Source organism: Pseudomonas inefficax (assembly GCF_900277125.1).
Classification (GTDB): domain Bacteria; phylum Pseudomonadota; class Gammaproteobacteria; order Pseudomonadales; family Pseudomonadaceae; genus Aquipseudomonas; species Aquipseudomonas inefficax.
The window spans coordinates 1-181,707 of the sequence record NZ_OPYN01000063.1 but is presented as its reverse complement, the minus strand read 5'-3'; the positions used below and the strand labels follow the sequence as shown (position 1 = coordinate 181,707).

Annotated in this window: 166 protein-coding genes; 73 read left to right on the top strand and 93 right to left on the bottom strand. The window is 63.6% G+C overall.

Annotated elements, in window-relative coordinates; translation table 11 throughout:
* The 13 genes from JV551A3_RS07310 to ffh all read right to left on the bottom strand — a co-directional run.
* The coding region (locus tag JV551A3_RS07310) for a transposase (protein ID WP_167494820.1) at window positions 1-161 on the bottom strand (161 nt) is incomplete at its 3' end.
* Between the two features lie 321 nt (window positions 162-482).
* Entirely contained in the window at window positions 483-764 is a 282-nt protein-coding gene (locus JV551A3_RS07305; protein ID WP_133970485.1) for a DUF3509 domain-containing protein, read from the bottom strand.
* Window positions 765-843: 79 nt separating this feature from the next.
* The gene (locus JV551A3_RS07300) at window positions 844-1,260 is read right to left on the bottom strand and encodes a response regulator (protein ID WP_133970484.1); all 417 of its coding nucleotides are present in this window, start codon (window positions 1,258-1,260) and stop codon (window positions 844-846) included.
* A gap of 237 nt (window positions 1,261-1,497) precedes the next feature.
* On the bottom strand, window positions 1,498-2,907 hold the full coding sequence (gene thrC / locus JV551A3_RS07295; protein WP_112250940.1) for a threonine synthase: 1,410 nt from the start codon (window positions 2,905-2,907) through the stop codon (window positions 1,498-1,500).
* A 58-nt stretch (window positions 2,908-2,965) separates the two neighbouring features.
* Entirely contained in the window at window positions 2,966-4,270 is a 1,305-nt protein-coding gene (locus tag JV551A3_RS07290) for a homoserine dehydrogenase (protein WP_112250938.1), read from the bottom strand.
* Window positions 4,271-4,353: 83 nt separating this feature from the next.
* Window positions 4,354-5,097, bottom strand: coding sequence for a thioredoxin fold domain-containing protein (locus JV551A3_RS07285; RefSeq protein ID WP_133970314.1), 744 nt, complete (start codon window positions 5,095-5,097; stop codon window positions 4,354-4,356).
* Between the two features lie 153 nt (window positions 5,098-5,250).
* Window positions 5,251-6,147, bottom strand: a complete 897-nt coding sequence (gene xerD, locus JV551A3_RS07280; protein WP_133970315.1) for a site-specific tyrosine recombinase XerD — start codon at window positions 6,145-6,147, stop codon at window positions 5,251-5,253.
* Window positions 6,148-6,318: 171 nt separating this feature from the next.
* Window positions 6,319-6,726, bottom strand: coding sequence for an acyl-CoA thioesterase (locus JV551A3_RS07275; RefSeq protein WP_025337914.1), 408 nt, complete (start codon window positions 6,724-6,726; stop codon window positions 6,319-6,321).
* A gap of 94 nt (window positions 6,727-6,820) precedes the next feature.
* Window positions 6,821-7,171, bottom strand: coding sequence for a 50S ribosomal protein L19 (gene rplS / locus JV551A3_RS07270; RefSeq protein WP_003252148.1), 351 nt, complete (start codon window positions 7,169-7,171; stop codon window positions 6,821-6,823).
* 42 nt (window positions 7,172-7,213) lie between these two features.
* Entirely contained in the window at window positions 7,214-7,966 is a 753-nt protein-coding gene (gene trmD / locus JV551A3_RS07265; RefSeq protein WP_003252146.1) for a tRNA (guanosine(37)-N1)-methyltransferase TrmD, read from the bottom strand.
* Between the two features lie 3 nt (window positions 7,967-7,969).
* Window positions 7,970-8,506, bottom strand: coding sequence for a ribosome maturation factor RimM (gene rimM, locus JV551A3_RS07260; RefSeq protein ID WP_025337913.1), 537 nt, complete (start codon window positions 8,504-8,506; stop codon window positions 7,970-7,972).
* A gap of 5 nt (window positions 8,507-8,511) precedes the next feature.
* On the bottom strand, window positions 8,512-8,763 hold the full coding sequence (gene rpsP, locus JV551A3_RS07255) for a 30S ribosomal protein S16 (RefSeq protein WP_003259424.1): 252 nt from the start codon (window positions 8,761-8,763) through the stop codon (window positions 8,512-8,514).
* A 259-nt stretch (window positions 8,764-9,022) separates the two neighbouring features.
* The gene (gene ffh, locus JV551A3_RS07250; protein WP_112250932.1) at window positions 9,023-10,399 is read right to left on the bottom strand and encodes a signal recognition particle protein; all 1,377 of its coding nucleotides are present in this window, start codon (window positions 10,397-10,399) and stop codon (window positions 9,023-9,025) included.
* Between the two features lie 324 nt (window positions 10,400-10,723).
* Between ffh and JV551A3_RS07240 the strand changes: the two genes are divergently transcribed.
* The 3 genes from JV551A3_RS07240 (at window position 10,724) to JV551A3_RS07230 (ending at window position 14,324) form a co-directional block, all read left to right on the top strand.
* Window positions 10,724-11,533, top strand: coding sequence for a cytochrome C assembly family protein (locus JV551A3_RS07240; RefSeq protein WP_025337912.1), 810 nt, complete (start codon window positions 10,724-10,726; stop codon window positions 11,531-11,533).
* Between the two features lie 9 nt (window positions 11,534-11,542).
* Entirely contained in the window at window positions 11,543-12,748 is a 1,206-nt protein-coding gene (locus JV551A3_RS07235) for a transporter associated domain-containing protein (RefSeq protein ID WP_133970317.1), read from the top strand.
* A gap of 274 nt (window positions 12,749-13,022) precedes the next feature.
* Window positions 13,023-14,324 carry an MFS transporter gene (locus tag JV551A3_RS07230; RefSeq protein WP_133970318.1) on the top strand — a complete coding sequence of 434 codons (1,302 nt, stop codon included), beginning with the start codon at window positions 13,023-13,025 and terminating at the stop codon, window positions 14,322-14,324.
* Between the two features lie 123 nt (window positions 14,325-14,447).
* On the opposite strand, the gene purT is transcribed toward JV551A3_RS07230, so the two are convergent.
* The 5 genes from purT to JV551A3_RS07200 form a co-directional block, all read right to left on the bottom strand.
* Complete coding sequence (gene purT / locus JV551A3_RS07225) at window positions 14,448-15,629, bottom strand: formate-dependent phosphoribosylglycinamide formyltransferase (RefSeq protein WP_133970319.1); 1,182 nt, start codon at window positions 15,627-15,629, stop codon at window positions 14,448-14,450.
* A 76-nt stretch (window positions 15,630-15,705) separates the two neighbouring features.
* The gene (locus JV551A3_RS07220) at window positions 15,706-16,173 is read right to left on the bottom strand and encodes a 7-cyano-7-deazaguanine/7-aminomethyl-7-deazaguanine transporter (protein ID WP_003252131.1); all 468 of its coding nucleotides are present in this window, start codon (window positions 16,171-16,173) and stop codon (window positions 15,706-15,708) included.
* Between the two features lie 205 nt (window positions 16,174-16,378).
* Window positions 16,379-16,573, bottom strand: coding sequence for a DUF1289 domain-containing protein (locus tag JV551A3_RS07210; RefSeq protein WP_133970320.1), 195 nt, complete (start codon window positions 16,571-16,573; stop codon window positions 16,379-16,381).
* Entirely contained in the window at window positions 16,566-17,090 is a 525-nt protein-coding gene (locus tag JV551A3_RS07205) for a gamma carbonic anhydrase family protein (RefSeq protein ID WP_112250926.1), read from the bottom strand. The genes JV551A3_RS07210 and JV551A3_RS07205 overlap by 8 nt, the downstream gene beginning before the upstream one ends.
* 44 nt (window positions 17,091-17,134) lie before the next feature.
* Window positions 17,135-17,734, bottom strand: a complete 600-nt coding sequence (locus tag JV551A3_RS07200) for a CoA pyrophosphatase (protein WP_003252125.1) — start codon at window positions 17,732-17,734, stop codon at window positions 17,135-17,137.
* A gap of 124 nt (window positions 17,735-17,858) precedes the next feature.
* On the opposite strand from JV551A3_RS07200, the gene JV551A3_RS07195 reads away from it, so the two are divergent.
* The 4 genes from JV551A3_RS07195 to JV551A3_RS07180 all read left to right on the top strand — a co-directional run bounded on the left by JV551A3_RS07195 (window position 17,859) and on the right by JV551A3_RS07180 (window position 25,381).
* Window positions 17,859-18,410 (top strand): NUDIX hydrolase, encoded by a 552-nt coding sequence (locus tag JV551A3_RS07195; RefSeq protein ID WP_133970321.1) that lies wholly within the window; start codon window positions 17,859-17,861, stop codon window positions 18,408-18,410.
* Between the two features lie 22 nt (window positions 18,411-18,432).
* Window positions 18,433-18,987, top strand: coding sequence for a L,D-transpeptidase family protein (locus JV551A3_RS07190; protein ID WP_112250922.1), 555 nt, complete (start codon window positions 18,433-18,435; stop codon window positions 18,985-18,987).
* A 160-nt stretch (window positions 18,988-19,147) separates the two neighbouring features.
* The gene (locus tag JV551A3_RS07185; RefSeq protein ID WP_133970322.1) at window positions 19,148-20,827 is read left to right on the top strand and encodes a ShlB/FhaC/HecB family hemolysin secretion/activation protein; all 1,680 of its coding nucleotides are present in this window, start codon (window positions 19,148-19,150) and stop codon (window positions 20,825-20,827) included.
* Between the two features lie 27 nt (window positions 20,828-20,854).
* Window positions 20,855-25,381: a hemagglutinin repeat-containing protein gene (locus JV551A3_RS07180; protein WP_133970323.1), complete on the top strand. Its 4,527-nt coding sequence runs from the start codon at window positions 20,855-20,857 to the stop codon at window positions 25,379-25,381.
* Between the two features lie 221 nt (window positions 25,382-25,602).
* On the opposite strand, the gene JV551A3_RS07170 is transcribed toward JV551A3_RS07180, so the two are convergent.
* The 12 genes from JV551A3_RS07170 to JV551A3_RS07100 all read right to left on the bottom strand — a co-directional run bounded on the left by JV551A3_RS07170 (window position 25,603) and on the right by JV551A3_RS07100 (window position 36,777).
* Entirely contained in the window at window positions 25,603-26,262 is a 660-nt protein-coding gene (locus tag JV551A3_RS07170; protein WP_133970325.1) for a general secretion pathway protein GspN, read from the bottom strand.
* Window positions 26,259-26,645 carry a type II secretion system protein GspM gene (gene gspM, locus JV551A3_RS07165; RefSeq protein WP_133970326.1) on the bottom strand — a complete coding sequence of 129 codons (387 nt, stop codon included), beginning with the start codon at window positions 26,643-26,645 and terminating at the stop codon, window positions 26,259-26,261. Before gspM ends, JV551A3_RS07170 begins: the two co-directional genes overlap by 4 nt.
* Window positions 26,642-27,718: a type II secretion system protein GspL gene (gene gspL / locus JV551A3_RS07160; protein WP_133970327.1), complete on the bottom strand. Its 1,077-nt coding sequence runs from the start codon at window positions 27,716-27,718 to the stop codon at window positions 26,642-26,644. The genes gspM and gspL overlap by 4 nt, the downstream gene beginning before the upstream one ends.
* A complete protein-coding gene (locus JV551A3_RS07155; RefSeq protein WP_112250914.1) occupies window positions 27,715-28,305 on the bottom strand; it encodes a PulJ/GspJ family protein in 591 nt (196 codons plus the stop codon). The genes gspL and JV551A3_RS07155 overlap by 4 nt, the downstream gene beginning before the upstream one ends.
* 730 nt (window positions 28,306-29,035) lie before the next feature.
* A complete protein-coding gene (locus JV551A3_RS07135) occupies window positions 29,036-29,404 on the bottom strand; it encodes a type II secretion system protein GspI (RefSeq protein WP_133970330.1) in 369 nt (122 codons plus the stop codon).
* Window positions 29,401-29,838: a type II secretion system minor pseudopilin GspH gene (gene gspH, locus JV551A3_RS07130; RefSeq protein ID WP_133970331.1), complete on the bottom strand. Its 438-nt coding sequence runs from the start codon at window positions 29,836-29,838 to the stop codon at window positions 29,401-29,403. The genes JV551A3_RS07135 and gspH overlap by 4 nt, the downstream gene beginning before the upstream one ends.
* Window positions 29,839-29,841: 3 nt before the next feature.
* The gene (gene gspG, locus JV551A3_RS07125; RefSeq protein ID WP_133970332.1) at window positions 29,842-30,276 is read right to left on the bottom strand and encodes a type II secretion system major pseudopilin GspG; all 435 of its coding nucleotides are present in this window, start codon (window positions 30,274-30,276) and stop codon (window positions 29,842-29,844) included.
* A 17-nt stretch (window positions 30,277-30,293) separates the two neighbouring features.
* Window positions 30,294-31,496 (bottom strand): type II secretion system inner membrane protein GspF, encoded by a 1,203-nt coding sequence (gene gspF / locus JV551A3_RS07120; protein ID WP_133970333.1) that lies wholly within the window; start codon window positions 31,494-31,496, stop codon window positions 30,294-30,296.
* A gap of 3 nt (window positions 31,497-31,499) precedes the next feature.
* On the bottom strand, window positions 31,500-32,948 hold the full coding sequence (locus tag JV551A3_RS07115; protein WP_133970479.1) for a GspE/PulE family protein: 1,449 nt from the start codon (window positions 32,946-32,948) through the stop codon (window positions 31,500-31,502).
* Entirely contained in the window at window positions 32,948-34,711 is a 1,764-nt protein-coding gene (gene gspD, locus JV551A3_RS07110) for a type II secretion system secretin GspD (RefSeq protein WP_177421255.1), read from the bottom strand. The genes JV551A3_RS07115 and gspD overlap by 1 nt, the downstream gene beginning before the upstream one ends.
* A gap of 3 nt (window positions 34,712-34,714) precedes the next feature.
* Entirely contained in the window at window positions 34,715-35,140 is a 426-nt protein-coding gene (locus tag JV551A3_RS07105; protein ID WP_177421257.1) for a pilus assembly protein PilZ, read from the bottom strand.
* Window positions 35,137-36,777, bottom strand: coding sequence for a bifunctional UDP-sugar hydrolase/5'-nucleotidase (locus JV551A3_RS07100; RefSeq protein WP_133970334.1), 1,641 nt, complete (start codon window positions 36,775-36,777; stop codon window positions 35,137-35,139). Before JV551A3_RS07100 ends, JV551A3_RS07105 begins: the two co-directional genes overlap by 4 nt.
* Before the next feature lie 224 nt (window positions 36,778-37,001).
* Between JV551A3_RS07100 and JV551A3_RS07095 the strand changes: the two genes are divergently transcribed.
* Window positions 37,002-39,056 (top strand): PhoX family protein, encoded by a 2,055-nt coding sequence (locus JV551A3_RS07095; RefSeq protein WP_133970335.1) that lies wholly within the window; start codon window positions 37,002-37,004, stop codon window positions 39,054-39,056.
* A 139-nt stretch (window positions 39,057-39,195) separates the two neighbouring features.
* Here JV551A3_RS07095 and gspK read toward each other — a convergent pair whose 3' ends face one another.
* Window positions 39,196-40,161, bottom strand: a complete 966-nt coding sequence (gene gspK, locus JV551A3_RS07090) for a type II secretion system minor pseudopilin GspK (protein WP_133970336.1) — start codon at window positions 40,159-40,161, stop codon at window positions 39,196-39,198.
* 145 nt (window positions 40,162-40,306) lie between these two features.
* On the opposite strand from gspK, the gene tatA reads away from it, so the two are divergent.
* From tatA to tatC, 3 genes are read left to right on the top strand one after another with little or no spacing between them, the layout of a single operon-like run.
* Complete coding sequence (tatA, locus tag JV551A3_RS07085) at window positions 40,307-40,540, top strand: twin-arginine translocase TatA/TatE family subunit (protein ID WP_133970337.1); 234 nt, start codon at window positions 40,307-40,309, stop codon at window positions 40,538-40,540.
* Window positions 40,540-40,845: a Sec-independent protein translocase protein TatB gene (gene tatB / locus JV551A3_RS07080; protein ID WP_133970338.1), complete on the top strand. Its 306-nt coding sequence runs from the start codon at window positions 40,540-40,542 to the stop codon at window positions 40,843-40,845. The genes tatA and tatB overlap by 1 nt, the downstream gene beginning before the upstream one ends.
* On the top strand, window positions 40,842-41,603 hold the full coding sequence (gene tatC / locus JV551A3_RS07075) for a twin-arginine translocase subunit TatC (RefSeq protein ID WP_133970339.1): 762 nt from the start codon (window positions 40,842-40,844) through the stop codon (window positions 41,601-41,603). Before tatB ends, tatC begins: the two co-directional genes overlap by 4 nt.
* A gap of 103 nt (window positions 41,604-41,706) precedes the next feature.
* Here the strand turns inward: tatC and JV551A3_RS07065 are convergent, their stop codons facing one another.
* Window positions 41,707-42,018 (bottom strand): YqfO family protein, encoded by a 312-nt coding sequence (locus tag JV551A3_RS07065; RefSeq protein WP_112250889.1) that lies wholly within the window; start codon window positions 42,016-42,018, stop codon window positions 41,707-41,709.
* 3 nt (window positions 42,019-42,021) lie between these two features.
* Entirely contained in the window at window positions 42,022-45,918 is a 3,897-nt protein-coding gene (purL, locus tag JV551A3_RS07060; protein WP_133970341.1) for a phosphoribosylformylglycinamidine synthase, read from the bottom strand.
* Between the two features lie 357 nt (window positions 45,919-46,275).
* Here purL and mltF point away from each other — a divergent pair, with 357 nt between their 5' ends.
* Window positions 46,276-47,733, top strand: a complete 1,458-nt coding sequence (gene mltF, locus JV551A3_RS07055; RefSeq protein WP_112250883.1) for a membrane-bound lytic murein transglycosylase MltF — start codon at window positions 46,276-46,278, stop codon at window positions 47,731-47,733.
* Between the two features lie 111 nt (window positions 47,734-47,844).
* Here the strand turns inward: mltF and tadA are convergent, their stop codons facing one another.
* From tadA to JV551A3_RS07025, 6 genes are all read right to left on the bottom strand, one after another.
* Window positions 47,845-48,324, bottom strand: coding sequence for a tRNA adenosine(34) deaminase TadA (gene tadA, locus JV551A3_RS07050; RefSeq protein ID WP_063911428.1), 480 nt, complete (start codon window positions 48,322-48,324; stop codon window positions 47,845-47,847).
* Entirely contained in the window at window positions 48,324-49,706 is a 1,383-nt protein-coding gene (locus tag JV551A3_RS07045; protein WP_133970342.1) for a multicopper oxidase family protein, read from the bottom strand. Before JV551A3_RS07045 ends, tadA begins: the two co-directional genes overlap by 1 nt.
* Before the next feature lie 89 nt (window positions 49,707-49,795).
* The gene (locus JV551A3_RS07040; protein WP_133970343.1) at window positions 49,796-51,268 is read right to left on the bottom strand and encodes a M48 family metallopeptidase; all 1,473 of its coding nucleotides are present in this window, start codon (window positions 51,266-51,268) and stop codon (window positions 49,796-49,798) included.
* Between the two features lie 31 nt (window positions 51,269-51,299).
* Entirely contained in the window at window positions 51,300-51,965 is a 666-nt protein-coding gene (locus tag JV551A3_RS07035) for a hypothetical protein (RefSeq protein WP_177421259.1), read from the bottom strand.
* Window positions 51,958-52,617, bottom strand: coding sequence for a hypothetical protein (locus JV551A3_RS07030; RefSeq protein WP_133970345.1), 660 nt, complete (start codon window positions 52,615-52,617; stop codon window positions 51,958-51,960). The genes JV551A3_RS07035 and JV551A3_RS07030 overlap by 8 nt, the downstream gene beginning before the upstream one ends.
* 2 nt (window positions 52,618-52,619) lie before the next feature.
* Window positions 52,620-53,060, bottom strand: coding sequence for a hypothetical protein (locus JV551A3_RS07025; protein ID WP_133970346.1), 441 nt, complete (start codon window positions 53,058-53,060; stop codon window positions 52,620-52,622).
* 177 nt (window positions 53,061-53,237) lie between these two features.
* Between JV551A3_RS07025 and JV551A3_RS07020 the strand changes: the two genes are divergently transcribed.
* Window positions 53,238-54,182 carry a helix-turn-helix transcriptional regulator gene (locus tag JV551A3_RS07020; RefSeq protein ID WP_133970347.1) on the top strand — a complete coding sequence of 315 codons (945 nt, stop codon included), beginning with the start codon at window positions 53,238-53,240 and terminating at the stop codon, window positions 54,180-54,182.
* Window positions 54,183-54,246: 64 nt separating this feature from the next.
* Here JV551A3_RS07020 and guaA read toward each other — a convergent pair whose 3' ends face one another.
* From guaA to JV551A3_RS07000, 4 genes are all read right to left on the bottom strand, one after another.
* Window positions 54,247-55,824 carry a glutamine-hydrolyzing GMP synthase gene (guaA, locus tag JV551A3_RS07015; protein ID WP_133970348.1) on the bottom strand — a complete coding sequence of 526 codons (1,578 nt, stop codon included), beginning with the start codon at window positions 55,822-55,824 and terminating at the stop codon, window positions 54,247-54,249.
* A 78-nt stretch (window positions 55,825-55,902) separates the two neighbouring features.
* A complete protein-coding gene (gene guaB, locus JV551A3_RS07010; RefSeq protein ID WP_013971138.1) occupies window positions 55,903-57,372 on the bottom strand; it encodes an IMP dehydrogenase in 1,470 nt (489 codons plus the stop codon).
* Between the two features lie 86 nt (window positions 57,373-57,458).
* On the bottom strand, window positions 57,459-58,016 hold the full coding sequence (locus JV551A3_RS07005) for a sugar ABC transporter ATPase (RefSeq protein ID WP_133970349.1): 558 nt from the start codon (window positions 58,014-58,016) through the stop codon (window positions 57,459-57,461).
* A gap of 51 nt (window positions 58,017-58,067) precedes the next feature.
* Entirely contained in the window at window positions 58,068-58,823 is a 756-nt protein-coding gene (locus JV551A3_RS07000) for a sulfite exporter TauE/SafE family protein (protein ID WP_133970350.1), read from the bottom strand.
* A gap of 97 nt (window positions 58,824-58,920) precedes the next feature.
* Here JV551A3_RS07000 and JV551A3_RS06995 point away from each other — a divergent pair, with 97 nt between their 5' ends.
* The 4 genes from JV551A3_RS06995 (at window position 58,921) to leuA (ending at window position 64,440) form a co-directional block, all read left to right on the top strand.
* The gene (locus JV551A3_RS06995) at window positions 58,921-59,799 is read left to right on the top strand and encodes a LysR family transcriptional regulator (protein WP_133970351.1); all 879 of its coding nucleotides are present in this window, start codon (window positions 58,921-58,923) and stop codon (window positions 59,797-59,799) included.
* A 332-nt stretch (window positions 59,800-60,131) separates the two neighbouring features.
* The gene (xseA, locus tag JV551A3_RS06990; RefSeq protein ID WP_133970352.1) at window positions 60,132-61,511 is read left to right on the top strand and encodes an exodeoxyribonuclease VII large subunit; all 1,380 of its coding nucleotides are present in this window, start codon (window positions 60,132-60,134) and stop codon (window positions 61,509-61,511) included.
* A gap of 3 nt (window positions 61,512-61,514) precedes the next feature.
* Window positions 61,515-62,342 (top strand): M23 family metallopeptidase, encoded by an 828-nt coding sequence (locus JV551A3_RS06985; RefSeq protein WP_133970353.1) that lies wholly within the window; start codon window positions 61,515-61,517, stop codon window positions 62,340-62,342.
* 424 nt (window positions 62,343-62,766) lie between these two features.
* Window positions 62,767-64,440 carry a 2-isopropylmalate synthase gene (gene leuA / locus JV551A3_RS06980; protein WP_112250867.1) on the top strand — a complete coding sequence of 558 codons (1,674 nt, stop codon included), beginning with the start codon at window positions 62,767-62,769 and terminating at the stop codon, window positions 64,438-64,440.
* An 82-nt stretch (window positions 64,441-64,522) separates the two neighbouring features.
* On the opposite strand, the gene JV551A3_RS06975 is transcribed toward leuA, so the two are convergent.
* From JV551A3_RS06975 to zwf, 4 genes are all read right to left on the bottom strand, one after another.
* Window positions 64,523-65,260, bottom strand: a complete 738-nt coding sequence (locus tag JV551A3_RS06975; RefSeq protein ID WP_133970354.1) for a monalysin family beta-barrel pore-forming toxin — start codon at window positions 65,258-65,260, stop codon at window positions 64,523-64,525.
* Window positions 65,261-65,421: 161 nt separating this feature from the next.
* On the bottom strand, window positions 65,422-66,102 hold the full coding sequence (locus JV551A3_RS06970; protein ID WP_133970355.1) for a bifunctional 4-hydroxy-2-oxoglutarate aldolase/2-dehydro-3-deoxy-phosphogluconate aldolase: 681 nt from the start codon (window positions 66,100-66,102) through the stop codon (window positions 65,422-65,424).
* Window positions 66,103-66,119: 17 nt separating this feature from the next.
* Window positions 66,120-66,833, bottom strand: coding sequence for a 6-phosphogluconolactonase (gene pgl, locus JV551A3_RS06965; RefSeq protein WP_133970356.1), 714 nt, complete (start codon window positions 66,831-66,833; stop codon window positions 66,120-66,122).
* Window positions 66,820-68,289 carry a glucose-6-phosphate dehydrogenase gene (zwf, locus tag JV551A3_RS06960; RefSeq protein WP_133970357.1) on the bottom strand — a complete coding sequence of 490 codons (1,470 nt, stop codon included), beginning with the start codon at window positions 68,287-68,289 and terminating at the stop codon, window positions 66,820-66,822. Before zwf ends, pgl begins: the two co-directional genes overlap by 14 nt.
* Window positions 68,290-68,500: 211 nt before the next feature.
* On the opposite strand from zwf, the gene hexR reads away from it, so the two are divergent.
* Window positions 68,501-69,364 carry a DNA-binding transcriptional regulator HexR gene (gene hexR / locus JV551A3_RS06955; RefSeq protein ID WP_172830949.1) on the top strand — a complete coding sequence of 288 codons (864 nt, stop codon included), beginning with the start codon at window positions 68,501-68,503 and terminating at the stop codon, window positions 69,362-69,364.
* Here hexR and JV551A3_RS06950 read toward each other — a convergent pair.
* From JV551A3_RS06950 to edd, 11 genes are all read right to left on the bottom strand, one after another.
* A complete protein-coding gene (locus tag JV551A3_RS06950) occupies window positions 69,357-70,211 on the bottom strand; it encodes a D-hexose-6-phosphate mutarotase (protein WP_133970358.1) in 855 nt (284 codons plus the stop codon). The genes hexR and JV551A3_RS06950 overlap by 8 nt on opposite strands.
* Before the next feature lie 128 nt (window positions 70,212-70,339).
* Window positions 70,340-71,632 carry a carbohydrate porin gene (locus JV551A3_RS06945; RefSeq protein ID WP_235874549.1) on the bottom strand — a complete coding sequence of 431 codons (1,293 nt, stop codon included), beginning with the start codon at window positions 71,630-71,632 and terminating at the stop codon, window positions 70,340-70,342.
* 101 nt (window positions 71,633-71,733) lie between these two features.
* On the bottom strand, window positions 71,734-72,888 hold the full coding sequence (locus JV551A3_RS06940; RefSeq protein ID WP_085587535.1) for an ABC transporter ATP-binding protein: 1,155 nt from the start codon (window positions 72,886-72,888) through the stop codon (window positions 71,734-71,736).
* Window positions 72,889-72,891: 3 nt separating this feature from the next.
* Window positions 72,892-73,737 carry a carbohydrate ABC transporter permease gene (locus JV551A3_RS06935; protein ID WP_133970360.1) on the bottom strand — a complete coding sequence of 282 codons (846 nt, stop codon included), beginning with the start codon at window positions 73,735-73,737 and terminating at the stop codon, window positions 72,892-72,894.
* The gene (locus JV551A3_RS06930; RefSeq protein WP_133970361.1) at window positions 73,730-74,638 is read right to left on the bottom strand and encodes a carbohydrate ABC transporter permease; all 909 of its coding nucleotides are present in this window, start codon (window positions 74,636-74,638) and stop codon (window positions 73,730-73,732) included. Before JV551A3_RS06930 ends, JV551A3_RS06935 begins: the two co-directional genes overlap by 8 nt.
* Window positions 74,639-74,835: 197 nt before the next feature.
* The gene (locus tag JV551A3_RS06925) at window positions 74,836-76,122 is read right to left on the bottom strand and encodes an ABC transporter substrate-binding protein (protein WP_133978457.1); all 1,287 of its coding nucleotides are present in this window, start codon (window positions 76,120-76,122) and stop codon (window positions 74,836-74,838) included.
* Window positions 76,123-76,226: 104 nt separating this feature from the next.
* Window positions 76,227-77,477, bottom strand: a complete 1,251-nt coding sequence (locus JV551A3_RS06920) for a D-mannose isomerase (protein WP_133970363.1) — start codon at window positions 77,475-77,477, stop codon at window positions 76,227-76,229.
* A 312-nt stretch (window positions 77,478-77,789) separates the two neighbouring features.
* Window positions 77,790-79,244 (bottom strand): ATP-binding protein, encoded by a 1,455-nt coding sequence (locus JV551A3_RS06915; RefSeq protein ID WP_133970364.1) that lies wholly within the window; start codon window positions 79,242-79,244, stop codon window positions 77,790-77,792.
* A complete protein-coding gene (gene gltR / locus JV551A3_RS06910; RefSeq protein WP_133978455.1) occupies window positions 79,225-79,950 on the bottom strand; it encodes a two-component system response regulator GltR in 726 nt (241 codons plus the stop codon). Before gltR ends, JV551A3_RS06915 begins: the two co-directional genes overlap by 20 nt.
* A gap of 169 nt (window positions 79,951-80,119) precedes the next feature.
* Window positions 80,120-81,079: a glucokinase gene (locus tag JV551A3_RS06905; RefSeq protein WP_133978453.1), complete on the bottom strand. Its 960-nt coding sequence runs from the start codon at window positions 81,077-81,079 to the stop codon at window positions 80,120-80,122.
* The gene (gene edd / locus JV551A3_RS06900) at window positions 81,076-82,902 is read right to left on the bottom strand and encodes a phosphogluconate dehydratase (RefSeq protein WP_133970366.1); all 1,827 of its coding nucleotides are present in this window, start codon (window positions 82,900-82,902) and stop codon (window positions 81,076-81,078) included. Before edd ends, JV551A3_RS06905 begins: the two co-directional genes overlap by 4 nt.
* Window positions 82,903-83,166: 264 nt before the next feature.
* Here edd and gap point away from each other — a divergent pair, with 264 nt between their 5' ends.
* The 6 genes from gap to JV551A3_RS06865 all read left to right on the top strand — a co-directional run bounded on the left by gap (window position 83,167) and on the right by JV551A3_RS06865 (window position 90,111).
* Entirely contained in the window at window positions 83,167-84,168 is a 1,002-nt protein-coding gene (gene gap / locus JV551A3_RS06895) for a type I glyceraldehyde-3-phosphate dehydrogenase (RefSeq protein WP_133970367.1), read from the top strand.
* Between the two features lie 246 nt (window positions 84,169-84,414).
* On the top strand, window positions 84,415-84,927 hold the full coding sequence (locus tag JV551A3_RS06890) for an RNA polymerase sigma factor (protein WP_133970368.1): 513 nt from the start codon (window positions 84,415-84,417) through the stop codon (window positions 84,925-84,927).
* Between the two features lie 71 nt (window positions 84,928-84,998).
* Complete coding sequence (locus JV551A3_RS06885) at window positions 84,999-85,958, top strand: FecR family protein (RefSeq protein WP_133970369.1); 960 nt, start codon at window positions 84,999-85,001, stop codon at window positions 85,956-85,958.
* A 283-nt stretch (window positions 85,959-86,241) separates the two neighbouring features.
* The gene (locus JV551A3_RS06880; RefSeq protein ID WP_133970370.1) at window positions 86,242-88,845 is read left to right on the top strand and encodes a TonB-dependent receptor; all 2,604 of its coding nucleotides are present in this window, start codon (window positions 86,242-86,244) and stop codon (window positions 88,843-88,845) included.
* Between the two features lie 201 nt (window positions 88,846-89,046).
* On the top strand, window positions 89,047-89,640 hold the full coding sequence (locus JV551A3_RS06870; protein WP_133970372.1) for a biliverdin-producing heme oxygenase: 594 nt from the start codon (window positions 89,047-89,049) through the stop codon (window positions 89,638-89,640).
* Between the two features lie 54 nt (window positions 89,641-89,694).
* On the top strand, window positions 89,695-90,111 hold the full coding sequence (locus tag JV551A3_RS06865) for a YbaN family protein (protein WP_085624064.1): 417 nt from the start codon (window positions 89,695-89,697) through the stop codon (window positions 90,109-90,111).
* On the opposite strand, the gene arcD (JV551A3_RS06860) is transcribed toward JV551A3_RS06865, so the two are convergent.
* A complete protein-coding gene (arcD, locus tag JV551A3_RS06860; protein WP_133970373.1) occupies window positions 90,091-91,518 on the bottom strand; it encodes an arginine-ornithine antiporter in 1,428 nt (475 codons plus the stop codon). The two genes, JV551A3_RS06865 and arcD (JV551A3_RS06860), sit on opposite strands and share 21 nt — an antisense overlap.
* Window positions 91,519-91,953: 435 nt before the next feature.
* Here arcD (JV551A3_RS06860) and arcD (JV551A3_RS06850) point away from each other — a divergent pair, with 435 nt between their 5' ends.
* The 13 genes from arcD (JV551A3_RS06850) to JV551A3_RS06785 all read left to right on the top strand — a co-directional run bounded on the left by arcD (JV551A3_RS06850) (window position 91,954) and on the right by JV551A3_RS06785 (window position 107,848).
* Entirely contained in the window at window positions 91,954-93,381 is a 1,428-nt protein-coding gene (arcD, locus tag JV551A3_RS06850) for an arginine-ornithine antiporter (protein WP_112250826.1), read from the top strand.
* A 33-nt stretch (window positions 93,382-93,414) separates the two neighbouring features.
* Window positions 93,415-94,668 carry an arginine deiminase gene (gene arcA / locus JV551A3_RS06845; protein ID WP_112250824.1) on the top strand — a complete coding sequence of 418 codons (1,254 nt, stop codon included), beginning with the start codon at window positions 93,415-93,417 and terminating at the stop codon, window positions 94,666-94,668.
* Window positions 94,669-94,737: 69 nt separating this feature from the next.
* Window positions 94,738-95,748, top strand: coding sequence for an ornithine carbamoyltransferase (locus tag JV551A3_RS06840; RefSeq protein ID WP_133970374.1), 1,011 nt, complete (start codon window positions 94,738-94,740; stop codon window positions 95,746-95,748).
* Window positions 95,749-95,927: 179 nt separating this feature from the next.
* Window positions 95,928-96,857, top strand: coding sequence for a carbamate kinase (gene arcC / locus JV551A3_RS06835; protein WP_133970375.1), 930 nt, complete (start codon window positions 95,928-95,930; stop codon window positions 96,855-96,857).
* 54 nt (window positions 96,858-96,911) lie between these two features.
* Window positions 96,912-97,280, top strand: a complete 369-nt coding sequence (locus tag JV551A3_RS06830) for a DUF5064 family protein (RefSeq protein ID WP_133970376.1) — start codon at window positions 96,912-96,914, stop codon at window positions 97,278-97,280.
* A 183-nt stretch (window positions 97,281-97,463) separates the two neighbouring features.
* Window positions 97,464-98,972, top strand: coding sequence for a sigma-54-dependent transcriptional regulator (locus tag JV551A3_RS06825; protein ID WP_133970377.1), 1,509 nt, complete (start codon window positions 97,464-97,466; stop codon window positions 98,970-98,972).
* A 243-nt stretch (window positions 98,973-99,215) separates the two neighbouring features.
* Window positions 99,216-100,415, top strand: coding sequence for a sodium/glutamate symporter (gltS, locus tag JV551A3_RS06820; protein WP_133970378.1), 1,200 nt, complete (start codon window positions 99,216-99,218; stop codon window positions 100,413-100,415).
* Window positions 100,416-100,772: 357 nt separating this feature from the next.
* A complete protein-coding gene (gene gcvH / locus JV551A3_RS06815) occupies window positions 100,773-101,156 on the top strand; it encodes a glycine cleavage system protein GcvH (RefSeq protein ID WP_133970379.1) in 384 nt (127 codons plus the stop codon).
* 10 nt (window positions 101,157-101,166) lie between these two features.
* Window positions 101,167-104,022, top strand: coding sequence for an aminomethyl-transferring glycine dehydrogenase (gene gcvP, locus JV551A3_RS06810; RefSeq protein WP_133970380.1), 2,856 nt, complete (start codon window positions 101,167-101,169; stop codon window positions 104,020-104,022).
* 150 nt (window positions 104,023-104,172) lie between these two features.
* Entirely contained in the window at window positions 104,173-105,549 is a 1,377-nt protein-coding gene (locus JV551A3_RS06800) for an L-serine ammonia-lyase (RefSeq protein WP_133970382.1), read from the top strand.
* 27 nt (window positions 105,550-105,576) lie between these two features.
* A complete protein-coding gene (gene gcvT, locus JV551A3_RS06795) occupies window positions 105,577-106,698 on the top strand; it encodes a glycine cleavage system aminomethyltransferase GcvT (protein WP_133970383.1) in 1,122 nt (373 codons plus the stop codon).
* A gap of 358 nt (window positions 106,699-107,056) precedes the next feature.
* Window positions 107,057-107,269 (top strand): cold-shock protein, encoded by a 213-nt coding sequence (locus tag JV551A3_RS06790; RefSeq protein WP_075043881.1) that lies wholly within the window; start codon window positions 107,057-107,059, stop codon window positions 107,267-107,269.
* A gap of 90 nt (window positions 107,270-107,359) precedes the next feature.
* Complete coding sequence (locus JV551A3_RS06785; RefSeq protein ID WP_133978451.1) at window positions 107,360-107,848, top strand: RDD family protein; 489 nt, start codon at window positions 107,360-107,362, stop codon at window positions 107,846-107,848.
* A gap of 177 nt (window positions 107,849-108,025) precedes the next feature.
* Here the strand turns inward: JV551A3_RS06785 and lptG are convergent, their stop codons facing one another.
* On the bottom strand, window positions 108,026-109,087 hold the full coding sequence (lptG, locus tag JV551A3_RS06780) for an LPS export ABC transporter permease LptG (RefSeq protein ID WP_025337842.1): 1,062 nt from the start codon (window positions 109,085-109,087) through the stop codon (window positions 108,026-108,028).
* The gene (gene lptF, locus JV551A3_RS06775; protein ID WP_015269075.1) at window positions 109,080-110,195 is read right to left on the bottom strand and encodes an LPS export ABC transporter permease LptF; all 1,116 of its coding nucleotides are present in this window, start codon (window positions 110,193-110,195) and stop codon (window positions 109,080-109,082) included. Before lptF ends, lptG begins: the two co-directional genes overlap by 8 nt.
* 301 nt (window positions 110,196-110,496) lie before the next feature.
* Between lptF and JV551A3_RS06765 the strand changes: the two genes are divergently transcribed.
* From JV551A3_RS06765 to rlmF, 5 genes are all read left to right on the top strand, one after another.
* The gene (locus JV551A3_RS06765) at window positions 110,497-111,990 is read left to right on the top strand and encodes a leucyl aminopeptidase (protein ID WP_133970385.1); all 1,494 of its coding nucleotides are present in this window, start codon (window positions 110,497-110,499) and stop codon (window positions 111,988-111,990) included.
* A gap of 47 nt (window positions 111,991-112,037) precedes the next feature.
* Window positions 112,038-112,469, top strand: a complete 432-nt coding sequence (locus tag JV551A3_RS06760) for a DNA polymerase III subunit chi (RefSeq protein ID WP_133970386.1) — start codon at window positions 112,038-112,040, stop codon at window positions 112,467-112,469.
* A gap of 5 nt (window positions 112,470-112,474) precedes the next feature.
* Window positions 112,475-112,840, top strand: a complete 366-nt coding sequence (locus JV551A3_RS06755; RefSeq protein ID WP_112250802.1) for a DNA polymerase III subunit chi — start codon at window positions 112,475-112,477, stop codon at window positions 112,838-112,840.
* A gap of 211 nt (window positions 112,841-113,051) precedes the next feature.
* Window positions 113,052-115,898 carry a valine--tRNA ligase gene (locus JV551A3_RS06750; RefSeq protein ID WP_133970387.1) on the top strand — a complete coding sequence of 949 codons (2,847 nt, stop codon included), beginning with the start codon at window positions 113,052-113,054 and terminating at the stop codon, window positions 115,896-115,898.
* A gap of 179 nt (window positions 115,899-116,077) precedes the next feature.
* Window positions 116,078-117,031 carry a 23S rRNA (adenine(1618)-N(6))-methyltransferase RlmF gene (rlmF, locus tag JV551A3_RS06745; protein ID WP_133970388.1) on the top strand — a complete coding sequence of 318 codons (954 nt, stop codon included), beginning with the start codon at window positions 116,078-116,080 and terminating at the stop codon, window positions 117,029-117,031.
* 50 nt (window positions 117,032-117,081) lie between these two features.
* Here rlmF and JV551A3_RS06740 read toward each other — a convergent pair whose 3' ends face one another.
* On the bottom strand, window positions 117,082-117,363 hold the full coding sequence (locus tag JV551A3_RS06740; protein WP_112250800.1) for an HU family DNA-binding protein: 282 nt from the start codon (window positions 117,361-117,363) through the stop codon (window positions 117,082-117,084).
* Window positions 117,364-117,732: 369 nt separating this feature from the next.
* On the opposite strand from JV551A3_RS06740, the gene yejK reads away from it, so the two are divergent.
* The gene (gene yejK, locus JV551A3_RS06735) at window positions 117,733-118,740 is read left to right on the top strand and encodes a nucleoid-associated protein YejK (protein ID WP_085624016.1); all 1,008 of its coding nucleotides are present in this window, start codon (window positions 117,733-117,735) and stop codon (window positions 118,738-118,740) included.
* 24 nt (window positions 118,741-118,764) lie between these two features.
* Here the strand turns inward: yejK and JV551A3_RS06730 are convergent, their stop codons facing one another.
* The 14 genes from JV551A3_RS06730 to JV551A3_RS06660 form a co-directional block, all read right to left on the bottom strand.
* Window positions 118,765-119,058, bottom strand: a complete 294-nt coding sequence (locus JV551A3_RS06730; RefSeq protein WP_133970389.1) for a GIY-YIG nuclease family protein — start codon at window positions 119,056-119,058, stop codon at window positions 118,765-118,767.
* A complete protein-coding gene (locus JV551A3_RS06725; RefSeq protein ID WP_133970390.1) occupies window positions 119,051-119,527 on the bottom strand; it encodes a nuclear transport factor 2 family protein in 477 nt (158 codons plus the stop codon). Before JV551A3_RS06725 ends, JV551A3_RS06730 begins: the two co-directional genes overlap by 8 nt.
* Window positions 119,528-119,705: 178 nt before the next feature.
* Window positions 119,706-120,986, bottom strand: coding sequence for a CynX/NimT family MFS transporter (locus JV551A3_RS06715; protein WP_133970391.1), 1,281 nt, complete (start codon window positions 120,984-120,986; stop codon window positions 119,706-119,708).
* A gap of 13 nt (window positions 120,987-120,999) precedes the next feature.
* Complete coding sequence (locus JV551A3_RS06710; protein WP_133970392.1) at window positions 121,000-121,650, bottom strand: FadR/GntR family transcriptional regulator; 651 nt, start codon at window positions 121,648-121,650, stop codon at window positions 121,000-121,002.
* Between the two features lie 208 nt (window positions 121,651-121,858).
* Entirely contained in the window at window positions 121,859-122,905 is a 1,047-nt protein-coding gene (gene hisC, locus JV551A3_RS06705) for a histidinol-phosphate transaminase (protein ID WP_133970393.1), read from the bottom strand.
* 2 nt (window positions 122,906-122,907) lie between these two features.
* Window positions 122,908-124,233 (bottom strand): histidinol dehydrogenase, encoded by a 1,326-nt coding sequence (gene hisD / locus JV551A3_RS06700; RefSeq protein WP_133970394.1) that lies wholly within the window; start codon window positions 124,231-124,233, stop codon window positions 122,908-122,910.
* Window positions 124,234-124,367: 134 nt separating this feature from the next.
* Complete coding sequence (hisG, locus tag JV551A3_RS06695; RefSeq protein ID WP_003257924.1) at window positions 124,368-125,003, bottom strand: ATP phosphoribosyltransferase; 636 nt, start codon at window positions 125,001-125,003, stop codon at window positions 124,368-124,370.
* 123 nt (window positions 125,004-125,126) lie between these two features.
* Window positions 125,127-126,392: a UDP-N-acetylglucosamine 1-carboxyvinyltransferase gene (murA, locus tag JV551A3_RS06690; protein WP_133970395.1), complete on the bottom strand. Its 1,266-nt coding sequence runs from the start codon at window positions 126,390-126,392 to the stop codon at window positions 125,127-125,129.
* Between the two features lie 23 nt (window positions 126,393-126,415).
* On the bottom strand, window positions 126,416-126,655 hold the full coding sequence (locus JV551A3_RS06685; RefSeq protein WP_003255121.1) for a BolA family protein: 240 nt from the start codon (window positions 126,653-126,655) through the stop codon (window positions 126,416-126,418).
* Window positions 126,656-126,772: 117 nt separating this feature from the next.
* Entirely contained in the window at window positions 126,773-127,075 is a 303-nt protein-coding gene (locus JV551A3_RS06680; protein ID WP_133970396.1) for an STAS domain-containing protein, read from the bottom strand.
* Window positions 127,072-127,719 carry an MlaC/ttg2D family ABC transporter substrate-binding protein gene (locus JV551A3_RS06675; RefSeq protein ID WP_133970397.1) on the bottom strand — a complete coding sequence of 216 codons (648 nt, stop codon included), beginning with the start codon at window positions 127,717-127,719 and terminating at the stop codon, window positions 127,072-127,074. Before JV551A3_RS06675 ends, JV551A3_RS06680 begins: the two co-directional genes overlap by 4 nt.
* Window positions 127,720-127,728: 9 nt before the next feature.
* On the bottom strand, window positions 127,729-128,214 hold the full coding sequence (gene mlaD / locus JV551A3_RS06670; RefSeq protein ID WP_003257921.1) for an outer membrane lipid asymmetry maintenance protein MlaD: 486 nt from the start codon (window positions 128,212-128,214) through the stop codon (window positions 127,729-127,731).
* Window positions 128,214-129,011, bottom strand: a complete 798-nt coding sequence (mlaE, locus tag JV551A3_RS06665; protein WP_013971083.1) for a lipid asymmetry maintenance ABC transporter permease subunit MlaE — start codon at window positions 129,009-129,011, stop codon at window positions 128,214-128,216. The genes mlaD and mlaE overlap by 1 nt, the downstream gene beginning before the upstream one ends.
* Window positions 129,011-129,820 (bottom strand): ATP-binding cassette domain-containing protein, encoded by an 810-nt coding sequence (locus tag JV551A3_RS06660; protein ID WP_012270662.1) that lies wholly within the window; start codon window positions 129,818-129,820, stop codon window positions 129,011-129,013. Before JV551A3_RS06660 ends, mlaE begins: the two co-directional genes overlap by 1 nt.
* A gap of 248 nt (window positions 129,821-130,068) precedes the next feature.
* Between JV551A3_RS06660 and JV551A3_RS06655 the strand changes: the two genes are divergently transcribed.
* The 10 genes from JV551A3_RS06655 to JV551A3_RS06610 all read left to right on the top strand — a co-directional run bounded on the left by JV551A3_RS06655 (window position 130,069) and on the right by JV551A3_RS06610 (window position 137,081).
* A complete protein-coding gene (locus JV551A3_RS06655; protein WP_133970398.1) occupies window positions 130,069-131,043 on the top strand; it encodes a KpsF/GutQ family sugar-phosphate isomerase in 975 nt (324 codons plus the stop codon).
* Window positions 131,044-131,055: 12 nt separating this feature from the next.
* Window positions 131,056-131,580: a KdsC family phosphatase gene (locus JV551A3_RS06650; protein WP_112250784.1), complete on the top strand. Its 525-nt coding sequence runs from the start codon at window positions 131,056-131,058 to the stop codon at window positions 131,578-131,580.
* Window positions 131,581-131,588: 8 nt separating this feature from the next.
* On the top strand, window positions 131,589-132,161 hold the full coding sequence (gene lptC / locus JV551A3_RS06645; RefSeq protein WP_046615766.1) for an LPS export ABC transporter periplasmic protein LptC: 573 nt from the start codon (window positions 131,589-131,591) through the stop codon (window positions 132,159-132,161).
* A complete protein-coding gene (gene lptA, locus JV551A3_RS06640) occupies window positions 132,148-132,672 on the top strand; it encodes a lipopolysaccharide transport periplasmic protein LptA (protein ID WP_112250782.1) in 525 nt (174 codons plus the stop codon). Before lptC ends, lptA begins: the two co-directional genes overlap by 14 nt.
* Window positions 132,673-133,398: an LPS export ABC transporter ATP-binding protein gene (gene lptB / locus JV551A3_RS06635; protein WP_003255132.1), complete on the top strand. Its 726-nt coding sequence runs from the start codon at window positions 132,673-132,675 to the stop codon at window positions 133,396-133,398.
* Window positions 133,399-133,573: 175 nt separating this feature from the next.
* Window positions 133,574-135,067, top strand: a complete 1,494-nt coding sequence (locus JV551A3_RS06630; protein WP_112250780.1) for an RNA polymerase factor sigma-54 — start codon at window positions 133,574-133,576, stop codon at window positions 135,065-135,067.
* Window positions 135,068-135,146: 79 nt separating this feature from the next.
* Window positions 135,147-135,455 carry a ribosome hibernation-promoting factor, HPF/YfiA family gene (gene hpf / locus JV551A3_RS06625; protein WP_003255135.1) on the top strand — a complete coding sequence of 103 codons (309 nt, stop codon included), beginning with the start codon at window positions 135,147-135,149 and terminating at the stop codon, window positions 135,453-135,455.
* 12 nt (window positions 135,456-135,467) lie between these two features.
* Window positions 135,468-135,932: a PTS IIA-like nitrogen regulatory protein PtsN gene (gene ptsN, locus JV551A3_RS06620; RefSeq protein ID WP_015269060.1), complete on the top strand. Its 465-nt coding sequence runs from the start codon at window positions 135,468-135,470 to the stop codon at window positions 135,930-135,932.
* 2 nt (window positions 135,933-135,934) lie between these two features.
* Complete coding sequence (gene rapZ, locus JV551A3_RS06615) at window positions 135,935-136,789, top strand: RNase adapter RapZ (RefSeq protein WP_112250778.1); 855 nt, start codon at window positions 135,935-135,937, stop codon at window positions 136,787-136,789.
* A 19-nt stretch (window positions 136,790-136,808) separates the two neighbouring features.
* Complete coding sequence (locus JV551A3_RS06610) at window positions 136,809-137,081, top strand: HPr family phosphocarrier protein (protein WP_112250776.1); 273 nt, start codon at window positions 136,809-136,811, stop codon at window positions 137,079-137,081.
* A 420-nt stretch (window positions 137,082-137,501) separates the two neighbouring features.
* Here JV551A3_RS06610 and JV551A3_RS06605 read toward each other — a convergent pair whose 3' ends face one another.
* The 4 genes from JV551A3_RS06605 to pmbA all read right to left on the bottom strand — a co-directional run bounded on the left by JV551A3_RS06605 (window position 137,502) and on the right by pmbA (window position 141,550).
* Entirely contained in the window at window positions 137,502-138,113 is a 612-nt protein-coding gene (locus JV551A3_RS06605; protein ID WP_133970399.1) for a superoxide dismutase, read from the bottom strand.
* A 75-nt stretch (window positions 138,114-138,188) separates the two neighbouring features.
* Window positions 138,189-139,565: a class II fumarate hydratase gene (locus JV551A3_RS06600; RefSeq protein ID WP_133970400.1), complete on the bottom strand. Its 1,377-nt coding sequence runs from the start codon at window positions 139,563-139,565 to the stop codon at window positions 138,189-138,191.
* Window positions 139,558-139,959, bottom strand: a complete 402-nt coding sequence (locus tag JV551A3_RS06595; protein ID WP_133970401.1) for a FagA protein — start codon at window positions 139,957-139,959, stop codon at window positions 139,558-139,560. The genes JV551A3_RS06600 and JV551A3_RS06595 overlap by 8 nt, the downstream gene beginning before the upstream one ends.
* 244 nt (window positions 139,960-140,203) lie before the next feature.
* A complete protein-coding gene (gene pmbA, locus JV551A3_RS06590) occupies window positions 140,204-141,550 on the bottom strand; it encodes a metalloprotease PmbA (protein WP_133970402.1) in 1,347 nt (448 codons plus the stop codon).
* A gap of 109 nt (window positions 141,551-141,659) precedes the next feature.
* Here pmbA and yjgA point away from each other — a divergent pair, with 109 nt between their 5' ends.
* A complete protein-coding gene (yjgA, locus tag JV551A3_RS06585) occupies window positions 141,660-142,181 on the top strand; it encodes a ribosome biogenesis factor YjgA (protein WP_085623972.1) in 522 nt (173 codons plus the stop codon).
* Between the two features lie 139 nt (window positions 142,182-142,320).
* On the opposite strand, the gene tldD is transcribed toward yjgA, so the two are convergent.
* The 8 genes from tldD to mreB all read right to left on the bottom strand — a co-directional run bounded on the left by tldD (window position 142,321) and on the right by mreB (window position 153,419).
* Window positions 142,321-143,760 carry a metalloprotease TldD gene (gene tldD / locus JV551A3_RS06580; protein ID WP_024086333.1) on the bottom strand — a complete coding sequence of 480 codons (1,440 nt, stop codon included), beginning with the start codon at window positions 143,758-143,760 and terminating at the stop codon, window positions 142,321-142,323.
* Window positions 143,761-143,762: 2 nt separating this feature from the next.
* On the bottom strand, window positions 143,763-144,614 hold the full coding sequence (locus JV551A3_RS06575) for a carbon-nitrogen hydrolase family protein (RefSeq protein ID WP_112250768.1): 852 nt from the start codon (window positions 144,612-144,614) through the stop codon (window positions 143,763-143,765).
* Window positions 144,615-144,622: 8 nt separating this feature from the next.
* Window positions 144,623-148,444, bottom strand: coding sequence for a YhdP family protein (locus JV551A3_RS06570; protein WP_133970403.1), 3,822 nt, complete (start codon window positions 148,442-148,444; stop codon window positions 144,623-144,625).
* Window positions 148,445-148,526: 82 nt separating this feature from the next.
* The gene (gene rng / locus JV551A3_RS06565) at window positions 148,527-149,984 is read right to left on the bottom strand and encodes a ribonuclease G (protein WP_013971067.1); all 1,458 of its coding nucleotides are present in this window, start codon (window positions 149,982-149,984) and stop codon (window positions 148,527-148,529) included.
* 54 nt (window positions 149,985-150,038) lie between these two features.
* Entirely contained in the window at window positions 150,039-150,638 is a 600-nt protein-coding gene (locus JV551A3_RS06560) for a Maf family protein (RefSeq protein ID WP_133970404.1), read from the bottom strand.
* A 33-nt stretch (window positions 150,639-150,671) separates the two neighbouring features.
* Entirely contained in the window at window positions 150,672-151,160 is a 489-nt protein-coding gene (mreD, locus tag JV551A3_RS06555) for a rod shape-determining protein MreD (RefSeq protein WP_015269051.1), read from the bottom strand.
* Window positions 151,160-152,155: a rod shape-determining protein MreC gene (gene mreC, locus JV551A3_RS06550; protein ID WP_372239044.1), complete on the bottom strand. Its 996-nt coding sequence runs from the start codon at window positions 152,153-152,155 to the stop codon at window positions 151,160-151,162. Before mreC ends, mreD begins: the two co-directional genes overlap by 1 nt.
* Before the next feature lie 226 nt (window positions 152,156-152,381).
* Complete coding sequence (gene mreB / locus JV551A3_RS06545; protein WP_003255163.1) at window positions 152,382-153,419, bottom strand: rod shape-determining protein MreB; 1,038 nt, start codon at window positions 153,417-153,419, stop codon at window positions 152,382-152,384.
* Between the two features lie 205 nt (window positions 153,420-153,624).
* On the opposite strand from mreB, the gene gatC reads away from it, so the two are divergent.
* From gatC to JV551A3_RS06515, 6 genes are all read left to right on the top strand, one after another.
* Window positions 153,625-153,912, top strand: coding sequence for an Asp-tRNA(Asn)/Glu-tRNA(Gln) amidotransferase subunit GatC (gatC, locus tag JV551A3_RS06540; protein WP_056795914.1), 288 nt, complete (start codon window positions 153,625-153,627; stop codon window positions 153,910-153,912).
* Window positions 153,913-153,927: 15 nt separating this feature from the next.
* Window positions 153,928-155,379 (top strand): Asp-tRNA(Asn)/Glu-tRNA(Gln) amidotransferase subunit GatA, encoded by a 1,452-nt coding sequence (gatA, locus tag JV551A3_RS06535; RefSeq protein ID WP_133970406.1) that lies wholly within the window; start codon window positions 153,928-153,930, stop codon window positions 155,377-155,379.
* An 11-nt stretch (window positions 155,380-155,390) separates the two neighbouring features.
* Entirely contained in the window at window positions 155,391-156,836 is a 1,446-nt protein-coding gene (gene gatB, locus JV551A3_RS06530; protein ID WP_133970407.1) for an Asp-tRNA(Asn)/Glu-tRNA(Gln) amidotransferase subunit GatB, read from the top strand.
* Between the two features lie 143 nt (window positions 156,837-156,979).
* Window positions 156,980-157,360: a septal ring lytic transglycosylase RlpA family protein gene (locus JV551A3_RS06525; RefSeq protein ID WP_177421261.1), complete on the top strand. Its 381-nt coding sequence runs from the start codon at window positions 156,980-156,982 to the stop codon at window positions 157,358-157,360.
* Window positions 157,361-157,420: 60 nt separating this feature from the next.
* Complete coding sequence (locus JV551A3_RS06520; protein ID WP_133970409.1) at window positions 157,421-158,464, top strand: calcium/sodium antiporter; 1,044 nt, start codon at window positions 157,421-157,423, stop codon at window positions 158,462-158,464.
* Between the two features lie 10 nt (window positions 158,465-158,474).
* On the top strand, window positions 158,475-158,846 hold the full coding sequence (locus tag JV551A3_RS06515) for a carboxymuconolactone decarboxylase family protein (protein ID WP_046615782.1): 372 nt from the start codon (window positions 158,475-158,477) through the stop codon (window positions 158,844-158,846).
* Window positions 158,847-158,965: 119 nt separating this feature from the next.
* On the opposite strand, the gene JV551A3_RS06505 is transcribed toward JV551A3_RS06515, so the two are convergent.
* From JV551A3_RS06505 to JV551A3_RS06490, 4 genes are all read right to left on the bottom strand, one after another.
* Window positions 158,966-160,324, bottom strand: a complete 1,359-nt coding sequence (locus JV551A3_RS06505; protein ID WP_133970410.1) for an amino acid permease — start codon at window positions 160,322-160,324, stop codon at window positions 158,966-158,968.
* Between the two features lie 55 nt (window positions 160,325-160,379).
* The gene (locus JV551A3_RS06500) at window positions 160,380-161,321 is read right to left on the bottom strand and encodes an AEC family transporter (protein WP_133970411.1); all 942 of its coding nucleotides are present in this window, start codon (window positions 161,319-161,321) and stop codon (window positions 160,380-160,382) included.
* Window positions 161,322-161,528: 207 nt separating this feature from the next.
* Window positions 161,529-162,089: a response regulator transcription factor gene (locus tag JV551A3_RS06495; RefSeq protein WP_025337806.1), complete on the bottom strand. Its 561-nt coding sequence runs from the start codon at window positions 162,087-162,089 to the stop codon at window positions 161,529-161,531.
* A complete protein-coding gene (locus tag JV551A3_RS06490; protein WP_133970412.1) occupies window positions 162,089-163,345 on the bottom strand; it encodes an ATP-binding protein in 1,257 nt (418 codons plus the stop codon). Before JV551A3_RS06490 ends, JV551A3_RS06495 begins: the two co-directional genes overlap by 1 nt.
* 202 nt (window positions 163,346-163,547) lie before the next feature.
* On the opposite strand from JV551A3_RS06490, the gene JV551A3_RS06485 reads away from it, so the two are divergent.
* The 13 genes from JV551A3_RS06485 to JV551A3_RS06425 all read left to right on the top strand — a co-directional run bounded on the left by JV551A3_RS06485 (window position 163,548) and on the right by JV551A3_RS06425 (window position 179,543).
* Entirely contained in the window at window positions 163,548-164,264 is a 717-nt protein-coding gene (locus JV551A3_RS06485) for an SIMPL domain-containing protein (protein ID WP_015269044.1), read from the top strand.
* A gap of 474 nt (window positions 164,265-164,738) precedes the next feature.
* Window positions 164,739-166,364 carry an ABC transporter substrate-binding protein gene (locus tag JV551A3_RS06480; protein ID WP_133970413.1) on the top strand — a complete coding sequence of 542 codons (1,626 nt, stop codon included), beginning with the start codon at window positions 164,739-164,741 and terminating at the stop codon, window positions 166,362-166,364.
* A 146-nt stretch (window positions 166,365-166,510) separates the two neighbouring features.
* Window positions 166,511-168,103: an ABC transporter substrate-binding protein gene (locus JV551A3_RS06475; RefSeq protein ID WP_133970414.1), complete on the top strand. Its 1,593-nt coding sequence runs from the start codon at window positions 166,511-166,513 to the stop codon at window positions 168,101-168,103.
* A 228-nt stretch (window positions 168,104-168,331) separates the two neighbouring features.
* A complete protein-coding gene (locus JV551A3_RS06470) occupies window positions 168,332-169,711 on the top strand; it encodes an OprD family porin (protein WP_133970415.1) in 1,380 nt (459 codons plus the stop codon).
* A gap of 77 nt (window positions 169,712-169,788) precedes the next feature.
* Window positions 169,789-171,399, top strand: a complete 1,611-nt coding sequence (locus tag JV551A3_RS06465) for an ABC transporter substrate-binding protein (RefSeq protein ID WP_177421263.1) — start codon at window positions 169,789-169,791, stop codon at window positions 171,397-171,399.
* Between the two features lie 91 nt (window positions 171,400-171,490).
* Window positions 171,491-172,501 (top strand): ABC transporter permease subunit, encoded by a 1,011-nt coding sequence (locus tag JV551A3_RS06460; RefSeq protein ID WP_012316108.1) that lies wholly within the window; start codon window positions 171,491-171,493, stop codon window positions 172,499-172,501.
* A gap of 10 nt (window positions 172,502-172,511) precedes the next feature.
* Window positions 172,512-173,438 (top strand): ABC transporter permease subunit, encoded by a 927-nt coding sequence (locus tag JV551A3_RS06455; RefSeq protein ID WP_025337799.1) that lies wholly within the window; start codon window positions 172,512-172,514, stop codon window positions 173,436-173,438.
* 10 nt (window positions 173,439-173,448) lie between these two features.
* Complete coding sequence (locus JV551A3_RS06450; protein WP_133970416.1) at window positions 173,449-174,417, top strand: ABC transporter ATP-binding protein; 969 nt, start codon at window positions 173,449-173,451, stop codon at window positions 174,415-174,417.
* Entirely contained in the window at window positions 174,417-175,385 is a 969-nt protein-coding gene (locus JV551A3_RS06445) for a peptide ABC transporter ATP-binding protein (protein WP_112250739.1), read from the top strand. The genes JV551A3_RS06450 and JV551A3_RS06445 overlap by 1 nt, the downstream gene beginning before the upstream one ends.
* 371 nt (window positions 175,386-175,756) lie before the next feature.
* On the top strand, window positions 175,757-176,566 hold the full coding sequence (locus tag JV551A3_RS06440) for an AraC family transcriptional regulator (RefSeq protein ID WP_133970417.1): 810 nt from the start codon (window positions 175,757-175,759) through the stop codon (window positions 176,564-176,566).
* Window positions 176,567-176,630: 64 nt separating this feature from the next.
* Window positions 176,631-178,037, top strand: a complete 1,407-nt coding sequence (locus JV551A3_RS06435; RefSeq protein WP_133970418.1) for an NAD(P)/FAD-dependent oxidoreductase — start codon at window positions 176,631-176,633, stop codon at window positions 178,035-178,037.
* Between the two features lie 32 nt (window positions 178,038-178,069).
* Window positions 178,070-178,411 carry a cupin domain-containing protein gene (locus JV551A3_RS06430; RefSeq protein WP_133970419.1) on the top strand — a complete coding sequence of 114 codons (342 nt, stop codon included), beginning with the start codon at window positions 178,070-178,072 and terminating at the stop codon, window positions 178,409-178,411.
* 52 nt (window positions 178,412-178,463) lie between these two features.
* The gene (locus JV551A3_RS06425; RefSeq protein ID WP_133970420.1) at window positions 178,464-179,543 is read left to right on the top strand and encodes a polyamine ABC transporter substrate-binding protein; all 1,080 of its coding nucleotides are present in this window, start codon (window positions 178,464-178,466) and stop codon (window positions 179,541-179,543) included.
* A 130-nt stretch (window positions 179,544-179,673) separates the two neighbouring features.
* Here the strand turns inward: JV551A3_RS06425 and JV551A3_RS06420 are convergent, their stop codons facing one another.
* Window positions 179,674-181,257, bottom strand: coding sequence for a peptide chain release factor 3 (locus JV551A3_RS06420; RefSeq protein WP_133970421.1), 1,584 nt, complete (start codon window positions 181,255-181,257; stop codon window positions 179,674-179,676).
* Window positions 181,258-181,707: the final 450 nt, after the last annotated feature.

Below are 181,707 nucleotides of genomic sequence, written 5' to 3'. Positions count from 1 at the left end.
CCCTTCTGTCGCTCTTTACGTACCTGATCAACCCAGCGGCGCAGGGCTGTAGGGCCGACGTCCATTGATGCGCAGACGTCGGGAATCGAGCAGTGGTCATCTAGAACCATGCTGGCAGCACGTTGCTTGAACTCGCGGGTGTAGGTCTTTCGTTCTTGCATGAAACCTCCTGATTGGGCGAATCATATCGCCCTTAAGAGGTGTCCGGGATCATTAGGCCAGTTCACCTTGTGTCGCGATGGGTCGCAAAGCGGCCCTGGCAACCTTCGCTGCGAAGCTGAAAATGTGGGGCCGCTACGCGCCCCATCGCGACACAAGGCCGCTCCTACAAGCATATGTGCCTGCCCCTAAAAAAAGAAACCCCGGGCGCTGGGGAAACACGCCCGGGGCCAAGCGAAAGCCCTTGAGGGCTTCCCGTGACAACCCTGCCAGCGCCGGAGCAAAGCACTGGCGGGGTTGCCCTACAATGTCTGATAAACCACTCAGGCAAAGGTTCCATGGGGTTGCTGACGCTGCTGCAATGCCGCGATCACACAGGGCTGCAAGCGCCCTTCGGCAATCTGCAGGTCACGGTGCAGGCCATCCACCAAATCGATCAACAGGCGTTGTTCCTGCAACTGACGCTCGCTTACCGTGCGCCGAAGGGTGATGCCGGCAAGGCGGTCGTGAACGGTCAATTGGCGATTACCCTGGGCATCGGCGACGCCAAGGTGGGTCTGATAAGGGGTCAGGGCTTCGTTGAGCAGTCTGCAGATTCTTTCCATCCGGATCACTCGCTGCGTGGTGGGATATAGAGGAACTGACCAACAGACGCAGCGGAAAGTTCGTTACACCGCGGCTGCTTCAGTGAGCATGCGGGGCCGAGGTGACAGTTTGAATACGCCGCCAAGGGCGCACCTGCAGTGCTTGCAGGGCACGCTGCAGGCATGGCATCGACAGCGGCCACGGCAACTCGGCAAGCACCCACAGGCCACGGTTTCTGGCCTCTTGGGCAAGGTTACAGCGCGTGGGGATAGCCTGGCCGACGAACAACAAGGCGCGTGTTCGGTGCTGCTCGAGCAAGGCAAGGCCGTCCCGGGTTGGCATGGCGTGGTCAAGAATCAGCAGGTCGGGGCGGTGGTCGGCGTTCAGGCAGGCGTCGAGGTCTGCGCTGGTTTCACTGATACGCACGTGAAACATGCCTTGGGCATTAAGGGCCTGGTGCAGAAGAATCTGGTGGGATGGGCGAGCCTGGTGAATCAACACGTAGGGCTGGTGCATGAAAGCCGCTCCTGGTGGGAGGACCGGCTAATCTAGGCTTGGCGCTGGGTGAACTGAATAGGATTTTTCTGATTGGATTGAGGGAAAGCCTGAAATCATTGGGGCCGCTTTGCGGCCCATCGCGACACAAGGCCGCTCCTACAGGGGAACGCGCCTGTTGCATGGGTCGCGATCTCCTGTAGGAGCGGCCTTGTGTCGCGAAAGGGCTGCGCAGCAGCCCCCTGGCGATAGCAATGCTTACAATGGTTTGCCGCGGTTACCATGCTGGCTGACAAAGCCCTGCACAGCCTTCAGGTCATTGGCCAGCACCGTGCAACGCTCCTCACGGCTGAACAGGTCGCTGAGGTGCGCCGGCAGTTCCAGCGCCTTGCCAACACCGGCCTTCTCCACCGCTTCCGGGAACTTGACCGGGTGCGCAGTACCCAGCACCACCATCGGCGTGTCCAGGCTGCGGCGGCATTCGCGGGCGGCCTTGACGCCAATTGCAGTGTGCGGGTCAAGCACCTCACCGGTGGCGGCGAACACTTCGGCGATGGTTTCGCAGGTCTGTTCGTCGCTCACTGCCAGCGAGTCGAACAGTTTGCGCGCTTCGGTCCAGCGGTCTTGCTCGACACTGAAGCCGCCACCTTGCTTGAAGTTGGCCATCAGCTCGGCAATGGCGCCACCGTTGCGGCCGTGCAGGTCGAACAGCAGGCGCTCGAAGTTGGACGAGACCATGATGTCCATCGACGGCGACAGGGTCGCGTGCAGGGTTTCCTTGACGTACTGGTTGCCGCTCATGAAGCGGTGCAGGATGTCGTTGCGGTTGGTGGCGACGATCAGCTGGCTGACCGGCAGGCCCATGTTACGTGCCAGGTACCCTGCGAAGATGTCGCCGAAGTTGCCGGTCGGCACCGAGAACGCCACGGAACGCGCCGGGCCACCCAGCTGCAGGGCAGCGTGGAAGTAGTAGACGATCTGGGCCATGATCCGCGCCCAGTTGATCGAGTTGACCGCAACCAGGCGGGTGCCCTTGAGGAACGACTGGTCGGCGAAGCTGGCCTTGACCATTTCCTGGCAGTCGTCGAAGTTGCCTTCGACGGCGATGTTGTGGATGTTGTCACCGAAGATGGTGGTCATCTGCCGGCGCTGCACTTCCGACACGCGCTGGTGCGGGTGCAGGATGAAGATGTCGACGTTGTCGCAACGACGGCAGCCTTCGATGGCGGCCGAACCGGTGTCCCCGCTGGTAGCGCCGATGATCACCACGCGCTCGTTGCGCTTGGCCAGTACATGGTCGAGCAGGCGACCGAGCAGTTGCAGGGCGAAGTCCTTGAACGCCAGGGTCGGGCCGTGGAACAGCTCCAGGACCCACTCGTTGCTGTTCAACTGACGCAGCGGGGCAACCGCGGCGTGGGCGAACTCGCCGTAGGTTTCTTCGAGGATCTTCTTGAAGTCGGCGTCGGCGATGCTGCCTTCGACGAACGGGCGCATCACCCGGAAGGCCAGTTCGTGGTACGGCAGGCCGGCCCACGAGGCGATTTCTTCCTGGGTGAAGCGTGGCAGGTTTTCTGGGACGTACAGGCCGCCGTCGCTGGCCAGGCCAGCCAGCAGGACGTCTTCGAAATTCAGGGCCGGAGCCTGGCCGCGGGTGCTGATATAGCGCATGGGTGCAAACCTTCGATGCTGGGGCCGGGGCCGCACTGGCGGCCCGACGGCACAATTGTTAGTTGAGCTGCTCGACGCGAATGCGCACGACCTTGCCGACCACGTCCTGCAGGGCTTCCAGGGCAACGATGGCGTCGTTGATGCGCTGCTCGACCACGCGATGGGTCAGCAGGATCATCGGCACCAGGCCGTCCTGTTCCTCAGCTTCCTTCTGCATGATCGACTCGATGTTGATGCCGCGCTCCGAGAGGATGCTGGCCACCTGGGCCAGTACGCCCGGGTGATCCTTGGCCTGGATGCGCAGGTAGTAGGCGCTTTCGCAGGCTTCGATCGGCAGGATCGGGTGGGCAGACAGCGAATCCGGCTGGAAGGCCAGGTGCGGCACGCGGTTTTCCGGGTCGGAGGTCATGGCACGAACCACATCGACCAGATCGCCGATCACCGACGAAGCGGTAGGCTCCATGCCGGCACCAGCGCCGTAGTACAAGGTGGAACCGGCGGCGTCGCCGTTGACCATGACGGCGTTCATCACGCCGTTGACGTTGGCGATCAGGCGGTCGGCCGGGATCAGCGTCGGGTGTACGCGCAGCTCGATACCTTCGGCAGTGCGGCGGGCTACGCCCAGGTGCTTGATGCGATAGCCCAGGGCCTCGGCATAATTCACGTCTGCAGTGGTCAGCTGGGTGATGCCTTCGGTGTAGGCCTTGTCGAATTGCAGCGGGATGCCGAAAGCGATCGAGGCGAGGATGGTCAGCTTGTGCGCGGCATCGATGCCTTCAACGTCGAAGGTCGGGTCGGCTTCGGCGTAACCCAGCGCCTGGGCTTCGGCCAGCACGTCCGGGAAGGCACGGCCCTTCTCACGCATTTCGGTGAGGATGAAGTTGCCGGTGCCGTTGATGATGCCGGCCAGCCAGTTGATGTGGTTCGCCGACAGGCCTTCGCGGATGGCTTTGATCACCGGGATGCCACCGGCCACGGCCGCTTCGAAGGCAACGATCACGCCCTTCTCGCGGGCCTTGGCAAAGATTTCATTGCCGTGCACGGCAATCAGCGCCTTGTTGGCGGTGACCACGTGCTTGCCGTTTTCGATGGCCTTGAGCACCAGCTCGCGGGCCACGGTGTAGCCACCGATCAGCTCGATGACAATGTCGATCTCCGGGTTGCTCGCAACTTCGAACACATCAGCGGTAATGGGGGTACCGGTAATCTGGCAGTTCGGGTTCTGCGAGCGCATGGCAATCTGTGCCACTTCAATACCGCGCCCGGCACGGCGGGCGATCTCCTCGGCGTTGCGCTGAAGTACATTGAAGGTTCCGCCACCGACGGTCCCCAACCCACAGATGCCTACTTTGACCGGTTTCACTGTGAACTCCCCATTGAACGGCCGACACCTATGCCGACCGTGAAACATGCCGTCACCCCATGACGACGGCGTACTGAATTGGATTACTTGGCCAGTGCCAGCTTGGCGACCTGCGGTGCCGGCTGGTAGCCCGGAATGACCTGGCCGCTTTCAAGGACGATCGCCGGCGTGCCATTGACGCCGATCGACTGGCCCAGCTGGAACTGCTTGCCGACCGGGTTGGCGCACTTGGCGGCTTTGATTTCCTCACCCTCGACCATCTTGTCCATCGCCGCACGGCGGTCGCTGGAACACCAGACGGCCTGCAACTGCTGGTCACCTGGCGAACCGAGGCCCTGGCGCGGGAAGGCGACATAGCGCACTTCGATACCGCGGCGGTTGAGCTCGGGCACTTCGGCATGCAGCTTGTGGCAGTACGGGCAGGTGGTGTCGGTGAACACGGTGATGTGCGACTTGGTCTCGCCCTTGGCAGGATAAACCACCATCTCGGCGGCTGGAATGCCATTGATGAGCTTGGCAATGCCCAGGCGCTCGGTCTTCTCGGTGAGGTTGACCGGCTTGCCGTCCTGGATCTGGAACAGGTAACCCTGCATCACGAACTGGCCGTCGCCGCTGGCATACAGCACGCGGCCGCCCTGCAGCTTGACTTCATACAGGCCGCTGACCGGGCTGCTGGCCACGCTTTCGACGGGCACTTCCAACTCGAGGTTCTGCAACGACTTACGAATGGCCTGCTCGGCAGTGGCATTGCTGTCGGTTGCCGCAGCAACGGCAAAGGTACTGGCCAGCGCCAACGCGGCGGCGGCGAAAAACTGGGTCACGCGCATGGGAACTCCTGAAGGCGGACAGGGGCCGGAGGGCGTCACCTGCGGAAAATACGCGGTGACCGTGCGGCCCTTGGTGCAAACCGCCCAAGCCTACCACATCAAACCGCCGGTGAAGGGCCTTGCAAGGACCGGTCGGCGGAACATGAAAAACATTCATCCACGCGGGTGGTGCTGGGCATGCAGTTGCTGCAGGCGAGCCTTGGCGACATGGGTATAGATCTGCGTAGTCGACAGGTCACTGTGGCCCAGCAGCATCTGCACCACGCGCAGGTCGGCGCCATGGTTGAGCAGATGAGTAGCGAAGGCATGGCGCAGGGTGTGCGGCGACAGCGGCTTGTCGATACCGGCGACCCGGGCATGGTGCTTGATGCGATGCCAGAAGGTCTGGCGGGTCATCTGTTCGCCACGCTGGCTGGGGAACAAGACGTCGCTGGGGCGGCCATTGAGCAGTTCGGCGCGGCCATCGCGCAGGTAGCGCTGCAACCACAGCACCGCCTCCTCGCCCATGGGCACCAGGCGCTCCTTGCTGCCCTTGCCCATCACCCGCAGCACGCCCTGGCGCAGGTTGACCTGATCGAGGGCCAGGCTGACCAGCTCGGTGACCCGCAGGCCGCAGGCGTAGAGCACTTCGAGCATGGCGCGGTCCCGCTGGCCGATGGCTTTGCCCAGGTCCGGGGCTTGCAGCAAGGCTTCGACGTCTGCTTCGGACAACGACTTGGGCAGCGGCTTGCCCAGTTGCGGCATATCCACTTGCAGGGTGGGGTCGATGGCCACCAGCTTTTCCCGCAGCAGGTAGCGGAAGAAGCCGCGCAGGCCGGACAGGAAGCGCGCCGTGGAGCGCGGCTTGTAGCCCTGGTCGAGGCGCCAGGCCAGGTGGTCGAGAATCAGCTCGCGGCCGGCGTCGGGCAAGCTGACGCCATGTTCCTGCAACCAGCCATTGAACAGGGCCAGGTCGCTGCGGTAGGACACGCGGGTGTTGTCGGACAGGCCCTTTTCAAGCCACAGGGCGTCGAGGAACTGGTCGATCAGGGGGTGGTCTAGGGCGGGCATTCGGGGCTGCTGGGTGTTGAGGGTGGGGCTAGTGTTTCACAGCAGCTTGGGGGTTGTCTGTACTGGCCTCTTCGCGGGTGAACCCGCTCCCACAAGGGTCACACAGGTTCCGAAGGCGGTGATATCCCTGTGGGAGCGGGTTTACCCGCGAAAGGGCCGAAACAGGAGAACTCAGGCCTGAGGCAGCACGGGCACAGGCCGCTTGTCCTCGTCGATGGCAACAAAGCTGAACACCCCGTGGATCGCCCGCTCGCGTCCATCCAGGTACATGTTCTCGACGAACACATCCACCTGCACCTGCAAGCTGGTATTACCTACCTTGATGACCGACCCCACCAACTCGACGATCGAGCCCGCCGGGATCGGATGCTTGAAGTCGATGCGGTCAGTCGACACGGTTACCAGCGGCAGGCGGCAGAAGCGCGTAGCGGCGATGAACGACACTTCGTCCATCCAGGCCAGGGCGGTGCCGCCGAAGAGGGTGTTGTGGTGGTTAGTGGTGTTGGGGAACACCGCCTTGGTCACGCGGGTCACCGACAGTTCGGTGCGGCGCAGGATTTCCTGGTCTCGGGTAGTCATGGCAATCACATCTTGGGGGGGGCAAAACGCAAAAAAGCAGCCCGAAGGCTGCTTTTTTCTCGCTAGGCGGCCTCGGCCACCGGGCAAACTGCACTCAGGACAGTTTTTCCTTGATGCGAGCGGCTTTGCCGGACAGGTCGCGCAGGTAGTACAGCTTGGCTTTACGCACGTCACCACGACGTTTCACGGCCAGGCTGTCGATTTGCGGGCTGTAGGTCTGGAAGGTACGCTCTACGCCAACGCCGCTGGAGATCTTGCGCACGGTGAAGGCGCTGTTCAGACCGCGGTTACGCTTGGCGATAACGACGCCTTCGAACGCCTGCAGACGGGAACGCTCACCTTCCTTCACTTTAACCTGAACGACAACGGTGTCGCCTGGTGCGAAGGTCGGGATTTCCTTGCTCATCTGCTCGGCTTCGAGCTGCTGGATGATCTTGTTGGTCATGCTGTGCTCCTAAGATGGATACGTGATCCACCATCGATACGTTTAACTATCGTCCCGCTCGCGGAGATATTCCTCGAGCAGCTTCTTCTCTTCTCCAGAAAGCGAGCGACTTTCCAGAAGATCGGCGCGTCGTTCGAAGGTCCTACCAAGGGACTGCTTCATTCTCCAACGCCGGATGTGTGCATGGTTGCCACTTAGCAACACGTCGGGAACACGCTGATCCGCATACACCTCAGGTCGGGTGTAGTGCGGGCAATCGAGCAGACCGTCGGTGAAGGAATCTTCTTCCGCCGAGTCCACATGCCCTAAAGCTCCGGGCAGCAGCCGTGTAACCGCATCGATCAGTACCATGGCCGGCAGCTCGCCACCGGAAAGCACATAGTCGCCAATCGACCACTCCTCATCGACATGAGCCTCGATAAAGCGCTCGTCGATGCCTTCATAACGACCGGCGATCAGGATCAACGATTCCTGTTCGGCCAGGCCTTTGACCGCCTGCTGAGTCAGCTTGCGGCCTTGTGGCGAAAGGTAGATCACCTTCGCCGCTGCTCCGGTCGCTTGCCTGGCGCTAACCAGGGCGTCTTCCAGAGGCTTGATTTTCATCACCATGCCCGGACCACCGCCAAACGGCCGATCATCCACCGTGTGGTGACGATCTGTGGTGTAGTCCCGCGGGTTCCAGCAAGTCACCTGAAGCAACCCCTGTTTCACCGCGCGGCTGGTAATGCCGTACTCCGTGATGGCCGAGAACATCTCGGGGAACAACGTGATGACGTCTACGCGAAGGTTACCCATCGTTTAGAAGTCCGCGTCCCATTCAACCCGCATCACGCCTGCTTCCAGGTCGATGTCGAGCACGCATTGCGCCGTATAGGGCAACAGACGCTCGCGATCATCCAGGCTGCCTGCGCAGGGCTTGACCACCATTACATCGTTCGCACCGGTCTCCAACAGGTGATCGACCTTGCCGAACAGTTGTTCGTCCTGGTTGATGACCTTCAGGCCCACCAACTGGTACCAGTAGTACTCGTCAGCAGCCAGGTTGGGCAAAAGGCTCCGCGGAATGCAGATTTCGTAACCGCTCAGAAGACGGGCTTCATCGCGATCATCGAGGCCTTTCAGCTTCACGACCAGGCCCTTCTGGGAGCCACGACCGTTGACCAGCTCGACCTGCTTTACCTTGCCTTCGTGCCGAAGCGTCCAGCGCGGATAATCCAACAGGTTTTCAATCGGATCGGTAAAGGAATACACCTTCACCTCGCCGCGAACGCCGTGAACCGAAAAAATCTTGCCAACGACGATGAGGTCGTCAGCCTTTTCTGGCGTCGCGTTCATACTACTCAGGCAGCAGCCTTGGCAGCGTCCTTCAGCAGCTGAGCAACGCGCTCAGACGGCTGTGCACCCTGGCTCAGCCAGTAGTTGACGCGCTCTTGGTTGACCGACAGCTTGACTTCGGCGCCAGCAGCGATCGGGTTGAAGAAACCTACGCGCTCAACGAAACGGCCGTCACGGGCGTTACGCGAGTTGGTCACGGTCAGGTGGTAGAATGGGCGCTTTTTCGAGCCGCCACGGGCCAGACGAATGGTTACCATGTGAACATCGTTCCTATAGTCGGTGCTGCAGTTGATACAGCAGCTGGTACTGCAAATCTGAATGCCAAATAGGCACACGGGTGCCCAAAAGGCCGCATATTCTCGGGGAATACACGGACATTTGCAAATGACTTTTTCGGCAAGGCCCTGCCCTACCGTCCAGATCTGCCGGTTGAGCCGCGAAATCCGCGGCGATTGCCCCGCCACGGCGGGGGTTCTGGGCGCCTGCCGGACAAACGGCAGGCCCCCGGAATAGGGGTTACAGCTTCGGCATGCCGCCGCCCGGCAGCATCCCGCCAAGGCCGCGCATCATCTTGGCCATGCCGCCCTTGGCGGAGAATTTCTTCATCATCTTCTGCATTTGCTTGTGCTGCTTGATCAGGCGGCCGACGTCCTGCACCTGGGTGCCGGAACCGATGGCGATTCGGCGCTTGCGCGAGCCGCTGATCAACTCCGGATCACGGCGCTCGGCCGGGGTCATGGAGTTGATGATCGCTTCCATCTGCTTGAACTGCTTCTCGGCGGCGCCCTGGGCATTGCCCATCTGCGACAGGTTGACCCCGCCGATGCTCGGCAGCTTGTCCATCAGGCCGCCGAGGCCGCCCATGTTCTTCATCTGTTGCAGCTGGTCGCGGAAGTCTTCGAGATCGAAGCCCTTGCCCTTCTTCAGCTTCTTGGCCAGCTTGTCGGCCTTGGCCTTGTCGATCGTCTGCTCGGCCTGCTCGATCAGGCTGAGCACGTCGCCCATGCCGAGGATGCGCGAGGCGACACGGTCGGGGTGGAACGGCTCGAGGGCTTCGGTCTTCTCGCCCATACCGATGAACTTGATCGGCTTGCCGGTAATCGCACGCACCGACAGCGCGGCACCGCCACGGGCGTCGCCGTCGACCTTGGTCAGCACCACGCCGGTCAGCGGCAGCGCCTCGCCAAAGGCCTTGGCGGTGTTGGCGGCATCCTGGCCGGTCATGGCGTCGACCACGAACAGGGTCTCGATCGGCTTGACCGCGGCATGCAGCGCCTTGATCTCGTCCATCATGTCGGCGTCGATGTGCAGACGGCCGGCGGTGTCGACGATGACCACGTCGATGAACTTCAGCTTGGCTTCGCGGATGGCCGCTTCGGCGATGGCCACCGGCTTCTGGCTGATGTCGGACGGGAAGAAAGTGACGCCGATGTCGTTGGCCAGGGTTTCCAGCTGCTTGATCGCCGCCGGGCGGTAGACGTCGGCGGACACCACCATCACGCTCTTTTTCTTGCGCTCCTTGAGGAAGCGCGCCAGCTTGCCGGCGGTGGTGGTCTTGCCGGCGCCCTGCAGGCCAGCCATCAGCACCACGGCGGGCGGGGCGGCGTTGAGTGCGAGATCTTCGTTGGCCGCGCCCATCAGGCTTTCCAGCTCGGCCTGGACGATCTTCACGAACGCCTGGCCCGGGGTCAGGCTGCGCGACACTTCAGTGCCGACTGCACGGTCCTTGACGCTGTTGACGAAATCCTTGACCACCGGCAGGGCAACGTCGGCCTCGAGCAGGGCCATGCGCACTTCGCGCAGCGTGTCCTTGATGTTGTCTTCGGTCAGCTTGGCCTTGCCGGTGACATGGCGCAGCGTCTGTGACAGGCGGTCGGTCAGGTTTTCGAACATGGTGATCCTTTCAGGCCCAGTAAAAGCCGAGGTTTGTCAGGCGCCCAGCGGGGAATGCACACCCGCCGGGCACAGCAAGGCGGCGATTATAGCGAAGTGCGGCGACGGCGCACACCTTGCTGGCGGCCTGGTAGATATTCGGTGGCTGTGCCGGCCTCTTCGCGGGTAAACCCGCTCCCACAAGGTCTGCGCCACACTCGAAACCGGCGCGGTACCTGTGGGAGCGGGTTCACCCGCGAATGCCGCAGCGCGGTCTGTCAGTCTTCCTAGACCAGCGCGATCTATGCCAAACTCCGTCTCTTTAAGGCGCGCCAACCAGGACTTATGTTCTCCTCACCCAGCCTCATCCCCAACCTGATCGCTGCCGGCCTATATATAGCCGCGGCCATCTACCAGGGCTCTTACCTTGCCCAGAACCGCAAGGCGGACAAGCGCCTGCTTGCCCTGCTGGGTGCCTTCGCGGTACTCGCCCAGGCCGGTGCGCTGTTCTTCCAGCTGATCACCCCGCTGGGCCTGAGCCTGGACTTCTTCAGTGCCGCCAGCCTGATCGCCGTGGCGGTCATCGCCCTGACCCTGCTGGCCTGCTTGCGCATACCCGTGGAAAACCTGCTGGTGCTGCTGTTCCCGCTGGGCGCGGTGACCGCGCTGCTGGCCCAGTTCGCGCCCCCCGGCACGGTGCCGCTGGTCAACGAAGAGCCGGGCATCCTCGCGCACATCCTGCTGTCGATCCTGGCCTACGGGCTGTTCACCATCGCGGTGTTCCAGGCGCTGCTATTGCTGCTGCAGGACCGCCAGCTGAAGAACAAGCACCCGTCCGGTCTGATCCGCAACTTCCCGCCGCTGCAAACCATGGAAAGCCTGTTGTTCGGCTTCCTCTGGGCCGGCTGGTGCCTGCTGTCGCTGTCGCTGATCTCCGGCTGGCTGTTCCTCGACAACCTGTTCGCCCAGCATCTGGCACACAAGACCCTGCTGGCCTGTGTCGCCTGGGTGGTGTTCAGCGTGCTGCTATGGGGCCGCACCCGCCTGGGCTGGCGTGGCCACAAGGCCATCCGCTGGACGCTGGCCGGTTTCTGCCTGCTGATGCTGGCCTATTTCGGCAGCAAGCTGGTTCGCGAATTCATCCTGCATATCTGACGGCCGCCCATGGATACCCTGCCGTACGCACCGCTATTCGGCACCCTGGTACTGGCGCTATTGTGGTCGGCGCTGTTCACCGCGGTGGACGCCGCCCGCCTACAACTCAATGGCACGCTGCGCGTCGGCGAGGACGGCCAGCCCGCGTTGCCGGCCCAGGCCCTGGTGCTGTGCGCCAGCCTGGGCAAGCTGCTGGTGCTGGGCCTGGCCTGCCTGGTCGGCCAGCGCCATGACGGCGAGCATGGCTTCTGGCTGGCCGGGTTGGCCGCCACCCTCGTCCTGCTGGTGTTTGCCGAATACCTGCCGCGGCGCCTTGCCCGGCGCAATCCGCAGGCGTTCGCCAGCCTTGGCGCGAGCCTGCTGAAAGTTCCCCTCACCCTGCTGCAACCGCTGGCCTGCCTGCTGGATGGCATTGCCAAGCTGATTCTGCGTCCGTTCCGCGTGCAGCCCACGGCCGTGGCCCTGCACCCGCAGGAAGTCGACGAGTTCGACGAGGACGAGGAACACGAGGCCCCGCGCCACGGCCTGCTGGACGGCCTGCAGTCACTGGACAAGATGACCGTCAACGACATCCTGGTACCGCGCAACGAAGTGGACGGCGTCAGCCTCGACGAGCCGATCGAGCGCATCATCGAGCAACTGATCGTCAGCCGTCACACCCGCCTGCCGGTGTACCACAGCGACATCAACCAGGTTGAAGCAATCCTCAATACCAAGCTGATCAGCCACCTGCTGCCGAAGGCCGAACTGACCCTGGAAGCGCTGCTCGGGGCCTGCTACGAGCCTTATTTCGTACCCGAAAGCACACCATTGCAAATGCAGCTGCTGAACTTCCACAAGCAGCAGCGCCGCCTGGGCGTGGTGGTGGACGAGTACGGCGAAGTGCTGGGCATCGTCACCCTGGAAGACATCCTCGAAGAGATCGTTGGCGAGTTCGAGGATGAACAGAGCCTGGACAACCCCCACGTGCACCCGCAGCCCGATGGCACTTTCGTCATCGACGGCACCGCTTCGCTGCGCGAGATCAACCGCAGCCTGGGCTGGCACCTGCCATGCGACGGCGGGCCGAAAACCCTCAACGGGCTGGTCACCGAAGCACTGGAAAGCATCCCTGAAAGCGCCGTTTGCCTGAAGATCGGCCGCTATCGCCTGGAAATCCTCGAAACAGAGGACAATTGTGCCAGCAAGGTACTGGTGTGGGCCGTGACCCGATAGCTATACTCGGGTCACGCTTACCCAGCCCCGCCGTCCCGCCTGCTACCCGCACCCGGCGCTTGACGGCCAGTCCGCTCCACTGACACGCCCTGCGGTCCTGCTTCAACACCCCGAACAGTGCCCGCCCCCGCCCCTACCCCCCTTGGGCTATCGTCAGTCGGGCGCGCACAACAACAAAACGCTCCGGCGCCCGCGTCGCAGTGCCTGCCTTTGGCATTGCACGCCGCGTGGCTTATCCCAATGGAGCCGGACCAGACTGTCAGGGACCTATTCAATGACAACCAGCAGCACCTATGCCGAAGCGCCTGCCGCACCGGTCAACTCGCCCGCGCGGGTAGCCACCGCCAGCTTTATCGGCACTGCCATCGAGTTCTACGATTTCTACGTCTACGCCACTGCCGCCGCCCTGGTGATCGGCCCGGTGTTCTTCCCGTCCGGGTCGGGCACCGCGCAGATGCTGGCGGCCTTCCTTACCTTCGGTATCGCCTTCCTCGCCCGCCCACTGGGCTCGGCGCTGTTCGGCCACTTTGGCGACCGCATCGGCCGCAAGTCGACCCTGGTCGCCTCGCTGCTGCTGATGGGAGTGTCCACCACGGCCATCGGCGTGCTGCCGGGCTATGACAGCATCGGCGTATGGGCGCCGATCATCCTCTGCCTGCTGCGTTTTGGCCAAGGCCTGGGCCTGGGCGGCGAATGGGGTGGCGCGGCTTTGCTGGCAACCGAGAACGCGCCGGAAGGCAAGCGCGCCTGGTTCGGCATGTTCCCGCAGCTGGGCCCATCGATCGGCTTCCTGGCTGCCAACGGCCTGTTCCTGACCCTTGCCCTGGTGCTCAGCGACGAGCAGTTCCGCGAGTGGGGCTGGCGCATACCGTTCCTGCTCAGCGCCGCGCTGGTACTGGTGGGGCTGTATGTACGCCTGAAGCTGGAAGAAAGCCCGGTATTCGCCAAGGCCGTCGCCCGCCACGAGCGGGTGAAAATGCCGGTGGTCGACCTGTTTTCCAGATACTGGCTGCCGACCCTGCTGGGCGCAGCGGCGATGGTGGTGTGCTACGCGCTGTTCTACATCTCGACGGTGTTCTCGCTGAGCTACGGCGTGACCACGCTGGGCTACAGCCGCGAGACATTCCTTGGCCTGCTGTGCTTCGCGGTGGTGTTCATGGCCTTGGCCACACCACTGTCAGCCTGGCTCAGTGACCGCTACGGGCGCAAACCGGTGCTGATCGTCGGCGGCCTGCTGGCGGTAGCCTCGGGCTTTACCATGGAGCCGCTGCTGACTTCGGGGTCGACCGCAGGGGTGGCGCTGTTCCTCGCCATCGAACTGTTCCTGATGGGCGTGACATTTGCACCGATGGGGGCGCTGCTGCCGGAACTGTTCCCGACCCACGTGCGTTATACCGGCGCTTCGGCGGCGTATAACCTGGGCGGTATCGTCGGCGCCTCGGCTGCTCCGTTCTTTGCCCAGAAGCTGGTGAGCATGGGTGGGTTGAGCTGGGTGGGGGGATATGTATCGGTGGCGGCGGTGATCAGCTTGATTGCCGTGCTGTGCCTGAAAGAGACCCGCGATACTGCACTTTGAACAGCTGGGGGCGCTCTGCGCCCCATTCGCAGCACAAGGCTGCTCCTACAGGGGGATGCGTTACCTTGTAGGAGCAGCCTTGTGCTGCGAATGGGCCGCAAAGCGGCCCCCTGCAGTCCCGTATCAGAACTCGACCTTGACCGCCTGCGCAGCACGGGTCGCCTTGGCCCGTGCCAGTTCGACCGACTCGTCACGCGCCAGGCACACGCCCATGCGGCGGGTACCGTTGATTTCCGGCTTGCCAAACAGGCGAATGGCAGTATCCGCCTCGCTCAGCGCCGCGCCCAGGTTGGCAAAGCTGGTCTGCTGCGACTGCCCCTCGGGCAAGATCACCGCAGAAGCCGAAGGGCCGAACTGGCGCACTACCGGAATCGGCAGGCCAAGAATGGCGCGGGCATGCAGCGCAAACTGCGACAGGTCCTGGGAAATCAGGGTCACCAGGCCGGTGTCATGCGGGCGTGGCGAGACTTCGCTGAACCACACCTGGTCGCCCTTCACGAACAGTTCCACGCCAAACAGGCCACGACCGCCCAGGGCATCGGTAACCGCCTTGGCTACTCGCTGCGACTCGGCCAGCGCCTTCGGGCTCATGGCCTGCGGCTGCCACGATTCCTGATAATCGCCCTTCTCCTGGCGATGGCCGACTGGCTCGAGGAAGGTGGTGCCGCCGACGTGGCGCACGGTCAGCAGGGTGATTTCGTACTCGAAGTCGATGAAGCCCTCAATGATCACCCGGCCTTTGCCGGCGCGGCCGCCTTCCTGGGCGTAGTCCCACGACTTCTGCAGGTCGGCATCGCTGCGCAACAGGCTCTGGCCCTTGCCCGACGAACTCATCACCGGCTTGACCACGCACGGGTAGCCGACATCGGCCACGGCCTTGGCGTAGTCTTCGTAGGTGTCGGCGAAGTGGTACGGCGAGGTTGGCAGGTCCAGCTCTTCGGCGGCCAGGCGGCGGATGCCTTCGCGGTTCATGGTCAGCTGGGTGGCGCGGGCGGTCGGCACCACGGTGAAGCCTTCGTTTTCCAGCTCGACCAGGGTGGCGGTGGCGATGGCTTCGATTTCAGGAACGATGTAGTGCGGCTTCTCGGCCTCGATCACGGCACGCAGGGCCACGCCATCGAGCATGTTGACCACGTGGCTGCGGTGCGCCACCTGCATTGCCGGGGCATTGGCGTAGCGGTCGACGGCGATCACTTCGACGCCCAGGCGCTGCAGCTCGATCACCACTTCCTTGCCCAGCTCGCCACAGCCGCAGAGCAGTACACGGGTCGCGGTAGGCGACAAGGGGGTTCCGATACGGGTCATTTCAGGTCCTCGAAGGCGTCCGGGGCCGCACCAGGCTTGGCGCCACCCGCTGAAAAAGGACCGCTATTCTACACCATCAACCCGCCACGGCGGCCCGCCGGGCGCGAAATGCCATGGCCAGCCACACGGCGGTGACACCGGCGAATTTCGAGGCCATGGCGGTGCCGATCACGGCTGGGGTCAGCGCACCGATCATGCCGAAGAAGATAAAGGTGTCCACCGGGATGCTCAGCGCCGAACTCAGCCACAGGCGGTCGCGCAGCGGCCGGCGGGTGATGCTGAATACCAGCCAGTCGATCAGCTCGGAAATGAAGAACGCGGTGGCGCTGGCCAGGGCGATGGCCGGTTCCGAAGTGACATAAGACAGCACCAGCGCCGCCAGCATGGCGACCAGGGCGCCATGGCCGAAGCGGGTCTGCACCATGTCGCGCAGGATGAACACCAGGCCGCCCCAGGCGGACCAGATGATGTCCAGGTGTGGCGCGCTGGAGAAGGCGTAGTTGATCAGCACTACGCTGCTGATGTAGGCAATCAGATAGAACATGGCGGGTAGTCTGTGGGCAAGCCGCACAGATTACCGCTGGCTGGTTCGCGGGTAAACCCGCTCCCACAGGTACAACATCAGGTTCGAGGGCTACGCGATGCCTGTGGGAGCGGGTTCACCCGCGAAGAATCCAACACGGTGGATGGCACCGGCTGCGCCGGTGTTCGCGGGTGAACCCGCTCCCACAGGGGGGGGCGAGTCAGCTCTAGAGGATGAGGCCGGCTTCCACTGCCCTTTCATGACAAAGTTTGAGCACCGCCCGGCGCTCGTCGTTGTCCATCCGCCCCCAGCGGCCGATCTCGGCCACGGTTCGCTGGCAACCGGTGCAGATATCCTGCTCGTCCAGCGCACAGATACTCACGCACGGCGAGGCTACCGGCCGCTCCACGACATCATTCATCGTCAACCACCAACTCCCGTGCATAACGCTGGGCATTGTGCACGTAATGCGCGGCACTGGCTTCGAGCATGCGCTTCTGCTGTTCGGTCAGCTCGCGCACCACCTTGCCCGGCGAACCCATCACCAGCGAACCGTCGGGGATCTCCTTGCCTTCCGCAATCAGCGCATTGGCGCCGATGATGCAATGCTTGCCGATACGCGCGCCATTGAGGATGACCGCATTGATACCGACCAGGCTGTAGTCGCCCACCGTGCAGCCATGCAGCATGGCGTTGTGGCCAACGGTCACGCCCTTGCCCAAGGTCAGCGGCGAGCCCATGTCGGTGTGCATCACCGTGCCATCCTGCACGTTGCTGCCTTCGCCAATGTCGATCAGCTCGTTATCCCCGCGCAGCACCGCGCCAAACCACACGCTGGCATTGGCCTGCAGACGCACCTTGCCGATCAGCGTGGCGTTGGGTGCGGCCCAACTGGTGGGGTGGCTCTCGACCCGCAGGTCGCCCAGGCGGTATTTCATGCTTGCTCCTCAGGCTGCAACGCAGACGACGGGGTTGGCCCCGCTCAGTTTTCGATGTAACGCTCAGGGGGCTGGTGCAGGCTGATGCCGGCATCGAACAGCAGGTTGACCAGTTCGACGATCATGATCGCCGACAACCCCCAGATCTTGTATTCGCCATAGCGATAGCTGGGCACATACCAGCTGCGCCCCTGGTAATCGATACGGTGGGTATGGTCGCGCGGGTCCTGGCGGAAGAATTCCAGCGGCACGGTGAATACTGCCGCGATCTCGGCATCATTGGCACGGTATTCGACAAAATCGGGGATGAGCCCGACGAATGGCGTCACTTTCAAGCCGTGCAGCGAAATCAGCGGGCTGAGCGGGCCGATCACTTCCACCAGGCCTGGTGGCAGGCCGATTTCTTCTTCAGCTTCACGTAGCGCGGTGAACACCAGGTCCGGGTCTTCCGGGTCGCGGCGACCACCGGGAAAAGCCACTTCGCCGCCGTGAGTGGACAGGCCCTTGGCACGCAGGGTCAGGACCAGTTCGGGCGCTTCGCTGCGGGTGATGGGCAAAAGAACCGCCGCTTCAGGGAACCGTCGGTCGGTTTCCAATGATGCGGGTTGGTGGTTGCTCATTCGGCGAAGTAGCTCGTCCAGCATTGCGCACACTCGTATTCAAGGCCTGCCTTGCATGATGCACCAAAGGCGCGAAGCACCCAAGCCCTGTGCGCTTGCGGCAAACCGGCCGTCGCGCCAAGATAAACCTCAGCAAAGGGAACCCCGAATGAAATATTGCAGCGCCTGCGGCCAGCCGGTCACTCAGCAGATTCCCGAGGGCGACAGCCGCCTGCGGTATGTCTGCGGGTCTTGCCGGATCGTCCATTATCAGAACCCCAACATCGTTGCCGGCGTGTTGCCGACCTGGGGCAGCCGGGTGCTGCTGTGCCGGCGCGCCATCGAGCCACGCCGAGGCTTCTGGACCTTGCCTGCCGGTTTCATGGAAAACGGCGAAACCCTGGACGAGGCCGCCCGTCGCGAAACCGTCGAGGAAGCCTGCGCCCGGGTCGGCAGCATGAGCCTGTACCAGCTGTTCGACCTGCCCCACATCAACCAGGTGCACGTGTTCTTTCGCGCCGAGCTGGCAGACCTTGATTTCGCGATCGGTGTCGAAAGCCTGGAGGTGCGGCTGTTCGAAGAACATGAGATACCGTGGGGCGAGCTGGCTTTCCGCACCGTCACTCGCACACTAGAATGCTACTATCGCGATCGCATCGGGCAGCACTACCCAATAGGCCATGAATACCTGCCGCCGATGAACGTCTCGCCCACCACCTAGAAGCCTTCGGGGATACCGTTACATGCGTTGGTTGCTTGCCCTTTTCTGCCTTTGCGTTACCTCGGTGTCCCAGGCGGCCTTCACCGAGACCATCATCCGCAAGCCGCAGCCGGCAGCGCAAAACCTGTCGCCTTCGCAGCAGGCCATGCAACCGCTGATCGACAAGGTGCTGGTGATCAAGTCCGAACGCCGACTGCAGCTGATCAGCCGTGGCGAACCGCTGAAGACCTACCGTATCTCTTTGGGCAAACAGCCAAAGGGCGCCAAGGAGCGCGAAGGCGACAAGAAAACCCCCGAGGGCCTGTACTGGCTGGACTGGCGCAAGCAGAGCGACCGCTTCAACCTGGCCATGCACATCAATTATCCGAACATCACCGATGCCGCCCGTGCCACCCGTGAAGGGGTGAGTGCCGGCAGCATGATCATGATCCATGGCACGCCGATCGACGACGAGTATCCGGAATGGTACTTCCACACCCTGGACTGGACGGATGGGTGCATTGCCATGCGTAACCGCGACATGCAGGAAGTGTGGGACCTGGTGCGGGATGGCACGTTGATCGAAATTCGGCCCTGATAGCGGGGCTTTCTACTGATGCTGTAGGAAGCTTCCCACCATCAGGCAAGAATGCGCCTTACAAGCGCTTAGGCCAGGTACTGCATCCAGGCGAACCGCTTAATTTTTAGCATCCACGCAGACGAGTACGAAATCCGTACATCATTTGCGGGGTGCTTCAATGCCGTGCCACATTCACCGCGCCACCTGCTGGGCGCTCACCTGCTGCCTGTCCGGTTTGCTGGCCGCGCCCCAGGCGCAGGCCGACGACCCCGCCAGCCAGCAACTGCGCGATCAGCAGCGCGGGCTGCAACAGCTGGAACAGCAACAGCGGCTGGAACGCTGGCAGCGCCAGCCCGCCCCGGCTGAAAGCCGCGACACCACCGCCCCCCTCCCGCACGACCAGCGGTGCTGGGCCATCACCGGCGTACGCGTGGCCGGCAACCGCAAGCTTTCCGACTCGGCGCTAACGCCAACCCTCCGCAGGTTCATTACCCCGTGCATGGGCATCGCGGAAATCAACCGGCTGCTAAAAGCCATCACCCAGCGTTATGTGCAGGCCGGATATCCGACCAGCCGGCCTTACCTGCAGCAACCGCCACATAACGGCGCACCGCTGAACCTGGTCATCGTCGAAGGGTTCGTCGAGTCCATTGAAATGGCCGAACCCGAGTTGCCCCTGTCCCTCCCCGGCGCCTTTCCCGGCCTGCTCGGGCAGCCACTGTACCTGCCAGCCCTGGAGCAAGGCCTCGACCAGCTCAACCGCCTGCGCGCTTATGACCTGTCCGCAGAATTGCTGCCTGGCGAGCTGCAGGGCGGCACCCGGGTTGTCGTGCAGCCACGCAAGGTGGCCTCGCGCGGGCACCTGGACAGCCGCTTCGACAACCGCGGCAGCGATCTCACCGGGCGCCATCGCCTGAACCTCGGCTTTGGTCTGGACAGCCCGCTGGGCCTCAATGATGACCTGCGCCTGTCGCTGAACGGCACGGTGCTCGATGCGCCCGGGCAAAGCCAAGGCATCTCGTTGTACTACAGCATCCCCTACGGCGCCTGGACCTTCGCGCTCAGTGCCAGCGAACTGCGCTACGAGGCGCCGCTGCCCCACAGCCGCCAGGTAACCGACGGCAGTAGCAGCTACCAGGGCCTGAGCATCGAGCGGGTGCTGTGGCGCAACCAGCAAGGCATGCTCAGCGCCAGCGCCCGGCTGGACCGCAAGCAAATGGTCAACCGCAGCGCTGGCGCGGTGATTGTCCAGCAGAGCCCCACCCTGGTCTCCGTGGAGGCGGGTATCAACCTGCTTTGGCTCCAGGGAGGGCTGTGGAATGGCTACCTCGGTGTCGCCCAGGGTATCGACGCCTTCGGCGCTGACCGCTCACCGCTGGGAGCGGAACGCCTGCGCCCGGATTTTCGCAAGTACCGCGCCAACCTGCTGCACCTGCGCCAGGGCCCGGCCAGCCACCCATGGCGCTGGCAGAGCGAGCTGGGCCTGCAATACAGCAGTGACCCGCTACCCGCGGTCGAGCAGTTGCTGGTCAGCGACGATTCGGCCGTGCGCGGGTTTCGCCTGCGTACCTACTCCGGTGCCAGCAGCGCCGTCTGGCGCAACACCGTCAGTCAGCTGCCGGAGGGCTGGGCCGCTCCTCTGCAAGTACGCCCCTACATCGGCCTGGACCTGGGCTGGACCCGCACTGCCGAAGGCAAGCCTTCCCAACGCCTCGCCGGGGCCACCGTCGGTGCCGAACTGAGCCTGCCCGGCAGCCACCTGCGCCTGGGCTACCAACGCGCGCTGCATGCCAGCGACCTGCCACGCCCGCTGCTGGAACCCGGCTTCTGGGTGGTGGAGCTGGCCCTGAACATCTGACTCACCAACAACAAAGAGAACGAGAACATGCAAACACTCTCGCAGTCACCGTCGTCCCGCCCGGATACCTTGCGCTGGGCCATCTTCCTGGCCCTGCTCGGGCCCGGCACCGCACTGGCCCAGGGTGGCCTGGCAGCAACCAGCGGCCCCGGCGGCACACCGGTCATCAACGACGGGCACGGTGTTCCGGTCATCGATATTGTCGCGCCAAACGCCAAAGGGCTATCGCACAATCAGTTCCTCGACTACAACGTCGGCCGCTCCGGGCTGGTGCTGAACAATGCCACCCAGGCCGGGCAGTCGGAACTGGCCGGCGCCCTGGCAGCCAACCCGCAATTCCAGGGCCAGGCCGCCTCGACCATTCTCAACGAAGTGGTCAGCCGCAACGCCTCGCTGATCGAAGGGCCGCAGGAAATCTTCGGTCGCCCGGCCGACTACATCCTGGCCAACCCCAACGGCATCACCCTCAACGGCGGCAGTTTCATCAACACCACGCGCGCCGGCTTCGTGGTGGGCACCCCCGAGTTCGAGGGCAAGCAACTGAAGTACCTCGACACGCTGAACGCCAGCGGTACCCTGCAAGTGCTCGACGGCGGCCAGCGAAACCCCAACGGCGCCCTTGAGCTGATTGCCCCGCGCGTGGACAGCAAAGGGCTGCTGATGGCGCGCAACTCCATCGATATCACCGTCGGTCGCAACCGCATCGACAGAACCAGCGGCGAAATTGTCGAGCACCTGCCCGGCACCCCTTCCAGCATCGATGCCAGCCTGTTCGGCGCCATGCGCGCCGGGCGCATTCGCGTGGTGAGCACCGCAGAAGGTGCCGGTGTGCGTGTGGGGGCACCGCAGTTGCTGGGTATCGACGGGGTCGACATCCAGTCGGCCGGCGCCCTGCAGGTCAGCGGCAAGGCCGACAACCCCGTCGAACTGCACAGCGAACAGGGCGACTTGCGGCTGACCGCTGCCGATGACCTGACACTTGAAACCGTCGATGGGCAAGCTCGGCGAATCGAGGTCAAGGCCGGTAAAAAGCTCACGCTGGACGCCACAACCCGCGAGGACATCGCGCGCGACAGCGAAAACTGGAACAAGAAGTTCCTGTTCGTCACCCGCGAAACCTACAACCGCGAAACCACCACCACCCAGCAGCAGCAACAAGGCAGCAGCTTGCAAGGCAAGGAGAGCGTGCTGTTGCAATCTGCCGACGACATGCGCCTGGTGGCTGCCAAGGTGGATGCTGGCAATGCGCTGACCCTCGACAGCGGCGCCGACCTGATCATCGCTGCCGGCATCGACAGCCAGCACACCGAAGAGCAGGTTCGCCACCGCAAGGACTTGTGGCGCGGTGACAGCGATACCGACCAGTACAAGGAAACCGCGCAAGGCAGTGCACTCCAGGCCCAACGCATGACGCTCAAGGCCAGGAATACCGTCGATGTGAACGGAAGCAGCCTGCACAGCCGCGGCGACATGGCGATCGAAGCCAAGGAGGCAACCATCGGTACCACCGCCCTGCAGGAGCGCGGCACCCGGCGCGACTATCGCGGCGACCTGGTATCCGGCACCTTCTTTGGCGACCGCAAGGGTAACGACAGCGAAGGCCAAGCCGTCGCCGGCAGCCGCGTCACGGCGGATGGCAAGCTGGCCGTGACAGCTGACCAGGTGACCATCAAGGGCAGTACCGTGCACGGCACGGAAGACGCGGTGCTCTACAGCACAAAAGGTTCACTGGCAATCGAAGCCGACCATGGCCGCACCACCTCCACCGACCGTACGAGCGACAGCAAGCTGTTCGGCTTGATTGGCAGCGATAGCGAGAACACCGAGCGTACGCAACAGGTACTGAGCAGCGATGTCAGTTCGGCCACCAATCTGCGCCTGGCCAGCGCCGAGGAAATGCGCATCCAGGGCGCCAAGGTCGCAGCGGGCGGGCACCTGCAGGTAGAGGCCAAGGGCGACCTGCTGATTACCAGCGCGCAAGCGGTTGGCGAGCGCGAAACCCGCAAACAGCAACGTGGTTTCAGCGCCAGCGCCAAGCAGACCCAGGAGGCCGAGGATGGCAAGCCCGAGTCCCGCCAGTACTCGGCCGGCGTGGCCTATGACGTCGCCACTACCAGCAGCAAGCAGCGCACCACCAGCCAGGTCGCCAGTGAGCTTGAGGGCGCCTCGGTGAGCCTTGGCAGCGGGGCTCAACTGCAGGTCAACGGCTCCACGGTGAAAGCCACCGCAGGCGACCTCGATGTGCAGGCACAAAAGATGACCCTGGGGGCAACCCGCAATGACCGCGACAAGACCACCAGCACCACCCACAGTGGCGGCGGCTTGACGGTGACCGGCGGCATCGATCGGCTCGGCAGCTTGTTCGAAGGCCATCACAACCGCCAGGTGCAGACCGAACGCGACAGCAAGGTGCAACGCAGCACATTGCAGGCCAGCGGCGACCTTAAGCTGAATGGCGATGAACTGGTCACAGAGGCCGCACGCGTCAAGGCCGGCAACACCCTGCAGGTGACGGCCAAACGCATCGACAACCGCGCGGTGCAGGATACCGAGGAACGTGAACAAAGCCGTGACGACTGGTCGGGCAGCCTCGGCGCCAGTGTCGAGTACCGCGACCTTACCCGCCCCATCGAACGCCTGGTGCTGGGCGAAGAAGCCGCGCGCTTCCAGCAAGCCTCCCCCGAAGACGCCATGGCGCCGCCCAGCGTTGGCGCCGACATGACCGCGGAGCACCTCAAGCGCCTGGAAAACCAGCGCCGCGGCTTTGCCCAGGTGAGCGAGTTGTCCGGGGGCAAGGTCGAAGTCAAGGCCGACAACATCACCGACCAGGGTACCGCCTGGCGCGCCAACGCCGGCAAGCTGCAGATCGAGGCCCGACAACACCAGATGCAGGCTGCCGAGAACACCCAGGAAAATACCGTGCAACGCCTGGCCTACGGCGGTGATGTGCGCCTGGATACCAGTACCGGCGAAGACCTGAATGTACGCGCCGCCGGCAAAGGCGGCTCGCTGGACAAAAAGGACAGCGCCAGCAGCGCCGTACCCGGCAGCCTGTATGGGCAACAGGGCATCCAGGTGCAACTGGGCAGCTCTGGTCGTTATGAAGGGACGCGCATCGATGGCGGTGAAGGCAGCGTGGTCATGAGCAGTGCCGGTTCGCTGACATTGGCACAGGCAAACCACCACACCGAACAACAGTCACGCCAGCTCGACGGCAATGCCTGGGCCAAGGTCGGTAACCGCCCGGGCAGCACCGGCATCGATGGCCGGGGCTACCTCGACCACGGCCAGAACCAGAGCACACAGCGCAAGGCCCAGGTCGCGCAAATCGACGCCAAGGGCCAGGTACAACTGAACAGTGGCGGCGACCTGTTGCTCGAAGGCACCCGCATTGGCAGCCGCGAGGCCAAGACTGGTGACATACAACTGCAAAGCGGGGGTCGGCTGCAGGTCAAGGCAGCCAGCGACACCCAGAACGCTAGCGGCGCCAAGATGGGCGGCGGCGTGGAATTGGCGGTCAAGGCGGGCAACACCAAAGGCGGTGCCATAGGCGGCCACTTCAGCCACGGCAAGCAGGACGAAGAGGCACGCCAGGCTGTAGCTGCCCAGTTCGCGAGCAACGGCACACTGACCCTGGGCAGCAGCGCCCGCGAGGATATCGCCCTGCATCTCGAGGGCCTGCAGGCCTCGGCCGAACAGATAACCCTCGACGCATCGAATGGCGGCACGCTGCTGGAAGCATCATCTAGCCAGGAGCGACGTGACAACCTCGACATCACCGCCGGGGCGGGCTTCGACATGGCCAAAGGCGCGCTGGACACCCGCGGCCTGCATGGCCGTCTCAAGGTGGAACTCGACAAGCGCGACAACCTGACCTGGAATGCCAGCGACCTGCGCGCCGAGCGCATCGACCTGCAAAGCCGTGGCGATACCCGTCTCGAAGGCGTCACCCTGGAAGCTGGGCGTATCAATGGAATGATCGACGGCGACCTGCGCATCGCCAGCCGCAAGGACAACGTCGATACCCTGAGCGTGAAAGGCGATGCCCGGCTGAGCCAGGAGAAAAACCCGCGGGGCTACGTCAACGCGGCCACTTCGTTGGCAGGGCCGCTGGGGCGCAAGGTGGAGGAAAAAGCTGGCTCCGCCCTGAGCAAGGCAGACCCGGGCATTTCGCCCACCTTCAGCCTCGATGTGTCGCACACGCAGCGCGACACCGTAGGCCAGCAGGCCACGCTCAAAGGTAGCGACGGTATCGACCTGCGGGTTGGTGGCAATGCTCACCTGGTGGGTGCACGCTTGCAGTCGGCCAAAGGTGATGCGGTGCTCGACGCCAACTCGGTGACCCGGGAAACACTGAGCGGTAACGACTATCGCCGGGATGTGTCGATCGATGCGTCCAACTCGCCGGTGGACCTGGGCACGGCGGTGGCCGAGCTGGCCAAGGGCAAGGGTGCGGCGGATGGGGAAAATGCACTGGACCTGGGGTTGTTGAAAACCAGTGGGCACAATCGCAGTGAGCAGTGGGCTTCGAGTGTGCAGGGCAAGAAAAACTGAAGCAGGCGCCGCGCTGGAGGGCACGGGCTTCGTGCCCTCTTTTAGCATTTGGGCCAGACAGTTGATTGGTTGTAGGAGCGGCCTTGTATCGCGAAAGGGCTGCAAAGCAGCCCCAGCAATTTGTGCATATGCGCTGAAACCCGGGGGCTGCTTTGCAGCCCTTTCGCGACGCAAGGCCGCTCCTACAAACGTCGAGCCAGCTTGCCGGCGATAACATCTGTCTACCAGCGCAAGTCTCGCTGCCCTGCAAGCGCCTGGGGCCCAAGCCACTGCACCCCACGCAGCAAAGGCGTCAGCGCCGCCTCCGGCTGCAACTCGACCACCACCTGCGCCCGGCGCGCTGGCAGGTCGGCATCCACGGCCAACTGATGCTGCCCTTGCTGCGCCAATTGCCCGCGCAGGTGCCAGCCGTTGCGGCAATCCATTTCCAGCCAGCCCTGCCCCAAGCCCAGCGACCAGGGCTGGCTCAGGGCAAGATCGGTTACCGTCACGCGGCCTTCGCTGGCGCGGCATTGCTGCCCTGCCCCCTGCACCCGCAACGCGCCCTGCCATTGGCCGGCCAAGCGGTAATCCGTCGCCACCGTCACCTGGGCGCCTATGGCCCTCGCCTCCAACTGCCAGCGCCATGGCCAGCCTTCGGCGCGCAACTGCCAGGCCTGGCCCTGGAAGCCCAGCTGCGCATTCACCTGCAAGCGCCAAGGTTGCACTGTCCAGTGCAAAGGCCCGACCGGGCCCAACTGTTGGGCCTGGCCTTGCCACAGGCTGCCACTGGCGTCACGCATTGGCAGGCCGAACGCACGTACCACCCAATTGGCCGGAAGCTCAACCAATACCGACACCACGAACACCAGCACAACCCACGCCATGCCCTTGCGGCTCATGGCTGCATCACCAGGTTGAAGCGCAGGCCCTTGCCATCCTGCTCCAGCCCCCATTGCAGGAGCTGTGCACCTTCTGCCCGCAGGCTTTGCAACCAACCTTGCAGCACTCGTTCGTCAGCCACCTGCCCACGCAGTTGCCAGGCCTTGCCCTGCGCATCGACCTCGGCCAGTTCGATCTGTCGCGCCTGGGCCGACTGGCGTAGCCGCTCCAGGTTCAACCCCGCGCCACCTTGCAAGCTGGCGGCTTGTTCGGCCAGCCCGCGCCACTGGTTGAGCTCGCGCCACTGCGCAAGGCCAGCGCGCAGGGCCAGGAAGGCCAGCAACAGGGCAATCAGTGCCCAGGCGAGCCTCAAACGATGACGCTGTAACCAGGCCCGGTTCATGAGGTTGCTCCCAAGTCGAAAACCACCTGGCCGTCCTGCACCTGGACGGAGACCCCAGCTGCTGTCGCCATGTCGTTCCATGGCGGCGCACCGCCCTCGCCCTCCAGCCGCAGGTGCCAGCGCTGGCCATCGAAGCGTACCGCTTGCAGGCGCCAGCTGGGGTGGTCACGCAACCAGGCCTGCAACGCCGCCTCCAGATCCTCTAGCTGGCGCGTGCGCAGTTGCTGTTGCAGTTCACTTTCGCGCAGGCGCTTGAGGGCCTGCGCGGCGTGCCGGGGGCTGGCCTGCTCACCGGTCATGGCGATGACCTGACTGCGCCAGATTTGCGCCTGGCCCCACTGCTTGCTCAACCACAGCCCACCCCAGACGGCAGCCAGTACCAGGCAGGCCGCGAGCAGCCGTTGCTGCTGCCGGGAAGCCACCGGCAGCGAGCGCACCTTGCGGGTACGCTCGAACAGGCCGGGCAATTTATCGAGCGGTGCCAACGTGCTTGGCCAGTCACCGCTCAGCGCGACCTTTTGCAGCTGCGCCCACGGTTGCCGTGGCAACTCGCCCAGTGCATCCGGCCAGGCCAGCCAGTGCTCCTGCCGGTCTTCGCCCAGCCCTTTGTAAAAATACATGCCGGGGGTGCGCTGCCATTGCCAGGCACGGCCCGCCTCGGGCGCTGGCAGCAGCTGTAGTTCTGCCCAGCAACGGGCTACCTGCAAGCCCCACTCGGCACACTGTCCGCGCCAGTCGTCCAGTTGCTGACGGGCTACCACCAATAACCGAAGATGGCCGGGCTCGCGGGCCAGACAGGCGCAAGTCACCTCGTCGACGGCCTGTAGCAAGCGGTCTTCGAGCAACAGCGGCCATTCTTCACGCTTGAGCCCGGGCGGTGCCGGTACGCGGAAATAGCTGCAGGCCTCGGCAGGCAGGATCAACGCCACACGAGCCTGCAGGTTGGCCGGCGGCTCGCCCTGCCCATGGCGTTGCACAAGGCCGCCCTGGGCCAGCGCCCAGTGCCAGACAACGCCCGGTCGCAGCAACAGCCACGGCTCGGCCGGGGTGCGCCGCCCCCATTCAAACTTCATGAGCGCCCCCATGGGAGGGCGAAAGTGCAGACATAGGGTGCTCCATCACGCTGCAGCTCCAGACGCACGCCACGGCCGGGGTGCGCAGGTTGGTCGGAAGGCCAGGCCAGCCAGCGGCCGCCCTGGTAATAAAGAACATTCATGGCACTGACCCGCTCGAGCCGGTCGCGCTGGACCCAGCGTGGGGCGGCGGCAGCGTAGAGGTCGGCCGAGCTTTCCAGCAGCAGGCGCTGCTCGCGGGCCTCGAAACGCAGGCGCTGGCGCTGCAGGCGCGAGCCGCCTTCGGCTTCCGGCATGCCGGTGATGGCGACCCAGAGCAATTGGTTGCTTGCTGGTTGCCAGTCCAGCCAGCGGCTGGCCAGGGGTAGGCGCTGGTCGTACAGACGGCGCATTACCGGGCTGTCGAAGCGACGCTCCAGGGCCAGGCAGAAGTCCAGTACTGAAGTTTCCTGGTTGGTGGTCTGCAGGCGCTCGCGGACCTTGAGCCAGCCATTGACCAGGGCGGCGAGCATGATGCCGAGCATGGCGGTAAGCGCCAGCGCGACCATCAGCTCGATCAGGGTCAGGCCGGCCTGGCGGTGCTTCACAGGCTGGACACTGGGCTGACGGATATACGCCCTCCCTGTGGGAGCGGGTTCACCCGCGAACACCGGCACAGCCGGTGCCATGCACCGAGTCGCCTGCTTCGCGGGTAAACCCGCTCCCACAGGGGCAGCACAAACTTCATCATTTCTGTAACTCATGAGTGCTCTAGGATCAGGCAGGCCTGGCGCTGCTTCATGGGCAGGCACCTGCGCGAGGTGGAACTTGGCCTCTGTGGGAGCGGGCGCGCCCGCGAACACCGGCGAAGCCGGTGCCATGGACCGAGTCGCCTGCTTCGCGGGCATGCCCGCTCCCACAGGGAGCGCACAAGCTTCACGGTTTCTGTAACTCATGGCCGCTCCAGGAACATGCCGGCCTGTCGCTGCTTCACAGGCTGGATACTGGGCTGACGGGTATACGCCCTCCCTGTGGGAGCGGGTTCACCCGCGAACACCGGCGAAGTCGGTGCCATGCACCGAGTCGCCTGCTTCGCGGGTAAACCCGCTCCCACAGGGGCAGCACAAACTTCATCATTTCTGTAACTAATAAGTGCTCCAGGATCAGGCAGGCATGGCGCTGCTTCATGGGCAGGCACCTGCGCGGGGTGGAACTGGGCCTCTGTGGGAGCGGGCGCGCCCGCGAACACCGGCGAAGCCGGTGCCATGCACCGAGTCGCCTGCTTCGCGGGCATGCCCGCTCCCACAGGGGCAGCACAAGCTTCACGATCTCTGTAACTCATGGCCGCTCCAGAAATACGGTGTACTGCCCCAGCGGCAGGCGCTGGTCGCGGTCGGCGAACAACAGCAGCTCGCCACGGCGCAGGTCGCGTACGCCGGTGCGGCGCAGTTGCAGTTGCCAGTGGCAGCGCTGGCCGCCCTGGCTCAGTTCACCGCCAACCTGGCTTGCAGCTGGCCAGTACTGCTCGACGGCAAAGCGGGTTTGCAGTTCTCGCGCGCATAGCAGGCCAAGGCGGTGTTGCTGCAGGTTGTCCTGCACCGCCAGGCGCTGGCGCAGGACCTGGCTGGTAATCACCGCCAGCACAGCGGCGATCGCCAGGGCCACGGTCACTTCCAGCAGGGTGAAGCCACGCTGATGGCGCTTCATGGGGCGACCACCACCTGCAAGCGGCCGTCGCGGCTCCAGGCCCATTGCTGGCTGCCATCGGCCCAGCGCCAGCGCATGCTGCCCGGTTGCGCCCAGCCATGCGGAGTGAACAACAGGCGCGGCTGCGGGCTGGCCGGCCAGTCCGGGCGCAGGCCCTTGGGCCAGTCGCCAAGGGCAACTGCTTCGACCTCCCAGCCATTACCATCGCGCCGGACGAACTCCGGGCGCTGGCCATTCCAGCGCAGCCCGCGCAACTGCCCGGCATGCCGGGCCAGCGCAGCCTGCGCCCGGGTCTCGCTCGCCAGCCGTTGCAGCGCCTGGTCTACACTGGCCTGGCTGTTGCCGAACCCGGCCACAGCCAAGCCGGTCATCAGCCCGGCGATGGCCAGCACCACCAGCAACTCGATCAGGCTGAAACCCCGCTGACGACGCACCCGTTACAGCTCCCAGTTACCCAGGTCGGCATCCTGGCCTTCGCCGCCCGGCAGGCCGTCGGCGCCCAGCGAGTACACGTCGACCCGGCCATGTTCACCGGGCATGCGGTACTGATACGGGGTGCCCCAAGGATCTTCCGGCAGGCGGCGCACGTAGCCGTCGCTGCGCCAGGCCCGTGGCAACGGCTCCTGGGCCGGTTTTTTCACCAGCGCGGTCAGACCCTGCTCGTTACTGGGGAAGCGCAGGTTATCCAGGCGGTACATGTCCAGCGCCTGCTCCAGGGTGGCCAGGTCGGCCATCACCTTCTGTTTCATGGCTTTGTCCTGGTTGCCCAGCACGCTGGGCGCGACCACGGCGATCAACAGCCCGATGATGAAGATCACCACCATGATTTCCATAAGGGTGAAACCGCGCTGGCGGTTACGTCGATGCTGCATGGCAGTACTCCTTGTCGTCACAGTTGCAGGCCCTGGTTGAGTTGCATGATCGGCAGCAGCACCGCCAGCACGATGAACAGCACCACGGCGCCCATCACCAGGATCATCAGGGGTTCGAACAGCGCCATGGCGGTATCGACCTGGCGGGCGAAGCCGCGCTCCTGGTCGTCGGCCACGCGCTCGAGCATGTCGGCCAAAGTGCCGCTGGCCTCGCCGCTGCCGACCATGTTCACCAGCAGCGGCGGGAACTGCTGGCTGGCATCCAGCGCGCGATGCAGGCTGGTGCCGCCCTGCACCTGCTGGCGAACCTGTTCCATGGCCAGGCGGATGCGCCGGTTACCGACGGTTTCGGTGGCCACTTGCAGGGCTTCGAGCAGGGCCACGCCGCTGCCGCTGAGGATTGCCAGGCTGCGTGCCAGGCGCGCGCTTTCCAGCACCTGCAGCAGGCTGCCGATATGGGGCAGACGTAGCAGCAGCTGGTCGCGGCGCAGGCACCAGTGGGGCTTGCGCAACAACCAGCCGCCAAGCACACCAAGCATCAGGGCCAGCCCCAACAGCCAGGGCCCGGCCTGCACCAGCCCTCGGCTCAAGCCGATCAGCAGCGTAGTGATGAGCGGCAGGCTCTGCCCGGCGTGGGCAAACTGTTCGGTGAGCTTGGGTACGACGAAGGTCATCAGGCCTACCACCACGGCGAGTGACACCCCCATCAACACGGTGGGGTAGATCAGCGCGGTACGTGCCTTGTGCTGCTGCCGTTGTACCTGCTCCAGGTGGTCGGCGAGGCGGGTCAGCACCTGGGCCAGGCGCCCGGACCGCTCGCCGGCCTCGACCAGCGCGCAGTACAGGCCGGTAAACGGTGCGCCCTGACGCGCCAGGCTACGGGCCAGGCCCAGTCCTTCGGCAAGCGAGCCGCGCAAGGCCACCAGCACACCGTGCAGGGCGGGCTGGCGCAGTTGCCGTTCCAGGGTAGCCAGGGCGTCGACCAGCGGGATGCCGGCACCGGTCAGGGTGGCCAGCTGGCGAGTCAGTTCGCACAACTGGGCGCGGCTCAGGCGCTGGCGCCGGGGTTGCCGGGTGCCGGTCTCGTGACGCTGCAAGCGGCGGGCGAACAGGCCCTGCTCACGCAACAGCTGACGGGCATGACGTTCGCTGTCGGCCTGCAAGCTGGCCTTGTGGGTCTTGCCGGCGAGGTCGACGGCCTGGTAGCGATAGGTCGGCATGGCTCAGCCCTGCACCACGCGCAGTACTTCGGCCAGGCTGGTCTCGCCACGGGCCAGACAGTCGCTGGCCATCGCCACCAGGCTCTGCCGGCGTGCGGCCAGGTAGTCCTGCATGGCCAGTTCACTGGCACCGTCGTACAACAGGCCGATCAGCCCGGCATCCAGTTCGATGAATTCATACAGGCCCAGGCGCCCGACATAACCGCTGCCCTGGCACTGCTCGCAGCCCACCGCGTGGTAGCTGCTGCCCAGCGCCGCCAGTTCGGGCCACAGGTCGCGTTCCGCCGGCTGCAGCGGGTGCGCGACGGCGCAACTGCACAAGCGCCGCACCAGGCGCTGGGCCAGTACGCCGCGCAGGCACGAGGCGATCAGGAATGGTTCGATGCCCATGTCACGCAGGCGGGTCACCGCGCCCACCGCACTGTTGGTGTGCAGCGTGGACAACACCAGATGGCCGGTGAGGCTGGCCTGTACGGTGATCTGCGCGGTCTCCTGATCACGGATTTCGCCGAGCATGATTACGTCCGGGTCCTGGCGCAGGATTGCGCGCAGGCCGCTGGCAAAGGTCAGCCCGGCACGCGGGTTGATGGCGGTCTGGCCGATGCCGGCGATAGCGTATTCCACCGGGTCCTCGACCGTGAGGATATTGCGGCTGCCGTCGTTGAGGCTGTTGAGGCTGGCATACAGGGTAGTGGTCTTGCCCGAGCCGGTCGGCCCCGTGGACAGCACGATGCCGTTGGGCCGCGCCAGGCAACTGCGCAGGCCCTGCAACACCGCAGTGGGCATGCCCAAGTTGCCCAGCGCCAGCAGGCTGGCCTGCTTGTCGAGCACGCGCATCACCACCCGTTCGCCGTGGATGCCGGGCAAGGTCGAGACCCGCACATCCACTTCGCGCCCCGCCGCGCGCAGGGTGATCCGGCCATCCTGGGGCTGGCGCTTTTCGGCGATGTCCAGACGGGCCATGACCTTGATCCGCGACACCAGCATGGCCGACAGCGCACGCGGTGGGCGCAACACTTCGCGCAGGTGGCCATCGACCCGCAGGCGCACCACCAGGCTCTGCTCGAAGGTTTCTATATGAATGTCCGAGGCGCGCAGGCGCAGGGCCTGGCCGAACAGGCCGTTGATCAGGCGGATCACCGGTGCTTCGTCGTCGCTCTCCAGCAGGTCCTCGATGCGCGGCATTTCGCTCATCAGGCTGTCCAGGTCGACCTGGTCACCGATGCCTTCGATCAGCGCCTCGGTGGCGGCATCGCCAGCCTGATACAACTGGCCGAGGCGTTCGTCAAACAGTGCAGGCTCCAGGTATTCGACCAAGCTGGGCTGGCCATGCACCCGCAGCAGCTCCTGCAATTGGGCACTGTCGGCGTCATGCCGCAGCCATAGCTGCCAGCCCTGCTCCGCAGGGCCCATGGCCACCCCGCTCTGCCGCGCCTGGCGATAAGGCAGCATCACCAGTCACCACCTTCCAGCCGTGCGCGGCTGGAGGGGAACACCTGTAGCAGCGGCGTAGCGTTCTGCGCATCAGCCAGGTCGGGCAACTGCAGCGGCGTGGTCTGTTGCAAGGTGCGGTACTTGTCTTCGCTCAGCCCGGCCAGGCTCGGCCCGTCACGCAGGATGCGCGGGCGGATGAACACCATCAGGTTCTGCTTGGTGTTCTTGGTCGCGTCGGAGCGGAACAGCCGGCCCAGGTAAGGGATATCGCCAAGCAACGGCACGCGCTGGTCGCTGGTACTCAGTTCGTCGCTGATCAGGCCACCGAGGATCACCAGGCCGTTGTCCTCGACCATGACCTTGGTCTTGATCTCGCGCTTGTTGGTGATCACATCGCTGGCCGCCGTAGTGTCGGCAATCGACGACACTTCCTGGACGATGTCCAGGCGCACGCTGTTGTCGATGTTGATCTGCGGCTTGATGCGCAGTTTCACCCCGACTTCCTTGCGCTCGATGGTCTGGTAAGGGTTGGCGTTGTTCTGCGTCACCGACCCGGTGACGAAGGGTACTTCCTGGCCGACCAGGATCGACGCCTCGGCGTTGTCCAGGGTCAGCAGGGTGGGCGTGGACAGCAGGTTGAAGCCGCTTTTGCCCTTAAGCGCGTTGACCAGCATGGCGAAGTTGAAGCCGCCACCGAAATGGCCGATACCCGCCATGGCGCCGGTGGTGCTGGACAACAGGTCACCAAGGGCCTCGTTGTCGCCGCTGGCAGCGGCCCCGGCGATGCTGGCGATGTTCACCCCGTTGCTGCCGAAGTTGACGATGCCGGCACCGAACTTCTCGTCGGCGAACAGCCACTGCACGCCCAGTTCCTGGGCGCTGCTGTCGGACACCTCGGCGATGATCGCTTCCACCACTACCTGGGCACGACGGATGTCCAGTTGCTCGACGATGGCGCGGTAGGCGGCCAGCTCGCTGTCGGGGCCGACCATGACCACGGCGTTGGTGCCTTCTTCGTATTCCAGGCGGATGCCCGAGCCCCCGGCGGCAGGCACTGCGGGCCTGTCCTCGCCTTCTGCTTCGCCCGCACCTTCAGAGGGCGCCATGCCTTCCTGGCTGAGCCCGCGCAACACCTTGACCACTTCGCCAGCATTGGCATGGCGCAGGTAGATGACTTGGGTACTGCCGCTGCCTGGTGCGTCCTGGGGGCGGTCGAGCTGGCGCAGCAGGCTGGCGATACGCTCCAGGTTGCTGCGCCAGTCGGTAACGACCAACTGGTGCGCCGCCGGGTAAGGTGTGATCACACCGACCCGTGGGTCGATCAGGGGCTTGAGAATGCCCAGCACCTGCTCGCTGGCGGCGTTGCGTACATTGAATACTCGAGTAGCCACGCTGTCGCTGCCTTCCCCCTGCTGCCCTCCCGCTTCCACCGGCACAGGCTCCAGGCGAGCAGCCTGGTCGGGGACGATCTTCACGCTGCCGTTGGGCAGGTCGACAGTGGCATAGCCCTGGGCGCGCAACTGGGCCAGGAAAATGTCGTAGATGGCATCGGCGTCATGCAGGTCGACGGTGCGCACGGTGACCTTGCCCTTGACTCGGGGGTCGACGATGAAGGTGGTGCCGGTGATACGCGACACGCTGTCGATGAACTCGCCCAGTTCGGTATCGACGAAGTTCACTTCGTACATCGGCGTGCCGTTGTCGTCGAACACCGGTTCTTCAGCACAGGCCATGGACAGGGCCAGGCTCAGCGCGGCCGCCACGCAATATCTGACAGGCATCGTTCATCCTTGCCGCTTGAAGCCGGTCACGACGGAGCGTGGCGGCCAGGGCAGGCGTTCACGCCGCCCCTGGTTGTTGAAAATCAGGCCATCGCTGTCGATGTCCTGCAGCACGATCCCTGGCGCCAGGCGCTGGCCGCGGGCCAAAGTGCGCACCTGTTCGCCATAGCGCAGCACTACCACGCTGGAGGCCAGTGGCTGGGCCTTGAGGCCGCCGAGGTATTGCAACGGCAGGCGGGTGATGGCGATGGCACCGTCGTCGACGGGTACCTGCCAATGGCCGACCATCAAGCCAGGCAACGGCTTGTCGGCCACTGCAGGCGCAGTGGCCGGTTGCGGCTGGCGGCCCAGTTGCAGCACACACTGGGCCGCCAGCCAGCCGGCCAAGGTCAGGCCAGCGCCAGTCAGCAGGCGCGAGGCGAGCATCACGAGGCCAGCTGCCTTGGGTGCCAGCCCGGGTGGCCCTGCACGTAGCGCACTTCGGGCAGCTGCAGGGACGCCAGTTGCCAGTCGGTCGACTGGCGGGCGAGCCAGGCTTCGACCCGTTGCCACAGCGGCTCGCCGGCCTGGGTCTCGAATTGCAGGCCAAAGGTGCGGCACAGGCCCTGCACCGGCTCCAGGCCACTGATGCGCTTGCCTTGCGGGCTGTAGCTGACACGCCAGGCCTGGCCCTGCCAGCGCGGCAGGTCCTGGCTGTTGTCGAGCAGCAGTGGGTCGCCGAACAGTTGCTCCGCGGCGTTTTCCAGAACCTGCTCGACCTGCCGGGCCGGCGCTTCGACCACCGGTGCCGGGTAGCCACCGGTGAGGCTGATCAGGTGTTCGCGGGTAATGGCCGCCCCGGCGGGCAGCGGGTAGTCGTAACGCAGGCCCGGCAGCAGCACCGGCATGCTGCTGTCGTCGGCCAGCGCTTGATGCAGCAGGCGGTCCCAGCTGCCGCCTCGGGTATCGCGGCGCCACAGCGCCTGTGGCGCGCGGGCCAGCGGTTGATCGAGCCAGGCCGCGTGGCCGGCGCGCTGCTGGCGCAATTCTGCCTGCAATGCCCCGACACGCTGTTGCGCGGCGGGTGCCAGCTGTTGCTCGAAGGCCGGAAAGAAACGCCCGTCGAACTGCCACAGCCCGGCCACGCGCTGGCAGCGCAGGCGAAAGGCGCCGCTGCCCCGGCACCCGGCGAACAGCACCGGCACGCGGCGGCCGCTGGCCTGGCTCACCTCGACCGGTGCCGGCCACAGGTCCTGGCCGCGGGCGCACAGCAGCACGTCGATCTGCGGCACCCGCTCGGCCAGCCACAGACCCGGCCCGGTACCGACATCGGCCATGGCCACCACCAGGTCGGCCTCGCGCCGGGCCTGTTCGAACACCGGTTGCAATGACTGGTACCACTGTTTAAGGGAGGCTTTCTGGTCCTGGGCATAGGGGTCGGTCACGCCGACCACGGCAACACGTGCACCGCCGCGTTCGAAGGTGTGCAATGCCTCCAGGCCTAATGCGCGACGTTGCGTGTCTGCCAGCCCGGCGCCCAGGGTAACGGTGCCAGCCTGGTGATACAGTGCCGGGCTGCGCTGTGGCCACAACACGCGCTCGTCGCTGCTTACCCGCACTTCGCTGCCCAGCAGCAGGCTGCCTTGCAGGCCGCTTTCGCCCTGGGTCAGGTAGGCCAGGCCACTGCCATTCCAGCCCTGGCCGTTCTCCAGGGTCAGGCTGTTGCCTGCCCCAGCCTCGCCGCGCAGCTGTTCGAGCAACGCCGCCAGCACCGCATAGCCGCCCAGCTGGGCAGATGCAGCCTGGCTGGCATCGAGCAGTGGCGCCAGCTGTGGGTAGGTGATACTGGCACTGCTGCCGGTCATCCATGGGGCGCGGCCCAGGTGGCTGACCGGCCCCAGGCGGGTGGCCGGCACCACCGCCTGGCCAGGCTGGCGCGCATCGAGGGTATCGGCCACGTAAAGCAGGTCGAGGCTGGCGCTGCCGCCCTGCTGCCCGGGGAATGCGGAGCAGGCGCCGAGCAACGGTGCCAAGGCACCGATACCCATCCAGCTGATCACTTCGCGCCTGTGCACACTGCTTGCCATCGAACCCGCCATCCTTATCCACGTTCATTCAGGGCACCGGATGTTGCGGCGTTGGCATTACAGTTTGATGGCAGAAATTCGACAGCCATTCCAAAGTGATCTGTAGAGCACATCTCTAAGAGCGAGTCGTTTTAAAGCCGCCTTAACATTTCTGCCAATGAATCATCATATTTGCGCACTAAAGTCGCGGTTTCCTCCAACTCAGCCAACATAAGGACACCCTGATGAGTCGAGATACCGGCGACAACCTGGACCGGAACCAAAGCGGCAACCTGCCGATGGCCAACGTCATGGACGCCTACCTGAGCCGCCGCAGCGTGATGCGCGGTAGCCTGGGCGCCGCCATCGCCATGATTGCCGGTACCGGCCTGACAGGCTGCTTCGACGGTGGTGGTTCCGATCACGATGATCCGGAGCCACCCGTGACTGAGCCGGAAGAGCCGAAACTGGCACTGGGCTTCCAGTCCATAGCGGGCTCGCGCACCGACGCCTGCGTGGTTGCCGCCGGCTACAGCGCCTATGTGCTGGCGCCTTGGGGCACGCCGATCAACAGCAACGGCAACCCGTGGAAATCCGACGGCAGCAACACCTCGACCGACCAGGCCAACGCCATGGGCATGCACCATGACGGCATGCACTTCTTCCCCATCAACGGCAGCTCTGAAGACGGCCTGCTGGCGATCAACTTCGAGTACATCGACACCGCCGCCCTGCACCCGGCCGGCCCGACCACCGATGTCAACGGCAAGCGCCCGGTCGAGGAAGTGCGCAAGGAAATCAACGCCCACGGCGCCGGTGTGGTCCGCCTGCAGAAAATCAACGGTCGCTGGCAGGTGGTCGATAACGACCCGCTCAACCGCCGCTTCACTACCGCCTCGCGCATGGAAATCACCGGCCCGCTACGGGGTACCGACCACGTCAAGACCAAGTACTCCACCGCCGGCACCCACTGCCGCGGCACCAACAACAACTGCGGCAACGGCTACACCCCGTGGGGCACCTACCTGACCTGTGAAGAGAACTGGCCAGGCATCTTCGTCAACAAGGGCACCCGCCCCGAAGACCAGCGCCGTATTGGCGTGGGCACCTCCAGCGGCCAGTACAAGTGGGAAACCGCAGCCGGTGACAGCAGCGAAGTGGCCGACGAGTTCGCCCGTTTCGACGTCACCGTTAAAGGCGCCAGCGCCACCGACGACTACCGCAACGAAGCCAGCACCTACGGCTACATCGTCGAAATCGACCCGTACACCAGCAACACCCTGGCCACCAAGCGCACCGCGCTGGGCCGTTTCCGCCACGAAGGCTGCGCCCCAGGCCTGCCCGTGGCCGGCAAGCCGCTGGTGTGGTACATGGGTGACGACTCGAACAACGAGTACCTGTACAAGTGGGTGTCCACCGCCGTGTGGAACGTCGCCGATGCCAACCCCGCCGACCGCCTGGCCACCGGCGCCAAGTACCTCGACCAAGGCAAGCTGTATGTAGCCCGCTTCAATGCCGACGGCACTGGCGTCTGGTTGCTGCTGGACGTGGCCACCGCCACCACTGGCGGCAGCACCCTGGGCGCACTGTATGGTGACCTGCCAGGTATCATCCTCAACACCCGTGGTGCTGCTGATGCCGTGGGTGCAACGCCGATGGACCGCCCCGAATGGACCACGGTCAACCCGCTCAACGGCGACGTGTACCTGACCCTGACCAACAACAGCGCGCGCACGCCGGAAAAGGTCGATGCAGCCAACCCGCGCGGCCCGAACCGTCACGGCCACATCATCCGCTGGCACGACAGCGACGACCAGCTGAGCTTCACCTGGGACATCTTCGTGTTCGGCGCCAACGCTGCCGGCACCGCCGACATCAACCGCTCCGGCCTGACCGAACTGAACCAGTTCGCAAGCCCCGACGGCATGAGTTTCGATAGCCGTGGCGTGCTGTGGTTCGAGACCGACAACGGCGAGAGCACCGTGACCGACTACACCAACGACCAGCTGCTGGCAGTGATCCCCACCAACCTGGTGGATGCCAGTGGCAAGCAGGTGCCGGTGAATGCACAGAACCAGGTGGACCTGCGCCGCTTCTTCGTCGGGCCGAATGGCTGCGAGGTGACCGGGATAACCTTTACCCCGGACAACAAGACCCTGTTCGTCAACATCCAGCACCCGGAGAACTGGCCGTATACCGACAAAGCTACCGATGCCACCCCGGCAGGTACCACTGTCAGACCGCGGGCTGCGACGGTGGTGATTCAGCGTATCGATGGCGGGGAGATTGGTACCGCCTGACCGGGCGCCGGCCAGTCAGCCTTGTGCTGGTTGTACCGGCCTCTTCGCGGGTAAACCCGCTCCCACAGGTACCGCGCAGTTCTTGAACCCTGTGCAGTAACTGTGGGAGCGGGTTTACCCGCGAAAAGGCCGGTGAATATTACCGAGATATCGGCTCCCGGCTGCGCACCCGCACCTGCTGCGCCGGCACCCGGGCATGCCATTGCACCACACCCAGCGCCTCCACCTGGAACTCGCTGCGTATCACCCGCCCCTCCTCCGCAAACGACAGCTGCAACAGGAAATACCCGCTGTTCAGCAGCAACCCTTCGCTCAGCCGTTCGAACGTTTCGTCATCCACCGCCCCCAGCGCCTGGCGTAGCGCAGCTGCATCCACGTAACCTGACGCCGGCCGGCCGCTGATGATGCGGCTGAGCAACGAGCGCGGATAGCGTCCTTCATACAGCGCTTCCAGCAACGGCAGATGCTCCAGCCCCAGGGCATTGGCATTCAGCCGCCAGCCGGTGGTCTGCGGCAAGGCGCACAGCATCGGGTAACGGCCCTGGCGGCTGGCGTCCGGCTCCAGTAGCAGGTTCAACTCGCTGGTATCGAGCATCGGCTGGTTGGCCGCCAGGCGCGGCGGTTGCTGGCGCAGGTACTGGGCGCTCTCGGCGCCCTGCAGGCGGGCATCGCTGTCGGCATCCAGCCAGTCGGCCAGGGCGTCGACCAGGCGCTGCGCAGCCATGTCGTCGCCCAGCAGATACCGCAACTGGCGCGCAGCACGCTCGCCGTCAGCGCCGAGCAACGCATTGACATTGAAACAGGTGTGCTGGTCGCGCACCCGCAACTGCGCCTGGCCGGCGCCAAAATCGTAGTTCAAAGGCTGCCCACGCAAGGCTTGCCAGAACAGCGGGCTAAGCCGCCAGGTGGGGTCGCGCAGGGCCTGCTCGGCATAAGCCAGGCCGGCCTGCTCCATGGCTCGCGCCTGCACCCGCTGATGCAGCAGGCGCACGTCATCGACCTGGCGCCGGCCATCTTCCACCAGCCAGGCCATGCCCGCCGCCAGCATCGCCAGCACCACCATCACCATCAACAGGGCCGCACCCTGCTGTTGCCTGCCACCCATCCTTGCCTGCCTCTGTCGCCGAATGAAGACGCCAGTCAACACGCCAGGTGTTGCAGGTAGATGGCAGTGACCGTTCGTCATGTGTACGTCATCTGCGCGAGGCAGGATTGCCTTTCCTTTTCATGACCTTACAGGAGTGGTCGCAATGGGTGGCATCGGAATCTGGCAACTGGTGATCGTACTGCTGATCGTATTCCTGCTGTTTGGTACCAAGCGCCTGAAGGGCCTGGGCAGCGATGTGGGCGAGGCGATCCAGGGTTTTCGCAAGTCCATGGGCGGTGAAACTGGCACCATTCCCCCAGCGCACACGCAGGTGCAGCAACAGTGCCCGTTGACCGGTCAGGGTACGCAGCAACCGCAAGCGGACCGTCAGCCCTGATGTTCGAGGTAGGCTTCAGCGAGTTGCTGCTGGTCGGCATCGTCGCGCTTATGGTGCTGGGCCCGGAGCGCTTGCCGGTGGCGGCACGCACCCTCGGGCGCGGCCTGGGCCAGGCCCGCAAGGCCATGCACGCCCTGCGTACGCAGGTGGAGCGGGAGATCGATCTGGGCGTTGTCGAGCTGCCCAATCTCGACCGTGCGCCTTTGCAGCGCCTGGAACAGGAGATCCGCCAAGGCATCAGCCTGAAAGCGGAGCCGGCCAATGATGCGGCCACGGTCGCCGCCACCAAGGAAAACGCTTCATGAGCATTGCCATGGACCCGACGGCGAACATGCCGCTGACCGAACACCTGCGCGACCTGCGCAAACGCCTGGTGCGTTGCCTGGCGCTGGTGGCGCTGGTGTTCGCCGGGCTGTTCCCCTTCGCCCAGACGCTGTACACGCTGATTTCCGAACCGTTGCGGCGCTTTTTGCCGGAAGGCGCCAGCATGATCGCTACCAGCGTCACTTCGCCGTTCCTGACGCCGTTCAAGCTGACCGCGATGTGCGCAGTGTTCGTCGCCATGCCGCTGCTGCTGCACCAGGCCTGGGGCTTTCTGGCACCGGGGCTGTACCGCCGTGAACGGCGCATTGCCCTGCCATTGCTGATATCGAGCATCGTTCTGTTCTATGCCGGCATGGCGTTCGCGTTTTTCCTGGTGTTCCCGATGATGTTCGGCTTCTTTGCCAGCGTGACACCGGAGGGCGTGGCGATGATGACCGATATCAGCCAGTACCTGGACTTTATCCTCGCGCTGTTTCTGGCGTTCGGGCTGGCTTTCGAGATCCCGGTGGCGACATTTATCGTGGTCTGGGTGGGGTTGGCCGATGTGGCTATGTTGCGGCGCAGCAGGCCATACGTGATCGTCGGCTGCTTTGTGGTGGGGATGATTCTGACGCCGCCGGATGTGTTTTCGCAGACGATGCTGGCGGTGCCGATGTGGGTGCTATTCGAGGTGGGGTTGCTGGCTTGTGGATGGTTGAAGCGGCCTGAGCCAGGCAAGGAGATTGTCGCTGGATTGTAGGGCCTCTTCGCGGGTAAACCCGCTCCCACAGGGATCGCACAATATCCGAGAGTTGTGCGATCCCTGTGGGAGCGGGTTTACCCGCGAATAGCCTTGATGCGGTCTAGAACTCGGCGAGCCGCCAGACTTCGTAGGCAGGCGTCTCGTACGGGTGGCTCTGCTTGAGTGCAGCGACGACCTGGGCAATCAGGTCGTCAGCCACCACCAGCTCCACCTTCCACTCTTCCACCACCTCGACCTGGCCGGTTTGCCCGAGGAACGGCTGGCTGCCGTCCAGTGGGCGGAACTGGCCCTGGCCCAAGGCCTGCCAGGCGCAGTGGTCATAGTCACCGATGCGCCCGCCACCCGCGGCGAACACAGCGGCTTTGACCACTTCGACGTGGCTGGCGGGGACGAAGAAGGCGAGCTTGTACACGCCTTAGTTCACCCACACCCGTGCGTTACGGAACATACGCATCAGCGCGGCATCTTCCTGCCACTCATCCGGGCGCCACGAGTTCTGCACGGCACGGAACACACGCTCCGGGTGCGGCATCATGATGGTCACGCGGCCGTCGCGGCTGGTGAGGCCGGTGATACCACGCGGCGAGCCGTTCGGGTTGGCCGGGTAGGCTTCGGTGACCTTGCCATGGTTGTCGACGTAGCGCAGGGCCACACAACCGGACAGGTCAGCTGCCAGCAGTGCTTCTTCGCTGGCAAACTCGGCATGGCCTTCACCGTGGGCGATGGCGATCGGCATGCGCGAACCGGCCATGCCCTGCAGGAAGATCGAGTTGGACTTCTGCACTTCGACCATGGCCACACGCGCCTCGAACTGCTCCGAGCGGTTGCGCACGAAGTGCGGCCAGTGCTCGGTGCCCGGGATCAGCTCGTGCAGGTTGGACATCATCTGGCAACCGTTGCACACGCCCAGGGCGAAGCTGTCGGTACGCTCGAAGAAGGCTTGGAAGGCATCGCGGGCGCGGCTGTTGAACAGCGCCGACTTGGCCCAGCCTTCACCGGCACCCAGCACGTCGCCGTAGGAGAAGCCACCGCAGGCGACCAGGCCCTTGAAGGCCTCGAAGTCGACACGGCCAGCGAGGATGTCGCTCATGTGCACGTCGATGGCAGCGAAGCCGGCACGGTCGAAGGCAGCAGCCATTTCGACCTGGCCGTTGACGCCCTGTTCGCGCAGGATGGCCACTTGCGGGCGCACGCCCTTCTTGATGTACGGCGCGGCGATGTCGTCGTTGACGTCGAAGCCCAGCTTGACCGACAGGCCCGGGTTGTCTTCCTCGAGCAGCAGGTCGAATTCCTGGTCGGCGCAGTCGGCGTTGTCGCGCAGGCGCTGGATCTGGTAGCTGGTCTCGGCCCACTGACGCTGCAGCATGCGGCGGTCGTCGTCGAACAGCACTTCGCCGTTCAGGCTGATGGACACTTCACCGTTGTTGACCGGCTTGCCGATCACCGCGACGCACTCGCCCAGGCCAGCGGCGCTGAACTGTGCCAGCACGTCCGGGGTGGCATCCTGGCGAACCTGGATGACCGCGCCCAGCTCTTCGTTGAAGAGGATGGCGGCCACCTCGGCCTTGCTGTCGGTCAGCGGGTCGAGTTGCAGGTCGAGGCCGCAGTGGCCGGCGAAGGCCATTTCCAGCACGGTGGTGACCAGGCCGCCGTCGGAGCGGTCGTGGTAGGCCAGCAGGTGGCCATCTTCGTTCAGGCCCTGAATCACGGCGAAGAACGCCTTCAGGTCTTCGGCGTCGTCGACGTCCGGTGCCTGGGCAGCGATCTTGCCGTAGGTCTGGGCCAGGATCGAGGCGCCCATGCGGTTCTTGCCGCGGCCCAGGTCGATCAGGATCAGGTCGGTCTCGCCCTTGTCCATGCGCAGTTGCGGGGTCAGGGTCTTGCGGATGTCGGTGACCGGGGCGAAGCCGGTGATGATCAGCGACATTGGCGAGGTAACGCTCTTCTCGACGCCCTCGTCGCTCCACTTGGTCTTCATCGACATCGAGTCTTTGCCGACCGGAATGGTAATGCCCAGCTCCGGGCACAGCTCCATGCCGACAGCCTTGACGGTGTCGTACAGGCGGGCGTCTTCACCTGGGTGGCCGGCGGCAGACATCCAGTTGGCCGACAATTTGATGTCGGACAGCTTCTCGATGCGCGAGGCAGCCAGGTTGGTCAGTGTCTCGCCAATTGCCATGCGGCCGGACGCCGGGGCATCCAGCAATGCCAGCGGGGTACGCTCGCCCATGGCCATGGCTTCACCGGTGTAGACGTCGAAGCTGGTGGCGGTGACGGCGCAGTCGGCCACCGGTACCTGCCACGGGCCGACCATCTGGTCACGAGCTACCAGGCCGGTGATGGTGCGGTCACCGATGGTGATCAGGAAGCTCTTGCTGGCTACGGCCGGGTGGCTGAGGACGCGCTGAACGGCATTGTCCAGGTCCAGCTTGCTCGGGTCGAAGTCATCGCCCAGCTCGGCTTCGCGGGTAACCGAACGGTGCATGCGTGGCGGTTTGCCCAGCAGTACGTCGAGCGGCATGTCTACCGGCGTGTTGCCGAAGTGGCTGTCGCTTACGGTCAGGTGTTGCTCTTCAGTCGCTTCACCCACTACGGCAAACGGGCAACGTTCACGCTCGCAGATTGCCTTGAAGCGCTCGAAGTCGACGGCGCTGACGGCCAGCACGTAACGCTCCTGCGATTCGTTGCTCCAGATTTCGTGCGGGGCCATGCCCGGCTCGTCATTGGGCACGTTACGCAGCTCGAAGCGGCCCCCACGGCCACCGTCGTTGACCAGCTCAGGGAAGGCGTTGGAGATACCGCCGGCGCCAACGTCGTGGATGAAGGCGATCGGGTTGGCGTCGCCCAGCTGCCAGCAACGGTCGATGACCTCCTGGCAACGGCGCTCCATTTCCGGGTTTTCGCGCTGAACGGAGGCAAAATCCAGGTCTGCCGAGCTGGCACCGGTAGCCACCGACGAAGCGGCGCCGCCGCCCAGGCCGATCAGCATGGCCGGGCCACCGAGCACGATCAGCTTGGCGCCGACGGTGATCTCGCCCTTCTGCACGTGGTCTTCACGGATGTTGCCCATGCCACCGGCCAGCATGATCGGCTTGTGGTAGCCGCGCACTTCTTCACCGTGCGGGGTGTTGATGGCTTGCTCGAAGGTACGGAAGTAACCGGTCAGGGCCGGGCGACCGAATTCGTTGTTGAACGCAGCGCCACCCAGAGGGCCTTCGATCATGATGTCGAGGGCGTCGACGATGCGCTCGGGCTTACCGTAGGCCTGCTCCCACGGCTGTTCGAAGCCTGGGATGCGCAGGTTGGACACGGTGAAGCCGGTCAGGCCAGCCTTGGGCTTGGCGCCACGGCCGGTCGCGCCTTCGTCGCGTATTTCGCCGCCGGAGCCGGTGGAGGCGCCGGAGAACGGGGCGATGGCGGTCGGGTGGTTGTGCGTTTCCACCTTCATCAGGATGTGCACCGGCTCCTGCACCGCGCCGTACTGGCGGGTTTCAGGGTTCGGGAAGAAACGGCCGGCAACGTTGCCGACGATCACCGAGGCGTTGTCCTTGTACGCAGACAGCACACCTTCGTTGTGCATCTGGTAGGTGTTCTTGATCATGCCGAACAGGCTCTTTTCCTGAGCCTGGCCGTCGATGTCCCAACTGGCGTTGAAGATCTTGTGGCGGCAGTGCTCGGAGTTGGCCTGGGCGAACATCATCAGTTCGATGTCGTTCGGGTTGCGCTTGAGGCCCTGGAAGGCGTTGACCAGGTAGTCGATCTCGTCTTCGGCCAGGGCCAGGCCGAGGTCGATGTTGGCCTTGGCCAGGGCGTCACGGCCACCGGCGAGGATGTCCACCGAGGTCATCGGCTTGGGCTGGGCATGGCTGAACAGGTCAGCGGCCTGCTCCAGCTGGCCGAGCACGCGCTGGGTCATGCGGTCGTGCAGCTCGGCGGCGATCAGTTCGGCGTCGGCTTCGCTCAGGCTGCCGGCAACGTAGTAGGCGATACCGCGCTCCAGGCGCTGAATCGACTGCAGGCCGCAGTTATGGGCGATGTCGCTGGCCTTGCTGGCCCAAGGCGAAATGGTGCCCAGGCGCGGCACGACCAGGAACAGGCGGCCGCTCGGCTCCTGTACCGGCACGCTCGGGCCGTACTTGAGCAGACGGCCCAGCACCTGCTGCTGGTCGGCGGTCAGCTCGCCGTCGACATCGGCGAAGTGGGCAAATTCGGCATACAAACCAGTAACAGCGGGGACTTTCTGGCTCAGTTGCTCGAGTAATTTACCGTGGCGAAAGGCAGAAAGGGCAGGAGCGCCGCGCAGGATCAACATCGTCGGGACAGCCTCAGGAAGGGGTGTGCTTAGAGGCCGTGCATTCTAGCCTAATTCGAAGGGTTTCGGCACCCGCTCTACGCCACGCCTGCCGGGCGGCGGAACCGGACTTTCGGGTCAAAAAAATACACCTGTTTCACGCGCCTTGTAGGAGCGGCCTTGTGTCGCGATGGGGGCGCGCAGCGGCCCCAGATTTTCAGCTCCGCCGCAAATATCCCTGGGGCCGCTGCGCGCCCCATCGCGACACAAGGCCGCTCCTACAAGGGGACCAGGCCGCCATGGCACACAAACCGCTACCAGACAAGCTAACAGTTGTCGAGATATGGTTGGGCCAGTCCTTTGCGTATACTGCAACCTATGTTCGCCCACACTGCTTTGCGCCAGCGTTGCGCCAGATGGCTTTTCGCAACCGGACTCTTTCTGCTGCTCGGTGCCTGCGTTGAAAAACCCAGCACCCTCGAGCGCGTGAAGGAGGATGGCGTGCTGCGCGTGATCACCCGCAACAGCCCGGCCACCTACTTTCAGGACCGCAACGGCGAAACCGGCTTCGAATACGAGCTGGTCCAGCATTTCGCCGAGGATCTCGGCGTGAAGCTGCAGATCGAGACCGCCGACAACCTCGACGAGCTGTACGACAGCCTCGGCAAGCCCTCCGGCCCGGTGCTGGCGGCGGCCGGCCTGGTCACCAGCGAACGGCGCAAGGCCCAGGTCAGGTACTCTCACCCTTACCTGGAAGTGACCCCACAGGTCATCTACCGCAACGGCCGCACCCGCCCCACCAACGCCAAGGGCCTGGTCGGCAAGAAGATCATGGTGCTCAAGGGCAGCAGCCACGCCGACCAGCTGGCCGAGCTGAAAAAGCAGTATCCGGGCCTGGAATACGAAGAATCCGACGCCGTCGAGGTGGTCGACCTGCTGCGTATGGTCGACGAAGGCCAGATCGACCTGACCCTGGTCGACTCCAACGAGCTGGCGATGAACCAGGTGTACTTCCCCAACGTACGGGTCGCCTTCGACCTGGGCGACACTCGCGACCAGCGCTGGGCGGTGGCGGCCGGCGAAGACAACAGCCTGCTCAACGAGGTCAACGAGTTCCTCGACAAGGCGCAGAAGAACGGCACCCTGCAACGCCTGAAGGACCGCTACTACGGCCACGTCGACGTACTGGGCTACGTGGGTGCCTACACCTTCGCCCAGCACCTTCAGCAGCGCCTGCCCAAGTACGAAAAGCACTTCAAGAGCTACGCCAAGGTCGAACAGGTGGACTGGCGCCTGCTGGCCGCCATCGGCTATCAGGAATCGATGTGGCAGCCTGAGGTCACTTCCAAGACCGGCGTACGCGGCCTGATGATGCTGACCCAGCGCACCGCCCAGGCCATGGGCGTGTCCAACCGGCTGGACCCGAAGCAGAGCATCCAGGGCGGCGCCAAATACTTCATGAAGATCAAGGAAGAGCTCGACGACAGCATCCAGGAACCGGACCGCACCTGGTTCGCCCTGGCCGCCTACAACGTCGGCAGCGGCCACCTGGAAGACGCCCGCACTCTGGCCAAGCGCGAGAAGCTCAACCCCAACAAGTGGCTGGACGTGAAGAAGATGCTGCCGCGGCTGTCGCAGAAGCAGTGGTATCGGCAGACCAGGTACGGTTACGCGCGGGGCGGCGAGCCTGTGCACTTTGTGGCCAACATCCGTCGCTACTACGACATTCTTACCTGGGTGACCCAGCCGCAGCTCGAAGGCCAGGTGGCCGAGGGCAGCCTGCATGTGCCCGGGGTGAACAAGGACAAGCCGGCGGAGCAGTCGCCGCCGATGTAAGCCTGCACGGGCCCTTTCGCGGGCTCGCCCGCTCCCACAGGTACATCACAGGTTTTGGAGATAGTGGTATTCCTGTGGGAGCGGGTTTACCCGCGAAGGGGCCGAAACAGGTCAAGACTTGGCCCGGCGAGCCTTGAAGAAGTCGCTGAGAATCTGCCCGCACTCTTCCGCCAGCACCCCGCCCTCCACCATCACCCGGTGGTTCAGGAAGCCCTGCCCGAAGAACTGCCCCTGGCTCTGCACGATCCCTGCCTTGGGCTCCAGCGCGCCGTACACTACCCGCATGACCCGTGAATGCACGATCAGCCCCGCACACATGCTGCACGGTTCCAGGGTCACATACAGAGTGCTGCCGGGCAGCCGGTAATTACTCGCCGATTTCGCCGCCGCGCGAATGGCCACCATCTCGGCATGCGCGCTGGGGTCACTGTCGATGATCGGCCGATTGAAGCCCTGCCCGATCACCTGCCCGTGCTGCACCAGCACCGCGCCCACCGGTACCTCGCCCATGGCTGCGCCTTCTGCGGCCAGGGCCAGGGCCAGGCGCATGAATTCCTGATCACGACTGCGATCGATGATCTGCGGACGCATCAGACCACCGCGATCGCGGCCATCAGGCCGGTTTCCATGTGGTCGATGACATGGCAGTGGAACATCCAGGTGCCCGGGTTATCCGCCACCAGCGCCACCTGGGCGCGTTCGTTCTTGCCTAGCAAGTAGGTGTCGGTGAACCACGGCTCGGTGATGTCGTGGCGGTTGGAGGCGATCACCTTGAAGCTCATGCCGTGCAGGTGGATCGGGTGCTGGTACTGGGTCATGTTCTTCAGCTCGAAGATGTAGCTCTTGCCCTTCTGCAACGTGGCGATAGGGCGCTCGGCGCAGGTCTTGTCGGTGATGTCCCAGGCCTGGCCGTTGATCTGCCACATGCTCGAAGGCTTATCCTGATCCGTAGTGACCGAGACTTTCGCCGCCCATTCGAAATTGAAGTTGAGCTTTTCGGCGTTTTCCAGATCCGGCTCGGCAATCGGGTTGGGCGGTAGCGCCGGCGGCCAGTCGCTCGGCGCGTCGTTGCTGGCTACCGAACGCAAGGTGCCCAGGCGCACGAAACCGTCGCGTAGGGAGATCTCCTGCCCCGCCTCGGGAATGCGGATAGCCAGGCAGATGCGCATGCCCGGGCCGAGCCAGTAGTCATCGTCCAGTGGGCGCGGGTTTACCGGGTTGCCGTCCAGGGCATAGATTTTTGCCTCGCAGTTGCCCTTGAGGTTGATGCGGTAGGTCCAGGTGTTATCAAGGTTCAGCAGACGCACCCGCACCACCTGGCCGGCTGGCAACTCGGTGACTGAATCGGCCTGGCCATTGATGGTGATCAGGCGCCCGGCGGTGCCGTTGCGCGCGGCTTCTCGCGGAATGCTGAAAGGCAGCCAGGCCCCCTGCTCGTCCACGTGCCAGTTCTTCAGGCTCAGCGTGCGCTCATGCCTGAAGCCGGTCGGCTCGCGCTCCTCGACGATCAGCGGGCCGACCAGGCCACGGCCCAGCTCCTCGGAACTGCTGACATGCGGGTGGTACCAGTAGCTGCCGGCGTCCGGCACGCGGAACTTGTAGTCGAAGTACTCGCCAGGCTTGACCGGCAGTTGCGACACATAGGGCACGCCGTCCATTTCCAGCGGCAGGCGAATGCCGTGCCAATGGATGGTGGTTTCGACCGGCAGGTGGTTGATGAAGCGCACCCGCAGCCAGGTGCCCTGGCGTACGCGCAACTCGGTACCCGGGGCAGACGGGCCGAAGGCCCAGGCCTCGGTCTTGAAGCCCGGCACCAGCTCGACGTCCAGCGGTGCGGCGATCAGCTCATAGTCATGCCCGGCGTTGTCATCTTCGACCTTGCCCAGCCAGTAACGCGCCGCGCCACCGGCGCCCAGGCCAACCACAACCAGGCCGGTCAGGCCCTTGAGCATTTGTCGACGGGTGAAGGACATCGGTGCGGGTACCTCGTGTTCTGCGCAATCAAGCTGCCAGCATGGCTGGCGATGAAGGGCGAATACGATACACCTGCAAATGGGAAATATTAAGTGAAGTCTCTTGCACTGCTTTCCGCAGCCTTGCCCTCGGCAGTATTGCCGGGGGCAGCACAAAGCGCGTTGAACCACTGCTGGTCATCCGCGGACGGCACCCGCAAGGCGGCCTGGAGCAGTTGTGGGTCGAGCAGGACGTTCAGGTTCTGCAGGCGCGTGGCGATTTCGGGGTGCGTATCGAACGGATGGGGGTTGGCCAGCCCCAGCACTTCCTCACCCAGTTGCAACGGCGTGCCTTGCAGGTGCGATGCCAGCACCTGCAGCAGGTTGCTGCCACCGTGGGCGAGCAGCAAGCCGTCGATTACCCTGCCCAGGGCAATCGCCCGTAGCAGCGCCTGTACGAACAGCTTCGGGCCAGCGACCTCGGCACCGGCCCGATCAGCCAGCAATTCTTGTGCACGCCCCCAGTGATGAACCGCAATCTGGAAATGGTGCAAGAACTGCCCGGCCAGCCACAAGGTCGGCCGAACCACCCAGGGCGGAGCATCCTCGTCGCCGACCATCGCAGAATACTGCGCGCACATCAGGCTGAAACGTGCGCTGGTTTCGCTGCCTCGCTCCGTATCACGGCGCCTGAAATGGCCCAGTTCGTGGCCGATGATCGAAGCCGCCTCGGCTTGGCTCAAGGCAGTCAGCAATGGTAGCGGCAGATACAACGTGCGCCCCGTGAGTACCTCCCCGCCGGGCTGCAGCAGGACCGGCACGCTGGTGACAAAAAAACCCTGGTCAAGCCCGACCACGATATGGTCCGGGGTCGGCGCTTGCAGCTGCGTTGCCAAGGCCTCGATCCACTGCCACACCGCTGGCGTCGCCTGCCTTCCGAGCGGGCGGGCGAGAAACCTGGCGGTCGGAGACTGCATCAGCGGCCACTGCCTGCGCATTCGCCAGGCCTGGCGAACACACACAACCAGGACAGAGGCCAGCGGCAGCACCACGACCAGCACGCTCATGCCGCCCTGCGCTGCGCGGCTCGCTCCGGAACTGGCCTCATAGAGCAACGCCAGGCACAGCGAACCGGCAAGCATGGCCATGTAGATGCTCAAGCAACAGCCCAGGCCCTGCCAGCTGGCCATCATGCGCTCATTCAGGTACGCCGCAGAGCGCAGCGCCCGCCAAGCGTCTGCCTTCAGCTTGAGCCAGGCCCAGAGGCCGACCAGCAAAGCAGCCAATGCCAGCCAGCAGCTCACGCTGGCCATCACTTTGCGTACGCTTACCCAGTGGCGATCCGCATCGAGCAGGTCCAGTCGGCGCTGCAGGGCCTGCCGCGGCTCGACATGCCTGGCAAGCTCCTTGCGGGCTTCCCACGGCAATTGCTGTAGCAACGCCTCGCTCGGGGCCGACAGCCATTGCCGTATGGTGCGGGCCTGATCCTGCGCCGTGTCGGCCCGCCAGTACTGCACATTACCCCAGCCGAACAACACCAGTGGCAACAGTAGCAGGATCAGGCCCCAACCGAAGCGCTTCATTGCTCCAGAGCGCCGATGGTCACGCCCAGGCTCATCTGGCCGCTTCACCCAGGCGCGCCACGCCAGGAAACAGTTGCGCCAACGTGTGCCTGGCCTGGGCCGCTTGCAGATAGGCATAGAGCAGGTCCACCAGTTCCTGCAGGGCAAGGCGGCGCCCGGCTACGACAGGGGTGCACAACCACAAGCTGACGCGCAGTCCGCCCGCCACGGCTACAGCGTCAGGCGAGGCCAACGCCTTGAAACAGGCCGGCGCCAGCGTTGGCGCGCTGCCGGCCGCCGACACGGTAAAGATCAGCCGGGTGCTGAAATATCGCTGCTCGACCTCGAAGCCGTCGAAGGCATGCAGGGGTGTCGGCGCCTGCGCATTGGTGAAGCACAAGCTATCGGGCGTAACGCTCAGCACCCGCTTGCCATGGCGGCGGTACAGCGCTGCGGCGCATGCCAGCGCCGCCGCCCCGGTGGCGGCCAGGCCGAGGCCGAAAGCAGAGAGCAGCCATATGGCGCCGCTGCTCGCCTGGGGGGCGAACAGCACCGCCAGCGCTATCAGCCATGCACCCAGCCCGGCAAGCAACAGGCCGGTCAAGGCGCAGGCCAGCGCCTTGCCAAGCGAGCGCTCGCGCAGTTCGAAGCCCTCGACCGGGCCATCGGCCTGCGCCTGCAGATACGCCAGGTGGGCTTCGCGTTCGTCGTTATTCATCAGCCTGCAACAGATCCAGTTGCCGTTGCGCATGGGCCGCATCGCGGTAAGCCGCCAGCACTGCGAGCACTTCCTCGTTGTCCAGCTTGCGGCCATTGCTGGCCAAGCCTGCGGACATGATGCGCACCTGCGGCTGCGGCTTTTTCAGCACCATGGCCTGGTTGCCGAAGAACTGCAGTTTCACCACGTGGTGCTTGGGAAGCACGGCTTCGCTGCTCATTTCCAGCGTCTGCACCGTGACCAGCCCTTCATCCTTGACCGAAACATCCTCCACTTCGGCCATGTTTACCGGGGCGTCCAGCGTATCGACGAACAACTGCCGGCGGGTCAGGCGCATGAACACCTGGGTACCGGCATTGCGATGTTGCCAAGTCACCGCGGCGGCGATGAAGACCGTGAAGGCACAGGCTGCGACCGCGCCCATACGTTCCAGGTTGAAGCAGACGGCTGTGAGAATCAGCGAGCCCAGCAACAGTATCGGCCCCCAGACCCGGTAACGCCGGGAATTGGTGAACTCGCTCTGCTCGGGCACACGCTCGATCACTTGCTTGAGTTCGGCGATCACCCGGTCGCGCTGGGCGGCACGGGATTGCTCGTATTCCTGGCCGAGCGAACCGGACAGCTCGGACAGCGGGTCGTTGAACTCGCTCATGGTCATTGCGCCTCCTGCGTCGCCAGGTAATCGGTGAGGAATGCCTGGGCATTGCCCTGATGCGACAGCCCTTCCGAATAGCCGACCTGCAGTGGCTGCGCCTCACCCGGCAAATACAGTTCGCCGCCCCAACTGCCCTGGATGATCAGCACCACGTATTTCTTGCCGTCCACGGTGGTGGAGTAACGGGTATCCCGGCTGGTTTTCTCCACCTGCATTTTCTGGATGCGCATGTTCCAGTCGTGATCGACGCCTTCGATCTGCACCAGCGCTTCGTTGGCGGCGCGGTCACCGATGCGCAGCGTCCATACCTTGGCCCCTTGCGTGCCCATGTAGGCAACTACCTGGTCGGCCACTTCCGGCCGTTGTTCAGCGTGAACCTGGCCCAGCCACAGGCTGAGCGCAGCCACCAGCAGGGCTGTCCATTTGCGATAAACGAGCATGTGTTTTCCATCCTGAAGCGGAACAAACGCCCATTGAAATAAGCCTGGCCCGCACTGCCAACCCCGTTGACCGGTTCGCACAACAGACAGCGCCCTGCGCACAACGACTGTCGCTGAAAATGTGCACGCGTTACCATTTCCGGCCATGCCGCCCGCTGCCAAGGATGCCTAGCGCACATGCGATCTATCAGCCCCTACCTCGATACCGCTTTTTCATTCGATAGCCCCGGGTCACTCGCCGAGGCCGGCGTACTGGACGCAAGCAGCGCGCGAGTGATGGGGAGCGCGACCGGCCACTATCGGGCGCAGACGGTACACGGCGGGTTGCAGTACTTCGATTGCAACCTGCAATTTCCGGAGCCGCTGAGGATCGACAAGGTGCTGCAGCAAAGCCTGTGCATCGTGCAGGTGTTCGACGGGGCGTGGCAGCACACGGTGGACGGAAAGCTCAACAGCTATGCCCCTGGTCAGTTGCACATGCTGGGCCTTGGTGAAAGCCTGGAGGCGCAGGACCAATTGCCCGCCAACAGTCACGCCCGCATGGCCGGGGTGCGTATTGCCGGCGATTACCTGCACGAGCTGGCCCGGGACGATGCGCAGCTGATGCCGCTGCTGGCCCTTGCCGCCGATGGCATGCGCTTCGACCAGTTGCCGCAGTGGCCAACGATAAGCCGCCTGTTCCAGCAGCTGTATCTATCGCCCTACACGGGCGCGCTCAGGCGCCTGCATTGCGAAAGCCTGAGCCTGGCCATCGTGCTGGAACTGGCCAGCCACCTGATCGGCCACAGGCCGGCCGAAAAGCCCCAGGACCGGGGGCACCGCGATTTGGCCATTGAAACGCGTCGCCAGCTTGATGCAAACCTGAATGCCCCGCCCACTGCTGCAACCCTTGCTCGCCAGCTGGGGGTGAGCGAGACCACCTTGCGCCGCGCATTCAGCCATGAGTACGGCCGGTCGCTCCTGCAGTATGTGCGGCAACAGAGAATGGAACTGGCCCGCGCCCTGCTGCTGGAACGTCGCTGGCAGGTCTCGCAGGTTGCCTATCAGGTCGGTTACGCCAACCCTGCCAATTTCTGCCATGCCTACAAGGCGTATTTCGGGCGTTCTCCCGGGGCCGAATAGGGTTTTACCGGATAAAAAAAACGGGCCTGCAATGCAGGCCCGTTTCATCAACCGCTAGGTGGGATCATTCCCACTCGATGGTCGCCGGCGGCTTGCTCGACACGTCGTAGGTAACGCGCGAGATACCGTCGATTTCGTTGATGATACGGCCGCTGACGGTTTCCAGCAGCTCGTACGGCAGGTGCGCCCAACGTGCGGTCATGAAGTCCACGGTCTCGACGGCGCGCAGGGCCACGACCCAGGCGTAGCGACGGCCATCGCCAACGACGCCGACCGACTTGACCGGCTGGAACACCACGAATGCCTGGCTGGTCTTGTGGTACCAGTCGGCCTTGCGCAGCTCTTCGATGAAGATGTGGTCGGCGCGACGCAGGATGTCGGCGTATTCCTTCTTCACTTCACCAAGGATGCGCACGCCCAGGCCCGGGCCCGGGAATGGGTGGCGGTAGACCATGTCGTACGGCAGGCCCAGCTCCAGGCCGATCTTGCGTACTTCGTCCTTGAACAGCTCACGCAGTGGCTCGACCAGTTTGAGGTTCATTTCCTCCGGCAGGCCACCGACGTTGTGGTGCGACTTGATCACGTGGGCCTTGCCGCTCTTGGCGCCAGCCGACTCGATCACGTCCGGGTAGATGGTGCCTTGGGCGAGGAACTGGATGCTTTCCAGCTTGCTGGCTTCGGCATCGAACACGTCGATGAAGGTGCGGCCGATGATCTTGCGCTTCTTCTCCGGGTCGGCTTCGCCGGCCAGGTTGTCGAGGAACTGCTTCTCGGCGTCGGCGCGGATTACCTTGACGCCCATGTTCTCCTTGAACATGGCCATCACCTGGTCGCCTTCGTGCAGGCGCAGCAGGCCGTTGTCGACGAATACGCAGGTCAGCTGGTCGCCGATGGCGCGGTGCAGCAGCGCGGCAACAACCGAGCTGTCGACGCCGCCGGACAGGCCCAGCAGGACGTTGGCCGAACCGACCTGCTCACGCACCTGGGCGATGGCGTCTTCGACGATGTTGGACGGAGTCCACAGGGCTTCACAACCGCAGATTTCCTGCACGAAGCGGGACAGGATGCGACCGCCCTGCTTGGTGTGGGTCACTTCGGGGTGGAACTGCACGCCGTAGTAGCCGCGCGCGTCGTCGAACATGCCGGCGATCGGGCAGCTCGGGGTGCTGGCCAGCACGTGGAAGTTGCCCGGCATCTGGGTAACCTTGTCGCCGTGGCTCATCCACACGTCCAGGCCCAGTACGCCGTCAGCGTCGATGTGGTCTTCGATGCCGTCGAGCAGGCGGCTCTTGCCGACCACGTCCACGCGGGCATAACCGAATTCACGCAGGTCGGAACCTTCGACCTTGCCGCCCATCTGCTCGGCCATGGTCTGCATGCCGTAGCAGATGCCCAGCACTGGTACGTTCAGGTCGAACACCGCCTGCGGGGCGCGTGGGCTGTTGGCTTCGTGGACCGACTCGGGGCCGCCGGCGAGGATGATGCCGCGCGGGTTGAATTCGCGGATCGCTTCATCGTCCATGTCGAACGGATGCAGCTCGCAGTACACGCCGATTTCGCGCACGCGGCGGGCGATCAGCTGGGTGTACTGGGAACCGAAATCGAGGATCAGGATGCGGTGAGCGTGAATGTCGAGGGCCATGACTCAATCTCGTCAGTGGAAATCGGAAACGACGCGGGGCTGTCACGACAGCCCCGCATGCTTGTATTGCTAGAAGCCTCAGCCTACGCGGTAGTTAGGGGCTTCTTTGGTGATCTGCACGTCATGCACGTGGGACTCGGCCATGCCGGCACCGGTGATGCGCACGAATTCCGGCTTGGTGCGCATCTCTTCGATGGTTGCGCTGCCGGTGTAGCCCATGGACGAACGCAGGCCGCCCATCAGCTGGTGGATGATCGCGGCCAGCGCGCCCTTGTAGGGAACACGGCCTTCGATGCCTTCCGGTACCAGCTTCTCGGCACCGGCCGAGGAGTCCTGGAAGTAGCGGTCGGACGAGCCTTGCGCCTGTGCCATGGCACCCAGCGAGCCCATGCCACGGTAGGCCTTGTAGGAACGGCCCTGGAACAGTTCGACTTCACCCGGTGCCTCTTCGGTACCGGCGAACATCGAACCCATCATCACGCAGGAAGCACCGGCGACGATGGCCTTGGACAGGTCACCCGAGAAGCGGATGCCGCCGTCGGCGATCAGCGGCACGCCAGTGCCTTCCAGCGCAGCGGCAACGTTGGCGATGGCGCTGATTTGCGGCACGCCGACACCGGCAACGATACGGGTGGTGCAGATCGAGCCTGGGCCGATACCGACCTTGACCGCGTCAGCGCCAGCTTCGGCCAGCGCCTTGGCGGCAGCGCCGGTGGCGATGTTGCCGCCGATCACCTGCACTTGCGGGTAGGTTTCCTTGACCCAGCGAACGCGGTCGATCACACCTTTGGAGTGACCGTGGGCGGTGTCGACCACAACCACGTCAACACCAGCAGCCACCAGGGCGGCAACGCGCTCGCCGGTGTCCTTGCCGGTGCCGACCGCGGCGCCGACGCGCAGACGACCCTGGTCGTCCTTGCTGGCCAGCGGGTAGGCCTTGGCCTTTTCGATGTCCTTGACGGTCATCATGCCCTTGAGGTTGAACTTGTCGTCGACGATCAGGACTTTTTCCAGGCGGTGCTTGTGCAGCAGCTCGCGGACTTCGTTCTTGTCGGCGCCTTCGCGGACGGTGACCAGACGCTCTTTCGGGGTCATCACGTCGCGGACCTTGGCATCCAGGCGGCTTTCGAAGCGCACGTCACGGGAAGTGACGATGCCGACCAGGTCGCCGTTCGCCAGCACCGGTACGCCGGAGATGTTGTTCAGGCGGGTCAGGTCGAACAGGTCGCGCACGGTGGCGTCGGCGTCGATGGTGATCGGGTCCTTGACCACGCCAGCCTCGAACTTCTTGACCTTGCGCACTTCGCTGGCCTGCTGTTCGATGGTCATGTTCTTGTGGATGATGCCGATGCCGCCTTCCTGGGCCATGGCAATGGCCAGGCGCGCTTCGGTCACGGTATCCATGGCAGCGGAAACCAGCGGAATGTTCAGCTCGATGCCGCGGGTCAAACGGGTCTTGAGACTGACTTCATTGGGCAGTACCTCGGAATAGCCAGGTACAAGGAGGATATCGTCGAAGGTCAGGGCTTCTTGGCTGATACGCAGCATCGCGGGGGCTCCCGGGCGGGAAAAATGGAAGCGCGCCATTATACTCATGCACGGCGCGCCGCTCAATGCAAAATAAGGGCCTTCGGTCAGCCTTGTGGCAGTTTTACCTGTACCACGGCCACCGGCTGGTCGAGCCAGTCGGCGAAGCTGTCGAGAAAGGCCTGGGTAAACCCGGCCTCGCCCCAGTTGTTGAAGATGAACCCCAGGTTGGAAAAGGCACATGGCTGCAGGTAAATGAAGCCATTGATGTCATCTTCGAAGCCGCACAACGGGCAGGTGAAGTTGTCGCTCACCGCCGGCATCCATTCTTCCAGGCTTTCGAACAGCGGCTCGCCCACCTCGCGCCGGCACTCAGGGCAACCGGCCTCTTCGAGGAAACCTTCGGTAGGGGTATAGATGCAGCGTTTGAGCATCACTTCCAGGCCGTTGACCTGCTCGCCGAAGGGCAGTTTTTGCGGGTGCAGGGCTACTTTGCGGGCACCCTCGGCCAGGGCATGGCCCATGCGGTTGCCGGCGCGACCACAGGTGGTCAGCTGTTCCTCGACCACTTTCTCGCGCACCAGCCAGCGCAGGATGGCGCGGGCACGGGCTTCGTGCACCGGGACGGTAGACAGCTTGGGAACGATGATGCTCTGGGTGTTCATGAACGGGACAAGCCTGAAAAACTGCGGTAATGGCGCAATTCTACCGCCTGCTCAGGCGCTGAGATAGCGACCGATCAACGCCAGGCCGCTGGCCAGCACCAGCCACGTGACCAGGCGCACGAAGGCTTCGCGGGACAGCCGATGGGTAAGCCTGCGCCCTGCCCAGAGGCCGACAAGCATGACCGGCAACAGGCAGGCGGCGAGTAGCAGCAGGCTTGGGTCGGCATAGACGCCAGCGATCAGGAACAGCGTCAGGCGCACCAAGGTACTGCAACTGATCAGCGCGCTCTGGGTGGCGCGAACCTGCTCCTTGGCCTCCAGCCGTGCACTCAAGTACAGCGCATAAAGGAAGCCGCCGCTGCCGAACAAGGCACCGAACAGCCCGCCTGCCGTACCCATGGGCATTGCCCAGAAACCGGACAGGCTGGCCGGCCGCACCTTCACCGCCAGCCCGTACAGCGCATAGGCCGTGACGAACAGGCCCATCAGCAGCAGCAACACGTCGGACTTCAGCTGCAGCAGGAATACCACACCCAGCGTGCAGCCAATGGCCATGAACGGCAGTAGCCGCAGCAGTTCGCCGCGCACGACATCGCGGCGCGAGGGCAACAGGTTGCCGAAGGCTGCGACGAAGTCCAGCAGCACCAGCAGCGGAATGATCCGCGACAGCGGCATGAAGTGGATCAGCACTGGGCCGGCCACCAGCGCGGTGCCGAAACCGGCGATACCGAAGACGATGTAGGCAACCCCTACACCAAGCAGGATGGGTAGCCAGTCAAGGCCGGAAAACGATAGTTGGGCGAGCATGGCAACGATTCCTCGGAAGACAGGCAAAGGTTAGCCAGCCATGAGCCATGCCGACTAATATGCCTTTATCGCCACACTCATCTCGAAAAGGCATGACATGACGTCGATCCGCCAGTTGCGTTACTTCGTGGAAATCGCCGAATGCGGCAGCTTCAGCGCTGCCGCCGAGCGACTGTATATCGCACAGTCGGCGCTGAGCCGGCAGATCAAGGAGTTGGAGCAGCAACTGGGTACGCCACTGTTCGAGCGCACCGCGCGCCTGCCACGCCTGACCCTGGCCGGCCAGGCTTTGCTGGAACGGGCGCGGCGCTTGCTGGCCGACCTGGCGCAGGCGGAACGTGTGACCCGCGATATTGGCGAAGGGTTGCAAGGCAGCCTGCGCCTGAACCACTCCAGTACCGTGCCGCTGACTGGCCCGTTGCTGGCTCGCCTGGGCGGCTACCTGCAGGGCAACCCGGGGATTGCGCTGGAGATTGCGCAGCAGTCGTCGGAGGCGCAGCTGGAGGATATCGCTGCCGGGCGGCTGGATATCGGCCTGTTGCGCTTGCCGGTGCTGCGCCAGCATGAAGGGGTGCTGCTGCATGAACTGTTCAGCGAACCCCTGCTGCTGGCGGTCGCCGCCGGTCATCCCTTGGCCAGCGCGCCACAGGTGAGACTGGAACAGCTGCGGGAAGAGCGCTTCATTTCCATTCCGCACCGGGACCGTGGCGGACTGAGCTACCTGTCGGCCTCGATGTGCATGGAGGCGGGCTTTTTCCCGCGCGCGGCGCAGGTGCTGTCGCGCAAGACCACCCAGTTGCAGCTGATTCAGGCCGGTTTTGGAGTAGCGTTGTTGCCGGAATGCATGCGCGAGATTGCGCCAGCCTCAGTCAGCTTCGTGGCGCTGGAAGGTGGGGGTGAAAGTACTGTAGCGATGGCCTGCAGGCGTGATGCAGGTTCGATGGTGCGCCAGTTCGTGACGGCGATGCAGGCCTGAAGGATCCCATCGCCGGCAAGCCGGTTCCCACCTCGACCACACCGGTCTCAAGCCATGCGCAAATACCTGTAGGAGCGGCCTTGTGTCGCGATGGGGCGCGAAGCGGCCCCAGGTTTTCAGCTTCGCAGCAAAGATTGCCGGGGCCGCTGCGCGGCCTATCGCGACACAAGGCCGCTCCTACAAGGGCCAGTGCTGGCTTGAAGAGATATTCAAGACAGTTGCTCCCACAGGTATCGCTTTGGCTGGGCCTTATGATGTCCCTGTGGGAGCTGGCTTGCCGGCGATGGGGCCAGGACAGACAACCGGGGCCGATGTCCTTTATGATGCCCGCCATGATCAGAGACCCTTTCGAACGACTCGGCCTGGACCGCGAGGTCCTTACCGTCAGCCAACTCAACGGCCGCGCCCGTGTGCTGCTGGAAGATGTGTTCCGCAGCGTGTGGGTAGAAGGCGAGATATCCAACCTCGCCCGCCCTGCGTCCGGCCACATGTACTTCACCCTGAAGGACAGCGGCGCACAGGTGCGCTGCGCGCTGTTCCGGCAGAACGCCAACCGGGTGCGCCAGGCCCTTCGCGATGGCCTGGCGGTACGGGTACGCGGCAAGGTTTCGCTGTTCGAGGGGCGTGGTGATTACCAGCTGATTCTCGACACCGTCGAGCCGGCCGGCGACGGCGCCCTGCGCCTGGCCTTCGAGGCATTGAAGGAGAAGCTCGGTGCCGAGGGGCTGTTCAGCGCCGAACGCAAGCGGCCGCTGCCGGCCCACCCGCAGCGCATCGGCATCATTACCTCACCCACTGGTGCGGTGATCCGCGACATCATCAGTGTGTTCGGTCGCCGTGCCCCGCAGGTGGAACTGAACCTGGTCCCCACCGCAGTACAGGGCCGCGAAGCCATTGCCCAGATCGTGCGCGCCATCCGCCTGGCCGACAGCCTCGGGTTCGATGCGCTGATCCTGGCCCGGGGCGGCGGCTCGCTGGAAGACCTGTGGTGCTTCAACGAAGAAGCCGTGGCGAGGGCCGTGGCAGCTTGTGTCACGCCGATTGTCAGCGCTGTGGGCCATGAGACCGATGTATCGATCAGCGACTTCGTCGCCGACGTGCGCGCCCCCACCCCTTCTGCCGCTGCCGAACTGCTGGCCCCCGACAACAGTGGCCTGCAGCAACGCCTGGATGGCCTGCAACGGCGCCTGTTGCTGCGCATGCAGAACCGCCTGACCCACGACCGCCTGCGCCTGGAGTCGCTGACCCGACGCCTGCGCCATCCGGGCGAGCGCCTGCGCCAGCAGGCCCAGCGCCTGGACGACCTGGACATGCGCCTGCGCCGTGCATTCATGCTCAACCTCAACCAGCGCCATCAGTTGCTGGCACGCCTGGATACTCGCTTGGCCGCGCAGCATCCGGGGCGCACTCTGAAACTGCTGGGCCAACGCCTGGAAAGCCTGGCCGAGCGCCTGCCACGGGCCATGCGCGAAGTGCTGAAGGACCGTCGCCAGCGCTTCCAGGCCCAGTTGCAGACGCTGCAGGTGGTCAGCCCGCTGGCCACCCTCGCCCGCGGCTACAGCATCCTGCTGGACGAACAGGGCCAGGCCATCCGCAGCGCCGAACAGACCCGCAACGGCCAGCGCCTGACTGCCCGCCTGAACGAAGGCGAGCTGTTGGTGCGGGTCGAAGACAACCACCTGACCCCGGTCACCCTCTCACTTCTGGACTGACACATGCCCCGCCTGCTCGCGCCCCTGCTTGCCCTTTCCCTCCTGTTATTGGCCGGTGGCGCCCAGGCCAGCTACATCACCCGCACGCTGAACAAGCCGGTACCCGGCGGCGTGGCGGTGGTCGACCTTGGCCCCGCAGCCAGCGCGCCCAGCGCCCGCTTCGACGGCAAACCGGTGCTGGTGGTGAAGGAGCAGGAAAACTGGCTGGCCATCGTCGGCATCCCGCTGACCCAAAAGCCCGGCACTGCGGTGCTGAGCCAGGGCGGCCGTACCCTGCCTTTCAGCGTAGGTAATAAAAAGTACCCCGAGCAGCGCATCACCCTGAAGAACACCCGCCAGGTCAACCCGAACCCGGCCGACCTCAAGCGCATCGACCGTGAGCTGGCCGAGCAGATAAAGGCTTACCGCAGCTTCAGCCCGACCCTGCCCAGCAACCTGATCCTCGACAAGCCAGTCAGCGGCCCGCTGTCGAGCAAGTTCGGCGTGCGCCGCTTCTTCAATGGCGAAGAGCGCAACCCACATGCCGGGCTGGATTTCGCGGTGCCGGCAGGCACGCCGATCAAGACCCCGGCCAATGGCAAGGTGATACTGGTGGGCGATTATTTCTTCAATGGCCGCACGGTGTTCGTCGACCATGGGCAGGGCTTCATCAGCATGTTCTGCCATATGTCGAAGATCGATGTGCAGGTTGGGCAGCAGCTGCGCCGGGGCGAAGTGGTCGGGCGTGTGGGCTCGACCGGGCGGGCTACCGGGCCGCACATGCACTGGAACGTCAGCCTGAATGATGCGCGGGTGGATCCGGCGATTTTCATTGGGGCGTTCCAGCCCTGAGATTTGCGTTGGCAGTGCTGGCCCTTTCGCGGGTAAACCCGCTCCCACAGGGATAGCGCTGCACCTGTGGGAGCGGGTTTACCCGCGAAAGGGCCAGCACAGTCGACATCAGTTCAACTGTGTTGCGCCATCGAAAAATACCGCGCAAAAATAAAGAACCCTCAAATAAAATAGAGCCATAAAATCTCGCCTATCGGCATTTTTTAAGCATTCCTCTCAATTTTTTCTGAACGCTTGCCATCCCCCACCCCACTGGTTAGGGTTGAAAGCATGAAAACCTTCAGCACCCTCATCCTGCTCCGACAACATCGCAGCCTCTGCCTGGTCAGCGCCCGACTACCAGGCTGAATCGCGTCGCCTCGCCTTTACATCTCGTTATCGCCCGGCAGGCCCGATCTCGGCCGCACACAAAAGGATTGCTTCCATGACCATGCTCAAAGACCCTTCGAAGAAATACCGCGCTTTCCCGACCATCGACCTGCCTGACCGTACCTGGCCGTCGAAGACCATCACTGCCGCGCCAATCTGGTGCAGTTCCGACCTGCGTGATGGCAACCAGTCGCTGATCGAGCCAATGGATTCGGAGAAGAAGCTGCGTTTCTGGAAGACCCTGGTGCAGGTTGGCGTAAAGGAAATCGAAGCCTCGTTCCCGTCCGCCTCGCAGACCGATTTCGACTTCGTGCGCATGCTGATCGAAGACGGCCACATCCCGGACGACACCACCATCCAGGTGCTCACCCAGGCCCGTGAAGACCTCATCGCCCGCACCTTCGAGTCGCTGCGCGGGGCGAAGAAGGCCATCGTCCACCTGTACAACGCCACCAGCCCGTCGTTCCGCCGCATCGTCTTCAACCAGGACAAGCAAGGCGTGAAGGACATCGCGGTGAACGCAGCCAAGCTGTTCGTCAAGTACGCCGCCCAACAGCCTGAAACCCAGTGGACCTTCCAATACTCGCCGGAAACCTTCAGCGCCACCGAGATGGAGTTCGCCAAGGAAGTCTGCGATGCGGTGATCGAGGTGTGGAACCCGACCCCCGAGCACAAGATCATCCTCAACCTGCCGGCCACCGTGGAAGTGTCCACCCCGAACATCTACGCCGACCAGATCGAGTGGTTCTGCCGTAATGTCAGCCGTCGCGACAGCGTGATCATCAGCCTGCACTGCCACAACGACCGTGGCACCGGCATTGCCGCCACCGAACTGGGCCTGATGGCCGGTGCCGATCGCGCTGAAGGCTGCCTGTTCGGCAACGGCGAGCGTACCGGTAACGTCGACCTGGTGACCCTGGCATTGAACCTCTACACCCAGGGCATCGACCCGCTGCTGGACTTTTCCGACATCGACGGCGTGCGCAAGGTAGTCGAAGAGTGCAACCAGCTGCCGGTGCACCCACGCCACCCATACGTGGGCGACCTGGTTCACACCGCGTTCTCCGGCTCGCACCAGGATGCCATCCGCAAAGGCTTCGCCAAGCAGCAGGAAGGCGAACTGTGGGAAGTCCCTTACTTGCCGATCGACCCGGCCGACATTGGTCGCAGCTACGAGGCAGTGATCCGCGTCAACAGCCAGTCGGGCAAAGGCGGTATCACCTACCTGCTCGAACAGGAATACGGCATCAGCCTGCCACGCCGCATGCAGATCGAATTTAGCCAGGTGGTACAGGGTGAAACCGACCGCCTGGGCCTGGAAATGACCGCTCAGCAGATCTACAGCCTGTTGCACAAGGAATACCTCCAGGCCAACGCCCCTTACGCGCTGGTCAGCCACCGCCTGCAGGAAGAGAACGGCCACAGTGCCGTGGAAGTGGAAGTCGCCGGTGAAGGCGAAACCACCCTGCACTGGCGCGGCAAGGGCAACGGCGCACTGGAAGCACTGGTTGCCGGCCTGCCAATTGCGGTAGAAATCATGGACTACAACGAGCACGCCATTGGTGCAGGTACTAATGCCAAGGCTGCGGCCTACATCGAACTGCGCGTGGCCGGTGGCCGCCCGGTGCATGGCGTGGGCATCGATGAAAACATCACCACGGCCAGCTTCAAGGCGCTGTTCAGCGCGCTGAACCGCTCGCTGAGCCAGCAAGAAGCAAAAGCGGCCTGAGCCAAACTACAATAAAAAATCCCGGATCCTGTGATGCGGGATTTTTTATTGGTCGATGCTGCCCCTTCGGACAGGGCAACAATCAATAGCGCGAACCAGGCCGATGGTATGCGCTATAATGGAACAGCCACTGGCCACTATTGTCCGAAGCCTTGTAATTGTTCATCAGCACAGCCCTTTGGATCTCATGCCAACCCAGTGGCGTTATCGACGAATCGACCGGGACCGGAACGACAGTGTCAGTTGCTATAGAGGTGAGGAAACACAAATCCTCCCGCCCGCTTTCATGCGTGGCCACTTGGGAATACCGGAACAGCTCATTCAGATGGCCTGCAGATGTAGCCTTGTGCGCAAAAACCATGTGCATTTGATAGAAGTTATAAATCCCCGGCCCCTGAATCTCAAATGACTCCATACGTTTGTTCGATCCATGAATGCCTTCGGTATAACTGCTGGAGAGCTTCACACCTCCAGCGCCTAGCGCCACGAATCCGCCGCCTACAGACAGCTCGACCTCTGAAGTTTGGGTAACAGATGAGCTGAACCCTTCCGTAACCTCAACGGCGTGAGTGTATTTGGTCGCGCTTGGTATACGAACCGTCTGCATATGTTCAAGGTAGGCAAACACCGGTAGGCTGTAGGTTCCCCAGTTCTGGTTCCAGATCCACATGTCCCCATATATGGTCGCGCCTCGTACCCAGCAGCCGGGTTTAAGCGACTTCCCGGTTTCGCCGAGCAAATAGTTATCAATTTCGTAACTACCGCGTTTCTCTGGCATATAGCTAATCTGCTCAACAACTTTTTTATCGATTATATTCACTGCACACTCCTGGCATTGACGGTTTACTGACATCGCCAACTTTAGGAGCACCAGATTTTGCAACGAAGCCTGAAGCGGTTCCTTGTTAGCACCCGCTTTACCAACGCAAAAAAAAGGGGCGCCGACCAAGCGCCCCACAAGCCGTAAAGCACACAACAAATTCAGTTGGCGTCCAGCAGCGCCATCGCCTCCGCACTGCACGCTTCGATTCGCGCCCAATCGCCGTTCTTGATCCAGCTGCTATCGAGCATCCAGGTGCCACCCACGCACATTACATTGGGCAGCGCCATGTAGTTGCGCACGTTGGCCGGGTTCACACCGCCCGTAGGGCAGAAACGGATATCGCCGAACGGGCCACCGAAAGCCTTGATCGCCGCAACGCCGCCACTGATTTCCGCCGGGAACAGCTTGAAGCGGCGGTAGCCCAGGGCGTAGCCCATCATGATTTCGGACGGCGTGCTGATGCCTGGCAGCAGCGGGATCTGGCTGTCCACACCGGCTTCGAGAATGTCCTGGGTAATGCCGGGGGTAACGACGAATTGCGCACCCGCAGCTTCAACCGCGGCGAACATGTCGCGATCGAGCACAGTGCCGGCACCGACACAAAGCTCCGGGCGCTGCTCGCGCAACACCTGGATGGCCTTAAGGCCGTGCTGCGAGCGCAAGGTCACTTCCAGGGTACGGATACCGCCGGCGGCCAAGGCGTCAGCCAGCGGCAAGATGTCTTCCTCGCGGGCGATGGTGATCACCGGCAGGATGCGCGCCTTTTCGCAAATGGCGTCGATCCGTGCGGCTTTGTCGGCCATCGAGAGCTTGGGCTGTGGGCGTTCGAGGGTGGTCATGACTGTGGATCCTTGGCTCATGGGCACCAGTAGATGTCCAGGGGGGCGTGAAGAAAAGCGCGAATCGGCATTTCGGTAAGGTCGTTGCCAGCCAGCGCGGCGCGCAGGGTAGCGAGTTTGCCCTGCCCTTGTACGGACAGCGCGGTAAAGGCAGAGCTGGCCAGCAGCGAGCGGGTCATCGACAGGCGTTGGCGCGGCACGCTCGGTGCCAGCAAAGGCAGGCAGCGGCGTGGGTTGGCCAGGTCGAGGCCTGCTTCCAGGTTGGGGCTGGCGGGGAACAGCGAGGCGGTATGGCCATCATCTCCCATGCCCAGCACCAGTACGTCGATCGGCGGCAGCCCGGCCAGGGCCTGGTCGGCCTTGTCCGCAGCGGCATCGAGGTTTTCCGCCTGCTGATACAGGCCAACGAAGCGGGCCTTGGCCGCCGTACCCTTGAACAGATGACGGGCCAGCAGGCCGGCGTTGCTGTCGGCGTGCTCGACAGGCACCCAGCGCTCATCGGCCAGGCTGACGGTGACTTTGTCCCAGTCGAGGTTTTCGCCGGCCAGTTTCTCGAGGAAAGGTACCGGGCTGCGACCGCCCGATAGCACCACGCAGGCCTGGCCCTTGGCGGCAATGGCTGCACGCAGGCGCTCGGCCACGTCATGGGCCTGGGCTGCGGCCAAAGCCTTGGCATCCGCCAGCTCGTGTACCTTCACAACCGCTGGCAGTTGCAGTTCAGATATCCCCATACCACGCCCTCCCATCGCGTGTGATCAGTGCAATCGAGCTCATCGGCCCCCAGGAGCCTGCCGCGTATGGCTTGGGTGCATCGCCCGCGTTACGCCAACCGGCGATGAGTTGGTCGCACCACTTCCAGGCATACTCGATTTCGTCCTTGCGCACGAACAGGTTCTGGTTGCCGCGCATCACTTCGAGCAACAGCCGCTCGTAGGCATCCGGAATCCTTGCACTGCGCCAGGTATCGGAGAAATTCAGCTGCAACGGGCCGCTGCGCAGTTGCATGCCTTTGTCCAGGCCCTGCTCCTTGGTCATCACCCGCAGAGAGATGCCCTCGTCCGGTTGCAGGCGGATGATCAGCTTGTTACCGATCTGCAAACGCTGTTCCGGGGCGAAGATGTAGTGCGGGGTTTCCTTGAAGTGGATGACGATCTGCGACAGCTTCTGCGGCATGCGCTTGCCGGTACGCAGGTAGAACGGCACCCCCGACCAGCGCCAGTTGCGGATGTCGGCACGCAGGGCGACGAAGGTTTCGGTGTCGCTCTGGGCGTTGGCGTTGTCTTCTTCCAGGTAACCGGGCACCGGCTTGCCATCGCTGTAGCCGGCGATGTACTGCCCGCGCACCACACGAGTGCTCAGCCCCTCACCGGTGATCGGTGCCAGGGCCTTGAGTACCTTGACCTTCTCGTCACGGATGGCATCGGCCGACAGTTCGCTGGGCGGGTCCATGGCGATCAGGCACAGCAGCTGCAGCAGGTGGTTCTGGATCATGTCGCGCAGCTGGCCGGCCTTGTCGAAGTAGCCCCAGCGGCCTTCGATACCGACCTTCTCGGCGACGGTGATCTCCACATGGGAGATGGAATTCTGGTTCCACTGGGTTTCGAACAGGCTGTTGGCGAAACGCAGGGCGATCAGGTTCTGCACCGTTTCCTTGCCCAGGTAGTGGTCGATGCGGTAGACCCGGCCCTCCGGGAAGAACCGTGCCACGGCATCGTTGACCCGGCGCGACGACTCCAGGTCGTGGCCGATGGGCTTCTCCAGCACCACACGGGTGCGTGCGGCCAGCCCGGCCTTGTCGAGGTTTTCGCAGATGGCCCCGTACACCGCCGCAGCGGTGGCGAAGTAGGCAATCAGCGGCAGCTCGCCAGGCAACTGCTCGGCCAGGGCCTGGTAGCCCTCGGGCTGGAGGAAGTCCAGGTGCTGGTAGCTCAGCCTGGCAAGGAAACGGCCCAGCGCGGCGGGCTCGATATCGGCCTCGGGTACATGCCGGCGCAGGTGCGCTTCGATGCTGTCCAGGTGGCCCTGCGCGCTACCTGCCTCGCGGGCCAGCGCCAGCAGGCGGGTGTCCGGGTGCAACAAGTTGGCCCGGTCGAGCTGGTAAAGCGCAGGAAACAGCTTGCGCAATGCCAGATCGCCGAGGGCGCCAAACAGGGCAAAGGTGCAAGGTTCGACACTGATTGCAGCCATGATGTTGGTTCTTTCCTAAAGTTGGTCTAGGAATACCGCTTTCACATACGGTTTTCAAGGGATAATGTAGTAAAAACCACAACATTACACACAAGTGTTACAGACAAGTGGTACGCCAACCGCGCCGACAGTACGATAGACGACCGTGCAAAAAGCCTGCTGCTCCCACAGCCGGCTGTCTTCCCGACCCAAGGACACACCCATGGACCGCGTGCGAAACCTCCTGGAACAGATCCAGGGCCGCCTCGACGAGCTGAACAAGGCCGAACGCAAAGTCGCCGAAGTCATCCTGCTCAACCCGCAACAAGCCACCCGTTTCAGCATCGCTGCGCTGGCCCAGGCGGCCAAGGTCAGCGAACCGACCGTCAACCGTTTCTGCCGCTCGTTCGGCGTCAGCGGCTACCCCGAGCTCAAGCTGCAGCTGGCGCAGAGCCTGGCCAGCGGTGCTGCCTATGTCAGCCGCGCAGTAGAGGCCGACGATGACCCGGCAGCCTACACCCAGAAGATCTTCGCCAGTGCCATCGCCTCGCTCGACAGCGCCTGCCAGCAGCTCGACCCGCAGCAGGTCAGCCGTGCCGTGGACATGATGATCCAGGCCCGGCAGATCCACTTCTTCGGCCTGGGCGCCTCGGCCCCGGTGGCGCTGGACGCACAGCACAAGTTCTTCCGCTTCAACCTGGCAGTATCGGCCCACGCCGATGTACTGATGCAGCGCATGCTGGCCTCGGTGGCGCACACCGGCGACCTGTTCGTGATCATCTCCTACACCGGGCGCACCCGCGAACTGGTCGATGTGGCCCGCCTGGCCCGCGAGAACGGCGCCTCGGTGCTGGGCCTGACCGCCGCCGGTTCGCCACTGGCCAATGCCTGCAGCCTGAGCCTGCACATTCCGCTGCCCGAAGACACCGACATCTACATGCCGATGACCTCGCGGATCATCCAGCTGACCGTGCTCGATGTGCTGGCCACCGGCATGACCCTGCGCCGCGGCGTGGACTTCCAGCCGCACCTGCGCAAGATCAAGGAAAGCCTCAACGCCAGCCGCTACCCGATCGAGGACGACGAGCTCAACTGAGCCGGTGCGCCTGCAGGCGCAGGTGGGCACGCTGCCCCGGCGCCAGGCTCAGGCCCTCGCCACCGCCGCTAGCAGCCTCGACGCAGACGAAGCGTTGGCATTCACGCCCGGTCACGCCCATCAGCGGGCGATTGCCCGGGTGCCAGACCACCGTGTCGTCGCTGTCGCCGGTATCGATGCACAGCTCGCGCTGCCAGGCCGGGTCCTGCAGTTGCACCCGCGGCGTACCGGGGTAGACCTTCTGGCAGCCGCCCTTGAGCTTCAGCGCGCCATCCTCACGGCAGGCCTGACGGTTCAGGCGGTCGTAGCCTTCGATATCCTCGAGCCCGGACAGCGCTATCTCGGACACGTCACTGATGCGCCAGTAGGCCAGCAGGGCATGGCTCAGCTGGCAGGGTTCGCTGTCCTGGTGCTCGGTGCTCAGGCTCAGTTCCATGCGGCTACCCAGCCGGGCGTGCAGGTCGACCTGCCAGTCGCATAGGTCCAGCCGCCATTTCAGGGTTACGCCCTCTTCGTCCTCGCGGCTGTCCACCAGCTTCCAGTCGAGCAGGCGCGCCCAGCCATGGGCCGGCCACAAGTCCTCGCTGGGGTGGCGGCCATACCATGGCCAGCACACCGGCACACCACCGCGGATCGCCCCAACCTGCGGCCACTGCTCGGCGCACCACAGCCAGGGCCGTTCACCCTCCGGTTGAAAATGCAGCAATTGGGCACCCTGACGGCTGAAAACCGCCTGGCAACGGGGATGGTCGATGATCAGCACATCGCGCTGCTGGTAACGCTCCCACTCGAATGTCGGCCGGGGCCGCTGCGAGGTGAAGAAGCGATGGAGCGGATGTTCGGGCATGGTTCAGAGCTCTTGTTGTTTGAGATAGCGCTGTCTCGACCTATCCCCGACACCCACCGCAAGGCAGTGGGTGCCGAATATCGGAATAGGACCGAAAATGGATTGGCGTAAATTTACAACAATTGCTCTCAGAATGACGACTGAATCTTCAAGCCTGCGACCAGCGCGTTATCCACCTCATCCACCCCGCCGGGGCTCTTGATGTATTGCAGGTTGGGCCGCACGGTCAGCCAGTTGGTAACGTGGAAGCCGTAGTAGAGCTCGGCGTTGTACTCGGTACGCTGCAGTGGTACGAAGCCTGGGTTGTCGTAATCGCTGATGCCGCTCTGGGCGTTGAGCAGTTCGGCGCGCTTCTTCACATCGTCATTCACATGAATGCGCGCCACGCCGAAGCCGATATCGTCCTTGGGCCGGGCGTCGAAGGCGCCTTTGTAGACCAGGCCAACCTGCTGGTAGTTATCGACCACGTTGGTGGCCTTGTCGTGCACGGTGAAGTTGGCGAACAGGCTCAGGCCACGGTTTACGTCGCCGCCATGGGCAGTGACCTGCTGCTGTGCCACCACCCACCAGCCATGCTTGCTGGAGTGCGACTTGAAGGCCTCGCCCGTCAGCGCCTGCGGGTTGCCGTTGACGTCATCGAACACATCGTCGGCCTTGGCCGTGCTGTAGTAGTAACCCAGGCGGTATTCGCCCGGCAGGCCGTTGACCTTGGGTGACCACACCGCCTCCACCGGCAGGATAGCGCCTTTGGTGCCGCTGCCACTGAGCTTGAAGCCGTTGCCGGTTTCCAGGTTGGAAGGGTTCTGCTCGAAGGCACCTACCTGAACGAAGAATTCCGGGGTGATGTTGTATTTCACCCGCAGCGCCCACTGGCTGACCGGCCAGTTGTACCAGATACCGCCGACCCAGTTGCCCACCTGCGAGCCGCAGAAGGCCAGGTTCTGGAAGTCGCAGGGGAAGCTGTTGAAGTCCTCGCCCTCGCCGAAGCGGCCGAATTTCACGTCCAGTGCACCGTCGAAGTACTTCTGCTTGACCCACATCTGGGTCAGACGCCAGGTCTGGCCGCGGCCCCACACTTCCTGCACCGAGCTGAACTGCCCGGCACGCGGATCGCTGATGCGATCGTTGGACAGGTTGCGGCCGCTGCGCTCGGTGATCGCCAGCTTGAACTCGGCATCGTGCCAGCCGAAGATTTTCTGCAAGTCCAGATGCGCGCCGAGGGCGAACTGGTCGCTGTAGCGCGCGGTCTTGTCGTCGTTGTAACCACCGTGCAGGTTACCGGCAACCTCCCCGACATAATCGAGGGTGAAGTCATAGCCCTTTTCCAGCAGCTCGGTGCGTGTGCCTCCCCAGTCGCCGGTCATCCACTTCGATTCGCTGGAAAAGGCCTCGGCAGCCTGCGTGCCGCTGCCAGCGGCCATCGCCAGTGGTGCGAGCAAGGCGAGCGAACCTAATGTCCTGATGCGTTTGCGCTGTTCCATCCCTTTGCGTCCTCTTTTTTCTTATTGATGGTGTAGACGAGTTATCGGCCTTTGAAGTGCGCCACGTTGTCTTTCATGGTTGCGGCAGTAGTGGCCAAGTGCAGGCGCTCGCCGCTGGCGGCGTCGAACAGCAGCACCCGGGCCGGGTCGAATTGCAGGTTCAGGCTGTCGCCGACCCGGCACGCCACATCCGGCGCCAGGCGGCAGCAGACCTTGGTCTGGTTGAGGGTGACGAACACCAGCAGGTCTGGCCCGGTGGGCTCGGTCACCTGCACCTCGGCGCGAATGCCGGGCAGGCCATTGCCCTCGGCTGCGCCCAGGGCAATCTGCTCGGGGCGGATGCCCAGGATGATCTCGCGGCCATCCAGCTCGTCAGCAGCCACCCCCAGGGGCAGTTCGCAACGCGCCTGGCCGCTGTCCAGCACGGCCAGCAGGCGCCCGTCCTGCTGCGTGAGGCGCACCGGGATGAAGTTCATCGGCGGCGAACCGATGAAGCTGGCGACGAACTGGTTGGCCGGGTCGTTGTAGATCTGCTGCGGAGTACCGAACTGCTGGATGATGCCGTCCTTCATCACCGCCACCTTGTCGCCCAGGGTCATCGCCTCGATCTGGTCATGGGTGACGTACACGGTGGTGGTCTTCAGGCGCTGGTGCATCAATTTCATTTCGGTACGCATCTCGACGCGCAGCTTGGCATCGAGGTTGGAAAGCGGTTCATCGAACAGGTAGATCTTCGGCCGCCGTGCCAGCGCCCGGCCCATGGCCACGCGCTGCTGCTGGCCGCCGGACAGCTGCGCCGGCTTGCGCGCCAGCAGGTGCTCGATCTGCAACAGCTTGGCCACCCGCGCCACTTCCTCGTCGATGGCGGCCTGGGGCAGCTTGCGGATCTTCAGGCCGAACTCGATGTTCTCACGTACGCTCATGGTCGGGTACAGCGCGTAGGACTGAAACACCATGGCGATGTCGCGGTCCTTGGGGCTCATGCCGCTGACGTCCTGCTGGTCGATGAGAATCGCACCGCCGGTGATCTGCTCCAGCCCGGCGATGCAATTCATCAGGGTCGACTTGCCGCAACCAGACGGGCCGACCAGGATCAGGAACTCGCCGTCCTTGATCGACAGCTGGATGTCCTTGAGGGTGTCCGGCAAGCCGCTGCCGTAGGTCTTGTTCACATTGCGAAGTTCGAGCGTTGCCATGACTTACCCCTTTACCGCGCCAGCAGTCAGCCCGCGGACGAAATATTTGCCTGCCACCACGTAGACCAGCAGGGTTGGCAGGCCGGCGATCATCGCCGCCGCCATGTCGACGTTGTATTCCTTGGCCCCGGTGCTGGTGTTGACCAGGTTGTTCAGGGCCACGGTAATCGGTTGCGAGTCGCCGCTGGAGAACACCACGCCGAACAGGAAATCGTTCCAGATCTGGGTGAACTGCCAGATCAGGCAGACCATGATGATCGGCGTGGACATCGGCAGGATGATGCGGCGGAAGATGGTGAAGAACCCGGCACCGTCCAGGCGCGCGGCCTTGACCAGCGCATCGGGGATGCTCACGTAGAAGTTGCGGAAGAACAGCGTGGTGAAGGCCAGGCCGTAGACCACGTGCACCAGTACCAGGCCGGTGGTGGTGCTGGCCAGGCCGAGCTTGCCGAGGGTGAACGAGGCCGGCAGCAGCACGGTCTGGAACGGCAGGAAGCAGCCGAACAGCAGCAGGCCGAAGAACAGCTGCGAACCGCGGAAGCGCCACATCGACAACACATAGCCGTTCAGCGCGCCAATGGTGGTGGAGATCAGCACCGCTGGCACGGTGATCATGATCGAGTTCCAGAAGTAACCGCTGACCGTGCTCCATGCCTTCACCCAGCCGATGCCGGTAATTACCGCCGGCCAGCTCAGCAGGTTGCCGGTGCTGATGTCTTCCGGGGTCTTGAAGCTGGTCAGCAGCATCACCACCAGCGGCACCAGGTACAGCAGCACCGCCAGCAACAGCACCGCATGGATGGCGATGCGGCTTGGGCTCGGCACCATTTTGTCGAGAGGGCTATGCATGGCGTTTGCTCCGCAGCTCCGAGTACAGGTAAGGCACGAGGATGGCCAGGATCGCACCGAGCATGAGGATGGCGCTGGCCGAGCCCATGCCCATCTGGCCGCGGCTGAAGGTGAACGAATACATGAACATCGCCGGCAGGTCGGACGAGTAGCCTGGGCCGCCGGCCGTCATGGCCGCCACCAGGTCGAAGCTCTTGATGGCAATGTGCGAAAGAATCATCAGCGAGCTGAAGAACACCGGGCGCAGGCTGGGCAGCACCACACGCCAGTAGATGCGCGGCAGGCTGGCACCGTCGATCTGCGCGGCGCGGATGATCGACGGGTCGACGCCACGCAGGCCGGCAAGGAACATTGCCATGATGAAGCCCGAGGCCTGCCACACGGCAGCGATCACCAGGCAGTACACCACCCGGTCGGGATCGATCAGCCAGTCCAGGCGAAAGCCCTCCCAGCCCCAGTCGCGCAGCAGCTTATCCAGGCCCATGCCGGGGTTGAGCAGCCACTTCCAGGCGGTGCCGGTGACAATCATCGACAGCGCCATGGGGTACAGGTAGATGGTGCGGATGAAACCTTCGCGACGAATGCGCTGGTCCAGCAAGACCGCCAGCACTACGCCGATGACCAGGCTGATGGCGATGAACAGGCCGCCGAACAGCAGCAGGTTCTTGCTTGCCACCCACCAGCGGTCGTTGTCGAACAGCCGGGCGTACTGCGCCAGGCCGGCCCATTTGTAGGTCGGCAGGAAGGTCGAAGTGGTGAAGGACAGGACGAAGGTCCAGAGGATGTAGCCGTAGAAGCCCACCAGGACGATGAACATGCTTGGGGCCAGTACCAGCTTGGGCAGCCAGCGCTGTAGCGCGTCCAGGGGTGAGGCCCGCAGTTGGGCGGTTGCTGTGGTCATGGTTCACCTCGAAGGCACAACGGCCCGCTTTTGTGGGAGCGGCCTTGTGTCACGAAAGGGCTGCGAAGCAGCCCCGGGGGCCTGCGGAACGAAGCTGTTCTGAAAGGACTGCGCTGCCTGGATTGGGGACCGCCTCGCGGTCCTATCGCGACACAAGGCCGCTCCCACATCAGACCGCGCCAGTCTCGAGTCAGCGTTTACTGGGCAGCCTTGATCGCCGCTGCCAGTTTCTTCGCCGCATCGGCCGGGTCGGCCTTGGGGTCGTTGATGTAGTTGGTCACCACATCGAAGAACGCGCCCTGCACGGCCAGCGTGGTAGCCATGTTGTGCGCCATGCTCGGCTGCAGGCCGCCGGTCTTGGCGTCGGCCAGGAAGTCCTTGGCGGAGGTTTGGGCGCAGGCATCGAAACCGTATTTACCCATGTCGGCAAGCATGTCGTTGCGCACCGGGATCGAGCCCTTGTTGGTGCTGAAGACCTTCTGGAAGTCCTCGCCCAGCACCTTGCGGGCAATATCCTGCTGGCCGGCCGAGGTGCCGGCGTCGTTCTGCTTGAACACCACCAGTGAGTCGATGTTGTACAGGAAGGCCTTGTCGGTGCCGGGGAATGGCACGCACTGGTAATCCTTGCCGGCGGTTTTCTTCGCCAGGGTCCATTCGCTCTTGGCCCAGTCGCCCATGATCTGCATGCCGGCCTTGCCGTTGATGACCTTGGCCGCTTCCAGGTTCCAGTCCTGGCCTTTGCCATCCGGGTCCATGTAGGTGGCGACCTTCTTCAGTTCGGTCAGCGCCTTGACCATCTGCGGGCCGGTCAGGGCCGTGCTGTCGAGGTCGACCAGGGCCTTCTTGTAGCCATCAGCCCCCATCACCGCCAGCACCACGCTTTCGAACACGGTGCTGTCCTGCCACGGCTGACCGCCATGGGCGAGCGGGATGAAGCCGGCGGCCTTGAGCTTGTCGGCGGCGGCGTAGAATTCGTCGAGGGTGGCTGGCGCCTTGTCGATGCCGGCCTTCTTGAAGACGTCGGGGTTGATCCACAGCCAGTTGATGCGGTGGATGTTCACCGGCACGGCGACATAGTCACCATCGTACTTGACGGTGTCCGCGACCTTCTTGTCGAGCAGGGAGTCCCACTTTTCGTCCTTGGCCACGCCCTTGAGCACATCGGCGTCGAGCAGGCCGGTAGCCGCCCAGTCTTGGATGTCCGGGCCCTTGATTTGCGCGACACCCGGCGGGTTGCCTGCCACGGCGCGGCTTTTGAGCACGGTCATGGCGGTGGCACCACCGCCGCCGGCGACGGCGCCGTCCTTCCAGGTGAAGCCATCCTTTTCGACCTGGGCCTTGAGTACATCGACCGCCGCTTTTTCACCACCGGAGGTCCACCAGTGCACCACCTCGACACTGCCTTTGGGTTCAGCAGCCAGGGCATTGAATGGAAGTAACGAGGCCAGGGAGATGGCGGCAGCGAGCCGGAGCGTGGAATTCATCGAAGCACCTTTCTTGTTGTTATGCCGTGCAAGTCGATCGCTTGCGTTGCATGAAGTCTAAACAGCGTGCTCGCCTCGTCAGGTAACGAAGCGATGCGTGAATGTCATCGTTTGGTTACATTGCCGGCCAGGTTGCTGGCCAGGCTGGGTGCCAATGGCAAGCCCGGCAGCAATAGCGCCTGATAGGCATGGTAGAGGTCGGGCTTGCCAGGCCAGATGGTTGCGGCCGGCTGGTTGCGCATGTCGAGCTCGTGGTGCCAGCTGCCAGCGCCGTGGTCAATGAAATGGTTGGCGATGAAGTCCCAGCAACGGCGGTACCACTGCTCGTAGTGCGCCTCGCCCGTGCGCTGCAACAGTGCCGCGGCGGCGGCGCAGGCTTCGGCGTGCACCCAGTGCAGGCGTGCGCGCACCACCGGGCGATCGTCCCAGTCCAGGGTGTAGACGAAACCGGGCGCGTCATCGACGCTCCAGGCCTGCTGGCAGGCTGTATCGAACAATGCACGGGCACAGTCCGGCAGCCACTGCGGGGCATGCAGGCCAAACCGTTCCAGGCTGGCCTCCAGGTGCAGCAGCAACCGCGCCCACTCCAGGGCATGCCCGGGCGTGGAGCCATAAGGCCGGAAGTGGTCTGCCGGGTGCGCCTGGTTGTAGTGCGGCATTGGTTGCCAGAGGGCATCGAAATGCTCGATGACCCGGTGGCCGTTGGAGGCAGCATGGGTATGGATGATGCGTTCGGCGATGCGCAAGGCGCGTTGCAGCCACAGGCTGTCGCCAGTGACGTCTGCAAGGGCCAGGAAGGCCTCGACCGCATGCATGTTGCTGTTGGCGCCACGGTACTGCTCGGGCAACTGCCAGGCGCGGGAGAAGGCTTCCCGCAGGGCGCCCTCCTCTTCGCTCCAGAAATGCGCTTCGAGCACCTTCACCGCGTCTGCCAGCAGGGCTGGTGCACCGCCAGCACCTGCCATCACCGCCGAGCTGGCGGCCAGAGCGACGAAGGCATGCAGGTAAGCCGCCTTGCCGCTGTCGTCATGGCCGCCGGGGTGGGCGAACCAGCCGCCGTAGGTGGCATCCTGCAGCGCGCCGCGCAGGGCGGCCACACCGTGTTCGGCGTAGGCCAGGTAACCGGGCACGCCCTGCAGGTGGGCCAGGGCGAAACAGTGGGTCATGCGGGCGGTGATCAGGGTTTCGGCGCGGGCACCCGGTGCGAGCAGGCCTGCGGCGTCGAGGCTGCCGAAGCCATCGGGCAGTTTCGACGCCGTGGCGAAGGCCAGCAGGCGCTGCCCTTCGGCAATGCGCCAGGCGGTGTGGGCCGGGGCGTCGAGCCAGCGGGTGGAAGGCAGGTTGGAGGTGCTCATGGGCCAGCTTGATCCTTGCCAGTCGTGTGCGAATTCTAGCTAGTGGGGTTTGGCGGGATGTCACGAAGGACGGCTGGATTGTCACCAGGCAGTGACATTTCGCTTGCCTGTGCCGGCCTCTTCGCGGGTGAACCCGCTCCCACAGGTTTTTGCACCAGCCTCGGGCTTTGCATGGGCCTGTGGGCCCGCTGTGGGAGCGGGTTCACCCGCTCCCACAGGTTTTTGCACCAGCCTCGGGCTTTGCATGGGCCTATGGGCCCGCTGTGGGAGCGGGTTCACCCGCGAAGAGGCCGGCACCAGCAACCCATACCCTCAGTCCATGCCTCGTGGCAGATACAAGGTCACCCGCAACCCGCCCTCACGCAGGTTGAGCAAGCTCACCTCCCCGCCATGGCTATGGGCAATGTTGCGCGCAATCCCCAACCCCAGCCCGTACCCCTGCTGCTGCCCGGCCAGACGGAAGTGCGGCTCGAACACCTGCTCCAGCTGCTGCTGCGGCACCCCCGGCCCATGGTCATCCACCTGCAGGACGAACCCCTCGGCATTATCGATGATGCGCAGCCGTGCCCGCTCGCCGTACTTGATGGCGTTGTCGATCAGGTTGCCGATGCAGCGCCGCAGCGCCAGTGGCTTGCCGGGGTACGGCGCCAGCGCACGGCCTTCGAGCGTGATGCGGCCATCGCCCAGGTAAGGCTCGGCGAGGATCTCAAGCACCTGGTTGAGGTCGACCGGCTCGATGTTTTCGTGGATGTCGGTGTCCTTCACGCACTGCAATGCACCTTTTACCAACAGCTCCAGCTCGTCCAGGTCCTGGCTGAACTTGGCCTGCAGGCGCTCGTCCTCCAGCAGCTCGACGCGCAGGCGCAAGCGGGTGATCGGCGTGCGCAGGTCGTGGGAAATGGCGCTGAACAACTGGCTGCGTTCGGTCAGGTAGCGGCTGATGCGCTCGCGCATGTTGTTGAAAGCACGCCCCACCTCGACCACCTCGCTGCCACCGCCTTCGGCCACCGGCGCCACATCGGCGCCCAGCGACATCTCCCGCGCAGCCCGCGCCAGGCGTTTGAGCGGCCAGCTTTGCCAGTGCACCAGCAAGCCGATGAACAACAACAGCAAAGCCGTGGTCAGCACTATGAAGCCGATCTGCTGACGCGGCAGGCGCTCGGCCTCCAGGCTGGTGTAGGGCTCCGGCAGCAGCGAGGCGATGTACAGCCATTCGCCCTCGTCCAGGCGGATCTGCGTGACCAGTACCGGCGGGTTGAGCGGTTCCAGGGTCAGTGAGTAATGCGCCCAGGAACGTGGCAGTTCGTCGAGCTTGAGGCCGCTGTTGAAGATGCGGAGGTCGTCGGGGCTGACGAACTCCACGGAAATTTCCATTTGCGAACCCAGGCGCTCATGCAGCACTTGCTGGAACACATCGATCACCGCCTGCTTGCGCGGGGTAACGGGCAGTAGCGGCATGTCCAGCGGCTTGGCGTTGAGCGACACGAAAAAGCGCGTGCCGCCCATGCTGCGCAGTTGGTCCAGGACCATCGGCCGGTAGGCGACCGGCAGCGAGCGGAAGTAGCTGACGCTGGCACTCATCGAATGAGCCAGGCTGCTGGCGCTGGCACGCAGGCCCTGCAACTGGCTGGCGCGCAATTGGGCAACCCAGATGATGCTCGACAGCCCCTGGGCCAGCAGCACCACCAGCAGGGTCAGCAGCAGCATGCGCCCCAGTAGCGAGCGCGGCAGCAGGCGCCAGCGCCGCTCAGGGCGCATTGCAGACATGGGCAGCCAACAGGTAGCCGCTGCCGCGTACGGTGCGGATCAGCCGGGGTGGTTTGTCGGTATCGCGCAGGCGCTGGCGCAGGCGGCTGACCGCCATGTCGACGATGCGGTCCAGCGGCATCGGCTCGCGGCCACGGGTGGCGTTGCCGATGGTGTCGCGGTCGAGTATCTGCTGTGGGTGGTCGAGGAACAGCTTGAGCAGGGCGAAGTCGGCGCCGGAGAGAATCACCTCCTCGCCGTCGCGATGGAACAGGCGGTGGCTGACCGTATCCAAGCGCCAGTCGTCGAAAGCCAGCACGGCATTGCCGGGCGCCGCCTGGCCGAACTCGGCGCGGCGCAGCAGGGCCTTGATCCGCGCTTGCAGTTCGCGGGGGCTGAACGGCTTGCCCAGGTAGTCGTCAGCGCCCAGCTCCAGGCCGATGACCCGGTCGGTTTCGTCGGAGCTGGCAGTGAGCATGATGATCGGTACTCGTGCCTGGCGGGGGTGCTGGCGTACCCAGCGGCACAGGCTGAAGCCGTCTTCGTCGGGCAGCATGACATCGAGGATGACCAGGTCGCAGGGGGTGGTTTCCAGCGCGCGGCGAAAGCCCTTGCCGTCGGCTTCGGCATGCACCTGGAAGCCGGAGCGGCTCAGGTAGGTTTGCAGCAGTTCGCGGATTTCCTGGTCGTCGTCGACCATCAGGATCGATTTGCCGGCAGTGCTCAAGGTGGTCCTTCCTCTTGTTGATTACAGGTCTTTGTTGCCTGTTTTTATTGGGGCTGCTTTGCAGCCCTTCGCGGGCTTGCCCGCTCCCACACGGATCGCACATTTCATGGGCACAGCGACACACCTGTGGGAGCGGGCAAGCCCGCGAAGGGCCGCAAAGCGGCCCCAGTCAGTGATCCAACGCCTGCTGCAAGGCCACCCCGGCCCCCAGCAACCCGGAAAACTCCGCTGTCACCAGCCACACCGGCACGCCAGCGAAATACCCACTCATGCAACCCTTGTCGGCAAAGCTCGCGGCAAACCCGCTGCGCAGGAACAGCTCGGCAAAGCGTGGGATCACGCCGCCGACAATATAGACCCCACCCCGTGCGCCCAGCGTCAGAACATTGTTACCAGCGACTCGGCCGAGGAACCGGCAGAACTGCTCGACCACCGCCAACGCCCGTGGCTCGCCGCCGAGCGCGGCATCGGTGATCTGTGCCGGTGTCTTGTGTCGCGGTGTGTCGCCGTCCAGCGCGCAGATCGCCTGGTAAAGGCGCAGCAGGCCACCGCCACTGAGCACAGTCTCGGCGCTGACATGGCCGATCTGGCTGTGGATCTGTTGGTGAATCGCCGCTTCACGGGCATTGCCCACTGGCAAGTCGACGTGCCCGCCCTCGCCCGGCAAGGCGCACCAGCGCTGGTCGCCCAGACGCAACAGGGAGCCAACGCCCAGGCCGGTGCCCGGGCCGATGACCAACGCAGGACGCGAAAGGTCGGCCTGGCCCGGGCATACCTCACGGAATTCGCCTTCGCGCAGACGGGTCATGCCCAGCGCCATGGCGGTGAAATCATTGATCAGCAGCAGCTGCTCGATCTGTAGCCTCTGGCAGAATGCGAGGCGGCTCAGGCGCCAATGGTTGTTGGTGAAGCGGAACTCGTCACCGTTGACCGGCCCGGCCACTGCAAGGCAGGCCGCAATCAGCCCACCGCGAGCAATGCCAAGCCCGTCGAGGTACGCCTCGATGGCCTGTTCCGGGCTGGTGTAGTCCTCGGTCGCGAAGACCTTCACTTCATGCAGCTGGTTGTCACGCCACAACGCAAAACGGGCATTGGTGCCGCCGATGTCGCCAACCAGCAGGTCCTTCATTTGAGGTTCTCCAGGGCCGAGGTGAACGCACTGGCGCCCTGCTCTGCCGGGCTGAACGCCATGCGCATGAAGCCGAAGAGCTCGCGCCCGCAGCCCAGGTCGTTGCCCTGTGGCGCTGGCGGCAGGTCGCGGCTGGCCAGTTCTTCAGCCGACACCATTACCCGCAGCGTGCCTTCGACACCATCGACCCGCACAATATCACCATCGCGCACCCGTGCCAGCGGGCCGCCGTCATAGGCCTCGGGGCAAACGTGAATGGCCGCCGGGATCTTGCCCGAGGCACCGGACATGCGCCCGTCGGTAACCAGCGCCACCTTGAAGCCACGGTCCTGCAGCACGCCGAGGAACGGCGTGAGCTTGTGCAGCTCCGGCATACCGTTGCAGCGCGGGCCCTGGAAGCGCACCACGGCGACGAAGTCGCGCTCCAGCTCGCCGGCCTTGAACGCATCGGCCAGTGACTGCTGGTCGTGGAACACCCGCGCCGGGGCCTCGACCACCTGGTGCTCGGGAGCGACAGCGGACACCTTCATCACGCCGCGGCCGAGGTTGCCCTCCATCACCCGCAGGCCGCCTTCGGCCGAGAACGGCCGCGCCACCGGGCGCAGGATGCTTTCGTCCAGGCTGTGCTGCGGCCCTTCGCGCCACACCAGCTTGCCGTTGTCGAGGAACGGCTCCTGGGTATAGCGGCGCAGGCCATGGCCGGCCACGGTGTTGACGTCTTCGTGCAGCAGCCCGGCATCGAGCAGCTCGCGGATCAGGAAGGCCATGCCACCCGCGGCCTGGAAGTGGTTGATGTCGGCCTTGCCGTTGGGGTAGACGTGGGACAGGGTCGGCACGACCTCGGACAGGTCGGCCATGTCCTGCCAGGTCAGCTGGATACCCGCCGCCTGGGCAATCGCCGGGATGTGCAGGGTATGGTTGGTCGAGCCGCCAGTGGCATGCAGGGCGACGATGGAGTTGACCAGCGCCTTCTCGTCGACGATCTCGCCCAGCGGCATGAAGCTGCCACTAGCCTTGGTCATGCGCGTGACCTGCTGTGCGGCCTCGGCGGTGAGCGCATCACGCAGCGGTGTGTACGGGTTGACGAACGAGGCACCCGGCAGGTGCAGGCCCATCACTTCCATCACCAGCTGGTTGGTGTTGGCAGTGCCGTAGAACGTGCAGGTTCCTGGGCTGTGGTAGGACTTCATCTCCGACTCAAGCAGCTCTTCACGGCTGGCCTTGCCCTCGGCGTAGCGCTGGCGCACATCGGCCTTCTGCTTGTTGGAAATGCCGGAGACCATCGGCCCGCCCGGGACGAAGATGGTCGGCAGGTGGCCGAAGCGCAGCGCACCCATCATCAGGCCGGGAACGATCTTGTCACAGATGCCCAGCATCAGCGCGGCGTCGAACATGTTGTGCGACAGGGCCACGGCGGTGGACATGGCGATCACTTCACGGCTGGCGATGGCCAGCTCCATGCCCGGCTCGCCCTGAGTCACGCCATCGCACATGGCCGGCACGCCACCGGCGAACTGGCCGACCGAGCCGACCTCGCGCAGGGCCTGCTTGATCTGCGCGGGGAAGTGCTGGTACGGCTGGTGCGCCGAAAGCATGTCGTTGTAGGCCGAGACGATGGCCACGTTGGCCGCGTTCATCAGGCGCAGGGTCTGCTTGTCGTCGCTGCCGCAACCGGCCACGCCATGGGCGAAGTTGGCGCACTGCAGGCTGGCACGCATGGGGCCGTCACTTGCCGCGCCGCGAATCAGTTGCAGGTAGCGTTCGCGGGTGGCACGGCTACGTTCGACCAGCCGCTGGGTGACCTCAAGGATGCGCGGATGCATGTACTGGACTCCAGGCTAATTGTAAGGGCGGTTTGCCGGGCATTTCCCCTCCAAACGATTGCGGCCTAGGCTCAAGGTAGAGGAGCCGCTGCATCGATGGAGGCACGTCGCCCAACCACTCGTTGTATGTTTAAACAAAATACTGCCACTAAAAAGGCTTGTTTTCTATCTGCAGGTGAATAATCTTGTAATTCCAACAACAAAACCGTTTCAGTGAAGCTCCTTTGTGCCACAGGTTTCACTCGGACTGCCAGAGGTACTGCCATGACCCTACGCATCGCCATCAATGGATTCGGCCGCATCGGGCGCAACGTCCTGCGCGCACTGTATACCCAAGGCTACCGCCAGGACCTGCAGGTCGTCGCCATCAACGACCTGGGCGACAGCGCCATGAATGCCCACCTGCTCAAGTACGACAGCGTGCACGGCACCTTCGACGCCAGCGTCGAGGCCGACCACGAAAGCCTGACGGTCAATGGTGACCGTATCGCGGTCAGTGCCATCCGCAACCCGGCCGAACTGCCCTGGAAGGCCGAGGCGATCGATGTGGTGTTCGAATGCACCGGGCTGTTCACCGAGCGCGCCAAGGCCGCCGCGCACCTGGCCGCGGGGGCTGGCAAGGTGATTGTCTCGGCACCGGCCAAAGGCGCCGATGCCACCGTGGTGTACGGGGTCAACCATGACATCCTGCGGGCTTCGCACCAGATCATTTCCAATGCCTCCTGCACCACCAACTGCCTGGCACCGATTGCCCAGGTGCTGCACCGCGAGTTCGGCATCGAACAGGGCCTGATGACCACCATCCATGCCTACACCAACGACCAGGTGCTGACCGATGTGTACCACGGCGACCCGTACCGTGCGCGTTCGGCGACCCAGTCGATGATCCCCAGCAAGACCGGCGCTGCCGAGGCCGTGGGCCTGGTGCTGCCGGAGCTGGCTGGCAAGCTGACCGGCATGGCGGTGCGGGTGCCGGTTATCAACGTGTCGCTGGTCGATCTCACCGTCAACCTCAAGCGCGAAGCCACGGCCGAGCAGGTCAACCAGCTGTTCCTCGAGGCCAGCAAGCATTCCAGGGTATTGGGCTACAACGCCTTGCCGCTGGTTTCCTGCGATTTCAACCACAACCCGCTGTCGTCGATCTTCGATGCCAACCATACCCGGGCCGACGGGCGCATGCTCAAGGTGCTGGCTTGGTATGACAACGAGTGGGGGTTCTCCAACCGCATGCTGGATAACTGCCTGGCGTTGTGCAACGCCCGCTGAGCTTCGGCATGTTCTCTGTAGGAGCGGCCTTGTGTCGCGATGGGCTGCGCAGCAGCCCCTGCAATCTGTGCCAAGGTCGAAATCCCGGGGCTGCCGCGCAGCCCATCGCGACACAAGGCCGCTCCTACACGGGGACCGGGCAAGGCTGGGGACTCACAATCTTTACCTTTTCCTAACATTTCCAGGCTTGACCTTCGATATGGATGATAAGCATTATCATTAACCTTTCGTCGGCCAGGTCCCCCAGTGAGTCAGTCCCGGTTCAACTCTGTCTTCCTCGTCCAGCGCCTTACCCTGCTGCGCACCTTGCAGCGCATGGTGGGCAACCCCACCACGGCCGAGGACCTGTTGCAGGAAACCTACCTGCGGGTATCCCGCGCAATCGGTGAGCGGCCCATCGAACACATCGAACCGTTCGTGTTCCAGACCGCACGCAATCTGGCCCTCGACCACCTGCGCGCGCGCCGTGTGCAATCGCGCATGCTGGTCGACGATGTGCCCGACGAGGTGCTGCACAGCGTGGCCGCGCCCGCCACCAGCAGCGAGGATGCAGCCCATGCCGAACAGTTGCTCAGGCACCTGAGCATCAGCCTCAACCAGTTGAGCGAACGCCAGCAGCGCATCTTCATCCTCAGCCGCCTGCACGGCGCCACCTACCTGGAAATCGCCGAACAACTGAATGTTTCACCGAGCACGGTACAGAAGGAACTGAAACTGATCATGGCGATCTGCATAGGTGTCGCCGACCGCCTCAAGTGAGGCAACGCAAAGCCCTTGCCACGCCCCGCCTCAGCCTTGATCATTCGCAAAAAACCATTCAAGGATTCACCGTGACCGACAGCCCCCCTCGCCCGTCACCCGCCGGGCCCAGCGCCCGTGCTCGTGCCATGGACGAGGCGCTGGACTGGCTGGTGCGCCTGCAATGCGCCAACGCCGAGGACACCCAGGCCTTCGAAGCCTGGCTGAGCGCAGCGCCGGAAAATGCCGAGGCCTATGTCGAGGCAGAAGCCCTGTGGAATGGCGCACCGCTGCATCAGGTGGCCGTACAGTTGCATCAGCAACAGCGCCGCTCGTGGCGCGGGCGCCTGCGCAGCCACTGGAAACCCCTGGCAACGGCGGCGCTGCTGCTGGTCGGGCTGTTCACCCTTGGCAACCTGCCCATGCGCTTGCAGGCCGACCACCTGACGGTGGTGGGTGAGCGCCAGCGCCTGCAGCTGGAAGACGGGGCAAAAGTGCTGCTCAACACCAATTCGGCATTTGCCAGTGAGCAGCGTGACGGCCGACAAGTCGCCCGCCTGTTGCAGGGCGAGGCCTATTTCCAGGTCCCCGAAGGCGCGCTGCGGCCCCTTGAAGTGCAGGCCGGGCCGTTGCGCGCGCAGGTACGCGACACCGACTTTGCCGTGCGCTACCTCGACGGCGAGGCACAGGTGCGGGTGCAGCGCGGCGATGTCGACCTGCAGGGGGCTCGCGACCAGCGCATCCGCCTGAGTGCCGGCGACAGCATCAGCGTCGGCCCCCAGGGATTCGGCCAGCGTCAGCGCCCCGACATGCACCGGGACCTGGCCTGGATCGAAGGCCGCCTGGTGTTCGAGAACTGCCCGCTGAGCCAGGTGCTGGCCGAGGTGCAGCGCTACTACCCAGGCTGGATCATCAACCGCAATGCGCAGCTGGAAGACATGGCGGTCACCGGCAACTACCGCCTCGACCAGCCGCTGGAAACCCTGCGTGCGCTGGCCCACATCACCTCGGCACAGCTGCATGAGTACCCGGCGCTGGTCATCCTGAACTGATCCGCCAATCAATCGTCAGCAAAATCTGAAACCCGACACGGTCCATGTGGGAGCGGGCGTGCCCGCGAACACGGGCAACGCCCGTGCCATCCACCGCGGTGCCTGTTTCGCGGGCTTGCCCGCTCCCACAGAAGTCGCGATACGGATCGCCAGGCTGCAATCCAACTTTTTTTACGCAGTCACGCTACCCCACCCGTCTCGTTATAGCCAATGCAACTGATTCTCGTTTGAAAACGGGGACAGCCATCACCTATAACAGTCTGCGCGTCAGGGAGCGCTTCCGATGTCCACAGGTCCTACCCGCCCCTCCACCCGTCCTCGCCATGGAGGGCAGCTGTCCCTCCTGAGCCTTTCCCTACTGAACCTGGCCCTGCTCGCCAGCGGCACCTGCAGCCTGCCGGCGCTGGCCGCCGAGCCGGCCCAGGCCAGCAGCCCGCGCATGGGCGACTACCGCTTCAGCATCGGCCAGCAGCCGCTGGTTTCGGCCATCAATGCTTTCAGCCAGGTCACCGGCTGGCAGGTAGGCTTCAGCGCCGAACTGGCCGACGGCGTTGCCTCGCCAGGGGTGCAGGGTTCGCTAACGCCGGAAGCTGCCCTCAAGCGTCTGCTGCACGGCACCGGCCTGGGCTTTCGCAAGATCGGCAACGGCAATGTGGTGCTCGAACGCCAGGCCAGCGCCAATGTGATTGCCCTGCAGCAGGTGACCGTCAGCGCCACCCGCAGCGCCCAGGACGTCAGTCAGGTGCCGAGCACCGTCAGCGTGCAGACCCGCGAGCAACTGGACCGGCAGAACGTCAACAACATCCAGGACCTGGTGCGCTACGAACCGGGCGTGTCGGTGGCCGGCACCGGCCAGCGCAGCGGCCTGAACGGCTACAACATCCGTGGCATCGACGGCGAGCGCATCCTTACCCAGGTCGATGGCGTGTCGATCCCCGACAGTTTCTTCTTCGGCCCCTACGCCCAGACGCAGCGCAACTACGTGGACCCGGAGATCGTCAAGCGTGTGGAAATCCTCCGCGGCCCGGCCTCGGTGCTGTATGGCAGCAACGCCATCGGCGGGGCAGTGAGCTACTTCACCCTCGACCCTGACGACATCATCAAGCCCGGCAAGGACGCAGGTGCCCGCCTGAAGACCGGCTACAGCTCGGCCGACGAAAGCTGGCTGACCTCCGCCACCGTCGCCGGCCGCCAGGGCGAGTTCGACGGCCTGGTGCACCTGAGCCAGCGCAACGGTCACGAAACCGAAACCCACGGCGGCCACAGCGGTGACGGCCTGTCCCGTACCGAAGCCAACCCGATGGACGTGCGCACCACAAACGTACTGGCCAAGCTGGGCTGGAATTACGCCGACGACGCACGCCTGGGCTTCACTTACGAGCGTTACAAGGATGACCGCGACCAGAACATCCTCAGTGCGGTGGGCGGGCCGTTCATTCCTGGCCGTGGTGCTTCGGGTTACTACAAGGCGCGTAACGGCAACGACACCATTACCCGTGAACGCTTTGGCATCAACCATGAGTTCGGCCTGGATTCGCTGGTCGCCGACCATGTGAAGTGGAGCCTGAACTACCAGATCGCCAAGACCGACCAGTACACCGAGGAAGTCTATGCACCGCCTGGCCGTCAGGTGCTGCGTACCCGCGACACCACCTACAAGGACCGCCAGTGGGTATTCGACGCCCAGCTGGACAAGGCCTTCAGCCTCGGCGCCACCGACCACCTGCTGACCTACGGCACCACCCTCAAGCACGAGAAGGTCACCGGTTCGCGCAGCGGCACCGGCACCTGTCTGGCCGTTGGCTCAGGTTGTTCCGGCCCTGGCGCCGAGCGGCCGGCAGACGGCCAGGTGCTGGTCAGCGACTTCCCGGACCCGACCGTGAACACCTACAGCCTGTTCGTGCAGGATGAAATCCGCTGGAACAACTGGACCTTCATGCCTGGCGCTCGTTACGACTACACGCGCATGGAGCCCAGGTTCACCGAGGAATTCCTGCGTGGCCTTGAGTCCTCTGGTACCGCGCCCACCTCCCAGGACGACTCGGACAAGAAGTGGCACCGTATCTCGCCCAAGTTCGGCCTGACCTACGCCTTCAACGACAACTACACCTGGTATGGCCAGTACGCCGAAGGTTTCCGCACCCCGACTGCCAAGTCCATGTACGGCAAGTTCGAGAACATCGAGGAAGGCTACCGCGTAGAAGGCAACCCGAGCCTCGAGCCGGAAAAGAGCAAAAGTTATGAAACCGGCCTGCGTGGCAACTTCGACGCCGGCAACTTCGACGTGGCAGTGTTCTACAACAAGTACCGCGACTTCATCGACGAGGACGCCGTGAAAAGCGCCAATCTGGAGCAGACCTTCCAGGCCAACAACATCAAGCACGCCACCATAAAGGGTGCCGAGGTCAAGGGCCGCGTGAACCTCGACCACTTCGGTGCACCGCAGGGCCTGTATACCCAAGGCTCGATCGCCTACACCCATGGCCGCAACGATGACACCGGCGAGCCACTGAACACCGTCAACCCGCTCAAGGGCGTGTTCGGCCTGGGTTATGAACAACAGCACTACGGCGGGCTGCTGAGCTGGACACTGGTCAAGCGCAAGACCCGCGTCGACGACAGCACCTTCTACTCGCCCGACGGCTCGAGCTCCAAGTTCCGCACCCCGGGCTATGGGGTACTGGACCTGACCGGTTACTACAAGGTCACCGACGACGTGACCATCAACGCCGGCCTGTACAACCTCACCGACAAGAAGTACTGGCAGTGGGATTCGGTGCGCAGCTACGACGGCCAGGGTGAAGCGGCCGTGACCCAGCCGGCCAACATCGACCGCCTGACCATGCCGGGGCGCAACTTCGGCATCAATGTGGTTTGGGATATCTGACCCTTTGCACCTGTACTGGCCTCTTCGCGGGCTCGCCCGCTCCCACAGGTACTGGGCAAGCCTTGGGCCTGCGATGTTCCTGTGGGAGCGGGCATGCCCGCGAAGAGGCCAGTACAAGCAACACGAAAGACCGATTTTTTTACTGTCCCGCCCCCGCTGTTTCGTCTTGTCTCTAAATGCCCCTTTTCCAAGGACTGCCCCATGACCGACCGCCCAGCCCTGCGCTCCCAGCGCCTCAACCAGATCACCCACGCTCCCCACGCCGAACTGGATGCCTTGGTCAAAGCCCATGCACCCTTCGACAGCCGCGAAAGCTTCGCCCGCTTCGTGGTCGCCCAGTACCTGTTCCAGGCTGAGCTGCAGGCCCTGTACAACGACCCGCAACTGATCGCCATCGTCCCCGACCTGGCCGAGCGCTGCCGTGCCGAACAGGCCCGCCTGGACCTCGCCGATCTCGACACCGAAGTACCGCCAGCCGTACCGGGTGCTCTGCGCAACCCGAGCCTGGGCGAGGCAATGGGCTGGATCTTCGTCTCTGAAGGCTCCAAACTGGGCGCTGCGTTTCTGATCAAGCGTGCCGTGGCCCTGGGACTGTCCGACAGCTTTGGTGCCCGACACCTGGGCGAACCGGCCGGTGGCCGTGCCGAAGGCTGGAAGCAGTTCACCCGCATTCTTGATGGCCTGGCCCTGTCGGCCGAAGAGGAAGCCGCTGCCGAACGCGGCGCAGTTGCGGCGTTCGAGCGCTTCACCGAGCTGCTCAAGCACGCCTATGCCGCGGATGCCGCGCTGGTTTGACACGCCGTACCCGGCCACCCTACCGGTGGCCGAACCGTTTTAAGCAGTGAGACCATGACCCGACCCGCCCGCTCGAAACTCGCCCGCCTGCTGTATGCGATCCTGGCTTACGTGAGCCTGGGTGTGGGCCTGGTCGCGATCGTCATTCCCGGCCTGCCGACCACCGAATTCATCCTGCTGGCCGCCTGGGCGGCCACCCGTAGTTCACCGCGCCTGTCTGCCTGGCTGGAAAACCACCGGCTTTTCGGGCCGATCCTGCACAACTGGCGCAATGGCAAGGTGATCCAGCGGCGGGCCAAGGTCAGCGCGACCCTCAGCATGCTGCTGTGTGCGGGCCTGATGCTGACACTCCTGGAACACCGCTGGCCGGTATTCCTGGCCATTGCCGGCATGACCCTGGGCAACCTATGGATCTGGTCACGCCCGGAGCACGCCCCCTGCCCTGCCCCGTCACAAGCTCAGCAGCCCTGAGTACAGGGCATAGGCCGCCAGCGCGGCACCTGCCAGCACGGCGGCGAAAATCAGCTTTTCCCAGGTGGTGAACAAGGCTTTTCCCTGCTCATGCTTGGCCCTGGCGAACAGGATCACGCCCGGCGCATACAGCAGTGCTGACAGCAGCAGGTACTTGAGCCCGCCGGCATACAACAGCCACACGGCATACACCAGGGCAACCAACGCCACCAGCAAGTCCTTGCGGCGCAGGGCCGGCTGCCCATCGTAGGTTTCCTTACGCACCGCCAACAACACAGCGTAGGCCGCCGACCACAGGTAGGGCACCAGGATCATCGACGAGGCCAGGTAGATCAGGCTGGTATAGGTACCGGCGGAAAACAGCGTGATCAGCAGGAAGCCCTGGATCATGCAGTTGGTCAGCCACAGGGCGTTGGCCGGCACATGGTTGGCGTTTTCCTTGGCCAGGAAGCGCGGCATGGTCTTGTCCCGCGCCGTGGCGAAGAGGATCTCGGCGCACAGCAACGCCCAGGACAGCAGCGCGCCAAGCAGCGAAACCGCCAGGCCGATACTGATCAGCAAGGCGCCCCACGGCCCGACGATATGCTCCAGTACCGAAGCCAGCGATGGGTTCTGCAGCCCGGCCAGTTCCGGCTGGGTCATCACCCCCAGCGACAACACGTTGACCAGCACCAGCAGCGCCAGCACCCCCAGGAAACCGATCACCGTAGCCTTGCCCACATCCGACCGGCGCTCGGCACGTCCGGAATACACACTGGCGCCTTCGATGCCGATGAATACGAACACGGTGACCAGCATCATGTTGCGCACCTGCTCCAGCACGCTGCCGAACTGTGGGTTGCTCAGGCCCCAGATATCACGCGTGAAGATATCGGCGCGGAAGGCGAACGCCGCGATCACCACGAAAATCAGCAACGGCACCACCTTGGCCACGGTGGTCACCTGGTTGATGAACGCCGCCTCCTTGATACCGCGCAGCACCAGGAAGTGCACCGCCCACAGCAGCAGCGAGGCGCAGCCGATGGCGATTGGCGTGTTGCCCTCGCCGAACACCGGGAAATAGAAGCCCAAGGTGCTGAACAGCAGCACGAAGTAGCCGACGTTGCCCAGCCAGGCACTGATCCAATAGCCCCAGGCCGAGGAAAAACCCATGTACTCGCCAAAGCCGGCCTTGGCGTAGGCGTACACCCCCGAATCCAGCTCCGGCTTGCGGTTGGCCAGGGTCTGGAACACGAACGCCAGCGCCAGCATGCCAACGGCTGTGATGCCCCAGCCGATCAGCACCGCGCCCACGTCGGCACGCGCCGCCATGTTCTGCGGCAACGAGAATATTCCACCACCAATCATCGAGCCGACCACCAATGCGATCAGCGCGCCCAGGCGCAGCTTCTGTCCCGGTTCGCTCATGAGCCTTCCTTTTTTTTGCGCGCTGTCATGGGCTTGAAACAGCCGTGCGGTCCATTAAATGCTGTTACTTATAATGATCCTGACCAATGAAGCTATAGCACTAATAACTGCTTTGTCTATGGCCCCCGTTGGTAAAAAACTAGCAGCTCCCGAGCAACTAGAAAAGAACCCGATAAAACTCGAAATTCTTGTGAAAAATTTGCGAAAGCGGCAAAAGCGGCTAGCTTCAAGCATCGCAGGCTGAACAGAGCGTTTGCTCTAGAAGGACATGGAGGTGCCAGCGTGCAAGGCTTGCAGCATAAGTTGTCGGCACTCTCCAGGAGCTTCGTGAAGGAATTTTCCTACTTCACGTCGCCATGAACTGACCCAAGTCAGCGAATGGCAGCGGCGTCGGATTTACTCTGTCGTCAACTTTCTCCTGGCAGGAGTTGTTAAATGTCTGATTCATCCGGAAAACTAAAGCTCGGCGCGTTAGTTGCACTTGTCGTCGGTTCGATGATTGGTGGCGGGATCTTCTCGCTGCCGCAAAACATGGCGGCCAGCGCAGGGGTTGGCGCTGTGCTGATCGGCTGGGCAATCACCGCGGTCGGCATGCTGACCCTGGCCTTCGTGTTCCAGACCCTGGCCAACCGCAAGCCTGACCTGGATGGCGGGGTGTATGCCTACGCCAAGGCCGGTTTCGGCGACTACATGGGCTTCTCCTCGGCCTGGGGCTACTGGATCAGTGCCTGGCTGGGCAACGTCGGCTACTTCGTGCTGCTGTTCAGCACCCTGGGCTACTTCTTCCCGATTTTCGGCGAAGGCAACACCCCCGCTGCCATCATCGGCGCGTCGGTGCTGCTGTGGGCGGTGCACTTCCTGGTACTGCGCGGCATCAAGGAAGCGGCGTTCATCAACCTGGTCACCACCGTGGCCAAGGTAGTGCCGCTGCTGCTGTTCGCCCTGATCTGCCTGTTCGCCTTCAAGCTCGACATCTTCACCGCCGACATCTGGGCGGTGGGCACGCCAGAACTTGGCAGCGTGATGAACCAGGTGCGCAACATGATGCTGGTCACCGTGTGGGTGTTCATCGGCATCGAGGGTGCGAGCATCTTCTCGTCGCGGGCGGAAAAACGCTCTGACGTGGGCAAGGCCACGGTCATCGGCTTCGTCACCGTGCTGCTGTTCCTGGTGCTGGTCAACGTACTGTCGCTGGGCATCATGACCCAGCCGGAACTGGCCAAGCTGCAGAACCCGTCGATGGCTGCCGTGCTGGAGCATGTGGTCGGCCACTGGGGTGCGGTGCTGATCAGCGTCGGCCTGATCATCTCGCTGCTCGGGGCGCTGCTGTCGTGGGTGCTGCTGTGCGCCGAGATCATGTTCGCCGCCGCCAAGGACCACACCATGCCGGAGTTCCTGCGCCGCGAGAACGCCAACCAGGTACCGGCCAACGCCCTGTGGCTGACCAACGCCATGGTGCAGATCTTCCTGGTGATTACGCTGTTCTCCAACAGCACCTATCTGTCGCTGATCTACCTGGCCACATCGATGATCCTGGTGCCTTACCTGTGGTCGGCGGCCTACGCCTTCCTGCTGGCATGGCGCAGCGAAACCTACGAACAGGCCCTGGCTGAGCGCAAGAAAGACCTGATCATCGGCGGCATCGCCCTGTTGTATGCCGTCTGGCTGCTGTACGCCGGCGGTGTGAAATACCTGCTGCTCTCGGCCCTGCTCTACGCACCTGGCGCAATCCTGTTCGCCAAGGCCAAGCGTGAAGTCGGCCAACCTGTCTTCACCAACGTGGAAAAGCTGATCTTCGCAGCCGTGGTCATCGGCGCCCTGGTGGCAGCCTTTGGCCTGTACGACGGCTTCCTGACTCTTTGACCCACGTCTTCGTTCAACTGGAGGAATGAAATCATGTCCGCTGAAAAACAGAAGTACGGTGTCCACTCCGAAGCCGGCAAACTGCGCAAGGTGATGGTTTGCGCCCCGGGCCTGGCGCACAAGCGCCTGACGCCGAGCAACTGTGACGAGCTGCTGTTCGACGACGTGATCTGGGTCGACCAGGCCAAGCGTGACCATTTCGACTTCGTCACCAAGATGCGCGAGCGCGGCGTCGATGTGCTGGAAATGCACAACCTGCTGACCGATATCGTGCAGCAACCCGAAGCATTGAAGTGGATCCTCGACCGCAAGATCACCGATGACACCGTCGGCGTGGGCCTGAACAACGAAGTGCGCAGCTGGCTCGAAGGCCTCGAGCCGCGCCATCTGGCCGAGTTCCTGATTGGCGGCGTGGCCGGCCAGGACCTGCCACAAAGCGAAGGCGCCGATGTGGTCAAGATGTACAACGACTACCTGGGCCACTCCAGCTTCATCCTGCCGCCACTGCCCAACACCCAGTTCACCCGCGACACCACTTGCTGGATCTACGGCGGTGTCACCCTGAACCCGATGTACTGGCCTGCGCGCCGTCAGGAAACCCTGCTGACCACCGCCATCTACAAGTTCCACAAGGAGTTCACCAACGCCGACTTCGAAGTCTGGTACGGCGACCCGGACAAGGAACACGGCCAGTCCACCCTCGAAGGCGGTGACGTGATGCCGATCGGCAACGGCATCGTGCTGATCGGCATGGGCGAGCGCACCTCGCGTCAGGCCATCGGCCAGTTGGCGCGCAACCTGTTCGCCAAGGGCGCAGTCAAGGAAGTGATCGTCGCCGGCCTGCCGAAATCCCGCGCCGCCATGCACCTGGACACAGTGTTCAGCTTCTGCGACCGCGACCTGGTCACGGTCTTCCCGGAAGTGGTGAAAGAGATCATTCCATTCATCATCCGCCCCGACGAAAGCAAGCCTTACGGCATGGATGTTCGCCGCATCAACAAGTCGTTCATCGAGGTGGTGGGCGAGCAACTGGGGGTCAAGCTGCGCGTGGTCGAGACCGGCGGCAACAGCTTCGCCGCCGAACGCGAACAGTGGGATGACGGCAACAACGTGGTGGCCATCGAGCCGGGCGTGGTCATTGGCTACGACCGCAACACCTACACCAATACCCTGCTGCGCAAGGCCGGGATCGAGGTCATCACCATCAGCGCCGGCGAACTGGGCCGGGGCCGTGGCGGCGGCCACTGCATGACCTGCCCGATCGTGCGCGACCCTATCGACTACTAACGACCATTACCCCCGGCCGCCCTCACGAAGCGGCGGCCGGTGCGTTCACCAAACTCAAGGAGAAATGTCATGGCGTTCAATATTCACAACCGCAACCTGCTCAGCCTGGAACACCACACCACCCGCGAGCTGCGCTACCTGCTGGACCTGTCCCGTGACCTCAAGCGCGCCAAGTACACCGGCACCGAACAACAACACCTGAAGGGCAATAACATCGCCCTGATCTTCGAAAAAACCTCTACCCGTACCCGCTGCGCCTTCGAAGTGGCCGCCTACGACCAGGGCGCCAACGTTACCTACATCGACCCCAACTCTTCGCAGATCGGCCACAAGGAGAGCATGAAGGACACCGCCCGCGTGCTCGGGCGCATGTATGACGCCATCGAGTACCGTGGCTTCAAGCAGGAAATCGTCGAAGAGCTGGCCAAGTTCGCCGGTGTTCCGGTGTTCAACGGCCTGACCGACGAATACCACCCGACGCAGATGATTGCCGACGTGCTGACCATGCGTGAGCACAGCGACAAGCCGCTGCATGACATCAGCTACGCCTACCTGGGCGACGCCCGCAACAACATGGGCAACTCGTTGCTGCTGATCGGTGCCAAGCTCGGCATGGACGTGCGCATCGCCGCGCCCAAGGCGCTGTGGCCGCATGACGACCTGGTCGAGCGTTGCCACAAGTACGCCGAGGAAAGCGGTGCGCGCATCACCCTCACCGAAGACCCGCTCGCCGCGGTCAAGGGTGTGGACTTCGTGCACACCGACGTGTGGGTATCGATGGGTGAGCCGATCGAAGCCTGGGGCGAGCGCATCAAGCTGCTCAAGCCGTTTCAGGTGAATACACAACTAATGAAGTCCACCGGCAACCCGCGGACCAAGTTCATGCACTGCCTGCCGGCGTTCCACAACTCCGAAACCAAGGTAGGCAAGCAGATCGCCGAACAGTACCCGGACCTGGCCAACGGTATCGAAGTGACCGACGACGTCTTCGAGTCGCCGGCCTGCATCGCCTTCGAGCAGGCGGAAAACCGCATGCACACGATCAAGGCGATCCTGGTTTCGACGCTGGCTGACCTGTAAAGGCTGACACGACAAGCCGGGCAACCCGGATCCCTGTGGGAGCGGGTTTACCCGCGAATGCGTCAGTAGCACCAGCCGCGCTGCATGGGCTGACGCTTTCGCGGGTAAACCCGCTCCCACAAAGGAGGGCGATACCGGTAGAGAACAGCGCTCCCTTCTTTCGTTAAAGGACATTCCCCATGCGTATCGTTGTTGCATTGGGCGGCAACGCCCTGCTGCGTCGCGGCGAGCCGATGACCGCTGACAACCAGCGCGCCAATATCCGCACCGCTACCGAACAGATCGCCAAGATCCACCCTGGCAACGAGCTGGTCATCGCCCACGGCAACGGCCCGCAAGTTGGCCTGCTGTCGCTGCAGGGCCTGTCCTACAAGCCCGACGAGGCCTACCCGCTGGACGTGCTGGGTGCCGAGACCGAGGGCATGATCGGCTACATGATCGAACAGGAACTGGGCAACCTGCTGGCCTTCGAAGTGCCGTTCGCCACCCTGCTGACCCAGGTCGAAGTGGACGCCAACGACCCCGCCTTCAAAGACCCGACCAAGTTCATCGGCCCGGTCTATGCCAAGGAAGAGGCCGAGCACCTGGCCAAGGAAAAGGGTTGGGTGGTCAAGCCTGACGGCGACAAGTACCGCCGCGTGGTAGCCAGCCCGAAACCCAAGCGCATCTTCGAAATCCGCCCGATCAAGTGGCTGCTGGAAAAGAGCAGCATCGTGATCTGCGCCGGCGGCGGCGGCATCCCCACCATGTACGATGAGAACCGCAAGCTCAAAGGCATCGAGGCGGTGATCGACAAGGACCTGTGTTCGGCACTACTGGCGGAGCAGCTGGACGCCGACCTGCTGATCATCGCCACCGACGTCGATGCGGCCTACATCGACTGGGGCAAGCCGACCCAGAAAGCCATCGCCCAGGCGCACCCCGACGAACTGGAACGCCTCGGCTTCGCTGCCGGCTCCATGGGGCCGAAGGTGCAGGCGGCCTGCGATTTTGCCCGTAATACCGGCAAGGTGGCGGTGATCAGTTCGCTGGAAAACATCGAAGACATCGTCAAAGGCACTGCCGGTACGCGAGTATCCACCGCCAAGCCGGGGATCAGCTACCGTTGAATGCAGTGGGCGGGCCGATGGGCCCGCCATTTTCACCTTCCAGAGGAGTCCGCCATGGCCCAGTACCAGCCCGGTCATGTACACATCGAGCGCACCGCGCTGAACAAGAACGACCACAGCTATGACCTGAACATCGAATACGAGGCGGCGACAGACCCCAAGGAAGGCCGCGGCATCCAGTTCCGCATGCACGGTACCATTGAAGGCAAGACGATCGACGACAAGTTCTTCCTGCCCAAGGACCAGGTGCTGCCCAGCTTCCTCATGGTCGCCTCGCGCAAGGCCCAGTCCTACCTGGCGCCGCACCAGAAGTTCGAGACCCTGGGTTCGCCGCACAAGCTGTACGACGCAATGTTCGAAGACATCCGCCAGAAGCTCGATGTGAAGTCGGGCGATCCGATCAAGCCTGAACATCTGGAGTGATTTCAGGAACCGGGGGCTGCTTTGCAGCCCATCGCGACGCAAGGCCGCTCCCACAGGTTGGCCGCTGACCCCAAGGCCTGCGCGATACTTGTGGGAGCGGCCTTGCGTCGCGATGGGCCGCAAAGCGGCCCCGGCGATGTTAAGGCATAATACTGCCTCCCCGGCCACCACCTCGCCCTCCCCATGCGCATCCACGTCAGCTTCATCGACCGCGTCGGCATCACCCAGGAAGTCCTCGCCCTGCTCGGTGCCCGCAACCTCAACCTGGACGCCGTGGAGATGGTCCCGCCGAACGTCTATATCGACGCCCCCACCCTCAGCCCCGCCGTGCTCGAAGAACTGCACGACGCGCTGTTCGAGGTGCATGGCGTGCAATCGGTGGACGTGGTCGACATCCTCCCTGGCCAACGCCGGCACCTGCAGCTCGATGCCCTGCTGGCGGCAATGAGCGACCCGGTGCTGGCCGTGGACAGTGCCGGCAAGGTGCTGCTGGCCAACCCGGCATTTATCGAACTGTGCGGTCGCGAATCGGCCGGGCGCTCGGTGGGTGAACTGTTCGGTGATCCGGCGCTGTTGCAAGCCTTGCTGGATAACAACTTCCACCTGCCCATGCGCGAAATGCAGCTCAACGGCCAGAGCTTGCTGCTGGACGCCATGCCGATCACCAATGCCGGTGGCCTGCTGACGCTGTACCCACCCACGCGCATGGGCGAACGCCTATCGGCCCTGCACCACGATCATGCCGAAGGCTTCGATGCCTTGCTCGGCGAGTCACCGGCCATCCGCACCCTCAAGGCCCGTGCCCTGCGTGTGGCGGCGCTCGATGCACCGCTGCTGGTGCATGGCGAAACCGGCACCGGCAAAGAACTGGTAGCCCGCGCCTGCCATGCCATCAGCAGCCGCCACGCAGCGCCATTCCTGGCGCTGAACTGCGCTGCGCTACCCGAGAGCCTGGCCGAGAGCGAACTGTTCGGTTACGCCCCTGGCGCCTTCACCGGCGCACAACGGGGCGGCAAGCCCGGGCTGATGGAGCTGGCCAACCAGGGCACGGTGTTCCTCGATGAAATAGGCGAGATGTCGCCGTACCTGCAGGCCAAGCTGCTGCGCTTTCTCAGCGATGGCAGCTTCCGCCGGGTAGGTGGCGACCGCGAAGTGAAGGTGGATGTACGCATCATCAGCGCCACCCACCGCGACTTGGAGCGGATGGTCGCCGAAGGCAGCTTCCGCGAAGACCTGTTCTACCGCCTGAACGTGCTCAACTTGCAGGTGCCGCCGCTACGCGAGCGTGGCCAGGATATCCTGATGCTGGCGCACTTCTTCATGCAGCAGGCCTGCACGCAAATCCAGCGCCCCGCCTGCCGGCTGACGGCCGCTACCCATTCGGCACTGCTGGCCAACCCCTGGCCGGGCAACGTGCGCCAGTTGCAGAACGTGATTTTCCGCGCAGCCGCCATATGCGAGGGCAACCTGGTGGACATCGGTGACCTGGATATCGCCGGTACCTCGGTCGCTGGTGGCCAGGACGGCGAAGTGGCCAGCCTGGAACAGGCCGTGGGCGATTTCGAGCGCGAGCTGCTGCAACGCCTGTACGCCAGCTACCCGTCGACACGGCAACTGGCCGGGCGCTTGCAAACTTCACATACCGCCATTGCGCAGCGCCTGCGCAAATATGGAATACCGGGCAAGCCCTGATGCTTTTCAGATAGCGTCAATGGGGCTGCTACGCAGCCCCTTATTGCTTGACTGACAGACCGCAGGGCAAAACCTGATAGTTGCTGTAATAATACGCTTGTTATTCAGACTTTTCCTACACTGGCGAAAGATACTCTCCCACGGATGCCTCGTAGAATGGTGACAGTGTATTCCCACCTGTCATCCCACTTGCCCGCCCCATAGCGGGAAGTGGTCCGCTACTGGATATAACGAGAGCATCTGATGTTTGAACTCGATTTTTACGGGACACTTGTAGCCGCCTCTTTGGTATTGCTATTAGGTCGCGGCCTGGTCGCGCGTATTGGTTTCTTGCGCACTTACAATATTCCGGAACCTGTCGCTGGCGGCCTGGTAGTGGCCCTGGCATTGCTGGCGTTGCGCAGTTTCGATGTCCACGTGCAATTCGACACTTCACTGCAAACTCCTCTGATGCTGGCATTCTTCGCCACCATCGGCTTGAGTGCTGACTTTGCCAGCCTGAAAAAAGGTGGCCGCGTGGTTACCGTGTTCCTGCTGGTGGTGACCGGCTTGCTGCTGGTTCAGAACGCCATGGGCATCGGCCTGGCAACCGCACTGGGGCTCGATCCGCTGATGGGCCTGCTGGCCGGCTCCATCACCTTGTCGGGCGGCCACGGCACAGGCGCTGCGTGGGGGGCGACTTTCACCGAAAAATTTGGCCTGGCCTCGGCCTCCGAACTGGCATTGGCATCAGCTACCTTCGGCCTGGTACTGGGTGGCCTGATTGGTGGCCCGGTTGCCCGGTTGCTGATCAAGCGGGTAACGACACCAGGTATCGAAGAAGCAGCACCACAACTGCCCAAGGGTTTCGAACAACCAGACAAAGAGCGCCTGATTACGCCGTTTTCATTTATCGAAACATTGGCACTGATCGCTGTCAGCCTGCTCGCGGGCTCGTTACTCGGCGGCTTGCTGAAAGGCACTGCGCTTGAACTGCCAACGTTCGTCTGCGTGTTGTTCGTGGGTGTGGTGTTGCGAAACGGCCTTTCGGCGCTCGGCTTTTATCAAGTATTCGAACGGGAAGTCTCGGTATTGGGCAATGTGAGTTTGTCGTTATTCCTGGCTATTGCCTTGATGTCGCTCAAGTTGTGGGACCTTTCAGCATTGGCATTACCGTTCTTTGCATTGCTCGCCGCGCAGACACTGGTCATGGCACTGTTCGCGATATTCGTCACGTTCAGGGTCATGGGCCGCAACTATGATGCAGCGGTACTGGCTGCCGGGCATTGCGGCTTCGGCCTGGGCGCAACGCCGACGGCAATTGCCAACATGCAAGCGGTGACCCAGCGCTACGGAGCCTCGCGCATTGCCTTCCTGGTGGTACCGATGGTGGGGGCATTCTTCATCGACATCATCAATGTCATTGTCATCAAGCTATATCTGGCATTGCCCTTCTTTTCCTAGGTCGAGATCAGTCCATGCTCCAGGGCGTAGTTCAAGAGCGCCTCAGCTTATGCCTGAGGCTCAGCCTTGATCATGCGCCCTGCACTGAGAAATCGTATCGAATTCAATACATCGTATTGAAATCGATACACACCCCCTCCGCACACGGTTATGCAAGGGTTTGATCCCCAAACCCTTTTCCACCCCACACCGACCGTAGCGTTTTCGTTCCACAAGAATGACAAAACGGTTACGAAAAACATACAACCTATTGATTTATAACTGTTTTTAACGATTGGCCGCATTTTTGCTAAGGGAATCCCAACCCCAAGAGCGCGGAGCCACCGCGCCCAACGCCCTGCTTCCCGAGGATTCCCCATGAGCGAGTTGCGTTTTACTGAAGATCACGAATGGCTGCGCGTCGAAGCCGATGGCAGCGTCACCGTGGGCATCACCGCCTACGCCCAGAACGCCCTTGGCGATGTGGTTTTCGTGCAACTGCCAGAGTTGCAGCAGTATGAGAAAGGCAGCGAAGCGTCCACCGTCGAGTCGGTCAAGGCCGCAAGCGGTGTGTACATGCCTCTGACCGGCGAAGTGGTCCAGATCAACGATCAGCTCGAAGACAGCCCGGAACTGGTCAACGAAGACCCGATGGGCGAAGGCTGGTTCTTCCGCTTCAAACCGACCGACATGAGCGAAGTCACCGCCCTGCTCGACCAGGACGCCTATGACCGCCTGATCAAAGCCAACGACGACGCCTGAGGAACCCGCCATGACCATCAACCTCGGCACCGCCAACGAATTCATCGCCCGCCACATCGGCCCGCGCGCCGCTGACGAGCAGGCCATGCTGGCCGCCCTCGGCTTCGACTCGCTGGAAGCCATGACCGCCGCGGTCATCCCTGACAGCATCAAGGGCACCAGCGTGCTCGGCTCGCACGACGGCCAGAGCGAAGCCGACGCGCTCGCCGCGCTCAAGGCCATCGCCGGCAAGAACCAACTGTTCAAGAGCTACATCGGCCAGGGCTACTACAATACCCACACCCCGGCGCCGATCCTGCGCAACCTGCTGGAAAACCCGGCCTGGTACACCGCCTATACCCCGTACCAGCCAGAAATTTCCCAGGGCCGTCTGGAAGCGCTGCTGAACTTCCAGACTCTGATCAGCGACCTGACCGGCCTGCCGATCGCCAACGCCTCGCTGCTCGACGAAGCCACCGCTGCCGCCGAGGCAATGACCTTCTGCAAGCGCCTGTCGAAGAACAAGGCCAGCCACGCCTTCTTTGCCTCCGTGCACTGCCACCCGCAAACCCTCGACGTGCTGCGCACCCGTGCCGAACCGCTGGGCATCGAGATCGTGGTCGGCGACGAGCGCGAGCTCAGCGATGTCAGCGCCTTCTTCGGCGCCCTGCTGCAGTACCCGGCCAGCAACGGTGAAGTGTTCGACTACCGCGAAGTGGTCGAGCGCTTCCACGCAGCCAATGCCCTGGTCGCCGTTGCCGCCGACCTGCTGGCCCTGACCCTGCTGACCCCGCCGGGCGAATTCGGTGCCGACGTGGCCATCGGCAGCGCCCAGCGCTTCGGCGTACCACTGGGCTTCGGTGGGCCGCACGCGGCCTACTTCTCCACCCGTGACGCATTCAAGCGCGACATGCCGGGCCGCCTGGTCGGTGTGTCGATCGACCGCTTCGGCAAGACCGCCCTGCGCCTGGCCATGCAGACCCGCGAACAGCACATCCGCCGCGAAAAGGCCACCAGCAACATCTGCACCGCACAGGTGCTGCTGGCCAACATCGCCAGCATGTTCGCCGTGTACCACGGCCCGGCCGGCCTCAAGCGCATCGCCGAACGTACCCACGCCCTGACCGCGATCCTGGCCGCCGGCCTGAAAACGCTAGGCGTACAGGTAGTAGGCGCCAGCGCCTTCGACACCCTGACCCTGGCCACCGGCAATGCCACTGCCGGCCTGCATGAAAAGGCGCGCGCCCAGGGCATCAACTTGCGCCAGATCGACGCCGCCCACGTGGGCCTGTCGCTGGACGAAACCAGTAGCCAGGGCGATGTCGAGGCCCTGTGGCAACTGATCGGTGGCGACCTGGCCCAGCCGGACTTCAACGCACTGGCCGCCAGCACCGGCTCGCTGCTGCCTGCCGCCCTGCTGCGTCAGTCGGCCATCCTCGCGCACCCGGTATTCAACCGCTACCACAGCGAAACCGAGCTGATGCGCTACCTGCGCCGCCTGGCCGACAAGGACCTGGCGCTGGACCGCAGCATGATCCCGCTGGGCTCGTGCACCATGAAGCTGAACGCCGCCAGCGAAATGATCCCTGTCACCTGGGCCGAGTTCGGCAACCTGCACCCGTTTGCCCCGGCCGAGCAGAGCCAGGGCTACCTGCAAATGACCACCGAGCTGGAGGCCATGCTCTGCGCCGCCACCGGCTACGACGCCGTGTCGCTGCAGCCCAACGCCGGTTCCCAGGGCGAGTACGCAGGCCTGCTGGCCATCCGCGCCTATCACCGCAGCCGTGGCGAAGGCCACCGCGACATCTGCCTGATCCCGTCGTCGGCCCACGGCACCAACCCGGCAACCGCGCACATGGCCGGCATGCGCGTGGTGGTCACCGCCTGTGATGCCCGCGGCAACGTCGATGTCGAGGACCTGCGCGCCAAGGCCATCGAGCACCGCGAGCGCCTGGCCGCGATCATGATCACCTACCCGTCGACCCACGGCGTGTTCGAGGAAGCGATCGGCGAAATCTGCGCGATCATCCACGACAACGGTGGCCAGGTGTACATCGACGGCGCCAACATGAACGCCATGGTCGGCCTGTGCGCCCCGGGCAAGTTCGGTGGCGACGTTTCGCATCTGAACCTGCACAAGACCTTCTGCATCCCGCACGGCGGTGGCGGCCCGGGCGTCGGCCCGATCGGTGTCAAGTCGCACCTGGCGCCGTTCCTGCCCGGCCACGCGCAGCTGGAAAACACCGAGGGCGCGGTTTGCGCCGCGCCGTTCGGCAGCGCCAGCATCCTGCCGATCACCTGGATGTACATCCGCATGATGGGCGGTGCCGGCCTCAAGCGTGCCTCGCAGATGGCGATCCTCAACGCCAACTACATCGCCCGTCGCCTGGAAGAGCACTATCCTGTTCTGTATACCGGCGGCAATGGCCTGGTTGCCCACGAGTGCATCCTCGACCTGCGCCCGCTGAAGGAAACCAGCGGCATCAGCGTAGACGACGTGGCCAAGCGCCTGATCGACTTCGGCTTCCACGCCCCGACCATGTCCTTCCCGGTTGCAGGCACGCTGATGATCGAACCGACCGAAAGCGAGTCCAAGGAAGAACTGGACCGCTTCTGCGATGCGATGATCCAGATCCGCGAAGAAATTCGCGCGGTCGAGAACGGCAGCCTGGACAAGGACGACAACCCGCTGAAGAACGCCCCGCACACTGCGGCCGAGCTGGTTGGCGAATGGGCCCATGGCTACAGCCGCGAGCAGGCGGTGTACCCGCTGCCGAGCCTGGTGGAAGGCAAGTACTGGCCGCCGGTCGGCCGGGTCGATAACGTGTTCGGCGACCGCAACCTGGTGTGCGCCTGCCCGTCGATCGAGAGCTATCAGGACGCCTGATAGCCCCTGCCCCGCCACCTACCCTTGGATGGCGGTCCCTGTGGGAGCGGGTTTACCCGCGAATGCGATTGTGGCTTTACCGCCGCATTCGCGGGTAAACCCGCTCCCACAGGGTTCAATGTCCACTCAGCATCTCTGGCAGGAGGTCCCATGTCACTGAGCGTCTTCGACCTGTTCAAGATCGCCATCGGCCCCTCCAGCTCGCATACTGTCGGCCCGATGCGCGCAGCCGCGCGCTTCGCCGAAGGGCTGCGCCGTGATGGACTGCTTGCCCGTACCGTCAGCGTCAAGGCCGAGCTTTACGGCTCGCTAGGCGCCACCGGCAAGGGCCACGGCAGCGACAAGGCCGTGCTGCTGGGCCTCGAAGGTGAACACCCCGATGTCATCGACACCGACACCATCCCTGCCCGCCTGCAGGCCATCCGCGACAGCGGTCGGCTGTACCTGCTCGGCGAGCACGACATCGCCTTCACCGAAAAGCAGCACCTGGCAATGATCCGCAAGCCGCTGGACTACCACCCCAACGGCATGATCTTCCGCGCCTTCGACGAGGCAGGCCTGCAAATTCGCAGCCGCGAGTACTACTCGGTGGGCGGCGGTTTCGTGGTCGACCAGGACGCCGCCGGCCACGACCGCATCGTCGAGGACAGCACACCGCTGACCTACCCGTTCAAGACCGCCAAGGAGCTGCTCGGCCATTGCACCGGGCAAAACCTGTCGATCAGCCAGGTAATGCTGGCCAACGAGGCGGCCTGGCGCCCCGAGGCGCAAACCCGTGCCGGGCTGCTGCGCATCTGGCAGGTGATGCAGGATTGCGTCGAAGCCGGTTGCCAGCATGAAGGCATCCTGCCTGGCGGGCTGAAGGTCAAGCGCCGGGCGCCGGCGTTGTACCGGCAACTGAGCCGCCACCCCGAAGCCAGCCTGCGCGATGCCCTGTCGGTACTCGACTGGGTCAACCTCTATGCCCTGGCGGTGAACGAGGAAAACGCCTATGGCGGGCGTGTGGTCACTGCGCCGACCAACGGCGCGGCGGGCATCGTCCCGGCGGTGCTGCACTACTACATGCGCTTCGTACCGGGTGCCAGCGAGGACGGGGTGGTGCGGTTTCTGCTCACCGCCGCAGCCATTGGCATCCTGTACAAGGAAAACGCCTCCATCTCCGGTGCCGAAGTTGGCTGCCAGGGCGAGGTCGGCGTGGCCTGTTCGATGGCCGCCGGGGCGCTGTGCGAAGTGATGGGGGGCAGCGTGCAACAGGTGGAAAACGCTGCCGAAATCGGCATGGAACACAACCTGGGCCTGACCTGCGACCCGATCGGCGGGCTGGTCCAGGTACCTTGTATCGAGCGCAACGCCATGGGCTCGGTGAAGGCAATCAACGCGGTGCGCATGGCCTTGCGCGGCGACGGGCAGCACTACGTGTCACTCGACAAGGTCATCCGCACCATGCGCCAGACCGGCGCCGACATGAAAAGCAAATACAAAGAGACCGCCCGTGGCGGCCTGGCCGTCAACATCATCGAGTGTTGACCCGACAACAAAAGCAAGGAGTCACCGATGTCCGAAACACTGCTCAAGACCCCACTGCACGCCCTGCACCTGGAACTGGGTGCGCGCATGGTGCCGTTCGCCGGCTATGACATGCCGGTGCAGTACCCGTTGGGCGTGCTCAAGGAACACCTGCACACCCGCGAGCAGGCCGGCCTGTTCGATGTCTCGCACATGGGCCAGATCATCCTGCGCGGCAGCGATGCGGCCAAGGCCCTGGAAAGCCTGGTGCCGGTGGATATCATCGACCTGCCGGTGGGCATGCAGCGCTATGCCATGTTCACCAATGAGCAAGGCGGCATCCTCGACGACCTGATGGTCGCCAACCTGAGCGACGATACGCTGTTCCTGGTGGTCAACGCCGCCTGCAAGGAGCAGGACCTGGCCCACCTGCAAGCGCACATCGGCAGCCGTTGCGAGGTGCAGCCGCTGTTCGAGCAGCGCGCCCTGCTGGCCCTGCAAGGCCCGGCGGCGGTCAAGGTGCTGGAGCGTCTGGCGCCGGAAGTGGCCGGCATGACCTTCATGCAGTTCCGCCCGGTGAAACTGCTCGGAGAAGACTGCTTCGTCAGCCGCTCGGGCTACACAGGCGAAGACGGCTACGAAATTTCGGTACCGGCACATGCCGCCGAAGCCTTGGCCCGCCGCCTGCTGGCCGAGCCCGAAGTACAGCCGATCGGCCTGGGTGCGCGCGACTCCCTGCGCCTGGAAGCCGGCCTGTGCCTGTATGGCCATGACATGAACACCGAGACCACGCCGGTGGAAGCCAGCCTGCTGTGGGCCATTTCCAAGGTTCGCCGTGCCGATGGCGCGCGTGCCGCAGGCTTCCCGGGTGCCGAAGCCATCTTCGCCCACCAGCGCGATGGCGTGGCGCGCAAACGTGTGGGCCTGTTGCCGCAGGAGCGTACGCCAGTACGTGAAGGCGCGGATATTGTCGATGCAAGCGATAAACCTGTAGGCAAAGTGTGCAGCGGCGGCTTCGGCCCGACACTCGGTGCACCTGTAGCAATGGGTTATATCGATAGTGAACATACAGCTATCGACACGCCACTGTTTGCCGTTGTGCGCGGGAAGAAGGTTGCCTTGAAAGTCAGCAAAATGCCTTTCGTGACACAACGTTACTACCGGGGCTGAAGCCGCTTTGTGAAGGTTGCGGGCAGGTTCGACATATTCGTTTTCGAACCTGTCCAATAACTTTTGGAACATGGCGCCAGGCCAGGCGCCATGCCGTTTCCGACAAATCGGTCGGTTATCGGCAAACGGCCGATTTTCCATACGACCAAGGGCTTGTTTTTCGCTCGGGAGTTGGCGTAGAGTCACTGCACTGTGTTTGCATGGGTCGCAACAGTTCGTGACCTGGGCCAGTAGCCGCAATCTGCTACAACCCGTTCGACGTCTCTTACTTTCCTGCAACCCAGCCCAGTAATCTTTTGCTTCCTGTTATTGCAAAAGAAACTGTCATTAAAATTCAAGCTTCATAGGAAATAAGACAATGGCTGAGCGTCAGAACGGTACCGTCAAGTGGTTCAATGACGAAAAAGGTTACGGTTTCATCACCCCAGAAAGCGGTGCTGATCTGTTCGTGCACTTCCGCGCTATCGAAGGCAACGGCTTCAAGAGCCTGAAAGAAGGCCAGAAAGTCTCCTTCGAAGCAGTGCAGGGCCAGAAAGGCCTGCAAGCTGACAAAGTTCAGGTCATCGGCTAAGCTGAACCCGACTTCGAAAAAGCCCCTGCCAAGTGCAGGGGCTTTTTTTTGCCCGTAGAATAGCGGCTTCGTCTTCTGGAGCCGTATTGCATGTCCAAGCCTCTGCTTACACCCCAGGGTGATTTTCCGCCGGTCGGCCTGGGTCGGCGCCTGGCGGCGATGTTCTATGACTTCCTGTTGTGCACGGCGCTACTGATCGTGACGGCCGGCGCCTACAAGATGATCCAGATGGCGATCATCGGCGAAGCCCGCATGCGTGAGCTGACCGAGGCTGGTGCACTCGACGGCGACCCACTTCTGTCCACCGTGCTGCTGTTCGTCCTGTTCGGTTTCTTTGCCAAGTTCTGGACCCATGGTGGGCAGACCCTGGGCATGCAGGTGTGGGGTGTGCGCGTGCAGAACACCGATGGCACGGCCATCAGCCTGTGGCAGGCGCTGCTGCGGTTCGTGGTGTCGATTGCCTCGTGGCTGTGCCTGGGGTTGGGTTTTTTCTGGGTGTTGGTCGACAAGCGCAAGCGGGGTTGGCATGACATCTATTCGGAAAGCCAGCTGGTGCGGGTGCCGAAGCAGAAGAAATGAACTGAGACTTGTATTGCCTGCTCCGGCCTCTTCGCGGGCTTGCCCGCTCCCACAGGTTCATCACAGGTCCTGAGGATGGTGAGGTTTCTGTGGGAGCGGGCAAGCCCGCGAAGAAGGCAACACAAATGCCAGCAAAAAGCCGACCCTGAGGTCGGCTTTTTTGTGCAGCTCAGGCCATCAACCAGCCCGGCGCAACAACCACACACCTGCCAGCGCACAGATGCCCGCCGGGATCACCACCGCCAGCAGCGGCGGGAAGCCGAACACCTGGCTCGACGGCCCCAGCAGGTCCTGGGCGATGCGGAACACGAAGCCCACCAGCACACCGGTGAACACGCGCTGGCCAAGGGTTACCGAACGCAGCGGGCCGAAGATGAAGGAAATGGCCATCAGCACCAGCGCCGCGGTCACCATCGGCTGCAATACCTTGGTCCAGAACGCCAGCCAGTAACGGGCATTGTTCAGGCCCTGGTCGGACAGGTAGTGGATGTAGTCCCACAGCCCGGTAATGGACAGCGACTCCGGTGCCAGGATCACGGTATTGAGCAGTTGCGGCGTAAGCGAAACGTCCCAGCGCTCCTGCGGCGCGGTCACCACTTCGGTGTGGTCGCCACGGAAGAAGGTGGTGCGCACGTCGCTGAGCATCCAGTGGTCGTCCTGGTACTGTGCACGGCGGGCGAAGCTCGAGGTGACAATCTTGCGCTCGCTGTCGAAACGGTAACGGGTCACACCCAGCAGCAGGCCGTTAGGCTGCACGGCGTTGATGTGCACGTACTCCTCGCCCTGGCGATGCCACATGCCGCGCTTGGAACTTTGCGCATCACCACCGCCCTGGGCCAGGGAACGGTCGGCCTGGGCCTTGTTCTCGGTCACCGGCGCCACGTACTCGCCGATCAACAAGCCGACCAGCATCAGTACCAGCATCGGCTTCATCACCGCCCAGACGATGCGCCCGATGGAAACCCCGGCAGCGCGCATGATGGTCAGTTCGCTGCTGCTGGCCAGGCTGCCCAGGCCGATCAGGCAGCCGATCAGGGCGGCCATCGGCAGCATTTCGTACAGGCGCCGTGGTGCGGTCAGCAAGACGAAGTTGCCCGCCTCCATCACCGTGTAGGTGTCACTCAGGTCGCTCATCTCGTCGATGAAGGCAAACAGCGAAGCCAGGCCGAGGATGATCCCCAGCACGGCGAGGATGGCCAGCAGCACGCTCTGGCCGATATAGCGGTCGAGCTTACCCATGGGCCACCTCCGCACGACGGGCGGCGCGCTTGAGGCGCAGCGGCTCCCAGTACATCAGGCCCAGGCCGATCAGCAGGAACAGGCCGTGGACCCACCACATGCCCAGGGCGATCGGCAGTTTGCCCTTCTCGAGGGCGCCGCGTACGGAAATCAGCATTGTCAGGTAGGCCATGTACAGAAGAATTGCCGGCAGCAGCTTGAGGAAGCGGCCCTGGCGCGGGTTGACCCGGGACAGCGGCACCGCCAGCATGGTGACGATGAACACCAGGATCGGCAGCGACAACCGCCATTGCAGCTCGGCGCGCTCGCGCAGGCCCTTCTTGCCGATCAGCTCGGAAGTGGGGATGGCTTCGCGGTCGGTTACTTCCTCGGCGACTTCCGGCTTGGGCAGCAGCACGCCGTAGGTGTCGTACTTGATCGCACGGTAATCGGCCTGGCCCGGGTTGCCGTCGTAACGGTAACCGTTTTCCAGCACCAGGTAGCGGTTGCCATCGGCCTGGATTTCCTGGTGGCCTTTTTCGGCAACCAGCACCGACGGGGCGCGGTCCTTGGTCTTGTCCTGGTTGAAGCGCTTCTCGGAAATGAACACCCCGGCCAGGTTGATGCGGTCATCCGACAGCTCTTCGGTGTAGGTCACCCGCGAGCCGTCGCGCAGGGTCTGGAAGCGGCCCGGCACCAGGGTGTCGAACTCGGTCAGGGCGTCCTGCTGGGCGATGATCTGCTGCACCTGGGCCACCCCCAGCGGCGCCAGGCTCAGGCTCAGCCAGGCCACCAGCAGGGCGACCAGGGCGGCCGGCGCCATGGTCAGGCCCAGCAGGCGCTGCTGGCTCATGCCGGTGGCCGACAGCACGGTCATCTCACTTTCCAGGTACAGGCGCCCGTACGCCAGGAGAATGCCGAGGAACAGCCCCAACGGCAGGATCAACTGCAGGAAGCCCGGCAGACGGAAGCCCATGATCAGGAACAGCACGCTCGGGTCCAGCACACCCTGGGCAGCCTGGGCCAGGTACTTGATGAAGCGCCCGCTCATGATGATCACCAGCAGCACGGCGCTGACGGCGCTCAAGGTCACCAGGACCTCGCGGGACAGATAACGAAAGACGATCAAACCAGACACTCCTGGGTTGTCAGGGCGGACTGCCAATCAATGGCGCCAGACAATGACTTAGTACAGCCAAGACCAATGCCGGTTCGCCAAAGGCGAACCTCCATGTAAAGTGCGCGCATTATCCTGTGATTGACCGCCCCTGTCACTTCGCCGCGCATGAAGGCGCACAACGGGGTTGTCAGCACGCTTGCCGCAGGCTCAAACTGGCAGCTTTTCCGCTGGCGCGCGACTACGCGGCCAGGCCCGTCCAGAGCGCTGGAATACACAGCGCCGACTGTATCGATCATTCGGGGATCCTGACATGGAACTGGTTGTAAAAAGCGTAGCTGCTGCATCCGTAAAAACCGCCACCCTGGTCCTCCCGGTAGGTGAAAACCGCAAGCTCGGCAGCGTGGCCAAGGCCGTCGACCTGGCCAGCGAAGGTGCCATCAGTGCCGTGCTCAAGCGTGGAGACCTGGCCGGCAAGCCCGGCCAGACCCTGCTCCTGCAGAACCTCGCGGGCCTGAAGGCCGAGCGCGTGCTGCTGGTGGGCAGCGGCAAGGACGAAGCCCTGGGTGACCGCGCCTGGCGCAAGCTGGTCGCCAGCGTTGCCGGCGTACTCAAAGGCTTGAACGGCACCGACGCCGTGCTGGCCCTGGACGATATCGCGGTCAGCAACCGCGATGCCCACTATGGCAAGTACCGCCTGCTGGCCGAAACCCTGCTCGACGGCGAATACGTGTTCGATCGCTTCAAGAGCCAGAAGGCCGAGCCGCGCGCGCTGAAAAAGATCACCCTGCTGGCCGACAAGGCCGGCCAGGCCGAGGTCGAACGTGCCGTCAAGCATGCCAGCGCCATCGCCACCGGCATGGCCTTTACCCGCGATCTGGGCAACCTGCCGCCCAACCTGTGCCACCCTAGCTTCCTGGCCGAACAGGCCAAGGATTTGGGCAAGGCGCACAAGGCGCTGAAAGTCGAAGTACTGGACGAAAAGAAGATCAAGGACCTGGGCATGGGCGCGTTCTACGCCGTCGGCCAGGGCAGCGACCAGCCGCCACGCCTGATCGTGCTCAACTACCAGGGTGGCAAGAAGGCGGACAAACCGTTCGTATTGGTGGGCAAGGGCATCACCTTCGACACCGGCGGCATCAGCCTCAAGCCTGGTGCCGGCATGGACGAAATGAAATACGACATGTGCGGTGCCGCCAGCGTGCTCGGCACCCTGCGTGCGGTGCTAGAGCTGCAGCTGCCGGTCAACCTGGTGTGCCTGCTGGCCTGCGCCGAGAACATGCCGAGCGGCGGCGCCACCCGCCCGGGTGACATCGTCACCACCATGAGCGGGCAGACCGTGGAAATCCTCAACACCGACGCCGAAGGCCGCCTGGTGCTGTGCGACACCCTGACCTATGCCGAGCGTTTCAAGCCGCAGGCAGTCATCGACATCGCCACCTTGACCGGTGCCTGCATCGTCGCCCTGGGCAGCCACACCACCGGCCTGATGGGCAACAACGACGACCTGGTCGGCCAGTTGCTCGACGCCGGCAAGCGCGCCGACGACCGTGCCTGGCAGCTGCCGCTGTTCGATGAGTACCAGGAGCAACTGGACAGCCCGTTCGCCGACATGGGCAACATCGGCGGGCCGAAGGCCGGGACCATCACCGCCGGCTGCTTCCTGTCGCGCTTTGCCAAGGCCTACGACTGGGCGCACATGGACATCGCCGGCACCGCCTGGGTCAGCGGTGGCAAGGACAAGGGCGCCACTGGCCGCCCTGTGCCCCTGCTGACCCAGTACCTGCTGGACCGCGCCGGCGCCTGACGCCATGAAGCCGGTGGCGCCCCGCGCCACCGGCCGGCGATACCATCATGAGCAAAGTAGATTTCTACATACTGCCCACCGACTCGTTGTCGGCGCGGCTCGATTTCGCCTGCAAGCTGTGCGAAAAGGCCTGGCGCCTCGGCCACCGGGTCTACCTGCACTGCCAGGACGCCGAGCAGCGCAGCGAGCTGGATCAACGCCTGTGGCGTTTCAAGGGCGAAGCCTTCGTGCCACACGATCTCGTGGAGATGCATGCTGACGCCAGCGTGGCACTGGGCCTGGCGGCCGACAGTGCGGGCGACCACCACGACCTGTTGATCAACCTGGGCGCGGGTGTACCGGGCTTTGTCGGCCAGTTCGAGCGGGTGGCCGAAATCGTCATTGAAGAGCCTGGCATCCGCCAATCGGCCCGTGAACGATTCCGTTTCTACCGTGAACAGGGCTATGCTCTGCAAGACCACCGCTTACAGCGACTTTGACGACGATGGACAAGCCCTCCCCCCTGCCCGACTCCGCCCATCTGCTCGATGACCTCGAGTCGATACGCCAGCTGCTTGGCGACGCCGACCTGCAACCACCGCTGCTGACCGAGACGGTGGAGCAGATCCCGTTGCTGCTTGAAGAAGCGCCCGGCAACCACGCGCCAGCGGCCGAGCCGGTAGCTGCCGAGCCCGAAGATGACCCGCAGACCCGCCGCCAGGACACCCTGCTGCACCTGGAAAGCGAGCTGCGCGCGGCGGCGCAAATGATCATGCAGGATGTGATCAATGACTTTACCCCGCATATCGAGAACGAGATCAAGCGCCGGCTGGATGCGCGGATCGAGCGGTTGATCAAGCGTTCGGAGTAAACCTGAAAATTCGGCGGCGCCTGCTTCGCGGGTAAACCCGCTCCCACAGGGATCGCAGGAGCCCTAAGACTTGTGAGGTCTCTGTGGGAGCGGGTTTACCCGCGAAGAGGCCATGCCTGCCCTGCCAGATAGCAGCAGCTTGTCGCCTGCGGCCCCCAGCTTGGTTATACTTCCCGGCTTTCCCGAATAAATGCACAGGGTCCCGCCGCGCATGGATAAGACCTACCAGCCGCACGCCATCGAAACTTCCTGGTACAACACCTGGGAGTCCGAGAACTATTTCGCTCCACAAGGTGCAGGCGAGTCCTACACCATCATGATCCCGCCGCCGAACGTGACCGGCAGCCTGCACATGGGCCACGGGTTCAACAACGCGATCATGGACGCCCTGATCCGTTTCCGCCGCATGCAAGGCCGCGACACCCTGTGGCAGCCAGGCACCGACCACGCCGGTATCGCCACCCAGATGCTGGTCGAGCGCCAGCTCGAGGCCAAGGGCCAGAACCGGCATGACCTGGGCCGCGAAAAGTTCCTGGAAAAGGTCTGGGAATGGAAGGACCAGTCCGGTGGCAACATCAGCCGTCAGATCCGCCGCCTGGGCTCGTCGGTCGACTGGAGCCGCGAGCGCTTCACCATGGACGACGGCCTGTCCGAAGCGGTCAAGGAAGCCTTCGTGCGCCTGCATGAAGACGGCCTGATCTACCGCGGCAAGCGCCTGGTCAACTGGGACACCAAGCTGCACACGGCCATCTCCGACCTCGAAGTGGAAAACCACGACGAAAAGGGCCACCTGTGGAACCTGCGCTACCCACTGGCCGACGGCGCCAAGACCGCCGAAGGCAAGGACTACCTGGTCGTCGCCACTACCCGTCCGGAAACCTTGCTGGGTGACGCCGCCGTGGCGGTCAACCCGAACGACGTGCGCTACCAGGCACTGATCGGCAAGTTCGTCGAACTGCCGCTGGTTGGCCGCCGCATTCCGATCATCGCCGACGACTACTGCGACCCCGAGTTCGGTACCGGCTGCGTGAAGATCACCCCGGCCCACGACTTCAACGACTACGAAGTCGGCAAACGCCACAACCTGCCGCTGCTGAACATCTTCGACAAGAACGCCTTCGTGCTCGCCAGCGCGCAGGCCTTCAACCTCGACGGCAGCGTCAACGAGCAGGTGGACACCCGCCTGCCGGCCCAGTACGCCAACCTCGACCGCTTCGTCGCGCGCAAGCAGATCGTTGCCGACCTGGATGCCCAAGGCCTGCTGGTGAGCATCGACGACCATGCCCTGAAAGTACCGAAAGGCGACCGTTCGGGCACCGTCATCGAGCCGTGGCTGACCGACCAGTGGTACGTCTCCACCAAGCCGCTGGCAGAACCTGCCATCGCCGCCGTGGAAGACGGCCGCATCCAGTTCGTGCCCAAGCAGTACGAGAACATGTACTTCTCCTGGATGCGTGACATCCAGGACTGGTGCATCAGCCGCCAGCTGTGGTGGGGCCACCGCATTCCGGCGTGGTACGACGAGGCCGGCCAGGTCTATGTCGGCCGCAACGAGGAAGAAGTGCGCGCCAAGCACAACCTGGGCGCCGATGTGGTCCTGCGTCAGGACGACGACGTACTCGACACCTGGTTCAGTTCGGGCCTGTGGACCTTCTCCACCCTGGGCTGGCCGGAGCAGACCGAGTTCCTCAAGAAGTTCCACTCCACCGACGTGCTGGTGACCGGCTTCGACATCATCTTCTTCTGGGTTGCGCGCATGATCATGCTGACCATGCACCTGATCAAGAACGAGGATGGCACCCCGCAGGTACCGTTCAAGACCGTGTACGTGCACGGCCTGGTACGTGACGGCCAGGGCCAGAAGATGTCCAAGTCCAAGGGCAACGTACTGGACCCGCTGGACATCGTCGACGGCATCACCCTCGACGCCCTGCTGGAAAAGCGCACCAGCGGCATGATGCAGCCCAAGCTTGCCGAGAAGATCGCCAAGCAGACCAAGGCCGAGTTCCCCGAAGGTATCGCCAGCTACGGCACCGACGCCCTGCGCTTCACCTTCTGCTCGCTGGCCTCCACCGGCCGCGACATCAAGTTCGACATGGGCCGCGTCGAAGGCTACCGCAACTTCTGCAACAAGATCTGGAACGCCGCCCGCTACGTGCTGGACAAGGGCGAGGACTGCGGCCAGAACGGCGAAGCCTACGAGCTGTCGCTGGCCGATCGCTGGATCATCTCGCAGCTGCAGCGTACCGAAGCCGAAGTGACCCGCCAGCTGGAGCAGTTCCGCTTCGACCTGGCCAGCCAGGCGCTGTACGAGTTCATCTGGAACCAGTACTGCGACTGGTACCTGGAGCTGTCCAAGCCGGTGCTGTGGGACGAGAACGCCCCGGTCGAGCGCGCCCGTGGCACCCGCCGCACCTTGGTGCGCGTGCTGGAAGTGGCGCTGCGCCTGGCGCATCCGTTCATGCCGTTCATCACCGAAGAAATCTGGCAGCGCATCGCGCCGCTGGCCGGCATCGAAGGCAAGACCATCATGCTGCAGCCATGGCCGGTGGCCAATGAAAGCCGCATCGACGCCGCCGCCGAAGGCGACATCGAGTGGCTCAAGGAACTGATGGTCGGCCTGCGCAACATCCGCGCCGAAATGAACATCGGCCTGGGCAAGCCGCTGCCGCTGTTCCTGAAGAACGCCAACGCCGATGACCAGCGTCGCCTGCAGGAAAACGAAGCCCTGCTGAAGAAACTGGCCAAGGTCGAATCGTTCACCGTACTGGGCGATGCCGACGAAGCGCCGCTGTCGGCCACCGCCCTGGTCGGTGACCTGCAAGTGCTGGTGCCAATGGCCGGCCTGATCGACAAGGATGCCGAACTGGCGCGCCTGAACAAGGAAATCCAGCGCCTGCAGGGTGAAGTGGCACGCGTGGGTGGCAAGCTGTCCAACGCCGCCTTCGTCGACAAGGCACCGCCTGCCGTGATCGAAAAAGAGCGCGCCAAGCTGGCCGAGTCCGAACAGGCCCTGGCCAACTTCACCGAGCAGCATGCGCGGATTGCAGCGCTTTAATCACTAGAGAAAAAGCTGGGGCCGCTTTGCGGCCCTTTCGCGACACAAGGCCGCTCCTACAGGGACGGCGCCGGTCTGAAGGGCGCCGCTATCCTGTAGGAGCGGCCTTGTGTCGCGAAAGGGCTGCAAAGCAGCCCCAGGCTCTATCAGCCACCGCTCGTATAGGGCTGGACACTGCCATGACCCCGAACAAACCCACCCTGCACCCGCGCAACCGCCACCAGGGCCGCTACGACTTCCCCAGCCTGATCAAGGCCCACCCTGACCTGGCGCGCTTCACCATCACCAACCCCCACGGCAAGCCCAGCATCGACTTCGCCAACCCCGAGGCCGTGCGGGTGTTCAACCGTGCCCTGCTCAAGGCCCAGTACGGCATCCAGCACTGGGATATCCCTGCCGACTACCTGTGCCCGCCGATTCCCGGCCGTGCCGACTACATCCACGTGGCTGCCGACCTGTTGGCCGAGGACAATGCCGGCGAGATCCCCAAGGGCGCCCAGGTGCGTGCGCTGGACATCGGCGTGGGTGCCAACTGTATCTACCCTCTGCTGGGCCACAGCGATTACCGCTGGCGCTTCCTCGGCTCGGACATCGACCCAGTGGCCCTGGCTTCGGCAAAGGCCATAGTCCAGGCCAACGGCCTGGGCAAGGCCATCACCCTGCGCCAGCAGGCCAACCGTGCACATATCCTCAGCGGCTTGCTGCAGGAGGGCGAACGCTTCGACCTGACTCTGTGCAACCCACCCTTCCATTCCTCACGCGACGAAGCCACCCGTGGCAGCCAGCGCAAGTGGAAGAACCTGGGCAAGCAGGACCCCAGGCGCAAGCTGCCGGTGCTCAACTTCGGTGGCCAGAACAACGAACTGTGGTGCGAGGGCGGCGAGATCCGCTTCGTCACCCAACTGGTCGGTGAAAGCGTGCAATACGCCAAACGGGTGCTGTGGTTCACCAGCCTGGTGTCCAAGGCCAGCAACCTGCCGGGGATCGAGGCCGCGCTCAGGAAAGCGGGCGCCAAGACCGTGCGCATCAGCGAAATGGGCCAGGGGCAGAAGCAAAGCCGCATGGTCGCCTGGAGCTTCCACGACGACGCCGCGCGCCAGGCCTGGCACGCCGGGCGTAAAACCCAGGCATGAAAAAACCGCGCCCGGGCAAGCCGGGCGCGGTTTCGTCAAAGCTTCAACAATTACTTGTTGATGGCGTCGGTCAGCACTTTGGCTGGAACGAACTTGACGACTTTCTTGGCAGCGATTTCGATGGCAGCGCCAGTCGAAGGGTTGCGGCCGGTACGGGCAGGACGCTCGGTGACTTTCAGCTTGCCGATGCCTGGCAGAGTGATTTCAGCGCCGTTTTCCAGCTGGTCGGCAACGATCTGGCCCAGTTGCTCCAGAGCGTTCTTGGCGGTGGCTTTTGGCGCGGCGATCGATTCGGCGATGTCGGCAATCAGTTGGTCTTTGGTCAATGCCATGGTGGTGTTCCTTCCCTATCAAATTCGATGGTTATGCAGCGGACTACGACGTTATCGGGCCAGCCCCTGAAAGTGGAGGGCCGCGCCAATCGCGTATGTAGATACGCAAATCGACGTTTGGTTCGACACGACGACAGCACGCTGCCAGCAATGCGCCACACAAGGGCGCAAGACCGCGCAAAGCTACCACAGGAACGGATAAATATCCGCTGCGCGCTTCGATTTAATGCAGGTTTTTCGGGGGTTTTAGCTTAAAACGCGCAAATTTGAACAAAAAACGAACAACCGGCATTTCTGCCAACATCCGGCCACTGCATCGCCTTGCGTCTGGGGTAAACTGGCCGACTTTTGCAGCTCGCCGAGAATCCCATGCCAATCCGTCATTGCATCGTTCACCTGATCGACAAAAAGCCCGATGGCAGCCCCGCCGTGCTGCATGCCCGCGATTCCGAGCTGGCCGCCTCCGACGCCATCGAAAACCTGCTGGCCGACCTCAATGACAGCTACAACGCCAAGCAAGGCAAGGCCTGGGGCTTTTTTCACGGCGAGTCCGGTGCCTACCCGCTAAGCGGCTGGCTGAAGCAGTACCTGGACGAAGAAAAGGACTTTACCGCCTTCAGCCGCGTGGCCGTGGAGCACCTGCAGAAGCTGATGGAAGAGTCCAACCTGTCCACCGGCGGCCACATCCTGTTTGCTCACTACCAGCAAGGCATGACCGAATACCTGGCGATCGCCCTGCTGCACCATAGCGAAGGCGTGGCGGTGAACGCCGAGCTCGATGTCATGCCTTCGCGCCACCTGGACCTTGGCCAGTTGCACCTGGCGGCGCGCATCAACCTGTCGGAGTGGAAGAACAACCAGAACTCCAAACAGTACATTTCGTTCATCAAGGGCAAGAACGGCAAGAAGGTTTCGGACTACTTCCGCGACTTCATCGGCTGCCAGGAGGGCGTCGACGGCCCGGGCGAAACCCGCACCCTGCTCAAGGCCTTCAGTGACTTCGTCGAGAGCGAAGACCTGCCGGAAGAGTCCGCCCGCGAAAAAACCCAGACCCTGGTCGAGTACGCCACTACCCAGACCAAGCTGGGCGAGCCGGTCACGCTGGAAGAGTTGTCCAGCCTGATCGACGAGGACCGGCCCAAGGCGTTCTACGACCACATCCGCAACAAGGACTACGGCTTGTCGCCGGAAATCCCCGCAGACAAGCGCACCCTCAACCAGTTCCGCCGTTTCACCGGGCGTGCCGAGGGGTTGTCGATCAGCTTCGAGGCGCACCTGCTGGGGGACAAGGTCGAGTATGACGAAGAGGCAGGGACCTTGATCATCAAGGGCCTTCCGACCACCCTGGTGGATCAGCTCAAACGCCGTAAAGACTGATAACCTCGGGGCTGCTGCGCAGCCCTAGATCACGGTAGAAGCGCCATAAGACGCCACCAACGCCTCCTTCGCAGATTTGCGCAGCCGCTTCACCAACCGCTCCTGGCGTAACGCCTCGCCCTTGTCCGGCCATTGCTCCACATACACCAGCGCCTGGGCCGGGCTGGTCTTGAAGTAACGCGCGCCCTGCCCTTTCTGGTGCGCCAGAAAGCGCCGCTGCGGGTCATCGCTGATGCCGCAATACAACGAACCATTGGCCGCCCTTACCAGGTAGACATACCAAGGTTTGCTGGCGGCGATCTGGACGGATTCACTCACCCTGGGCCTGCTGGTATGCGCGCAATCCTTTGAACGCCTGCTGGCGTACCTTGTTCTGCACCAGCGGCGACCAGCCCAGCAGCATGCCTGGCACGCCCAGCGCCTGCCGCGACCAGCGCCACAAGTCGAACTGGTCATCGTGCTGGCAGATCCGCCCGTCACGGATCACGAAACGCGCCTGGATATCGTTGACCACGATGCGGCCGGTCTGGCTGAACAGGTAGGTGGCCACCCAATGCGCGGCCCCCGTGCGTTCATCGGCGCGGACGTTGTCGAAGGTCAGGGTGAAGTCCTTGGCCCGGCTGCTGAGCATTCGCCACATGTCGCCTGCGTCCTTGCCACGCAAGGTGCCGAAGACCGGGTCGCTGAAGACGATATCGTCGCTGTAGCAGGCGACCATGGCCTCGGCATCCAGGCGCTGGAAGGCCTGGTAGAAGCGGGTGATCAGGTCGCGGTTGGCGTCGCTCATGGGGCTGGTCCGTCCTGGGGATGAAAGCAGCACGATAATCTGCCCCGGTTGGTTATGCCAGTACCGGCCCTTTCGCGGGTAAACCCGCTCCCACAGGTACCACACTGCTTCAAGATGTGTGCGATTCCTGTGGGAGCGGGTTTACCCGCGAAGAGGCCAGCACTGCCAACATACCCCTTCAGACTTTCTCGCTGCTCACCCGCACATGCAAAGCCCGTCCTGCCCCCAGGCCGAACACGATGGCACCCACCCCAAGCACGGCAAAAATCCACCCGACAGCCGACCAGCCGCTGGTCAAGTCATGCACCAGCCCCACCGCAAGCGGCCCCATCGACGCCAGGGTATAACCCACCCCCTGCGCCATGCTCGACAGGTTCGCCGCGACATGGGCATCTTTCGAGCGCAACACGATCAAGGTCAGCGCCAGGGCAAAGGTACCGCCCTGCCCCAGGCCCAGCACCACCGCCCAGCCCCACAGCCCGGAAAGCGGCGCATACAGGCAACCGAACAGGCCGGCCAGGGTAATCAGCATGACCAGCACGATCGCCAGGCGCTGGTCCTTGCCGCGGGTGGCCAGCCAGGGCGCACTGAGCGAACTGACCAGTTGCACGATCACCGACCCCGACAGCACCAGCCCCGCCTCGGTCGGGCTCAGGCCGCGGCCGATCAGGATCGATGGCAACCAACCAAAGACGATGTAGGCCAGTGACGACTGCAGGCCCATGTACAGGGTCACCTGCCAGGCCAGCGGATCACGCCACAGCCCACGCACGCGATAGGCCACCTTGTGCAGGCCATGCCCCTGGCGGGCCTGCGGCAGCCATACCAGCATGGCCAGCAGGGCCGGCACTGCCCAGAAGCCCAGCCCCAGCGCCCAGCTGCCGTCGAAATGCTGCGCCAGCGGGACGGTCGCCCCCGCCGCCATCGCCGCCCCCAGGCACAGCGCCATGGTATAGACGCCGGTCAGTGTGCCGGCGTGCTGCGGGAAGTCGCGCTTGACGATACCCGGCAACAGCACGCCAATGATGCCGATGCTGGCCCCCGCCATTAGGCTGCCGAGGAACACCCCGGTGGCCCCTAGGCTACTGCGCACGACGATGCCAAGCGCCAGGGTGGCGAGGATGCCGAGAATCACCCGCTCGCTGCCAAAACGCCGCGCCAGCACCGGCGCCAACGGGGCGAACAGGCCCAGGCATAGCACTGGCAAGGTGGTCAACAAACCGGCCTGCGAGGCATTCAGCCCCAAGCCTTCGGACACCAGGCCCAGCACCGGCGCCATGCTCGACAATGCCGGGCGCAGGTTCAATGCCACCAGCACCAGGCCCAGCAACAACAGCCAAGGCCGCTGCAGTAGCACCGGCTGCTGTTGGACCTGCTCGTCGTCAGCCTCGGCGTCGATCAGCAACTCATCGAGGTCCCGATCGCTAGGCGGGGTGTTACGGGTGATGGAATCAGCCATGGCTTTCTCGGAGTCAGGATTCGATAAGGGTACGGCTCAGGCGCTTGGCCTGCTCCGCATCGCGTTGCTCGATGGCGGCAAGGATCTGCCCATGCAGGTCGAACGTGGCCTGGCAGCGCGGCACGGTCGCCATGTTGTGCTGCAGCGCGGCCGCCACTACCCCGGAAAAGTACCGGTACAGCTCGCTCAAGGCCGGGTTATGGGCGGCATCGACGAGCCGCTGGTGGAACACCAGGTCGCAGGCCACGTAGGCATCGATATCACCGTGAAAATGCCCGGCGCTGTTGGCCAGGGCATCACGCAGCGCCTGCAGGTCGGCATCGGTTCGGCGCAATGCAGCCAGGCCGATGGCCTCGGCTTCGAGGATGTGCCGGGTTTCACGGGCCTGCTCGGGCGTACAGCGCGACATCGCCTGTACTGCCTGTAGCGGGTCCTGGGCCGTGCGCAAGTAGCTGCCGTCGCCCTGGCGAATTTCCACCAGGCCGCTGAACGCAAGCACGCGCATGGCCTCGCGCACCGTGTTGCGACTGATGCCCAGTTGCAGGGCCAGTTCCGGCTCGGTCGGCAGGCGCTGACCGACTTGCCAGTCGCCCAGCATGATCCGTTCGCGCATGCGCTCGACGGCCAGTTCGACCAGTGAACGCTTGGTCAATTCGGTGCTCATGTAACTCAACCAATCATCCGATGAATCTGGTCAGCATAATGTATACCGGCAATACAGCAAACACTGATGGTTTGTGGCGATAGTGGAAATCCCTGTGGGAGCGGGCATGCCCGCGAAGAATCCAACGCGATGGATGGCACCGGCGTTGCCGGTGTTCGCGGGCACGCCCGCTCCCACAAGGGCTGCGTCACGGCAGCTTGCGATACCGTCAGTTCAACGCATCGATCAACGCCTGGTTCATCTCTGGCGTGCCGATGGTGATACGCAGGAACTGGGCAATGCGCGGCTGCTTGAAGTGGCGCACGATCACGCCCTGCTCGCGCAGGCGTGCAGCCAGCTCACCGGCATCTTTTTGCGGATGGCGGGCGAAGATGAAGTTGGCCGCCGACGGCAGCACTTCGAAGCCCTTGCCCTGCAGCTGCCCGACCAGAACCTCGCGGCTGTCGATCACCTTGCGGCAGGTTTCCTCGAAGTACTCGCGGTCCTCGAACGCCGCCGCCGCGCCGACGATCGCCGCACGGTCCAGCGGGTAGGAGTTGAAGCTGTTCTTGATCCGCTCCAGCGCCTCGATCAGGTCCGGGTGGCCCACCGCCAGGCCAACCCGCAGCCCGGCCAACGAGCGCGACTTCGACAGGGTCTGGGTGACCAACAGGTTGTCGTAGCGGTCCACCAGGCTGATCGCCGTTTCGCCACCGAAGTCGATGTAGGCTTCATCGACCACCACCACCGAATCACGGTTGGCCTGCAGCAACTGCTCCACCGCCTGCAGCGGCATCAGGCAGCCGGTCGGCGCGTTGGGATTGGGGAAGATGATGCCGGCGTTGGGCTTGTTATAGTCCTCGATGCGGATCTGGAACTGTTGGTCCAGCGCCACCTGCTCGAACGCGATACCGTACAGGCCGCAGTACACCGGGTAGAAGCTGTAGCTGATGTCCGGGAACAGCAGCGGCGCGTCGTGCTGGAACAGGCCGTGGAAGATGTGCGCCAGCACCTCGTCCGAGCCGTTGCCGACGAACACTTGTGCCGGGGTGACCCCATAGTACTCGGCCACCGCCTGCTTCAGCCGGTCACCATTCGGGTCCGGGTACAGGCGCAGGTTGTCGTTCAGCTCGCCGCGCATGGCTTCCAGCGCCTTGGGCGACGGGCCGTAGGGGTTTTCGTTGGTGTTCAGCTTGACCAGGCGCGCCAGCTTGGGTTGCTCGCCCGGCACGTAAGGCACCAGGTCCTTGACGAAGGGGCTCCAGAATCGACTCATGTTCAGTTCCCCTTCTCTTGGGTCAGGATGCGGTATTCAGCGCTGCGGGCGTGTGCGGTCAGCGACTCGCCACGGGCCAGGACCGAGGCGGTGTGGCCCAGCTCGGACGCCCCCTGCTCGGAGCAGAAAATGATCGACGAACGCTTCTGGAAGTCATACACCCCCAGTGGCGACGAGAAACGCGCGGTGCCAGAGGTCGGCAGCACGTGGTTGGGCCCTGCGCAGTAGTCGCCCAGCGCTTCGCTGGTGTGGCGGCCCATGAAGATTGCGCCAGCGTGGCGGATGTGCGGCAGCCAGGCCTGTGGCTCGGCCACCGACAGCTCCAGGTGCTCCGGGGCAATGCGGTTGGCCACTTCAATGGCCTGCTGCATGTCACGCACCTGGATCAGCGCGCCACGGCCATTGATCGACTTCTCGATGATCTCGGCACGTTCCATGGTCGGCAGCAGCTTGTCGATGCTGGCGGCAACACGGTCGAGGAAGGCGGCGTCCGGGCTGACCAGGATGGCCTGGGCATCTTCGTCGTGCTCTGCCTGGGAAAACAGGTCCATGGCGATCCAGTCCGGGTCGGTCTGGCCGTCGCACACCACGAGGATTTCCGACGGGCCGGCGATCATGTCGATACCCACCTGGCCGAACACGTGGCGCTTGGCGGTGGCGACGTAGATGTTGCCCGGGCCGACGATCTTGTCCACCTGCGGCACGCTTTCGGTACCGTAGGCCAACGCGGCGACAGCCTGGGCGCCACCGACGGTGAACACACGGTCGACACCGGCGATGCAGGCAGCCGCCAGCACCAGCTCGTTGACCTCGCCACGCGGGGTCGGCACAACCATTACCACTTCGGCCACGCCGGCAACCTTGGCCGGGATGGCGTTCATCAGCACCGACGATGGGTACGACGCCTTGCCACCCGGCACATACAGGCCGGCGCGGTCCAGCGGGGTGACCTTCTGGCCCAGCACGGTGCCGTCGGCCTCGGTGTACTGCCAGGAGTCCTGTTTCTGCCGCTCGTGGTACATGCGCACACGGTCGGCAGCCTTTTCCAGGGCTTCGCGCTGGACCGGGGTAATGCGGGTCAGAGCCAGTTCCAGGCGCTCGCGACCGAGAATCAGGTCATCGATCGATTTGGCGTCGACACCATCGAAACGCTGGGTGAACTCCACCAATGCGGCATCGCCACGCTCGCGCACGGCCTTGATGATGTCGAGCACCCGCTGGTTGACCGCGTCATCGGACACACTTTCCCAGCTCAGCAGATGATCCAGATGTCGGGCGAAATCCGGATCAGCAGCGTTGAGACGGGCAATTGCAGTGGACACGGTCATGGCGAGGGCCTCGATTAATGGCGAATGCTCAGGCGCCCTAGGCTACCAGTCCATCCGCGCGGGCACCCGAGAAAAATGGCTATGACGCGGATAGACGGGCGCGACAGCGAAGGTCGCGCACAGAAGGTAGTGAGTCAGCCGCGGTGTCGCGATTCGACCGCTCCGCGCAGCGTGTCGATCAGGCTCTGGATACGGGCGTGCTGCATTTTCATGGAGGCCTTGTTGACCACCAGGCGCGAGCTGATCGTGGCGATCAGTTCCTGGGGCTCCAGGCCGTTGGCACGCAGGGTGTTGCCGGTGTCGACAACGTCGATGATCTTGTCGGCGAGGTTGATCAGCGGTGCCAGCTCCATCGAGCCATACAGCTTGATGATGTCGACCTGGCGGCCCTGTTCGGCGTAGTAGCGCTTGGCTACGTTGACGAACTTGGTAGCCACGCGCAGACGGCCCTTGGGCTCGGGTGCGCCGACTACGCCAGCGGTCATCAGCTTGCAACGGGCAATCTGCAGGTCCAGGGGCTCGTATAAGCCCTGGCCGCCGTACTCCATCAGCACATCCTTGCCGGCCACACCCAGGTCGGCGGCACCATGCTCGACATAAGTCGGCACGTCGGTGGCACGCACGATCAGCAGGCGCACGTCGTCCTGCGTGGTGGGGATGATTAGTTTGCGGCTCTTGTCCGGGTTCTCGGTCGGCACGATACCGGCCTCGGCCAGCAACGGCAGGGTATCGTCGAGAATACGGCCTTTGGAAAGCGCGATGGTCAACATTGGAACGTCGGTCCTTAAGCGGCTACTGCCGGCCGGGCGTCGAGCCCGACCGCATTCAATTCGTTAGGTACATCCTGTGAAAGCGGGCAACCCCCTCCCCCACAGGATGCACCAGGCAGACGACTAGCCCGGTACGCGACGGATCTTCGCGCCCAGCATCTGCAGTTTTTCTTCGATGCACTCGTAACCACGGTCGATGTGGTAGATGCGATCGATCAGGGTATCGCCTTCGGCTACCAGCGCCGACAGCACCAGGCTGGCGGAAGCACGCAGGTCGGTGGCCATTACCGGGGCGCCTTTCAGCGCCTTGACGCCAGTGACGATGGCAGTGTTGCCTTCGACCTGGATCTGCGCGCCCATACGGTGCATTTCGTAGACGTGCATGAAGCGGTTTTCGAAGATTGTCTCGATCACTGCACCGGTGCCTTCGGCAATGGCGTTGAGCGAGATGAACTGCGCCTGCATGTCGGTCGGGAACGCCGGGTACGGGGCGGTACGCAGGTTGACGGCTTTCGGCCGCTTGCCGTGCATGTCCAGCTCGATCCAGTCTTCGCCGGTGTTGATGTCGGCGCCGGCTTCCTTGAGTTTTTCCAGAACGGCTTCAAGGATGGTCGGGTCGGTGTCCTTGACCTTGACGCGGCCACCGGTCACGGCAGCGGCAACCAGGTAGGTACCGGTCTCGATACGGTCCGGCATCACCCGGTAGCTGGCCGACGCCAGGCGCTCGACGCCATCGATGACGATGGTGTCGGTACCCGCACCTTGAACCTTGCCACCCATGGCGTTGATGAAGTTGGCCAGGTCGACCACTTCCGGCTCACGCGCGGCGTTCTGCAGCACGCTGCGGCCCTTGGCCAGGGCTGCGGCCATCATGATGTTCTCGGTACCGGTCACGCTGACGGTGTCGAAGAAGAAGTGCGCACCGCGCAGGCCACCCTCAGGCGCCTTGGCCTTGATGTAGCCGCCTTCGACTTCGATCTTCGCGCCCATGGCCTCGAGGCCACGGATGTGCAGGTCGACCGGGCGTGAACCAATGGCGCAACCGCCAGGCAGGGCCACTTCGGCCTCGCCGAAACGGGCGACCATCGGGCCCAGCACCAGAATCGAGGCGCGCATGGTCTTGACCAGCTCGTAAGGCGCGACCAGGGTCTTGATGGTGCGAGGATCAATCTCGACCGCCAGCTTTTCGTCGATCACCGGCTCGATGCCCATGCGGCCGAACAGCTCGATCATGGTGGTGATGTCGTGCAGGTGCGGCAGGTTGCCCACGGTGACCGGGCCGTCGGCCAGCAGGGTCGCCGCCAGAATCGGCAGGGCTGCGTTCTTCGCGCCCGAAATGCGGATCTCGCCATCAAGGCGAGCGCCGCCAGTAATAATCAGTTTGTCCATTGGAATCTCGCCGCCACGTTGGCTCAGGTGCGCTCAGCCCAGGCTGCGCTGCTGAAAAATTTCATGGTTACCGCATGGATGCTGCCATTGGCGATCCACGGATTCAGGTGAGCATAGATCGCCTGCTGGCGTTTGACCGGGCTCAGGCCAGCCAACTCGTCGCTGATCACGTTCAACTGGAAGTTGCAGCCTTCGCCTTCAACTTCGACCCGGGAACCCGGCAATTTCTCTTCAAGGAAGCTTTTAACTTCTACAGCCTGCATGCTCAACCTCAATCGGCGCCCGATGCGCACGGGTCGGCCATCATACAAAAAAGCCCCTCGCCTGCGAAGCCCAACGAGGGCTTCGCTGACCGAGGGGCCATCATCCGTGCCGGGCCATCAGGTTGCCAGCACTTCATCGAGGTCATAGACCTCGGCAATTTCCCGCATGTCGTCGGGCATGCTGCGCACCTGGCACCCCTTGCCGGCGGCCTGGGCATCGCGCATGAAGGCCAGCAGCAACGACAGGCCAACACTGGTGGAACGCTGCACTGCCGAGCAATCGAGCACCAACTGCGCCTCGCGGCAGGCCGCGATCAGCGCCTTGCCCTGCTTGCGCAGGGCCGGCCCGCTGCGGTAGTCCAGCACGCCAACCAGGCGCAGCACGCCCGGCTCGGCCATGCTTACACCGGCCTCACTCATTTGACGGTCTTCTCTGGCGAGTTGTCGGCAGCCTGCTTGGCCTTGGCCACTTCGCCGGCCCAGCCGTCGATGGTCTTGTCCAGGTCGTTGCCATTGCGCTGCATGGCGTCGGCGAACTGGTCACGGAACAGCTTGCCGATGTTGATGCCGTTGACGATCACGTTACGCACTTTCCATTCGCCACCCAGGTTTTCCAGGGTGTACTGCACCGGGTACACGGCGCCATTGTTGCCGGTGACCTTCATGCCTACGGAGGCACGCTTGCCGTCATCGGCCTTGGCCGGGTCTACGACGATACCCTGGTTGTTGTACTCCAGCAGCGCGTTACCGTAGAACTGGAACAGGCTGCGCTTGAAGTTTTCCTGGAAGCGCTGCATCTGCTCGGGCGTGGCCTTGCGCGAGTACTTGACGGTCATGATGCTTCTGGAAATACCGTCGGCATCGACCACGGGCGCGAGGATCCGGTCAAGGGTGTCGTAGAACGCTTGCGGGTTGGTCTTGTACTGCTCCTTGTTGGCCTTGAGCTCACCCAGCAGTTCGGTGGTGGTGCTCTGCACCACATCGTGCGGCGACTGCGCGGCCATTGCCATCAGGGGGAAGGCCGCCAGCAGGACCAGCAGGCCACGTCGCAGGATCGAAATCATGGAAACTCCTTAATTAGCCGGTTGCGCTTCTTTCGGTTCCTTGCCAACGGAGTTGAGCAGGAACTTGCCAATCAGATCTTCCAGCACCAGCGCCGACTGGGTGTCGTGGATGGTCCCGCCGTCCTTGAGCACCTGGTCCTCACCGCCCACGCTGATGCCGATGTACTTCTCGCCAAGCAACCCGGCAGTGAGGATCGAGGCCGTGGAGTCGGTCGGCAGGTTGTCCACCGACTTGTCCAGCTGCAACGTCACCCGACCGGTGTAGGAATCACGGTCCAGATCGATGGCGGTAACCTTGCCGATGGTCACACCGGCCATGGTCACTTTAGCTCTGACCGTCAAACCGGCGATATTGTCGAAGTAGGCATAAACTTTATAGGTATCGCTGCTCGGGCTGGCCGACAGCCCGCTGACACGCAGGGCGAGCAGCAGCAGCGCCAGGATCCCGGCCAGAAGGAACAGGCCGACACCGATTTCCAGGGTGCGGTTTTGCATCAGAAATCTCCAAACATCAAGGCGGTCAGAATAAAGTCCAGACCCAGCACTGCCAACGAGGCATAGACCACGGTCTTGGTGGTGGCACGGCTGATCCCTTCTGAGGTGGGCTCACAGTCGTACCCCTGGAATACGGCGATCCAGGTCGTGACGAAGGCAAATACCAGGCTCTTGATCAGCCCGTTGAGCACATCGTCGGTGAACGAAACACTGTTCTGCATGTTGGCCCAGAACGAGCCCTCGTAGACGCCCAGCCAGTCCACCGCCACCCACGAGCCACCCCAGATACCGACCACGCTGAAAATCAGCGCCAGCAACGGCAGCGAGATGAAACCGGCCCACAGGCGCGGCGCAACGATGTACTTGAGCGGGTCGACGCCGATCATTTCAAGGCTCGACAACTGCTCGGTGGACTTCATGTTGCCGATTTCTGCGGTCAGCGCCGAACCGGCACGGCCGGCGAACAGCAACGCCGTGACCACCGGGCCGAGCTCGCGCAGCAGGGTCAGGGCGACCATCTGCCCCACTGCCTGCTCCGAGCCGTACTTGGTCAGGATGCTGAAGCCCTGCAGCGCCAGCACCATGCCGATGAACACCCCGGACACGACGATGATCGCCAGCGACAGCACGCCCACCGAGTACAGCTGTTTGGTCAGCAGCTGGAAGCCGCCACCAATGCCGCCACGACCGATCAGCGCATGGAACAGGAACAGGCACGAGCGCCCCAGCACGGCCAGCACGTCGATGGCCGAGCGCCCCAGCAGGCGGACGCGTTCGAGTAAGGATTTTCTGCGCATCAACGCGCTCCCAGCAGGTCGGCGCGGTAGTCAGGCGCAGGGAAGTGGAAAGGCACCGGGCCGTCCGGGTCGCCCTTCATGAACTGGCGAATACGGGGGTTGTCCGAGCCCATCAGCTCGTCAGGCGTCCCCTGGCCCAGCACCTGCCCATCACCTACCACATAGATGTAGTCGGCGATGCTGGCAGTTTCCGCCAGGTCGTGGGAAACGACGATACTGGTGATACCCAAGGCGTCGTTCAGCAAGCGGATCAGACGCACCAATACACCCATGGCGATCGGGTCCTGGCCGACGAACGGCTCGTCGTACATGAGGATCTGCGGGTCCAGGGCAATCGCCCGGGCCAGCGCCACACGGCGCTTCATGCCACCGGACAGCTCGTCGGGCATCAGGTCGATGGCACCGCGCAGCCCCACGGCCTGCAGCTTCATCAGCACGATATCTCGGATCATCTCGTCCGACAGCTGGGTATGCACGCGCAGCGGGAACGCGACGTTCTCGAACACATCGAGATCGGTGAACAGCGCGCCGCTCTGGAACAGCACCCCCATTTGCTTGCGGGCGTCGAACAGGTCACTGCGCGACAACGTCGGCAGGTTCTGCCCGGCAACCCAGACCTCACCGCTGGAGGGGCGCAACTGCGCGCCCATCAGGCGGAGCAACGTGGTCTTGCCGCAACCCGATGGCCCCATGATACCGGTGACCTTGCCGCGCGGGATGCGAATGTCGACGTTGCTGAAAATGCTGCGCGAACCGCGTTTGAAGGTAACCCCCTTCAACTCGACCGCGTAGGCGCTATCCACACTCATCTAGACTCCTTGCTAGTGCAGCCTTGTCCTAATGGACGTCGGCCTTCATCTGGAAGGCACAAGCGCCCCTGGCAGGCCGAATAGCGGCGAACTATAGCACCGCTGACAGCGCCGCCCCAAGGTCGTCTGGTGACTCGTTCAGCCCTGCGACAGGCTGGCGAGACATTCACCACGGCAATCGAAAGCGTGAGGGTTTCTTTCATTGCAGCTATAATCGCCGCCTTTTCATCAGGCATTGCTTTTTCGACATGAGCCAATCCAGCGAGCTGATCCAATCCGCCCAACGCACCCTGCGCCTGGAACTCGAGGCCGTAGAGGCCCTGCTGGCGCGCATCGACGACAATTTCGTCAAGGCCTGCGAACTGATCCTGGCCAGCAAGGGCCGGGTCGTCGTGGTCGGCATGGGCAAGTCCGGGCACATCGGCAACAAGATCGCCGCCACCCTGGCCAGCACCGGCACACCGGCGTTTTTCGTGCACCCGGCCGAAGCCAGCCATGGCGACATGGGCATGATCACCCGCGATGATGTCATCCTTGCCCTGTCGAATTCCGGCAGCACTGCCGAAATCGTCACCCTGCTGCCACTGATCAAGCGCATGGGCATCAAGCTGATAAGCCTGACCGGCAACCCGGACTCGCCATTGGCCCAGGCTGCCGAGGTCAACCTCGACGCCCGCGTCGAGCAAGAAGCCTGCCCGCTTAACCTGGCCCCCACCTCCTCCACCACCGCATCGCTGGTGCTGGGCGACGCGCTGGCCATTGCCCTGCTCGAAGCCCGCGGTTTCACCGCCGAGGACTTTGCCTTCTCGCACCCGGGTGGCGCATTGGGCCGTCGCCTGCTGCTCAAGGTGGAGAACGTGATGCACGCCGGCGACGAACTGCCCCAGGTGCCCCGCGGCACCCTGCTCAAGGACGCGCTCCTTGAAATGTCCCGCAAAGGCCTGGGCATGACCGTGATCGTCGAAGCCGACGGCAAGCTGGCCGGGATCTTCACCGACGGCGACCTGCGCCGCAGCCTGGACCGCAACATCGACGTCCACACCACCCTGATCGACCAGGTCATGACCGTGCACGGCAAGACGGCCCGCGCCGAAATGCTCGCGGCCGAGGCCCTGAAGATCATGGAAGACCACAAGATCGGCGCCCTGGTGGTGGTGGACCGCGAGGACCGCCCCACCGGCGCCCTGAACATGCACGACCTGCTGCGCGCCGGCGTGATGTAAAGGAGCAATGGAATGAACCAGGACCTCATGCAACGCGGCAAGCACATCAAGCTGGCAGTGTTCGACGTGGACGGCGTGCTCACCGACGGGCGCCTGTACTTCCTCGAGGACGGCAGCGAGTTCAAGACCTTCAACACCCTCGACGGCCAAGGCATCAAGATGCTCATGGCCTCGGGCGTTACCACCGCAATCATCAGCGGGCGCAAGACCCCGGTGGTCGAGCGCCGGGCGAAGAACCTCGGCATCCCGCACCTGTACCAGGGCCGCGAAGACAAACTGGTGGTGCTCGACGGCCTGCTCGCCGAACTGGGCCTGAGCTATGCTCAAGTGGCCTACCTGGGCGACGACCTGCCCGACCTCCCGGTGATCCGCCGGGTCGCCCTGGGCATGGCGGTGGCCAACGCCGCGCCGTTCGTTCGCCAGCACGCCCATGGCGTGACCCAGGCACGTGGCGGCGAAGGCGCAGCCCGTGAATTCTGCGAACTGATCATGCACGCCCAGGGCACCCTGGACGCTGCCAACGCCAATTACCTGTAAGGCTGCCCATGTTCAGCAAGAAAGCCCGCAACATTGCGCTGCTCGCAGTGATCGCCGCGCTGCTGGTAGCGATCGGCTACTGGAATGTCAGCCCGGAAAGCTTCCTCGACAAGCCGGTGGCCCAGGTCGACGAAAGCGCCATCGACTACTATGCGGTCAACGCCCACAGCCTGCAGTTCCTGCCCGACGGCAAGCTGCAGTACGAAATGACCGCAGACAAGGTCGAGCACCTCAAGGCCAGTGAAATCACCCTGCTGACCACGCCGGACCTGCACCTGTATCGCGGCACCGAATACCCCTGGCACGTGCAGAGCACCCGCGCCGAAGTCAACCCGGACGGCAGCGAAGTCGAACTGATCGACAACGTAAGGGTCGCCCGCACCGACGAAAAGCAGCGCGAAATGATCATTACCAGCTCACGCATGACCGTGTTCCCGCAGAAGCAATATGCGCAGACCGAGCAAGCCGTTAGAATCGACGGCGCCGGTGGCACAACTACGGGCAAAGGAATGAAAGCGTATTTGAAAGAAGGCAAGATGGACTTGCTCTCTAACGTAAGAGGACAGTATGAGGCTCGTTAAAACCCTCCCCCTTCTGCTCAGCCTGAGCGCAGCACTGGGAAGCGCGAGCGCCCTCGCCCTGCCGAATGACCGTGACCAGCCTATCCGTATCCAGGCCGACAACGCCCACCTGGACGACAAGCAGGGTGTGGCCACCTACACCGGCGACGTGATCATCACCCAGGGTTCGATGATGATCAAAGGCAACACCGTGACCATCACCCGTTCCGCCTCCGGCGATATCGATGTGGTGACCTCGGTGGGCAACCTGGCCTACTTCGAGCAGCAGCAGAGCGCAGCCAAACCGGACAAGATGAAAGGCTGGGGCGTGACCATCCAGTATCAGGCGCAGAAAGACCTGGTGGTTCTCACCGACCGCGCCAAAGTCGAGAACGAAGGCAACACGACCGAAGGCGAGAAGATCGTCTACAACACCAAGACCCAGGTGGCAACCGCCGGTCGTGGTGGCAACGTGACTTCGCCGCGTCAGCGTATCGACATGGTGATCCAGCCCAAGAAGAAGGCCGAGTAAATGGCAACCCTCAAAGCCCAGCACCTGGCCAAGAGTTACAAGGGGCGGCAGGTCGTGCGTGACGTCAGCCTGTCGATCGACAGCGGCCAGATCGTCGGCCTGCTCGGTCCCAACGGCGCCGGCAAGACCACCTGCTTCTACATGATCGTCGGGCTGGTCCAGGCCGAACAGGGGCGCGTGCTGATCGACAACCTCGATGTCAGCCACCAGCCCATGCACGGTCGCGCCCGCGCCGGCATCGGCTACCTGCCGCAGGAAGCCTCGATCTTCCGCAAGCTGTCGGTGGCCGACAACATCATGGCCATCCTCGAGACCCGCAAGGACCTCGACCGCGACGGCCGGCGCAAAGAGCTGGAAAGCCTGCTGCAGGAGTTCCACATCAGCCACATTCGCGACAACCTCGGCATGAGCCTGTCCGGTGGTGAGCGCCGCCGCGTGGAAATTGCCCGCGCGCTGGCGACCGCCCCCAAGTTCATCCTGCTGGACGAACCGTTCGCCGGTGTCGACCCGATTTCGGTCGGCGACATCAAGCAGATCATCCACCACCTCAAGGCCAAGGGCATCGGCGTACTGATCACCGACCACAACGTGCGTGAGACCCTGGATATCTGCGAAACCGCCTATATCGTCAATGATGGCCGGCTGATCGCCGAAGGCGACGCCGAAACCATCCTGGCCAACGACCTGGTCAAAGAGGTTTACCTGGGCCACGAGTTCCGGCTCTGAGCCCGGCACGCGCCTGGAGTACCGGCAAATCGCCCTGCAACCCGGGTAAAGTTGTTACGGTACTCTAGGCAAACGCTACAATTTAAGGCATAAAACTTGCTTGATCCGGCGCCCCGGCGCCCTCGTGTAGTGGATGGCGCATGCGCGCCGGCGAACAAGGTATTAAGCCCCAGCCATGAAACCATCGCTCGTCCTAAAAATGGGCCAGCAACTGACGATGACCCCGCAGTTGCAACAGGCCATCCGCCTGCTCCAGCTTTCCACCCTGGACCTCCAACAGGAAATCCAGGAAGCGCTGGAGTCGAACCCGATGCTCGAACGTCAGGAAGACGGCGACGACTTCGACAACAGCGACCCGATGGCGGACAACGCCGAGAACAAGCCGGCCGCCGAAGTCCAGGACAACAGCTTCCAGGAAAGCACCACCAGTGCCGACACCCTGGAAGACGGTGAGTGGAGCGAGCGCATCCCCAACGAGCTGCCGGTCGACACCGCCTGGGAAGACATCTACCAGACCAGTGCCAGCAGCCTGCCGAGCAACGACGACGACGAGTGGGACTTCACCACCCGTACATCGGCCGGCGAAAGCCTGCAAAGCCACCTGTTGTGGCAACTCAACCTGGCCCCGATGTCCGACACCGACCGCCTGATCGCCGTCACCCTGATCGACAGCATCAACGGCCAGGGCTACCTGGAAGACACCCTCGAGGAGATCTGTGCCGGTTTCGACCCGGAGCTGGATATCGAGCTGGACGAGGTCGAAGCGGTACTGCACCGCATCCAGCAGTTCGAGCCAGCCGGCGTTGCCGCCCGCACCCTTGGCGAATGCCTGTTGCTGCAACTGCGCCAGCTGCCCGCGAGCACCCCGTGGATGGCCGAAGCCAAGCGCCTGGTCAGCGACTTCATCGACCTGCTCGGCAGCCGTGACTACAGCCAGCTGATGCGTCGCATGAAAATCAAGGAAGACGAGCTGCGCCAGGTCATCGAGCTGGTACAAAGCCTCAACCCGCGCCCCGGCTCGCAGATCGAGTCCAGCGAGCCTGAGTACGTGGTACCCGACGTCATCGTACGCAAGGACAGCGACCGCTGGCTGGTAGAGCTGAACCAGGAGGCCATCCCGCGCCTGCGCGTCAACCCGCAGTACGCCGGCTTCGTGCGCCGCGCCGACACCAGCGCCGACAACACCTTCATGCGCAACCAGTTGCAGGAAGCGCGCTGGTTCATCAAGAGCCTGCAAAGCCGCAACGAAACCCTGATGAAGGTGGCCACGCAGATCGTCGAGCACCAGCGCGGCTTCCTCGACCACGGCGACGAAGCGATGAAGCCTCTGGTGCTGCATGACATCGCCGAAGCGGTGGGCATGCACGAGTCGACCATTTCGCGGGTAACCACGCAGAAATACATGCACACGCCGCGTGGTATCTACGAACTGAAATACTTTTTCTCCAGCCACGTCAGCACCTCCGAAGGCGGAGAATGCTCGTCTACGGCGATCCGCGCGATCATCAAGAAACTGGTTGCGGCGGAAAATCAGAAAAAGCCATTGAGTGACAGCAAGATCGCTGGTTTACTGGAGGCACAAGGCATCCAGGTAGCCCGTCGCACCGTCGCCAAGTACCGCGAGTCCCTCGGCATCGCACCGTCGAGCGAGCGCAAGCGACTGATGTAGCCCCTGAGATGTGCCACAGCGTTTGTGGGGCAGGTGCAAGACCTGCCTCTTTATGCACGGGCAACAAAGGAGAAGCTGTATGCAAGTCAATATCAGTGGACAGCATGTAGAAGTCACCCAGCCACTGCGCGATTATGTGCTTGAAAAGCTCGCTCGCGTGGAAAGTCACTTCGACAAGATCACCAACGTGCAGGTCATCATGAAAGTCGAGAAGCTGCAGCAGAAGGTCGAGGCGACCTTGCAGATTCCCGGCGGCGAAGTGGTTGCCAACGCAGAACACGAAGACATGTATGCAGCGATCGACGCCTTGGCAGACAAGCTCGACCGCCAACTGAAAAAACACAAGGAAAAACAGCAAAGCCTGCTGCAAGGTGCAGCCGCTCGCTGATCCCCCTCATCCATGATCCGACTTGAAACCATCCTGACCCCCGGCCGTTCCCTCGTGAACGTGCCGGGCGGCAGCAAGAAGCGCGCCCTGGAAAAGGTCGCCACCGTCATCGCCGAACAAGTGCCCGAACTGGAGATGCAGGACGTCTTCGAAAAACTGGTCGCCCGGGAAAAACTCGGCTCGACCGGTTTCGGCAACGGCATCGCCATCCCGCACTGTCGGCTTGAAGGATGTTCCGCTCCGGTCAGCGCCCTGCTGCACCTGGAAGCGCCTATCGACTACGACGCCATCGATGGCGCGCCGGTGGACCTGCTGTTCGTCCTGCTGGTGCCAGAAGCCGCCACCGATGCCCATCTGGAACTGCTGCGCCAGATTGCCAGCATGCTCGATCGCAAGGAGGTCCGTGATCGCCTGCGTGCGGCCACCAGCAGCGAGGCCCTGTTCCAGGTTGTCCTGGACGTACAGAACGAGCACTGAACATGCGCCTGATCATCGTCAGCGGCCGGTCCGGCTCCGGCAAGAGCACCGCCCTCGATGTCCTGGAAGACAACGGTTTCTACTGCATTGACAACCTGCCCGCCGGGCTGCTGCCGCAGCTGGCGGAAAATGCGCTGATCAACACCGAATTACTGCAACCCAAGGTTGCCGTTTCGATCGACGCACGCAACCTGCCCAGCCACCTGACGCGTTTCCCCGAGTTGCTCGAAGAAGCCCGCGCCCGGCATATCCAGTGCGACGTGCTGTACCTGGATGCCGACGAAGACGTACTGCTCAAGCGCTTCTCGGAAACCCGTCGACGCCACCCGCTGACCAACGCCGACCGCTCGCTCGCGGAAGCGATTCGGGTGGAAAGTGAATTACTGGGGCCGATTGCAGACCTGGCCGACCTGAAGATCGACACCACCAGCCTGAACCTGTACCAACTGCGTGATTCGATCAAGCTGCGCCTGCTCAACCAGCCCGAGCCTGGAACGGCGTTCCTGGTCGAGTCGTTCGGTTTCAAGCGCGGAATGCCGGTCGATGCCGACCTGGTGTTCGATGTGCGCTGCCTGCCCAACCCCTACTGGAAGCCCGAACTGCGTGAGCACTCCGGCCTTGAGCAACCGGTGATCGACTACCTGGCCGCACAGGCGGATGTCGAAGAGATGTTCAACGACATTTCCAGCTACCTGCTCAAGTGGCTGCCCCGCTTCGCCGCCAGCAACCGTGCCTACGTCACCATTGCCATTGGCTGCACCGGCGGCCACCACCGCTCGGTGTACATCACCGAGCGCCTTGGCCAGTTGCTGCAGCAATCCCTGAAAAACGTCCAGGTTCGCCACCGCGACCTCTAGCCCAAGGATCCGCCCCACGATGCCCGCCCGTGAAATCACCATCATCAACAAGCTGGGTCTGCATGCCCGGGCGGCAGCCAAGTTCGTCGGCGTTGCCGGCCGCTTTCCCTGCCAGGTCAGGGTTGGGCGTGCGCCGGACAAACTGGTGGATGGCAAGAGCATCATGGCGGTGATGATGCTGGCAGCTGGCAAAGGTACCCAGGTGCACCTGTATACCGAAGGTGAGCAGGACGTTGAAGCCATGGATGCGCTGGTCGAGCTGATCAACAACTTTTTCGACGAAGGCGAATGAAATTCGCTGCCCCGCATGGTCCGTGTGGGAACAGCGTTTTTGCGCACAACGCCTGCGGGAGATTGCCCCAGTCCTTTGGGCTGCAAGCGGTACGCGTACCCTGTGGGAGCGGCTTTAGCCGCGAAGAATCCAACGCGGTGCATGGCACCGGCTGCGCCGGTGTTCGCGGCTAAAGCCGCTCCCACAGAGGCCCTGCTCATTCAATGAGTTATGTGCCGCGCCCACAGCGAAGCCGGTGAACACCCCATCATCCGGCGCAAACCGATGCACAACCCCAAGCTGGCCAGGCCAGGTCCAACCAAGCGAAGCCGCGCGCCAATAGCAACGCAGTGCCTGCCAGCAACAGCAAAGTCCCAAGCGTCAGGCGAAACAGGCGCACACGGCTGACGGACATCATCTGGGAGCGCATACCGGGGAGACTCACTTCAGGGTTTCGAGGTAGCGGCGCTCCACTTCCGCCCAGTCAATGACGTTATAGAAGGCGCCAATGTATTCCGGACGACGGTTCTGGTACTTCAGGTAGTAGGCATGCTCCCACACGTCCAGGCCGAGGATTGGCGTGTTGCCGTGCATGAGCGGGCTGTCCTGGTTGCCGCTACTTTCCACTACCAGGGTTTTCTGCGGGGTCACGCTGAGCCAGGCCCAGCCACTGCCGAAGCGGGTCAGCGCAGCCTTGGTGAAGGCCTCCTTGAAGGCAGCGAAGCCGCCCAGCTGTGCGTCGATGGCTTGCGCCAGAGCGCCCTGCGGCTCTCCCCCGCCCTGCGGCGACATCACGGTCCAGAACAGACTGTGGTTGGCGTGCCCGCCGCCATGGTTGATCACTGCACCACGCAGGTTTTCCGGCAATTGCCCGACCGTGCCGAGCAGCTTTTCCACCGGCCATTCAGCCCATTCAGTGCCTTCGATGGCGGCGTTGAGGCCATTGACGTAGGTCTGGTGGTGCTTGGTGTGGTGGATTTCCATGGTCTGCGCGTCGATGTGCGGTTCCAGCGCAGTGTAGGCGTAAGGCAGTGGAGGCAAGGTATGGGGCATATCAGTGAATTCCGTAGGCATGGGTTGGGCGATGACCAATGCGGCCATCGCTGGCGCTTGGGCCGTGACTCGGGGTCAGATACCACCGGCAGTGAGTTTTTCCGGGTCCAGCAGCGCTTCCAGCTGGTCACGCGACAGGTCGGTATGCTCCAGCGCCACGTCGATGATCGGACGGCCCTGCTTGTAGGCGGTCTTGGCGATTTCGGCGGCCTTGAGGTAACCGATGATCGGGTTGAGCGCCGTGACCAGAATCGGGTTGCGGGCCAGTGCTTCCTTGAGCTTGCTTTCGTTGACCTTGAAGCTGGCAATGGCCTTGTCGGCCAGCAGGCGGCTGACGTTGGCCATCAGTTCGATGCTCTCCAGCAGGTTGCGGGCGATCACCGGCAGCATCACGTTCAGCTCGAAGTTGCCGGATTGGCCTGCGACGGCGATGGTGGCGTCATTGCCGATCACCTGGGCGGCGACCATGGCGGTGGCCTCCGGAATCACCGGGTTGACCTTGCCTGGCATGATCGAAGAGCCCGGCTGCAGGCCTTGAAGTTCGATTTCGCCCAGCCCGGCCAGCGGGCCGGAGTTCATCCAGCGCAAGTCGTTGGCGATCTTCATCAGCGCCACGGCGGCAGTCTTGAGCTGGCCGGACAAGGCCACGGCGGTGTCCTGCGAGCCGATCAGGGCGAACAGGTTGTGCCCGGGGGTGAACTCGACCTGGGTCAGGCCGCTGAGCTGGCGGGCGAAACCGGCAGCGAACCGTGGGTGGGCGTTGATGCCGGTGCCCACGGCAGTGCCACCCTGGGCTAGTGCCTGCAGGCTCGGCAGGGTCGCTTCGATGTGTGCCTTGGCGCCACTGATCTGCGCCGCCCAGCCATCGAGCACCTGGCTCATACGCACCGGCATGGCGTCCATCAGATGGGTGCGACCGGTCTTCACATACTGATGCACCTGTGCCGATTTGGCCTCGATCACCTGTACCAGGTGCGCCAAGGCAGGCAGCAGCTGCTCGTGCAGGGCCAGGGCGGCGCTGACATGAATGGTGGTCGGGATGATGTCGTTGCTGCTCTGGCCGCAGTTGACGTGGTCGTTGGCGTTGACCGCCTCACCCAGCACGCGGCTGGCCAGCGTGGCGATCACCTCGTTGGCGTTCATGTTCGAGCTGGTACCGGAGCCGGTCTGGAACACATCCACCGGGAAATGCTGGATGAAGTCACCCGCCAGCAGTTGCTCGACTGAGGTTACGATGGCCTGGCCTTGCGCGCTCGACAGTTGCTCCAGTTCGACGTTGGCCTTGGCTGCTGCGGCCTTGGCCAGCAGCAGTGCGCGAATGAACTGGGCCGGCATGCGCTGGCCGCTGATCGGGAAGTTGTCGACCGCGCGCTGGGTCTGGGCACCGTACAGGGCCTGGGCCGGCACCTGCAGTTCGCCCATGCTGTCACGCTCGATACGGGTATTACTCATCATCAAATCCTTGCATCAGTTCATCGGGAGAAATCGACGGTAGCAGGCGGCAATTGGCCAACTGCAGGGCATAGGGCTGCCAACGCTGGTTTTGCGCATCGCGGTCGAGGTTGCGCAGGTCCAGCAGTGGGCGCCAGGCCTGGTCCAGGCACAAGCAGCGCCAATGCCAAGGCAGCATGCGGTCGCAGGCGGTATCCAGCAGCAGGCGGAAGGAGGTCAGCGCCACCGTCCACGGCGAGGTCTCGGTGCAGCACACCAGATAGCGGCCTTCAGCCAGGTAATGCTCGATCAGGCGCGGCTCGTCGGGCTCGAGCGCACAGCGGATGCGTCGGCTGAGCCAGCGCCAGTTTTCCAGGTAGGGCAGTTCGCGGAGGACGGGTTTCATGAACATCATCGCCGGGTTGCTGGATAATGATATTCATTATTAAGTGATAAACAGAATCACTTCAAGAGGGAGGTGATGAAACAAAAAACCCGGCGTGGGGCCGGGTCTCTTCTGTTGCATTGAGAAATCTCTACTGCCTGCACCGGCCTCTTCGCGGGTAAACCCGCTCCCACAGGGACCGCGTCGTACTTGAAGACTGCGCAATACTTGTGGGAGCGGGTTTACCCGCGAAGAGGCCGGTACAGGCTAAAGATCAGCTACCAGCAACGGTCATCCGCTCAATCAGCACCGAACCGGTGTGAATGTTGCTGCGCGTCTCCAGATCGCTGCCAATCGCGACAATCTGCTGGAACATGTCTTTCATATTCCCGGCAATGGTCACTTCCTGCACCGCGTGCTGGATCTCGCCATTCTCGATCCAGAACCCTGCCGCGCCACGGGAATAATCCCCCGTCACCATGTTCAGGCCATGCCCCATCAACTCGGTTACCAGCAGCCCGCGCCCCATGCGCCGGATCAGCGCCGCCTGATCCTCGACCCCATGGCTGACGAACAGGTTGTGCACGCCACCGGCGTTGGCGGTGCTTGGCAAACCCAGCTTGCGCCCGGAATAGGTACCCAACAGGTACGACACCAGCTCGCCCTTGTCGACGAACGGCTTGGCATAGGTAGCCAGGCCGTCGCCGTCGAATGCTGCACTGCCCAGTGCCCGCGGAATATGCGGGCGCTCGTCGAGGGTCAGCCAGGCAGGGAACAGCCGCTGGCCAATGGTCCCCTCCAGGAACGAGGATTTGCGGTACAGGTTGCCGCCGGAGATGGCCGACAGGAAGCTGCCGAACAGGCCACCGGCCAGCTCGGCCGAGAACAACACTGGCACCTCGCACGTCGGCACCGGTCGCGCCCCCAGGCGGCTGGCGGCACGCTGTGCAGCGCGCACGCCGATGCTACGCGGGTCTGCCAGCAGGTTGCCCTGGCGGTTAACGTCGTACCAGTAGTCACGCTGCATCTGCCCGTCGCCTTCGGCGATCATCACGCAGCTCAGGCTGTGCCGGGTCGAGGCGTAGCCACCGATGAAACCATGGCTGTTGCCATACACGCGGCAGCCCTGGTGGGTATTGAGGGTGGTGCCATCGGCGTTGAGGATGCGCGGGTCAGCGTCGAACGCCGCCGCCTCGCAGGCCAGGGCCATCTCGATGGCCTGCTCCGGTTCAAGGTCCCAGTCGTGATACAGGTCCAGGTCCGGGATCTCGCGGGCCATCAGCGCCGCGTCGGCCAGGCCGGAACATTCATCCTCTGAGGTATGTTTGGCAATCGCCAGGGCAGCGGCGACGGTTTCGCGGATCGCGTCCGGGCCACTGGCCGAGGTGCTGGCCGAGCCTTTGCGCTGGCCCACGTAGAGGGTGATGCCAAAGCCCTGATCGCGGTTGAACTCGACCGTTTCGACCTCACGCTGGCGTACCGTGGTGGACAGGCCCTGCTCCAGCGACACCGCCACTTCGCAGGCACTGGCCCCCTGGCGGCGCGCCTCGGCGATGATCGCCTCTACCTGCTCCTGCAATGCTGGCAGGTCTTTCGGACCTACGCTCTGGACTGCACTCATGGTTCTCTCCACTCAAATTCTGCGTTCGGCTTGGGGTCATTCTACGACCGGGCCGGACAAGCGGCCCCCGACTGGTTATCATGGCGGCGATTTCTAGCGGACTTCCACCATGGTTGATTCAAACGACGACGCCTTCGACGGCGAAAAAAGCAAAACCCAGATCAAGCGCGAGCTGCATGCGCTGGTCGAACTCGGCGAGCGCCTTACCACGCTCAAGGCCGATACCCTGGCCCGCCTGCCGTTGACCGACGAGCTGCGCAAGGCCCTGGCCGAAGCCAGCAAGCACACCGCTCACGGTGCCCGCAAACGCCACATGTCGTTTGTCGGCAAGCTGATGCGCGTACAGGACCTGGATGCCATCCAAGCCCTGCTCGAACAGATGGACAGCTCGACCCGCCAGTACAACGAGCGCTTCCACAGCCTGGAGCGCTGGCGCGACCGGCTGATCGACGGTAACGACGAAGACCTCGAGCGCTTCGTCAATGAGTACCCCGACACCGATCGCCAGCAGCTGCGCTCGCTGGTACGCCATGCCCAGCACGAGAAGGCGCGGAACAAGCCGCCTGCCGCCGCGCGCAAGGTGTTCAAGTACATCCGCGACCTGGACGAGCTGCAGCGCGGTTTGCGCTGATCACCCTGGGGCCGCTTTGCGGCCCAATCGCAACACAAGGCCGCTCCCACAGTAGGTGCGCAGCCATTTCTGCATGGCACAATCCCTGTGGGAGCGGCCTTGCGTCGCGAAAGGACCGCAAAGCGGTCCCAGATGGCCATCACGCCCCTGTACCGCCCACGGTAATCGCATCCAGCTTCAAGGTCGGCTGGCCGACCCCCACCGGCACCGATTGCCCGTCCTTGCCGCAAGTCCCTACCCCGCTGTCCAGCGCCAGGTCGTTACCGACCATCGACACCCGGCTCATCGCCTCCGGGCCATTGCCGATCAGGGTCGCCCCCTTCACCGGCGCGGTAATCTTGCCGTCTTCGATCAGGTAGGCCTCACTGGTCGAGAACACGAACTTGCCGCTGGTGATGTCCACCTGGCCACCGCCGAGGTTGGCGCAATAGATGCCCTTCTTCACCGAAGCGATGATTTCCTGCGGGTCGCTTTCGCCCGCACGCATGTAGGTGTTGGTCATGCGGGGCATCGGCAGGTGCGCGTAGGATTCGCGCCGGCCATTGCCGGTCACCGCCATGCCCATCAGGCGCGCGTTCAGCTTGTCCTGCATGTAGCCCTTGAGCACTCCGTTCTCGATCAGCGTGGTGCACTCGGTCGGGGTGCCTTCGTCATCCACGCTCAGCGAGCCTCGGCGGCCTTCGAGGGTGCCGTCGTCAACGATGGTGCACAGGCTCGACGCCACTTTCTCGCCAATGCGGCCGCTGAACGCCGAACTGCCCTTGCGGTTGAAGTCACCTTCCAGGCCATGGCCGACAGCCTCGTGCAGCAGCACGCCCGACCAGCCCGAACCCAACACCACAGGCAGGGTACCAGCCGGAGCCGGGATCGCCTCCAGGTTCACCAGGGCCTGGCGCAGCGCTTCGCGGGCATAGCCCATGACCCGCTCTTCGGTGAAGAAGCGGTAGTCGGTACGCCCGCCACCGCCCTGCCCGCCACGCTCGCGACGGCCATTCTGCTCGACGATGACGCTGACGTTGAAGCGCACCAGCGGGCGCACGTCGGCGGCCAGGCTGCCATCGGCCGCAGCGATCAGGATGCGCTCCCAGACCCCGGCCATGCTCACACTGACCTGCTGGATACGCGGGTCCAGGGCGCGGGTGGCGGCGTCGACACGCTTGAGCAGCTCGACCTTCTCGGCACGGCTGAGCACATCCAGCGGGTTGTCCGCCGGATAAAGGGCGGTCACATCCTGGCTGCGGAAGGCCTGCACCTTGCCGTTCTGGCCGGCACGCGAGATCGAACGGGCGGCACGGGCGGCCGAGGTCAGCGCTTCGAGGTTGATCGCGTTGCTGTAGGCAAAGCCGGTCTTTTCCCCGGATTGGGCACGCACGCCCACGCCTTGGTCGAGGTTGAAACTGCCCTCTTTGACGATGCCGTCTTCCAGCGCCCAGGTTTCCGAGATCTGGCCCTGGAAATACAGGTCGGCGGCGTCGATGCCGGGGCCGGCCAACTCACCCAGCACGCTCTGCAGGCTGTCCAGGGTCAAGCCGCCTGGGGCCAGGAGCTGCTCGCTGACGGTGGATAACATCTGGCTCATAGTCACTCCGAGGTGTGCGCAGGCCGCAACGCGCCCTGCGAGAAAAAGCGCCGGTGCGAAACCACCGGCATGCGCGCCCGGATGGACGCTTGTTCGTCAATGTCGCGCTCGGCGAGCAGTACCGCTTCACCTTGCGCCTGTTCCGCGACGATGCGCCCCCAGGGGTCGACGATCGCCGCATGGCCATGGGTTTCCCGTGGCCCCGGGTGAGTCCCGCCTTGCGCCGCAGCCAGCAGGTAGCACTGGGTCTCGATGGCCCGGGCGCGTACCAGCACTTCCCAGTGCGCCGCGCCCGTTACCGCAGTGAAGGCGGCCGGTGCTGTAATCAGTTCCGCGCCGGCGGCACGCAGTGCGCTGTACAGCTCGGGGAAGCGCAGGTCGTAGCACACGCTCAGCCCCAGCCGCCCCACCGGCGTATCAGCCACTACCACCTGGGCGCCATGTGCGTAGTCGTCGGACTCGCGGTAGCGGCCACGGTTGTCGGCAACGTCCACATCGAACAGGTGCAGCTTGTCATAGCGTGCCGCCACCTCACCGTGTTCGTCGATCAACAGCGAGCAGGCATGGGCCTTGGCTTCAGGTTGGCCGACCGGTGGCAATGGCAAGGTACCGGCGACAATCCATAACTTGAGGTCGCGGGCGGTGCGTTTCAACCATGGCAGGATCGGCCCTTCGCCCAACGCTTCGGCGCGGCCGATGGCAGCGGCGTCCTTGCGGCCCATGGCGGCGAAGTTTTCCGGCAGCACGGCCAGCCGTGCACCGCCAAGGGCGGCCTGCTCCAGCAGGGCACCGGCACGCTGCAGGTTGGCCAGCACATCGTCCTGGCTGACCATCTGGATTACAGCTGCCTTCATGGGCACTCCTAGCGGGATTTCTCGAAAGGTTTCACAAATGTGATTCTAGGCTCTTTCACCGGACCTTCGACACGGTAGTGCACGCTGGCGAAGCGCGACACACGGTCCCCGATCAGCCGGTCGACCAGGAACAGCGCCCCGCCCACGGCCGGCGCCCCGACAATCAGGGCCGCCAGCGGCAGGTTGTTGGTCACCGGCAGGCTTACCTGCAGGTTGGCATCGACCCGGTCGCTTACCAGGTCCAGGGTACCGTCCAGCTCGAAGTTGCTCGACGGGCCAGTCACGGCGATTGGCTCGCGGGTCACGTACACTCCGTTACTGGCCACCAGCAAGCCTTTGACCCGGTCGTAGGCCAGGCCTTTGTCGAACAGGTCGGAAAAGTCCAGGCGCAAGCGTCGGCCGATGGAGTTGAAGTTCAGCAGGCCGAACACCCGTAGCGCCTGGGCACTGCCTTCGACCTCGACGAACTGGCCGGTGCGCAGCGCTGCATCCATGCTGCCGGAGAAACGCTTTAGGCTCACCGAGGCCGGCGAACCCGGCCAGCGGCCATCCACATCCAGACGGAAGTCGCGGCTGGTAGCGGTAGGGGCAAAGCCCCAGGCCTTGAGCACGTCCGCCAGGTTCTTGCCGTCCAGGCGCCCTTTGTACCAGCTGCTGGTGCGGCCCGGTTCACCTTCCCAGCCGCCGCCACCATCAATACGCAGGCCTTTGAAGTCGAGGTCGATGTCGCTGGCGGTCACGCCACGCGCGGTCGGCCGCAGCTTGAGCGATGCACTGCCGTAAAGGTCGTCACCGCGATAGAGCTTGTCGATGCTCAAGTCCAGCGCCGGCACCTTGCGCGGGTCGAACGAAGCCAGCGGGTCCGGGCCCTCCTCGGCCTGCTTTTCCGCGGCGCTGGCGGCGGGCAGGCGCAAGGTCTGCATGCGCACCACCATTGGCGCGCCCTTGGCATCCGGCACCCGGGCGTTGCCGATGACTTCCTTGCTGTCGAGGCGCAAGTCCCAGGCGGGGCCACCACGGGCCAGGCGCACCACAGCCTGGTTCAGGTCCAGGCCAAAAGCTTTCAGCTGGCCGATGCTCAGGTCTACGCCTTGCAGGTTCTGCCGCGCGCTACCGCCTGGGTCGCCGCCGGCCAGGCGCGCTGCCTGTTCCTGCCAGGGCGCCAGGTCCAGCGTCTCGAGGTGCCCACGCACTCGCAGGCCCTGGCCGGCAGGTACCTGGGCGTCACCGGTGCCCAGCAGCAACTCGCCCCGACCCTGGCCCAGCTTGTCGGCCGGTGCAGCGTAGGCAAAGCGGGCAAGGTCGGTGTAGGCGACATCGAAGCGCCGCTCCGGCCCCTGCAGGGTCATGCTGAAACGGGTGTCACGGGTATCACTCGCTGCCTTGCCGAAGGGCGCCGGCAAGTCGATGGCCAGGCCCTTGAGGCTGGAATCGACACGCAGGCGGTTGTCCCGGCTACCCAGGCTGACCTGCAACTGGTACGGCAAGTCGCCGGAAGCCGGCAAGGCCTGCTTGAACTGCAGCCAGTCGGTCAGAGCCTTGAGTGACACCTGGCCGCTGGCGTTGACGCGGGTCTGCATCTGCCCCGGCTGGCCTTCGGCGGTGATTTGCGCCGTAACCGGCTTGCCGAACGCTTGCAGGCTGATTCCCTTGCCGCTCAGGCCCTTGTCCAGATCGAAACTGAAGTCACCCTTCAGGCGGCTCAACTCCAAGCTCGGCGGCGCCACCTTCAGGCGCGCATCGTCGGTGGCGAAGTCCACCTGCACTTTCGGCCGCTGCCCGCGGGCCAACGGAATGTCGAGCTTGACCTTACCCTTGAGCGGCCCCTCGCCCTCCCACCCGGCGAAGATCTCGCCAGTGCCGATTGGCGCTTCCTTGAGGATCTTCAGGCCATCGCCCAGGCTGCCGTCGAAGTCGCCATCGAGGTACAGGTGGCTTTGCTGGCCCTCGTCGACATGCGGGATATCGACGCTCACATCGCTGACCTTGGTGTCGAGCAGTACGCCACGCTGGGCCTTGATGCGCACGCCGCTGTCCTCGATGAACACATCGCCATCCACGTGCTGCACCTGCGGCCAGCCCGGCTGGAAGTCCAGGGCGGCATCACGCACCTTGAAGAACAGGCTGATGCTGCGGGCTTCCGGCGCAACGCCATGGTTCAGCGAGCCTTGGTACTGGAAGTAGCCTTCGTCCACCGTGCCTTTGACGATCGCACTGCGCAGCCATTCGTCGAGGGCGGGGCTTAGCACCTCGGGCAGGTACTTGGCGGTATAACGGCCGTCGCCTTCGGTCAGGCCGACGCGCAGGTCCATGTAGTCCTCGCGGCCCTCTTCGAACAGCAGGCGAATGAGGAAGTCACCGGCGATCTTGCCTTCCTCGCCCAGTACCTTGAGGTATGGCGCGACCAAGGTAAAACCTTCCTTGTCCAAGGCCCAGGTCAGGCGCGCATTGGCCTTCTGGTAGTGCCAGGGTTTGGCGAAGATCGGGTACAGATGCAGCATGAACGCATCGGTATCGAGGCGCAGTTCGCCATGGCCAAGGTCACCGCTGATGCTGCCGCTGACGTTACCGGCTGCCGGAGCATTGTGATAGGCATCGAAACCGACCTTCTCCAGGTTGGCTTCGAACTGCAGGCGCTGGTCACCCTCGGCCTTGGGCCGGGCTTCCAGGCGCACATTGCGCAGCGCGCCGGTCACGTTCAGGCCATTGACCACGGCCATGACCTTGTCCGGCAGCGGCGCCAGGGCATCGATCAGCGGTGTCAACGGTGTGAGGTCCAGGCGGTCGGCCTGCACTTGCCAGCTTTCCGCAGCGGCATCCTCGCCGGGGCGCTGCTGCAATTGCAGATGCGACTCCCAACGGGTCTTGCCGATATCCATGGCCAGGGAATCGACCACCACATCGAAGCCTTGCTCCTGGCGCTGGAACCAGGCGCCCAGGGCCAGGTTGTTCAGCTTGGCCGCCTTGCGCCCGGCATAGGCACCGTGCAGCTCCGGTGCATTGAGGCGTACAACGGCCTGCTGCAACTGCCCCTTGCTCCAGTCGACCCAGAACTCGCCTCCCGCCCGCAGGGCGTCGGCATGCCACTGGCCCAGCAGGCGTGGCGGTAGCCAACGCGCCCAGTCACTCTGTGGCAGGCTCAGGTAGGCTTCGACCTGGCCGTCGCGCCAGGCGTTGGCCGACGCACGACTGCGCAGGTTCAGCGAAAGGGGTTGGCCATCGGGCAGGGTCGCGCGCAGGTCCAGGGCATGGCGCGAAGCTCCGGCCTGCAGGCCGACGCTCACATAGGTCAGGGTCAACGGGTCACGCTGCCAGGGGTGCAGGGTGACCTGGCTGTCGAACACATCGATGCGGCCCAACTGGCGCAGGCGCTGCAACAACTCGGCAGGGTCGAGCGGCGCATCGTCCTTCTTCGGCAGGCCTTCGAGGCTCCAGGCGCCCTGCTCGTTCTCGCGCAGGATCAGTTGCAAGCCGCCCAACTGAATACGCGCCAGGCGTACTTCGCGGGCGGTGAGGCTGGCCCAGACATCTGGAACCACCTTGACGTCGTCCAGGCGCAGGGCCGTGGCCCCCTCGCCCAGTTGCAGGTCGCGCACCCGCAGCACCGGTGCCAGGCCGCTCCAGCGGCCTTCCAGGGCACCAACGTGCACGGGCAGGCCCAAAGCCTGCTCGGCCTTGCTCTCCACATCGGCGCGATACTCGGCCACCAACGGCACCAGTTCGCGGCCGAGGCTGACATACAGCGCCACCAGTACCGCCAGCAGGGCGCAAGCGCCCAACCCCCAGCGGGTCAAGGCGACAAGAACGCGGGTCAGACGTCCCATGGCCATGGCCCTCCAGGTCGTTTATCCATGATGGCCCGTCGTCCCGGTTTTTCCAGCCCGGGCCACCCGCGGCGCATTTCAGAAGGCCTCAGAGCAGCACCACATCGTATTGTTCCTGCGAATACATCGACTCCACCTGGAAACGAATGGTTCGGCCGATGAAAGCCTCCAGTTCCGCAACGTTACCGGACTCTTCATCCAGCAGCCGGTCGACCACCTTCTGGTTGGCCAGCACGCGGTAGCCTTCGGCCTGATAGGCACGAGCCTCGCGCAGAATTTCGCGGAAGATTTCGTAACAGATGGTCTCGGGGGTTTTCAGCTTGCCACGCCCCTGACAGGCCAGGCAGGGTTCGCACAGCACCTGTTCCAGGCTTTCCCGTGTGCGCTTGCGGGTCATCTGCACCAGGCCCAGCTCGGTGATGCCGATGATGTTGGTCTTGGCGTGATCGCGCTCGAGCTGCTTTTCCAGGGTGCGCAGCACCTGGCGCTGGTGCTCTTCGTCTTCCATGTCGATGAAGTCGATGATGATGATGCCGCCAATGTTGCGCAGGCGCAGTTGCCGGGCGATGGCGGTGGCAGCCTCGAGGTTGGTCTTGAAGATGGTCTCTTCAAGGTTGCGATGGCCGACGAACGCGCCGGTGTTCACATCGATGGTGGTCATCGCTTCAGCCGGATCCACCACCAGGTAGCCACCGGACTTGAGCGGTACCTTGCGCTCCAGCGCGCGCTGGATCTCGTCCTCGACGCCGTAAAGGTCGAAGATCGGCCGTTCGCCCGGATAGTGTTCGAGGCGGTCGGCGATTTCCGGCATCAGCTCACCAACGAACTGCGTGGTCTTCTGGAAGGTTTCACGCGAGTCGATACGGATCTTCTCGATCTTCGGGTTGACCAGGTCGCGCAGGGTGCGCAGGGCCAGGCCCAGGTCCTCGTAGATGACCGTGGGCGCGCCGCAGGTCTTGATCTGGGTGCCGATCTGCTCCCACAGGCGGCGCAGGTAGCGAATGTCCTGCAGGATCTCTTCAGCGCGTGCGCCTTCGGCGGCGGTACGCAGGATGAAGCCACCGGCGTCCTTGATGTTCTCGCTTTCCATGCAGTCGCTGACCACCTGCTTGAGGCGCTCGCGTTCGGCTTCGTCTTCGATCTTCAGGGAAATGCCGACATGACTGCTGCGCGGCATGTACACCAGGTAGCGCGACGGGATCGACAGCTGGGTGGTCAGGCGCGCGCCCTTGGTGCCGATCGGGTCCTTGGTCACCTGCACCACCAGGGCCTGTCCCTCATGCACCAGCGCGGTGATGTTCTCTACCGCCGAGCCTTCGCGCTGGGATATTTCCGAGGCATGGATGAACGCCGCGCGCTCCAGGCCGATGTCGACGAAGGCCGCCTGCATGCCCGGCAGCACGCGTACCACCTTGCCTTTGTAGATATTGCCGACGATGCCCCGGCGCTGGGTGCGCTCGACGTGCACTTCCTGCAGCACCCCGTTTTCCACCACCGCCACGCGCGACTCCATCGGGGTGATGTTGATCAGGATCTCTTCACTCATGGCAGGCTCTCGTCAAAGGTATTCGGTAATGATGGATCGCGGTCGGGTAGCTGGCTAGCGCGGTGCTGATACCTCGTGTTGCTGCCAGCATGGAATGGAAAACGCCTCCAGCAAGCGGGCGGTTTCGAACAGTGGAAGGCCGACAACGGTTGAATAACTGCCAATCAGCTCCCTGACGAAAACCGCACCCAAGCCCTGGATTGCATAGCCTCCAGCCTTGTCCAGCGGTTCGCCGGTAGCCCAGTAGCGCTCAGCCTCCTGTGGGCTGATAGCGCGAAAGTACACATGGGTGCCGACGCACACGTCGAGACAGCGCGTGCCATCGGTCACCGCCACTGCAGTGATCACTTGATGATGGTCATCGGACAGTTGGGCGAGCATGGCCAGGGCATGTTCCCGATCACGGGGTTTGCCGAGAATCTGGCAGCTTGCCGATACCACGGTATCCGCAGCCAATACCACGCCAGGGCCACGCAACTGGGCAAAGCCTGCCTCGGCCTTGGCACGTGCCAGACGCACGGCGTAGGCCGAAACACCTTCATCGGGCAGCGGGGTTTCATCGATGGGGGCACTGATGACGCTGAACGGCACACCGATCTGGGTCAGCAGTTCACGTCGACGGGGCGAGCCGGAAGCCAGGTATAGCGGGTTCATGCAGACATCTCCCTGTCAGTCGCGGCGGCGCCGTCAGTTGATATGCAAGCGTCGACGCAGGTCGCGCAGGGCGAAACTGATCCACGGCCAGAGCAAGGCACTGATCACCGCCGACCAGACCAGCGCCAGGGTGGGCAGGCGGTTGCCGGTGAGCGCGCTGAGCCACAACTGGATCAGCTGGGCGATGCCGAAGATTACCAGGATCACCAGGCTCTGCTGCCACATGGGGAACATGCGCAGGCGCTGTTGCAGGGACAACACCAGGAAGGTGATGAGAGTCAGGATCAACGCGTTCTGCCCCAGCAGGGTGCCATACAGCACATCCTCGGCCAGGCCCAGCACGAACGCTGTAGTCATGCCGACCTTGTTCGGAACGGCGAGGGTCCAGAACGACACCAGCAAGGCCAGCCACATGGGCCGGAACACTTCCATGAACTGCGGCATGGGCGAGACGCTGAGCAGCAGGCCGATGGCGAAAGTCAGCCAGATGACCCAGCCGTTGTTGCGGCGTGATGCAGCCATCATTGCCTCCGGGTTTGGGCGGGTGCGGCAGGCGCTGCAGCCGGCGTGGCAGGTGCGGCTACCGGAACTGCAGGCTGCGCAGCCGGGGTTGCCGGGGCCGCTGGTGTGGCAGGCGCGCTACCGGCAGGCGCACCCTGCTCGTCTGTCGTGGCCGGCTGGCCTGGGGCCGAAGTGCCCTTGCGGTCAGCTTCTTCCTGGGCCATGCCGGCCTCGGTGGCGCGCTGCTCCGGGGTACGCCGGTCACTGAACACCAGCAGCATGTAGCGGCTACGGTTGAGCGCGGCGGTGGGGATGGCACGAACAATGGCGAACGGCTGGCCGGAATCGTGGATGACCTCGTTGACCGTGGCCACCGGGTAGCCGGCCGGGAACCGTTGCCCCATACCGGAACTGACCAGCAGGTCGCCTTCCTTGATGTCGGCGGTATCGGCCACATGGCGCAGCTCCAGTCGCTCCGGGTTGCCGGTGCCGCTGGCGATGGCGCGCAGGCCGTTGCGGTTGACCTGCACCGGGATGCTATGGGTGGTGTCGGTCAGCAACAGTACCCGCGAGGTGTACGGCATCAGCTCGACCACCTGGCCCATCAGGCCACGGGCATCGAGCACCGGCTGGCCAAGGAACACGCCATCACGCTCGCCCTTGTTGATCAGGATGCGGTGGGTGAACGGGTTGGGGTCGACACCGATCAGCTCGGCCACTTCGACCTTTTCGTTGACCAGCGCCGAGGAGTTGAGCAACTCGCGCAGGCGCACGTTCTGCTCGGTCAGGGCCGCCAGCTTCTGCAGGCGCCCCTGCAGCAGCAGGGCTTCGGTCTTGAGCTTCTCGTTTTCGGCGATCAGTTCCGTGCGGCTGCCGAACTGGCCGGCCACACCTTGCCACGCACGCTGCGGCAGGTCGGTGATCCAGTAGGACTCCATGAGTACCAGGCCCATCTGGCTGCGCACTGGCTTGAGCACGTCGAAGCGCGCGTCGACAACCATCAACGCGACCGACATCACCACCAGGACGAGCAGGCGAACGCCCAGCGAAGGGCCCTTGGAGAAAAGCGGTTTAATGGGCCGTTCCTCGTGAACGACTCAGGAGGTCATTGGACATGGGACAACGCACCAGCCTGGTTGCGGGTTGACGGATAAGGCGCCCGGAACGGGCGCCAGCCCAGCACATACAGGTAGCACTGTGTGTGCTACCTGTAAACCGGGCGCTCGTGAACAGCGAGCGGAATCACTCGCTGGAGAGCAGGTCCATCGCGTGCTTGTCCATCATCTCCAGGGCGCGACCACCGCCACGGGCGACGCAGGTCAGCGGGTCTTCGGCGACGATCACCGGCAGGCCGGTTTCCTGGGCCAGCAACTTGTCCAGGTCACGCAGCAGCGCGCCACCACCGGTCAGCACCAGGCCACGCTCGGCGATGTCCGAGGCCAGCTCGGGCGGCGATTGCTCCAGGGCACTCTTGACCGCCTGGACGATGGTCGCCAGGGACTCCTGCAGCGCTTCGAGCACTTCGTTGGAGTTCAGGGTGAAGGCACGCGGTACGCCCTCGGCCAGGTTGCGGCCGCGCACGTCGACTTCGCGTACTTCGCCGCCCGGGTAGGCGGTACCGATTTCCTGCTTGATGCGCTCGGCGGTGGACTCGCCGATCAGGCTGCCGTAGTTGCGGCGCACGTAGGTGACGATGGCTTCGTCGAAGCGGTCGCCGCCAACGCGGACGGATTCGGCATAGACCACGCCGTTCAGGGAGATGAGCGCGATTTCAGTGGTACCACCACCGATATCGACAACCATCGAACCGCGGGCTTCCTCGACCGGCAGGCCGGCACCGATAGCGGCGGCCATCGGCTCTTCGATCAGGAACACTTCACGGGCACCGGCACCCAGGGCCGATTCGCGAATGGCGCGGCGCTCTACCTGGGTCGACTTGCACGGCACGCAGATCAGCACGCGCGGGCTCGGCTGCAGGAAGCTGTTCTCGTGAACCTTGTTGATAAAATATTGCAACATTTTTTCGCAGACGCTGAAGTCGGCGATGACGCCGTCCTTCATCGGACGAATGGCAGCAATGTTGCCAGGCGTACGGCCCAGCATGCGCTTGGCTTCGGTACCGACGGCGACGACGCTTTTCTGGTTGCCATGGGTACGGATGGCAACAACCGAGGGCTCATTCAGGACGATACCGCGCTCACGCACGTAAATAAGGGTGTTGGCAGTACCCAGGTCGATGGACAGATCGCTGGAAAACATGCCACGCAGTTTCTTGAACATGGGAAAGTGACCCTGGGGAAAGCGTGGGTAAAAAAGTGCGGCAAACTCTAACAATGGCAGGGATTTTGGGCAAGGAGCCAATATGTTAAATTGGCTGTTTTTCCGAGCAAGCCAGCAGAATTTCGCGGCCGTTAGACCGCCAGAAAGCTGACATGTTCCTCACTGCGGACCCAAATTCCGGTCTTTGTTTCCCCTGGAGATCCCCATGGCGCTTGAACGCTGCGACGTGGAAAAGATCGCCCATCTGGCCCGTCTGGGCCTGAATGATGGCGAACTGCCACGCATTACTGACGCACTGAACAGCATTCTCGGGCTGGTCGACCAGATGCAAGCGGTCGACACTACCGGCATCGAGCCACTGGCCCACCCCCTGGAGGCCAGCCAGCGTCTGCGTCCCGACCAGGTCACCGAGAGCAACCAGCGCGATACCTACCAGGCTATCGCGCCGTCGACCGAAAGCGGTCTGTACCTGGTTCCCAAAGTCATCGAGTAAGGGATAGAGCCTGCCATGCATCAATTGACCCTGGCCGAGATCGCCCGCGGACTCGCCGACAAGTCGTTTTCCTCCGAAGAGCTGACCGGCGCCCTGCTGGCGCGCATCAAGCAGCTCGACCCGCAGATCAACAGCTTCATCAGCGTCACCGAAGACCTGGCCCTGGGCCAGGCGCGTGCCGCCGACGCCCGTCGCGCCGCTGGCGAAACCGGCGCGCTGCTGGGTGCCCCGATCGCCCACAAGGACCTGTTCTGCACCAACGGCGTACGCACCAGCTGCGGCTCGAAGATGCTCGACAACTTCAAGGCGCCGTATGACGCCACCGTGGTTGCCAAGCTGGCCGAAGCCGGCATGGTCACCCTGGGCAAGACCAACATGGACGAATTCGCCATGGGTTCGGCCAACGAATCCAGCCACTACGGCGCGGTGAAGAACCCGTGGAACCTCGAACATGTTCCGGGCGGCTCGTCGGGTGGTTCGGCCGCGGCAGTGGCTGCGCGCCTGCTGCCAGCCACCACCGGCACCGACACCGGCGGTTCGATCCGCCAACCGGCGGCACTGACCAACCTTACCGGCCTCAAGCCAACCTATGGCCGCGTGTCGCGCTGGGGCATGATCGCCTATGCCTCCAGCCTCGATCAGGGTGGCCCGCTGGCCCGTACTGCCGAGGACTGCGCCCTGCTACTGCAAGGCATGGCCGGTTTCGACGCCAAGGACTCCACCAGCATCGAAGAGCCGGTGCCGGACTACAGCGCCAACCTGAATGCTTCGCTGCAGGGCCTGCGCATCGGCCTGCCGAAGGAGTACTTTGGTGCCGGCCTCGACCCACGCATCGCCGACCTGGTCCAGGCCAGCGTCAAAGAGCTGGAAAAGCTCGGTGCGGTGGTCAAGGAAATCAGCCTGCCGAACATGCAGCACGCCATCCCGGCCTACTACGTGATCGCCCCCGCTGAAGCCTCGTCCAACCTGTCGCGCTTCGACGGCGTGCGTTTCGGCTACCGCTGCGAAAACCCGAAAGACCTCACCGACCTGTACAAGCGTTCGCGTGGCGAAGGCTTCGGTGTCGAAGTGCAGCGCCGCATCATGGTCGGCACCTACGCCCTGTCGGCCGGCTACTACGACGCCTACTACGTCAAGGCGCAGCAGATCCGCCGCCTGATCAAGAACGACTTCATGACCGCCTTCAACGACGTCGACCTGATCCTCGGCCCGACCACGCCAAACCCGGCCTGGAAGCTCGGCGCCAAAAGCAGCGACCCGGTCGCCGCCTACCTCGAAGACGTCTACACCATCACCGCCAACCTGGCGGGCCTGCCGGGCCTGTCGATGCCGGCCGGCTTCGTCGATGGCCTGCCGGTCGGCGTGCAGCTGCTGGCGCCATACTTCCAGGAAGGCCGCCTGCTCAACGTCGCGCACCGCTACCAGCAAGTGACCGACTGGCACACCCGCGCCCCCAACGGCTTCTGAGGAATTCACACATGCAATGGGAAGTTGTGATCGGGCTGGAAATCCACACTCAGCTCGCCACCCAGTCGAAGATCTTCTCCGGCAGCGCCACCACCTTCGGTTCCGAGCCGAACACCCAGGCCAGCCTGGTTGACCTGGGCATGCCCGGCGTACTGCCGGTACTGAACCAGGAAGCCGTGCGCATGGCGTGCATGTTCGGCCTGGCCATCGATGCCGAGATCGGCAAGCGCAACGTGTTCGCGCGCAAGAACTACTTCTATCCGGACCTGCCCAAGGGCTACCAGATCAGCCAGATGGACCTGCCGATCGTCGGCAAGGGCCACCTGGACATCGCCCTGGAAGACGGCACCATCAAGCGCATCGGGGTAACCCGCGCGCACCTGGAAGAAGACGCCGGCAAGAGCCTGCACGAAGACTTCAGCGGCTCCACCGGCATCGACCTGAACCGCGCCGGCACCCCGCTGCTGGAAATCGTCTCCGAGCCTGACATGCGCAGCGCCAAGGAAGCCGTGGCCTACGTCAAGGCGATCCACGCGCTGGTGCGTTACCTGGGCATCTGCGACGGCAACATGGCCGAAGGCTCGCTGCGTTGCGACTGCAACGTGTCGATCCGCCCGAAAGGCCAGGCCGAGTTCGGTACCCGCTGCGAGATCAAGAACGTCAACTCGTTCCGCTTCATCGAGCGCGCGATCAACAGCGAGATCCAGCGTCAGATCGACCTGATCGAGGACGGCGGCAAGGTGGTACAGGAAACCCGCCTGTACGACCCGAACAAGGATGAGACCCGCTCCATGCGCAGCAAGGAGGAAGCCAACGACTACCGTTACTTCCCAGACCCGGACCTGCTGCCGGTGGTGATCGAGGACAGCTTCCTCGAAACCGTCCGCGCCGGCTTGCCGGAGCTGCCAACGCAGAAGGTCGAGCGCTTCCAGAACCAGTACGGCCTGTCGGCCTACGATGCCAACGTGCTGGCTTCCAGCCGCGAACAGGCAGACTACTTCGAGGAAGTGGTGAAGATCGGTGGCGATGCCAAGCTGGCTGCCAACTGGGTCATGGTCGAACTGGGCAGCCTGCTGAACAAGCTGGGCATCGAGATCGATCAGGCGCCAGTCACCGCCGCACAGCTGGGCGGCATGCTGCTGCGTATCCGCGACAACACCATCAGCGGCAAGATCGCCAAGACCGTGTTCGAGGCCATGGCCGCAGGTGAAGGCGATGCCGACAGCATCATCGAAAGCAAGGGCCTGAAGCAGGTTACCGATACCGGTGCGATCGACAAGATGCTCGACGAAGTGCTGGCGGCCAACGCCGAACAGGTCGAACAGTACCGCGCAGCCGACGAGGCCAAGCGCGGCAAGATGTTCGGCTTCTTCGTCGGCCAGGCGATGAAAGCCTCCAAAGGCAAGGCCAACCCGGGGCAAGTGAACCAATTGCTCAAGGCCAAGCTCGAAGGGTGATTGTTTTATCCCTGTAGTCCTGCGAGGGCTTCGCCCTCGTTCGCGGCTGAAGCCGCTCCCACAGGTACAGCGCTGCTCTCGAAGCGGTGATGTACCTGTGGGAGCGGCTTTAGCCGCGAATGGGCCATATCGGAGCATCTGAGTTGCTAAAGCGATCCCTGAGCACCCTCGCCCTCTTCTCCCTGCTGGCCGGCTGCGCCAGCCAGGACATCGACGTCGACCCCAACGGCTACGACAAGACCGGCACTGCTTCCTATTACGGCGCTCGCCACCACGGCAAACGCACCGCCAGCGGCGAGCCGTTCAACCAGCATGGCCTCACCGCCGCACACCGCAGCCTGCCTTTCGGCACGCGGGTACGAGTGACCAACCTGGCCAACCAGCGTAGCGTCGTGGTGCGCATCAACGACCGTGGCCCCCATACCCGCGGCCGCCTGATCGATCTTTCACGTGCCGCCGCAGAAAAAATCGGCATGATCCGTAGCGGAACCGCGCGCGTGCGAGTACAAGGGCTTAGCGACTGACGCGACAGGAGTCCGACCATTTTCGACCTGGCTACCCTTCCCACCTTCAGCCTCCTGCAACTGGGCATCGCGCTGCTGTTGCTGATCGGCGGTGCCGAACTGCTGGTGCGCGCAGCCCTGCGCCTGGCCCAGCGCCTGCATGTACGCCCGCTGATCATCGGCCTGAGCCTGGTGGCCTTCGGCAGTACTGCCCCGCAATTGACCGTGAGCCTGCAGGCTGCCTACCAGGGCGCGCCAGATGTGGCGGTGGGCAGCGTGATCGGCAGCAACATCTTCAACGTACTGGTCATTCTCGGCCTGGCCGCGCTGATAATCCCGCTGCGCGTGTCGCGGCAACTGGTGCGCCTGGACATTCCCCTGATGATCGTCGCCAGCGGCCTGGTCTACGCGTTGTCCGCCAACGGCCACCTGGGCCGGCTCGAAGGGGGGCTGCTGCTGATCGGCCTGGTCGGCTACCTGGCAATGCTTTGGCACCAGTCGCGCCACTACGCCCGCACCTACCCCGCACCGGCCACCGTCACCAGCAGCACCGGGCGCTTCTGGTCGGGCACGCTGCTGCAGGTGCTGGCCGGCCTGGGTCTGCTGAGCCTGGCAGGCCATTTGTTGCTGGAGGCCGCCGTGGAGGTGGCCACCGACCTGGGGCTGTCCGAGCGCATCATCGGGCTGACCGTCGTTGCCATCTGCACTTCTCTGCCGGAACTGGCCGCTGCGCTGATCGCCGCCCTGCGCGGCGAACGGGAAATCGCCGTGGGCACAGTGATCGGCAGCAACCTGTTCAACCTGCTGGCCGTACTGGGCCTGACCGCACTGGTCACTCCCGAGCCGCTGTCGATCTCGCCCAATGCCTTGGCCTTCGACCTGCCGGTAATGCTGGGTGTTGCTGTGCTGAGCCTGCCGGTGTTCTATTCCGGTTACCGCATCACCCGCGCCGAAGGCCTGGTGTTCCTCTGCCTGTACCTGGCCTATGGGCTGCATGTAGCCGCGTTCACCATGGGCATGCCACTGGCCGGCCGCCTGGAGCGATTGATGCTGTTCTATGTACTGCCGGTGCTCGCCATGGTGTTGCTGTACACCACCGCACGAGCCTGGCGCCGCCAACACTAAGGAAAACAACATGGCTGATAGCAAGAAAACCGGCGAACAGATTCGGCGCCAGGTGATGGGCGATGCGTTCGTCGACCGCGCCTTGGGCAATGCCACCGACTTTACCCAGCCGCTGCAGGACTTTGTCAACGAACATGCCTGGGGCAGCGTGTGGGCCCGCGACGGGTTGCCGTTGAAAACCCGCAGCCTGATTACCCTGGCGACACTGACAGCGCTCAAGTGCCCGCAGGAGCTGAAGGGGCATGTGCGCGGGGCGTTGAACAATGGCTGTACGGTGGAGGAGATTCGCGAAGCGTTACTGCATTGCGCAGTGTATGCGGGGGTGCCGGCGGCGATCGATGCGTTCAGGGCAGCCCAGGAAGTGATCGACAGTTATCAATAGGTAGCCTGTACCGGCCTCTTCGCGGGCACGCCCGCTCCCACAGGGACGCTACAGGCTCTGAGACCTGCGCAGTTCCTGTGGGAGCGGGCGTGCCCGCGAAGAGGCCGGTACCGTTTTACCTACCTGGCCTGGCGAGCCTTCTTCATCTTGAAGGCGACCCACAGCAGCAGGATCCACCCAGGGATCAGCATCACCGAGATGCGAATCGGCGGGGTCAGGTACATCACCACCAGGATCAGCACGATGAACGCCAGGCAAAGGTAGTTGGTGACCGGGTGCCCCCAGCTCTTGTAGAAGGGGGTAATCCCGGCCGCCAGCTTGGCCTTGCGGAACTTCAGGTGGGTAATGCTGATGCTCGCCCAGTTGATCACCAGCGCCGACACCGCCAGGGCCATCAGCAAACCAAAGGCCTCGCCCGGCATCAGGTAGTTGATCACCACGCACAGCCCGGTAGCGAACGCCGACACACCCAGCGCGGTCAGCGGTACGCCGCTACGGCTTACCTTCAGCAACTGACGCGGTGCGTCGCCTTGGCTGGCCAGGCCGAAAAGCATGCGGCTGTTGGCGTACACGCAGCTGTTGTACACCGATAGCGCAGCCGTCAGCACCACGATATTGAGGATGGTCGCCACCAGGTCACTGTCCAGCTCGTGGAAGATCATCACGAACGGGCTGCCACCCTGCACCACCTTCTGCCATGGGTACAACGACAGCAGCACCGCCAGGGCACCGATGTAGAAGATGAGGATGCGGTACACCACCTGGTTGGTGGCCTTGGGGATGCTCTGACGCGGGTTGTCAGCCTCGGCGGCGGTGATGCCCACGAGTTCCAGGCCGCCAAACGAGAACATGATCACTGCCAGCGCCATCACCAGGCCGGTGACGCCGTTGGGGAAGAAGCCGCCGTACTGCCAGAGGTTGGCCACGCTGGCATCCGGGCCGCCATGGCCGCTGGTCAGCAGCCAGGCGCCGAAACCGATCATGCTGACGATCGCCACTACCTTGACCAGGGCGAACCAGAACTCCATCTCGCCGTAGACCTTCACCTGGGTCAGGTTGATCAGGTTGATCACCACGAAGAAGATCGCCGCCGTCGCCCAGGTGGGGAAACCTGGCCACCAGTACTGAACGTAGATACCCACCGCTGTCAGCTCGGCCATGCCGACCAGTACGTACACCACCCAGTAGTTCCAGCCCGAAACGAAGCCGGCGAACTCGCTCCAGTACTGGTGGGCGAAGTGGCTGAAGCTGCCGGCCACCGGCTCTTCAACCACCATTTCACCGAGCTGGCGCATGATCAGGAAGGCCATGAGGCCGGCAATGGCGTAGCCCAGCAGGACGGAAGGGCCGGCCAGCTGAATGGTCTGGGCGATGCCCAGGAACAACCCGGTACCGATGGCCCCGCCCAACGCGATCAGCTGGATATGGCGATTCTTCAGCCCGCGCTGTAACCGCTCGGGCGTGCTCTGGTCTTGCATGAAGTGTCCTTTAGCTCAGTGAGGCTGTGTTTTTGTGTTGTTTGCAGTCAAGGATCTAGATCCATCCGCCCCACTGCAAGATGAAAATACCGATGTTGGTGGTGATCGCCGCCATCAGCGTGGTAATCACGATGATCGACGCCGCCAGCTCATGGTTGCCGTTGGCCGCCCGTGCCATGACGTAGCTGGCCGCTGCGGTCGGGCTGCCGATGTACAGGAACAGGATGCCCAGCTCGGCCCCGCGGAAGCCGCACAGCCAGGCACCGAGGGTGCCGAACAGCGGTAGCCAGACCATCTTTACCAGGCTGGCGTCGATGGCCAGCCTGCCACTGTCGCGCAGCGCCGCCAGCGACAGCGTGCCACCAATGCAGATCAGCGCCAGCGGCAGGGTCATCTGCGCCAGGTAGTCGCCCGAGGTCAGTAGCCAGTTGGGCAGCGGTACCTGGCCGTAGGCCATGGGCGTGGCCACCAGCACACTGATGATCAGCGGGTTGCTGAAAATGCTTTTGCAGATGCTCCACGGGTCGGACTTCAGGTCCGGGCTGTACACCGCCAGCACCACTGCCGACAGCGAGTTGTACATGAGGATGACCAGGCCGGCGAGCACCGCCCCCAGGGAGATGCCGTAGTCGCCGTAGAGACTGGCGGCCAAAGCCAGGCCGATCACGCCGTTGTTGCCGCGGAATGCGCCCTGGGTATAGATGCCCCGGTCGGCCAGCGGGCTGCGCCAGATGGCCAGGCCCCAGGCAATGGCGAAGCCGGCCAGGGTGGCGAAAATGAAATAGAGAAGGACGCCGGGCTTGACCGCCGTGGCCAGGTCGGCGTGGTAGATGCCGAGGAACAGCAGCGCCGGCATGCACACGTTGAACACCAGCTGTGAGGCGACGCGGTTGAAATTGTCGTCGATCAGGCGAATACGTTTGAGCAGCACGCCCATGAACAGCATGGCGAAGACCGGTGCCGTGATGTTCAGTGTCTGGATAAGAAGGGCGAGCATGCGCAAGCGATCCTGGAGGGGTTGCCGTTAGGCGGCTAATGATACGCCAACGGCCGGGAGTTGCGGGGATCGAGGGGTGATAAAGAGAAGTTTCTGTCAGTTGCGGCCCTTTCGCGGGTAAACCCGCTCCCACAAGTACTGCACAGGTCTGGAGGCTTGTGAAATACCTGTGGGAGCGGGTTTACCCGCGAAGAGGCCGGTACTGAATCAGCGCCGAACCGGGCGCTTCTGCAGTTTGCGCTGCAAGGTCCGCCGGTGCATGCCCAGCGCCCGCGCGGTGGCCGAGATATTGCCTTCGTGTTCGTTCAGCACCCGCTGGATGTGCTCCCACTGCAGGCGGTCGACCGACATCGGGTTTTCCGGCACCAGGGTGTCCAGGTCGGTGTGCTCCGACAGCAGCGCCGCCAGCACATCATCGGCATCGGCCGGCTTGCACAGGTAGTTGCACGCGCCGCGCTTGACCGCTTCCACCGCGGTGGCAATGCTCGAGTAACCGGTCAGGATCACCACGCGCATTTCCGGGTCCAGCTCCAGCAGCTTGGGCAGCAGCACCAGCCCGGAGTCGCCATCCATCTTGAGGTCCAGCGTGGCGTAGTCCGGCAGGTCCTGCTGGGCCAGGATCAACCCTTCTTCGGCAGAGCTGGCAGTGCTCACGCGGAAACCGCGGCGGCTCATGGCACGGGCCATGACCCGGGTGAAGGTGGCATCGTCATCCACCAGCAGCAGGTGCGGCAGCTCTTCGCCTTCGACCTGGTTTTCTTCGCTCATCATTCATCTCCTCGCTTGCCATAGGGCAGGCGCAGTTCGGTCAGGGTGCCACCCTGTTCATGACTATAGAGTTTCACCGAACCGCCCGCACGGGTCACGCTGGCCTTGCTCAAGAACAGGCCCAGGCCGAAGCCTTTGCCTTTGGTGGTAATGAAGGGTTTGCCGATGGCTTCGGCGATGGCCGGCGGCACGCCGGGGCCATGGTCGCGGATGCTGATGACGATGTCATGGGCGTCCCAGTCCAGGCGCACTTCAAGGTCATCGGGACAGGCATCGGCGGCATTGTTCAACAGGTTCAACAGCGCCTGGGTCAGGTCCGGCGGCGGGATCAGGCGCGGCACCTGGCCGTCGCGCAGGCGCTGGAAGCGGTAGCTGGCTTCCGGGCGCATCAGGTGCCAGCGGTTGAGCGCTTCGTCCAGCCAGGCCGTCACGTCCTGCTCCACCACGGCCAGGCGGCGGTTGGCTTCGGCGGCGCGTACCAGCTGTTGCAGGGTTTCCTTGCACAGCTTCACCTGGTCCTGAAGGATCTGCAGGTCCTCCTGCAGCAGCGGGTCGGCGTGGTCCTGGCGCATTTCGTTCAGCAGCACGCTCATGGTCGCCAACGGCGTGCCCAGCTCATGGGCGGCACCGGCAGCCTGGGTGGCCACGGCCAGCAGTTGCTCGTCGCGCAGGCTTTCTTCACGCCGCTCGGAACGCAGCTGCTCCTGGCGGCGCAACTCTTCGGCCATGCGCGCGGCAAAGAAGGTGATCACCGCGGCGGCCAGGGCAATGCTCAACCACATGCCATAGACCTGCATCTTGTCCCGCGCCATCGGCAGGCCTTCGAGCGGGTAGAACTGCACCAGCAGCAGGCTGTAGGCGGTCAGGGCAATGCCGGACAGGATCAGCGAATACAGCCACGGCAAGGTGACTGCGGCAATCGCCAGCGGCACCAGGTAATACGACACGAACGGGTTGGTCGAGCCGCCGGAGTAATACAGCAAGGCACTGTGGATCAGCAGGTCGCAGGCCAGTTGCAGGGCATACTCCAGCTCGGTGACCGGCAACGACAGGCGCAGGCGCAGCGCCGTGAAGGCGCACAGCAGCGAAGACAAGGCCAAGGTGCCGGCCAGCGACAGCCAGGGCAAGGGCAGCAGCTCGGTCCAGTAGGCGACCCCCACGGAGCCGGCCTGGGCAGCCAGGACCAGGACCCGAATGACGGTCAGGCGCCAGAGGTTCTGGCGAGTAGCAGACAGCGGTTGTACGGCGGCGAGCATGAGCTCTCCTGATGAGTGCTCCAGAAAAATCGGCTGGAGTATACCGAAGCCGGGCGCCTCGCTGCAGCGATGCGGCAAAGCGCCACACTTTGTCACAGGTTGATGATGGCACTTTTGAACCCACTACACTGTTGCCGGTCTGATGGGCCATGCGTGGAATGGATGACCACAACCCACGCCTTATATTGCCAAGGAGTACCACATGCAAATCCCACGTCGCGGCACCGCCCTGATCCTGTCCTGCGGCCTGCTCGCCAGCCTGCCGGCACTGGCTGCCGATGAGCCGCGCTACAACCAGGTCTCGCTGCGTGCCGAAGTCAGCAAGGAAGTGGCGCGCGACCTGATGGTCGTTACCCTATACAGCGAAGCGCAGAACACCGACCCGGGCAAGCTCGCCAAGCAGATCACCGAAACCATGAACAAGGCCGTACAGCAGTCGCGCCAGGTCAAGGACGTGAAGATCAGCCAGGGCAGCCGCAACAGCTACCCGGTATATGACAGCAAGGGCCAGAAGATCACCGGCTGGCGCGAGCGTGCCGAGTTGCGCCTGGAAAGCGCCAACTTCCCGGCCCTCTCGCAGCTGACCGCCGACCTGCTGCAAGAGCTGAAGATGGGTGGCATGGACTTCTCCATCGCCCCGGCTACGCGCAAGGCTAGCGAGGATGCACTGCTCAAGGATGCGGTGGATGCCTTCAAGGCGCGCGCGCAATTGGCTACCGAGGCGCTGGGTGGCAAGGGTTACAAAGTGGTCAGTCTGAACCTGAACAGCAGCGGTTACCCACGCCCGTACCTGCGCAGTGCGCCGATGGCGATGAAGGCCATGGGGGCTGATGAGTCGGCACCGGCGCCGGATATCGAGGCCGGGACCAGTGAGGTGAGCATGAATGCCGATGGCCTGATCGAAGTGCAGATGCCTTAAAGGAACCACGAAACACCTGTGAGAGCGGGCGTGCCCGCTCTCTTGGAACTGCACATAACTTATTGAATTAGCAGGGACCCTGTGGGAGCGGCTTTAGCCGCGAACACCGGCGCAGCCGGTGCCATGCACCGCGTTGGATTCTTCGCGGCTAAAGCCGCTCCCACAGGATACGCGGATCGCTTGCGAATCCAGCTGTCTGTCAAATTAGGATTTTCGGAAGTTTCCTACGCACTAAAAAGGTGCTTCCTACAAGCTTCCCCGCCCAGCAACATCCCGCAAAAAGCCATCATTTTGCCTGCGCAAACGTTCAACTTCGTTGAAAGTTATAGCAATGCGACATTCATGTACGCGCGTACCACTTTTCTGACGCCAATCATCCTTCCCCGTATTGCATTGGGAACAGCCCCTGCATAAGTATCCGCAGGTCGGCTCACGAGGCCACCTCAATCGAAAAATGACAACAATGAGGCCACCATGCTCAAACACGCAGTCATTCCGTTCCTGCTAGGCGCAGGCTTGCTCTCCGCCGCACCGTCGGCCCTCGCCGCGTCCAACCTGGTGTTCTGCTCCGAAGGCAGCCCGGCCGGCTTCGACCCGGGGCAATACACCACAGGAACTGACTTTGACGCCTCGGCCGAGACCGTGTTCAACCGTCTGACCCAGTTCGAACGTGGCGGCACTGCAGTCATCCCCGGCCTGGCGACCAAGTGGGAAGTCTCCGACGACGGAAAGACCTACACCTTCCACCTGCGCGAAGGGGTCAAGTTCCACACCACCGACTACTTCAAGCCCACCCGCCCCTTCAACGCCGACGACGTGCTGTTCACCTTCAACCGCATGCTCGACAAGAACCACCCGTTCCGCCAGGCCTACCCTACCGAGTTCCCGTACTTCACCGACATGGGCATGGACAAGAACATCGCCAAGCTGGAAAAGCTCGACGAACACACGGTCAAGTTCACCCTCAATGAAGTCGACGCCGCGTTCATCCAGAACCTGGCCATGAGCTTCGCCTCGATCCAGTCCGCCGAATACGCCGACCAGCTGCTCAAGGAAGGCAAGGCCGCCGACATCAACCAGAAGCCGATCGGCACTGGCCCGTTCGTGTTCAGCAAGTACCAAAAGGACGCGCAGATCCGCTTCAAGGGCAACAAGGACTACTGGCAACCCGATGACGTCAAGATCGACAACCTGATCTTCGCCATCACCACCGACGCCTCGGTGCGCATGCAGAAGCTGAAGAAGAACGAGTGCCAGGTCACCCTGTTCCCGCGCCCGGCCGACATCCAGCCGCTGAAGCAGGACCCCAAGCTGCAGATGCCGCAGCAAGCCGGCTTCAACCTCGGCTACATCGCCTACAACGTGATGGACAAGGTCAAGGGCAGCAACGAGGCCAACCCGCTGGCCCAGCTGAAAGTCCGCGAGGCGCTGGACATGGCCGTGGACAAGAAAAAGATCATCGAGTCGGTCTATCAGGGCGCCGGCCAGCTGGCGGTCAACGCCATGCCACCAACCCAGTGGTCCTATGACGACAGCATCAAGGACGCCTCGTTCGACCCTGAAAAAGCCAAGCAGCTGCTCAAGGAGGCCGGCGTCAAGGAAGGTACTGAAATCACCCTGTGGGCGATGCCGGTGCAACGCCCGTACAACCCCAACGCCAAGCTGATGGCCGAAATGCTGCAGTCCGACTGGGCCAAGGTCGGCATCAAGGCGAAGATCGTCAGCTATGAATGGGGCGAGTACATCAAGCGCTCCAAAGGCGGCGAACAGGGGGCCATGCTGATCGGCTGGAGCGGTGACAACGGTGACCCGGACAACTGGCTGGGCACCCTGTATGGCTGCGACGCCATGAACGGCAACAACTTCTCCAAGTGGTGCTACAAGCCCTACGACGACCTGATCAAGCAGGCCAAGGCCACCTCCGACCAGGCCAAGCGCACCGAGCTGTACCAGCAGGCACAGCACATCCTCAAGGAGCAGGTGCCGATCACCCCGATCGCCCACTCCACCGTGTATCAGCCCATGAGCGCCAAGGTGAAGGACTTCAAGATCAGTCCGTTCGGTCTGAACTCCTTCTACGGCGTCAGCGTGGACAAATAGGCTAGCCAAGGCACCCGCCGAGCGGCGGGTGCCCCGCCAACCTCGCACCCCTTCATGTCGTCCTGCTGCCATCCGCAGCGGGGTCGGCGACCTGTTGCCGCCATTCGTACCCCGAGGCGGCGCAAACAGACGTAAAAGGACTTTCCATGCGCCATGCCACCCGCCTTTCCGCCCTGCTGGCCCTGGGCCTGATCAGCCAATCGCCGGCCCTGCTGGCCAACAACCTGGTGTTCTGCTCCGAAGGCAGCCCCGCCGGCTTCGACACCGCCCAGTACACCAGCGCCACCGACAACGACGCCGCCGAACCGATCTACAACCGCCTGGTCGAGTTCGAACGCGGCGGCACCGCCGTGCACCCTGCCCTGGCGACCCGCTGGGAGGTATCCGAGGATGGCCTGCGCTACACCTTCCACCTGCGCGAAGGGGTGAAATTCCACAGCAACAAGGCCTTTGCACCAAGCCGCGACTTCAACGCCGACGACGTGCTGTTCACCTTCAACCGCATGCTCGACAAGAACCACCCGTTTCGCCAGGCCTACCCGACCGAGTTCCCCTATTTCATCAGCATGGGCCTGGACAAGAACATCGCCCGTGTCGAAAAGACCGGTCCACTGACCGTGGTGTTCACCCTGAACAGCGTCGATGCCGCGTTCATCCAGAACCTGGCCATGAGCTTCGCTTCCATCCTCTCTGCCGAGTACGCCGAACAGCTGATGGCCAGCGGGCGCCCCAGCGACATCAACCAGCAACCGATCGTTACCGGCCCGTTCGTGTTCCAGCGTTATCAGAAGGACTCGCAAATCCGCTACAAGGGCAACAAGGCCTATTGGTCACCGCAGGACGTGAAAATCGACAACCTGGTGTTCTCGATCAACATCGACCCTTCGGTGCGCATCCAGAAGCTGCGTCGCAACGAATGCCAGGTCACCCTGCACCCGCGCCCCGCCGACCTGCCGGCGCTCAAGGCCGACAGCAAACTGCAGGTGCTGCAGCAACCTGGCTTCAATCTCGGCTACATCGCCTATAACACCCAGCACCCACCGTTCGACCGCCTGGAAGTGCGCCAGGCGATGGACATGGCAGTGAACAAGCAGGCGATCATCCAGGCTGTGTACCAGGATTCCGGCCAGCTGGCAGTGAACGCCATGCCACCGACCCAGTGGTCCTATGACGACAGCCTCAAGGACGCGCCCTTCGACCCGGAAAAGGCCAAACAGCTACTGCAGCAGGCCGGGGTCAAGCCAGGCACCGAGATCACCCTGTGGGCCATGCCGGTGCAGCGCCCGTACAACCCCAACGCCAAGCTGATGGCGGAAATGTTGCAGGCCGACTGGAGCAAGCTCGGCTTCAAGGTGCGCATTGTCAGCTACGAATGGGGCGAGTACCTCAAGCGCATGAAAAGCGGTGAGCACGATATCGCCCTGATCGGCTGGACCGGGGACAACGGCGACCCGGACAACTGGCTGGGCACCCTCTACAACTGCGATGCCATCGGCAGCAACAACTACTCGCTGTGGTGCGATCCGCAGTACGACAGCCTGGTCAAGCAGGCCAAGCAAGTCACCGACCGCACGCAGCGCACCGCCCTGTACCAGCAGGCCCAGCAGCGGCTCAAGCAACAGGTGCCGATTACCCCGGTGGCGCACTCCACGGTCAACCAACCGCTCAGCGTCAAGGTTTCCGAGTTCAAGGTCAGCCCGTTCGGGCGCAATGATTTTTCCGGTGTGAGTGTTGATTGATCTTTAACCCTCAAGGGCCTCTTCGCGGGTAAACCCGCTCCCACAGGTACGGCGCACATGCCGAAACCTGTGGTGCCCCTGTGGGAGCGGGTTTACCCGCGAAAGGGCCGGCACAGCCAACACAACGCCCCGATTCTGCCCGGTCACCCCGGGCAACCCTGGCAACACCGCAGCAAGAAACCCGGCCCACAAGGCCGGCATAACTAGAAAAGAAAGGGAGCTTCAACCTTGAAAATGTTCACCTTGACCGCACTGGCTTTATCCATCAGTGCCTTATCCACCGTGGCCCAGGCCGACCCGCAAAGCCAGGACTACGTGCCCATCACCCTCAAAGGCAGCAGCGAGCAGGAGCAGGCCAGCGGCTTCGTCGACGGCCAGAGCCTGTCCGGCAGCACCCGCAACTGGTACGCCCGCGAGCGCGCCGCACGCGCCCCGCTGTGGAAGTACTACAAGAGCGACGGCACCCGCCACGATACCCACAGCCGCGAGAACTGGGTGCAGGGCACCATCCTCAACTACAGCTCGGGTTTCACCCAGGGCACTGTCGGTTTCGCCGTCGAAGCCGCCGGCTACAACGCCATCGCCCTGCAGCAGAGCCGCGAAGCGATCGCCGGCCCCAACAACCGCACCCTGACCCACAGCGACGGCGACCCGGTCGGCCAGTGGAGCAAGATGGGCCTTGCCAACGTCAAGGCACGCGTGTCCAACACCACCCTCACCGTCGGCCGCCAGTCCGTGGACACGCCGATGATCGCCTACATCGGCAACCGCGCCCTGCCCTCGAGCTTCCAGGGCGCATTCCTGCACAGTGCCGAATTCGACAACCTGAGCCTCGATCTGGGTACCTTCGACCGGGTTTCGCCACGTACCGAACAGAGCCTCAGCAAGTTCCGCACCGAGTACAGTGCCACTGGCGTGGAAACCGACCGCGCCAGCACCGCCGGCATCAACTACCAGCCGTTCAAGAGCCTGAGCACCAGCCTGTATGCCACCAAGGTCGACGACTTCTGGAACCAGTACTACTTTGGCGCCAACCACGTGCTCGGCGACAGCGCGGTGCTCAGCCTGAGCACCGGCCTGAACTACTACAAGACCGTCGACGCCGGCAGCAAGAAGATGGGTGAGATCGACAACGACACCTACAGCCTGTCGTTCGGCCTGACCCACCAGGCCCACACCCTCAGCGCCTCCTGGCAGCAGGTCAATGGCAACGAGTACTTCGACTACCTGCACGAAACCAACGGCATCTACCTGGCAAACTCGCTGCTGTCGGACTTCAACGGCCCCAACGAGAAATCGCTGCAGATTTCCTACGTGCTGAACATGGCGCCGTACGGCGTGCCGGGCCTGAAGTTCAACTTGTACAACGCCCGCGGCTGGGGCATCGATGGTACCCATTACCGCGGTACCGCCTACGACGTGAACGGCCTGGATGGCGAAACCCACTACGAGTGGGGCTTCGGTACCAGTTATGCGGTGCAGAGCGGGCCACTGAAAGACACCAGCATTCGCGCCACCTACACCGCGCACCGCGCCAGCAAGGCCCAGGGCGATGGCAGCCTGGACGAGTTCCGGGTAGTTACCACCATTCCATTCAACATTCTCTGACCGCCGGCGCCACGGCCTGCTTCGCTGCGGGCCGTGGCGGCTACGCTGGAATCAATGCAAGCAGGGAGTTTCAACCCATGCAGAGAGCTTTCATGAAATCGCGGCCACTGCGCCTGGCCCTGACCGCGTTGCTTCTGGGCGGCGCCACGCAGCTGGCAGCCAAACCGCTGGTGGTGTGCACCGAGGCCAGCCCGGAAGGGTTCGACGTTGTCCAGTACACAACAGCAGTCACCTTCGATGCCGCTTCCGAAACGCTGTTCAACCGCCTGGTCGACTTCAAGCCTGGTACCACCGACGTCCAGCCGGCGCTGGCCGAAGGCTGGGACATCTCGCCGGACGGCCTGACCTATACCTTCCACCTCCGCCGGGGAGTGAAGTTCCACAGCACCGACTACTTCAAGCCCACTCGCGAATTCAACGCCGATGATGTGCTGTGGAGCCTGCGCCGCCAGCTCGACCCGGCGCACCCATGGCACGACAAGACCAGTGTCGGCTACCCGTACTTCGAAAGCATGGCCTTCAAGAGCCTGCTCAAGTCGGTGGACAAGACCGACGATCACACCGTAGTGATCACCCTCACCCGCCCCGAGGCACCGTTCCTGCGGGACATGGCCATGGGCTTCACCTCGATCTACTCCGCCGAATACGGCGACCAGTTGCTCAAGGCCGGCAAGACCGCCGAGCTGAACAGCAAACCTATCGGCACCGGCCCGTTCATCTTCCAGCGCTACAACAAAGACGCCCAGGTCCGCTTCAAACCCAACCCGGACTACTTCCGCGGCAAGCCACCAGCCGACGCCCTGATATTCGCCATCGCCACCGACAGCAATGTGCGCTTGCAGAAGCTTCGCGCCAATGAATGCCAGGTCGCGTTGTACCCCAAGCCGGAGGATGTGCCGTCGATCAAGGCAGACCCCAGGCTAAAGGTGGCCGAGACCGAAGCGCTGGTCACCGGCTACATCTCGATGAATACCCAGCACAAGTACCTGAGCGATGTGCGTGTGCGCAAAGCCATCAACATGGCCTTCGACCGCCAGACCCATGTCGACCAGCTGTTTGGCAAAGGTAACGCTCAGGTGGGGGTGAACCCGTACCCGCCGAGCATGATCGGCTACAACAGAGAGAACAGGAACCCGCCCCGCGACCTGGCCAAGGCCCGTGAACTGCTCAAGGAAGCAGGGGTGCCGGAAGGCACAGTGATCACCCTGTTCACCCGCAACGGTGGCGGCCCGACCAACCCCAATCCGCGCTTGTCCGCAGAGATGCTGCAAGCCGACCTCAAGCAGATAGGCCTGAAGCTGGATATCCGCGTGATGGAGTGGGCCGAAATGCTGCGCCGGGCCAAGAAGGGCGAAGCCGACCTGGTGTCCACTGGCTGGGCGGGTGACAACGGCGACCCGGACAACTTCCTCAGCCCCCTGCTCAGTTGCGATGCCGTCAAGAGCGGCGAGAACTATGCGCGCTGGTGCAACCCTAAGTTCCAGGAACTGATCAGCCGAGCCCGCGAAGTGATCGACAACGACGAGCGCGCAAGGCTCTATAGCGAGGCATTGAAGGTGTACGATGATGACCAACCCTGGATCAGCATGGCTCACCCGAAGGTGTTCACGGCCATGCGTGACAACGTGGAGGGCTACGTAGTCAGCCCTCTGACCAACAACAACTTCGCCACCACCAAGGTGAAGTAGAACAACAACGACCGCCGGCACCCCACACGGGAACCGGCGGCACCACCGTAGCGGGCTGATCGCCCCACGGCCTGATGAGGTAACCCCGACAATGTTGAGCTTTATTGCCCGGCGCCTTGGCCTGCTGATACCGACCTTTTTCGGTATCACCTTGCTGACCTTCGCGCTCATACGCCTGATCCCCGGCGACCCGGTGGAAGTGATGATGGGCGAGCGCAGGGTCGACCCCGAAATGCATGCCCAGGCCATGGAGCGCCTTGGCCTGAACAAGCCGCTACCGGTCCAGTACCTGGACTACGTCGGCAAGCTGGCCCAGGGTGACCTCGGTGAATCGCTGCGCACCCGCGAAAGCGTGTGGAGCGAGTTCCTCACCCTATTCCCGGCCACCCTCGAACTGGCCTTCGCCGCCCTGCTGTTCGCCGGCATCGTCGGCCTGCTGGCCGGGGTGATCGCCGCGCTCAAGCGCGGTTCGCTGTTCGACCACGGGGTGATGGGCATTTCCCTGGCCGGTTATTCGATGCCGATCTTCTGGTGGGGCCTGATCCTGATCATGTTCTTCTCGGTAAGCCTGGGCTGGACCCCGGTATCCGGGCGCATCGACCTGCTCTACGACATCGAGCCGAAGACCGGCTTCATGCTCATCGACACCCTGCTCAGCGACGAGGAAGGCGCGTTCAAGGACGCGGTGATGCACCTTATCCTGCCAGCCATCGTGCTCGGCACCATCCCGCTGGCGGTGATTGCCCGCATGACCCGCTCGTCGATGCTCGAAGTACTGCGCGAGGACTACATCCGCACCGCCCGTGCCAAGGGCCTGTCGCCGGCCCGCGTGGTGTTCGTGCACGGCCTGCGCAACGCACTGATCCCGGTACTGACCGTATTCGGCCTGCAGGTCGGCACGTTGCTGGCCGGCGCGGTGCTGACCGAAACCATCTTTTCCTGGCCGGGCATCGGCAAGTGGCTGATCGAAGCCATCGGTGCCCGTGACTACCCCGTGGTCCAGAACGGCATCCTGTTGATCGCCTGCCTGGTGATTCTGGTCAACTTCGTCGTGGATATCCTCTACGGCCTGGCCAACCCACGCATCCGTCATCAGCGCTGAGGCCCCCGCCATGACTAGCCCGATTCCGAAATCCGTCACACCGGTCAGCCCGGTGGACCAGAGCCTGCTCTACCCCTCGCCATACAAAGAATTCTGGCAAGCCTTCGCCCGCAACAAAGGCGCGGTGATGGGCCTGGCCTTCATGTGCCTGGTGGTGTTCTGCGCACTGTTCGCGCCGTGGGTGGCCCCGCACGACCCGAGCGAGCAGTACCGCGAGTTCCTGCTGACCCCGCCGGTGTGGCTCGAAGGCGGCAGCTGGCAGTTCATCCTCGGCACCGACGAGCTGGGCCGCGACCTGCTTTCGCGGCTGATCCAAGGCGCGCGGCTGTCCCTGCTGATCGGCCTGTCGTCGGTGGTGATGTCGCTGATCCCGGGCATCCTGCTGGGCCTGCTGGCCGGTTTCTTCCCGCAACTGCTCGGCCCGTCGATCATGCGCCTGATGGACGTGATGCTGGCCTTGCCCTCGCTGCTGCTGGCGGTGGCCATCGTCGCCATCCTCGGCCCAGGCCTGATCAACACCGTGATCGCCATCGCCATCGTGTCGTTGCCATCCTACGTGCGCCTGACCCGCGCCGCCGTGATGGGCGAGCTGAACCGCGACTACGTAACCGCCGCACGCCTTGCCGGTGCCGGGCTGCCACGGCTGATGTTCGTCACCGTGCTGCCCAACTGCATGGCACCGCTGATCGTGCAGGCCACCCTCAGCTTCTCTTCGGCCATCCTCGACGCCGCCGCCCTGGGCTTCCTCGGCCTTGGCGTACAGCCGCCGACCCCGGAGTGGGGCACCATGCTGGCTTCGGCCCGCGACTACATCGAGCGCGCCTGGTGGGTGGTGAGCCTGCCCGGCCTGACCATTCTGCTCAGTGTGCTGGCAATCAACCTGATGGGCGACGGCCTGCGCGATGCGCTGGACCCGAAACTCAAGAACGCCGCCTGAGGAGAACGCCATGTCACTGTTGCAGATCAACAACCTGAACGTGCGCTTCGGCGACGCCAATGCGGTACCGGTGGTCGATGGCCTGGACCTGACGGTGGAGGCCGGCGAGATCCTGGCCATCGTCGGCGAATCCGGCTCGGGCAAGTCCGTGACCATGATGGCCCTGATGGGCCTGATCGATGCGCCCGGGCGCATTACCGCCGACTCGCTCACCTTCGATGGCACCGACATGCTCAAGCTCAGCGGTCGTCAGCGACGCAAAGTGGTGGGCAAGGACATCGCCATGGTCTTCCAGGACCCGATGACCGCGCTCAACCCCAGCTACACCGTCGGCTACCAGATCGAGGAAGTGCTGCGTCAGCACCTGGGCCTGAAGGGCAAGGCTGCGCGTCAGCGTGCCCTGGAACTGCTGAAGAAAGTCGAGATTCCGGCTGCGGAAAGCCGCCTGGACGCTTACCCGCACCAGCTCTCTGGCGGCATGAGCCAGCGTGTGGCGATTGCCATGGCGATTGCCGGCGAGCCCAAGCTGCTGATTGCCGACGAACCCACCACTGCGCTGGACGTGACCATCCAGGCGCAGATCATGGAGTTGCTGGTCAACCTGCAGAAGGAGCGCAACATGGCGCTCATCCTGATCACCCACGACCTGGCCGTGGTCGCCGAAACCGCCAAACGCGTGTGCGTGATGTACGCTGGCCAAGCCGTGGAAGTGGGCCAGGTGCCTGAGCTGTTCGACGTGCCCGCCCACCCCTACAGCGAAGCGTTGCTGGCGGCCATTCCCGAGCACAGCATCGGTGCCGAACGCCTGGCCACCCTGCCCGGCATCGTCCCCGGCCGCTACGACCGCCCCGTGGGTTGCCTGCTGTCACCGCGCTGCCCGTACGTGCAGGACAACTGCCGGCGCCAGCGCCCGCCCCTCGATCCCCAGGCCCATGGCCTGGTGCGTTGCTTCTACCCGCTGAACCAGGAGGTGGCGTGATGGCCGTCGTTCTATCCGCCCGGGAGCTGACCCGGCATTACGAAGTCTCCCGCGGGCTGTTCAAGGGCCACGCCCTGGTCCGCGCGCTGAATGGCGTGTCGTTCGAACTGGAGGCCGGCAAGACCCTGGCCGTGGTCGGCGAGTCCGGCTGCGGCAAGTCGACCCTGGCCCGCGCCCTGACCCTGATCGAAGAACCGTCGTCGGGCTCGCTGCAAATTGCCGGTACCGAAGTGAAAGGCGCCAGCAAGAGCGAGCGCAAGCAACTGCGCCGCGACGTGCAGATGGTGTTCCAGAGCCCCTACGCCTCGCTCAACCCACGGCAGAAGATTGGTGACCAGCTGGCCGAGCCGCTGCTGATAAACACCTCGCTGAGCAAGGCCGAGCGGCGTGAAAAGGTGCAGAAGATGATGGAACAGGTCGGCCTGCGCCCCGAGCATTACCAGCGCTACCCGCACATGTTCTCCGGTGGCCAGCGCCAGCGTATCGCACTGGCCCGGGCGATGATGCTGCAACCCAAGGTGCTGGTGGCGGACGAGCCGACCTCGGCGCTGGACGTGTCGATCCAGGCCCAGGTGTTGAACCTGTTCATGGATTTGCAGAAGGAGTTCAACACGGCTTATGTGTTCATCTCGCACAACCTGGCAGTGGTGCGGCATGTGGCCGATCAGGTGCTGGTGATGTACTTGGGGCGGCCGGCGGAAATGGGGCCGAAAGAGGACATCTACGAGAAGCCGCTGCACCCGTACACCCAGGCGCTGTTATCGGCGACACCGGCGATTCATCCTGATCCGCTGAAGCCGAAGATTCGAATTGCCGGGGAGTTGCCCAACCCGCTGAACCCGCCGGATGGGTGTGCGTTTCACAAGCGCTGCCCGTATGCGACCGAGCGGTGTGCCAAGGAGGTGCCGGCGCTCAGGCAGGTGAGTACTCGGCAGGTGGCTTGCCACTATGCCGAGCAATTTCTCTAGCCTCTGGATAGCCGGGGCTGCTTTGCAGCCCATCGCGACACAAGGCCGCTCCTACAAGGGACCGCGATCTCCTGTAGGAGCGGCCTTGTGTCGCGATGGGCCGCAAAGCGGCCCCAAAAATCTCAATGCATGAAGAACCAGATCAGGATAATCACCGGAATCGGCACCCCAATCATCCAGAGCAGTATCGAGCGCATGGCCTTTCTCCTTGTTTGATGTTGAACAGACCGGTGCACTCGCCATGCCATTGGTATCAAAAAATTACTTCCATATGAATCAACGGCTTACTTCCCAAGCCGCTTGGCAAAACCGTGCAATATGCCGGATCCGCACCCTTGCAGCTGGGTGTTCTGCAATGCACTATCAGGCGCATGACCGCCACCACCCTCCCCGACGGCCCCGAGCAGTCTCCGCTCACCGCCGACACCGTGCTGCGCTACCACCTGTGCTGGAAGCACCGCGACCTCGACGGCGTCATTGCGCTCTACCACCCCGACATCCAGTACCACGACTTCTTTCAAAACCGCGTGCTCGGCTACCAGGAACTGCGTGACTACGTGCGCGCCTGCCTGCCCCATGAAGCCGGCGAAGATATCGTCCACAGCGACCGCATCCGCGTCGATGGCTGTACCGCGTTCATCCAGTACCAGGTCACGGTGCAGGGCGGCGATGGCCTGGTGGCGTTCCAGTCCAGTGAGGCGATCACCGTCAAGGACGGCCTGATCTGGCGGGTCAACGAATACGCCACACTGGTGCGCCAGAACGGCAGTGGCCATGCCAGCAGTGGCCCGCGCCCGGCGACCAGCCGCCTGGGCCTGTCACCCCGGCAGCTGTCGACCATGGCCCAGGACCTGGAACACTACTTCCAGCGCCAGCGCCCCTACCTGGACCCGGAGCTGGACCTGCAGCAGGTGGCCGACGCCAGCGGCTACAGCCGCAACCAGATCTCCTACCTGCTCAACCAGGTGCTCGGGCAGAGCTTTTACCGCTACGTCAACCAGGCCCGCCTTCAGCACCTGATGACCAGCCTCGATGACGACAGCGTCGAAGCCACGATCGATGAGCTGGCGTTCAATGCCGGTTTCAACTCGCTGTCGGCGTTCTACAAGTGCTTCCGCGAACATACCGGGCTCACGCCCAAGGCGTACCTGAAGCAAATTTCCCTGCGTGCACGCACGTAGGACAGCCGCCTGCCGACACCACTAGGATCGCCCACAGACCTTGACGGATGTGGAGCCGAACCCGATGCAACCCCTGCGCACGCTCAGCCTGTGGATGGACCAGCTCGACGAGCCACTGTGCGCCCGCCCGGCCCTGCGTGAAGACCTGGTAGCGGATGTGTGCATCATCGGCGCTGGCTATACCGGTTTGTGGACTGCCTACTACCTCAAGCGCCAGGCGCCGCAGCTGAACATCGCCGTGATCGACGCCAATATCGCCGGCTTTGGTGCCTCAGGGCGCAACGGCGGCTGGCTGATGGGCAACCTGCTCGGCGAAGACCGCCTGTTGGCCACCCTGTCGCCGCAGCAACGCCGTGCCAGCATCGACCTGCTGCACGGCATACCCGATGAAGTGCACAGCGTGCTGCAACGCGAAGGCATCGACTGCGACTACCGCAAAGGCGGCGTGCTGTACTGCGCCGCGCGTTACCCGGAACAGGAGCGCAGCCTGCGCGCCTACCTCGACGACCTTTACCGTCAGGGCATGACCGAGGACGACTACCGCTGGCTACGCCCCGAGCAGCTGGACGCGCAACTGCGAGTCAGCAACGCCTATGGCGCCATCTACAGCCCGCACACCGCGACCATCCAACCCGCCAAGCTGGCGCGTGGCCTGGCCCGGGCTGTAGAAGCGCTGGGCATACCCATCTACGAAAACACCCCAGCCATCGACTGGCAGCCGGGTGAGGTGCGTACGCCGTTGGCGCGCATCCGTTGCCAATGGATGGTACCCGCCGTGGAGGGCTACGCCGCCAGTCTGCCACCATTGGGCAAACATCAGCTGCCGGTCCAGAGCCTGCTGGTGGCCACCGAACCACTGCCAGAGGCTACCTGGGACCAGATCGGCCTGAACCAGGGCCAGGCGTTCAGCGAAAGCAGCCGCCAGGTCACCTACGGCCAGCGTACCGCCGACAACCGCCTGGTATTCGGCGCCCGTGGTGGCTACCGCTTCGGTGGCCGCCTGCGCGAAAACTTCAACCTCGACGAACAGGAAATCGAGCTGCGCCGCTACCTGTTCAGCGAACTGTTCCCGCAGCTGAAGCACGTGCGTATCACCCATTCCTGGGGCGGCAACCTGGGCATGGCGCGGCGCTTCCGCCCACACATGCTCTGCGACCGTCAACGCGGTATCGCCCTGGCGGGCGGTTACGGCGGCGAAGGCGTCGGCGCCACCAACCTGGGCGGGCGCACCCTGGCAGCGCTGATCCTCAACCAGCACAACGAACTGACCGCGCAACCCTGGGTGCTCGACAACCGCCCGCTTTCAAGCCTGGCCAGCTGGCCACCCGAGCCCTGCCGCTGGCTGGGCTACAACGCAATCATCCAGAGCTTCGTCCACGAGGACCGGACCCTCGCCAACCCCGCAAGTGCACCTTGGAGGCGGCGCCTTGCCAGCAATCTTGCAGACTTCATGGAAGGCTTCATGCACTGACTTCCCTTTCCCCGACACAGGATTTACCGGTCATGAGCATCACCCATTTCAAGAACACCGACAACGCCGTGCTCGATAGCTCTAACCCCGTTGCGGTACCACTCTGCGAGCCCGTGGCGATGACCTCGGTCACCTGCGTGGAGCGCAGCGACGGCGTCGAAACCGGCATCTGGGAGTGCACCCCCGGGCGCTGGCGGCGGCAGATCGTGCAGCAGGAGTTCTGCCATTTCATCAAGGGGCGCTGCACCTTCACCCCAGACGGTGGCGAGCCCCTGTCAATAGAAGCCGGAGACGCACTGATGCTACCGGCCAACAGCACCGGCACCTGGGATATCCAGGAAACCGTGCGCAAGACCTACGTCCTTATTTTCTGATCCGCTGATCGCCTGCCTTCGATAACAACAGACAAAGCAAGGTAACCCCGACATGCGCACGCTCCTTCTCGCCCCCCTGATGTTGGCCGCCAGCGTGGCCGGCGCCGCCGAAACGGTGAAGATCTACAACTGGTCCAGCTACGTTGCCCCAGACACACTGAAGAACTTCCAGCAAGCCAGCGGTATCGTGCCCACCTACGACGTTTACGACAGCAACGAAACCCTCGACGGCAAGCTGATGACCGGCAACTCCGGCTACGACGTGGTGTTTCCGTCCAACCATTTCATGGCCCGGCAAATACAGGGCAAGGCCCTCAAACGCCTGGACAGATCGCAGCTGCCCAACTGGCACAACCTCAACCCGGTGCTGCTCAAGGCGCTGGAGGTGAACGACCCGGGCAACCATTACGGCTTCCCGTACCTGTGGGGCAGCACCGGCATCGGCTACAACGTCGACAAGGTCAAGGCGGTGCTCGGCGACAGCGCGCCGCTGGACTCGTGGGACCTGATCTTCAAGCCTGAGTACATGAGCAAGCTGAAAAGCTGCGGCGTCGCCGTGCTGGACAACGGTCCCGAACTGTTGCCGATCGCCCTGCACTACCTGGGCCTGCCGCACCACAGCCAGAACCCGGCGGACTACGACAAGGCCAAGGCGTTGCTGATGCAGGTGCGGCCATACATCAGCTACTTCCACTCATCGAAGTACACCGGCGATCTGGCCAACGGCGATATCTGCGTGGTGGTGGGTTTCTCCGGGGATGTGTTGCAGGCGAAGAATCGTGCCGAAGAAGCGAACAACGGGGTGAAGGTGGGGTATTCGATCCCGAAGGAAGGTGCGCCAATGTGGTTCGACATGGTGGCGATGCCGGCCGATGCACCGGACGAGAAGGCCGGGTATGCCTACATGAACTACCTGCTGCAGCCGGAGGTGATGGCCAATATCAGCAACCATGTGCAGTACGCAAACGGCAACCTGAAGGCGGACACGCTGGTTGACCCGGCGATGAAGGGCAACTCGATGATTTACCCGAGCGAGGAAGTGATGGGCAAGCTGTATGCGCTGGAGGCAATGCCGGCCAAGATCGACCGCATCCGCACACGGATCTGGACCAGTATCAAGGCAGGAAATTGAATCGGGGCCGCTTTGCGGCCCTTCGCGGGCACGCCCGCTCCCACAAGGATCGCGCAACCTTCAGGTGTTGTGATTCCCTGTGGGAGCGGGCGCGCCCGCGAAGGGCTGCAAAGCAGCCCCAATTCTGCGATCAGTGATGCTCGCGGGTAGCGCGGAACTTGATGTCCGGCCAGCGCTCTTCCATCAGCGACAGGTTGACGCGGGTCGGCGCCAGGTAGGTCAGGTGCCCGCCACCGTCGATGGCCAGGTTCTCCATGGCCTTGTTCTGGAATTCCTCGAGCTTCTTCTTGTCGTCACAACCGATCCAGCGGGCCGACCACACAGTGATCGGCTCGTAGGCGCACTCGACCTTGTACTCTTCCTTCAGGCGGCTGGCGACCACGTCGAACTGCAGCACACCAACTGCACCAAGGATGATGTCGTTGCTGCGTTCAGGGAAGAACACCTGGGTAGCACCTTCTTCGGCCAGCTGTTGCAGGCCCTGGCGCAGCTGCTTGGATTTCAACGGGTCCTTCAGGCGCACGCGGCGGAACAGCTCCGGGGCGAAGTGCGGGATACCGGTGAAGCCCAGCGCCTCGCCTTCGGTGAAGGTGTCGCCGATCTGGATGGTGCCGTGGTTGTGCAGGCCGATGATGTCGCCGGCATAGGCTTCTTCCAGTTGCTCACGCTCGGAGGAGAAGAAGGTCAGCGCATCACCGATACGCAGGTCCTTGTTGATCCGCACGTGGCGCATCTTCATGCCCTTTTCGTACTTGCCCGAGCAGATGCGCATGAAGGCGATGCGGTCGCGGTGTTTCGGGTCCATGTTCGCCTGGATCTTGAACACGAAACCGGTGAACTTCTCTTCCACAGGCTCCACGGTGCGCTCGTGGGCAACACGGCCCAGCGGGCGCGGCGCCCAGTCGACGACGGCGTCAAGCACATGGTCGACACCGAAGTTGCCCAGCGCGGTACCGAAGAATACCGGAGTCAGCTGGCCGTTGATGAACTCATCCTGGTTGAACTCGTGGCAGGCACCCTGCACCAGCTCCAGCTGTTCGACGAACGAGTCGTACTGGTCGCCCAGGTGGGCACGGGCTTCGTCCGAGTCCAGCTTCTGGATGATCTTGGCTTCGGTACGCTCGTGGCCGTGGCCCGGGGTGTACACCACGATGTAGTCACCGGTCAGGTGGTACACGCCCTTGAAATCGCGGTAGCAGCCGATCGGCCAGGTGATCGGCGCGGCCTTGATCTTCAGCACGGCTTCGATCTCGTCCAGCAGTTCGATCGGGTCGCGAATGTCACGGTCGAGCTTGTTGATGAAGCTGACGATCGGCGTGTCGCGCAGGCGGCACACGTCCATCAGGGCGATGGTACGTGGCTCTACACCTTTACCGCCGTCGAGCACCATCAACGCCGAGTCCACCGCGGTCAGGGTGCGGTAGGTGTCTTCCGAGAAGTCTTCGTGGCCGGGGGTGTCGAGCAGGTTGATCATGTGCTCGCGGTACGGGAACTGCATCACCGAGGTGGTGATGGAGATGCCGCGCTGTTTCTCCATTTCCATCCAGTCGGAGGTGGCGTGGCGGTCGGACTTGCGCGACTTCACGGTACCGGCGACGGCAATGGCCTTGCCCATCAGCAACAGCTTCTCGGTGATGGTGGTCTTACCGGCGTCGGGGTGGGAAATGATTGCGAAAGTGCGGCGCTTCGCGACTTCGGCGGCCTGGTTGGTCATGGGAAATCGCCTGACTTGGGGGATTAAAAAGGGGCGATATCATACCTGAAGTTGGGCCGGGACCAAAACCTGCTGCTTGAGTGGTTACAGGTCCGGCCTCATCGCCGGCAAGCCAGCTCCCACAAAGAGCTCCACGGTACCCAAGCCCTGTGCGGTACCTGTGGGAGCTGGCTTGCCGGCGATAGGGCCAGCACTGCCGCCACAAATCCAACAGGCAAAAGCTTTATCACGACAAATGGCCACAGGGCAGTTGTTTCAACGCCTACAGCGCATCAAGCCACTGTTTTTTCTCGTCAAATTTCCACAAGGGCAGTGATTAACGCTGGCCAAATGCCGCCCCAGATGGGAACCTTTACGCCCGCGGAGACGTCCACTCCCCTGCAACCCGCTTCGGTTGGGGAGCTGGTTTCATCAGCATTTTCGGGCCCGACGGGGTTCGGCTCATGGCCT

Bases quoted from the DNA above. Each gene is read 5' to 3' on its own strand.
- JV551A3_RS07305 (WP_133970485.1), bottom strand. From the start codon at position 764: ATGGAAAGAATCTGCAGACTGCTCAACGAAGCCCTGACCCCTTATCAG.
- JV551A3_RS07300 (WP_133970484.1), bottom strand. From the start codon at position 1,260: ATGCACCAGCCCTACGTGTTGATTCACCAGGCTCGCCCATCCCACCAG.
- thrC (WP_112250940.1), bottom strand. From the start codon at position 2,907: ATGCGCTATATCAGCACCCGCGGCCAGGCTCCGGCCCTGAATTTCGAA.
- JV551A3_RS07285 (WP_133970314.1), bottom strand. From the start codon at position 5,097: ATGCGCGTGACCCAGTTTTTCGCCGCCGCCGCGTTGGCGCTGGCCAGT.
- xerD (WP_133970315.1), bottom strand. From the start codon at position 6,147: ATGCCCGCCCTAGACCACCCCCTGATCGACCAGTTCCTCGACGCCCTG.
- JV551A3_RS07275 (WP_025337914.1), bottom strand. From the start codon at position 6,726: ATGACTACCCGAGACCAGGAAATCCTGCGCCGCACCGAACTGTCGGTG.
- rplS (WP_003252148.1), bottom strand. From the start codon at position 7,171: ATGACCAACAAGATCATCCAGCAGCTCGAAGCCGAGCAGATGAGCAAG.
- trmD (WP_003252146.1), bottom strand. From the start codon at position 7,966: ATGGGTAACCTTCGCGTAGACGTCATCACGTTGTTCCCCGAGATGTTC.
- rimM (WP_025337913.1), bottom strand. From the start codon at position 8,506: ATGAACGCGACGCCAGAAAAGGCTGACGACCTCATCGTCGTTGGCAAG.
- rpsP (WP_003259424.1), bottom strand. From the start codon at position 8,763: ATGGTAACCATTCGTCTGGCCCGTGGCGGCTCGAAAAAGCGCCCATTC.
- ffh (WP_112250932.1), bottom strand. From the start codon at position 10,399: ATGTTCGAAAACCTGACCGACCGCCTGTCACAGACGCTGCGCCATGTC.
- JV551A3_RS07240 (WP_025337912.1), top strand. From the start codon at position 10,724: ATGTTCTCCTCACCCAGCCTCATCCCCAACCTGATCGCTGCCGGCCTA.
- JV551A3_RS07235 (WP_133970317.1), top strand. From the start codon at position 11,543: ATGGATACCCTGCCGTACGCACCGCTATTCGGCACCCTGGTACTGGCG.
- JV551A3_RS07230 (WP_133970318.1), top strand. From the start codon at position 13,023: ATGACAACCAGCAGCACCTATGCCGAAGCGCCTGCCGCACCGGTCAAC.
- purT (WP_133970319.1), bottom strand. From the start codon at position 15,629: ATGACCCGTATCGGAACCCCCTTGTCGCCTACCGCGACCCGTGTACTG.
- JV551A3_RS07220 (WP_003252131.1), bottom strand. From the start codon at position 16,173: ATGTTCTATCTGATTGCCTACATCAGCAGCGTAGTGCTGATCAACTAC.
- JV551A3_RS07210 (WP_133970320.1), bottom strand. From the start codon at position 16,573: ATGAATGATGTCGTGGAGCGGCCGGTAGCCTCGCCGTGCGTGAGTATC.
- JV551A3_RS07205 (WP_112250926.1), bottom strand. From the start codon at position 17,090: ATGAAATACCGCCTGGGCGACCTGCGGGTCGAGAGCCACCCCACCAGT.
- JV551A3_RS07200 (WP_003252125.1), bottom strand. From the start codon at position 17,734: ATGCTGGACGAGCTACTTCGCCGAATGAGCAACCACCAACCCGCATCA.
- JV551A3_RS07195 (WP_133970321.1), top strand. From the start codon at position 17,859: ATGAAATATTGCAGCGCCTGCGGCCAGCCGGTCACTCAGCAGATTCCC.
- JV551A3_RS07190 (WP_112250922.1), top strand. From the start codon at position 18,433: ATGCGTTGGTTGCTTGCCCTTTTCTGCCTTTGCGTTACCTCGGTGTCC.
- JV551A3_RS07185 (WP_133970322.1), top strand. From the start codon at position 19,148: ATGCCGTGCCACATTCACCGCGCCACCTGCTGGGCGCTCACCTGCTGC.
- JV551A3_RS07180 (WP_133970323.1), top strand. From the start codon at position 20,855: ATGCAAACACTCTCGCAGTCACCGTCGTCCCGCCCGGATACCTTGCGC.
- JV551A3_RS07170 (WP_133970325.1), bottom strand. From the start codon at position 26,262: ATGAGCCGCAAGGGCATGGCGTGGGTTGTGCTGGTGTTCGTGGTGTCG.
- gspM (WP_133970326.1), bottom strand. From the start codon at position 26,645: ATGAACCGGGCCTGGTTACAGCGTCATCGTTTGAGGCTCGCCTGGGCA.
- gspL (WP_133970327.1), bottom strand. From the start codon at position 27,718: ATGAAGTTTGAATGGGGGCGGCGCACCCCGGCCGAGCCGTGGCTGTTG.
- JV551A3_RS07135 (WP_133970330.1), bottom strand. From the start codon at position 29,404: ATGAAGCGCCATCAGCGTGGCTTCACCCTGCTGGAAGTGACCGTGGCC.
- gspG (WP_133970332.1), bottom strand. From the start codon at position 30,276: ATGCAGCATCGACGTAACCGCCAGCGCGGTTTCACCCTTATGGAAATC.
- gspF (WP_133970333.1), bottom strand. From the start codon at position 31,496: ATGCCGACCTATCGCTACCAGGCCGTCGACCTCGCCGGCAAGACCCAC.
- JV551A3_RS07115 (WP_133970479.1), bottom strand. From the start codon at position 32,948: ATGCTGCCTTATCGCCAGGCGCGGCAGAGCGGGGTGGCCATGGGCCCT.
- gspD (WP_177421255.1), bottom strand. From the start codon at position 34,711: ATGCCTGTCAGATATTGCGTGGCGGCCGCGCTGAGCCTGGCCCTGTCC.
- JV551A3_RS07100 (WP_133970334.1), bottom strand. From the start codon at position 36,777: ATGGCAAGCAGTGTGCACAGGCGCGAAGTGATCAGCTGGATGGGTATC.
- JV551A3_RS07095 (WP_133970335.1), top strand. From the start codon at position 37,002: ATGAGTCGAGATACCGGCGACAACCTGGACCGGAACCAAAGCGGCAAC.
- gspK (WP_133970336.1), bottom strand. From the start codon at position 40,161: ATGGGTGGCAGGCAACAGCAGGGTGCGGCCCTGTTGATGGTGATGGTG.
- tatA (WP_133970337.1), top strand. From the start codon at position 40,307: ATGGGTGGCATCGGAATCTGGCAACTGGTGATCGTACTGCTGATCGTA.
- tatB (WP_133970338.1), top strand. From the start codon at position 40,540: ATGTTCGAGGTAGGCTTCAGCGAGTTGCTGCTGGTCGGCATCGTCGCG.
- tatC (WP_133970339.1), top strand. From the start codon at position 40,842: ATGAGCATTGCCATGGACCCGACGGCGAACATGCCGCTGACCGAACAC.
- purL (WP_133970341.1), bottom strand. From the start codon at position 45,918: ATGTTGATCCTGCGCGGCGCTCCTGCCCTTTCTGCCTTTCGCCACGGT.
- mltF (WP_112250883.1), top strand. From the start codon at position 46,276: ATGTTCGCCCACACTGCTTTGCGCCAGCGTTGCGCCAGATGGCTTTTC.
- tadA (WP_063911428.1), bottom strand. From the start codon at position 48,324: ATGCGTCCGCAGATCATCGATCGCAGTCGTGATCAGGAATTCATGCGC.
- JV551A3_RS07045 (WP_133970342.1), bottom strand. From the start codon at position 49,706: ATGTCCTTCACCCGTCGACAAATGCTCAAGGGCCTGACCGGCCTGGTT.
- JV551A3_RS07040 (WP_133970343.1), bottom strand. From the start codon at position 51,268: ATGAAGCGCTTCGGTTGGGGCCTGATCCTGCTACTGTTGCCACTGGTG.
- JV551A3_RS07035 (WP_177421259.1), bottom strand. From the start codon at position 51,965: ATGAATAACGACGAACGCGAAGCCCACCTGGCGTATCTGCAGGCGCAG.
- JV551A3_RS07030 (WP_133970345.1), bottom strand. From the start codon at position 52,617: ATGAGCGAGTTCAACGACCCGCTGTCCGAGCTGTCCGGTTCGCTCGGC.
- JV551A3_RS07025 (WP_133970346.1), bottom strand. From the start codon at position 53,060: ATGCTCGTTTATCGCAAATGGACAGCCCTGCTGGTGGCTGCGCTCAGC.
- JV551A3_RS07020 (WP_133970347.1), top strand. From the start codon at position 53,238: ATGCGATCTATCAGCCCCTACCTCGATACCGCTTTTTCATTCGATAGC.
- guaA (WP_133970348.1), bottom strand. From the start codon at position 55,824: ATGGCCCTCGACATTCACGCTCACCGCATCCTGATCCTCGATTTCGGT.
- guaB (WP_013971138.1), bottom strand. From the start codon at position 57,372: ATGCTGCGTATCAGCCAAGAAGCCCTGACCTTCGACGATATCCTCCTT.
- JV551A3_RS07005 (WP_133970349.1), bottom strand. From the start codon at position 58,016: ATGAACACCCAGAGCATCATCGTTCCCAAGCTGTCTACCGTCCCGGTG.
- JV551A3_RS07000 (WP_133970350.1), bottom strand. From the start codon at position 58,823: ATGCTCGCCCAACTATCGTTTTCCGGCCTTGACTGGCTACCCATCCTG.
- JV551A3_RS06995 (WP_133970351.1), top strand. From the start codon at position 58,921: ATGACGTCGATCCGCCAGTTGCGTTACTTCGTGGAAATCGCCGAATGC.
- xseA (WP_133970352.1), top strand. From the start codon at position 60,132: ATGATCAGAGACCCTTTCGAACGACTCGGCCTGGACCGCGAGGTCCTT.
- JV551A3_RS06985 (WP_133970353.1), top strand. From the start codon at position 61,515: ATGCCCCGCCTGCTCGCGCCCCTGCTTGCCCTTTCCCTCCTGTTATTG.
- leuA (WP_112250867.1), top strand. From the start codon at position 62,767: ATGACCATGCTCAAAGACCCTTCGAAGAAATACCGCGCTTTCCCGACC.
- JV551A3_RS06970 (WP_133970355.1), bottom strand. From the start codon at position 66,102: ATGACCACCCTCGAACGCCCACAGCCCAAGCTCTCGATGGCCGACAAA.
- pgl (WP_133970356.1), bottom strand. From the start codon at position 66,833: ATGGGGATATCTGAACTGCAACTGCCAGCGGTTGTGAAGGTACACGAG.
- zwf (WP_133970357.1), bottom strand. From the start codon at position 68,289: ATGGCTGCAATCAGTGTCGAACCTTGCACCTTTGCCCTGTTTGGCGCC.
- JV551A3_RS06950 (WP_133970358.1), bottom strand. From the start codon at position 70,211: ATGCCCGAACATCCGCTCCATCGCTTCTTCACCTCGCAGCGGCCCCGG.
- JV551A3_RS06945 (WP_235874549.1), bottom strand. From the start codon at position 71,632: ATGGCCGCTGGCAGCGGCACGCAGGCTGCCGAGGCCTTTTCCAGCGAA.
- JV551A3_RS06940 (WP_085587535.1), bottom strand. From the start codon at position 72,888: ATGGCAACGCTCGAACTTCGCAATGTGAACAAGACCTACGGCAGCGGC.
- JV551A3_RS06935 (WP_133970360.1), bottom strand. From the start codon at position 73,737: ATGCATAGCCCTCTCGACAAAATGGTGCCGAGCCCAAGCCGCATCGCC.
- JV551A3_RS06930 (WP_133970361.1), bottom strand. From the start codon at position 74,638: ATGACCACAGCAACCGCCCAACTGCGGGCCTCACCCCTGGACGCGCTA.
- JV551A3_RS06925 (WP_133978457.1), bottom strand. From the start codon at position 76,122: ATGAATTCCACGCTCCGGCTCGCTGCCGCCATCTCCCTGGCCTCGTTA.
- JV551A3_RS06920 (WP_133970363.1), bottom strand. From the start codon at position 77,477: ATGAGCACCTCCAACCTGCCTTCCACCCGCTGGCTCGACGCCCCGGCC.
- JV551A3_RS06915 (WP_133970364.1), bottom strand. From the start codon at position 79,244: ATGTCTGCAATGCGCCCTGAGCGGCGCTGGCGCCTGCTGCCGCGCTCG.
- JV551A3_RS06905 (WP_133978453.1), bottom strand. From the start codon at position 81,079: ATGAAGGACCTGCTGGTTGGCGACATCGGCGGCACCAATGCCCGTTTT.
- edd (WP_133970366.1), bottom strand. From the start codon at position 82,902: ATGCATCCGCGCATCCTTGAGGTCACCCAGCGGCTGGTCGAACGTAGC.
- gap (WP_133970367.1), top strand. From the start codon at position 83,167: ATGACCCTACGCATCGCCATCAATGGATTCGGCCGCATCGGGCGCAAC.
- JV551A3_RS06880 (WP_133970370.1), top strand. From the start codon at position 86,242: ATGTCCACAGGTCCTACCCGCCCCTCCACCCGTCCTCGCCATGGAGGG.
- JV551A3_RS06870 (WP_133970372.1), top strand. From the start codon at position 89,047: ATGACCGACCGCCCAGCCCTGCGCTCCCAGCGCCTCAACCAGATCACC.
- JV551A3_RS06865 (WP_085624064.1), top strand. From the start codon at position 89,695: ATGACCCGACCCGCCCGCTCGAAACTCGCCCGCCTGCTGTATGCGATC.
- arcD (WP_133970373.1), bottom strand. From the start codon at position 91,518: ATGAGCGAACCGGGACAGAAGCTGCGCCTGGGCGCGCTGATCGCATTG.
- arcD (WP_112250826.1), top strand. From the start codon at position 91,954: ATGTCTGATTCATCCGGAAAACTAAAGCTCGGCGCGTTAGTTGCACTT.
- arcA (WP_112250824.1), top strand. From the start codon at position 93,415: ATGTCCGCTGAAAAACAGAAGTACGGTGTCCACTCCGAAGCCGGCAAA.
- JV551A3_RS06840 (WP_133970374.1), top strand. From the start codon at position 94,738: ATGGCGTTCAATATTCACAACCGCAACCTGCTCAGCCTGGAACACCAC.
- arcC (WP_133970375.1), top strand. From the start codon at position 95,928: ATGCGTATCGTTGTTGCATTGGGCGGCAACGCCCTGCTGCGTCGCGGC.
- JV551A3_RS06830 (WP_133970376.1), top strand. From the start codon at position 96,912: ATGGCCCAGTACCAGCCCGGTCATGTACACATCGAGCGCACCGCGCTG.
- JV551A3_RS06825 (WP_133970377.1), top strand. From the start codon at position 97,464: ATGCGCATCCACGTCAGCTTCATCGACCGCGTCGGCATCACCCAGGAA.
- gltS (WP_133970378.1), top strand. From the start codon at position 99,216: ATGTTTGAACTCGATTTTTACGGGACACTTGTAGCCGCCTCTTTGGTA.
- gcvH (WP_133970379.1), top strand. From the start codon at position 100,773: ATGAGCGAGTTGCGTTTTACTGAAGATCACGAATGGCTGCGCGTCGAA.
- gcvP (WP_133970380.1), top strand. From the start codon at position 101,167: ATGACCATCAACCTCGGCACCGCCAACGAATTCATCGCCCGCCACATC.
- JV551A3_RS06800 (WP_133970382.1), top strand. From the start codon at position 104,173: ATGTCACTGAGCGTCTTCGACCTGTTCAAGATCGCCATCGGCCCCTCC.
- gcvT (WP_133970383.1), top strand. From the start codon at position 105,577: ATGTCCGAAACACTGCTCAAGACCCCACTGCACGCCCTGCACCTGGAA.
- JV551A3_RS06790 (WP_075043881.1), top strand. From the start codon at position 107,057: ATGGCTGAGCGTCAGAACGGTACCGTCAAGTGGTTCAATGACGAAAAA.
- JV551A3_RS06785 (WP_133978451.1), top strand. From the start codon at position 107,360: ATGTCCAAGCCTCTGCTTACACCCCAGGGTGATTTTCCGCCGGTCGGC.
- lptG (WP_025337842.1), bottom strand. From the start codon at position 109,087: ATGGGTAAGCTCGACCGCTATATCGGCCAGAGCGTGCTGCTGGCCATC.
- JV551A3_RS06765 (WP_133970385.1), top strand. From the start codon at position 110,497: ATGGAACTGGTTGTAAAAAGCGTAGCTGCTGCATCCGTAAAAACCGCC.
- JV551A3_RS06760 (WP_133970386.1), top strand. From the start codon at position 112,038: ATGAGCAAAGTAGATTTCTACATACTGCCCACCGACTCGTTGTCGGCG.
- JV551A3_RS06755 (WP_112250802.1), top strand. From the start codon at position 112,475: ATGGACAAGCCCTCCCCCCTGCCCGACTCCGCCCATCTGCTCGATGAC.
- JV551A3_RS06750 (WP_133970387.1), top strand. From the start codon at position 113,052: ATGGATAAGACCTACCAGCCGCACGCCATCGAAACTTCCTGGTACAAC.
- rlmF (WP_133970388.1), top strand. From the start codon at position 116,078: ATGACCCCGAACAAACCCACCCTGCACCCGCGCAACCGCCACCAGGGC.
- JV551A3_RS06740 (WP_112250800.1), bottom strand. From the start codon at position 117,363: ATGGCATTGACCAAAGACCAACTGATTGCCGACATCGCCGAATCGATC.
- yejK (WP_085624016.1), top strand. From the start codon at position 117,733: ATGCCAATCCGTCATTGCATCGTTCACCTGATCGACAAAAAGCCCGAT.
- JV551A3_RS06725 (WP_133970390.1), bottom strand. From the start codon at position 119,527: ATGAGCGACGCCAACCGCGACCTGATCACCCGCTTCTACCAGGCCTTC.
- JV551A3_RS06715 (WP_133970391.1), bottom strand. From the start codon at position 120,986: ATGGCTGATTCCATCACCCGTAACACCCCGCCTAGCGATCGGGACCTC.
- JV551A3_RS06710 (WP_133970392.1), bottom strand. From the start codon at position 121,650: ATGAGCACCGAATTGACCAAGCGTTCACTGGTCGAACTGGCCGTCGAG.
- hisC (WP_133970393.1), bottom strand. From the start codon at position 122,905: ATGAGTCGATTCTGGAGCCCCTTCGTCAAGGACCTGGTGCCTTACGTG.
- hisD (WP_133970394.1), bottom strand. From the start codon at position 124,233: ATGACCGTGTCCACTGCAATTGCCCGTCTCAACGCTGCTGATCCGGAT.
- hisG (WP_003257924.1), bottom strand. From the start codon at position 125,003: ATGTTGACCATCGCGCTTTCCAAAGGCCGTATTCTCGACGATACCCTG.
- murA (WP_133970395.1), bottom strand. From the start codon at position 126,392: ATGGACAAACTGATTATTACTGGCGGCGCTCGCCTTGATGGCGAGATC.
- JV551A3_RS06685 (WP_003255121.1), bottom strand. From the start codon at position 126,655: ATGCAGGCTGTAGAAGTTAAAAGCTTCCTTGAAGAGAAATTGCCGGGT.
- JV551A3_RS06680 (WP_133970396.1), bottom strand. From the start codon at position 127,075: ATGAGTGAGGCCGGTGTAAGCATGGCCGAGCCGGGCGTGCTGCGCCTG.
- JV551A3_RS06675 (WP_133970397.1), bottom strand. From the start codon at position 127,719: ATGATTTCGATCCTGCGACGTGGCCTGCTGGTCCTGCTGGCGGCCTTC.
- mlaD (WP_003257921.1), bottom strand. From the start codon at position 128,214: ATGCAAAACCGCACCCTGGAAATCGGTGTCGGCCTGTTCCTTCTGGCC.
- mlaE (WP_013971083.1), bottom strand. From the start codon at position 129,011: ATGCGCAGAAAATCCTTACTCGAACGCGTCCGCCTGCTGGGGCGCTCG.
- JV551A3_RS06660 (WP_012270662.1), bottom strand. From the start codon at position 129,820: ATGAGTGTGGATAGCGCCTACGCGGTCGAGTTGAAGGGGGTTACCTTC.
- JV551A3_RS06655 (WP_133970398.1), top strand. From the start codon at position 130,069: ATGAGCCAATCCAGCGAGCTGATCCAATCCGCCCAACGCACCCTGCGC.
- JV551A3_RS06650 (WP_112250784.1), top strand. From the start codon at position 131,056: ATGAACCAGGACCTCATGCAACGCGGCAAGCACATCAAGCTGGCAGTG.
- lptC (WP_046615766.1), top strand. From the start codon at position 131,589: ATGTTCAGCAAGAAAGCCCGCAACATTGCGCTGCTCGCAGTGATCGCC.
- lptA (WP_112250782.1), top strand. From the start codon at position 132,148: ATGAGGCTCGTTAAAACCCTCCCCCTTCTGCTCAGCCTGAGCGCAGCA.
- lptB (WP_003255132.1), top strand. From the start codon at position 132,673: ATGGCAACCCTCAAAGCCCAGCACCTGGCCAAGAGTTACAAGGGGCGG.
- JV551A3_RS06630 (WP_112250780.1), top strand. From the start codon at position 133,574: ATGAAACCATCGCTCGTCCTAAAAATGGGCCAGCAACTGACGATGACC.
- hpf (WP_003255135.1), top strand. From the start codon at position 135,147: ATGCAAGTCAATATCAGTGGACAGCATGTAGAAGTCACCCAGCCACTG.
- ptsN (WP_015269060.1), top strand. From the start codon at position 135,468: ATGATCCGACTTGAAACCATCCTGACCCCCGGCCGTTCCCTCGTGAAC.
- rapZ (WP_112250778.1), top strand. From the start codon at position 135,935: ATGCGCCTGATCATCGTCAGCGGCCGGTCCGGCTCCGGCAAGAGCACC.
- JV551A3_RS06610 (WP_112250776.1), top strand. From the start codon at position 136,809: ATGCCCGCCCGTGAAATCACCATCATCAACAAGCTGGGTCTGCATGCC.
- JV551A3_RS06605 (WP_133970399.1), bottom strand. From the start codon at position 138,113: ATGCCCCATACCTTGCCTCCACTGCCTTACGCCTACACTGCGCTGGAA.
- JV551A3_RS06600 (WP_133970400.1), bottom strand. From the start codon at position 139,565: ATGAGTAATACCCGTATCGAGCGTGACAGCATGGGCGAACTGCAGGTG.
- JV551A3_RS06595 (WP_133970401.1), bottom strand. From the start codon at position 139,959: ATGATGTTCATGAAACCCGTCCTCCGCGAACTGCCCTACCTGGAAAAC.
- pmbA (WP_133970402.1), bottom strand. From the start codon at position 141,550: ATGAGTGCAGTCCAGAGCGTAGGTCCGAAAGACCTGCCAGCATTGCAG.
- yjgA (WP_085623972.1), top strand. From the start codon at position 141,660: ATGGTTGATTCAAACGACGACGCCTTCGACGGCGAAAAAAGCAAAACC.
- tldD (WP_024086333.1), bottom strand. From the start codon at position 143,760: ATGAGCCAGATGTTATCCACCGTCAGCGAGCAGCTCCTGGCCCCAGGC.
- JV551A3_RS06575 (WP_112250768.1), bottom strand. From the start codon at position 144,614: ATGAAGGCAGCTGTAATCCAGATGGTCAGCCAGGACGATGTGCTGGCC.
- JV551A3_RS06570 (WP_133970403.1), bottom strand. From the start codon at position 148,444: ATGGCCATGGGACGTCTGACCCGCGTTCTTGTCGCCTTGACCCGCTGG.
- rng (WP_013971067.1), bottom strand. From the start codon at position 149,984: ATGAGTGAAGAGATCCTGATCAACATCACCCCGATGGAGTCGCGCGTG.
- JV551A3_RS06560 (WP_133970404.1), bottom strand. From the start codon at position 150,638: ATGAACCCGCTATACCTGGCTTCCGGCTCGCCCCGTCGACGTGAACTG.
- mreD (WP_015269051.1), bottom strand. From the start codon at position 151,160: ATGGCTGCATCACGCCGCAACAACGGCTGGGTCATCTGGCTGACTTTC.
- mreC (WP_372239044.1), bottom strand. From the start codon at position 152,155: ATGTCGGTCGCGTTGATGGTTGTCGACGCGCGCTTCGACGTGCTCAAG.
- mreB (WP_003255163.1), bottom strand. From the start codon at position 153,419: ATGTTCAAGAAACTGCGTGGCATGTTTTCCAGCGATCTGTCCATCGAC.
- gatC (WP_056795914.1), top strand. From the start codon at position 153,625: ATGGCGCTTGAACGCTGCGACGTGGAAAAGATCGCCCATCTGGCCCGT.
- gatA (WP_133970406.1), top strand. From the start codon at position 153,928: ATGCATCAATTGACCCTGGCCGAGATCGCCCGCGGACTCGCCGACAAG.
- gatB (WP_133970407.1), top strand. From the start codon at position 155,391: ATGCAATGGGAAGTTGTGATCGGGCTGGAAATCCACACTCAGCTCGCC.
- JV551A3_RS06515 (WP_046615782.1), top strand. From the start codon at position 158,475: ATGGCTGATAGCAAGAAAACCGGCGAACAGATTCGGCGCCAGGTGATG.
- JV551A3_RS06505 (WP_133970410.1), bottom strand. From the start codon at position 160,324: ATGCAAGACCAGAGCACGCCCGAGCGGTTACAGCGCGGGCTGAAGAAT.
- JV551A3_RS06500 (WP_133970411.1), bottom strand. From the start codon at position 161,321: ATGCTCGCCCTTCTTATCCAGACACTGAACATCACGGCACCGGTCTTC.
- JV551A3_RS06495 (WP_025337806.1), bottom strand. From the start codon at position 162,089: ATGAGCGAAGAAAACCAGGTCGAAGGCGAAGAGCTGCCGCACCTGCTG.
- JV551A3_RS06490 (WP_133970412.1), bottom strand. From the start codon at position 163,345: ATGCTCGCCGCCGTACAACCGCTGTCTGCTACTCGCCAGAACCTCTGG.
- JV551A3_RS06485 (WP_015269044.1), top strand. From the start codon at position 163,548: ATGCAAATCCCACGTCGCGGCACCGCCCTGATCCTGTCCTGCGGCCTG.
- JV551A3_RS06480 (WP_133970413.1), top strand. From the start codon at position 164,739: ATGCTCAAACACGCAGTCATTCCGTTCCTGCTAGGCGCAGGCTTGCTC.
- JV551A3_RS06475 (WP_133970414.1), top strand. From the start codon at position 166,511: ATGCGCCATGCCACCCGCCTTTCCGCCCTGCTGGCCCTGGGCCTGATC.
- JV551A3_RS06465 (WP_177421263.1), top strand. From the start codon at position 169,789: ATGCAGAGAGCTTTCATGAAATCGCGGCCACTGCGCCTGGCCCTGACC.
- JV551A3_RS06460 (WP_012316108.1), top strand. From the start codon at position 171,491: ATGTTGAGCTTTATTGCCCGGCGCCTTGGCCTGCTGATACCGACCTTT.
- JV551A3_RS06455 (WP_025337799.1), top strand. From the start codon at position 172,512: ATGACTAGCCCGATTCCGAAATCCGTCACACCGGTCAGCCCGGTGGAC.
- JV551A3_RS06450 (WP_133970416.1), top strand. From the start codon at position 173,449: ATGTCACTGTTGCAGATCAACAACCTGAACGTGCGCTTCGGCGACGCC.
- JV551A3_RS06445 (WP_112250739.1), top strand. From the start codon at position 174,417: ATGGCCGTCGTTCTATCCGCCCGGGAGCTGACCCGGCATTACGAAGTC.
- JV551A3_RS06440 (WP_133970417.1), top strand. From the start codon at position 175,757: ATGACCGCCACCACCCTCCCCGACGGCCCCGAGCAGTCTCCGCTCACC.
- JV551A3_RS06435 (WP_133970418.1), top strand. From the start codon at position 176,631: ATGCAACCCCTGCGCACGCTCAGCCTGTGGATGGACCAGCTCGACGAG.
- JV551A3_RS06430 (WP_133970419.1), top strand. From the start codon at position 178,070: ATGAGCATCACCCATTTCAAGAACACCGACAACGCCGTGCTCGATAGC.
- JV551A3_RS06425 (WP_133970420.1), top strand. From the start codon at position 178,464: ATGCGCACGCTCCTTCTCGCCCCCCTGATGTTGGCCGCCAGCGTGGCC.
- JV551A3_RS06420 (WP_133970421.1), bottom strand. From the start codon at position 181,257: ATGACCAACCAGGCCGCCGAAGTCGCGAAGCGCCGCACTTTCGCAATC.